This is a genomic window from Demequina sp., from assembly GCA_024707205.1.
GTDB lineage: Bacteria > Actinomycetota > Actinomycetes > Actinomycetales > Demequinaceae > Demequina.
On record JANQAD010000001.1, the window covers coordinates 626,320 to 855,307 of the forward strand.

The following is a 228,988-nucleotide window of genomic DNA, read 5'->3' on the forward strand; positions in this document are numbered from 1 at the left end:
CCGAGCAGCCAGCCGCCGATGGATGACAGCACGATGGTGATGATGGGGAGTATCGCGTGCTGGACCGCGCTGACAAAGAACGGCCAACTCAGCTCGGGGCCGTCGGGGAACTCGAAGACGTCGTACCCCCCAACGATGGGGAACCACCCAAGGTGCACGGCGAACACCGCGACCAGCACGAGCGCGAGCCAGAAGTACGGGATGGACTGCACCAGGGTGGTCGCTGGGATGAGGTGGTCGAGCCACGTGCCGCGCTTCCAGCCCACCCAGGCGCCGATGCCGACGCCGAGCACGAACGAGATGATCGTGGCGGTGCCGACCAGGGCGAGCGTCCACGGGAGCGCGGAGCCGATGAGGCTCGAGACTGTCTCGGGATAGCGCGTGGAGGAGACGCCGAGGTCTCCGTGGAGGATCCGGCCCCAGTACGCGATGTACTGGTCCCACATGGAGCCGGTGCCCGTGCCGAGGATCGCGTGAATGGACTTGATGGTCTCTTCGCTGAGCGGCCGCCCGCCGTTTGCACGGCGCAGCTTGCCGATCATGATCGCGGCGGGGTCACCAGGGAGCAACCGAGGGAGGAGGAAGTTGAGCGAAATCGTGGCCCACAGCGTGATCAGGTAGAACACGATGCGGCGCGCGTAGAACGGCATACCTCCTCCTCCCTCAGTTGTGCGCGGGTCAGTTACTGACGGGCTTGAGGTGCGTGAGCACCACGGCGGATGCCACCGAGAGGTACGGCAGCGGGTTTGCGTACAGGTTGTCGTCCGTTGGCCAGCCCTCGAACTTCTTCACGTTGAAGAAGGCCTGCGACGCGTTGAGCACAACCGGAATGTACGGCAAGTCGTTCGCGATTTCCGTCTGAATCTGCGCGTACGCGGCCTGCTTGGTCGCCGTGTCCTGGGTGGCGCCGGCTGTTGCCACCGCCTGGTCCACTACGTCGTTCTTGTAGCGCGAGTAGTTCTGACCGGTGACGGGGCTCTCCCCTACCTTCACGGTGCCGTTGGACGCGAAGTACTGGCTGTAGTTCGAGTACGGGTCTGCTACGAGCGACTGGGTGAGGCCGTACAGCGCCATCTGGAAGTCGCCGTTGGAGATTGGCGTCCAGTACTCGGCGTCGGAGACGGTGCGGGCGTTGATGCGAATACCGGCCGACGCCGCCTCCTCGGCGATGAGCTTGGCCGCGTCGTTGTAGTCGGTCCAGCCGTCCGGCGAGAACAGGTCAAGCTCGATGGCCTTGCCGTTCTTGCCGTAGAAGCCATCGGAACCCTTGGTGTAGCCGGCGGCCTCGAGGATCTGACCGGCCTTTGCGGCGTCTGGCGACTGCGGGCTCTCGCCGTTCGCCTTGTCCCCGAGCCACTGCTCGTCGCGGGGCAGCAGCACGAATGCTGGGTTGCTCGTAGCCGGCAGCCCGGCGAAGGCCTTGGAGGCGATGGCCGTGCGGTCGATCGCCGCGTTGATCGCCTGGCGAACTGCGGGATCCGTCTGGTCGCCCTTGCAGCCGAGGTCGGCGTTGGAGCACGTGATGATGACCGTTGGATCCTGCTGGTTGTTCATGGTGGCGATCTCGCCGCTTGCCGTCACCGAGTCAGGGTTGGCGATGAACTGACCCACCCAGTCGAGCTTGCCCGTGGTGAGCAGGTCCTGCGAGGACTGGTTGGAGTCGAGGCCCACGTACTGGACCTCCTTCACGGCCGGCTCGCCGTCGCGGTAGTTGGGGTTGGCCACCACGGTGTAGGACGCGTCGGAGAACGACTGCACCATGTAGGGCCCAGAGCCGACCGGCTTGGGGTTCGTCTCCGCCATGTAGTCGGTGATCGACTCCCAGACGTGCTTGGGGATGATCCACGTGGAGCCCAGCGTGAGGGACGCCTCCGTGAACTGCGGGGTCGAATAGGTGAACACCACCGTGGTGTCGTCCGTGACCTCGGTGTTCACGAGCTTGTCGCTCTTGTTGGAGCCGTAGCCGAAGGTGAAGGCGACGTCGTCCGCCGTGAGGGGCTTGCCGTCGTTCCACTTGAGGCCCGGCTTGATCTTCACGGTGAGCGTCTTGCCGTCTTCGCTGTAGGTAAACGAGTCTCCGATGAGGCCGGTTGGCGGGTCGCTCGACAGTTGGTTGAAGAAGAACAGCGGCTCATAGATGGCGCCGAAGGTCGCGTGGACTGCGGTGTCCACGGCGAAGGGGTTGAAGTTCTCGCTGATGGGGGTGGCGCTGCCCGCCCACACTCGCAGAACGGCGCCGTCGGAGTTTGAGGCTGAGTCGTTGGTGCAGCCGCCAAGCAGCAGTGAGAGGGCGGCGGCCCCCGCGGCTACCTGGAGCGCCACCCTTGAGGTGAATCTGCTCATCGGGGTTTCCTTTCGAGTCCGTGATGTGCCGCAAGCCGACGTGCATGGCTGCGTGGTCACGAAGATATAGGAAAGAACGTTTCTAGTAATAGAGTTTGTTGTTACGTTTGGGTAACGAAGAGACGACGAAGGCCCAGCCTCCTCGTGGGGAAGCGAGGCTTCTACTCTGGGCGTGTCTCGAAGAATCGGTCACCCCTGTTACGGCCTGCCGCAGAAGCGGACACTCCCCCGGCTAAGGCCGTCAACGCACCTCAAGGTCAGCACCGTCTCGCCGCCGAGGCACAACTGAGGGTGGTGAAGCGTGGCTGGGTACCCTTTGGCTCCATCCGCGCGCAGCGCCCAAAGCGCACTCTTGAGGTGGGCGCTGAAGCAGTCGCTCCCAACTTTGAGAAAGACCGACTGCGTCTATGCGCTTGCGACCGAAGGAGTCTAGGCCTAAGTTCAGGCCCATGGAGATATCGCCTCGACACGGCACGTCCGCGTCAGGGATTGCGAAGCAGCGAAGGCGTCTCATTGCGGTTCTCTTGGCAAGCGCTCTTGTCGCCGCGGCTGGCATTACGGCCGCGCAGGCCTCAACTGAATACGGCGCGTGGTACACGGTCGATGTGAACGGGGTCGGGTCGGCGCTGGCGCGCAACTACGTTTATTCCAACACAACTAATCACTCGTTCCGTGCTTATACGTTGGTGGAGCGCTATCCGTACACTTCGCACACAATCCCCGCATATGCAGTGGGAGCACGTGCACTCCTGTACAAAGGTGACACCACGCTCCTCGCCTCAACCACCTATTCCTATAACGTGGCACCAGTACCTGGCAGTACGACCACAGTGGTTCTCTCCGCGACTCCAACCAAGACCTATACGGACCCTATGGCCGCCTATTCCAATGGCCGAATAAAGGGCACCAACTCCTCGGGAACTTCCTACGAAGCCTATATACCCAGGTCCGCCCAGGTATTCAACTACTAGCGACCAGATCAGGAGGACCGCGCTATGAGTCGCATCAAGCTGAGTTTCGGCACCGTCGCAATGGCTGCTTCGGGCGCCGTCGCAGGCGTCGTGTTCGCTACCGCGGGGGCGCACAACGATGAGCCGAGTCTTGCCACTGACCCCGACGTCGTCACGGAAACCAAAGATCTGGTAATCGACTCCGCCAGACTGACCGCCGAGACACACAAACTGGTCCCTGTCTTGACGACCAAGAACTCGCAGGGCTACGTATGGCAGGACGAACTTGATCTCGCCTCCGGCGGCGCGGTCTCAAACCCAGAGGAAGCAAAGGCCTGGATGGACCATCTTGACGAACTCCGAGAGCAGGGTGTCACGGAGATACTCATTCCCGCCTACCAAGCGGACGGCTCCACGGCGATGGGTCAGTATGCGATCAGTATTTCGCCATCCGAACCAACCGCTGGAATACCCGAGGATGAGCTCCGCGAGGTGTTCGCCGACGACCCCGAAGTCCTCAAGGAACTCCTGGGCAGAGACGGGTAAGTGGCTTGGGTGCGAAACACGTTTCAACGTGAGGGCCGGTTCGTCTAGACGTCCCACGCAACATCGTCGCAAAGCATGGAACAAGGTCGCTTCCACCCCATAGATCTCTATGAGCGGCCGGGAGCTATATTGGCGGTGGCTTGAGCGCGGACTCGCAGACCCGCAGCAGTCGCGGCCCGTGACCCCCAGTCAACCAACGTCGTCGCGGATACCCCCCAGGCGGCCTTGTTCCCCTGCAAGCCACGCGAGCGATACCACCGCTCACCGCCCGCGACCTGAACTTCGCGGGAGTTGCCGACGCCTTCGCCATCAGGACTCCAATCCTCGGGCAGCAGCGAATCCTGCGCTCCACCCAAGGGGACACGTCGACTGGTGCACCACACAAAGAGAGCCCGACCGATGGCCGGGCTCTCTTTCGTGACTGTCACCCATGTCGCGACTCATGTGTCACACATGTCCCGACTCATCACATTGGTGGAGCTGAGGGGATTCGAACCCCTGACCTTCTCATTGCGAACGAGACGCGCTACCAACTGCGCCACAGCCCCAAAGTGCTCGGACAGATTACCACCGCCCCAGCGTCGGGAAGAAACTCACATGGCCGCGCGCAGCAGCTCAACCGCGGTCGCCGGCGCCATGCCGAGGCCCGCCGCGCGCCTGCCGAGGTCGGCGATGTCGCGCTCGAGCTGCGCCACGGCGTGCGCCGCGTCGGTCACCACGGCGCCGCGTCCGCGCCGCAGGTCAACGAGGCCCTCCTCGCGAAGTGCCTGGTACGCATGGAGCACCGTGTGCAGGTTCACGCCAAGGCCCGACGCTACGTCCCTGGCGGGCGGCAGACGGTCGCCTTCGCGCAGCTCGCCTTTCGCGATCTGTCCCCGCACGGACGCCGCCAGCTGGGCGAAGAGCGGCTCGGTGGACTCGGCGTCGATGCGCAGGAGCATGCTCAGGCCCCTTGGCGGGCGGCGAGCGCGTTCACGAGCGCCGCGGCGGTGCCGGCGTCATCCACTGTCACGACGAGCGAGTGTCCCTGCTTGCGGTCCACCTTGAGCGCCTCGCCGTTGCGCAGGATCACCCCGAGCGCTCCCGGCACGCGCCGCCAGCCCCATCCGCCGAACGAGCCGAGCGCCTCGGCCCTGATCGCCTGCGCGCCGCCGATGTCCGCGAGTGCGATCCGGCTCTTTGGCCACCCGGCAGGGCCGCGGACCTCCACGCCGGTGGCGTCGACGCGCACGTCTGCCTCGAGCATCGTGAGGCCGAGCGCGCCGATCAGCACCGCGAGGCCGACGAGCAGCCACATGACCGCGTACTCCTGCGCGGCCCAGCACACGATTGCGCCGACGACGAGGGCGGCCACGCCGATGCTCACCGCGATCACCGACCCCTTGCCGGCCTTCGCGACGCCCACCCACATCACGCGCTCGCCGCTCGCGACGTCGAGGTGGGCCACGGGGAGCTCCTCGAATACCGTCACGGACTTCGGCTGAACGGCGTAGCCGATGAGTCCCGCCGCGATGCCGAGCACCGCGCCCACGATGAGCGAAGGCACCACGCTCGGCGCGTCCTGCCACGAGTCCAGGCCCATCTGCATCAGCAGCGCCCACGTCCAGCTCACGGCGCCGAACACCGCGAAGCCGAGCGAGAACGCGCCGAGGAAGCGGAAGGACCATCCGCGCGATCCGGCCCGCACTCGCGGGAGCGCGCTCAGCGCCAGCCACAGCGGGAAGCCGGCACCGAAGAGCAGCGTGAGGACGAGGTAGGACCAGGCGGGACCGGAGCCATCGGGGCCGCCGCTGAAGCCCCAGTGCACCGCGACGGGGTCGGGAACGTGGGGCAGCGCGAGCACCTGGATCACGACACCGAGCACGGTCACGATGGCGGGGATGACGACTCCCACCACGGCGAACCTGCGGGCGATCGATCGGTCCATGTGGGCCTCCTTCATTGTTCTACTACTACTATAACAAGGCGACGTCGCGAACGGGCCCGCTGTAGCGTCGGGCCTATGGCACGCACCCTGCGCCCCGGGCAACGCGCCCAGCTGTTCATCGCCGATGCGGACACCGGAGCGACCACCCTCGTCGCAGAGTCACGCGACCTGCTGTTAGAGGCGCCCAACTGGACACCGGACGGGCGGCACCTCATCGTCAACGGCGACGGGCGGCTGTTTCGCGTTCCCGTTGAGGGCGGCGAGTTCGAGGAGATCCCGCTGGGTCACGTCACCGAGCTCAACAACGACCACGTCCTCTCCCCCGATGGCTCGATCGTGTACGTGAGCAGCGACGACGGGCACCTGTACGCGGTCTCGCTGGCGGGCGAGCCCGCGCCTCGGCGCGTCTCGAATGATCGCGGCCCCGACTTCCGCTACTACCTGCACGGCATCAGTCCGGACGGGACGCAACTCGCGTACATCGGGCTCGAGATCCGGCCCGACGGCGTGCGCACCAACGTCTTCACCATCCCCGCGGCGGGCGGGCCGGACATGCAGCTCACCGACGAGGACGCGCCGCACGACGGCAGCGAGTTCTCGCCCGATGGGCAGTGGATCTACTTCAACTCCGAGCGAGGCTCCTCCACGCCGGGGCATGCACAACTGTTCCGCATGAGCCCCGACGGCGAGGACGTCACCCAGCTCACCTTCGACGAGCGGGTCAACTGGTTCCCGCACCTGTCGCGCTCTGGCTCGCGACTGTCGTTCATCTCCTACCCGCCCGGGACCCTGGGGCACCCGGCGGACCTCGACGTGATCGTCCGGGTCGCCGATGCAGAGGGTGCCGAGGTGCGCGATCTGGTGCACCTGTTCGGCGGGCAGGGAACGCTCAACGTCAACTCGTGGGATCCGTCGGGCCAGCGCCTGGCCTACGTGGCGTACCCGCTGGACTGACCCCCTCCGCCGCACCGCGGCTGACGACCGGATTTCGGCCCGAATTGGGTCACTACGGTGAAGAAATGCCACGCATGCGGTTCAGAACCGCGGAGCGGGGGCGCCCCTGGGCTACGCCGAGGCGCGGCGGCGACGGGCGAGGATCGAGTCCAGGTTGTCCGACGCTGCGGTCGCCTCGGAGACGACCTCGGCGGTGCTTGGTGAAGGAACGGCCTCGTCACGCGCGACCGTGTATGACGCCGCGGCAAGGTCCGACTCCTCGAGCGGCCGCGCGTACTGCGGCCGCACGGTCGGCTTGAGCGTGTAGGCGGGGGCCGGCAGCTCGCGTGGCGACCAGTCCGCCTCTTCCTCGGCCCAGGCCGGGTGGACAACCGGGGTCGCGGACGTGTGCGGCGCCTCCTCGACCGAGGGCAGCACCGGCGCCGGGATGGGCGCGGGCACCGCGAGCGGAGCGAGGTCCGCGGCCGTCACCACGCGAATCGCCTGGGTCTCAAGGTCAGAGGGCTCGGCATCCACAACACCCAAGGCCCGCTCCGCCGTGACGCGGCGCAGCGCCTGAGTGGCGGTGGCGGCGGCCTCGACCTCACGGCCAACAAGATTCATGTGCGCGTCGGCGGCGCGCTGCGCGGCGGCCGCACGGGCCCCAGCCACAACCACTCCACCGAACAGCGCCGTGAACACCGCGGCGAGAACAGTGGGGAAGGACGTGAACGCAACAAGCGCCCAACCCAGCACCGCAACAAGGCCTGCGGACGAGGCCACCCGAGCACGGCGTCGGGCCGTGGCACGACGCTCCGCGAGCACAACCGCACGGTCGCCGCGAAGCGCAATGGCCTCGCGCTGGGCGGACACGGCCGCGCGGTCAAGCGGCCCTGCGGGACGCGACATCCGCGCATCGCCGAGCGACGCGATCTGCGCGCGCGCAGACCCCGTCACGAGCAGCGGCACCTCGCCGGAGTCGGAGGACGGGCGCCCGTGAGCGCCCTCGACGCGACGCGCGGTGGCCTTCACCACTCGCATCTGCGCGGAGTAGCGGTCCTCGGTGCGGACCAGCGCGTAATCGGACCTCTCCTTGATTCGCTGCGGGATGACGTAGGCGAGAACCAAGCCGAGGCCGACGATCGCGAGGAGCGCTGCGGGGGCCATGACACGACGGTACGGGGGCGGCGCCCGCAAGCCGCGGATATTCGCGGCGTGTCAGTCAGCGGTGCGCGCAAAGACGCGATGATCGCGCCACTCGCCGTCAATATAGAGGTACGAGCGGCGCAACCCCTCCTCGCGCCAGCCGAGCTTGCGGATCACCGCGAGGCTCGCCTCATTCTCCGGCCGGATCGCGATCTCGAGGCGATGCAGACCTTGCGCGAAGCCGTAGTCCGCGAGCAGCTTCACGGCCCGCGGGGTGATGCCTCGACCCGCGTGTGACTGCGAGATCCAGTAGCCGATCGACCCGCCGCGCTCCGCCCCCCACCGGATCGAACCGATCGAGACGCGGCCAACCAGTTCGCCATCCAAGAGGATCACTCCCGCGTACGCCTCGCCGCGTGACCAGGCCCGACGCTCCTGCCGCACAAAGGCGCCGAACGTCACGGGCTCTTGGGGAACGTCGGGAGGCGTGGTCGCCTCCCAAGGCTTGAGCCAGTCGCGGTTCTGGGACCGCAGGCGCAGCCACGCCTCCTCGTCGCCACGACGGAGCGGGCGCACGACCACCTCACCGTCGCGGAGCACGGGGAGCCTGGTGCGCACGGCTACCGATCCCACACCGTGCACCGCACCTCGTCGCCCTGGCGCGCGGTGGTGACGTCGGTGTCGACCCAGGCAATGCCGTCGGACCGTGCGAGGGCGCCGAGCGAGACGCCGCCGCGGCCGTCGCCGATGGGGGTGGCGCGAACCACGCCGTCCTCGCCGAGGTCGAGCGTCACGGGCACGGCCTCCATGACGCCGTGCGTCGAGGGCCACTGGGAGGACAGTTCGGCGCGGATCGTCACGCGCTGCACCTCGGCGAAGCCGGCCATGGCGCGCAGCGCGGGGCGCGCGTACGCCTCGAACGCGATGAGAGCGCTCGCCGGGTGGCCCGGGAGCGCGATCACCGGGGTCTCGCCCTCCGCGATGCGGCCGATGCCGTGGCGCGACCGCGGGGCCAGCGCCACGTCAACGAGGTCCCCAGTGCCGATGGCCTTGAGCACCTCGACGAGCGCGTCGCTGCCCCCGGCAGACAGGCCTCCCGTGGTGATGATGACGTCCGCCCGCACCACCTGGTCCTCGAGGGCGGCGGCGATGGCGCCGGGATCGTCCGGAAGGGCGCCCACCCGGTACGCGCGGGCGCCTGCGTCCTGGACCAGCGCACTCAGCATGTGGGTGTTCGCCTCGTGCACGCCTTCGGCGCCGGACTTCGCGTCCACCAGCTCGGAGCCGATCGCGGCGATCACCACGCGCGGCACGGGGCGCACGAGAACTCGCGCGCGCCCGATCGCGGCGATCAGCCCAAGCTCCCTGGGCCCGATGCGGCGCCCGGCCGGCACGATGACCTCGCCCTCGGCGGCGTCGAAGCCGGTGCGCCGCACGTTCTCGCCGCGGAGGATGGACCGCGCGAGCACCACCCGCTCCACCCCGCCGTCCGTGTCCGCGAGAGCCGCCACAGCGTCGGCCCCCCTGGGCATGGGGGCGCCGGAGGCGATCCTCACCGCCGTGCCGCGAACCAGCACGCGGGGCGTGCGGTCGCGCGAATCCACGTCGAAGGCGACGGGGAGGCTCACCGGGTGGAGGGCGTCGTTCGAGGCGATCGCGTAGCCATCAGCGGCGGCCTGCGGAGTGGCCGGGTAGGCGTGCGGAGCGGTGACGTCCTCCTCCGTGACGGCGCCGAGCGCGTCGCTGAGGGCGAGGTCGATCGGCTCTACGGTGCCGAGCAATTCGGTGAGGGCTGCCCGATGCTCCGCCACCGTCGTCATGCCGCCGAGCCTACGCGACTCACCGGACAGGAAACGAAGGATTTACCTGTCTTTGGCACAATGGCGGCATGACCGTCCACACGGCCCCCATGCAGCCAGACGAGGCGAAGGTGGAACTCAGGGCCACCATCCGTCGTCAACGTCAGCAAAGGGCGGAGCGGCGGCTCGCCGAGCATGCGGAGGCGCTGCGCGACAACGTGCTCGCTCTCGAGGCCGTCAGGGACGCCGACTGCGTCTCCGTGTACGCCTCCAGACCCCACGAGCCCGGCACGCTGCCACTGATCGAGGCCCTGCACGAGCGCGGCGTGCGGGTGCTGATTCCCCTGCTAGGTGACGGTTTGCAGCGCGGGTGGGGCGTCTATGCGGGGGCCGCGGACCTCATCGAGCGCGCGCCGGGCCGTCCCCCCGAGCCGTCCACCGAGTTCCTCCCGGCGGACACCGTGGTCGAGGCCGATGTGGTGATCGTTCCCGCGCTCGCGGTTGACACGTCCGGCACCCGGCTGGGTCAGGGCGGCGGCTGGTACGACCGCGCCCTAGCGTCCGTGAGGGACGGCGTGCCGATCGTTGCGCTCACCTTCGCCGGGGAGCTACACGACGCCGACGTCGAGCCGCTCCCGCGCGAGGAGCATGACGTCCGCGTCAACGGCGTGATCACGCCGGAGGGCTACACGCCGCTGCCCAGGTAGAATTCTGCGGTGCCCACGTACGCCTTCGCCTGCACCAACTGCGGCCACCGCTTCGACGAGGTGATGTCCATTCATCACCACTCGACGCCAGCGTGCCCCGAGTGCGGCGGCGTGGTGCGCAAGGTGTTCGGCTCGGTGGGCGTCACGTTCAAGGGCTCCGGCTTCTACCGCACGGACTCGCGCGAGAAGCCTGCCTCGTCTTCCAGCACATCGAGCTCGTCAAGCTCGGAATAGGCGCGGCGCCTCCCGAATGGGTTCTGAGTGTCGCGAAACTCACGTTTGGCGACACTCAGAACCCATTCCAAAAGGTGTGAACTAGCCCCAGTGCGGGGGCTTGTCGCGCTTGAGCTCTTCGTCGCGGCCGCCGGACTCGCCGCCGCCCCAGCTCACGTCCTCGTCCTCCCGCGCGCGCGTGGGGATCAGCGGTCGGTCAACCCCCTTGTGCGGAGTAGGCGGCACGGCCCGACGCTGTGGCTGAGCGAGTTTCGGCACGCCGAATCCCATGGTGGGCGGCTTGGGCTTGACGGGTTCGGGTTCGGGTTCGGGCTCTCGTTCTGGTGCGGCTCTGGCTCGGGTTCCGGTTCCGGTTCGGGTTCCGGCTCGGTCTCCGGCTCGGGCTCGGGCTCGTCCTCGACCACCATCGGCTCCTCGGCAGGCTCCTCGATGTCGAACACCGGCTCCGCGTCGACCTCCGCCTCTGACTCCTTCACCAGCGGGATGGCGATCGTTGGCAGCGCGGCGGTGAGCGCGGCGATCTCCGCGTCGAGCGCGTTGCGAATCGAGGCGAGCGCCGCGTCGGGATCCGTGAACACATCGAGGGTCCACAGCGGCACCACGATCCAGCCGAGACGCTCGAGCCGCGACACCTGCCAGCGCAGCCGGTCGCGCAGGCTGACGGCGGTACCGGGCTGACTCTCGTCGGTGACGACGGCCACGCGGTAGCCGCGGTCTCGCGGCCCGCCGACCGCGAGCGCGATCGTGTCGGCGCCGGAGCCGTAGCGCAGCCGCACCCCATACCCTTCGGCGCGCAGCCTCGCCGCGATGTCGCTGAGCAGCCAGTCGCTCGGCCCTGGCTCCGGCCGCTCGGGCGGGACAGGGTTGACCTCGCCCTTGGCGACGAGCTCTCGTAGCGCCTCGATCGCCTCCGGGTCGGCAACCGTGTCCGCGATGTCGCTGAGGTGCTCAGCGTCGAGCGCGGTGATGATCGTGACGCGCGCGTGGGACGCTACGAGCGCCTGGGCGAGCGCCTGGCGTGCCCAGTCGGACTGCAGCACCCCAAGGTCCGGGGGCAGGGTGCCTCGCTGATCGCGCGCGTACCCGAGCGAGATGATGACCTCGTCCACGTCGATGCCGCCAGCCTCGCCCATGGCGACCACCGCCACCCGGTCGGCCACAGCGTCGTCCCTCTCCCTGATCGCGGAGCGCAGACGGTTCGCGTGCACCTCGTTGCCGGCGACGACCGCGAGCGAGCGGCGGGGCACGGTGCGCGCGTTCGCGTCGACGAGGGCCAGCACGGCATTCACCTCGGCCCGCGTCGACTCGACGGCGCTGTGGCCGGCGGCGGGAGAGCTGACGGCGTCGAGCACCTGCACCTCAAGGCGCGAGCCCGAGCCCGCGGTGGGGAGCGGCTGCAGGACGCGCCCGTACGCCATCGCCCCAAGGACCATGGTGACGCGCGGGTCGCGGGGTTGGGGCGCCACCGGCATGGTGACGCGCGGTAGCAGCGCGGCGAGCACGGAGACGGCGGAACGGGTGGCAGCCTCGGCATCTCCTATCACCACCACTTGGCGCGCACGGGCGATCGCGGGGATCGTCTCCGCGAGGGCGAGTGACTCCGCACCGGCGATGATCACGGTGTCGATGACACGGTGAGCGGGGACGATGCGCGCCACCTGCTCGGCGGTTGCCAGGACCACGGGCCGCAGTGCGCCAACCACCGCGCCGAAGGACGTCCACAACGAGCGGTACGACGCCGTCGCCCCCTCCATGAGCGCAGCGAAAAGGTCGCGCGCGTCGTCGGGGTGGCGGGCGATCGCGCCGCGGCGACGCTCGGCCACGGCGCGCATGAGCGGACCCACGCGCAGCTCGGCGAAGCCCTCATCGGCGTCGATGAACTCGGCGACTGCACGGCCGAGCGCGCCGTGCGCGGTGAGCCGGTCGTCGGCCGCGAGAATCGCCTCGTATGCGGACGCCCACCATGCGAACTCGAGGTCGCGTCGCACCTGCTCCGGGCGGCTTCGCGAGCGCGCAGGTCCTCGAGAAGGCCGCCAAGGCCAACGTCCTCGATCTCGCGGTCGAGCGGCCGCGAGCGCGCGGCCTCGAGCGTGCCGGGGATGCCCTCTGCAAGTTCGGTGAGGATGCGCGTCATGTCATCCCAAGGCAGGTCCGGAAGGTCGTCGCGACCGGTGACCCGCGCAACGGGCTCGCCGATGCGCGCCCACAGACGAAGCACCTGCTCCACGCGGTCGCCGAAGATGTCGAAGTCATCCGGCACCACAGGCCAGCCTCCGGACGACGCCATCGCGCGCCAGCGCAGCGCCTGGTCGTTCGCGGCCACGAGCTCCTGGTGGAGGTTCGCCTTCGACCGCCCCGGCCGGAGCAGCTCCACGGCGCGGCGCACCAGCGCGCGCCGGTCGCGCCTCGCGATGGCGTTCTCGCGCTCGCCCGCCGGGGCCGTCGCCTCGACGATGTCGTGCAGCGATCGGTGGAACACCGCGGGCGAGAAGATCTCGAGCGTGGACCGCAGGTCGGTGAAGAGCTGCACCTGGTCCGACCAGTGCGCGAGCGACGTCGCCTCGTCCACCCCGGTCTCATGCGCGGCGAGCGCCGACTCCGTGCGCATCTTGGGGATGTGGCGCACCAGCAGCGTCGCGAGCGCCTCGTCGAGCGCGGCGCCCTCCTCGGGGTTGTCGGTGATCGGCGACCACCACGGCACCAGTTCTACGCCCGACGTTGTGATCGGCGCGGTCTCCGTCGTCACCTCGTCTCGCTCGCCAAGGCGCTTCACGAGGGCGTCGGCGACGGAGGCGAAGCCGTGCTCCGAGATGACCGCCCCCCGCGTGCGGCTCGAGCCGCACCATCGTCTGCGGCGCGGGCTCGGTCGATGTCAGGCGGACTATCGCCTGCACCGCGTCGAACACGCTCACGTCCCATGGCCGATGCGTGCGGTGCAGAGCGTCGAAGCGGGACTGCGCCACCCGTCGGGCCTGCAAGAGCCGCTCGCCGGCGAAGCGGATGCTCGCGTCGTCGACGTCGACCCCGCCCATCGTTATGGAGTTGAGCAGGCGCGAGCGCGCCGTGGCGTCCGCGGCACCGTCCACCGCGATGTCCCCGGCGCCCGCGTGCTCGAGGCGAGTGGTGATCTGCTTGAGCAGCGACTGCTTGCCCGCGACCACGAGGATGCAGCGGCCGGACGCCGCGCCGTCCGCGGCGATCGCCGAGAGCATGCCGGCGGTGTCGAAGCCGGGACCGCCCTGAATGAACATCGAGCGACCGGTCGCGACGGCGTCGAGCGCCGCGAACTGGGCGTCGTCGAGATCGCCGATGCCGCGCTCCGCGAAGGGGTCGCGGTCACCCGTGGCGAAGGCGGGGATGGGCACGGCGAGGCGCGTGACTGCGTCGTGGTCGCCTGCCACCGCGGCGACGATGTCCGACTTTCGCAGCTCACCGCCGAGGTCGTCGAGGTCGTCGACGAGGCGCTGCTCCGGGTCGTCGAACGCGCCGAGCAGGAGGCGCTCGCGCACCTCGAAGCCGGGGCCGAACGCGTCGCCGATGGCGCGCACCGCGTTCCACACGGGCCGCGGGTCGAAAGACGAGCCCCCGGCGCGCTCGGGCACGAGGGCGACCACAGCGTCGGCCCTCTGGGGTGCACGCTCCCGCAACTCGGCGACGAAGACCGGGTTGAGCGCGACCTCGTCGAGCATCGTCACGAAGGCGTCCGCGCCGCGCGCGTCATCCCACAGCACGGGGCGCATGACGAGCGGCAGTTCGCGCGCGTGGCCGTTCTCGCTCCACACGACGGTGCCGACAACGAGCGCGGCGGTCCAGACGCCGGTGGACGCGCGGACCTCGTCGGCGCTCGCGCGGATGACCTTGGCGCGGTGCTCGGCGGCGAGGCGGGCCTCGTCGTCCCGTATGAGAGAGCTCAGGAGGGTGGGGCGGTTGGCGAAGAACGGCGCCAGGCCGCCAGGGTGGGCGCCCGCGAGGTCGATGAGGTCGGCGCTCGAGTAGCTGAGGTCACGCAGGGCGGAGATCGATGCGTTCGCGCGCAACTGATCGCGCCACTCCTGGAGCGCCTCTGCCACGAGGGCGCGACCGATGTAGTCCACCACTCCCCTACGGTATCCAGCCACGTGCTCGCCGCACGGTCACCACGCCGCCGGGCAGTGCGAGCGGGCCTCCGCGGGGCGGCGCTCCGCGGCTCCGGACCGCATTTCAACTGGTTGAGCGTTCACGCCACCGACTTAGCCCTCAAGTCCGGTTGGGAGCCGTGGCGCAAAAGCAAACAGTGCGCGCCAACTTGAACAGACGACGCGCACTGCTGGACTGATTCTCACGCCGCCGGGGACGCGCGTCAATTCCGGTGGTCTCGCCGCCTCAGCACGTCGCGCAACGGCGGCACGAACACCCCGTCCGACGCCATGACGACCCTGGTCCGACGCCGGTTTCGCAAGACGCCGAACAGGCCGATGAGCCACACGATGATGAGCGACGCGAAGGCGACCCGATACTCGTTCAAGGAGTACGTGGTGGAGCCGGGCGGTGAAATCACCTGCAGCACGACGCCAACGAGCAGCACCCCGGCGATGGTCGACGCGAAGCCTCCAATGTTGACGAAGCCCGTCGCGGTGCCGAGGCGCTCCGCGGACGAATACGAGCGCGCGAAGTCGATGCCGACAAGGGAGATCGGTCCGCCCATGCCGATCACCGCGCAGAACACCGCGAGCTGCCACCAGGGACGCGGGCTGTCGAAGCTCAGCAGGATGACCCACGCCACCAGGGTCGCCACGGCGGAGCCCAGCACGATCCAGGTTCGCCGCAGCGGATGTCGCGCCGTGAGGACGCCCGCGATGGGGCCCGTCACCATCGCGGCGATCGTCAGGACGATCAGGAGCGAACTCGCCTGCCGGGGCGAGGAGGCCCTGCGCGGTGATGAAGAACGGCACGCCCCATAGCAGCGCGACGACGTTCGCGGAAAACGGCGGGAGAAAGTGGCTCCAGAACCCGAGGCGGGTGCCGACGTGATCGGTCGCGGCGCGAATCGAGGCCCAGAATCGGTCACGCTCCTGCTCGACCGAGCCAGCGTCGGGCCGCGGCATGCGCACCCACGTGAACGCGATGGCCGCGGCGCCGACGCCGACGACCGCGAGCGACGCGAACGTCGCCGTCCACCCTCGGCCGTGCAGCAGCATCGCCACGGGAATTGCGGTGGCCAGCTGCCCCGCCTGGCCAATGAGGCCGGTGACCTGCATGAGCACCGGCACGCGCCGCGCGGGGAACCAGTGCGCGATGAGCCGCCCGGCGCTGATGAAGATGGGCGCATCGCCCGCACCGATCATGATGCGCGCCGCGATCGCGAGGCCGTAGTGGTCGCTGAACGCGAGCAGCAACTGGCCCGCCGCCATGACGAGCGACCCCACGGTCATCATCACACGCGGGCCAAACCGGTCCAGCAGGTGGCCGGACGGGATCTGCATAAGAGCGTACGTGCCAATCTGAGTCACCGACAGCAGGGCGAGGCCCGTAGCCTCCACGTTGAAGCGGTCGAGCGCCTCGACGCCCGCCACGCCGAGCGCGGTGCGGTGAACCACCGCAACGAAGTAGACGGCGACGGCCGCGATGTAGATGCCCCACACCCTGCGCTGGGTGGCGGGGGCGGCGGTCACGCTTTCAAGGGTATGCCCGACGCTGGTTCGCCTCAGTCGCTGGCGTCGCCGGGGCGCCTATCGACAGGGCTGGTATTCGCGGAGTGTGCCTCCAGGAACGCGTACAGCTCGCGGTCATCGACCCCGGGATACGTCCCCTGCGGAAGCGGCGAGAAGATGTGCGCGTGAACTCGGGGGCTCGCCCAGGCCTTGCCCTCCCAGCGAGAGGCGACCGCAGCGTCGGGCCGGCGGCAGCATGAGGCGTCAGGGCAGCGGGACACCGCCCGCTCGCGCGACTCGCGCCCGCGGAACCACTTGGACTCGTCGAAGGGCACCCCAAGAGTGATCGAGAACTCCTCGGATCCCGTGGAGCCCGTCTGGGTTGACTCGAAGAACGTCCCGGCCGGCGTGTCCGTGTACTGGTAGTACTCCGTGGCGCGCGCGTGCAGCGCGAAGGCGCGGCGTGCGGCCCAGTGGCGGCACGCGAGCTGGCCCTCCGTGGAACCGGTGACGTCAACCGGCAGCGGCAGCCCGTCGTTCTCGTAGGCCTTGACCACGGCACCCGCGCCGTCCACGCGCAGCACGTGCAGCCGAATCCCCAGGTGCGCGGTCGCGAGGTTGCTGAAGCGCAGTGCGGCGGCCTCGTGCGTCACGCCGAAGGCATCGCGGAGGTCCTCGACCGCGATGTCGCGCTCGTCGCGAGCGCGAGTGAGGAAGGCGACCGCCGCCTCTCGCGGCATTAGGCACGCCGCCGCGTAGTAGCTCGCCTCCTGACGCTGGCGCAGAAAGTCCTCGTAGTCGGCAGGCGCCTCGTGGCCCAGCCGCACGTGCGCCATCGCCTGCAGCGCAAGCGACCGCAGGCCGTGGCCGCCAGGGATCGAGGCGGGCGGGGTGTAGATACGGCCCGCTGCCAGGTCCAGCACGCATCGCGCCGAGTGGGGGAGGTCGTCCACGTGCACGATCTCGAGGCCCAGTCGCTCCGCCATCACGCCGACGGTGCGGTGCGTGAGCGCGCCGCTCACGTGCCCAGCCGCGGCCACGTCCTCAGACCCGATCTCCTCGATGTCCGGCAGGTAGTCGTTGAGCTCTTGCATGCGAAGGCGCTGGCTCGTGTTGGCTCGCCGTGCCTCCTCCGGCGTGGCGATCGCCTCCCGCGACCGCCGGTCCAGCTCGCGGTGAAGGCCCACGAGTGCCGTGAGCGCGTCGTCCGGGAGCGACCTACTCGGCCTGAGGGCGGCAGGCCCAGTTCGCGGTAGGTGGTGCCGCGCTGGGCGCGTTCCAGTTCGACCTCCAGCGCGTCCCTGCCCGACGGCGGGGTCGCCTCGATCAGATCCGTCACCGTGACGCCAAGAGCCTCCGCGATGGCGGAGAGGAGGGTGAGGCGCGGCTCTCGCCTGCCGTTCTCGATCAGGGAGAGCTGGCTGGGAACGACGCCGACTTTTTCGCCGAGATCCGCAAGGGTGAGGCCCCTCGCTGTGCGGAAGTGGCGAATCCGGCGGCCAACGTAGGTCAAGTCCTCCATGGATTCACAGTATCGAAACTTTGGGCGAAATTCTCCCGCGATTTGGCCCTGTTTAGCGCTAAGGTCCGCCTACGGTGGAATCGAGCCAGAAAATTCGCACCGCATCGGAGCAGAACATGACCGCCATTGCCGAGTCGTTCACCTCGACGATCGCCGCGCCCACTGACGTAGCCGCCTGGGTAGACGGGATCGCCGAACTCACCCGCCCCGAGTCGGTGGTGTGGTGCTCTGGCTCGGCAGCCGAGCGCGCCAGGCTGATCGACGAGATGGTCGCCGCCGGCACGCTCATCCCCCTCAACCCCGCACTGCGCCCCAACAGCTACCTCACGCGCTCCAACCCAGATGATGTCGCTCGCGTAGAGACTCGCACCTTCATCTGCACGCCAGACCCGGCCGACGCTGGGCCTACCAACAACTGGCGCGAACCCTCCGCGATGCACGCCGAGTTGCTTGAGCTCTTCGACGGCTCGATGCGCGGCCGCACCATGTACGTGGTGCCGTTCGCGATGGGGCCCGTTGGCGGTCCGCTCACGCGCTACGGGGTGCAGATCACGGACTCGCCCTACGTGGTGGTGAGCATGGGCACCATGACGCGCATGGGCTCAGCCGCCTTGGCGCGCATCGCGGAAGGCGCGACGTGGGTTCCCGCCGCCCACACCGTCGGCGCGCCGCTCGAGCCCGGCCAGGCCGATGTCCCGTGGCCCTGCAACCCCAACAAGTACATCGTGCAGTTCCCGCAGTCTCGCGAGATCTGGTCCTTTGGCTCCGCGTACGGCGGCAACGCGATCCTCGCGAAGAAGGCGTTCGCGCTCCGCATCGCGAGCGCGCTTGGGCATGACGAGGGGTGGCTCGCGGCCCACATGCTGCTGCTCAAGGTCACCGACCCGTCGGGGCACGCGCGGCACATTGCGGCTGCCTTCCCCAGCGCGTGCGGCAAGACGAACTTCGCGATGTTGCGCCCTTCGCTCCCGGGCTGGAAGGTGGAGACCCTGGGGGACGACATCGCGTGGATCGCGCCGGGTGCCGATGGTCGCCTCCGCGCGATCAACCCGGAGGCCGGGTTCTTCGGCGTGGCCCCAGGCACGTCTCCAGAGACGAACCCCGTGGCGATCGAGATGCTTGCGAAGGACACGATCTTCACCAATGTGGCGCTCACCGATGACGGCGACGTGTGGTGGGAAGGTCTCACCAAGGAGCCGCCCGCGCATCTCACCGACTGGAGGGGCCGCGACTGGACCCCGGCCTCCGATACCCCGGCGGCACACCCCAACTCGCGCTTCACGGTCGCCGCGGCCAACTGCCCCACCATCGCCGACGACTGGGACGCGCCCGAGGGAGTGGCCCTTGACGCGATCGTCTTCGGCGGGCGTCGCGCCACCAACATCCCGCTCGTCACCCAGGCGCGCAACTGGGCGGAGGGCATGCTCATGGGCGCGACCCTCTCGAGCGAGCAGACCGCGGCAGCCGAGGGCACGGTCGGCGACTTGCGCCGCGACCCGTTCGCGATGCTCCCCTTCTGCGGCGTGCACATGGCGGACCACTGGGCCGACTGGCTCAAGGTGGGCGCGCGCGTTGCCAACCCTCCTGCCGTGTTCCAGGTCAACTGGTTCCGCAAGGGAAGCAATGGGAAGTTCCTCTGGCCGGGCTTCGGCGAGAACATCCGGGTTCTCGCGTGGATGCTCGGCCGCCTGGACGGCACCGCCGTCGGAGTCGACTCGCCCCTCGGCACCCTTCCGGCCGAGGGCGAGATCGACTACCGAGCGGCTGGCGTCACCCCCGACTCGTGGGGAGAGCTCATGGAAGCGGACTCCCGAGCGTTGTTCGCCGAGTCCGACGACACCGAGCGATACCTCGCGCAGTTCTCTCCTCGCGTGCCCGCCGCGATCTCAAGCCAGCTGCGGCAGCTCAGGGTGCGCCTGGCGTCGGGCGAATAGCCAGGACGGCGCCGCGCGGGGTTGGGCATCGCGCGGATGGTCGTCATCGAGTGCGTATCAGAGATTGAGCGCATCGGTCAGCAGGCGCATCAAAGCCTCGAGTTGGATGTCCGTCGACGAGTCCAGATCCTCGTCTTGCGCACCATCGAGCGCGCGCGCTGCCAGCGCGGACTTGCTGTCGATGAGCTCCGCGATCGCCGAGTCGATCGTCTGCGACGCGATGATGCGCCACGCCGTCACCGGATCAGCTTGGCCGATGCGGTGGATTCGGTCGATCGCCTGGGTCTGCTCCGCGGCGGTCCAGGACAGCTCGGCGAGAACGAGGTTGGACGCCACCTGGAGGTTGAGACCCACGCCCGCTGTCAGGAGCGAGCACACCGCGATCGAGACGTTGGGGTCCTCGGTGAATGCGGCGATGTTCTTCTCGCGCACCTTGTTCGTCTGATCGCCCCTGATCGAGGCGAACTCGATGCCTCGCGCCGCAAAGGTCTCCTCCGCCTGATCGAGCACGTCAATGTGCTTCGCGAAGAACACCACCTTCCCGACGTTGTGGGCAAGTTGGGCGGCATAGTCCGCCGCGAGTCCAGCCTTGGCCTGGCCGATTCGGCGGACCATCGTGAAGACGTTGTCGCCCTTCGTCTTCGAGCTCGTGTCCTTGAGCTCCGACGCGGCCACCCGGCGAACCAGGTCCATATCGATCTCGTGCGCGACCGCGACCTCACCCCGCGTCTCGAGAACCGACTCGTATTGAGTGACCATCCGCCTGGTGAGCGCCTCTTCGGCCGCCCTGATCGAGCGGGCGGCCGCGTCGTCCAATTCCACGGGAAGGTCGGCGACGCGGCGCGCGGGGATGTCGGCCACAACGTCGGCCTTGCGGCGACGCACGATTCCCATGTCGATCACGCTGGCCCGCGCGGCCGCGTAGAACCCTGGATCGGCCGGAGTCAGTCCGGTCTCCTCTAGCGCGGCCATCAGCGCGCCGAGCGGCTTCTTGTCGTCGATCCAGCCCAGGAACTGCCAGATGGCGCGGAAGTCCTCGATGTCGTTGATGAGCGGCGTGCCCGTGAGCGCCATCAGGAGGGGCCGGGCGGTGCGCTGGCGCACCTGCTCGGACAGCGCGAGGACGTGTCGCGAGCGCTGCGAGCGCTTGTTCTTGATGAGGTGCGCCTCGTCAACGACCATGCCGCGGAAGCCAAGCCCGCCGAGCCAGCCGACGTGCCGATCGAGGAGTTCATAGTTCACGATCACCACATCGGCGAACGCGTCGACCTCTTCGCCATCGCCGTGGACAACGGTGGCGCGCCGCGACGGGGTCCACAGACCCACCTCGTGCGCCCAGTTGGCCTTCACCACGTTCGGCACCACCACCAGCAACGGATACGCGTTCGCCGCCTGAGCGGCGAGGAGCGCCTGGGCCGTCTTGCCAAGGCCCGGCTCGTCGGCGAGCAGGTAGGTGCGGTGCCCGCGCGTCGTTGCCGCGATCACTCGCGCCTGGTGCGGCATGAGTTCGCGGCCGCCCGGGGCCGCGGTGAGGCCGGGCTCGGGCAGGGCCATGCAGGCCGGAGCGCCCGTGGCGGCGCGCTCAAAGGACTCGAACAGCGGCTCAAGCAGCTCCCAACCCGCGAGCCGGTTGGTCCGCGACGCCTTCCGCGCGGCGGCGCCAGAGAAGTCGGGAGCAAGGAACGGGTTCGACATCTGGCGCGAGATGACCGATTGTGGGACCACCTGGTTGGCGGCCGGGGCGGCGGGCGGGGGGCGGCGGCGGGGGCGCCTCTTCCGGCACATCCATCCCTGCCGCTCGCATCAGCGCGGCCTTGTACTCGCGCGCGGCGTCGGAGACGCTGGCGTCCTCGGCAAGCAGCGCGAGCAGCGAGGTGTCCCTCGCTGCGGTGGTGGCGAGAATGGTGGCGAGCCCGTCGAGTCGCTTCAGCTGCTCGGCTCGCGACGCGCTGAGGCTCGTGTCCGCCAGGACCCGGGCCCGCTCCTCACGCACCAGCAGCGCCACCACCTGGAACTTGGTTCGCACCCCGCCGGCCGTCGAGGATCGTTGCACCGCTCGCTCAACGTCACGGGCCACCTGGGCGAGAATCGGGATGAGTCCCTTCTCCGCCGGGCGCTGCGTGCGGCCGCGCTGCGCGCCCGAAGAGCCGCGCCCACGGGCGTTACCGCGGTGACCTGCTTGTGGCACCTAACCTCCTCTAGAGCGCGCGTCCGCGACACAATGCGCAACCCCTGGCCTGGGTCGCGCACGGCCCGACGCCCCCGCACGCGCGATGGGCCCACGCCAGACCACAACCGCGCGTACACGGCGTGCGCCTGGGCAGATTCGAACTGCCGACACCCGCTTTAGGAGAGCGGTGCTCTATCCCCTGAGCTACAGGCGCTGGGACCCGTCAAGGGTACCGGCTACCAGCGGTTGTGGACGTGCGCCCTGATATCGCGGTCATAGATCCCCTCAAGTTCACTAAGGGTGCCCGACGCTATGGCGGCAATTCTGCCGCCGCGGCATTCGCGCGGGCCTGGTCTGGCGTGCGCGCGCCGGGGATCACCGTGGAGATTCCCGCCTGCTGCGTGAGCCAGCCGAGCGCGAACTGGGCCGTTGTCCACCCGGAAGGCGTGAGCGCGGCCACCTCGCGTGCGGCCGCGACCCCAACGTCGTACGGCACGCCGCTGAACGTCTCGCCCACCGAGAACGCCGAGCCGTCCCTGTTAAAGTTCCGGTGATCGTTCGCCGCAAACTCCGTGTGCTCGTCGTACGTGCCGCTCAGCAGGCCAGAGGCCAACGGAACGCGCGCGATGATGGCAACCCCAGCGTCGGCCGCCGCCTTGGTGACCGCCTCCAAAGGCTTGCGACGGAAGAGGTTGACGATGATCTGGATCGATGCCAACCCGGGGTGGCGAAGCGCCTCCAGCGCCTCATCGCACGTCTCCACCGAGACGCCCCAGTTCGCGACGCGCCCCTCGTCAACGAGCGTGCCAAGCGCCTCGTACGTCCCGGGGTCCGCAAGCACGGCCGACGGCGGGCAGTGCAGCTGCACCAGGTCAAGCGTGTCCACGCCCAGATTGGCGCGGGACCGGTCCGTCCACGCGCGGAACGCGTCGAGCGTGTACTCGGCCGCGACATGGGGCGACGCTCGCCGGCCCATCTTGGTGGCCACGAACACCTCGGGGTGCCGCGCGCGGAACTCGCCCACGGCCCGCTCGGAGCGGCCGTCGCCGTAGACGTCGGCCGTGTCAAAGAAGGTGACGCCGGCGTCATAGGCCGCGTCGAGGATCGCGGTCGCCGTGTCATCGGAGACGTCTCCCCAGTCGGCGCCAAGCTGCCAGCAGCCAAGACCGATCGCGGAAACGTCGCGGCCCAGCCGCGGAACGTGGTTGGTTCGCATGGAACCAGCCTAAACGTGCAGCGAGGGGCCCGACGCTGTGGTCGGGCCCCTCGCTTGCCGTGCGTCTGGAACTAGTCCGTGACGCGAACGTAGGTGGGGTTGACCTGCCAGATGGCGCGGAACTGGATCGTCTTGCCGGGAACCGGCGAGTCGATCTGCAGGTTGCTTCCCGCGTACAGGCCAACGTGGCCGGAGGTCACGATGATGTCGCCTGGCTTGGGCGAGGACACCGGGTGCCGACGTTCCAATAGGCGGAGGACGAGCGCGGCAGGTCGATGCCGAAGTGCGCGTACACGTAACTCACGAAGCCCGAGCAGTCGAAGCCCGCGGGCGTGCTGCCACCGGACCTGTACGGGGTGCCGACGAACTTGGCCGCGTAGGCGATGACCTTGGAGCCGGCGATGGCCTGCTCAACCTTCGCGGAAGGCACCACGGTGCGGTAGTGGCTCGTGGCCGTTGCTCCACTCGCGACCTTCTTGACCACGATGGGGTTCTTCTTCACCTTGACGGTGGGCGCATCCACGGCGAACTCGGCATTTGCATCTGCCGCGATCTGCGTGGGCGCGTCCGCGAGGTCTTGGGCGTGGTCGATATTCGCCGCCATGACGCTTGCCGCGTCGGGGGTGACCGGTTCAGTTGTGACGAGAGCCGCCGCCGCTGCCCCAGTCAGAGGTACCACAATCAGTGCGGCGGAGGCTGCTGCCGCCACCGCGCGCGTCCTGGCGCGCATATATCCGTAAGTCAAATTTCCGTTCCTTCCGCGCCCTGTGCGCGTCGATGTTTCCGGAGCCTCAACGTGTTGCCGCCGCAACTCGTTCCCTCTTGTTTGGGCTCCCTAAGAGGATCATCCTCAAGTTGTCACTAGTCGTCGATGGTACCCAAGATTCGCCAGAAAGTTCATTCGAGACGGATGAACAGGTGCCGCGCATCGTCTTCGGTGATGGTCATCGCACCGTGGGGACCGGTCAGTTCTATGCCTCGCTCCGCCTTCCGCACGCTCACCGTATTGCCTGGTAAAAACCCTAAAGCGGCCAAGTCGCCGAGGAACTCGGGCTCCGCCTGCGGCGTCTCCCCAATCCGGGTGACCGACCCCTCAACACTGGTCCCAGAAAAAACTTCTGCGATAGGCACTTCGTCCCGGTTCCGAGCGGATTCGCGGCTCACCCCCAGCTCATCCAGACCGGGCACCGGGTTGCCGTAAGGCGACACCAGGGGCCCGTCGATGAGCTCGACAACGCGCATCTCGACGCGCTCGCTCATCACGTGCTCCCACCGGCACGCCTCTTCGTGGACGAAGGCCAGCTCGAGGCCGATGACGTCGGTGAGGAGCCGCTCCGCGAGGCGGTGCTTGCGCATCACCCGGGTGGCGATGAGCTCTCCCTCCTGGGTGAGCTCAAGGTGCCTGTCGGTGGGGTCGACGATCACGAGCCCGTCGCGTTCCATGCGCGCCACCGTCTGGGACACCGTGGGTCCCGCGTGACCAAGGTGCTCCGAGATGCGCGCCCGCATCGGCACGACCCCGTCCTCTCGCAGCTCGTAGATGGTGCGCAGGTACATCTCAGTCGTGTCGATGAGGTCGGTCATCCCGCGTGACGTCCCATGCCGATGTAGGTCCAGCCTGCCGCGATCCAGTCGTCCGCCGGCAGGCAGTTCCTGCCGTCGATCACCCTGCGCGCAGCGACGAGGGCGCCGAGCGCCTCAGGGTCCGCGGTGCGGAACTGGCTCCACTCGGTCGCCACGACCACGACATCCGCGTCCGTGACTGCGTCCTCGATGGACGTCGCGTAGGCGAGCGTTGGCCAGTGCGCGGCCGCGTTCTCCATGGCCTGGGGGTCGAACACGCGCACGGCGGCGCCGCCAAGGTGGAGCTGCCCCGCAACGTCGAGCGCGGGCGAATCGCGCACATCGTCCGAGTTGGGCTTGAAGGCGGCCCCGAGCACGGCCACGCGCGCGCCGCGCAGCGAGCCGCCGACCAGGGCGGTTGCCCGCTCAACGACGTGCGCCCGGCGTCGAAGGTTGACCGCGTCGACCTCGCGCAGGAACGTCAGCGCTTGGTCCACGCCAAGCTCGCCCGCGCGCGCCATGAACGCGCGAATGTCCTTGGGCAGGCAGCCGCCGCCGAAGCCCAGCCCGGCGCCAAGGAACTTGCGGCCGATGCGCTCGTCGTGGCCGATGGCGTCGGCGAGCTGCACCACATCGGCTCCAGTCGCATCGCAGACCTCCGCGATGGCGTTGATGAACGAGATCTTGGTGGCGAGGAACGCGTTCGCACTGACCTTCACGAGTTCCGCGGTGGCGAGGTCCGTCACGATGAACGGCGTGCCTCTATCCAGGATCGTCGCGTACACCTCGCGGGCGACCGCCTCCGCGCGACCCGGCCGCTGCGGGTCCACGCCGAGCACCAGCCGGTCAGGGCGCAGCGTGTCCGCGACGGCGAAACCCTCGCGCAGGAACTCGGGGTTCCAGGCGAGTTCAGCGTCGTCCCCAGCCGGCGAGAGCTCGCGCACCCTTGCGGCGAGCCTTGCCGCGGTTCCCACCGGCACCGTCGACTTCCCGAAGATCACAGACGGCCTGGTAATCAGCGGTGCGAGAGTGTCGATGACCGAGTCTACGAACCGCAGGTCCGCGGCATACTCGCCCTTCTTCTGGGGCGTGCCGACCCCGATGAAGTGAATATCGGCGAACTCAGCGGCTTCGCTCGCGTCGGTGGTGAAGCGGAGCCGCCGGATTCCACGTGCGTGCGCAACAGCTCGGGAAGCTCGGGCTCGAAGAAGGGCACTTCACCGCGGGCGAGACGCTCGATCTTCGCCGCATCGATGTCCACGCCGACCACCTCGTGGCCGAGTTCGGCCATGCCGGCCGCGTGCGTTGCTCCAAGGTATCCAGTGCCAAAAACAGAAATGCGGGCCATGGCATGAGCCTATCGTTCGGCGCCGGTCCCCTCACCGCCTGGACGGGCGATGAAGGCGACGCCATCCGTCCTCACTGTTGCCTCGCCGTCGGCCATCGACACGAACGCCGCCTCGCCGGGGGCAAGGGTGAGCATGCCCGACGCTGTGGTCACCTCTGCGCCCCCAAGGGCGAGGACGATACGGGGCTGGGGGGCAGGGTCACCGCCCCGCGCTCGACGCGCACCAGCGCGAACTCTTGAGCTGGAACGGTGTACGTGGTCGCGGCCCCCTCACGGGTGACCGAGGGGACAAGCGGCGCCGCGGGTTGCGCGTCGAGGATGGCCTCGAGCCTCTCCACGTCGATGGCCTTGGGCGTCAGCCCTCCGCGCACCACGTTGTCCGAGTTCGCCATGATCTCCACGCCGATGCCCGACTGATAGGAGTGGATCACTCGCGGCGGCACGTAGCACCCTTGGCCGGGCTGCAGCAGGACCGGGTTCATCGCGAGCGCAACGAGCGCGCCGGGGTCGCCGGGGAAGGCGCGCGCCGCGCGTCCCGCGAGCGCCTTCGCGCTGTCGCCTTCCGGCAGCAGGGCGAGACGGTCGACGGTCGCCGGATTCGCGTCACCGCCCAGCACCGCCATCACATAGGTAAGGAGAGACTCCTTGCCTTCGGTGAACTGCACCAGGTCGTCGGCACCGAGCGCCCGCAGGTCGCTCGTGAGCTCGCGCGGATCCCGGAGCCCCACGAGAAGGCGCATCGGCGTGAGCGCGACGATAAGTTCCGGCTTGTGACGTGGATCCTTGAAGGTCCGTTCCGGAGCGGAGGAGGACAAGCCCGACTCCTGCTCGGCATCGAAGCCCACGCGGGCCTGGTCGGAGGTCGGGTGCACCTGAAGGGACAAGGGAGACGCGATCGCGAGGATCTTCAGCAGATACGGGAGGCGATCGCCGCCCACCATGGCCTGGGGGTCCGAGGCGATGTACGCGGCGAGGTCGGAGCCGTCGTCGAGCGTGGAGGGATCCGTCTCGTGGGCGCCGAACCACGCCTCCGCGACAGGTCCGTCATGGCCGTCGACCTTGAGCATCTGGGGCAGAGCGTCGCGCTGGCCCCAAGCGAACGCTTTGAGTCGCGGGCCGATGCGGATCACCCAGCAATCATGCCAGGGCCGCGCCCGTACGATGTCAGCCATGACCGACGAGATCATGATCCCCCAGCACCTGCTGCCCAAGGATGGACGCTTCGGCTCCGGCCCGTCGAAGGTCTCCGACGCGCAGCTCGCAGCCCTCGTCGCGGCGCAGCCCGGGATCCTCGGCACATCGCACCGCCAGGCGCCCGTCAAGAACGTCGTCGGTGACATTCGCGCGATGCTCGCGGACTTCTTCTCGATACCGGAGGGGTACGAGGTGATCCTCGGCAACGGCGGGTCGACGCTGTTCTGGGACGCCGCAGCGTTCTCCCTCGTCGACGAGCGCGCTCAGCACTGCGCGTTCGGCGAGTTCGGCAACAAGTTCGCGCTGGCCACCGACAGGGCGCCGCACCTTGGGCCGTCAAGCATCCTCACCGCCGAGCCCGGTTCGGTGGTGACGCCAAAGGCCGAGGACGGCATCGACACGTACGCATGGCCTCACAACGAGACGTCCACCGGAGCCATCGCGGACGTGAGCCGTCCGGAGGGCATCGGCGACGCACTCGCCGTGGTCGACGGGACCTCCGCGGCGGGAGGCACTCACGTCGATGTCAGCCAGATCGACGCCTATTACTTTGCGCCGCAGAAGAACTTCGCCTCGGACGGCGGCCTGTACTTCGCGATCCTGTCGCCCGCCGCGATCGAGCGCATCGAGCGCGTCAACGCCAGCGGTCGCTACATCCCGGACACCCTGTCCTTGGCGCTCGCGCTCGAGAACTCGCGCGCCAACCAGACCCTCAACACCCCGGCCGTGGCCACTTTGGTGCTCATGAAAGCGCAGTTGGAGTGGCTTCTCAGCCAGGGTGGAATGGCGTTCGCCGCGGCCAGAACAGCCGACTCATCAGGGCGTCTTTACGCATGGGCGAGTGAATTTCGTCACATTGAGGCATACATCACAAACCCTATAAATCGGTCACCTGTCGTCGCTACCTTGGACCTGCCTTCAGGGGTCGACGCAGCTGAGATGCGCCGACACCTGAGGGCAAATGGGATCGTGGACATCGACCCGTACCGGAAGCTCGGCAGGAACCAGATTCGCGTTGGCGTATTTCCCGCTGTAGATCCCGACGATGTCTCCGCTCTCATCAATTGCCTGGAATTCATTGTGGAGAGATTGGTGACATGACCGAACAGCAGGATGTCCTGGACCCGCGCCGACCCCGCCGTCGCCGCATCCCGATCATCCTGCTGGGAACCCTCCCCGCGGCGATCGCCGCAACCCTGCTCGTCGCCGGTCCCAACTACGTGGACCCGATTCACGCTTCGACGAGCGCGAGCGGCGCCGGTGACGTGTCATCGACGGCCCTCGTCACTCATGGCGTGATCGCCCCCAAGACTTCCGTGAGCCTCGCGGCCGCGACGCAGCAGATCACCGTCACCATGCCGAAGCCCAAGGAAGCGGCGAAGGTCGCGAAGACCGCGGCGGTCAAGAAGACCACCGCGAAGAGCACGGCCAAGAAGACCACTACGACGGTCAAGAAGACCACCGTCAAGAAGACGGTGAAGAAGACGGTCAAGAAGTCCACCGGAAGCTACAAGAGCTTCTGCGCGAACCCATCCAACCCTGTGAGCACCTCCGGCTCCACCGGCAAGGCCCTGCTCGCCGCCGTGAACAAGGAGCGCGCAAAGCTGGGAATCGGTGCGCTTTCGTGGTCGTCGTCTATGGCGAGCACCGCAACGTCCTGGTCAAAGCACATGGTTGCCGTGGACAAGAAGACCAGCAAGCTCATCGACGGCCTCGCACACAACCCCAACCGCCCCGGCGCGGAGAACGTCGCGGTGGTCTACAGCTCGGGCGGCTACTCCGCGTCCAGCGCGGTCAACAAGATGCACAAGAACCTCGTGTATTCGCAGGGCCACTGCCTCAACCTCATGAACCCCAACTACTCGTCCATGGGTGCAGGCATCGCGAGCTCGAGCGACGGAAACACCTGGTACGCGACGGAGAACTTCCGCTAAGCGGTCGGCTCCTGCGCTTCGGCGACAGGCTCGAGCTCCGGCTCTGGCTCAACCGCAGCTTCTGGCTCAACCGCAGCTTCTGGCTCAACCACGGCTTCTGGCTCAACCGCAGCTTCTGGCTCAACCACAGCGTCGGACCCACCCAGCTCAAAGGCGACCACAGCGTCGGACGTGAAGACGGGATCAGCGGAGGGCCACTGAGTGGGGCCGTGCTCCACGCTCGTCTGCGAGTGAGCCCCGCACCCGTGGTCCACGCTCACGACCTTGCCGTCTGACGGCGACCACTCGTTGGTGCACGCCCCGAAGATGAGGCGCAGCGATCCGGAAAGCGGCACGTAGAAGGCGCAGGTCTGGCACGGCTCTGCCGACGCGATGGCCGCGGCAGCCGTGGGGCCGTGCGAGCCGCGGTACCAGCGCGTGGCGACGTCCTCGCGCCCCTCGGCGCCGAGCACCCGCTCGCGTCCAAGGCCCAGCTCCCAGATCTGCATCGCGTCCTCGTCCTTGCTCACCTCATAGGTGGGCACGAGCCGAGGGTCGTTCTCGATGAGCGGCAGCACCATGGACGGCTCGAGGTCGCCCGGCTGGATGCGCTCCGCCCACGGAATCCACGCGGGCGCGAGCAGGGCGTCGTCGGCAGGCATGAGGGCCGCCTCGTCGACGCCGACGTCCTTGCCTCGCGGCGCGCGCGAGAGCGTAACGGTCCACACCCAGCCGCGGTAGCCCGGAAGCAGACACGCGAAGGTGTGCGTGACGCTGCGGTCGCCGTCCTCGACGGCACCCAGGTGCTCGCCAACGGCGGCCGCGTCTTCCGCGAGCTCAATCGCCGCGTCCCGGGCGACGTCGATCGCCTCGGCGAGAACGGCGTCGGGCATCACGCCTCCAGCTGCTCGGCGACCGCGCGCAGAACGGCGGCGACCTTCTTGCCCTTGTCGCCCTCGGGGTAGCGGCCCTTGCGGAGCGAGTTCGAGACGCCGTCGAGCATCTTGATGAGGTCCTCGACGATGACCGTCATGTCGTCGGTGGGCTTGCGCATGGTCTGCGAGAGGGTCGTCACGGGCTCGAGGATCGTCACCGTGAGCGCGGACGGGCCGCGCTTGCCATCGGCGACGGAGTACTCCACCTTGGCGCCGGGGCGAACGGTCTCGCCCGCCGGCAGCGCGCTGGCGTGGAGGAACACCTCGCCGCCGTCGTCGCCTGCGATGAAGCCGAACCCCTTGTCGGAGTCGAACCACTTCACTTTTCCGGTGGGCACATCAACCTCGTTAACTCGCTGCGCCGCGTGTTCGGCGCGTCCACAGTCTACCCGGAGCGCGACCCGCGTCCCCAGGACCCCACTGGTCGCCAGTTGTCCACAGCAGGCACAGCGTGCCCGACGCTGTGCTCGGCTTCCCGCGTAGCGTCGCCAGCACTCACTACAGACAGGAGAAGGCGATGCTGTATCACGTTGATTCGGACGAGGTCGCGACAGCGGCGGCGCGGGCCGCGCATTCGGGCGAGACGATCCGCACGGAGGTCGCGGCGCTCGTGGGCAGCCTGCAGGCGCTCGACGGCACCTGGCAAGGTCAGGCGTCTGCCGCGTTCGCGGGCGTCCTCACTCAGTGGCGGTCCGCGCAGGCACAGGTGGAGGCGGCGCTGACGTCCCTCACTCAGGCGCTCTCTGCCGCGGCCACCGGCTATGCGGACGCGGAGGCTACCGCGGCGCGCATGTTTGCGCAGTAGTCGCCGCGGCGCCCGCTCGCGTGGGGTTTGATGGGACCGTGACGGTCCTCCTCGATCCCCCGCTGTGGCCCGCGCACGGGCGTGTGTGGGGCCATCTCGTGTCCGACTCGTCCTTGGAGGAACTGCACGAGTTCGCGGCGGCGGCCGGAATCCCAGAGCGCGGCTTCGACCGCGACCACTACGACGTGCCCGCCGAGCGCTACGAGGAACTCGTGGCGCTCGGCGTGACCCTCGTGGACTCGCGGGAGCTGGTCCGGCGACTGCGGGCGTCCGGCTTGCGGGTCACCGGCGCGCAGCGCCGCGCCTAATCCTCAGCGCCAGCCCCACGGAACGCGCCCAGTGGAGCCTCAGTTCCGGATCTTCGTGGTTGGCGGGCCCTGGCGGCACGTGAGTTCCAACCTCGTTCCCCGTGCTGCCGGACCGCCCACAACGGAACTCATCCGCCACTGGGGGTCGAGGATCCTCGAGGGACGGAACCCACGCGCCACTAGAAAAGCAGAAGGCCCCCTCCCCGTACGGGGAGGGGGCCTCAAGTTGCGGGGCTTAGAAGCCCATGCCACCCATGTCGCCGCCACCGGCGGGCATGGCCGACTCGGGCTCGGGCTTGTCGGCGACGACGGCCTCCGTGGTGAGGAACAGGCCCGCGATGGACGCGGCGTTCTGCAGCGCGGAACGCGTCACCTTGACCGGGTCGTTGACGCCCGCGGCCAGAAGGTCCTCGTACTCGCCGGTCGCGGCGTTGAGGCCGTGACCATCGGGGAGCGTCTTGACCTTCTCGACCACGACGCCGCCCTCAAGGCCGGCGTTGATCGCGATCTGGCGCAGCGGCGCGTTGATGGCGATCTCCACGATGCGGGCACCGGTGGCCTCGTCACCCTCGAGCTGCAGCTTCGCGAACGCCTTGGCGCCCGCCTGGATGAGGGCCACGCCACCACCGGCGACGATGCCCTCCTCGACGGCGGCCTTCGCGTTGCGAACGGCGTCCTCGATGCGGTGCTTGCGCTCCTTGAGCTCCACCTCGGTGGCCGCGCCAGCCTTGATGACGGCGACGCCGCCAGCGAGCTTGGCGAGGCGCTCCTGGAGCTTCTCGCGGTCGTAGTCCGAGTCGGAGTTCTCGATCTCGGCGCGAATCTGACGCACGCGCCCCTCGATCTGCTCCGAAGCGCCGGAACCCTCGACGATCGTGGTCTCGTCCTTGGTCACGACGACCTTGCGGGCCTGGCCCAGCAGGTCAAGCGTCGCGTTCTCGAGCGAGAGGCCAACGGACTCGGAGATGACCGTTCCGCCGGTGAGGATCGCCATGTCCTGCAGCATCGCCTTGCGGCGGTCGCCAAAGCCAGGGGCCTTGACGGCCACGGCCTTGAACGTGCCGCGGATCTTGTTGACCACGAGGGTCGCGAGCGCCTCGGACTCGACGTCCTCCGCGATGATCGCGAGCGGCTTGCCGGTCTGCATGACCTTCTCGAGCACGGGGACGAGGTCCTTGACGGACGTCACCTTGGACTCGATGAGCAGCACGTAGGCGTCCTCGAGGATGGCCTCCTGGCGCTCGGGGTCGGTCACGAAGTAGGCGGACAGGAAGCCCTTGTCGAAGCGCATGCCCTCGGTGAGCTCGAGCTCGAGGCCCAGAGCGGACGACTCCTCGACCGTGATGACGCCCTCCTTGCCGACCTTGTCCATCGCCTCCGCGATGAGGTCGCCAATGGCGGGGTCACCGGCGGAGATGCCAGCGGTCGCGGCGATCTCCTCCTTGGTCTCGACCTCCTTGGCGGCGGCGAGCAGTTCGACGGTCACGGCCTCAACGGCCTTCTCGATCCCCTTCTTGAGGGCGATCGGGTTGGCGCCGGCCGCGACGTTGCGCAGACCCTGCTGTACGAGCGCCTGGGCGAGCACGGTGGCCGTCGTGGTGCCGTCACCGGCAACATCGTCGGTCTTCTTCGCAACTTCCTTGACGAGCTCGGCGCCGATCTTCTCGAACGGCTCCTCGAGCTCGATCTCCTTGGCGATGGACACGCCGTCGTTGGTGATGGTGGGGGCGCCCCACTTCTTCTCAAGGACGACGTTGCGGCCCTTGGGTCCAAGCGTGACCTTGACCGCGTCAGCGAGGGCATTCATGCCCCGCTCCATGCCGCGGCGGGCCTCCTCATCAAAGGCAATGATCTTTGCCATGGGGGTGGTTCCTCTTTCAAGGTGGTGGCTTCGTTGGTGCCCGCGACGGACGGTGTGAGCCTCCGGCGTTCACGTCACGCCGATGCCCGCACCTCACCCATGAAGCCGAGGTCTGGTTAGCACTCTCGGGTCGAGAGTGCTAATGCGATTCTGGCACTCTCACCCGGAGAGTGCAAACGGGCATCGGCCGCGTTCGCGCGGCGCGGACACACTTACTTCGAGGGATCCGTGACGAGGTGAACCTCGACGTCGACCTTCTTCTCTGGCGTGCCTTGCTCGATCTTGGAGATGCCCAGCTGCTTCGCCACCTCTTGCGCCGTCGCCTTGAGGTCGTCGCTCACATAGACGACGACGTTCGCCGAGGGCTTGGTGCCCGTGAGGTTGTCCGCGCCGACGCTCGTGAAGCCGCCGTTCTTGAGGACCGTCTGGCTCTTGGCCGCGAGGCCGGAGATGCCGGACCCGTTGAGCACCGTCACCTTCGCGTCGAAGTTGACCTCTTGAGTGGGGTCGGGGGACGGCGTCGAAGTCGGCGTCGCGGACGGCACCGCGCTCGAGGTCGGGGACGGCGTCACCGTCGCCTCGAAGCTCTCGGTGATGGTCGGCGTCGGCTCGTCAGGCGTCTTGACGTCGCGGCTCCACAGGTAGCTCGCGATGAAGAAGGCCGCGCCTCCGGCGATGAGGAAGACGATGACGGGAGCCACGAGCCGCGACCACCAAGGGCGCGGCGCGCGGTGGACGCCGACGGGTCCCCCGTGCTTGGCGATCTCGTCGAATTCGTCCGGCGGGTACTGGTCGCTCACGGGTGAAGCGTACCTTGGGTCAGTCGGACCACTGCCGCGCGCGCCCGTGTGTGCGAGCAGCGCGCATGCGGCGCAGGCGCTTCACGAGCATCGGATCGTGGGCCAGCGCGGCCTCGGTGTCGATGAGTCCGTTGAGCAATTGGTAGTACTGCGTGGCACTCATGGAGAACAGCTCACGGATCGAGTCCTCCTTGGCGCCCGCATAGCGCCACCACTGCCGTTCGAAGGTGAGGATGTCGGCGTCGCGCTCGGTCAGCGGTGCGACGTGCGGCGCGGGCGCCTGGGGCGCGATTGCGCGTGCCGTGTTGTCCATGATCCTCCCTTTGAAAGGCCAGCGTACTCGCGAATCACATTGGTGTCATTTAGGCGGCCCGACGCTGTGGCCGGCTCACTATTAGGGTGGCGGCATGGCGTCGTGGCGCGAGCAGGTGGCCCCTGATTGGGCCGACGCGCTTGCGTCCCAAGAGCCGACGCTCACCCAGCTAGGGGTCTTCCTCCGCGAGGAGATCTCGGCAGGCCGGGGGTACCTTCCGGCAGGGGACGCGATACTCCGCGCGTTCACGACCCCGCTCGCGGACGTGCGGGTGCTCATCGTCGGCCAGGACCCCTACCCCACACCGGGCGACCCCGTGGGCCTCAGCTTCTCGGTGCCGCCGGGGCACCCGATGCCTCGGTCGCTCCTCAACATGGCGCAGGAGCTCCGCAATGACACGGGCGAGGTCCTCGCGAACGGTGACCTCACCGCGTGGCAGTCCCAAGGCGTCATGCTGCTCAACAGGGTCCTCACCGTCAGTCCTGGAGTCGCGGCGAGCCACCGCGGGAAGGGCTGGGAGGGCTTCACCGAGCACGCGATCAGGGCGCTCGTGGCGCGCGGCGGGCCGCTGGTCGCGATCCTGTGGGGGCGCGACGCGCAGTCGCTCGCGCCCATGCTCGCCGACGTTCCGCGCATCGAGAGCGCGCACCCGTCGCCCCTGAGCGCTAGCCGCGGATTCTTCGGCTCACGGCCGTTCAGCAGGGCGAATGCCGCACTCGAAACCCAGGGAGCGGCGCCTATCCGCTGGGCCATCCCCTAGCCATAGTTCCCCGAATGGGCACTGAGTGTCGCGAAACTTGAGTTTGGCGTACCTAGAAGCCCATTCGAGAGCAGTGAAGGGCCCAACGCTGGGGTCGGGATCAACACCCAGTGCTTGCAATTCCTACCTATCCGATGGTATTAGTATGTCATTGGTGATCGGAGCGCGCCCAGCGCCCCGCGCCGCGACCTAGGGAGAGCAGAGATGGCGATCTACGCCAGCACCTCGATGTGCCGCTCCTCGTGTTGCGCCGCGAACCGCCGAATGTCGGCCTGAAGCCGCACCAGCGTCGGGCAGCGACGCGCCCCAGCAGCACCACGCAAGCCCCACCAGCCCCACACCCTCTAGGAGAAAACCAGTGAACTGGCCTGCCCTTGCCATGCTCGGCGCCGTAGCGGCGTCGTATGTCGGCATCTTCTTCCTGGCGCGCAGGCGCTTCAATTTCAGCCTGCTGACGCTCAGCGCGCTCGGCGTCGGGATCGTGATCGGCCTCGCCGGTCGCGGCCACTCGGAGTGGATAGAGCCCATCGGCCGCATCTACATCAACCTCCTGCTCGCCTCGGTGGCGCCGCTCGTGGTCGTGTCGATCATCGCGTCCATCACGAGCCTCGGCAGCCTCGAGAAGCTCAAGACCGTGGGGCTGCGCAGCTTCGGCTGGCTCATGGTCACCAATGTCATTGCAGTGATCCTGACGCTCGGCGTCGCGATCTCGCTCGGCATCGGCAAGGGCGTCAACGAGACCCTTGGCGGCCAGGAGCTCAACGTGCTCGAGAACTCCGTGCAGAGCTTCACGGACGTGGTCGTGAACTTCTTCCCCGTCAACGTGGTGGGCGATCTCGGCTCCAACCACATCATCCCCATCATCGTGATCTCGATCGCGCTCGCGATCGCCTACCTCGCGGTGGCCCGCAAGGACCCCAAGGGCGTGCGCCCGTTCCGCACCGGCATCGAGGCCCTGCGCCTCGTCATCTACAAGGCGGTCGGTTACGTCATCAAGCTCACGCCGTACGCGGTGCTGGCCCTAACCGCGACGGTGGTGGCCGACTCGGTCAACCTCACGAACAAGTTCTGGTCGCTGATCGGCCTGCTCGTGGTCGCGTGGGTCGTGTGCTTCGCGGACCTCTACATCGTCAACGGGCTGCTGCTGCGGACCGTGGCCAACGTCTCCCCTGTCGCGTTCTTCCGCAAGATCTTCCCCGCGCAGGTGACCGCTTTCACCACGCAGAGCTCGGTGGGCACCCTGCCCGTGACCACAAGCGTGCTGACGACGCGCGTGGGCGTGCACCCGGAGGTGGCCCACTTCACGGCACCCCTGGGCACCACCATCGGGATGCCAGGGGTGCTCGGGCATCTGGCCCGTCCTCATCGCCGTGTGGGGCATCAACGCGTACAACATCCCCTACACCGCGCAGGACTACCTGGTGCTCGCGCTGCTCGCGACAGTGGTCTCGATCGGCGTGGCAGGCGTGCCGGGAACCGCGACGGTCGCGGCCGCAACGGTCCTGGCAGCAGCCGGATTGCCGCTCGAGTTCATCGCGGTCACCCTGCCGATCTCGATGATTGCGGATATGGCCCGCACGGCCACCAACGTCACCGCGGCCGCAACGAGCGCCACGATCGTCGCCCGCCAAGTCGGCCTGCTGAATGAAGACATCTTCAACGGCAGGGCCACTTTCGATGAAGAGACGGGCCAGGTCACCCCTCTGCCCGACGCTTCCCCCACCCAAGGCGACGACGTCGCCGAAGCCCCGGCGAGCGTCGGGCAAGAAGAACTCAACCCCACTACTGAGCCCGCGCTCGCGGGCGCGAACAGGAGCTGATCATGAAGCGCACCGCAAGCCTCGCCATCGGGACCGTTGGCCTCGCCGTTCTGGTGCTCGGCATCGCGCCCGCCGCGAGTGCCGACGTCACCAATCCCGCCGACAACCCGCACAAGATCACGGTCACAGGCGACGACGGCCAGACGTATACGGACGGCCAGGACACGCTGCCCGGCTACGACGACTACGAGTGCACCTACATCCCCGGCGCGTGGTTCGACTTCGCGAAGAACCGTGTGTACTACGCGGACGGCCAGTGGATTCCGTGGACCGAGTGGGACAGGGCCACCGGATACAAGGAGTGGCTCGCCAAACAGGACTCGGGTTCGTCCGGCGGATCCTCTTCCGGCGGCTCCTCTTCTGGCGGCTCGAGCTCCGGATCCACGTCCGGAAGCACCAAGTCCGGCAGCACCAAGTCCACGAGCACAAAGTCCACGAGCACAAAGTCCACGAGCACAAAGTCCACGAGCACAAAGTCGACGAGCACCACGTCCGGCAGCACCAAGTCCACGACCAGCACGACGACCAAGGCGACCGAATCGGACACCGCCACCAGCCCGTCCGCGTCCCCGAGCCCGATCCTCGGCGGCGAGTCGGCGACGCCGAGCGCATCGCCGGTGGCGACCGAGTCGCCGTCCGCCACGCCCACCGTGGACGCTTCTCCGGTGGCGGCCGTCGCGGCCGGCACGGACTCCGGCTCCAGCGCGGGCCCAGGAGCGGGCATCGCGATCCTGGGTGGCCTCGCGGCCGCGGGAGGCGTCGCCTACGGGGCCACCTGGTTCGTGCGCCGCGGCCGCGAACGCAAGGCGATTGGAGGGTTGGCGTGATGTGTAGCGCCCGCAGCATGCGCTGACCCGCAGCCCTCGACCCTCAGTCCCCACCTCGCCCGGGAGCGAGCCGCCTCAACGGCACGGCACCCAGGGTGAGCGAAGCACACCCAAAATCCAACAAAGGGAAGACTCTCATGCAAGCAACAACAGTGCGGCGCCTGGCGGCCGCATCGGCAGGACTCGCGGTAGCTGTCACGCCGTTTATCGGGGCCGCCGCGTACGCGACCCCGGACAGGACGGCGTCGACCTCCGTCGACACCACGTACCTCGCGGACGCCCTCGGGCTGCCCGCGGAGACGGTCGTCGAGACCGCAACCTACGACCGGTTCCAGTGGCTTCTGCAGCAGCCGGGCCAGTTCGCGTTCATCGTGGGCTCCACGAACGACGCTGGCTTCAAGGCCAAGGTGCAGCAGGCCGACGCTGCGGCGAGGGCCGCCGGCGTCACCAAGATCTACTGGTTCGACCCCAACCTCACGGGCTACACGGACGCCAACCGCAAGCTTGACGTCCGCAACCCCTCCACGATCAACCTCGCCGCGTCGTCGCAGACGATCTTCGGCAACGTGTGGAACAACGTGATCGGCCAGTACCTGGGCAACGGCGTCAAGTCAGTGCCGAACTCGTCGGCCAACTCGGTGACGGTCACGCTCGACGACACCGTGGTGAACGACTCGGTCAACCCCGCGTGGGACCTGCGGACCGGTGAGACCCCCGCGGTGTCCTCCACCGACGACGTGTTCTTCGTCTACGACAAGGACCACAAGGTCGCGGACGTCGCGGACAAGGTCGTCGACTTCGTGAACCTCTCGACCACGGAGGACCCCACTGCCGGCGTGACGGCCGCGGTCGCGGCAATCGGCGGCGGCGCGGCGATCGACCAGATCAGCCAGTTCTACGGGTGGAAGGCGTCGAACAACTTCATCCAGTCGCAGCAGAACGGCGGCACCGAGGCGGGAATCGCTCGCTATGGCGGGGACATCCTCAAGGACGCCGACAACGCGAACGGGTGGAACGTCAAGCAGGTCACCTACCCCGAACTAGTGCACCTGCTCAACCTCAACGCCGCGGGCGCGAACTTCGCGATCCTCTTTGGCGGCACGTGGTGCCCCAACACGAGGGCCGTCATCAAGTTCGTCAACCAGAACGCGGTGGCGAATGACGTGACGGTGTACAACTTCGACCTCGTTCTCGACGGCGGCAAGACCAACGGGACCAACCAGGGCGCCAACCCCATCCACGTTCGCGACAACGCGAACAGCGGCACGACGTTCAACTTCCGTCCGTCGTACGTCTACGGCGACCTGGTGCGCACGTACTTCAGGAACCTCGTCACCGAGTACGACCCCAACACGGGAACTCGCGTCTCGTACTACCCCAGCGGCAACCTCACCTCGTTCCCGGACGTGGTGCGCAAGCTGCAGGTGCCCTTCCTGATCAACTACGAACGCGGCACGGGTGGAAGCCCGTCGAGCTCGAGCGTCAAGCGCCAGTGGATTAAGCAGAACACCGACGCCTCCACGGGCCTGCCGACGTTCAAGGAGTACATGACGAACTGGTGGTTCACGCAGCCGTCCGACCAGATCGGGCTCAACTTCGCGATCCCGGCGGACACGAGCACCCTGGTGGACCCGCAGAAGAGCCAGTATGAGCAGGCGCTCGCCAACGTGTCCTTCGCCCAGGAGGCGCTCGACAAGCTGGACGTGTTCTTCGGCGGTCTGCCGGGTGCGGTGAAGTCCACGCGGACCGTCACGGCCCCCGATGTCGCCTACGGCACGGACGCCACGATTAACCTCGCTATCGCCAACAAGTACGGCCGCGTGCCGGCTGGCACCGCGACGCTGAACATCGGCGGCACCGACTACCCGGTGACGGTGGCGCAGAGTGCGGCGCAGTTCACGGTTCACGGCCTCTCGGCTGGAGACCACCCGTTCACGATCACCTACCCGGGCGACGGCCAGCTGCTCCCCTTCACCGAGAGCGGCACACTCACCGTCACCAAGACCCACGTCGCCTCCGCGGCGGGAGCCGTGGTGACCAAGCCGACGCCGCAGAAGGCCGGAAGCTACAAGGTCACGGTGACCCACCCGTCGGGCCTTGGCCAGGCGACGGGCAATGTCACGGTGACGTTCACGCACGGTTCGACGGTGAAGACCGTGACCGGGGCGCTCGCCTCGGGCGTGGCGACGCTCACCGTTCCGAAGCTGCCTGCGGGCACGTGGACGGCGTCGGTGCAGTACGCGGGCAACGCCGACTACCAGGCGAAGACGGTCGCGGGAGCGTCCGTTGTGTCCTCGAAGTCTGCCGTGTCCAAGGTGGCGGGGGCCGTCTCCAAGACGCCCAAGTCCACCGCCACCGGAACCTACAAGGTGACGGTGACCGCGCCGTCGGGCCTCGCGAAGGCAACCGGCAAGGTCACGGTGACCCTCAAGAAGGGTTCAAGCAAGAAGACCGTGACCGGCACGCTGAAGTCGGGCGTTGTCACCATCTCGGTGCCGAAGCTGGCGAAGGGCACGTGGACTGCCTCGGTCGCGTATGCCGGTGACGCCAACTACGCGGCGAAGACCGCTGCTGGGGCCTCCATCAAGGTCACCAAGTAGCACACACAAGGGGCCGGTCGCGGAGCGTGGGGCGTCGCGGCCGGTCCCTTGTGCTTCACCCGCACAGCTTGTTTCCGCCATACGAGGGATCGTTGGTGATGATGAGGTCACCGTTTGCCGAGCCCCAACCGGGGTTGGCCTCGACGCCCTGGAAGATCGGCAGGCTCGAGCACGAGTAGCCGCTCGCGAGCGCAACGTTCTGGTTGTTGACCACGACGGTTGGCGTGAAGCCTGCCCACTTGGCGGTGTCGGCAAAGTTGAACGTCACCTTCCACAGCGCCGCGGACGTGACCGCGCTGAACTGGAACTGCGAATACTGGTGGCCGTTCGCGGTCCACGTGGCCACGGTGCCGATCGTCAAGGTGCAGGACTGCGACGTCGCGTTGCCGCTCGCGTCGAGGCCAACACACCCTGGCGTTACGGGGGCAGCGCCGTTCCAGCTCGTGGGGAAGATCCAGCCGCCGATGGTCGCGATGGCGGCGGAGACGTTCGCGCTCGCGTACGTGCCGACCGTCACCGTCTGCGTGGCGGCGGCCGACGCTGTGGTTCCGGTGGCGATGACCGTTCCGGAGTCATTGTGCAAGTTGATCTTGAGGCTCAGCCCGGCGCAGGCAGCGGGCAGCGCGCTCACCGTGATCGTGGTGCCGCTCGCGGGGGTCGTCTTGACCACCGGGGTTGTCCCGTTCATGGAGGCGGCGCAACGCTGCAACTTGGTGAGCGTGACTTCCTTCTTGGTAGTGACTCCGAGGGTCGCGGCGTTGGCCGCGGTGGCGCCCACGATGAGCGCGGCGAGGAGTGCGACGGCGGCGACGATCCAGCGCTTGCGCATCACTCGTCTCCTTCCTTCGCGGGCCAGACGAGGACAGCGGCGGCGAGCAGGAACAGCGCTATCCACAGGAATGGGCTCAACAGCACGCCCATGACGGCGCCCACGTGCGGGATGTGCACCTGCACTACCCCGCGGACCTCATCGCCCTTCGGCGTGAACGGGTCCACGAAGGTGTTGTGGTCTCCCTGAACTGACCAGCCCGATTCGGCGTCGCCGCCGATGACGCGGTGGACGATTTGGGCGCCTCCGAAGCCATCGGGCGCGTAGACGATCACGTCGCCGACCGTCGGCTCCGTCTGCCACGCGATGAGGAGGTCACCGGGTTGGTAGCCGGGGGTCATCGACTCGCCGGAGACGAACACGAAGGACGCATGCCCGCCGAACTTCGCGGGCCAGACGAGGAAGGCGAGGACCGCAAGCGTCGCCCACAAGGCGATGGATCCGAGCAGGCGCCAGCCCCGGCGCGTACGGTCCTCCGTGAGGCCCGCGCCGGAGCTGGCGACTGACTGCTCGGTCATCAGCCGGCTCAGCCGCTGATGATCACCGTGGCGTCGCCGATGTCGGTGGACAGGGGGATCGCCTTGGAGGTGGCGTCGTAGGTGAACGACGTTCCGGACACGGTGGAGGTGGTGGTCGCGAGCTCGGTGCCCGCAGCGCTCGCGAGCGTCAGCGCGATCTTCTCGTCCTTGCACGCCGCGTCGATGCCGCTCACGGTCACGTCCTTGATGATGTACGCGGTGCCGGACTTCTGGTACGTGTAGCCGACGTTGACGCCGTCGGCGTCGCACGGGGCGAAGGTTCCGGAGCCGATCGCGACCTCTTTGCTGGTCGTCACGGCGAGAGTCGAGGCTGCTGCGAGGGACAGTCCCGCCGCACCGACGATGACGAGTCCAGCGGCCAGGTACTTACGAGTGGCCTTCTTCATGGGGTACTCCTGGTTCGGGTGGTGCTGCGGCATCGGCCCGTGAGTACTGCTACATCAACGATCCTCGCCGCAACGGTGAGGCCGTCCCGCTGGCGCGCTGTGAGCACGATCCTCTTGCGACGGGTGCTGGTCTTTCAACACGTGTCGATTTTCTCATTCATGCCAAGCCTCGGCCTAGGCAGTTGGTCCCAGGATTCGTCGCGGTTGTAGCGCCCGAGAGCATCCTTGAACTAGCATCTTGTGTATCACAGGGTAAGGGATTAGCCTTGAATAAGCGCGCATGCTGTTCCAGGATGGGAGGCGACGATGCCAAGTCAACCGCGGACCACCGCCGTGTCCTATGAGCCGGTGACGTGGCGACTGCCGGAGCGTCTCGAAGGTCGCGTTGACATCGTGACGGTCACTCGCCTGGAACGTACGCCCTACCAAGCTGCGGTCCCCGCGCAGATCTCGGACCTGGAGCCACTGGAGCTGCTCGACGTCCGTACCGTGCGTGAAGCGACCACTGCTGAGGGTGCGATCGCTGCGTTCAACGCCGAGGTGGCACGCTTGCCCGTCCCCATGCCTGCGGTACTGCTCAGGACCGAGTCGGCGTCCAGCTCGCAGATCGAGCACCTGACCTCCAATGCCCGCAACCTTGCCGTCGCCACCTTGGGGCTCAAGGCCAGCCAGAACGCGTCGCTCGTCGCCCGCAACGTCACCGCGATGCGTGAATCCCTAGCCGTAGAGGGTCCCGTCACCCCCAATTCGATCCTCGCCATCCACAACGCTCTGCTATCCGAGTCAGACCCGGAGATTGCCGGCGTGTGGCGCGACGGCCCCGTGTGGATCGGCCGGCCCGACATCAGTCCCCATGGCGCCGACTTCATCCCACCCACGTACCAGCGTGTGCCCGGCTGTATCGAAGACCTGGTGCGGTTCAGCTCGAAGCCCCACGAATCGCCCCTGGTGGCCGCAGTCGTGGCGCACGCACAGTTCGAGACCATCCACCCGTTCTCAGACGGCAACGGTCGCACCGGGCGCGCTCTCGTCCACGTGATGCTTCGCGAAGCGCGCCTCACCCCAGACACCACGGTGCCGATTTCCGCGGGGCTCTTGGGCGACACCGATTCGTACTTCGCTGCGCTCGGCGCCTACCGCGACGGCGACGTGAACCAGCTGGTGTCCGTGTTCGCGGCAGCCACTGAGAGAGCGGTCGTCAACGGGCGCACCCTCGCCTCCGATACCGTCACGCTGCGTGACGAGTGGTTGGGCACCATCAAGGCCCGCTCCGACTCGATCGCGTGGCGTCTTGCAGACCACCTCTTCGCACAGCCCGTCGTGTCCTCTGACTACGTGGAGACCGCGCTCGGAGTGTCCCGACAAGGCGCCTACAACGCCATTGAAGTGCTCCAGCGCGCAGGCGTGCTGCACCAGTACAGCGCGGACAAGCGCAACCGGTTGTGGCAGGCCGACGGTGTGTTGAAGATCATGGACTCGTTTGCGGAACGAGCCACGCGACGCCGACTTTAGCTCCGGTTCGGCAGCCATCCGGGCGGCCGCGCTGCTTGGCCGACGCGATCAGAGAGCTGGCAGCGGGACTTGAACCCGCAACCGCCCGATTACAAGTCGGGTGCGCTACCAATTGCGCCATGCCAGCGTTGCGGCATCAAGGATACCGGCGGCAGCGTCGGGCCTGTTCCCGCTAGTTGGCGAAGAGCTGCGTGAGGTACTGCTCGAGCACGCCTTCTTGCATGTAGGGAACCTGAGTTTGCTCCACGATGACGCGATCCATCATGAACGTGGGCGTGCCGCTTACGCCGTCGATGGACGCCTGCTGCGTTGCGGCGAGCACCCAGTCGTTGAACTTGCCGTCCTTGAACGTGTCCGCAACTTCCTGCGGGACGCCAACGCCGACGGCGATGTCCGCGATCTGCTCATCCGTGAGCCCGGGCGTGTTCTCGTCCGGCTGGTCGGCGAACATGGCCTCGAAGAACGCGGAGAAGTGCTCGGGGGACTGGTCGGCGACGACAGCCGCCGCATTCGCCGAGCGCGTGGAGAAGTTCGTGCCTGCGGAGTAGCGGTCAAGGAACGCGAGCGGGTGGTAGTAGACGGTGAGGTCGCCGGAAGCGCTGAACGAGTCGAGAACCGGGCCGTTGATCTCCTCGAAGTGGCCGCAGTACGGGCACATGAAGTCGAGGTAGACGTCCGCGCGGTGCGTGCCCTCGGCGGAGCCGACGAGGATGCCGCCGGTCTCGTCCGCGCCCGCCGGCGTGACGACGTCGCCGATGCCAGGGGCCTTCGAGGAATCGACGATGAAGTAGATGACGCCCGCGAGAGCGGCGATGACCACGAGAGCCACCGCGACGATGGTCACGGTGGTCCGACGCTCTTTCGCCTTGAGCTCGGCCTGCGCCTTGGCCTTGGCTTCCGCTCGCGCCCTCGCAGCGTCGTCCTTCTTGCTTGCCATTCCGTACCCCCTAAGTGGGTGATGCCTCTCGCCACCCTAACGGGCGGCGAGAGGCATCACCTGGGACTAAGGACGGGGCTAGCCCGCGGCCAGCTGCTCGAGGTAGGCCTTGAGGGTTCCCGGCGTGAAGTAGTTGACCTGGTTGGGGTCGAGGATCTCGCGGTTGACCATGACGGTTGGGGTTCCGCTCATGCCGTCCTGCGAGGCCTGATCCGTCGCCGCGGTCACCCACTTCTCGAACTCGCCGTTCTTGAGCTCGCTCGCGATGTCCGCAGGCACGCCGACGCCAATGGCGATGGCGGCAATCTCATCGTCAGAGAGGCCCGTGGTGTTCTCCTGCGGCTGGTTGTTGTACAGCGCGCCGACGAAGTCGAGGAAGTGAGCCGGGTCCTGATCGGCCACGACAGCTACGGCGCTTGCCGCACGTGTCGAGTACTTGGTGCCCGAGGACGCCCTGTCGAGGATCGAGATGGGGTGGTAGTACAGCGCGATGGTGCCGTCCTCGCGGAGGGTGTTGAGGTCCGCGCCGTTGATCTGCTCGAACTGGTTGCAGACGGGGCACATGAGGTCGATGTACAGGTCAACCCGCGTGACGTCCGTTGGCACGTCGACTCCCGCAACGCCGCCGGTGCCAACCGGAATGCCACCGGTCTCGTCGGCCACCGCTGGCGCATGAGCGTCGGACAGCGCGGGGACCTTCGACGAGTTCACGATGAAGTACACGATGCCGGCGAAGGCCGCGATCACCACGAGCGAGACGGCGATGATGATCACCGTGGTCCTGCGCTCCTTGGCCTTGACGGCCTGCTGAGCCTTGGCCTTGGCGGCCGCCCGTGCGTCGGTTGGGTCCTGCTTCTTGTTTGCCATTCATCCCTCCAAGAATGAGTGCGAGTCTAGTTGCCGGCCCGCATCCAGCCGTCAAGGCTGAACTTGCTGCGGGGGAAGATCAGCAGCCACACGCCGAGGATCACAAAGCCGATCCGCTCGAGCATGTGCAGCGGGTAGTTGGTGGTGCCCTCCGCGACGTCTCCGCCGCCGCCAAAGCAGCCGCAGTCAATGGAGTAGCCCCTGATCCACGCCCACGCCACCCCGAACATGAACGCGGCCATCATCGCAAGCCACACCACGGATGCGATCCGCGTGAAGAGCCCCAGCAGCAGGAACACGGCGAGCGCGAGTTCAAGGAATGGCAGCATGGTGCCGACGAACGGCACCACGGCCTCAGGGAGCAGGCGGTACGCCCGCACGGCGATGATCGACTGCGGGATGTCCTGCATCTTGGGGATCGCGGCCGCGATAAGGATCCCGGCCATCCCCAGACGCACCAGGGTGGAGATCCACTCGAGGATCTCTGACTTCTTCACGGCCATGTGAACTCCCTGGTTGGTGACGCGGCTGTTTCCATGCGCGGCGCGTTGACGGCTCAACGAATCCTACCGGGGCGCGGTTCCCGTCAGTTTGGGCCGTTCTGCCTAATCGGCCACCACACCTGATCGATGCCGGCGAAGGAGATGCCGAACATGGCGATCGCGATGACCACTCCTGCGGCCGCCCATGCGATGCTCCAGAACCGGTCCGGCGCCACCCCGGCGGCCACGAGGTGCGCGCCCGTGCGCGCCTCCCGGCCGCGCGGGCCCCAGCCCAGCAGCAATACCGCCGCGGCTGCGGGCAGCGCGAGCGACACGCCCACACTGAGCGCGTCGCTCTCCAGTCCGCGCGTTAGGGAGTGGCCCGCATAGAAGAGGCCAAAGGCCGCGAGCGCCGCAAGCGCCGCCGACGGCAGCGTCAGCACCAGCGCCCTGCCCAGGTGCCATGGGCTCGCGAACGCCTGTGCCACGATGCCTCCCTGCTCCACCCCGCGCCGCTGGCGCGAGCGCCACACTGCCCGCGCGGCGGACTCAACGCCGCGCGCCACGACCGCCGCCGCGAGCATCAGCGCGGCCGCAATCAAGGGCGCCACGGTCGCGAGCGCCACGAGCGCCACGCCCCACGCGAGCAGCACCGCGCGGCGCTTGGGGATCACGCGCTCCGGCAGTTCGTCGCCCTCCGGCAGCTCATCGTCCGCCGACAGTTCATCGTCATCGGCCCAGTCCTCGAACGCCTCCGTCTGGTCGGCCGCGTCATCCCACGCGGCGGCGACGAGAGTCGGCTCAACCTCCGTCGCGTCGAGCACCGAAGTCTGGTCCGCCTCGGCGAGCATCCTCGCCAGCTCCTCCGGCCGCGGACGGAACTGCGGTGCCGCGGTGAGGGCGCGCGCCAAGGCGAGCGGAACGTCGGGCCGCACATCGCCGGCCAGGGTCGCGCTCAGCGCCCCCATGCCCGTGCCGAAGGGCGCGTGCCCGGTTGCGGCGAACGCGAGCGTCGCCGCGAGCCCCCAGTCGTCCGACGCTGCGGTTGGCTCTCCCCCATCGATCACCTCTGGCGCAACATAGCCCGCGGTGCCGCTCACGAGGCCCGTGCGCGTGAGGCGGTCGTCCTCGAACTGGTGCGAGATGCCGAAGTCGATCAGCACCGGGCCGGTGCGACCAAGCAGCACATTTGCAGGGGTGACGTCGCGGTGAACCACTCCCGCGGCGTGGACCGCAGCGAGCGCGCCGGCGAGAGCGGACGCCAGCTCCGCGACCTGGCCCGAGGGGAGCGGGCCGCGAGCGCGGACGTGCTGCGAAAGGCTCGGACCGTCGATGAACTCGAAGACCACGAAGGCGTCCTCGTCGTCGAGCTCCGCGTCCAGCACCCGCGGAACCGCGGCATGGCGCAGGGCCTGCAGCGCCGCGACCTCGCGAGCCAAGCGAACCCTGGCCCCAGCGTCGGACGTGTCCACGAGCTTGAGCGCGGCCTCGCCGCCCCCCTCATCCGTGACCAGGTATACGGCGCCGGAGCCGCCTCTTCCCAAGAGCCGGACGATGCGATACCCGCCTACCTGGTCGTCAGGCCGTCGCTCGGTCTTCGCCACGAAAGCCCACGCTACCCGCGGTGCCCAAGCCTCCCCGGGATATGGCAAGATGGCCGTGTTCGTCGCAGCAGCGTCGGGCAGTGTCAATGTGGACACCAGAGACACCACAACGGCACTCTTCACCACGGATCGTCTGGCACGTACCTGCCAGTGAAGGGACCAGAAATGGCAACCGTTACCTTTGACAAGGCAACGCGTATTTACCCGGGCACCGAGCGCCCGGCGGTCGACTCTCTCGACCTCGACATCGCCGACGGCGAGTTCCTCGTCCTCGTCGGCCCCTCCGGATGTGGCAAGTCCACCTCGCTCCGCATGCTTGCGGGACTCGAGGACGTGGACCAGGGCTCCATCTGGGTTGGCGACCGCGACGTCACCAACGTGCAGCCCAAGGACCGCGACATCGCGATGGTGTTCCAGTCCTACGCGCTGTACCCGCACATGACCGTTGCGGACAACATGGGCTTCGCGCTCAAGATCGCCAAGGTCGAGAAGGCGGAGATCCGCCAGCGCGTCGAGGCCGCAGCCAAGATCCTCGACCTCACCGAGTACCTGGACCGCAAGCCCAAGGCCCTCTCCGGTGGCCAGCGCCAGCGCGTCGCCATGGGCCGCGCCATCGTGCGTCAGCCCCAGGTGTTCCTCATGGACGAGCCGCTGTCCAACCTCGACGCCAAGCTCCGCGTGCAGACGCGCACGCAGATTGCCGCGCTCCAGCGCCGCCTCGGCACCACCACCGTCTACGTGACCCACGACCAGGTCGAGGCCCTCACGATGGGTGACCGCATCGCGGTCCTCAAGGACGGCGTGCTGCAGCAGGTGGGCACCCCGCGCGACATGTACGACGCCCCGGCCAACGTGTTCGTCGCCGGCTTCATCGGCTCCCCCGCCATGAACCTGGGCACCTACCAGGTGTTCGACGGCTTCGCCCAGGTGGGCCGCGGCCGCGTTGCGCTGGCCCGCGAGGCCGTTGCCGCGCTCAAGGCGGAGGACAAGAACGCCGTGGTGCTCGGGTTCCGCCCCGAGTCGCTCGACCGCTCCACCCCCAACGCCGAGGGCGCCATCCCGATCGAGGTCGACATCGTCGAGGAGCTCGGCTCCGACGCCTACGTGTACGGCTCGGTGCCGAACGAGTTCGGCGAGTCCAAGGAGATTCACTTCTCCGCGGGCGAGTCGCAGATGGTGGTCCGCATCGACCCCCGCGATGTCCCCAAGAAGGGCGACACCATCTGGGTCACGATTCGCGAGGGCGAGCAGCACACCTTCTCGTCCGCCACGGGCAAGCGTCTCACCAAGGACGCCGTCGTCACTGCGGCGTCGACGCACGTGTAAGTCTGATTGATTCACGCCTGAGGGCGGTCCGGCTGCGGCCGGGCCGCCCTCTTGCTTTGCCTGGGCCGTGCCAGGTGGTGCTCGGGCGCCCAACCGGCCCCAGCGTCGGCCCGCTGCCCAGCTCCCGAATGGGCTCCTAGGGTCACCAAAACGGGATTTCGCGACACTCAGAGCCCATTCCAGGCCGGCGCCAGGCCAGTGGTGGGCCGCCACGCCCGCGCGCCGGCGCGCCCAGCCCGGCCCCGGCGTCGGCTCGCGGAGGCATGCCCGACGCTGCGGCCACCTTGCCCCGTCCCGCGCCGGATACGCTTGGCACCATGGCGCTCAGCATCAAGGGCAAGGCCAGCGTTGGCCTGATCGGACTGCCGTGGGAGATCCCGCTCGAGCATTGGCCGTCCGAGCACATCGCGGCGCTGCCGCGCGGCGTCTCGCGGCACGTGGTCCGCTTCGTGAAGCTCGAGGGCAAGGTGGTCGCCATCAAGGAGACGAACCCCGAGATCGCGCGGCGCGAGTTCAAGCTCCTGCGCCGCCTGCAGACGGCGGGCGCGCCGTGCGTGAAGCCGCTCGCCGTGGTGACCGGACGCGACAGCGTGGACGGCAAGCCGCTTGAGGCGGCGCTCGTCACCGAGCACCTGCAGTTCTCGCTGCCGTATCGCGCGCTGTTCAAGCAGTCGCTGCGCGCGGAGACCGTTGACCGCTTCCTCGACGCGCTCGCCGTGCTGCTTGTGCGGCTGCACCTGCTCGGCTTCTATTGGGGCGATGTGTCGCTCTCCAACGCGCTCTTCCGCCGCGATGCGGAGCAGTTCACCGCCTATCTCGTTGACGCCGAGACCGGCGACCTGCACGAGAAGCTCACGGACGGCCAGCGCGACTACGACCTCGAGCTGGCGCGCACCAACATCATCGGCGAGATGTTCGACCTCGAGGCACAGGGCAGCCTCCACGAGTCCGTCGATCCCATCGCGGTCGCCGACCGGCTCGAGGAGCGCTACCGCGAGCTGTGGCGCGCCCTCACCAAGTCCGCGACGCTCACCTCCAACATCCCGCTCGAGATCGCCAACCGGGTCAAGCAGCTCAACGAGATGGGCTACGACGTCGCCGAGCTCGACATGCGCGAGACCGACGACGGTAACGCCCTCACGATCCGCCCCAAGGTCGTTGACGCTGGCCACCATTCGCGCCGACTCATGCGCCTCACGGGCCTCGATGTACAGGAGAACCAGGCACGACGCCTGCTCAACGACCTCGACGAGCACCGCGCCTACGTGAACCCGAACGACGAAGTCGGATACGCCGCACACCAGTGGCTGCTGAACATCTTCGAGCCCACGGTGCGCGCCGTGCCGCGCGAGTACCGCCAGAAGCTGGAGCCCGCGCAGGTGTTCCACGAGATCCTCGACCACCGCTGGTACCTGGCGCAGGAGGTGGGCCACGACGTGCCGATGTCGGTCGCCGCGGCGAGCTACGTCAAGAACATCCTGCCCAACCGCCCCGACGAGCAGGCGATCCTCGGGACCTCGCTCGCGGAGATGACGGCCGAGCTTCCCGCGCTCACCGCGGAGGTCGAGGCACGCGCCGCCGCCGCCGAAGAGGAGAACGAGGACAACATGGGCGGCTGGGGTGGCATCGAGGAGCCCCCTGCCCCGGAGGTTGTCCGACGCTCCACTCGCGTGCCGCTCGACGGCGACAATTAGGAGCGGGTTGCGTTCGCAGCCGCGCGGCTGGCCTCGTACAGCGCGATCGACGCGGCGACGGACGCGTTGAGGCTCTCCGTAGTCGCGGCGATCGGGATGGACGCGACCTCGTCGCACGCCTCGCGGACCAGGCGCGATAGCCCCTCGCCTTCGGCGCCGACCACGATCACGAGCGGCCCGTCAAGCAGCGTGGACTCGGGAAGCGACACGTCGCCGCCAGCGTCGAGGCCCAGCACGAACAGCCCGGCCCTCTTGTAGTCCTCGAGCGTCCTGGTGAGGTTGGTGGCGCGCGCCACGGGGATGCGCGCGGCGGCCCCGGCCGAGACCTTCCAGGCCGCGACGGTCACGCCCGCGGCCCTGCGCTCGGGCACCACGATGCCGCTGGCCCCGAACGCGGCGGCGGACCGCATGATCGCGCCGAGGTTGCGCGGGTCCTGAATGTGGTCACACACCAGGATGCGCACGGGGCTCGGCGCCTCGAGCAGGTCCTCGGGGTCCTTGTACTGGTACGGCGGCACCTCGAGCGCGATGCCCTGGTGGGTCTGCCCGTCGGCAAGCTGATCGAGCCGCGCCTTGGTCGCGTCGCGAACCTCAACACCCTGCTCCACTGCCAGGGATACGAGGGACGTCACCCTGTCGTCGGCGTCGATGCGGTTGTAGACGTGCAGCACGTTGGCGGGGAGCTGAGTACGCAGCGCCTCGAGCACGCTGTTGCGACCCACGATGAGCTCGTGGTTGCCGGAGCTCCGCTCGCGCGGCCCCCGCTTAGGTGAGGCAGGCGCCTTGGCCGCGGCAGCGTCGGACCGCTGCTTGGCCTTATAGGCCTTGTGATTGGGGCGGTCCTCCGCCTTTGGCGTTGGGCCCTTGCCCTCGAGGGCCCTGCGGCCGTGGCCGCCAGTGCCGACGGTCGCGCCCTTTTTCGAGCCCGCGTTGCGTGTTGCGCCGCGGCGCTTCGAGTTTCCAGCCATGCGTCAAGGGTACCGGCGCAGCCCGACGCTGTTGCCGGGTGGGCGGCAACCCCACCTAGGAGAGCGACCAGCGAGCGCCGTCCGGCGCGTCCTCGATGGCAATGCCGGCGGCCGCGAGCCGGTCGCGAATCGCATCCGCCGCGGCCCAGTCGCGCGCAGCGCGCGCCGCCGCCCGCGCTTCGAGGTCCGCCTGTACCAGTGCGTCGAGGGCGGCCAGCGCGGCGGAGCCCTGCTCCGAGCCCGCCCACTCGGGGGCGAGCGGATCCAGCCCAAGCGCGTCGAGCATCGCCCGCGCCTCGAGCAGCGCGGTCGTGAGCGCCGCGTCGTCACCGGAGGCGAGCGCCGCGTTGCCCGCCCGCACGGTCTCGTGGATCACCGCCATGGCGCGCGGAACCGAGAGGTCATCGTCCATGGCCTCCACAAAGGCGACGGGCACGGCGGACCCGGCAACAGCGTCGGGCTGGCCCACCTTCTCCCCAGCCCGCGTCACGAATCCCACGAACCGCTCCCACTGGGCAAGCGCCTCGTCGAGCGTCGAATCTGTCCACTCGAGCATCGAGCGGTAGTGCACGGACGCGAGCGCGAGCCGCAGCGCGGCGGCGGGATACGCGGCGAGCACCTCGGACACCAAGAGCCCATTTCCCAGGGACTTCGACATCTTGGCCCCGGACTGCGTCACCCACGCCGAGTGCATCCACAGCTGCGCGAACCCGTACCCCGCGGCGCGCGACTGCGCCTGCTCGTTCTCGTGGTGCGGGAAGCGCAGGTCGAGGCCGCCGCCGTGGATATCGAACGTGTCGCCCAGATACCGCTGCGCCATCGCGGAGCACTCGATGTGCCAGCCGGGCCGCCCAAGGCCCCACGGCGAGTCCCACGAGGCGGTCTCGGGCTCAGAATCCTTGCGCGCCTTCCAGAGCGCGAAGTCGCGGGGGTCGCGCTTGGCGACCTCAGGCGCGTCCTCGGCGGGCGCCAGGTCTTCGAGCGACTGGTTGGTCAGCGCGCCGTACTCCGCGAACGAGTGCACGTCGAAGTAAACGGACCCATCCTTTTCGTAGGCATGACCGTTGTCGATGAGCCGCGATACCAGGGCGACGATCTCCGGAATGTGCCCCGTGGCGCGCGGCTCGGCCGCGGGCTCGCGCACGCCAACCGCACGGTACGCGGCCTGGAACTCGCGCTCATAGCGCAGCGCCCACTCCCACCACGGCACGCCGGCCTCGGCGCCCTTGGCGAGGGTCTTGTCGTCGATGTCGGTCACGTTCCGCACCATCGTCACGTGATAGCCCGAACGCTCAAGCCACCGCTGCAGCACGTCGAACGCGACGGCCGCGCGCAGGTGCCCAACGTGCGGCGCGCTCTGCACGGTGGGCCCACACACGTACATGCCGACCTCACCTGGGGTCAGCGGCACAAAGGGCCGCTCCTCGCGGGTGGCGGTGTCGAACAGTCGCAGGCTCACGGGAGCCAGCCTAGGGCGTGCGCACCAGCGCCGACGCTATGGCGGCGATCCCCTCGCCGCGCCCCGTGAGCCCGAGCCCGTCCGTGGTGGTGCCGGCTACCGTGACCGGGGCGCCGACGGCCGCGCCAAGGGCCGCTTCCGCCTCGCCCCTGCGGGGGGCCAGTCTTGGTCGGTTGCCGATGACCTGGATCGACACGTTCTCAATTTCCCACCCGGCTTCGCGCACCAGTCGCGCGGTCTCGGCCAGCAGGGAGATGCCCGACGCTCCCGCAAGTTCCGGCCGATCCACGCCGAATACGTGGCCCACGTCCCCTAGTCCCACGGCGCCGAGGAGCGCGTCACAGGCGGCGTGGGCGGCGACGTCGCCGTCCGAATGGCCGGCGAGCGCCGGCTCGTCTGGCCAGAAGAGCCCCGCGAGCGACAGCCCAAGGGACTCGCCGAACGCGTGAACGTCAGTGCCGATGCCGGTGCGGTAACTCATGAATTCTCCGCGATGAAGGTCGCGAGCGCGAGGTCGCCCGCATGCGTCACCTTAAGTCCCCACGGGTGCCCATCGGTGGCGACCACGCGGTAGCCGAGCTCGCGCACCAGCGCGGCATCGTCGGTGGCTTCGCGGCCAACGCTCGCCTCGTGCGCCGCGATCAACACCCGCGCACGGAACACCTGAGGGGTCTGCACCGCGCGCACGGTGTCGCGGTCAACGCCGTGGCCGTACTCCCCGAGGGCGCCGGGGGCGGAAACCAGCGTGTCGACGACGGGCACGACGGGAACGGCGGCGTCGGCGCCACCCTCCACGGCGGCGACCGCGTCTCGCATCACGCTCGTCGGCATGAACGCTCGCGCCGCGTCGTGGACCAGAACGATGTCGTCCGGATCCAGGCCCCCGTGGGGAGGCCAACGCGGAAAGCCCTGCCCAGACGGAGGACTGCCGGGATTCTCCCCGGCCACAACGTCGGCCCTCCCCTCGACTGCCTCGGCGAAGGCGGACAGCTGCTCGGGCACGGCGGTCACGACGATCCGAGAGGTGAGGGGCGCGATGCGATCGAGCGCGTAGGCCAGCAGAGGCCTGCCGACGACGGGAACGAGGGCTTTGGGGGTCGCGCTACCCAGGCGGGTACCGCGACCGGCGGCGGTGACGACCGCCGCGATCGTCACGAGGCGAGGACCTCGTCAAGGCGGACGCCAGCGGCGGCCTCGTCGCTCTTCTCGGCGAGCGCGAGCTCGCTCACGAGAATCTGACGGGCACGCAGGAGCATCCGCTTCTCACCGGCGCTGAGTCCCTTGTCGGTGTCGCGGCGGCTCAGATCGCGAACAACTTCTGCGACGCGAATAACGTCTCCGGACGCAATCTTTTCGCCATTTGCCTTGAAACGACGCGACCAGTTGGTGGGCTCTTCAACGTAGGGCTCACGCAGCACGTTGAACACGCGCTCGAGACCCTTCTGGTCCACGACGTCACGCACGCCAACGAGGTCGACGTTCTCCGCCGGCACCTTGATGATGAGGTCACCCTGCGCCACACGGAGTTCGAGGTAGGTCTTCTCCTCCCCCTTGACCGTGCGCTTGAAGATGTCTTGAATGGTCGCCGCACCATGGTGCGGATAGACGACGGTCTCGCCGACGACGAAATTCATCTGTAGTGCTCCCCATCTTTTGCGGATTCCATTCTACCATCGCCGCACACACCAAAAACAGCGGCAGTTATTTGGGCGGATACCGGGGGTATCGGGCCGCCCAGTCCGTGTGGTCCGGACTCTCCGGGTGCCGGTATTCTTGACCCGACAAGCTCCCGGAAGGATCCGCGTTGAAGTCCACCGTTCTCGCTCGCGTTGCCGCCCTCGCGGCCGTCGCCATCGCCCTGAGCGCGTGCTCCGTGATCAACCCGATCACCACGCAGAAGGAGTACCAGGCGTCAGACGGCATCGACGTGACGCTCAGCGACAACGCCGAGGCGCTCAACCTGCTCGTGGTGACCACCGCCAAGGACGCGCCGGCCGTGCTGACCGGCTCGATCCACAACGGCGGCACCGACGACATCACGGTCACACTCAGCATTGACGGCTCGAACGCGGCGAACGTCACGGTGGCAGCCGGCAGCACCGTCAAGCTCGGGACCGGCGACGGTGAGCAGCTGATTCAGGGCGCATCGCCCGCGGCCCCAGGCGGCCTCGCGTCCGTGTGGGTCGGCACCGAGGAGTTGGGCGCCATTCAGGTTCAGGTTCCCGTCGTCGATGGCACGCTGGCGCCGTACGACCAGATCGTCGACTCCATCCCGCCGCTGCCGATCGTCACGCCAACGCCGTCCCCGAGCCCCTCGGTGAGCCCCACCTCCTGACGGCGGGGCACCCGACCCGGCCCCAGCGTCGGGCCGCGACAGAGCCCTCCTCCACACAATTTGCGCAACGCCCCAAAGCCGCAGGGCGTCTACCAGGAACGTCGCAAGACGGCCCGACGCTCCACACCCCCTTTGTGTGGAGGAGGACCGTGGCGGGGGCTGGTTACCCGAAGCGACCGGAGATGTAGTCCTCCGTCGCCTTCTCCGAGGGCGATGAGAACATCGCACGCGTGTCGTTCATCTCGATGAGCTTGCCCGGCTTGCCGGTGCCCGCGATGTTGAAGAACGCGGTGCGGTCGGCGACTCGCGCGGCCTGCTGCATGTTGTGCGTGACGATGACGATCGTGTAGTCCTCCTTGAGCTCCTGCATGAGGTCCTCGATCGCCAGAGTGGAGATGGGGTCGAGGGCCGAGCAGGGCTCGTCCATGAGGAGGACGTCGGGGCGGATGGCGATCGCGCGCGCGATGCACAGGCGCTGCTGCTGGCCGCCGGAGAGAGAAGAGCCGGGCTTGTCGAGGCGATCCTTGACCTCTTCCCAGAGGTTGGCGCCGCGCAGCGAGGTCTCCACGAGCTCTTCGGACGCCGCCTTGGAGACGCGCTTGTTGCTCAGGCGGTAGCCGGCGAGCACGTTCTCCGAGATGGACATCGTGGGGAATGGGTTGGGGCGCTGGAACACCATGCCGACGTGACGGCGGACCGCGACCGGGTCGATCCCCGGGGCGTAGAGGTTGACGCCGTCCATGAGCACCTCACCCTCGACGCGGGCGCCGGGGATGACCTCGTGCATGCGGTTCAGCGTGCGCAGGAAGGTGGACTTGCCGCAGCCGGACGGGCCGATGAACGCCGTGACGGATTTGGGCTCGATGGCGAGCGAGATGTCCTCAACGGCCAGGAAGTCCCCGTAGTAGACGTTGAGGTTGTTGACGTCGATGCGCTTGGACACTGTGCTTCCTTACCGGCCCGTCTTGGGCGCGAAGATGCGGGAGATGAGACGCGCAATCAGGTTGAGCGTCATGACGATGAGGATGAGGACCAGGGCGGCGGCCCACGCGCGGTACTCGGTGATCTCGGGGATGCAGACGGCGCTTGGGTCGTTGCAGACCGCGTCGCCCTTGCGCCACTCGGAGACAATGTAGACCGGCAGGGTCATCATGCGGCCGTCGAAGAGGTTGAGGTTCATGGAATCCGCAAAGCCCACCGCAACGAGCAGCGGCGCGGTTTCGCCGATCACGCGCGCGATGGCGAGGGTCACGCCGGTTGCGAGTCCCGCGATCGCCGTGCGCAGCACCACCTTGAGGACCGTGAGCCACTTGGGAACGCCAAGGGCGTACGAGGCCTCGCGCAGCTCGTTGGGGACCAGGCGCAGCATCTCCTCGGACGCCCTCACCACCACGGGGATCATGAGCACCGAGAGCGCAATGGCTCCCACGAAGCCCGTCTTTGTCCCTGGTCCCATGACGATTGCGGCGAGCGCGTAGGCGAACAGGCCCGCGACGATCGACGGAATGCCGGTCATGACGTCAACGAAGAACGTCACCGAGCGCTTGAGCCGGCCCTGGCCGTATTCCACGAGGTACACGGCGGTGAGGATGCCGATCGGCACCGAGATGACAGCCGTGGCGAGCGTGATGAGAACCGTGCCCCAAATGGCGTGCAGAGCGCCGCCCGCTGGAGCGCCGCCGACGACGCCGCGCATCGACTGCTGGAGGAAGTCGAGGTTGAAGTTGTGCTCGCCGTTCTCGTCGACGAAGAAGCGGTCGATGCCCTTGGAGACAACCGTCCACGAGAGCCACACCAGCGGGATCAGCGCGAGGCCGAAGGCCGAGTAGACCAGGCCGGTGGCCAGCCCATTCTTGAAGCGACGCGAGCCGCTCAGCTGCCCCAGCGTCGTGCTGTCAATGACTGCCATCAGTTGGCTCCTGAGAACTCAGCGCGGCGGGAGACGATCCAGCGGGCAAGCATGTTGACGAGAAGGGTGATGACGAACAGCGCGAGGCCCATCGTGATGAGCGCGCTCACTCCCCAGTTGTTGGCCTCCGGGAACTGCGACGCGATGTACGCGGCGATCGTGTCGTGCTTGCCGGACTGCAGGATGCCGAACGAGAAGCTGAGGCCGGAGGAGAGGATCATGTAGACGGCCATGGTCTCGCCAAGCGCGCGGCCAAGGCCGAGCATCGTGGCGCCGATGACGCCGGAGCGGCCGAACGGGAAGACGGCCATGCGGACCATCTCCCAGCGAGTGGCGCCCATGGCGAGCGCGGCTTCCTCGTGAAGCTTGGGCGTCTGCAGGAACACCTCGCGAGTGACCGCGGTGATGATGGGGATGATCATGATCGCGAGCACGATGCCCGCGGCGAGCGCCACGCGACCCGTTGGTGACGCCTGGCCCGTGTTGGGGTCCGGCGCGAACAGCGGGAACCAGCCAAAGGTGGTGGTCAGCCACGCAAAGAAGGGCCTGAGGAAGGGCACGAGGACGCCGGCGCCCCACAGGCCGTAGACCACGGATGGGATCGCCGCGAGCAGGTCGATGAGATAGCCGAGCCCGGCGGCGAGGCGGCGCGGCGCGTAGTGCGAGATGAACAGCGCGATGCCGATCGCGAGCGGGGTGGCGATCACGAGCGCGATCGCGGAGATCAGCAGGGTGCCAAAGAGCAGATAGCCGATGATCTCGATGAGGCTCTCGCCCTGGTCGGGGCGGATCCAGCTCACGTTCTTGTTGAGCGTCGCCTGGTCAGTGATGGCGGGCCACGCCTCCGCGAGGAGGAAGGTCGCGACGGCGGCGAGCACGATGAGGATGACGACGGCGGAGCCGGTGGAGAGCCCGGCGAAGGTCTTGTTGGCGCGCGAAGGCGTGCTCGCCTCAAGGGGCGTTGGCGGTGGAGCTACATCGGCCCGTGGGGCCTGTGTCTGCGTCACGCGGATTCTCCGTCAGTCAAGCGTGAAGAACGGTGGTGGACTCATCCTCGCGGACGAGCCCACCACCGTCCAATCCGGGTACTACTTGGCAGCGATCTCGGCGAGGATCGACTCGATCTGCGTCGAGAGCTCCGCGGGAAGCGGCGCCGAGCCGGCCGCGGAGGCGGCGGCCGCCTGGCCGTCGGCCGACGCGACGTAGCTGAGGAAGCCCGTCACGTTCGCCTTGGTGGCGGCGTCGGTGTAGGTCTGGCACACCACGGCGTACGAGATGAGGAACAGCGGGTAGGCGCCGGCCTCGGTCGTGGTGCGGTCGATCTTGTAGGCAAGGTCGTTGGCGCCGTTGACGCTGGCGACCGACGAGGCCGCGAGCGCGGTGGCTGCACCCTCCGCGGACGGAGCGGTGAACGCGTCGCCAACCTGGACCGAGACCACGCCGAGCGTGCCGGCCTTGGACGCGTCCGCGTAGCCGATGGTGCCGGGCGTGCTGCTGATCACGTCGATGAGGCCGGACGTGCCCTCACCGGACTCACCGGAAGAGATGGGCCACACCTTGTCCGCGGGGTACGTCCACGCTCCGCCAGAGGCCTTCTCCAGGTAGTCGGTGAAGTTCTTGGTGGTGCCGGACTCGTCGGAACGGTGCACGGTGGTGATGGTCGAGTCGGGCAGCGTCGCGCCGTCGTTGAGGGCGGCGATGGCCGGGTCGTTCCACTTGGTGATCTGGCCGTCGAAGATCTTGGAGATCGTGGCGGCGTCCAGGTTGAGGGAGGTGACACCCTCGAGGTTGAAGACCACCGCGATGGGGGAGATGTAAACGGGAAGGTTGATCGCGCCGTCGGCACCGCAGTACGCCTGGGCGGCCTCGTACTCGTCGGGGTCCTTGAGCGGCGAGTCCGAGCCGCCCACGCGACCGCGCCGGACGTGAAGGCCGTGATGCCGCCACCGGAGCCGACCGGGTCGTAGTTGATCGTGAGGTCGGGGTTCTCGGTCTGGAACGCCGCGCGCCAGGCGTCCATCGCGGACTCCTGCGACGTGGCGCCCGAGCCGTTCAAGGTACCCGAGAGCGAGGCCGGAGCGTCGGTGGCACCGGTGGTCGAGCCCGTGGTGGGGGCGGCGGTGTTCTCGTTGTCCGCGCTGCACGCGGCGAGCGAAAGCGAAAGCACAGCGGCGGCGGCGAGTGCGCCGGCGCGGTAGGCGTTCTTCACAGTCAGTAGTCCTTACGTGTTTCACAACCGGCTCCGTGCCGGATACCTCCACGCTAGGGAGCGAAGGTAACGTCACAAACGTCCATATCTGAACCTTCGGTGAACGTTGAGTGAACGCTCAAGCGGGTCACGCCTCGAACGTGTATCCCACTCCGCGCACGGTCTGGATGAGCTTGGGCTCCGCGGGGTCGTCCTCAACCCTCGCGCGCAGCCTCTTGACGTGCACATCGAGCGTCTTGGTGTCGCCAAAGTAGTCCGCGCCCCACACCCGCTCGATGATCACGTGCCGCGGGAGCACGCGCCCCGCGTTCTGCGCCAGCAGGTTGAGCAGCGCGAACTCCTTGGGCGGCAGCGACAGGGTCTCCCCGTTCTTGCGGACGGTGAGGCGCTCGGCATCGAGCACAAGCGGCCCGACGCTGAGGCGGGTTGGCTCGTCGGGTATCCCCGCCATTCCCACGGCTTGGCGGCGCAGCACCGAGCGGATTCTCGCCACGAGCTCGCGGCCCGAGTAGGGCTTGGTGACGTAGTCGTCCGCACCCAGCTCGAGCCCAATGATCTTGTCTACCTGATCGTCCTTCGCGGTGACCATGATGACGGGCACATCCGTCCGCTCGCGCAGCGAGCGGAACACCTCGGCGCCCGACATACCAGGGAGCATGAGGTCAAGAAGCACAACGTCCGCGCCGCGTCTGGCGAACTCCTCGATGCCCTTGGGTCCCGTCTCGGCGAGCGTGACGGTGAAGCCCTCTCGGCCCAAGAGGAAGTTGAGCGAGTCCCTGTACGACTCCTCGTCCTCGATGACGAGCACGCGTTCGCCTGTCATTCCTGCTCCTCCTGTTGTCCGCCGAGCGGGAGCTTCAGTGTGAACGTCGAGCCGACGCCCGGCGTGCTCCACACCTCCACCTTTCCGTCATGGCGAAGCGCAATGTGCTTGACGATGCTGAGGCCCAGGCCTGTTCCGCCGGTCTCGCGAGAGCGCGCTGGATCCACTCGATAGAAGCGCTCGAAGATGCGTTCCGTCTCCGCGGGCGCGATGCCGATGCCTTGGTCGACCACCGAGATGGAGGCCACCTCGTCCGCGGTCTCGCAGGTGATGATGATGCGTTTACCAGGCTCGGAGTACTGAATCGCGTTCTCAATGAGATTGCGCAGGGCCATCACGAGCAGCTCGTCGTTGCCCAGCACGGTGGCGTCGTCGCGCATCTCCGTTGTCACGGTGATGTTGCGGCTCGACGCTGCACTCGCCGTCGCCTCGAGAGCCTCCTCAACCACGTGCCCAAGCCGAACCGGAGCGGCATCCATGACCGCAGCGTCGGACTGGAGGCGCGTGATCTCGATGATCTCCTGAATGAGGGTGCTGAGGCGCTTGGCCTCCTTGCGCAGCTTCTTGGTGAAGGCGAGCACCATGTCGGGATCGTCGGCGCCGGCCTCAACGGACTCGGCGAGCAGCTGGATGGCGCCGACGGGCGTCTTGAGTTCGTGCGACACGTTGATCGCGAAGTTGCGGCGCATCTGCTCCGCGGCCTGCTGCTCGGTGCGGTCGGCGATGAGGGCGAGCACGGTCTCGTCGTCGATCACGCACACGCGCGCCTGCAGCGTGCGGCTCGACGCGAGCACGCCGCGCTGAACCTCGATGTCTTCCTCGATGATCTCGTTGTGGTTCCAGGCGATCTCGGCGAGGCGGGCCAATTCTGGATGCAGGGCGCCGTCTGGGCGAGCGACGCCGAGGGCGAGGGCCGCGTTGTTGCAGTAGGCGCTCCTGCGGTCGCGGCGAACGATCACGGCGCCACCCGGCATCACGGACAGCACCTGGCGCGTGCGCGCAGGGACAAGGGTGTTGCTCGTGGCGCGCGAGCGGCCGCCCGAACGCGCCGACCACAGACCGGCACCCAGCCCAACGCCCATAGCAACGACCACGAGCAACCACGCTACGGGGGTCATGCGCACACCCTAACTACGAGGGCCCGAGTTCACCGAATGTTCAGGCGCTTCACCAAATGTTCACCGTAGTTGGCACGGATTCCGGCCAACCCCAAGTGGGACGGTGCCAGACTTGATGCCAACACGCACGGGCGTCTTTGTTGCCTCCACATGAGGCGGCGCCACCAAGGAGAGACATGCGCACGATCTTCACTGCCGAGATGTCGGAACTGCGGGACGACCTCATCGCCATGAGCCAGCTGGTTGCCAAGGCGATCGCCGACGCGTCCGACGCACTCCTCACGGAGAACATCGAGCTCGCCCAGTCGGTGATCGCGGCCGACGCCAAGCTCGACGACCTCGAGGAGACCGTCGACGAGCGCTGTGTTCTGCTCATCGCGCAGCAGCAGCCAGTTGGCCTCGACCTGCGGACGATCATCGCCTCGCTGCGCATCTCGGCTTCGCTTGAGCGCATGGGTGACCTCGCGCAGCACATCGCTGAGTCCGCTCGCCGCGCCTATCCGGGGTCCGCGGTCCCCGTGGGGCACCGGGAGATCGTGGAGGGCATGGCCGCTGCCGCGCGGGAGGCAGCGGGCGAGGTGCAGGCCCTGCTCGAGACGCGCGACCTCAACACCGCCGCGAACCTCGTTGCCGACGACGACACCCTCGACGAGTTGCACGCCAAGGCCTACGCCTCGCTCCTTGCCGACGACTATGACGGCGACGCCCAGACCACGCTCGACATTGCGCTGCTCGCCCGGTACTACGAGCGGTTCGGCGACCACGCGGTGAGCGTGTCCCGCAGGATCGTGTACTTGGTGACTGGGGATCACGGCGGAGACGGCGCCAAGATCTAGTTGGCGCCCCGGGGTGTGCGCCCACCCGCGGTTTAGGCAGCTCACGCATACCAATCCCCGCGAAGCGCGCTCACTTAGGCACGCCACGCATACCTTGCCGTTTGGCCGCGCTTCGCCGGGGAAGGTCGCCCGTGGCTGGTGCTCAGCCCGCTTGGGACGCCGAAGGTATGCGCAGTCTGCCTAAACGGGGTGGAAATGACGGCGCCGGTATGCGCAGTCTGCCTAAACACAGGGGGCGGCTCACCGCGCGGGCCCCGCTGAGCCGCATCCCACGGAGCCGTCTCCCGGGGTTTAGGCAGCTGAGTCCTGCTCTCCGGGTGTCGGGCGGAGGTTCTGGGCAGATCAGTCCTGATGTGGCGGGCTCACGCCGAGCCGTCACCCATCGGCAGTCAAGACCTCGATTCGCGGGGGCACTCAAGCCAAACAGGACTGAGATGCCCAATCCACGCGGGTTTGGCCCATCACCCAGGACTCAGCTGCCTAAACCCAGGGAGCGGTCGCGGCGGGGCTCCGCACCACCCGCACCCCCGCGGCGGGACGGCGCGCGCCGCCCAGACCCCCAAGAAGCAGACGAGGGCCCCGGGATTGCTCCCGGGGCCCTGCTGCATCGGCCCGCAATGAGAGGCTGACCGAAAACTCGATTGGCTACAGCCTACTTCTTTCCTTGGTTCGCCACAGCGGCAATGGACGCAGCCGCCGCAGCCGGGTCCAGGTAGCGCCCGCCGCGCTCCACCGGGGTGAAGTCGTCGTTGAGCTCGTAGTACAGCGGAATGCCAGTGGGGATGTTCACGCCGACGATGTCGTCGTCGCTGATCCCGTCGAGGTACTTGACGATCGCGCGCAGCGAGTTGCCGTGCGCGGCGACCAGCACCGTGCGGCCCGCGACCAGATCGGGCACGATCTCCTCGTGCCAGTACGGCAGCGCGCGCTCGAGCACGTCCTTGAGGCACTCGGTCTGCGGCACCGGCGCACCCTCGTAGCGCGGGTCGCCCTCCTGAGAGAACTGTGCACCCGCCTCGAGCGGCGGCGGCGGCACGTCATACGAGCGGCGCCAGATCATGAACTGCTCCTCGCCGAACTCGGCGAGCGTCTCGGCCTTGTTCTTGCCCTGCAGCGCGCCGTAGTGACGCTCGTTGAGCCGCCAGCTGCGCTTCACAGGAATCCAGTGGCGGTCGGCGGCATCAAGCGCGAGGTTCGCGGTCATGATGGCGCGGCGCAGCAGTGAGGTGTGCACCACGTCCGGCAGCAGCTCCTGCTCCTTGAGCAGCACGCCGCCCAGCGTCGCCTCGGCGCGCCCCTTGTCGTCAAGCGGCACGTCAACCCAGCCGGTGAACAGGTTCTTCTCGTTCCATTCGCTCTCGCCGTGGCGGAGCAGGATCAACTTAAGCGTCATGGTTCTATCCTCGCGTATGCGCGCGCCCGACGCTAACGGCCTTGGTCCTATGCCGTCACGCAGGCGGGGCTTGTGACCGCGACGGCGCGGTAGGGCAGCGCGGCCATGCCGCCAACGGAGTTCTCCGGCGGGAGCGCAAGCACCCGAGCGAGCTCAAAGGACCGCACCTCATGCCCGCGCTCACACCCCACATGCAGCCGGTCGCCGATCACCGCGAAGTACCGCGGCCACTCTCCAACATCGAGGCTGGTGCGGTAACGCGCCTCGCCCTCGGGGCTCAGGTCGAAGACGGCGATCACGTCGACGCCACGAACGGACACGAGCAGCACGTCCTCGCCCACGAGCGTCACATGAGCCTCGTAGATGTCGTCGCCAGTGCGCTGCGGAGCCCTCGTTGTGGGGACCTCCGCGATGACATCCGCCTCCGCGTCACCCGGCGACCACCGCAAGGTGCGCAGCTGGTGGTCGAGCTCGCACACCAGGTAGATGTTCTCCCCGCGCACCGCGAAGTGCCGCGGCCCGCTGCCAGGGGGAAGGGTCGCCCCGATGCCGTCCGGCTCCAGGAGCCCGTCCTCGAGCACGAGGTAGCGACGCAGCTCATCGGTGCCCAGGTCCGCCACCAGCACGTGCCGACCCCCAGGTGCGTAGCCCGCGAAGTGCGCGTGCGGGCCCTCCTGGCGGTCCTCGCGCGGCCCGGAGCCGGTGTGCCCCAACAGCTGCTGCGGCGAGCCATCCACGGGCAGTCCGTCCTCGCCCAACCGCACCACCGCAACGTCCCCCGAGCCGTAGTGCGAGACGTAGGCGACCCCAGAGTCGGGCGCCAGAAGGATGTGGCACGCGTCCACGCCCCCGGTCGCCACCGACACGGCCACGCGCGCCGCGGCGCCGCTGACGTCGATCACGTGGAGCGAGCTCTCGGAAGACTCGCTCACCGCGTAGATCAGGGGCAGCGACGGATGCGCAACCACAAACGAGGGTGCGTCAAGCGACAAGGCGAGCGCGGCGTCGGGCCCGTGCTGGAGGTACAGCCCTTCGCCCTGCCCTACGGGCGTGCCAAGGCCGAGCGGCGGGTACGTGCCCCACCAGAGAGATTCGCTCACTTGCTGGCGGCGTATGCCTCACGGATCTCCGCGGAAACGCGACCGCGCTCGGAGACCTTATAGCCGTTCGCCTTGGCCCACTCGCGGATCTTGCTCGCGTCCGACCCGACCCGGCTGCGCCCACGCCCAGCCGCACGACGACCGCTCACGCGACGACCGGCCGCGACCCACGGAGCGAGCGCGTCGCGCAGCGCGGCCGCATTCTTGTCGGAAAGGTCAACCTCGTAGCCAACGCCGTCGAGCGAAAAGCTCACGGTCTCCGTGGCGCTGCCGCCGTCAACATCGTCAACGAGAACAACCTGAACCCTCTGAGCCATTGCAAAGCCTTCCGATTTCCCCCGAGAGATTGGTTTAGCAACGCCATCGTAGTCACCGGCAATAGCGCCGTGTCAATTTCTAGGCGTTTTCCGCCGGTTTCTTTTCGCCATTGCCCGACGCTTCGGCCGCGCGGCGCGCATCCTCGGCATCGATGCGGGCGATTTCGGCGCGCTCGCGCCTATCGGCGCGAATAACGGCGCGCATCACGTACCAGAAGATGAGGCCGATCCCGACGGACGGGAGGACGCTGATGAGCACAGCTTCAAGGCCGGTCATGACTCCTCCGGCTTCACGAGCGGGAACAGAATGGTCTCGCGGATGCCGAGCCCGGTCAGCGCCATGAGGAGTCGGTCGACCCCAAGGCCCATTCCGCCGGACGGCGGCATCGCGTACTCCATGGCCGCGAGGAAGTCCTCGTCAAGCTTCATGGCCTCATCGTCTCCCTGCGCCGCCATGGCCGCCTGTTGGGCGAAGCGCTCGCGCTGAATGACAGGGTCCACGAGCTCCGAGTACGCCGTGGCGAGCTCGAAACCCCGCACGTAGAGGTCCCACTTCTCGACCACGCCGCGCTGCGTGCGGTGATCGCGCGTGAGGGGGCTGGTCTCCACTGGGAAGTCGCGGACGAACGTGGGCGCGTGGAGGTCGTCGCCCACGTAGTGCTCCCACAGCACCTCCACGAGCTTGCCGTGGTTGATGCGCTTGGGGTCCACGGAGAGGTCCGCGGCGGCGAGCAGCTGCGTGAGCCGTTCCAGTGTGGTCTCCGGCGTCACCTCTTCACCGATCGCGGACGAAAGCGACCCGTACATCGTGATGTCCGCCCATTCGCCGCCGAGGTCGTATTCCTCGCCGTCGGCGAGCGTCACGACTTGAGTGCCGAAGACGTCCTGCGCGGACTGCTGGATGAGGTCCTTGGTCAACACCGCCATGGTGTTGTAGTCGCCGTACGCCTCATATGCCTCGAGCATGGAGAACTCGGGCGAGTGCGAAGAATCGGAGCCTTCGTTGCGGAAATTGCGGTTGATCTCGAATACCTTCTCGATTCCGCCAACTGCCGCCCTCTTGAGGAACAGCTCGGGGGCGATCCGGAGGTAGAGATCAATATCGAAAGCGTTCATGTGCGTGACGAAGGGGCGGGCGGCCGCGCCGCCCGCCTGGGTCTGCAGCATGGGGGTCTCCACCTCGAGGAAGCCGCGCTCGTGGAGCGATTCGCGAATGCTCCGCACCACGAGCGCGCGGCGGCGCACAGTGTCCCGCGCGAGCGGGCGCGCGATGAGGTCAACGTAGCGGTGGCGCACCCGCGACTCTTCGCTGAGCTCCTTGTGCAGAACCGGCAGCGGGCGGAGCGCCTTCGCGGCCAGCCGCCACTCGGTCGCGAACACAGAGATCTCGCCGCGGCGGGACCTGCCCACCGGTCCCTGTGCGAACAGGTGGTCGCCCAAGTCGACGTCGGACTTGAAGGCGGCAAGAGCGTCGGGCCCAACGGCGTCGAGCGAGAGCATCAGCTGAAGCCGCTCCCCCGCGCCGTCCTGAATGGTCGCGAAGCACAGCTTGCCGGTGTTGCGGATGAAGACAACGCGGCCGGCGACGCCGACGACGTCCGTGGTCTCCTCGCCGTCCTCGAGATCCGCGTACCGCGCGCGCACGTCCGCGATCTGTGCGGTGACGGGCACGCCAACGGGGTACGCCTCACCGCCGTTCGCGATGATCTTGGCGCGCTTCTCCAGCCGCACCTGGATCTGCTCGGGCAGGTCGGCGTCTGGGGTGTCGGTGGGCTCGTTGGTCACGGCATCAAGGGTACCGGCGCGTATGGGTGCGCAGGATTCAGAGCAGATCCAGCGCGATGTCGAGGATAGGGCTCGAATGCGTGAGCCCGCCAACACTCATGAAGTCGACGCCCGTCTCGGCCACGGACCGCGCGTTGTCCAGGGTCAGCCCACCGGTCGCCTCGATCCACACCTTGCCGATCTCCGGCTCGCGCGCGCGCAGCCTCACCACGAACTGTGCCATGTGGCCCGTGGACATGTTGTCCAGCATCAGGAAGCGGACGCCCGCCGCGAGCGCCTCCTCCACCTGCGACCAGCTTTCGACCTCGACCTGCACGGGCACGTCGGGGAACCGCGCGGTGATCGCCTCCACCGCGGCCGTCACCGACCCCGCGGCCACCACGTGGTTGTCCTTGACCATCGCGCAGTCGAACAGCCCCATGCGCTTGTTGACCCCGCCGCCGCACCTGACCGCGTACTTCTCGAGCTCGCGCAGGCCGGGCGTGGTCTTTCGCGTGTCGAGCACGCGAGCGCCGGTTCCCGCGAGCGCGTCCGCCCACTTGCGCGTGTGCGTCGCCACGCCCGACGCCCTGCTCAGCAGGTTGAGCGCCGTCCGTTCCCCAACGAGCACCACGTGCCCGGCGCCGCTGAGCTCCGCGAGAGTGGCGCCCTTGGCCACGGCAGCGCCGTCCTTGACACGCGCTTCCACGGCCACCGGGTCCATCCCAAAGCGCCGCGCTACCTGGGCCATCGTCTCGGCGACGGCGTCGATGCCCGCGACCACGCCGTCGGCCCTCGCCACGATGCTGCCGCGCACCCACGAGCTGGTGGGAATCGTGGCCTGAGTGGTGACGTCCCTGCCGGGCGCGGGGCCAAGATCCTCGTCGAGCGCGGTGGTCACGATTCGCGCAAGAAACACCGGGTCGAGCGGGCGGTCCTGGGGAAGCTCCTCTGGCATCAGCACGCCTCCATTGTGGCGCGTGCGCTACACCTGGTATCCGCGTTCCGCCCAGTAGCGGCGATATTCCTCGAGTTGGCGCTGGTATTCGGCCTGCGCCCGTGCCGCCTCCGCTGCCCGACGCTGCCCCTCCTCGAGCGACAGCCTCACCCGGGTACGCAGGTCGTTGGCGACTTGGTCCCCCGCGTCCACGGCGTCCGCAAGGTCCACGAGGAGCGCCTCGTGGGTGCGCTGGACCGGCTTGGCGGCGGGGCCGTACGCGCCCACCGCCTCGCGGCGGCGGCGCCTGCGGGCGCGCAGCGTTCCACCGAGGCCTTCGGCCCACTCTCGGGGAGGGTGCCGGCCTCCACCTCGCCGTTGAGCACGGTCGCCACCCACGCGTGCTCCGCGCGCCGTGCAAGGTGGATGACGAGCCACAGCAGGAACGGGATGCACGTTGCGAAGGCCATGCGGGACAAGATGCCTGGCAGAACGGGAGAGTTCCAGAGGAAGTGCACGCCGTATGCGAGGGCGAGGCAAAGGAGTCCCCAGCCATAGCGTCGGGCCTGGGGGCGACCGAAGAGAAAGCCGAGCGCGGCGCCGGTGAACGCGGTGAAGATCGCGTGCGAGACGGGCCAGAACAGCCCCGTGCGTAGCAGATAGGTCACGAGGGTGGCGATGGGCTGGCTCTCGCCAAAGCTCATGGTGGTGATGTTGAACGCGTAGATGACGTTCTCGGTGAGCAGGAATCCGAGGCCGACAAGCGCCCCGAGCAGCAGCCCGTCCATGGCCGTGCGCAGCCACGAGCGCGCCGCGAAGATCACGGCGACCACGCCAAGCAGCTTTCCGGTCTCCTCGGTGAGCGGGGCGGCGATGGCGGCGCCCCACTCGTTCGCGAAGTCGAGGCTCACGTGCTGAGCGAGGAGCAGGATGATGGCGCCGTTGGCGTTGAGCGCGAAGACGCCGGTGGCGACCACCGCACCCCAGATCACGGCCGCGAGAGCCGCAGAGCGCGCGGGCCGGGTCACGATCTGCATGCCCTTCACCAGGAACCAGACGAGCACGAACATCGGGGCCGAGAGCAGCACCGCGAGCGCGCCCGTCACCGCGAAGCGCTGAAATGCCGGCGCGAGGCCGGTCGCCAAGACCCATGCGCCGGCCGCGGTGAAGACGACAAGCAGCCACCACCCAGGGTTGCCTGGGTTCCACAAGCGAACCGTGGCGCTGCGGCGTGCGATCTCCTTCATGGTCGGGGCCCCTGAGCCTCCGGGAACACCTGCGGGTCCCGCGGGACGTCATCGACGCTGACCACGCCAACGTCTACCGATGACTTCATGGCGGCGATGTCGTCTGCGTGATCGGCCATTGCTGCCGCAGGCCCCGTGGTGCGCAGCAGCGCGACTCCGACGTCCTCGCGCACCACCATCAACTCGCCGGGATCGCTGCCCAGAGTGAAGTCGATGACGTACTCGGTTCGCGGGATCGTCTGCGTCGGGGTCTTGGCGGGATCGAGCGTGACGAGGGCGTCATCGCTCGGGGCGTCGGGGATCTGGCCAACCGTTGCCCCCGCCTCCTCCAAGAGCTCGGCCATGCGCGCCAGCAGGTCCGCGCTGGAGCCGAACCACACGCCATCGCTGAGTCGGACCGTCACGCCGTCGCTGGTCACGACCGGACGGGACGACACGGCCGCGTCGAGGTCAAGGGTCCAGCCCTGCGCGGGCGCGAACGAGGCCGTCGTTGCGGTGACCCGCTCGCCCGGCTCCACGGGACGGGTCGTCGAGGCGAGTCCCGGGAGTGCAGGAACCACGAACAGCGCGAGCAGCCCCAGCGCGACCACCACGGGGACCCACACGCTCGCGCGCCATGGCTTCGCGGTAATCACGGGCCAACGCTAACAGCGGGCGCTCACCCAGGGACTTCGGTCCCTATCCCCCGCGCCGCGCGCCAGTAGCGTGAAAGTGGCGTCGTCTATGACGGCGCCGGGCCCGCTGCTCGGTCGCCCGAGCCGCGAGCCTTCCTCACACGCGACGGCGGGCGGCGCAGGTCGCCCGTCGTTGTGTGGCACGGGTCGCGTCGTGCGGCCCGACGCTGTGGCTAAGCCAGTTCGAGCGGCGCCTCAGTGAGGTGCAGCTCCCCGTCCGGGTCCAGCGTGGCCACGAGCCGCACTCGCCACCGGTCGTCCGTGGCGGGGTAGTCGCTGCGGACGTGACCGCCGCGGGTCTCCGTGCGCGTCAGTGCGGCACTGGAGAGGATCGAGGCGGTGGCGAGCACGTTCGAGGTCTCCCACTCCGCCACCTGCGGCATCACGGCTCCAGGCTCGGAGGTGTGGAAACGGCCGCGAATGCCCGCGAGGCGCGACACCGCGGTGGCGAGGCCCTCCATGTCGCGGATCGGACCTGCGCCGTCGTGGGCCACCGCCTGAATCTTGCGTCGCATCGTGGCCGGCACCAGGGACGTTGGCGCCGGGCGGTCTACGGGCTCCGCCTGGGTAAGCACGCCGTCGGCCACCAAACCGGCTGCATCCGTCGCCGCGCGCTTGGCGAAGACCAGGCCCTCGAGCAGCGAGTTCGAAGCGAGGCGATTGGCGCCGTGCACGCCCGTGCATGCGGCCTCGCCGATCGCGTAGAGGCCCTGCTGGGTGGAGCGGCCGTTGAGCTCGGTGAGGATGCCGCCAGAGTGGAAGTGCTGCGCGGGCGCTACCGGAATGAGGTCGCGGCCCATGTCGATGCCCCGCTCCTCGAGCCGCGCCCAGATGGTGGGAAAGCGCTGCTTGAGGAACGCGCCGCCGAGGTGGCGGCAGTCGAGGAAGACGTTGTCCGAGCCGTCCTCCTTCATCTGCGCCACGATGTTGCGGCTCACGACGTCGCGGGGGGCGAGCTCCGCGAGCTCGTGGCGGCCGACCATGAACCGCTCGCCATCCGCGTTGAGGAGGTAGGCGCCCTCGCCACGCACGGCCTCGGAAATGAGCGGGAGCTGGCCGCGGGCGCCGGAGCCCTCCCACAGCACCGTGGGGTGGAACTGCACGAACTCGATGTCGGCGACGGCGGCGCCGGCCCGGATCGCGGTCGCGATGCCGTCGCCCGTCGCCGAGGCGGGGTTGGTGGACGAGCGGAAGACCTGGCCGATGCCCCCGGTCGCCACGATGACCGCCTTGGCAAGCGCGGCGCCGACGCCGTCTCGCGTGCCCTCGCCGATGACGTGGAGGGTGACGCCGCAGACCTTGCCCGCGCGGCCGTCGGCCGTTGGCGCGGCCGTGAGGAGGTCCACCACCATCGCGTGCTCAATGACCTCGATGCCAGGGTCGTTGCGGATCGCCTCGAGCTGGGCGACCAGCGCGCGGCTGATTTCCGCCCCGGTCGCGTCGCCGCCGGCGTGGACGATGCGGTCGCGGTGGTGACCACCCTCGCGGGTCAGGTTGATGTCGCCAGAGGGGCCGGTGTCGAAGTGCGCGCCGCGCGCCACGAGCTCGCGCACGCGGTCCGGGCCCTCGGTGACGAGCGTCCGCACCGCCTCCTCGCTGCACAGCCCTGCGCCCGCCACGAGGGTGTCCTCGAGGTGCTCTTGCGGAGTGTCCTCGGGGTCGAGCGCGGCGGCGATGCCACCCTGCGCCCACACCGTGGAGCCGGAGCTCAGCACGCCCTTGGTGACCACGAGCACGCGGTCCACCTTTTCGCGGAGCTCGAGAGCGGCGCTCAGCCCGGCGATGCCGGAGCCGACCACGATAACGTCCGCGGTGATGGTCCAGCCGGGCTCGGGCGCGGTGAGGCGGTGAACAAAACGGGTCATGCGCTCAACTTAGCGCGGGCGGGGAGGTGGTCCAGCGTCGGGCTGCAACACTTGGGCGCGGGCCGGGGGAGAATTCCGTCGAATGCCATCTGCCGATCTAGGGCTTCTCCACGCTCACAATTCGCGGTTCGTATGCATACTGACCAAGGTCGTCCTGGTCCCCCGACTCGCGGGCCATCACCACTTCCCCACCGTCCGTAACGGCGACGTTGAAGGTGGACCCATTGCCGATTACGTACCACGTGTTGGTCGAGGCGCGCCAGAACAATTGGCGCCCCGGATAGTCCCCGTCCCATTCGAATGCGAAAACACCACCAGGCACGACCAAGACTTGACCGGCACCGGAGGACTGGTCCGGTTGCAGTGAAAGCGAGGTCACTGGGTCGCCACGCTGGTACACCGTAAGGAAGTGGTCCATGGCCACAGAGTCTGAGTCCGCCTTATATGCCACAGCGACAGTGTCTCCGCAAACACCCACGGAGTCGATGAAGCGACCAGAGACGCTGTCGCTCCACAAGACGGAGTCGCGCTGCACTTCGCCAGCTGCATCGAGGGTCACACCGTGAAGTGTCGCAACTGTGTCCGGGTAACCCGTGCTCACGCGATCGACCATATAGATGAGACGGGGCTGGTCGGCGGGCGCGCACCGATCCAGACGCGAGAATCGAGCAGAGTCAAACGCAACTTCCTGAGGCTTGCTTCCGTCCAACGGCGCGGAAAACACCGAAGCATAGGACTTGTATCCAGCATCCTGCGTCGGATCCGCCCGCGTAACACTCTCAACCCAATAGGCACGATTGCCGACTGCGGTGAGGTAGTTGCTGTCACCGGGCGCAGCGAACGTCAATCCGTCCCAGTCCACAGTGCTCTCGCCCACCTTCACCGGGGTGCCGGCCGGAGCGCGGGCGAACACGTCGTACGAGTCGAGTGTCAGTTGCCCGCTCTCATCGCGGGCGAACCACACGACCGTTCCTCCGGGCGTTAGGACGCGCTCGCCCACGACTCCATTCGCACCGGGGGCCGCCGCCTTCCCCACGAGTAGTGAGTCACCATAGTCGCGCCAAGCGCGCGTATCGGGATTCATCACGCCGACGCCAGCGCCTTCCGTGCCCCACGACCACAGGTCCCCGTAGGGGTCTATCCAGTAGAAGCTGCCCCGCGGGGGTGGGCAATCCGGCCGGAATCGGCAAGTCTGCCAAGGCGCCGCCAGCGCTTGGGTCCTCAATTGCCTCACGGACTGAGACCTCGACGCTCGGTGAGCCTGTCCCGTCCGCACTCGCTGAACTCGTGACAGGAGGCGCAATCGAGGACGGGGGTGGCGCAGTGTCGCAACCGACCAGTACAAGAAGCGCGACGGTCAAGCCAAGGGAAATAGCGGAGATCCGCGTGCGCGTCACCACACCGAGAAGCGATTTGCCGTGGACTTGTAAAATGACGACGACGTCGGGACGTAGATCTTCGCGGAGCTTTCGTAATTGGCCAGTCCGGCGGCGGGGTCCATCATGGACAAATGTCCGCCGTTGTCCGTGTACCCGATTCCAGTCACCCAATGGCCGATCGTGTGACTCACGGGATGATTGTTGTAATGGGGTCCATCTGCGGACTCGCCGGTTGAAACAGCAAAAGGTTCGTTCCCCGAGATAGACAGAATAAACATGTCTTCCAACTGGCTTTGGCTCGTGACTTTGCTCCGCACATAATAGCCGGTATTGGCTCCCGATCGCCAAAGGTTCATTCCGTAGTTCATGTTGTTGCCCCGCGTGGACGTTTCGGTGTTGGCCTCAGTCTTCAGGTAAGTGGAGCTCGCCAAATGCGCTTGGGTGAGCGAAACTCCATCCTTGGCGCCCGTGGTCTTGCCTATGAACTTGAAGGTCATGTATGCGGTGGCGGCCCGCAGTAGTAGTACTTCTGCTGTTGCGCCCACGTCACGCTCAGCGCTTTTGCCACCTGGAAGGACTGCGTCGTAGCGCCTGTGGAGAGCGCTTGCGCACCGACAACCAAGCCAGATGGCACCGCGCTCGCGCCGTAGGTGCTTGCGTATCCTGCGAGTAACTCGTCATAACTGGCACTCGACTTACTCGCGCCATCCAATCTCACGGTGGTACCAGAGCGCGCAGCCTCAATCTTCTGGCGCAATGCGTTGGCCAGTGCCAATTTGTCGCGCGATTGTTGAGTTTCGGGCGCCACGCTCGCCGGAACTTGCACCGAGCCCCCTCCGCCGTCAATATCCGTGGTGTGCGCGTCTGCAATGGCCACGGTGCCGCTCATGACAATTGCAACTGAGCACGCAACTGATCCGCAAATAGTTCGTAATGTGCGCATGATTTACCCCCGATCTTTCGCGGGCGACGTCAACGTCGCCTCGGCTATCTTGACGGTAGACCCGCGCGCGCACACTGTCAACCGCAGTAGCGGTCTGCCAATCTCTACTTTCGGGGTGTCCGGCTCAAAGTGCCGATTACGTCGCCCAAGGCACCCGCACATTGTCGATGAGCCGCACGTCCCCCACCCGGATAGCGCCAGCAATCGTCGCCTGGTTGAGCGCGTGCGTAAGCACGTCGAAGTAGTCCACGCTGATGCCCGGCTCGGCGTCGAGGACCGCCCGCCCCGTCGCGAGCGCCTCCGCAAGCGGGCGCCCCCCCGGAACACTCCCGCGGCGGCCTCGAGCGCCCGCGGCAAGACGAGCGCCGCCTCTCGCTGCGTTGGCGTGAGGAACCGGTTGCGCGAGGACATCGCCAGCCCGTCTGGGTCGCGCACCGTCACAGCCTCAAAGATCTCCACGGGCAGGTTGAAGTCGGCGACCATGCGCTCCACGAGCAGCAGCTGCTGCGCGTCCTTCTGGCCGAACACCGCGACATCGGCCCTGGTAAGCATCAGCAGCTTGAGCACCACGGTGAGCATGCCGTCGAAGTGGCCGGGCCGCGCGGCGCCCTCCAGGATCTCTCCAAGCCGGCCCGACGCTACGGTCACCTCCGGCGTCCCGCTCGGGTAGACCTCGTGGACGGAGGGCGCGAAGACGACGTCAACGCCAAGCGGCTCCAGCAGGGCCAAGTCCGCATCGAGGTCCCGCGGATAGCGCTCCAGGTCCGCGGGGTCGTCGAACTGAAGCGGGTTGACGAAAATCGTCACCACCACCTCGTCGCACGCACCCCGCGCGCCGCGCACGAGCAGCGCATGGCCCTCGTGCAGCGAGCCCATCGTCATCACCACGCCTCGGCGGCCGCGCGGCTCGCCGAGCTCCTCGGCCGTCGTCACCACTCGCATCAGATCAGTCCTCCCCCAGTCCCAACGTCGCGATGAGGTCCGCGTATTGCGCTGGCCCAATCCGCCCGCCCTCGAGCGCCAGGTCCGCGGTGGCCCGCGCCATCGCCCGGTAGGTCGCGCGCGTGACCGGCATGCCGGCGAGCGCCGCGAGGTGATCCGCCACGGTTCCCGCGTCCCCGCGAACAACGGGCCCGGTGAGGGACGCCACCGACCCCGGGGCACCCGCGAGCGCGTTCTCAATGGAAGCATGGACCACCGGCCCGAGCACGCGGCCCGGCTCCTCCACGCCAAGCCGCGACAAGACCGCGGCAGACTGCGCCGCGAGTGTCACCGCATGATTCGCCGCGTGCACGATCGCCGCGTGATACGCCGCGCGGTCGCCCTCGGCGATCACGAGCGGCTCGCCGCCCATCTCCACCACCAGGGCCTGCGCGATGGGCAGCAGCGCCGCGGGCGCGGTGACCCCGAACACGGTGTCGGCGAGCCGGGCGCGGTCCAGCGACGTACCCGTGAAGGTCATGGCCGGGTGGATGGCGAGGGGAAGCGCCCCGGCGGCCACAGCGTCGGCCAGGATGCCCACGCCGAACCGCCCCGCCGTGTGCACCACCAGCTGCCCCGCGCGGAACGCGCCAACCGTGGCGAGCCCCGCGCACAGGGGAGCGAGCGCGTCGTCTGGGACGGTGATGAGCACCAGGTCGGCGCCGCGCACCACCGCCTCCGGCTCCACACGCGGCACCCCTGGCAGCAGCGTCTCGATGCGGCTCACCGATTCCGCGGATACGCCCGACGCTCCCGTCACCGAGTGCCCCGCCTCGCGCAGGGCGGCGGCCAAGACTGCGCCAACGCGGCCGGCGCCCACCACGCCTACGGCGAGGCGGCTCGAGGAATCAGCCACGGCCGGACCCCACGTCTGAACCACGCCCGAGCGCCCGGTACTGGCGCGCGCGTTCGGCCTGCTGATCCAGCAGGTCCAGGGCCGCGTCGGCGTCGAGGTTCGCGGCGACCGGCCGCACCGGGCCGGGAGTCGAGTGGACCACGAGGCTGCCGAGGTGCCGCGCGCGCTGCACCGGGCCCTGGCGCACGCCGAGCGACTGGGTGCGCTCATGCGGCACCACGGCGAGCTCGTGGGTGAGCCAGCCGCCGCGAATGAACAGTGCGCGCTCGCCCGCGAGCACGCCGCGGCGCCGCCACTGGAAGGGGTCCAGCAGCCATGCGCGGCGCGGGGCGCCCGTGAAGCCGCCGTCGGCACCGCGTCCCGTGACCAGCGCGGCGAGGGACTCGTCCGAGACCTGCGGCAGCACCAGCCGCAGCGCGAGCAGCACGTCGTCGAGGGTGCCCACGGGGAGCAGCGTGTTGACTCGCGCCTGATCCTCCTGGTAACCGGCCACATTCATCGTGATGCGGTACCACCCGCGCGCGCGCCACAGCACGCCCTGGCTCACGAGCACGGCCTGCACGCGGCCCGGCGTCACCGTCTGGCGGCGCGTCTCCAGCAGGCCGTGGCTCAGCCGCAGCCCGTCGGAGGAGGTGGCCGCCGTGAACCGGAACCCGCCGTTGATCTGGTTCCAGAAGTAGCCGAAGATCGCCACCACAAAACCGACCATCGCGAACAGCGAGGTGCCAACGAAAGCGAGGATCGCCTCCCCCACCGCCGAGCCGAGGAAGATCGCCGCGACCACCAAGGCCACCCCGGCCGCGGCCACCACGAACGTCGGCGTCGACAGCGCGACCGAGCCCAGGAGCCTCCCCGTCGGCACCGTGTAGACGTCGGTCTCGGGCGCGGCCGGCACCGCGGTCGCCGGTCGGGTCTCGCCGAGATGGCTCGCCAGGTCACGCAAAGAAGCCGGCCCGACGCTCTGGTTACCTTCGGCGCCCGAGGCGGGCACAGCGTCGGGTAGCTTGGCTCCCGCCGAAAGCGCGAGCACCTCATTGCGCAGCGCCTCCGCATCACCGAGCCGCAGGAACTTGAGGTCGATGCCGGAGTCGCGGCCACCGGCGACCTGCACGTTCAGCTGCGCCAGCCCAAAGATGCGCGCGAGCAGCGGCTGGATGACGTCAACGGCCTCGATCCGGTCCAGCCGCGCCTGGCGGTGCTGGCGGAAGAGGATGCCCTTGCGGTGGTACATCGCGTCGTCGCCGATGCGGAACTCGTTGCGGCGCCAGCTGAGCACGCCAAAGCCGACCACCACCCCGACGATCACCGCGACCCCGGCCAGCAGGGCAAGCACAGGGAACTCGTTGAGGAACTCGTACTCGCTGTCGCCGCCGGCGACCCACGACGGCAGGGCGCGCGCGATCCAGTACAGCGCGATGAACCCGAGGATCGGTCCCGAGCCCAGGTACGGCGACACGGGGTGCACGCGGGTCCACTCGCGCGGGGCAGCGTAGACGGCGCCCTGCATGCCTGGAAGCGTCACAGCCCCGCCAGCCGCGCCTCGCCGCGCGAGGTCATGCGGTCGCGGAGCGTCTCGGCGTCCGCCGCTCGCACTCCGCTCAGGGTCGCGTCGGTTCCAGGGCTCGCGGTGTGGAGCTGGATGGTCGCCATCTTGAACGCGCGCGCCAACGGTCCGGCGCTCACCTCCACGAACTGCATGCGACCGTAGGGAACCACCGTCACTGAGCGGAAGAGTCGGCCGCGCTTGACGATCAGGTCGTCCTCGCGCTCCGCCCACGCGTGCGCCGTGACGCTGCGATAGATGATCCACGTGAACCACGCGCCAACCAGCAGGGCCGCGCCCGCCGCCCATGCCCAGGCCGGCGAGAACAGGATGCCGAAGACCACGAAGTCCGCGATCACGAACAGCATGAACGCCCACAGCACAATGCACCGCGTGATGATGAGGCGGCGGTCAGCGTAGGTCCAGTCCGCGTCGGGTTCGTACCAGGTCATGCGTTAAGTCTGCCATTGCGCGAACTTTGACCGCCCCGCGGCCCGACGCTGTGGCCGGGTTCGCGGCCTACGCGCCCAGCGGCGGTGTGGGCTTGGGATCCTCTGGGGGTTTGGTGCGGCACCAGTGCTCGGCGATGAGGCCAGCGATGAGCAGCACGGCGGCCCCGGCCGCGGCGATGAGCGCCGAGATCGCAACCTCGCGCCGCGGGCCGTGCGACCAGTCGCCGCCAACGCCGAGCGCGTAGCCAAGCAGCCCACCCCCAAGAAGCACTCCCGCGTACGCACACGCCTGCGCGAACACGGCCGCGCGCGCGGCCCGGAGCCCGTCGAGCCCCGGGTTCTTGCCTCGCTGGAATTGCCGCACCGGCCAGGCGAATACCAGGGACAATACTCCGCCAACGATGCAGATCACGGGCAGCGTCCACGGGATCGTGGCGGGCGTGTAGCCGTCGCCAAGCCCCACGCGAGTGATGAGCCAGGCGAGCGCGAAGGTGGCAGCCGCCACAAGGGCGAGGCGCTGCCAGGTGAGGTGCTCCATGGTCAGGAGGATTCGGACGGATCCACGATGGGGATCGCGCCGCTGTCCTCCGCCGCAGGCTCTGGCCCGGACGGCCATGGCGTGACGACCACCTCAACAGAGTCCACGTCCACGTTGCCGAGCAGGTCGGAGACGGCGCCGCCGTTGGGGCCGGGAAGCACCGCCTCGGAGTCCACCGCGGCAAGCGGCACCAGCACGAACGCGCGCTCGTGGGCGCGCGGGTGGGGCAGCACCAGGTCGCGCGCCTCGCCAACCACGTCCGCGTATGCGATCACGTCAAGATCCAGGGTGCGCGGCCCGTTCTCGACCGTCCGCTCGCGCCCGTGCACCACCTCGATGCCTTGACAGGCCAACAGGAACTCGCGCGGGGCGAGCGCGGTCTCCACGAGCGCCACCGCGTTGAAATAGTCCGGCTGCGGGGGCCCGCCGACGGCCGCGGACTTGACCAGCGGCGACGTCGACAGGACGTGGATGCCGCTGATCCGGTCCAACTCGCGAATCGCCGCACGCATCGTGGCGTCGACGGAGCCCACGTTGCCGCCAAGCGCGATCCACGCCTGCACCGGCTGCAGGGGCCGCTCATCGAAGGCGTCGCGCGAGAAGGCGGGGGCGAGCAGCGGGTCATCGGACATGCCCGCGGAAGAGCCGATCCGCTTGTCCGCCCACAGCGTCCCGGAGCGCAGGTCGCGCCGGATACGCACCACCACGTCGCCGAACTCCACCAGCAGCGGAGCCTGCGGCTTGTGAATGAAGACGTCCACGCACTCGACGCCCTCGAACTCGAGCACCGCCCGCGCGCAATGCTCGGCGACCGTCTCGAGCAGGTCGCTCGGGTCTCCGGCGAGCACCGCCGCAACGGCGTCGGCGACGTCCGAGTAGTTCACGGTGCGGCTGAGGTGGTCGGTCGCGGCCGCGAGGCGCGTGCTGACGTGCGCAACGACGTCGGCGATGAACAGCTGCCCGCTCTCGCGCTCGGTGGCGAGCACCCCGTGATACGCGGTCACGCGAATGCCCTCGACGATGATCTGATCCAGTTCCACGCCGCCCTTGACGTACGGCCCGACCATCAGTGTCATGGGCTCATCCTGCCCCGTAGGAGGCTTTTTCCCAAGCGCTGGCCACGGCGATTGCGTCTTTCGCCGCGGTCACCTCATGCACACGCACGCCCCATACGCCCGACGCTGCCGCAAGGGCCGTGACGGCCGTCGTGGCGGCCTCGCGCTGGCTTGGGTCGCCGTCGGGCCTCTCGATCGCCGCGCCGAGGAAGCGCTTTCGGCTGGCGCCGATGAGCACACGGTGGCCCTGCGACCAGCCATCGATGTTGGCGAGCAGCGGCCAGTTGCTGGCGCCGACCTTGGAGAAGCCGAGGCCCGGGTCGAGAATGATCTTGTCTCTCATCACGCCGGCCGCGCTGAGCGCGGCCACGCGTGAGGCGAGTTCGTTGCGCACCTCGGCGACGACGTCGGCGTAGTTGTCTCTCGCATCCATCTGCGTGGAGTGCGCTCGCCAGTGCATGCAGACGAAGTCGCAGCCAAGCTCTGCAACCGTCGCGGCCATGTCGGGGTCGGCGAGGCCGCCACTCACGTCGTTGATCATCACGGCGCCGGCGTCGTAGGCCGCCCTGGCGGTGCTCGCACGCATCGTGTCCACGCTGACCCAGATGCCGCGCTCGGTCAGGGCCTCGATCACTGGCACGACTCGTCGCACTTCTTCCTCGGGCGAGACCCTCGCCGCCCCCGGCCGCGTGGATTCGCCGCCGACGTCCACGAACCTGGCCCCCGCCTCGGCGAGTTCCACGCCTTTGGCGACCGCAGCGTCGGGCCCAAGGAAGAGGCCGCCATCGCTGAAGCTGTCAGGGGTGACGTTGAGGATGCCCATGACGAGGGTCATGCGCCCACCGCCTTATTTCCCGACGATGAGGCTCATCGCCTCCGCGCGCGTGGCGGCGTCGCGCATGATGCCGCGGACGGCGCTGGTCACGGTGCGGGAGCCGGGCTTGCGGACGCCGCGCATGGACATGCACAGGTGTTCGGCCTCGACGACGACGATCACGCCGCGCGCGCCCAGCTGCTCCACGAGGGCGTCCGCGACCTGGGTGGTGAGGCGCTCCTGGACCTGGGGGCGCTTGGCGTAGAGGTCCACGAGCCGCGCGAGCTTGGACAGGCCCGTGATCCGCCCGTCCGTGCCGGGGATGTATGCGACGTGGGCCACGCCGTGGAAGGGGACAAGGTGGTGCTCGCACATCGAGTACAGCTCGATGTCCTTGACCAGGATCATCTCCTCGTGTCCCAGCTCGAAGACGGCCGAGAGCACCTCGGCGGGGTCCTGGTCGAGCCCGGCGAAGAACTCCTCGTAGGCGCGCGCCACGCGGGCGGGCGTGTCCCGCAGGCCGTCGCGGTCGGGATCCTCGCCGATCCCGGCGAGCAGCTCGCGGACGGCGGCCTCGACCCGGGGCTTGTCCACGGCCATGGGTCAGGCCTCGTCCTTGGGCTCAACCGCCTGCTCAACCGGAGCGGTGGGTTCGTCCGCGCTCTCCTCAACAACAGCGTCGGGCTGGGAGATCACGGCCGGCGCCTTGGCGCTTGCGGGCGCGTTCGCCACCCACTCGCCGCTGAGCCAGTCGCCGCGCGGGGCGATCTTGACCACGTCCTTGAAGATCTCCGCGAGTTCGACCTCGCCGAGCGTCTCCTTGTCCAGGAGCTCAAGCGCGAGGGCGTCAAGCAGCGCGCGGTTCTGCGAGAGGGCGGTGGTCGCCTCGGCGAGGGCGTTGTCCATGAGGCCGCGCACCTCCTGATCGACCACGGAGGCCACCTGCTCGCTGTACTCCCGGCCGTGGCCCATGTCGCGGCCAAGGAAGACCTCGCCAGAGCTTCCCGCTAGTCGCACGGAGCCCACCTTGGTGGACATGCCGAACTCGGTGACCATCTGGCGCGCGATCTCGGTGGCCTGGCTGATGTCGTTGGACGCGCCCGTGGACGGGTCGCCGAAGACGAGCTCCTCCGCGATGCGGCCGCCCATCGAGTACGCGAGGTTGTCGAGGAGCTGGTTGCGCGTCTTCGAGTAGCGGTCCTCTTGCGGCATGACCATGGTGTAGCCGAGCGCGCGACCACGCGGAAGGATCGTCACCTTGGTGACGGGGTCCGTGTGGTTCATCGCCGCTGCTACGAGCGCGTGTCCACCCTCGTGGTAGGCGGTGACGCGCTTGTCGTGGTCGTTCATGACGCGCGTGCGGCGCTGCGGGCCGGCGATGACGCGGTCGATGGCCTCGTCCACCTCGCTCGAGCCGATCTGCTGCTTCTCCCTTCTTGCCGTGAGGAGAGCAGCCTCGTTCAGGACGTTCGCGAGGTCGGCGCCGGTGAAGCCCGGGGTTCGGCGGGCGATGGCCTCGAGGTTGACGTCCGGGGCGATGGGCTTGCCCTTGGCGTGAACGTCGAGGACCTTGTGGCGGCCCTTGAGGTCGGGGGCGTCTACGCCCACCTGACGGTCGAAGCGTCCAGGGCGCAGGAGCGCGGGGTCGAGGATGTCGGGACGGTTGGTCGCCGCGATCATGATGACGTTGGTGCGGGCGTCGAAGCCGTCCATCTCCACGAGCATCTGGTTGAGGGTCTGCTCGCGCTCGTCGTGACCGCCGCCGAGGCCGGCTCCGCGGTGACGGCCAACGGCGTCGATCTCGTCAACGAAGATGATGGCCGGGGAGTTCTTCTTGGCCTGCTCAAAGAGGTCACGGACGCGGCTGGCGCCAACGCCAACGAACATCTCCACGAAGTCAGAGCCGGAGATGGAGAAGAACGGCACTCCCGCCTCGCCCGCGACCGCGCGCGCCAGAAGCGTCTTGCCGGTGCCGGGAGGGCCGTACAGCAGCACGCCCTTGGGAATCTTGGCGCCCACGGCCTGGAACTTGGCCGGGTTCTCGAGGAACTCCTCGATCTCGCGCAGCTCCTCGACGGCCTCGTCCACGCCGGCGACGTCCTCGAACTTCACGGTCGGGGTGTCAGGGGTGACGAGCGTGGCGCGGCTGCGGCCGAACTTCATCACCGAGTTGCCGCCGCCCTGCATGCTCGACATCAGGAACCAGAAGAGGCCAACGAGCAGGAGGATCGGCAGGAACGTCAGCAGCAGGCTCGCCCATACGGAGGTCTTGGGGACCTCCGAGTTGAAGCCCTTCTCCGGGTTCGCCGCGGTGACGGCGTTGACCACGTCGGTGCCCTGCGGCTCCACGTAGAAGAACTGGACTACGGGGCCCAGGTCTTCCCAGTCGCTCGGGCTGCCCTCGGGAAGAGTCTCCTTGAGCACCAGCTGGACGCGCTGATCGCCGTCAACGATCTTCACCTGCTCCACGGCGCCAGCCTTGAGCATGGCGAACCCCTCTGAGGTGTCGATGCTCGTAATCCGCGGTTGGAACAGGCCATGCACGAGCCAGCCGATGAGCACCGCAAGCAGCACTACGAGGACGATTCGGCGCAGCGAAAAGGCGTTCTTCATGGTGCCCCAACCCTACGCGAGCGGCGATACCGGGCGAGAACCGTTTCGCTGAGGGCATTCAGCGCGATTCCTCCGTTATTCACTGCTACTTGACGACGATGGACTTTCCGGTTGCCGAGGCCTTCAGGTACACCGAGCTGCCCGGGTAGCTGACCTTGACCTTCCACGTGCCCTTGACCAGCTTGGGCACGGTGACGGTGACCACGCCGGACTTCAGCGTGCCGTAGACCTTCTTGGTGGTCTTGCCCTTCGTGAGGGTCACCGTGACCTTCCCGGAGACGGTCGGCAGGCCCGTGGCATGAGACACCGTGACCGAGTACTTGCCCGACGCCTTGGTCGTCGGCGCCTTGACCACGGCGGTGGAGATCTTCGAGATCTTCGTGTGTCCCACCACGATGGCGTTGCCGGAGACGGTCTTGGCCGCGTACGTGGTGTTGCCCGCGTACGTCACGGACGCCTTCCAGACGCCGTTCGCCAGCTTCGGGACCGTGATGGTCACCACGCCGGACTTCAGCGTTCCGGTCACCTTCTTGGTGCTCGAGCCCTTCTTGAGGGTCACCGTCACCTTTCCGGTTGCGGCCGAGAGGCCCGACGGCGGGGTCACCGTGACCTTGTACGTACCCGACTTCGAGGTGGTGGGCCGCTTGGTCACCGAGGTGGTCACCTTGGAAACGGCCCCCTTGGCCGCGATCACGGACGGGCCGGTGGCGGTCTTGGCCGCGTAGTTCGAGTCGCCTCCGTAGGCGATCGACGCGGTCCACGTTCCGGCCGTGAGCCTGGGCACCACGATCGCCGCGGTGCCGTCGGACAGCGTGCCGGTGGCCGTCTGTGTGGCGGAGCCGTTCTTGAGGGTGATGGTGACGTCGCCGGTGGGGGCGTGAGGCCCGACGGCGGGGTCACCGTGACCGAGAACGAGCCGGCCGTTGTGGTCGTCGGCTTCGTGATGACGGCGCCTACGACGGTGCTTACGTCCGCCTTGACGGACTCCACCGACTCGCCGGTGGTCGGCGCTGCGCCGTAGTTGTCATCGCCCGCGTACGTGATCGACGCCGTCCACGTGCCCGCGGCGAGGCTGGGCAAGTCGAACCCGGCGACGCCAGCGTCCAGCGCAGCCGTGTCGGAGTAGGTGTCGGAGCCCTTCGTCAGCGTGAGGGTCACGTTGCCCGTGGGCACGTCGAGCCCGTCGGGTTGCGTCACCGCGACCGCGTAGGTGCCACCGTGCTGCGGTGACGGCGCGTCGCCGACCGTGCCGGCGATCGTGACGACCGCGCGGGTCGATGTCACAGGATCCGGGTTCGCCGACTTGGGCGCGTAGTTGAGGTCACCGGAGTACGCGATCGTCACGTTCCAGGACCCCGCGTGGAGGCTGTCCACGGGCACCGTGGCGGCGCCGTTGATCAGCCCGACCGTCTTGGTAAAGGTGTCGAGTTCGTTCGCGAGGGTGAGCGTCACGTTGCCCGTGGGCGCCTCCAGCCCCTCAGGCTGGGTCACCGTGATCAGGTAGGTGCCACCCTCCTGCGGGTTCGGCGCATCGCCAACGGCACCTGCGACGGCGACCTCGTCCGGGTTGGAGGTCATGTCGGCGCCCGTGGTTGTGAGAGCCGTGTAGTTGTCGTCGCCCGTGTACGCGATCGACGCGGTCCACGTGCCGGCCGGCAGCTTATCCAGCTCGACCGTGCCGACTCCGTTGATCACTTCGACCGTCTTCTCGACCTCGGCGGCACCGTTCGCGAACGTCACCGTCACGTTGCCCGTCGGCGCCGCGAGGCCGTCGGGCTGGGTGACCGTGACCTTGTACGTTCCGGGCTTCTGCGGCGACGGGGCCAAGGTGACGGCGCCTACTGCCGTGACGGCAGCCTTGACCGAGACCACGGATGCGCCGGCGACCGTCGTCAGCGCGTAGTTGTCGTCGCCCTCGTAAGTGACCATTGCGTCCCACGTGCCAGCAGGCAGCTTCGGCAGGTCGATGGTGGCGGTTCCGCCGACGCCCAGGGTGCCGGGGAACGGGACCGTTGTGACGGATCCATTCGTGAGCGTCACCGACACACCACCGGTTGCGTCGGGCAGGCCCGTGCCTTGCGTCACCGAGACCGAGTACGTTCCGGTCGTCTGCGGCGTGGGCACTGTCCCCACGGAGCCGACTACCCCGACACTCGCCTTCGTCGAGACCACGTCCGCGCCGGCGACCGGCGACAGCTCGGTGTAGTTGGAATCGCCCGAGTACGCGACGGAAGCCGTCCACGTGCCCGCCGGCAGCGCCGGCACATTGAGCGTGACGGTGCCGCCGTCCAGCGGACCGCTTATTGGGTCCTTGGTGACGGAACCGTTCGTGAGTGTCAGCGTCGCGGTGCCCGTAGGCGCGACGAGACCGCTCGGCGGGATCACCGTGACCTGGTAGGTGCCGCCCTGCACCGGCGTCGGCGCCGTCAGAAGGGCACCGGTAGCCGTGACCGCGGCCTTGGTCACCGTCACGGATCCAGTCAGGGAGAACGGCAGGATGTGCACGTCAGAGCCGTAGCTAACCGTGTAGGGATAGTTGCCTACCAGAAGGCTAGGCACGGAGAACGTGGCCGTGTTGCCCACGATGGGCGCCGTGGCCGTAGTGCCATTGATGTCCAGCGTGGCCGTGCCCGAGGGCGCGTGCCCCGCGGAGGTGGCCACATTGAGCGTGACGGTCGCGGCGGTGCCGTAGACCACGTCAGGCGAGACAACTGTGGCCTCTGCCAGTCGCTGCACCGGCGGCGAGACCGTGGACCAAGGACCGGCTCCCACTGCGTTGACTGCGCGCATCCGGAAGATGTAGTCCTTCGTCGGATCCAGGTCAAAGACGGAGGTGCTCGTGACAAGGCCTGGGAAGAGCGTCGTGCTCCAGCTTGGCGTCGCCGTGTCCAGGCTTACCTCGTACTCGTAGCGGATGATGTCCGAGTTTCCAGTGACCACCGGCGCGGCCCAGGTCAAGGTCAGCGGGGTGTCGACCGCCCCAAACGCAGCGCTCAGCACAGTGGGAGCGTCGGGCACCGTGTGGCCGATGTAGCCGCCCAACGGTGCGGTTGGCGTCGCGACAACCGCGCCGGGCGCGGTCGCGTTCAGCCATCCGGAAAGCTCGCCGTCGTAGGACTCGAGAGGGTCACCGCTGACTGGGGTTCCGGCGGGAACGGTGAGCGGCACCTGAGTGCCGTCTGGTCCGGCGACATGCACGCCGTTTGCGTCGAGGTAGGCAGTGACCCCGGACTGCTCCGTGGCCCACTCCGTGCTTCGCTGCATCGTCTCGCCAAGGGTGACGGTGTCCTCCGTCACCAGTGGTGAGACGGTCGTGTTGTGCGTCTTCGCGTACTGAGCGAGGATTCCCTCGACCACCGGGTAGAGGATGCGGCTCTCCGCCAGGTTCGACTGGTGCGCGTAGAACGGTCGCGGGTCTCCGGAGATGACGTAGCGGTACGCGTTCCGCACCTCGATCGGGACGATGTAGTTCTTGAAACTGGCCTCAGACTGGCTCGCATTGCCGTTGTCCAGCGGCGTGATGCAGGTGCTCGTGTCCGAGTGGCAGATGCCGCTCCCCGTGGGGGTGTCGGTGTAGATCCAGTTGTACTCGTCGACCTCGTCGGCGTAGGTGCCGGCGTTGTAGAAGATGTTCATGGGGTGCCGCGGCAAGGTCTTTGTGGTGGTGCTGCCCTCAACGAAGCGCGAATCCGCCTCACGGGACGCATCGGAGCCCGTGTAGGTGATGCCGGCATCGAGCAGCGCTTGCGCGAGGAACGGGTTGTCGATCGTCTGCTCCGTGCCCGACTTCAGGCCCGAGTGCTCGCCGGTGACCAGGGCGTGCGAGTCGAAGTTGGTCAGGCCGTGGGCGGTCGCCCACTGCTGGTTCTGCGTGATCTCGGCGAAGATCCGGTCATACGAGAGCCACATGGTGCCGTTCACGTCGACGCCGTCGACCGCCAAGTCCTCGTCGTAGTACGGCCCAGTCTCGCCTGGGGTCGCGCAGTGCCAATCACCGGTCGGCGTGGTGGGCGCGATCTGGATGCACCCCAAGAACGGGTGCGAGTAGGTGTGGTTGGCCCACAAGAACTCGGCCTGGTTTGTCAGGAAGGCGTCGGTCAGGGGATCGTCCCTCGTCGCGCCGCCCGGCTCCAGCGGCGCGGTGGCCGAGTCGCTGCCATAGGCGTTGAACAGCATGTCGAACTTGAAGTCGTGCGTGTTCTGCCAGTTCACCAAGTAGGTGACATCGGGCGCCGTCATGCGGATGTCGTGCGTCGCGTTGTCGCCCGCGCCGTAGTTGCAGCTGGGAGTGTCACCGGGCGTGCAGTTGGACGCCGAGCTCCACCGGCTGTCGGCCATGAAGATGTCGTCCACGTGTACGGCGAAGTAGTTGCGGTGGTACCCCAAGTGAGTGCCGCGCGTCATCCAGGTGATGATCCCGTGGGAGAGCTCGTTGAACCACTGCTGGTCCGCGTTGTAGTTCACGCTGATGATGAGCTCTTCGCGGAAGTTGTGCGAGTAGACGCCGACGATGGGGCCGCTGTTGCCGCCGCTCGTCGCGGTGAGCAACGTGGTGAAGGTGCCGTTCGGGTCCGAAGCCAGCGGCTGCGCGAGGTACCCGTAGGCCTCATCGACCGCCGGGTCGAAGTCGTCGACCGCCAGCGTCATTGGCTGGGGGAGGTAGGCGAAGGCGCCCGTGCGGGCGTCGCTTGTCGCACCGACGGTGGCACCGTCGAGCGGTCCGGTGAAGCTGGCCGCGTTCTGGCCCGTTGATGCGCCGGGGCTCTGGTAGGCGTCAACCTGGCGCACCCCGTAGGTCTGCTCGTACGTGAAGAGGGCGGTTCGCTCCGCCACCGCGAATGAGTTGTCCCACTCCGGCTGGCTCGGCACCACGACGGCCTGGAAGCGACCCCGTCCGGTCGCGGGGTCCACGAGGAAGGCGTCGTTGATCGCGGGACGAGAACCCGATTCGAGATTGACCTCGGTGTACGGCACGCCCTCGCGGTCCATGACCGCGGCGATGGCCTGCGTCGCCTCGTCGCCATGAGTGAAGAGCAGCACTCTGAGGTTCACGCCGACGCCGGGGCTGGCCTGCACCCCTGCGGCCGGCAACACTGCGAGAAGCAGCGCTGCGGTCACTGCGGCGACGATCCCCCGTCGCGACGTCGTTACGAAAGTTCGGCGAGATGTTCTCATCGGACCCCCTCATGGGTTCAACGGATCTTCAACATGGACTGGCACTCCCTGTGGGCGCACCACGCAACGAGCCTGGATGGGTGGTGACAGCCGATGTGGTTCTCAGCACTTCCAGCGACGCCGTTGCGCCTGATCCTAGAGTGTGACTTATATCACCGCAATAGCTGAATTTCCCGGGGACGCAAATCGGCCCGCCGAACCGGCCAATTCTGCGCGAACTACTCGTTCACGTCCTGCGCGTTCGCCGGCCAGACCGTGCTCAAACTCCGGGCTCGTTCATCTTCGTCACGGCGTGTCGAACGGCGTTCAGATGGCCCACGCCCTCATTCTTGATTCAACGGAGGCCATTTTCCTATTGCCGAGCCGTGTATTTCCTAAATGTGCGATAAATCCCAATTTACACGCGTGTAACTTATATTCCCATTGTTCCCCGAAGGCGTCGCGCTGAGATATTCGATTCCCTGATGAGACCCGCGGGTGCGGGCGGGTTGGGGCAGCTCGGGTCATGGCGCCGCCTCCGTGCCTCCACGGCCACCAGGCGACGTCGGCGCCGCGCCGCCGGCGCCAAATGGCGGCCAGATGACAACTGTGTAAACGTCCGCGCACGAGTGGGCGCGACCCATAGACTTCCCCGGCGGGCGGTGCTACTTTCTTAGCAACCGGGTCAGAGAGCCAATACCACGTTTTTCGCGTGTACGGCTGAACGACACGGTCGCTTATCCGTTCTGCTGAGGAAAATATCGTGATCTGTCTGCGTACCCTGTCAGCCCCCAAGGGCGGGCTTGGCGTCGTCGGCGATGCAGTGGACGGGCTTCCTGCCCAACGCGCTCATCGGGTGCGTCCCCCACACGGGACAACTCTTGGGCGCTTGGGAAGGGTACAGATGACGAGAGCGGACGCAACCTAGTACCGTCGTTGGCGGATCCGGGAGTCAGTCACCAAGTGACCCTGGATTCGGCAAGAAAACGGGCCGGGCGGTCTGCGGGGAGTAGATAGAGGGGGAGTACATGTCCTGGCTACTGACTGGGGGCGCTGGCTACATCGGGAGCCACGTTGTCCGAGCAATGCTGGATGCAGGGTTGTCCGTCGTCGTGCTTGACGATCTGTCGACTGGCGTGGCGCGGCGCGTCCCATCGAACGTTCCGTTCGTGCGCGGGTCGGTGCTCGACGTGGGGCTTCTGCGCGCCACCTTCAGAGACCACGCGATCACCGGCGTGGTCCACTTGGCGGGCAAGAAGTCGGTGCCCGAATCCGTGGAGCAGCCGCTGCGCTACTACCACGAGAACGTCGCCGGCACCCTCACGCTCATCGAGGCGATGGTCGCCGAGGGCGTGTCACGACTGGTCTTCTCGTCGAGCGCTGCCGTCTACGGCTCATCCGACGCGCACTTCGTCACCGAGACCTCGCCCACGCGGCCGGAGAGCCCTTACGGGCGCTCAAAGCTGATGGCGGAATGGGTGATCGAGGATGCCGCAGCCGCGGTCAATCTCAGCTGCATCAAGCTGCGCTACTTCAACGTCGTCGGCTGTGCGGACCCGCGCCTCGCGGAGGCGGGCGGCACCAACCTCTTCCCGCTCGTGTTCGACGCTTTGGACAAGGGAAAGCAGCCCGTCGTGTTCGGAGACGACTACGCAACCCGGGATGGAAGCTGCGTTCGCGACTACATCCATGTTCAGGACCTTGCGGAGGCGCACGTCGCGGCCGTGAGTCGCGTGACGCTCGGCACCGTTGACGAGACCGTGAACGTCGGCTGCGGAGCGGGCCACACGGTGTTCGAGGTGCTCGCGGAGATCGCCAGGGTTACCGGCAAGGACACCACCCCAAAGGTGCTGCCGAGGCGTCCAGGGGATCCCGCAAGCATGGTCGCCGCCACCGGGCCGGCCGAGCGCATCCTTGGCTGGAGCGCGCACCGGAACCTGGAGGAGATGGTCGCGAGCGCCTGGCGTGGAGCGTCGGCGCCCCACCGCGGCGAAGCGGCGGTGACCTCGCTCGACGAGCGGAGGGCTTCGTGAGGATTGCGCTACTCGTCGAGGGCGCCTACCCATTCGTCACGGGCGGCGTCAGTACGTGGTGCGATCAACTCATGCGCGGGCTCGAGGAGCACGAATTCGAGATCTTCGCGATTGCCGGAAACTCGAAGGAGCGCGCGGCCCTGCCCCTGCCCCCGAACGTCGCGAGGATGAACGTCGTGGCGCTGTGGGACCTCGACGCCTCGCCGCACCGCCGCCCCGGCCAGCGGACGAGAAGGCCTTCCTCGCCCTGTACCGCGAGTTCCTGCGGGCCGCGCTCGACCCCAGCGCCGCCCAGGAGGACTTCACCCGTTCCCTGCGAGGGGTGTTCGAGTTCGCCCAGCGCGAGGACCTTACCGCCGTGCTGCAGACCGACGCTGCCATCGCCGTCCTTTCCGAGACCTGGCATGAGCTCGACGGGCCCGAGTCGCTGACGATGCTCGACGCGGTTCAGGCGACCGAGCTCATCGAGCACTTCCTGCGGCCCCTCTCGGCGCCCGTGGTCAAGGCCGACCTGTGCCACACCGTGTCCAACGGGCTTCCCGCCCTGCTCGCGGTCGCCGCGAAGTGGACGTACGGCACGCCGATCGTCATGTCGGAGCACGGCGTCTACCTGCGCGAGCGCTACCTTGCGTTCCGCAACGTCCAGTACCGCCTGCCCGTCAAGGTCATCCTGCTCGCGCTGTTCCGGCGCCTGTGCGCCACCGGCTACGCCTTGGCGGACGTCATCACGCCTGTCAACGTCTACAACCAGCGGTGGGAGACACGGCACGGGGCGGACCCCGACGCCATTGCCACCGCCTTCAACGGCATCCTCGCCGACGACTACCCGGTGGCCGAGCACGAGCCGGACGTGCCCACCGTCGGATGGGTGGGCCGGATCGACCCGCTCAAGGACCTCGAGACTCTCATCAGGTGCTTCGCCATCGTCCACGAGCGCGTTCCCGACGCCGTGCTGCGGCTCTTCGGCCCCACGCCCGTCGGCAACGAGTGGTACGAGGCGAAGCTCCATGATCTTGCCGAGACGCTCGAAATCACGGATGTCGTCAAGTTCGAGGGACCCATCAGGCCCGTGACCCGCGCCTACGCGGAGTCCACCGTCGTGGCGCTCTCGAGCATCTCCGAGGGCCTGCCCTACACGGTAATGGAGGCCATGATGTGCGGCCGGGCAACGGTCTCGACCGAGGTCGGGGGCATCCCAGAGCTCGTCGGCGATGCCGGCGAGCTCGTCCCTCCGCGCGATCCCGTGGCGTTCGCCGAAGCCTGCGCGCGCCTGCTTGAGGACGACGAGCTGCGCCACCGCATGGCGGCCCAAGCGAGGGAGCGGGCGCTCGGCCTCTTCCAGCTGAGCCAGATGCTCGACACCTTCCGTGACGTCTATCGTCGTGCCCTCCCGGTTCCGAGCGAGCCGCTGGTGAGCCAACCGTGAGCGCGCCAACCGTCCTCGATGCTGGGGCGCTCGTCACCGGGCTGGCCTGGCGGGTGCAGCCTCAGGACTCGCACGACGAGGCGCTCCCCGAGGAGTTCGCCGGCGACGAGCAGCGCAGCCTCGCTCGGATCGCGCAGCTGACGCGCACCCACAACACGCTGTGCACCCAGGCCGTCGACGCCTTCGAGATCGCCGCCGGCCTCGAGGCCGCCGGCGTGAACGACCGACAGGCGCGCGCTGAGTACGGAGCGGCCAGCGTCTTCGAGCTCGCCCAGGCGATGTACGACCTTGTGCCGACCCGGCCCGCGAAGGCCGCCGAGCCCGTGGACCCGTGGCAACGCCCCGTGCGCGTGCACCTGGTGCATGGGCTCCTGTATGCGCTGCCTGGCCTCATGTACGCCGTTGCCCTGAGCATGCTCCAGACGGGGCTCAACCTGTTGCTGCTGCTCATGGCCACCATCATTGCGGCGGGCCTCGGCCAGGGTCTGTCGCTGCTCGGCCACGTGCTCATCGGACGCGGACAGCGAGACGCCGCGAGCGCGCTGTTCCGGACGGCTCTCGTGGCCACGGCAAGCGTCGGCGCGCTCGTCATGCTCATAGACAGGGCATTCGGTTCCACCCACCCCGTGGCGGTGCTGGCGGGATGGCAGATCGCGTACCTGCTTGCCGCGACGATCCTCATGGTCATGGAGTCGAGCGTGCTCTTGTTGATCGTCTTGGCGCCCGGAGTGGTGCTCGCGATCGTCGAGCTCTCCGGCGCGGTCTCGATTCCTCGCGACGTGACCCTCGGAATCTTCGCGCTGTGCGTGGTCGCCGCCTGCGTCGCCGCCTGGTTCCGCCTGACCGGCAACGCCCTGCAGGCGCGAGAGCAGTTGCGCGATCGGTTCGGTCTGGCGCGATTCGACTTCGCGATGAGCTCCGGCTACTTCGTTTACGGCATTGCCACCGCGGGGCTGATCTCGTTCGCCGTGGTCGACGCTGTGGCTCGCGGGGGCAACGCGGGCGCGGGGTCCATCGCGTTGATGATGCTTCCGCTCGTGGCGAGCCTCGGCGTAGCCGAGTGGCTGGTCTATCGGCTGCGGAGCCGCGCGATCACCCTGCTTCGCGGCACGTCGTCGGTCGAGGGCTTTCGGGTGGTCGCTCGCGCAGAGCTGGCCCGCGCCACCCTCCTCTACAGCACGGTGCTCGCTGGCCTCACGGTGGCTACGGTCATGGCATTCCCCCAAGATCGCGCGGAGATGTTCGTCCTCAACACCTGCGCTTACGGGGTCCTCGGCCTCGCGTTCTTCTGCACGACGCTGTTGCTGTCTTTGCAGCGGCACCGCCTTGCGCTTGGGCTCGCCGGGGGCGCCCTACTGGTCGACACGAGCCTGCGCCTGGCGCTGTCCTCGTACTCCGCGGGCGTGACGGCCGCGATGCACCTGTTGGTTTTCGCCCTGTTCCTCATGGTGGTGCTCCCAACGGTGATGTCCCGATACGCCAGCGCGGGTGCGCACCGTTGACGGATTCCGCGGACGCCCTCTCTCTCGCCGTCCCCGCGTACTTCCACCCTGCGGTGGCGCCGCGCGACTGGACCAGGCTCGCCAACCTGGCGCACCTGATGCGCTTCGTCATCGTCAACGTCCACAGCGGACCAGGCGAGAAGCTGGACCCCACCTACGTTCCGGTCATCGACGCGTTGAAGGAAGCGGGCATCAGGACCATCGGCTACATCGACTCCGACTACGGGCGCCGGGATCCCGCGGAGCTCGGCCGCGAGGCTCGCACGTATCGCGAGCGCTACGGGGTGGACGGCGTGTTCCTTGACCAGGTGGGCAGCGATCTGGAGAAGCTGGACCACTTCGCTCAATGCGTGGTCGCCGTGAAAACCGCCGGCGCGCACTTCGTGGTCCTCAATCCAGGGACGACGCCCCATCCGGGCTACGTGGACCTCGCCAATGTCACCGTCACCTTCGAGGGTTCGTGGGCGGAGTACCGGTCGCTTGAGGAGCCGGAGTGGACGCGTCGCTATGCGCGCAAGAGGTTCTGCCACCTGGTCCACTCGCTGCCCAGCAGACAGTTCCCCGCAGCGCTCAACATGGCCGCGAGCCGCCACGTCGGCAGCGTCTTCTTCAGCGACGGCAAGGGCGAGAACCCTTGGGATCGCCTCCCTCCGGCCCTGCGGAGGAGCTCTCTCGCGTCAGGGCCCAGGCGACCCGGACAGACGCCGAAGGTACCGTGAGGCGGTGACCATGCGCCGCCGGCTCGCCGTGCTCTCCATCGTGGGAGCCATGGCGCTGAGCCTCGCCGCGTGCTCGGGCCCGGACCCGACGCTGTCCTCACCCCAGCAGCCAACGTCCAGTCCCACCGCCACGGCGCCAACGGCGAGCGCCACCGCCCAGTCCTCCACGACGCCCTCAGCCACGCCGTCGGGCAGCAGCTCCCCTTCCGCGAGTGCCAGCCCCGCGCCGTCCAAGGGCGACAAGCCAAGCAGCAAGCCGAAGCCAACCAAGCCGTCGGGCTCAAGCAATGCCAGCGGCCACTGGAAGCCAAAGGCGGGTCTCACCTGGCAGTGGCAGCTCAGCGGCAAGCTGGATACCAGCGTCAACGCCAAGGTGTACGACGTGGACCTGTACGACATCTCGGCGGCGCAGGTCAAGGCTCTCCACGACAAGGGGCGGAAGGTCATCTGCTACTTCTCGGCTGGGTCGTACGAATCGGGGCGCCCGGACAGCGGCGACTTCCCGGCCGCGGTCAAGGGGAAGAAGATGGAGGGCTGGCCGGAGTACTGGCTCGACATCCGCGACCCACGGGTGCTCAAGATCATGGCAGCGCGCATGGACCTCTGCGCCAAGAAGGGGTTCGACGGGGTCGAGGCGGACAACGTCGACGCGTATGACAACGAAAGCGGCTTCGATCTGACCGCGAGCGATCAGTTGAAGTACAACAAGGCGCTCGCCAAGCTCGCGCATGCGCGCGGGCTCGCGATCGGGCTCAAGAACGATCTTGAGCAGGTGTCCGCGCTGCAGCCGTCATTCGACTTCGCGGTGAACGAGGAGTGCTACGCGTACGACGAGTGCTCGGTGCTCAAGGCGTTCATCAACGCGGGCAAGCCGGTGTTCCACGTGGAGTACGAGGTTTCAACGAGCGAGTTCTGCCCCACGACCACCAAGCTCGGATTCAGCTCGATGCTCAAGGATCTGGACCTCGACGCGAGCAGGACGCCCTGCTAGTAGGCGTAGGGCCTCCGCCGGCAGCTCACCCCAGCGCCCAGGTGGAGCCTCAGTTCCGGCCCGGGCACCCGAGTGCATTGCAGTGGAGTCTGAGCTCCGAGCGCCCGGTCGTGCCCGGAACGCATGCGCCACTGGCACCCGGCACCGCGAAATAGCCGGAACGCACGCTCCACCTCGCCGTAGCGTCGGGCAGAGCTCGTAGCTGCCCCTGGAATGGGCTCTCAGGGTCACCAAAATCGAGTTTCGTAGCACTCAGAACCCATTCGGGGGAGGTGCTGCGGTGTGGGACCTCAGCTGTAGACGCGCGGGTTCAGCTCGGCCACGAAGGGCAGGGTCCGGTACTTCTCGGCGAAGTCGAGGCCGTAGCCCACGACGAACGCCGGCGGAATGTCGAAGCCCACGTACTTGACGGGGACATCGACCACGGCCGCCTCGGGCTTGCGCAGCAGCGCGGCCACCTCAACGGACGCGGCTCCACGCGAGCGCAAGTTCCCCAGCAGCCACGAGAGCGTCACGCCGGAGTCGATGATGTCCTCCACGATGAGCACATCGCGGCCCGTGATGTCCGTGTCCAGGTCCTTGAGGATGCGCACCACCCCGGACGACTTGGTCCCAGACCCGTAGGACGAGACGGCCATCCAGTCCATCTGCACGTGCGGCGGCATGCGCCGCGCGAGGTCCGCCATCACCATCACCGCGCCCTTGAGCACGCCTACGAGCAGCACATTGCGGCCCTCGTAGTCGGCGCGAATGGCGGCGGCCAGTTCGTCGAGGCGGTTGCGGATCTGGTTCTCGGACACCACGATCCGAGCAAAGTCATCCATGTCGAACTGGGCGTCCACGCATCCTCCGGGATTGTGATGAGCTATGCGCCGTCGGACAGCGGGGCTGGCGCAATGACCAGCCTGCCATACTCGCGTCGGGCTTCGTAGCCACCGGGAAGCGAGACGGGACCCTGGCCGCGGAACGACGTCACGAGCGTGTCCAGCGCGGCCACGTGATACGCGGTGAGCGGCCCTGTGCCCTTGTTCTCGGCGAGCATCTTGAGCATGCGCGAGCGGATCGCGTCGGGCAGCGCGGCGAGCATGTCGCACCGCCACTCGTCGCCGCGGACCGCGCTCTCGGACAGGATCAGCGCCGACCGCGCCTGCCGCTCCAGCTCGTCGGCATCGGACTGCAGCAGCGCGGCGGACCGCGCCAGCCCCGAGACCACTCCGGGCCCCAACACCTCAACCAGCGCCGGCATCACCCGCACGCGCAGCGCGGATCGGCGCGGGCCGTCGATGATCTCGTTGGTCGGGTCCATCCACGGCTCCAGCCCCTGCACGCGGCACGCCATGACGGTGTCGGCCCGTCGCAGCGACAGGAACGGTCGAATGATGCGCCCGCGCCGCACCGGGATCCCGGACAGCGCCCGCGCCCCCGAGCCGCGCGCCAGCGCCATCAGCACCGTCTCGGCTTGGTCGTCCATGGTGTGGCCGGTGAGGATCTGCGGGTTGATTCCGCCCTCCTCGGAGACCCGACGCTCGATCGCCGCGTATCGCGCGTTGCGCGCCGCCGCCTCCAGTCCGCCCTCGCGGCCCACCACGACGCGCTCGATGTGCACGTTCGCTATTCCCGCGCGTCGTGCCTGGTCAGCGGCGTGTTTGGCGATCTCCGCCGAGTCCTCCTGCAGCCCGTGGTCCACCACGATCGCCCCGGCGAAGAAGCCTTCCTTGCGCGCCACGAACCCGGTTGCCGCGACCAGCGCGAGCGAGTCCGGACCGCCGGAGCACGCCACCCACACGCGAGTTCCCAGCTCCAGTCCCTCGAGCATGGTGCGCACCGCGGTGCGCGTTGCGGCGACGGACGGATGCGGCCCGCTCACCGGGGAGCCGCCAGCTTCTCCAGCGGAACGAGCATCAGCCGTCACACCCACATTGTGCCAACGCATTGACGAACTCGTCGACGGCGGCCATCGGCTTGGCCTGTCCGTACCCCATTCCGTCGAGCAAAGTCGCGAAGGCGAGCTGCCGCCCGTCGGCCGTCACGACCACCCCCGTGAGCGCGGTGACCCCCGTCAAAGAGCCCGTCTTGGCGCGCAAGAAACCCGCGGCCGGCGCGTCCTCGAACCTTGCGGCCACCGTCCCCTCGAGCCCGCCGAGCGGCAGGTACGTGAGCAGCCCGGCCGCGTTCGGCGCGGTCCGCGCCGCCACCAACGCGCCCACAAGCGTCGCGGGCGCCACCCGGTTCTGGTCCGAGAATCCGGCGCCGTCGTGCAGCACCATCCCGGTGATGTCCACGCCCATCCTCGCGAGGGTCTTCGCGGTCACGGCCGCGGCGTTCTGGGGCGTCGCCTCGAGCCCCGCGTGCAGCGCGAGCACGCGCGCGGTCTGCTCGGCGACCGTGTTGTCGGAGTAGCGCAGGAACTCGCTCACCACCGCGCTCAGCGGCGCGCCGTGCACCCTCGCCACCTCTTCGGTGCCCGACGGCGCACTCGCCTTTCCCTCGATCGTCACCTTAAAGCCGCGTTTCTTGAGATCGGCCCCAAGCGCCTCGAGCGCGCGCAGCGCGGGCTCCTTGTCTCTCACCCCGTACGCCGAAGCGGGCACCCCGCTCTTCTTGCCGATGTTGATCGCGATGCCCTCCACGCGGCCCGCATACCCGGAACTGAACGCGTACTGCGGCCATGCCGCCGGATACGAGGGGCCAGGGAAGTCGCTGGTATCCACCGCAATGGTCACGGGCCCCACGGGCACGGCGGCCTCGATCTGGTCGCCCAGATCGGCGATGCCCGCCCACCCGTTCGCCTGCGGCTCGCCCTCGGCGTCCACCTTGGTGCCGCCGTGTCCGTGACCGGCGGTGAGCATCAGGTCGCCGCCAGCCACGAGGGTCAGCACGGATCCGGATCGGACAACCGTGGTGTCGAACGTGAAGTCCGGCCCCAGCTCCTCGAGCGCGGCGACCGCCGTCAGCAGCTTGGTCGTGGAGGCGGGCACCTGGGTCTCGCTGCCGTCGAGAGACGCGACCACGTCGCCGGTCGTGTAATCGGCGACGTAGACATTCGTGGACGCCCCGGTGCGCTTATCGGCACGTAACGCGGCAGCGAGAGCCGCAACAGCGTCGGGCGACGGAACGGGAGCCGACGCGGAGAACGAGCCAACCGGGCCTGGCGAAGGCGAGGCCACCGCAAGAGGCGAGGCCGTGATCAGGGGCGGCTGGGGCGACGGGAGCGGCGAGGAGGTCAGGACGCCGGGAACGAGGTCGCGAGCGTCGGCCCACGCGTAGGCGCCCGCGCCGGCAACGAGCAGCGACGGCACGAGGACCGCAGCCACCACCTTGCCCCGCACGCGGTACCTCCTTTGATGCGCCACACTAGTACCCAGACCAAAGCCCTAAACACAAAAGGACTTGACCATGGAATTCGACGTCACCATCGAGATCCCCAAGGGCAGCCGCAACAAGTATGAGGTGGACCACGAGACGGGTCGCATCCGCCTTGACCGGATGCTCTTCACCTCCACGCGCTACCCCGACGACTACGGCTTCATCGACGGCACGCTCGGCATGGACGGCGACCCGCTGGACGCGCTCGTGCTGCTCGAGGAGCCCACGTTCCCCGGCTGCCAGATCCGCTGCCGCGCGCTCGGCATGTTCCGCATGCGCGACGAGGCCGGCGGCGACGACAAGGTGCTGTGCGTCCCCGTTGGCGACCACCGCCAGACGTGGCGCCAGGAGCTCAACGACGTCAGCGACTTCCACCGGCTAGAGGTGCAGCACTTCTTCGAGGTCTACAAGGACCTCGAGCCCGGCAAGTCCGTTGAGGGCGCGCACTGGGTGTCCCGCGAGGAGGCGGAGGCGGAGATCACCGCCTCGTTTGAGCGCGCCGCCGGCACGCCGTTCGCGCACATGAACCCGCTGGTCCCCCCGCCGGGGCACTGATCCCGGTTACGGCCGCCCCGCCACCGGGATCAGGTCGTCGATGCGCCAGAACGCGTCATACGCGCGCACCTGGCTGAGGTTGCCCGGGCTCGTCGCCTCGGCCACCATGCCGCCGCCGATGTAGATCGTCACGTGGTAGATCTTGCTGGGGTCGCGGTTGTCGCCGTAGAAGATCAGATCGCCCTTGCGCAGCTGGCTGAACGGCACGTGCTTGAGCGAGTTGTACTGCATCTGCGACGAGCGCTGAATCGAGATGCCGGCCGCCTTCCACGCGGTCATCGTCAGCCCCGAGCAGTCGTACGACGACGGCCCCGTGCCACCCAACTTGTACGGCAGCCCCATGAGCGTGAGCGCCTTCGTCACGGCCTTCTCGCCTTGAGCGGCGGTTGACTTCCAGCCGCCCGACGCTGTTGGCGGCGGTGCCGGATCTTCCGTCTTGGTGGGGGTCGGGTCTTCGGTCTTGGTTGGGGTCGGGTCTTCGGTCTTGGTCGGCGTTGGGTTCTCGGTCTTGGTCGGCGTGGAAGACCCGCCGGAGCTCGACCCGCCAGAACTTGAACCACCCTTGCCGCCGTTGCCCTTCTGGGCATCCTTCTCCGCCTGAGCCTGAGCGGCCTTCGCGGCCGCTTCCTTCTTCTTGTTGCGTTCCTCGGCGAGTCCCTGTTGGCGCGCGGTCTCGAGCGCCACCGTTGTCCCTTGCAGTTCTGCCAGGTGCTTCACGGCCTGGTCGCGCACGGCGTCGGCGTCCTTGACGGCCTGCGCGGCGGCATCCGCGGCCGCGGTGGCGTCGTCGTAGGCGTCTGCGGCGTCGAGTTTGGCCGCCTCGGCCTTGGCAGCGGCATCGTCCGCGGCCCTGCGCATCGTCTCCGCGACGAGCTTGGCGGCCTCCACGCGCTGCACCAGGGTGGCCATCTCGTCGGACGCGCGGCTCATCGCCTCGGACGTGGTGATGGCCTGCTCAAAGCCGTCGGCGTTGACCACGGCCTCCACTTGGCTCATGTCGCCGCCGTCGCGGTAGGCCGCCTGGGCCACCACCGCAAGTTTGCTCTGCGCGTCGGCGAGCGCAGCGTCGGCCTCATCCGCGCGCTGGCGCGCGGTCGCGAGGTTGGTCTGCGCGTCCTCGAGGGCGCCCTGCGCCTGCGCGTACTTGTCTGCGGCGAGGAGCTGAGCGGCCTCGGCGTCGTGCTGCGCCTTCTCGAGCTTGGCCACCGCCGCGTCAAGATCGCCGACCGTCGCCGCCTGCGATGTGGCCGCCTGGCGTGCAGCCTCGATCTCCGCCTGGCCGGGATAGTCGTCCGCGGTGGCGCCGCCGGCGGTCACCAGAGCGATCCCCGTGGCGGCAAGCGCACCAACGCACACCGCGGCGATGCGGGTGCTGACGGGTCGAAGGCTCAAGGTGATTCGCATAAAACTCCTGGTCAGGCGATGGTAAGTCCGCTTTGTCGCGGTTTACCAGGGCGTGTGGCGAATGCCACGCGGCCCTCATACGTACCTCGGCACCTTGGGGGGTGACCTTGAGCGCGCGGTGACCTTGAGCGCGCGCCTCCACCAGGCGCCCACCACAACCGCCCCCAACCGCTCAGCGACTGTTTGGCGGCACTGTGCACGGTCAAAGGTCCTCTGAGCGGTTGGGACGGTTGGGGGGCGGCGGGCGCCGGCATCGTCGCCGGCACGCCGTGCCCTAGGCTTCCCTCGTGGATGACGACGGCATCGAGACCGACGCTTGGGCCGCCGACGAGGGGCCCGGCGAGGGCGCGCCCATCCCCGCGAGCGCCGCATGGCGCGAGGGCGACAACCCCGGTCGGCGCCAGTTCTTCGCCCTGGGCGACCTCCCGCTCGAGGCCGATCCCCTCGGTGTGCTCCCCGGCACCACCATCGCCTTCGAGACCTGGGGCACCCTGAACAACGCCAAAGACAACGCGATCTACGTCGCGCACGCTCTCACGGGCGACAGCCACGTCTGGGGCCCCGCCGAGCCCGGCCACCACACTGGCGGCTGGTGGAACGCGATGGTCGGGCCGGGCAAGCCCATCGATCCGGCAAGGCACTTCATCGTCAGCGCGAACGTGGTGGGCGGCTGCCAGGGCACCACCGGCCCCGCGAGCGCACACCCGGAGGACGGCCTGCCGTGGGGCAGCCGGTTCCCCTACGTCACGATGCGGGACATGGTCGCCGCGGAGCTGGCGCTCACGGACCACCTGGGCATCGACAACTGGCGCCTCATGGCCGGCCCGTCGATGGGCGGGATGCGCGCCATCGAGTGGGCGGTCAGCCACCCGGACCGCGTGGGCGCCATCGCGCCCGTCGGCTCCACCGCCGCGACCACCGCGGACCAGATCGCCTGGTCAACGTCACAGGTGGCAGCGATCACCGCGGATCCCAGGTTCCGCGGCGGCGACTACTACGACGCCGAGGACGGCGACGGCCCGCACGTGGGAATGGGCATCGCGCGCATGATCGCGCACACCACCTACCGCAGCGAGTCCGAACTCGCGGAGCGCTTTGGCCGCAATTACCAGGGCAATGGCGACCCGCTGGGCAAGGGCGGCCAGTTCGCGGTGCAGTCGTACCTCGCCCACCACGCGCGCAAGCTCGCCCGACGCTTTGACGCCAACACCTACATCCGCCTCGCGCAGGCGATCCAGTCGCATGACGTGGGCCGCGACCGCGGCGGCGTCGAGACCGCGCTGGCCCGGTTCACCAACCCGGCGCTCGTGGTCGCGGTGGACAGCGATCGCCTCTACCCGCTCAAGAATTCGCAGCGGCTGGACGCCGCGCTCAGCGGCTCGGACGGCGTCAAGGTGGTCCACTCCCCGTTGGGCATGACGGCTTCCTGGTGGAGTCGGGCCAGCTAAACGCGTTTATGGCGGACTTCGAAACGGCCCTCTAGCAGGCCCGACGCTATGCCCCGGCGGGCGCTACCGCGTCACCTTCGCGGTGGCCGGGCTGGTGCGGTACACGGTGGCGTACCCCGCCTTTGTGCCCTTGACCCTCACGGTGATGCGCTTGCCCACGACGGCGGTCGTCGCCTTATACGTGGACTTCGTGGCGCCCGTGATGGCGACTCCGTTCGCGTACCACTGGTACGCGAACGACGTCCCGCTGGTCCACGTGCCGTGGTGAGCTGCCAGGGTGTGGCCAACGCGAGCCGTGCCGGTGATGTACGCGGCCGAGGCGATCGGAACGCCCACAGCAGCGGAGGTCACCGTCTTGGTGGCGTATCCCGTCTTGGTGCCCGTGACCTTCACCGTGAGCTTCTTGCCGGCGAGCTTGCTGGGCACCGTGAAGCTGCTGCTGGTGGCGCCGGAGATCGCCGTCCCGTTCGCGTACCACCGGTACTTGAACGTGGTGCCCGCGGTCCACGTGCCGCGGCTCACGGTGAGCTTGTGCCCCACGGCCGAGGTTCCGGAGATCACGGGTATGGGCGCGGTGAGCGCCCCGGCCGCGATCGCCACGGCGGCGGACTTCAGGGTCACCGAGCCCCACCCATCGCCGGCGCCGGTCACGCGCACGGACAGCTTCTTGCCGAGCGCGGACACCGGCGGCGTGTACGTCGCGCCCGTCGCGCCGCTGACGGCCGCGCCGTTCAGCAGCCACTGGTACGTGAGCACGGTTCCCGAGGGCCATACGCCGGCCGCAGCGACCGCCGACCCCACGCGCACGGCCCCGCCGAGCGTCGGCGCCCCCGGAACCACTGCGGAAGTAGCGACGGCCTGCGAGGGTGAGGCGGCGTCGGTCCGTGCCTCGACGCGCACGGTGAGTTTGGTGCCCGCGTCAGCCGCGACGGGTGTGTACGTGTCGCTGGTCCGCCCCGCGAGCTCCACGCCGTTGCGGTACCAGCGGTACGTGACGGTGGCGCCCGCGGGCACCGAGGCGACCGCCGTCACCGGCTCGCCCAGCACCGGCGTGCCGAGCGTCACCGAGACCGGCGAGACGCGCGGCATCGAGCCGGTAGTGACGGTGATCGAGGCCACGTCCCCGCTGATGGAGTCGATGGAAATGTTCAGGTCGCCGGAGCTCGAGCGGAACCAATCGCCCTGGTCAAGGGCCATTTCGCCGAACGTGGCGCTCTCGAGGTGCGAGCGCACGGACTCGACGCGAGTGTTGGCGCCCGCCTGCAGCAGCAGCACGCGCACGCCGGGCCCCTCCGGGATGATCCCGGTGGTGCAGGTGGGCGAGGGCTCCCACTCGGCCGTGCAGTTGCCCGTGTCGAGGAAGTACCCCAGCGGCTCTCCCGTGGCGTTGCGGTACTCCACGTAATACGTGCCCGACGCCACGGCCACCTTCACGCCCTTGCGCCCGCCCGACGCTCCTACCGCAGTGAGGTCGTAGGTCGCCTTTGCGCTTCCCGACTGGGCGGCGAGCGTGGTGGGTGTGGTCAGGCCAAGCTGGTCGAGGCGTGCGACGTCGAGCACGGGCACCCAGGACAGCGGTAGGCCGAAGCCCATCACGGACCACTCGTCGCCGTATTCGTAGGTGCCGCAGCCGGTGATCTGGGTGTACGCGGGGACGCTGGTGATGGTGCAGCCGTCAGTCGAGACCGCGTTCGCGTGGTTGAGGCTGAAGTTGTGGCCGAACTCGTGGGCGAGCAGCCCGTTGAGCAGCTGCGGTGCGTAGCTGTTCGCGTAGACGTTCGCCTGTGTGAGGACCACGCCGCCGCTGCTGAGCGACTCGCCAACGGAGCCGAGCGCGGCCTTGCCCTCGTGGCTGCATTCGCCGATCAGCACCAGGTGCTGCCCGGAGTCGTCGAGGTAGGCGTTGATGTTGGTGCCGAGCTTGGCTGCGGCCTCCACCCACCAGTCCTCAGCGTCGGCGCCGCACTTGAGCTTCGAGGTGTACCGCACCGTGCTGCGCACCGTGAATCCGGGGAAGACGCCGCCGGTGTTGGCCACCCAGTAGGCGCTCGCGTCCGCGATCGCCTGCGTGATCGCGGCGGTCGACGGCTGCTGGTAGCCGTCGCCGTTGACGTTCACGGCGATATCCACGTAGTGCGTGGCGACCGCCGCGGCCGCCGCGACGTGGATCTCGGTCACGGATGCGGCTTCGAGGGGCGCGTCAATCGCGTCGAGGACGGTCTCCCCCTTCGCGGACTCGGCCGCGATGTCGCTCGTGATCCGCAGCTCCCGCGCGGTCTGGGCCGGGATGGTGAGTTCCGCTGAAACGGTGGCGCCGGCGTCGAACCCGGCCACAGCGTCGGGCTGGACCGGAATCATCGTGTTACCAGTGACGATGAAGGTGTCGCCGTCCAGTTCGCCGTCCGCGAAGGTCGCGACTACGCCGGTCACGGTGAGTGTGGGCGCGTCGTCGGCGAGCGCGGGGGCCGCGAGTGCGGGAACCGTGAGGCACGAGGCGACGAGGGTGGCGAGCAGCGGGACCGCGAGCGAGCGCCTTACGCGCATGGGTCCCCCTCAGTCAGTGGCCGGTCGCACGCACACTAACAGGAGGGGGTGACGCCAGCGCAAGCGAATGTGAGGGAGTCGGCAGGCGCGGCCTACTCCGAAGCCTCCGGAACGACCACCGACGAAAGCGGCGGATCATTGATGATGGACTCCGCCTGGTACGTGTTCCCGTCGGTTCCCGTCGCCGGCTCGGCGACAATCGTGTAGGAGAGGTCGTAGCTTCCGGGATCCACCGGATCAGCAATTGCCGTCAGGGAAGCGCCCCCGATCGTTAGCGCTCCCGAAGTCGTGGCGACATACTGCTTGCCTGCATTGGGCTCGTCCGTCTTGGTGGCAGTAAGCGTGAGGGTGGCTGTCACAGCCGTCACCCCGGCGTCAGCCCATTCCTGGTTGTAACCGAGGTATGCCGAGATCTCGGCCCCAAGGCTTTGTTGGGAACCCCAACTCGCGCCCTGCTCCACGCTGCTGACCACGATCACGCTGCCCGCAACGGTCGACGCGGCCGCCCTGGGCACGCTCACGGCAAGCACGATCGCGGGCGTGGTCCAGGCCACCCCGGCCAACACTCTCCTGCGCGAAATCTCACCGGGCTGCGACGCCATGGTCCCTCCCCAGGGTTTTCGAAAATGGCTTCGATCCAACCTAACCCGGCGAACGCGACTTGCCAAACGCGCCACCGTCGGGCTAGCCTCACCAACGTGCTGAACCGAATGTGTCGCTAACAAGCGCACGTTTGGCGTGCGCCCGTGACGGGCGCCCTTAGGCAAATCTGCCTGAGCACTCCCCACCTCACGGGCCCACACTCCACGTGTCACCTCGCAGACCTATAGGTCGCGGGCTGCTTGTGGCGGCTCCGGTGATGGTCTGCACCCCCTCAACGCAGATCACCACCTAGGAGCAACCCATGAGCAGCAACTGGAAATTCGAGACCCAGCAGATTCACGCCGGCCAGAACCCAGACTCGGAGACGGGCGCCCGCGCCCTGCCCATCTACCAGACCACGTCGTTCGTCTTCGAGGACACCACGCAGGCCGCGGCCCGCTTCGCCCTCTCGGAGCTCGGCCCCATCTACACCCGCATCGGCAACCCCACGCAGCAGGCTGTCGAGGACCGCGTCGCGGCCCTCGAGGGCGGCGTGGCGGCGCTGCTGGTCGCCAGCGGGTCCAGCGCCAACACGCTCGCGATCCTCAACCTCGCGCAGGCGGGCGATCACATCGTCTCGAGCCCCAGCCTCTACGGCGGCACGTACAACCTGTTCCACTACACGCTGCCCAAGTACGGCATCGAGGTGACGTTCGTGGAGGACCCCGACGACCCGAACGAGTGGCGCAAGGCGTCCCGCCCCAACACCAAGGCGTTCTTCGGCGAGTCCATCTCCAACCCCAAGCAGGACCTCCTGGACATCGAGGCGGTCGCGGATGTGGCGCATGAGGTGGGCGTTCCGCTGATCGTGGACAACACGGTGGCGTCCCCCTACCTGGTGCAGCCCTTCAAGTGGGGCGCGGACATCGTGACGCACTCGGCCACCAAGTACCTCGGCGGTCACGGCACGGCCATCGGCGGCGTGATCGTGGACGCGGGCACGTTCGACTACGGACAGCAGCCGGAGCGGTTCCCCCAGTACAACGAGCCCGACCCCAGCTACCACGGTCTCGTCTACGCGCGTGACCTGGGCGTCGGCTCCGCGCTCGGCGCCAACCTGGCGTTCATCCTCAAGGCGCGCGTGCAGCTGCTGCGCGACCTGGGCCCGGCGATCAGCCCGTTCAACGCGTTCCTCATCGCGCAGGGTCTCGAGACGCTCTCCTTGCGCGTGGAGCGTCACGTGGAGAACGCCAAGAAGGTGGTGGAGTGGCTCGGCACTCGTCCCGAGGTGGAGTCCATCGCCTACGCCGGCCTCGAGTCCAGCCCCTGGCACCACCTGCAGGTCAAGTACGCGCCCAAGGGCTCCGGCTCGGTGCTCTCGTTTGAGATCGCCGGTGGGGCCGACGCTGGGCGCACCTTCGTCGATTCGCTTCAGCTTCACTCGCTGGTCGCGAACATCGGCGATGTCCGCTCGCTCGTGATCCACCCGGCCACCACCACGCACTCGCAGCTCACGCCCGAGGAGCAGGAGGCCACGGGTGTCACCCCTGGTCTGGTGCGCCTCGCGGTGGGCATCGAGCACATCGACGACATCCTCGCGGACCTCGAGGCAGGCTTCGCGGCCGTCGCCGCGCTGAAGTCTGCCGCCGTCGAGCAGGAGTTCGAGGGCGCGTCCGCGTGACAACCACTCAGGTGGAGCCGACGCTGGGAGCCATCCCAGCGTCGGCCGCCTGGCGCCCGGGTGACCCCGTGGGCAACCGGCGATTCGCGTCCATAGGCGACGTGTGGCTTGAGGACGGCGGCGTGGTGCCCGACGCTGTGCTCGCCTATGAGACGTGGGGCACCTTGAACGCGGCTCGCGATAACGCCGTCTACATCGCGCACGCCCTCACCGGGGACTCGCACGCATATGGCGATCCCGAACCGGGACACCCCACTCCGGGGTGGTGGAATCCGCTTATCGGTCCTGGCAAACCGGTGGATCCGGCGAAGCACTTCATCGTCAGCGCGAACGTCATCGGCGGGTGCCAGGGGTCAACGGGGCCGGCGTCGCTCGCCCCGGACGGCAGGGTCTGGGGCTCGCGCTTTCCGTGGCCGAGCGTGCGCGATCACGTGGACGCGGAGCTTCGACTCACTGAGTTGCTCGGCATCGACCGCTGGCGGTTGCTCGCGGGTCCGTCCCTTGGCGGCATGCGCGTGCTGGAGTGGGCCGCGACCTATCCCGAGCGAGTGGGCGCTATTGCGGTCCTCGGCACCACGGCGGCCACCACCGCCGACCAGTTGGCGTGGGGCGTGCCGCAGGTGGCGGCGATCCGCGCGGATCCGCGCTTTCGCGACGGCGACTACTACGACGCCGCGGACGGCGAGGGGCCGCACGTTGGGCTCGGCATTGCGCGGCAGATCGCGCACATCACGTACCGCTCGGAAGCGGAATTGGGGCGTCGGTTCGATCGCGACCGCCGCGCTGACGGCGTCTTTGAGGTGCAGTCGTACCTTGAGCACCATGGCGACAAGCTCGCCCGGCGCTTTGACGCCAACACATACTTGCGCCTGGTTCACGCCATCAACGGTCACGATGTAGGGCGTGGCCGTGGTGGCGTGAACCGGGCGCTCGGCCGGTTCGAGGGTCCGGCCCTGGTCATCGCCGTGAGCAGCGACCGGCTCTATCCGCCGAGCAACGCGCAGGCGATCGCGGCCGCTCTGTCTGGTGCGGACGGCGTGACCCTGGTGTCCTCGCCGGTTGGCCACGACGGGTTCCTCGTGGAGTCCGAGGCGATCAACGCGGTGGTTGGGGAGTTCGAGCGCGGGCTCTAGGTTTCCTCCCCAAGCATGCGCCGCGTCAAGGCGTCGACATCTCTATCCAGGCCATCGAGGCTGCGCTCCACTGAAGAGAACCGCGCGTCCATCACCACGCGGAGGCCGTCGACCTTCTCGTCGAGCCTACGAAACTCGGCGCGCATCACACGGACGAACGAGTTCGAGACCACGGTCAGCATGCCAATGACGATTGTGGTGAAGACGCCAATGAGCGTCCACACTTGGGGTTCTGTCAACTGCACCACCTCCTCACTATGGAGCACGTGTGCTTTGCGCTGTCAAGACCCGCAGCGCGCTCCCCCGGCGTCTGGGGAAAACCGAACCCAGCGTCGGGCCTGGGGACGCGACTGCTACGCGGGGCCCACCTGAGACGTGGTGAGCGCAAACCCCTCGGAGACGCCGGTGGCGGTGATGGTGGCCGCGTTTACGACCTTGGTGGTGGAGGCCGCGCGGATGGCGACGTCGAGGGTCGCCGTGTTCGTGGCTCCGGTGGGGCCGGCCGTGGACGGCGAGTAGGTATAGACGATCGTGTACACGCCGCCCGCGAGCGTGATGGCGGGCGTGCCCCACGCCGGGTCGATGGTTCCGGAGGCGTAGGGATAGATCGAGAGCGGCGAGTACAGCGCGCTTGCCGCGATCGTGAAGGTCACCTTGATGTCGCTGATCTTCTCCGCGCCAACGTGGGTGGCGTCCGCGGCCGCACCCGTGTTCCGGACCGTGCCTCGGAGCCGATAGATGGGGATGTTGCCCGGCACATAGCCACCCCTTCTGGCGTTCCAAGCCACGCTGTTGCCCGTGGCCGCGAGCCGGATGGTGCCGACGTTCGTGGTCCCGATGGTGCTGGTGGCGGTCACGGGCGCCAGGAGCGACAGCCCGCTGCCAACGTAGGTGAGGTTGAGCGTGTTGACGCTCGAGGACTTGGCGAAGCTGACGGCGAGCTGCGCGGTGATGGGGTTGGTGGAGCTCAAGGGCTGGGGGCTGGTGTACGTAAAGGTGTAGGTCACCGTGCGCGCGCTGCCGCTGCCCGACGTTGTGTACGGCCCCGCGTACGACCAGCCAGTATTCGGGGTGACGGTGGGCGCGGTCGCCACCGTGATCCGGTTAAGCAGCATCGTGATCTTGAGCTGCACGCTGGAGACGGGCGCGTCGGGCGAGGGCGAGCCGGCGCCGGAGTAGGCGACCTGGCCGCGCACATACAGGATGGCGCCGGTCATGGTCGAGACCAGGCTGCTCAGCGCGATGGCCCCACGGGTGGTCGAGGCCGCGGCCGCGGGCGCGGCCGTGGCGATGAGCACGGCCGGCGTGGCCCAGGCGGCGCCGATCAACACGTGTCGGCGCGTGAGGCTAGTTTGTTCCGCCATCTCAGTTCCCTCAGTAGGACGCGTCCGCCGCGCGTCTTGGGATAAGTGTGAAGCGCAACTCGGACAAATCCCTACATTTGGGTGACGAGGATCACATGGCGCCGCGGGCGTGCTCGGCTTCGACAGCGACTAGAAGAAGATGAAGTAGGTGTCGCTGCCGGTCGCGCTGGTCACGGCGCCTTGCGCGGTTGGCGAGTGCCCCTCGAACGTCACGGATACGGTGCCGCCGACCAAGAAGCCCCCCAGCAAACGGGGTGCGGAAGCTCACCGTCACGGGAGTGTTGGACGGCGGCAGCGGTGAAGCCGTGTGCGTGAACGTATAGACGGTGGTGCTCGCGCCCGTCACGGTGCCCGTCAGCTGCCACGGTCCGCCGTCCACTCCCGCAGTGCCGGATCCACCCACGGACGCGTTCGGCACGGTCAGCCGCGCCACGATGCCCACGATGTCACCCGCGTTCGGCTGGCTCACGTTGTTGCGGATCGTGGCCGTGGTCCGCAGGTAGCGGGGCGACGTGAAGGGACCATCGGCCTCTACGGCAACCGCGGTGCCGATCGTCAGAATCGAGTACGCGCCAACGGCCACCTGCGTGAGCGAGCTCGTGGGGTGTCCGTTCGATGTGCCAGTCGCGCTCGAGTCAACGGTGAGGGCGGTGCGCAGCGGCTCAGTGGCGCCCGACGGCGTCGGCTTGGTGAGCGTCACGCTGAGAGGGGTGCTCGTGGGCGCGCCCTTGGTGAGCGTCACCGAGTACTTGTACGTCAGCGTCGTATAGCCGCCGCCGGTGACCGGCGGCTGCGCCGACCAGTTGGTGCCGGTGAAGGACACACTCGACGCGGTAACGCGCGAGGACGGAATCCGGAACACCATCGTGACGCCTGTCACGGGATAGTCGTCGGCACCGCCGGGGACGCTCTCCTGGTAGGTGGCCACGCCCGAGAGGTAGAGCTTGGTCGAGTCCTGATAGCCGCTGGTACTGGCAACTATCAGGCCGTATCCAGGGACCGTCTGCGACGTCGCCGCCGCCGGAACGGCCGTCGCGACAACGAGCGCGGGCGTAGCCCACGCAACGCCCTGCAGCACGTGCCTACGTGACATTGACGTGTCGCTCATGGTGAAACGGTCCCTCAGTCATACCCCCGCACGGAACATTGTTCCCTACGCTCGGCGTGCCCCTCTACATCCGCGTGAGGAGTTTCACATTTTGGGGCATCGGCCCGACGCTGTGGCCGGGCTAAGCAGGCCCGGCGTCGAGGAAGTGGCGCTTGAGAGCGGCGAGGTTGCTTTCCAAGTTGTCGAGATAGCGATGGATTGCCGCGAAGTCCTCGTCCATCACTTCGCGCATCGCCACCATCTCCGTACGAAAGAGCTCGACCTCTGAACGAACCGAGCCGAACTCGGGTCCGAGTTCCGTTCGGAGCGAGCCGAGATCCATACGGATGTCCTCACGTAGTGAGGCGAACTCCGCCCTGAGTGTCTTGGTGAAGGTGCGCTCGAAGAGGATCAGCACGCTCACAAGAACGGCGGCGACCACGCCGATGAGTATCCACCCGTGGAGTTCGGCCGAGGAAGCGGCGATCACTCAGACCTGCCGGCTTCGCCGCCCATCACCTCGCGGGTGAGCGCGGCGACGTCGCGGTCGAGCCCATCCAGCCGGCGGTCAACCACCATACGCAGGGCGTCGATTTGTGCCTGCATAGCGTCGAACCGGGAACTGTGGCCAGCCAGCTGCCCTGCGATCCCTTCGAACCGGTGATCGTGGCCGGCCAGCTGGTCAGCGATCCCGTCGAACCGATGATTCAGCCCCGCGACCTCGCCCTTCACGCCCAGCAGGTCGCCCTTCAGGGCTGCCATGTCCACTTGCAACCCGGCGAGCCCGGCGCGAACCTGTCGCGGGATCATTCCCACGACGAGACCAAACGAACTCAGCACTGTGGCCAGCAGCACGCCCAACACTGCCCAACCAAGGGGTTCGCTCAACTGGATCACCTCCTCACTATGGAGGAAGCGTGCTTTGCGCTGTCAAGCCCCGCAACCGCGCCCGGGGGCGACGGTGGAGAACTCAGGTCAGTGTCGGGCCTGGGGACGCGAGTTACGCGGGGGCTACGGCTCCGAGTCGTCGTAGTCGGGAACGCCCGTAAGGGAGTAGGCACCAAACGGGGGCCACGGCACGACGCCCGAGCCAATAAGCGCGGCGCCGTTGGCCACGGTCGCCGTCGGGGTGGATTGGGAGAACGTGGTGTCCGAGAACGTCGCTCGGATCGTCACGGAGGACTGGGTGCCCGCCTTGGAGGTGGCGTCGGTCTGCATCCACAGCCACGGTTGTACCCCCCTTGTACAGGCTCAAATTCGGACCTATGTACTTGAGCGTCAGGGTGGCCACCCCGGCGTTGACCGCCAGCGGCGTCGCGATCTCGTACGGCGCGTCCGGAGGGATTTCCTCGGAGTTGCTGAGCAGCCCCCATCGCGGCAGCTGCGGAAGTGTGCCCACCTGCTGCGAGATCGTCATGGTGAACCCGGTGAGAAACACATTGCTGAGGTCGCACGAGCCGATGGACTGGTACTGGAAGTTGTACTGGTTGAAGATCGCAGGCACGCTCTGGCCGAGGTCGTTGTCCCAGAAGTTCGCGTGCCACTTCGAGGAGAAGGTCCCGCCAATTTGGAGGAAGGCGGCGCAACTGCTGACTTCCGACGCCGCGGCTTGCGGCACGCTCACGGCGAGCACGATGGCTGGCGTAGTCCAGGCGATGCCTGCGAGCACGCGCCTGCGGTCGATGCCCCCGGATGCCGCGCCCGCCATCGGATCCTCCGCCGCCCGTCCTCTGCGTCCATACTAGGCGCGGAGTGCGGATTCCGGAGTGGTCATTGAGTGCCGAGAATGGTGGACACAAGACCCGAGCGCGCCGAGGATCAACAGGATGGTCAGCTCGACGCTCGGACCAGGTCGTCTAGTTGGCGACGATCGTCGACGTGGCGGCGGTGAGCCAGGTGCTGCCGTTGGCATTAGCACGTGCGGTCTGCGTCAACGTCTGACCGACCGGGCTCGGCGATGACGCCAGCTCGATCCGGTATTCCGGCGAGAACGTGCCGCTGCTGTTCGGCCCGAGCGAAGTCGGCGAAATCAGGGTGAAGATATAGGAGGTTGTGGCCTCGCTGACGGACACAGAGAAGGGAGGCGTGCCGCCACCCGGCTGGTAGGTGTACGCGCCGTGCCACGCGAGCTGGCCATTGGGGAGCCAAGACTTGGGTACTGCGAACTGGATAGTCACGTTTGTCGCCGTCGCGCCACCACCGGGCGCGGTGTTGGTCAGATCGGGGTCGATCAGGAGGATCGGTCGATCCTTGTCCCAGTTGTAGTCAAAGATCTTCTCCATCTTGAGATAGACGTGCGCCGTCGTGAATGTGAGATAGCCCGCAGGGGCTCCATCCGACGCAGCCGCCGGCGGCGTCGCGACAGCCAGGACGATCGCAGGTGTGGTCCAAGCCACGCCTTGGATGATTCGGCGGCGGCTGATGCCGCCCTCTGATTGGACGTGCGGACGCCCAGCCTCTTCGGCTTCTGTGTACACGGTGTTGCTCCCTCAGCTTCCCGGAGAAGCCATTCTAGCGGATGAAAAACGTCCCGATATCAGGACTAATGGACCAAATTCGGGACGAAAGCGAGACTTCAAGTGCTGGATCTCAGTTCGAGCCAATGGTCATCGACGGCACGGTGCCACTCACGCCTGCAGACGTGTAGGTGCCCGTGAAAGTGATCGCAGCCTTGGTGTTGCCGTTGATGAGCGAGAACAAAGCCGTGGCGCTCCCGGTTGACGAGTTGATGGCGAGCGATGCCGGAATGTAGGTGAAGCGCACCGTGCCCACGCCGTTCGCGACGCCAAGCGGCGTGACCCGCCAGTTTCCAACGGTTGTCTGGGTGGGCGCGCTGACCTTCTGGGAGTTGTACGTCGCAGTCAGCTCCAGCGCGGTCGCGGCCGCAGCCGGCGGGTCGTACGGCCCGGCGTGGCGCAATTCGAACGAGTATTGGCCCTGGTTGTAGTTGCCCGCGCTGTTCCACCCGACCGAGGCCGTCTGCGTCGCCGTCGTGTTTGCCGTGGCAGCGACGGGAATGTTCATCGATGTGCCCGCAGCCCCCACCTGGATGGATGTCAGGTAGGTCGGCCAACCCGCGAACGTGGCCTGGAGCGGGGCGGACCCAGTGTTCGCCGTAGTCAGGTCGGCACCAAGGTACGTGAAGTTGAAGACGATCTTGCCCTCAGAGGTGAACGTGTAGTTGTCGTAACGCCATCCACTCCCCACGGACGTGGGGGGCTGATTGGGCATGTTGTAGCGGCTTGAGAACACGATGGTCGCCTTGAGTCCCGTCACCGGAGCGGAGCCCGAAGCGCCGGTGTGCGCCACCTCCGCCTTCACGGTGAGCACGTTCGACGCATACACAGCGGACTGCGACACGATGATCAGCCCGCCGGCCGTGACCGATTGCACCGTATTCGACGCCGCAGAAGCCGGCACCGCCGTCGCCACCAAGACGGCAGGCGTCGCCCACGCGACGCCTTGCAGCACGCGCCGTCGGTCGATCTCAGCCGTCATGGGCATAGGTCCTCGGTCCATTCAGATGGGGCGCTCCGCCACGCCCTCACACCAATGAGAGTGACATACGTCACAGCTATGACGCGAGATTCACGCTCGCGTTTCAAACGACGCTCAGAGCGGCTCTGTTCCCGGCCCCGCAACGTGCACCACTCCGGCCTCACTCAGGCGCGCCACCATGATGCGCACCTGGTCGTTTGGCGAGTTCCCTGCCGGCGGCGGGCCGAACATCTCCGTGAGGTACTCGCCGAGCTCGGCGATCGTTGCACCGCTCGCCGCCACCTTCACCAACTCGGAACTCACAGGAGACAGCAGCATCACCTCGGACGCCACGAGCACCAGCATCTGGTCGTCCCGCACCAGCGCGTCGTCCACGGTGGCCACCACTATCGAGGAATCGTCCATCACGCCTCACCCCCGGCGAGCATGGGCACCAGATCAATAAGGTCCGACGCTTCGGCATAGGTCACGCGCGCAAGCCCACCCGTGCGCTCAATCACCCTGGCAAGGGAGCGCAACGGCTCCGCGAGGCGCGGCAGGTACGAGACCTGCGCGGACAGCTCGGCGATCCCCGGCAAGAGGGGAACGTCCTCAATCACGGGCGAGACAGCGTCGGGCTCCCTGGTGAGCAACACGATCCGCGCCAGCCGCAAACCGGAGGGCGCAACAACCAGCCCCTCGGCGTCGGGCGAGAGCTGGCGCTTGAGGCGATGCCCGGAGCGGATCACGGAGAGCGGCTTGGGGTACGGCGTCACGGTGCCGTCGAAGTTGATGACCACGGTCTCGTCGCTCACATACCCGAACGCCTTGCCCAGCGTGCGGGACAGCGTCGTCTTGCCCGTGCCCGAGGGCGCCACGAACGCCACCACGCGCCCGTCCGGGAGCGCGAGCCCGGCGGCGTGCAGCATGATGACCTCGCCGGCGCGCTGATCGATCGCGCGAACGGTGACGGCCCCGGCGAGCGAGTGCATGACGTCGCCCGTGGTGTCGCCGCCGATGGCGCCGCGGGCCCGCGCAACGCGCACCTCGGTGAGGTCGTCCGCGACGATCGCCTCCACGACGATTGGCGCCTCGGGCGCAGCGGCAGCAGGATCGCGCAACACGCGCGACCACGCCTCGCGCAGGCGCCGGGCGAGCGCCCGCCCGCCATCGCCCGTGCACCGGATGTCCACGGGAACGCCGAACGCGTCCACGTGCACCAGCTCCGCGTCGGCGCCCGCGTCGAGCAGCAGCGCCGCGCCCAGGGGGTCGCGGTGCGGGGCGCGCGCGGGGGCCATGGCGAGCCACGCCTCGGCAAGGCCGCGCACGTTCTCCGCAATGGCCGACGCCGTCTTCCGGTAGGCCTCCTCGTCACGTCCGCGGGGGGTCAGGATGTCGTCGGCAGGGCCGAGCTGTGCCTCGTCGCGGCCGTCGGCGAGCATGAGCGGGTGCTCGCGCAGCGGCGCCATGGGGTACAGGAGCGCGTTGAGGCGCCCGTACTCGACGAGCGTGAAGGTGCGCCTGCGGGCCCGCGGGTGGGCGGCGACCACGGCCTCACGCTCGGCGAGGGACATGGTGAGGATGAGGTCGGCGTCGTCGATGATGTCGCCATCAAGCAGCCGCGAGTGGAAGCCGCCGGGGTTGCCGCCGAGCATGCGCAGCATGTCCTGCGCGTCCGGGTCCACGGGCTGTCCCGGCTCGCCTTCGAGCCCCGCGGAGGTCACGCGGATGGCCCAAGCCTCCACGCCCGCGTTCGCGAGCGCGGGCCGCATCAGCCGCTCGGCGAAGGCGGCGCACGTCGAGTTGTGCGTGGACACCAGCACCACGCGGAACGCGAGCCCGCTACGCCACGGCAAGGATCAGTCGCCCTTCGCCTTCTGGAGTTGGCCGCGGCCCCAGCGAGGCGTCGTAACGGTACTCGCGGCCGTAGTACTTGCCGTCTCCCTTGCGGCTCACGCCGTCGAGGATGACGCCCAGCGCGCGGCCCTTGACGCGCTCAAGGTTCTGCAGCGACTTGTCGAGCAGGTCGATCGTGGTCTTGCTCGCCCGCACCACCACCAGCGCGCCGTCCGTGCGCGCGGTCAGGATGGCAGCGTCGGTCACCGAGATGAGCGGCGGGGTGTCGATGAGGATGATCGCGCCCTCGTCCAGCGAGTTCAGCATGTTGCGCATGGTCACGGAGCCGAGCAGCTCGGAGGGGTTCGGCGGCACGGGTCCGGCGCCCATCACGGACAGGCGGCCCGTGCTACCCCAGGGCTGCAGCACGTCGCTGGGCTGCGCGCGCCCAACGAGCACGTCCGTGAGGCCCACACCGGGCACGAGTCCCAGGTAGTCCACCAAGGACGGGCGGCGCAGGTCCGCGTCGATGAGGATCACGCGCTGGCCGGACTCGGCGATGGACTCGGCGAGCTTGATGGACACGGTGGACTTGCCGTCGCCGGGCAGCGAGGACGTGATGACGATGATGCGCGGCGGGTTGTCCACGTCCATGAACTGCAGGTTGGTGCGCAGCTGGCGCACGCCCTCCGAGGTGTGGAAGTCCTTGGTGCCGGAGGCCACTCCCCGCTTGGCGATGTCGTTGTCAAAGGGGATGGTGCCCAGCACGGGGATGTCGAACTCGCGCTCGATCTGCTCCGCGGAGCGCAGGCGCCGGTCAACGGCCGCACGGATCAGCGCGTAGGCGATGCCGATCGCGAAGCCAAGCAGCAGGCCAAGCGCAACGGCCAGCTTCACGTTGGGCGACGACGGCGAGGTGGGCGCCAGTGCGGTGTCCATGGTCTGCAGCCGCACCACGGAATCCTGGCTGCCGTCCGTGTTGCTGCCGTTCTCCAGATCGCTCACGACCTTCGTCATGCCGGCGATCCACGCCTCGGCGAGCTGCTGCGCCTCCTCGGGCGTAGAGCCATTGGCCGAGACGCGCAACACAGCCGTGTCAAGCGGATTGGAGACGGTCACCCGGCCAACCAGAGCGTCGGGCGAAGCCGTGATCCCCAACTGCTCAATGGCGTACTCGGCAACCTGACGGGACTTCGCGATGTCCAGATACGACTTCACGCGCGAGATCGCGTACTGGTTGCCCACGAGCGCGTCGCCGATGCTCGCCGACGTGCCCGTGGTGATGATCGCCGAGCCGCTGGCCGTGTAGACCTTGGGCTGCGTCAGGGTCCAGCCGAATGCGAGCGCGCCGCCCACGATGGTGGCGATGATGATCGCCGCCCAGTGCTGGCGGAAGATCCGCATGTAGTCCTGGAGCTCCATGCCCGGCCTTTCGTGTGTTCCCGCGCGCTCAACGAACGGGGTGAGCAGGCGGTTTCCAGGGTACTAGGTGCGGCTTTGCTCGCAGGGAGGCCCGACGTTGGGGTGGGTTGGGCTGCTAGCTTCCCAATGCCGCAAGCAGCTCGTTGACGAGCGCGGCGAACGAAGGCGCTATTGCCGGGTCGTCGCCTGCCGCGGACGCAGCGAGTCGCGGAAACCTCCCGTTGGCCGCAACGCCGTGTTCGCGATATAGCGCCAATGCCTCGCGGGACGCTTCGCTCGCCTCGGCGACAGTCGCGTGGAGCGAAAAGCCGGCGACGAGCTCCTCCGCGCTCGCGGTCTGCAGGAGGCGGAACGCGTCAAGCGCATCCTTCGCGGAGACGCGATCGGGCCGAGCGTCCTCCTGGGCGAGTCTCTCGCCGAGTTTCACAGCTTTGGCAACGAGGAGCGCGGCGGGCCCGGCTACTCGGAGTCGAAACGACCGCCTATCAGTTGGCTCAAAGGCGGCGATGGTCTCGACCGTGCTATCGATGAGGGCGGGCTCTAGTCCGTGAGCGATGCGGGCCGTCATCTTCTCGTGCGGTGGGATACGCGCCGCGCGTGCCGATTTGCTTGTAGCGCCTGCTTGGTGCGGAGCGACCATGAGGTCGAGTGCGACGTCTCCCGGTCCCACCCAGTGCCCCGGCTGGGCACCGAGCACAAAGCCCGCACTGCGCAATGACTCACCGATCTCGGGCTCGTCCGCGAGTGCGTCGGTGTCAACCGTTAGGTCACCGTCGGTCGTCATGAGCGGAACAAGGAGTTCAGTTTCACTGGCCCGCACATAGACCGCCTGGGCTCCCACCAGCACAAGGTTCGGCAGGTGAGGCTCAAGCGCCTGCAGGCCGTCGAGAAGCACGCGTCGCGCGACCACGTATTCCGGTTCAAGGTTTGCCATTTCACTCGCTCCAGGCAGGATCGGAGCGAGCGAGCATTTCCATGAGTTGTTCCGCCTCAGCGTCACCACGCCCCGGCAGCGTCAAGAGGTCGGCGACTACGAGCGCGGTGGGCGCGACCGCTGGGTTTCCTTGCGGCTCCGCCAGGATGTCGGGAACCTGCGGGATCGCGATCATGACCTGTGCGGTTGCTTGTCTCGTCTCGACTAAGCCCAGCTCGGCGGCAAGTCGGCGGGGAGACGCCGCGTAGACGGCAAGCAAGAACAGCGGAACCACGGGTGTCACGTTTCCCGGCACAAGGCGGCGCGCTCCCGCCGAGCCTGTCAACGCGATTGGCGTCTCGACGTCTTGCAGCCGCTCTAGCGCTCTGTTGACCCCGCGGGGCGCTATGAAATAGCTGCAATCGAGGTTCGTCTTGGCAAATGAATAGTCGAGTGCCCACCGCCGTACGAGGGAGCGCTTGCGCACCGTCGCGATGGAGCCCTCGGCACCACGATCTACGGTGCCCTCCGAGGCAAGAGTCTGAAGGAGTTTGGAGACTGATCCCGGGGAGACTCCTGCCACTCCAGCGAGGTCTCGCACACCGACCGGTCCCGTGGTGTCGGCGAGCGCGCAGATGGTTCGATTGGTGGCGACGCCATTGAGCCGGCGCACCGCAGACTCGCGCGGTGGGCCGGGAACCGTTTCTGCCCCCTGGGCCGTAAGCAAAATCGGCGGGTCAGACACCACTAGCCGCACCCAGCCCGTGGCGTCCGCGTAACTGAACCCCTCTGCGTCAAGCTTTGCACGCAGCGCTGGTGGCGCGTAGTCGGTCGCCAGCAGCACGGGGAGGTCGTTGTGCGTCTGGATTGCGCGCAATTGACCGAGCACCGCCGAGACAGTTGAGGCCCTCGTTCGCTTGACCTCTACAGCTAGGCGGATCCGCAGGCCGTTCGGAGCGACGAGACTCGCGATGTAGTCAGCTAGGGGCGCTTCCCTGCCCTCCGGTGCGGTGTACGTGATCGTCCACCGCGAAGGCAGCAGTGCGCGGACGCTGTTGAACGCATCCTCCACCAGCGCTGTTTCTGAAAGAGTCGCGTTTCTCATGACAAGAAACACGCTAATCTAATAAACGACCTGTGGCAAGGCTTGTCATGCCGGCCGCACGCATTCGGCTCGCTGGGCCCGCAGCCGCACCTGGAGCTCCATGCCCGGCCCTTCGTGTGTTCCCGCGCGCTCAACGAACGGGGTGAGCAGGCGGTTTCAAGGGCACGAGGCGCGGTTTTGCTCGCAGGGGAGGTCCGATGCTGGGGTTGGGTTGGGTGCGCTAGTCGAGATTGAGTTCGTCCTCGAGGGCGATGAGTTCCTCGAGAGCCCGGCGCTGGGCTTCGGTCGACGCGCCCTGTGGCACAAACAACTGAACGTCCACGTTTGGCACCGCACTGAAGGCGGCCCGGATCCGTGTCTCGACGTCCGGCCAGCTGAGGCCACCGTTGCCACAGCCGAGCGGCGGAACCGCGATTGACGCAATGTTGAGGTCTTTGACAACTCGGACGAGATCACGAAGCCCCTTCTCAATGTCCTCGAGGCGCGACTTGGCCTTCCAGTGTGACTTCGTGGGGAAGTTGATGACGTACCGCGGGCCTTCAAGGGCTTGCGTGTTCCACACGTGCATCGTTCCGAGCCGAACCTGCCCGCGGTTGGCTATGGCGCGATACTCCTCGAACATGTCGGGGTACGCGTTCTTGAACTGAAAGGCGATGCCCTTGCCCATGACACCCTCGGTGTTGACAGCATTTACCAGCGCCTCTGCGCCAGCGCCGAGCAGGTTCCCTCTTGCTTCGGTGATCATCTTCAGAACGTACCAACAGCGTGTGACGCGGGCGCTTACGGCGTGGGAGGCTGCAGTCCATCCCTGCACAACTACCAGCTGGGGTGCACCTGGAATGTGCTTCCGGACTTCGCGATCTCAAAACGGGCGGTCGCCGGGGTGCCGCCGCCCACGGGCGAGATGGTCGCGACGTAGCGGCCGACTGCCCCGTCCACGGCGTTCATGGTGATGCCGATGGTGTTCGCGGAGTTGTTCGGCAGGCCCGCAGCGAGCGAGACGTTGGTCGCCGTGTAGATGCTGTTAGTGGTCCACGTGGCGCTCTGGTACTTGGTGAAGATGGTGGTGAACGTGGCGGCGGGGCCGGTGAGCTTCTCGATCATGAGGTTCGCCACGCCCGCGCTGTACATGCCAAAGCGGAAGCCCGGGGCGAGCGTTCCGGCGCCCTCCCAGTTGGGACCGGTGGCGCGCACGGCGGCCACGAAGACGGTTGCCACGGGCGGCTCCTGGCTTGCGGACGCCATCGGCAGGCCCTTGGCCAGGAGGATGGCCGGGGCGCCCCAGCCAGCGGCTTTGACTACGGTGCGGCGGTCCACGCCCACGACGTCGATCTCGCTCATGCGAATCCCTCAGTTCCGCGGCCCCTCAGCCGCCGTGCGAGGGAGTCTACGCGAACCCCGTCCGATATGGCCGAGGCCCCGGAGCGTCGCAAGGAAGTGCGTGTGTCCCGGGCAACGACCTCGCGCTCAACTCCGAGGGCCTCAACTAGTGGGTGAACGTCCGGGCGGCGGGGTGTTGTTCCAGGGTGTCTTGCTTGGAGGGTCGACGGGCTCGCTGGGTGGGTGTGCTTGGCCCGTTGGTAATGTTGCGGGGTGACCACGAGCGACCATAACGGTAAGACGGCTTTCATCACCGGCGTCACCGGGCAGGACGGCCGCCACCTCGCCGAGTTGCTCCACGCCAAGGGCTACACCGTCTACGGACTGGTGCGCGGGCAGAAGAACCCGCGCCGGGCGGAAGTCGAAGCCGCGCACCCGTACGTGAAGCTCCTCGAGGGCGACCTCACCGACATGTCCTCGCTCTTCCGGGCGCTAGACGCGAGCCAGCCGGACGAGATCTACAACCTCGGCGCCGTGAGCCACGTGGGCTACTCCTTCACCAATCCCGTGCTCACCGCGGAGGTCACCGGCAAGGGTCTGCTGAACCTTCTGGAGGCGGTGCGCTTGGGTGGCTTCGCGGAGAGTTCGCGCCTGTACCAGGCATCCACCTCGGAGATGTTTGGCGGTCTCGACTACAACCGTCCAGGCCTCGGATACGACGAGAATTCGCTGTTCCACCCTCGCAGCCCCTACGGCGTGGCCAAGCTGTACGCGCACTGGATTGCCCGCAACTACCGCGAGAGCTATGGCATGTTCGTGGCATGCGGAATCCTCTTCAACCATGAGGGCGAGTACCGCGGCAAGGAGTTCGTGACGCGCAAGATCACGGACGCGGTGGCTCGCATCGAGGCGGGGCGGCAAGACACGGTCTCGCTCGGCGACCTGACTCCCAAGCGCGACTGGGGCTACGCGGGCGACTACGTGCGCGGTATGTGGCAGATGCTGCAGCACGGAGAGCCCGACGACTTTGTGCTCGCCTCCGGGGCCACCCACTCGATCGAGGACTTCCTCACGGCGGCGTTCGGAGCCATCGGCGTGGACGACTGGAGACCCTATGTGGTCCAGGACCCAACGCTCTTCCGGCCGGCAGAGGTGGACATCCTGCTCGGCAACCCCGCCAAGGCGGAGGCCGAGCTGGGCTGGGCTCGGGATGTTGACTTCGCGGGGCTCGTTACGCGGATGGTCGAACATGACCGCGCGGCCGTCGCCCTCGAACAGGTGTGACCTTGCGGATTCTTGTCACCGGCGCTGACGGCTTCGTTGGCCGTCACCTGGTGCGCGCGGCGGCCGACGCTGGGCATGAGGTTCACGCGCTGGTGCAGCGACCGCTCGGCGAGGGCGATGAGTTGAGGGCGTCACTCGCTGGGGTGCAGGTGATGGACCTCATCGATGAGCGTCCCGCTGTCGAGGCCGAAGCCGTGGTGCACCTCGCCGGCCTGGCGGCGGTGGGCCCAAGTTTCGCTGAGCCGCAGCGCTACATCAATGCCAACAGCGCGATGTTCACCAACGTGGCCGAGGCCGCCTTGGTGCAAAGCCCCGCTACGCGCATCATCGCGGTGAGTTCCGGTGCGGTCTATGGCGGCGAAGAGGGCCTCATCGACGAGACCCGCCCCGTTCACATGACGTCGCCGTACACGGTGGCTAAGCGGCTGGTGGAGCTGCAGTCCGAGTACTACGTTCGGCGCGGGCTCGACGTGATCGTTGCCAGGCCGTTCAACCACATTGGTCCTGGCCAGCGGCCTGGATTCTTGGTGCCGGACCTTGCAGCGCAGTTGCTGAACGCCGAGCCTGGCGAGCCGATCCACACCGGTGACCTCTCCACCGAACGCGACTACACGGACGTGCGAGACGTTGTGGCCGCTTACCTCGCGCTGTGTTCTGCGCGCGATCTTCCCTATCGCGCCTTCAACGTGAGTTCAGGGGTGGCTCGTTCGGGCCACGAAGTGCTTGAGGCGCTGTGTGCTGCGCTTGGTATTGGGGTACCGGAGGTCGTTGTTGATCCAAATCGGATCAGGCCGAATGATGCGCGGTCCATCGTGGGCGATGATTCTCGACTTCGGGGCGCGACCGGCTGGGTGCCGGTGCGGCCGTTTGCCGAGTCAGTCGGGGACTTCCTCGATCAGGCCAAGTTCTAGTAGCTGAGCGATGAACTCGTGCGCGTCGCGCGCGACAACCTCGCGATCGGCGCCCGAGGCTTCTACGAGTTCGTCAACAACCTGCTCTTCGGTTCGAGTTCCATCGATGCGGGTCCAGATCTCGAACGCAGGACCCTCGAAGACGTACGGCGACTGCTGCTCCTCAATACGGGAGAGGTTGAGGACCACGACGTATGTGTCGTGGGTGACGTAGGCAAGTCCCGACCCCGTGGTGAACTTCACTCGTCGTCCTCTAGCGGCCACGTGCTCGACCTGGCGCGACAGACTTGGCGCCAGCCACCCAACCGGAGACAAGCACGCAGGTACGACAAGAGGTCTCGACTACCACGTACGAGGCGCGCGAGCCGCACGCGAAGTATCCCGAGGTGATGCGTTCTCGCCTCCGGATACTCTAGAGCCACGTCACTCCGAGGCGGCCACACCGCTCCCACGATGAGCCGGCCGCGCTCGCGCCACGTAGCGCTTTCGAGCGCAAGTGCCACAAGCGCCGTTCGGTTCCCACCGGAAGAGACTCGTCGGCGCCAACGATCGAGATCCGGGTTCACTCCAGGGGCCGTCGGTGGTCCGAGTTCGATGCCTGTGGCCCCTAGAAACGCCCGGAGAGTCTCCACTGCCCCCAACTCCGCTGCGCGCTCGCGCAAACCTGAGCGCACGTCGCTCCCTGCACCGCGGAACCTCAAGATAAGTCCATCGAGTTCTGCCTGGTGCCGCGAGGTCTGGCTCGGAGTCCGCAACGCGTGGGCGGCCATGATCAGCGCACTATCTTGTGCGCCCGCAATGTGCACCTTTGCGCCAGCCACCGTCGTAGTGAGGCTCGCGTCCCACAATCGTTCAAAGAGTTCGTTGGGGGCTACCAAGAATCCGGGGAACTGGTCGTGCACGTCGATGTCGCACGGCCATGCGCCGTGCGTGAATGAACTCGAATGTTGGACTGTGTCGCTGTGCAGGCGCGTCTCAGTTCGCCGCTCCCAACCGGCCGCCGACAGGGTGCCGAGGTACGCCTCCAGCTCGGACGGGTCGACCATCACATCTACATCGGCGGCGATGCGGGGTGCGCGGAGTTGGTGAAAGTCTGCCGCAATGCCCTTGATAACGAGGGCACGCACCCCGGCGATGACGCCAAGATGCGCGCAAAGTGCGCTTGCGAGATGAACCGCGTCGCCTGCGTCCAGCACGCTTGGGATCTCACGGTCGTCCACCTCCTGAGCCTATCGGGCGGAGTTGAAGGCGAGATAAGTACGCACCGTATGCTCCTCTGCATGACCCCGCAACAAAGTTCGATTTCCGAGCGTCCGCGTGTGCTACACGTTGTCGACAGGCTTTCAGGGGGAGTCCCTGCGGCGGTCGCGCAATACATCGATGCCACGCAGGAGTTCGCAGATCATGCAGTGGCCAGCCCGTTCACCGATGGCGCCCCTGCACCGGTTTGGGAGGACCTCAGAGCAACGGTGACGCACTTCGATCTAGGGGCTTCCCTGGCGTTGAGAGTGCGGCGCGCGCGACGCGCGGCAACCGAGTTTGACGCTAGCGTCGTCCACGCCCACTCAAGCGGCCCGGGCGTCTATGCCCGCATGACGCGGAGGACCCGGCCTTGGCGGGTCCTTTACACCCCGCACTGTTTTTGCCTTCGAGCGCGAGGACCTCCCTGCCGTAGCCCGAACGGCAATTCGAGCGATCGAGGCCAGACTGGCCAGCCGAACCGATCGCTACGCCGCATGCTCGCATCGGGAGCGGGAGTTGGCGACTGATCTGAGCAAAGGACGAGTCGAGACCTCGTACATACCCAACGTCGCGTCAGTGAGGCCAACTTCGCAGAGGCCCTCGTACGGCGATGTTGAGAAGCGGCCAATCCGAATTGGCATGGTCGGCCGCGTCTCGGCGCAGAAGGACCCGCATTACTTCATCAACTGGCTCAGGCAACTTACAGCCGCGGGAGTCAACTTTCAGGCGGTATGGATCGGAGGTGGCAATGGCGCTCAGACGGAAGCGCTCCGTGTCGCCGGAGTGCGCGTTACGGGTTGGCTCGGGCCCGAAGACGTGACCCGCGAACTCGATGAGCTCGATGTCTACGCCCATTCCGCAGCGTGGGAGGGATATCCCATCTCGGTACTGGACGCTCATGCGCGCGGGGTCGCAATTGTGGTCCGACCCATACGGCCTTTCGAAGACCTAGCGATGATCGCAAACATGGGGACGGCGGCCGAACAACTTGCGCGTGCCGCTCGAACTTCGGATACGTGGGCCAGTTGGCTCGACTCCAATCGCGCGTACTGGAACGCCGCGCTTAGTGACAATGCAGTGCCTGAACAGCGCACACAACTCCTCTGGGCTTGGACACGGCCTTGAGATTCGCCATCGTCCACTTGGGCCGCACCGGCTCCGGTCCGTTATTTGCCCTGCAACTCGGCCGCGCGCTCGTTGAGAACGGACACGAGGTCGTCTATGTCACCTCGCGCGAAGCCGAATTGAATGACGAGTTTGTCAGCTCTGGTACCCCGCTACTCGCTTTACACACCTTCCGGGGACGGCTGGGGGCATTGTTAGGGAGTGTTCGGCTTCCCTTCATCGGACGCAAGATCGGACACTTTCTCAAGACAGAGCGCGTCGAATGCGTCGTCGTAGCGATGGAACAGGTGTGGCAAGCTGCTCTCCCGCGCTCAACGTATCGCCCGGCACCGGTCCTGCACGTCGTGCACGATGCAGTTCCGCACGCCGGTGAAGACGGTTGGCTTGTCCGCAGACTCCGTTCTGCGGAGCGTTCAAGAGCATCCATGCTCGTGACTCTCTCAGGCGCGGTGACCGCCGAGATCCAGAGCGACGCCCGATTGAGGTCTCTGCCGGTGTGCCAATCCGTTCATCCGGCCTTTGACGTTGCAGTGTCGACGAGGCCACGTGTTGCTCCGGTTCGAGTGCCGGTGGTGGGATTCTTCGGGCGCATGTCACCTTACAAGGGTCTTGATCTCGCAATCGACGCAGTTGAGACGCTACGCGCGGACGGTTTCCCGGTGAGCCTCCACGTCGTGGGCAGTGGTATCCCGGCCGAAGCCCGCGCGCGACTCAGCAATCTAGACAGAGCGGAAGATCGGTGGGTGCCCCAGCGCGAAGTCGAAGCAGCCATCAAAGAGTTCGACGCCGTTCTCCTGCCGTATATCGAAGCGAGCCAATCTGGCGTACTCGCGTATGCCAGTGCACTCGGCGTGCCCGCAGTCGTGACCCCCGTCGGCGGGCTGCTGGAACAAGCGGAGGCCTTCGGAAGTGCGGTCGTATCCGAGGACATGGCGCCTGCCAGCGTCGCAGACGCCCTCCGTCGTCTCCTCTCCAACAAGGACTTGTACGAGGAACTATCTCTTGCCGGGCTCGAGAGCTCACAGCGCACGATGTCGTGGAAGCGCGTTGCCCACGACATCGCCGATTCCGCAGCGACGCTCGTACGGTAATCGGTAGCGGCCGCGTGCTAGAGCCCACCTAGCCCGCATTGGTCAACCTCTTCTACGCACAGAGGTTGCTTTCGACTAGATCTAGCGAACCAACCGTGTCGCTCAGGCCCGGCGGAGGGGCTCATGTCACGCGTCAGGTGCACCGCTCATCTCGAGCCCATCGAAGTTCACTGCCGCTAGATGGGCCAAGCTGGTGACGTGCCCCTGCACCTCATGAACCACCGCCTTGTGGTCTGCCAGAATCTCGTCGACCACGTGAAGGATCTGCTCGTGCATGCCCGGCCCTGGCGAGATTTCCCAGTCTGCGTGCCCGATGGAACTCATGAGTCCGCTGACTTTGCCCTGCGTCCCGAGCACCACTGGGGGGCATCCGCCTAGTAGCCCCAGGATTGCCAGGTGCATGCGTCCAGTAATAGTTACCGCGGCGCCCGCGGCACGCTCAACCGACTCCCGAGGCGCAGGAAGTCGATCCATGAACTCGACTTGTGACATGTGGCGGCCTGCCAGGCTGGCCGCAAGTTTACGCATGGGGATGTTGTCAGACGAGTGTGCGCTCGCAACATGGGGCACGACGATGACCCGCATGCCGCGATCAACGAGACCTTCTACAAGCATCGTGTACGACCTAGTCAAGTCGGATCGGCTGTCAACAAGCCCACTCAGATTCAGGACCGCAGTCGGCACACTAATGTTTTCATCCGCACGCACGACACTGGGCAATGTGAAAACAGTGTCAGCTACGAGCTCTCCTCCATTGACATCCTGCTGAAAACGCGAGTAAGACACCGGATCCCGAACCAGCGCCCGCACGCCATTTTCGAGCGCCACCCTCGCAAACCTCTTTATCGCCACCTCCACGTCCGGACGCCACGAGAAACCCAGTATTCGAGTGTCGACTCCTTGCTCAGCCGCAAACGAGGCGATCGCCCACGAGGTCGCCGCGGCAGACCTGTGGTAACCGCCGTCGATCGTGTCGGCCCCGACGACGCTGAACGAGTCAGCGTTCGCCAACAGCGACTTGACGGAGTCGAGGGCTATCCGGTGGGCAGTTCCGTGTCCGGTGAGTAGGCCGTCACTCCCAACGAACACCACGTCGGAGAAGCGGTCGGGCACTGTGTAGCTGGCCGTGCTCTCGGCGAGCACGGTAACCGGCCCTGTTACGTTGTGCAGGAATGCTTCGAGCATTGCTTGGTCGCCCATATTTAGATTGCCGCTCGCGGCTAACAATAGGTGCCCGGTCTCTCGCGGGGCTGCGGAGGCACCCGAACTCGTCAACCACCCTAGATCGCTTTCATGTCTGCGCGCTGCCCGGCGCGGTGAGTCTGCGAGGGTCCGGCGCACCAACCGCGTCACCGTGCGAAGGGGCTTCGATCTCCTAAAGTTGTCAGCGAAGCTCACTCGGGACCTTCCTCTTGTTGTCGCCCAACGGGCAGTTCGCTTGGGCGCTCCGAGCGGAGTGCAGATGCCACCAGGACAACATACGACATGGAGGCGAGGGCACCTACGAGTCCGAGCCAGGCCAGGATCGTCTCACCGCTCCCCCAAGCGATGACCGCGCCACCCAAAATCAATCGGCCCAGGTCCCAGAAGAGGCGTAGCCGCGTCGCCCCTACTAGTCCTAGGACGCGCCCTACGGGCGCTAGTGCAACCGATGTCGCACCGAATCCGAGGACGCCAAGCCAAAGCCATACTCGAGACGCATCATTGTCGAATTGCGGAGGCTCAACAAACATGAAGATGGCCGCTACTGAGGTGACGAAACCCACGGCCATCAACGCTCCGAGAAGTCCACCCCTTCGGATTGCTAGTCGCTGCACGGTCAAGCTGGCTACTCTGACCGCTTGGGCGAAACGCACGTCAAACACAGCACCGACCACTTGTGCCCCGAGCGTTTGGAAGCCAGTCATCATCCTCATGGCCATTGCCCAAGCTCCCGACAGGCTTCCCGCAAGCGGCACTGCGAGACTGCCTACTTGGCTCCCAAGGACGCCTGCGGAAATTGCGAGCGCCAAGATCATGGAGCCCCGTAGGCGACGGGCGACGCCCTGAAAGCGCGCACTGACTAGGAGTTGGGAGAGTGACTTGACAGTGGCAATCGGGCGCTGCACGAGAATGAGAATCGCCGCCACGTACCCCAGTGCCGTGGCAACCGCAAGCCCCGCTCCACTCACTCCGGCGAGAGTCGCAATCGTGATGGCGACAAACGCGGAGGCGCCGTAGAGGAATCGAGCGAACAGCACCGCGCGTTCATCTGCTCTGCGCGTGCGGATCGACACGCCTAGGCTGTATGTCGCTTGGGCCCCGGCGAGGACCGCAACTGCCAAGACGACGCCGGCAGGTCCGTTGCGGAACGCCACAAGCGCGGATGCCGCCGCGAGCACAGTTGTGCCCAAAGCGGTCGTTGCTGCAGCCACCGCCGCGAACTCGGCTGCGTCGTGCCCGTTGCGCAAGGTCGGCAGCGCATATGGAGCAGCCAAGCACAAGACCGGTGCAATCACCGCAGCAACGGCGGTCACAAATACGAGTTCGACAATCTGTTCGGCTTCGCCGACTAGAACGGGAACGAATACCGCAGCCAGGCTGAGTGCCTGGCCAACTAGACCCCAACTCAGGCCAGCGATGGCATTCCGGAGGGCCCCAATGCGTCGCAAGTTGTCCCCTGACTCTCCCCGCAAACTGACCGCAGTGCGTTGGCGCAACGCCACCCCGCAAACCTACACGGACGACACCTTCGACCTCGCCAGCTAAGGCCGACCTAGTATCGTGGACGAGGTCTACTACGGCGGAGGTTCTTGATGGCGCTCGCGCTTGCGGCGGCCGCGACGCTATGTCTGATTCTTCTAGCGTGGCCCCGACTCGGCAACGAGAGGGTAGCCTTCTTGGCCTCGCTCGCCTCCCTGACGGTGGCGCCGGTGCCGCTGTTGACCCTGAGCGCTCCCGCCAAGGAGTACGTGGTCGGAACAGCGGCGCCCGAAGTGACCGTGTATTCCTACACACTCGTGCTGATAGCGGTGTCGATCTGGGGTCTAGCAACCGGCCGAGCACACCAAGCGCAACTTGTCACGCTACCCGTGGCTTACCTCCTGCTCGCCAGTGTCTTCCTGTGGCCCACGAGTACCTTCGTCCTATCTGGCGTCGTCAGCCTCCTTCTTGCGTGTCTCGCATGGATCGTTGGCGTCACGGTGGCTCCAATTATGAGTGGTGAAAGCACCGCGCGGTTCACCGCAACAGCCCTGGCAGGCGTCGCCGTCGTACTGGCGGTCCCCACCTGGATTCAGTGGCTATCGGGTGCAGGCACTGACGGCTTTGGCGACCGAACGGCTGGCGTGTTCGCGCACCCCTCGACCGTCGGAAAGGTGGCCGTTGTCGTCATCGCCCTGCTCCTACCATTTACGCGATATCGTGCGCGCAAAGTATCAGCCACTGCATTGATTGGCGTGCTTATTGGCGCAAGTGCCGCGATTCCATCGCTTAGTCGAGCCAACATAATCGGAATTGCACTAATGTTGGCGCTATGGTTCGCAATGGGCCTCGACGCCCGACGCCTCAGACAACTTGTCCTCGTCACCATCGCCGTGGCGATCGCCGCCGGTCCATTCGTACGCGAATTCCTACGTAGATTTCAGGTCGACCCCGACGGATCCGACCGCCCTGAACTTCTCGCGGCTGGCCTCCGTCAGTTGCACTCGATCTGGCTTGTGGGACTCGGGCCAAACAACTATGTGCCAACGATTGGCCCCCTCGAACCAATTGTTGCTTCCACAGGTTTCCCTGTGCACAATGCCTTTATACTACTCTTGTCCGAGATCGGCCTGCTAGGAATCCTTACGCTCCTTCCACTCACGATTGCAATCGCCAGGGCGGCATGTCCTCGAGCTCGCGGCATCAAGTCTGTAGAACACTCGCGCGCCCTTCTAGTCATGCTCCTTGCCCTGTGCTTCATCGCGTGGACGGGCTGGGGACTGTTGCGCGCGCCGATGCCACAGTTGATCATGATGGCATGCGGCGCCCTATGGTGGCAGGCCACGCATTTCGTGCCCGAAGTAGCTCCAGCGAAGTCCCAAGAACGCCGCGCGAGTAGCCTGCGCCGCGCAGAGTCGAGCATAAGGAGAGAGAGACTTTGACCCACTCGATCGAGGACGTGGTGTCCCGCGGTATGTGCGTTGGCTGTGGCGCTTGCTCGCTAAGCACCGGCGGTGTTGTCGCAATCGACCTGCTTCCATACGGGATGTACGGAGCGCAGCTCAAGGGGGCGCCGGCCGCGTCGCTGAGCCGAGCCAGCGAAGTCTGTCCCTTCTCAGATGACAGCCCCTCTATCGATGAGTTAGCGGCCGCCCGCTTTGCTTCGCACCCTATGGCGCATGACAAGAGGGTCGGCTTCTATGGCGAGATCTTTGCAGGCCGTCGTGTCGACCTGGATGAACTTAGTCAAAGCAGTTCTGGTGGACTCACGTCGTGGCTCATCTCTGAGCTGCTATCACGTGGGCTCGTAGACGCGGTAGTGCAAGTCACCCCTGGGTCCGGGGGTGAACCACTCTTCGAGTACACGGACGCTTCAGATTCCGCTCACATCAATAGGGGACGAAAGTCTCAGTACTTCAACACCACGCTAGCGGATGCCGCGAATGTTCTGTCGCATGGCACCGAGCGGCTAGCTGTTGTCGGAGTACCATGTTACATCCGTGCGTTGCGGTCAGCCGCCGCTCAGGATGAGGGCATGGCACAGCGTATCAAGTTTTACATTGGTCTAGTTTGTGGACATATGAAAACCCAGCGATTCGCACAATCCCTCGCGTGGCAACTTGGGGTCGACCCTTCCGACCTTGGCGCGGTGGACTTCCGAGTGAAGAACGTTCATGCTTCGGCTGGCAATTACGACTTCGCGGCATCGCCCTCCACTGGCGCCGCGCAGGTGTCATCTCGGATGCGCGCACTTCTCGGCAGCAATTGGGGTCATGGCGCATTCCAACCGGAGGCCTGCAACTTTTGCGAAGACGTCTTTGCTGAGACAGCTGACGCCGTGTTTGGAGACGCGTGGTTGCCTGAGTACGAGACCGATTGGCGCGGAACGAACATCGTGGTGTCCCGCAATGCCGAATTGACTCAAATCCTCTTTGCTGGCGCCGGAGCTGGCACCATCGAACTGGACCCACTCACGCTCGAGAGTCTGTGCCAGTCGCAAGCAGGCAACTTCCGCCATCGACGCGAAGGGCTCGCCGTCCGGCTAGCCGACGACCAACGACGCGGGCTAAGCGTGCCCACGATGCGCACCGTGCCAAACTCACGCGAGGTGAAGTTGGCGCGCAGAGTATTGATCCGCCAGCGCCGCCGCATGTCCCGAATCAGCATAGAGTCCTTTGAGCGCGCACTAGCCTCAGGGAACCTCCGGGTGTACACCCGCCGGTTTCGATTGGAACGGTTTATCTACCGCGTCATCGATCGCGTAGGTCGTTTGACGGCGTAGTCCGCCCGGACCCAGGAGCACTCGTCGTCGGAAGGTAGCTGCGATTGGCCTAGTAGGCCCCGTCTTGTCCCACGACTGCGCGAAGCGTGCGAAGGATGATCGCGAAGTCCCCGCCGAGACTCCAGTTCTCGGCGTAGTAGGCATCAAGGCGGATGGACTCTTCCGCACTCAACGACGATCGCCCACTCACCTGCCATAGTCCCGTCATACCGGGCTTTACCAAGAGGCGTCTGTGAGCCAAGTCGTTGTATTGGGCCACTTCCGCTGGGATCTGGGGTCGTGGTCCGACTAGTGACATCTCGCCTCTCACAACGTTGAGTAGTTGCGGCAGCTCGTCGAGCGAGAAGCGGCGCAGGAAGCCGCCAACCGGTGTGATACGCGGGTCATCGACTGCCTTGTAGAACAGCCCGACCTCGCCGCCCATGACTTCTTCGAGGCGCGCCTCGGCATCTACGACCATCGACCGGAACTTGAGCATCTTGAACGGCTCACCGTTGCGGCCGATGCGCTCCTGCCGGAAGAACACGGGGCCGCGGCTTGTGACCTTGACGAGCATGGCGATCAGCAGCATCGGTATTCCCGCAACAAGCAACAGCAGGGCAGCGCTCACACGGTCCGCAACAGACTTGACGACGTACTTGCTCCCGGAGAACTCCGCCGGATCCACGTGCATCAAGGGGAGCCCATCAACGGGGCTCATCATGACGCGTGGGCCCGCGATGTCCATGATGGCGGGCGCCACGATCAGGCCGATGCCGGTACCTTCAAGCTCCCAGCCCAAGTGCCGGGACTCGCTCAGTGACAGGTCGTCGTTGCCGGTGAGGAGCACGTACTCAGCCCCCACGCGTCGAGCGATCTCCACGGAGTCGTTGATGACTCCCAACACTGGGATGTCTTTGAGGTCCTCCGAGAGGTCCCCGCTGCTTGTCGGTGGCAGGCAGACGCCGATCACGTTGAAACCGGCACGACGAGACTTGCGCAGCCGCCTCATCATCTCCTCGGAGGTTCGCCAAGGCCCTGCGACGAGCACCTGTGCCTGAAGCTTCCCGGCGTCGCGCTGCGCATGAATCCACGTGCGCCAGGCAAAGCGATAGACAAGCAGTGCAAGGGTTCCCACGGGAAGCGCGAAGAGCAGATACCCGCGGCTGATCTGCCACTGGGTGAGGAAGCCGACAATCGCGACAATGGCGAACGTGTACCACGAGGCGGAGACCACGCGCTGAAACTCCTGGGGCCCGTGCCCCAAAACGCGCGCCTCCCGCGAGTTGGCTAACGTCAGGTTCACGAGCCACAGCAACGCGATCGCCGCGCTCACGAACCAATAGGGCGGCGCGGACGGTCCGGACACGGGCGCATGCGAATCCCACCCAAAGCGCGCTGCCTGCGCCAGCAGCATGGTGAGCGCCACCACAAACGCGTCACTCCACGCCAGCCGTCGTTGGTACTTGCGCGACCACCCCCTAGGTCCGTACATCCTCTGCTGGGACGCCTTCCCCGGGAGCGCCGCGTCCTGAGGTTCGCTTGGCTCCACCCGGCCAGGCTAGCGTGCGGCGGGCTCGGCACAGCCGCATGGCAGAATGTGGTGAGCGTTTTCGATAATGAGGGGACAACCGTGGAACTGCAGGACTACCTGAGGATCTTCCGCAAGAGCTGGCTCCTCATCCTTATCCTCACCGTCGCCGGTGCCGCCCTGGGCCTCACCTACGCCCTGGTCGCCACCCCCACCTACACGGCCAGCGCCCGTGTCTTCGTCTCCACGTCCGGCGCAACCACAGCGTCGGACCTGCAACAGGGCAATACCTTCACCCAGCAGCGCGTGAAGACCTACGCCGAACTCGTGACCACGGCGGCCGTGCTCCAGCCCACGATCGACGCCCTCCACATCAACACCACCGTGGCGAAACTGCGCGACCAGGTCTCGGCCGTCGCGCCGCTCAACACCACGGTCATCGACGTTACGGTGACCAACACGGATCCAGGTTTCGCAGCCCTGCTCGCGACCCAGGCCGCGAACCAGCTCATCACCGTGGTGCAGAACATCGAGACCACCAACGCGTCCCTGGGCTCTCCCGTGCGCCTCACGGTGGTGCAGGAGGCCGAGGTCCCCAAGGTCCCCACCAGCCCCAAGAAGGCGCTGAGCATCGCGCTTGGCCTCTTGCTGGGTCTGGCGCTGGGTGTGGCCGTGGCGCTCGTGCGCGCGGCGCTCGACACCCGCGTGCGGAGTGAGCGCGACCTCGAGGCCATCACGGACATCCCTGTGCTCGGCGGCATCGTCTTTGACCCGAAGGCCAAGGATCGCCCGCTCATCGTCCACGAGGACTCGCACAGTCCCCGCGCCGAGAACTTCCGCACCCTGCGCACCAACCTCCAGTTCCTCGACGCCGGCCGGCGCGAACGCGCCTTCGTGGTCACCTCGCCCATGGCGAGTGAGGGGAAGTCCACCACGTGCGCCAACCTCGCGATCGCGCTCGCCCAGTCCGGCGCCAAGGTGCTCCTCGTCGGCGCCGACCTCCGCAAACCCAAGATGGCCAACTACATGGGGATCGAGGGCGGCGTTGGCCTCACCGACGTTCTGATTGGCCGCGTAGAACTGGCCGACGCTGTGCAGCAGTGGGGCCGAACCGAACTTCACCTGCTGCCGTCTGGGCAGATTCCGCCCAACCCCTCCGAGCTGCTCGGCTCCGCGCTCATGGCGGAGCTCATCACCAAGCTCCACAAGCAGTTCGACATCGTGCTCTACGACGCTCCCCCGCTCCTGCCCGTGACCGACGCCGCCGTGCTCGCGCGGCTCGTTGGCGGGGCGCTCGTTATCGTCGCGGCGGGCATGACGCACACCGCCCAGGTGGAGAGCGCCCTCGCGACGCTCGAGAACGTGGGCGCGCCCGTCAGTGGGCTGGTGCTGACCATGCTGCCCACGAAGGGGCCGGACGCCTACGGGTACGGCCGCTACGGGTACGCGTACAAAGAGGACTAGGTTCTGCGACTGCGCGCAGAATGACGAAAAGTGAGGGGCCCCGCCTTTCGGCGAAGCCCCTCACCTATCGGGGGGTTCTTCTGGTTTGACCCAGAAGTCTTAGGAGTTCTGTGCCGAGCGGCGGCGAGCCGCTGCGAACACCACCGCGGCGCCACCGACGAGCAGCACGCCCGCACCGACGGCCAGCGGCATCGAGTCAAATCCGGTACCGGAGAGCTCGTCCTCGTCGAGGACCTCCACCGTCACGCTTCCAGCAACGGCGTTGCCGTCAACATCGGCGGAGATGATCAGGTCGCTCACCTCACCGGGAGCGGTGACCGTGAACTGTGCCTCGGTGCCCACGAGCGGCTTGGTGGCCGAGTCAGCAGCCGCCACAGTGGGCGTACCCACGCTGGCGGTGACCGTCAGCGTGACGTTCGTACCGCCGTCGGGCGAGGTCACCGTGCACGTGAACGTGTCGTTGACCGGCACCTGCAGGGCGCTGCACTCGATGGAGGCCGTGTCGGCCGGGTAGGTGGGCGCAGCGAAGGCCGCCGCGGGCACTGCAAAAGTCGCGCCTGCCACTGCAACCGCTGCCAACGTCTTACGAATCATGTCTGGTCTTCCCCTTGAGCCGCGAACGCCCTCAGACGCCCGCAGGTAGATTTCCCAATGATGCTAACAGGCTTCGTTGACTATATCGACCGTCACGTCCTGAACTTGAGCCGCTGGGCCGGGCGTCAACTGATAGTCGGGCGCCATGAGTCCGGCCTGGTTTCTGGCCAGATCGAACACCAACGTGGCAGTTTCGCCTGGTTCGAGCGTGATCCACGTCTGCGCGAGCTTGCGACCGTCATGCGTGTAGCCCGCCACCTCACGCTGCTCCCCGTCCTCGGTGATTTTTGTCACTCCCCTCGCCATTTGGGGGGTAAAGCAGCACGTTCGCGTGGAATTCGCCCTCGGGAACGTAGACCCCACCGCCGCTGATGTACCAGGGCAGGGAGGCCACGTCGCCGTCGAAAGTGTGGGTCAGCGTCACCGTCAACGTCTGGCCCGAGAGCGTGCCGTTGGAGCACATGTGGTTGACCACGCTCGTGTCCTGCGCGATGTAGTAGCCGATCTTGGAGCCAGAGCCGTCGTTGAGGAAGATGCCCACGGTGCCCGTGCGCTGCAGGAACGAGCCCGCGATCCGCGTGGGCGCCAACAGCTCCTGCTCATCCGCATGCGCGGACCACACCATGAACCGGTGCTCGTCGATTGCGCGTTCGGTGCCGTCAATGGCGCTGGTTGCGCCCTCCATCAACACGCCAAACAGCACGCCCGACGCTTGGGCGAAGAACGCGTCTTGGTCCGCCGGTTCTGGGTAGGCAAAGTAGGACTCGTTGAGCATGACTTGCGCCAGAGTTGGGCCCGTGATCTCGAGGGTGCCTACCGTGACGGGGTCCATGCCATCGAGCATGTAGCCCAGCGCCACGGGGTCCAGGGATATGACGCCGTCCACGTCCTCGCCGAACTCGTTCTTCCAGAACCCCGCCAGCAGCGTGGCCGAACGCGGGTACTCGGGGGTGAAGTTCACGTCCTGCGGGTAGATCTGCATCCGCTCGCCAAAGATGTTGTCCTCATCCGGCGTGAGGGGAACGTCGATGCCGTCGGTATCGACCATCGACGCCGCTGACACGTACTTCACCAAGGCGAGCGCGCCGTCGTCCACCCGGACCTCAAGCACCGCACCTGCAATGCCGCCCGTAGTACGCGGCTCCGCGTTGTTCTGAACCATCACGAGGTAGGTGCGCGCGCCGTCGGCCCCCAACATGCTGGGGAACACCTGCGCCGCCACGTTCGCGCCGCTCACGAGCTCGCCGAGGTCCGCGAACTGGTCGCGGAGCTCGAGGAAGGGGTCACGGACCCGGGCAACGGCCGTGGTGGGGTCGATCGCCGCGAGCGCGGCGTTCTCCCGCTCGAACACCGCGGCGGACTCGGCCAGCGTGTCCGCGTAGGGATCGAACAGGTGCGGGTCAATGCGGCCGTTCTCGATGGCCGGCGCCTGCAGCGCGCTCAGGTTGTCCATCTGCGCGAGCGGCGTGAGCGCGTCGTCCGTCACGGCAAGCACCGAGACCCCGGCCTGATGCAGCGGGAGCGTCTGGTTCTTCACCCAGGGAAGGTGGTTGGCGACCCACCAGTGAGGGCCGCTCGTGGCGCTCGCGAAGGTGTGTGCCGACTCGCTGAGCGCGGCCACCTGAGTCTGCAGAGCGTCGGCGTCTCTATTGGTGACTGCCGTCTTCGCGGCGGCGGCCTCCGTCTCCAGCGCCGAAGCCGAGCGCTGAATCTGCACCGCATCCCACGCGAACAGCGCTGCTGCAAGGAGGGTGAGCACCGCGATGGCGAGCACAATCCATAGCCAGACGCGGCGTCGGGCCTTGGGGCGCGGCGGTTCGGCGTGCTGATACGTTGTCATCGATCCAGGGTCTCTAGGAGGCTCTCTAGGTGGGCCGGCCAGCCCCGCATACCGAGGAAGACATGACCAGCATCATCACCGTGTGCACCGGCAACATCTGCCGTTCCCCAGCCGCGGAACTGCTGCTGCAAGAGTACCTGGGGCCGGTTGCCGCAGTGTCTTCCGCCGGGACGCACGCGCTGGTTGGCCGGGGGTACCGGCGGAGATGCTGCTTTGTTTGGATGGGGACGGGATTGACGGGCGCGGGCACGCCGCGCGGCAGTACACGGCCTCGCTGGCGCGTGAAGCCGATCTGGTGGTGTGCATGACCGCCGAGCACCGGCGCAGGGCCGTAAGCGAGGCGCCGTTCGCGCTGCGCAAGACGTTCATGCTGACCGAGCTGTCCGAGGCGGCACGTCTTGGTGCTGTTGTCGAAGGCTCGTCGTTGGAGGAGCGCATGGCTTCCGTGCCCGGCGCTGTTTCCGACTTCCGACCTTCTCTCGCTGGGGTGGCGCTCGCAGACGTGCCCGACCCGTACATGCGATCGCAAGCCGTGTACGACCAGACGTACGCGACGCTGAAGTCCCTCATCGGGGAGGTTGTGGAGTGGATCAGAGGGTGAGGCTCTGGCTCTTGGCCGGCGGTGCGGCGCTGGCGTTGGCCGGCTGTACCTCCACGCCAGAGCCGACCGACCAGATCACCTCGACTGCGGCCGTGACGCTCGCGTCGCCCTCCGACTATGCGCGCGAGGCGTTTGACCTGGTAAATGCCCAGCGTTCTTCTGCGGGGCTTTCCGCGTTGGTGTGGAATGACTGCCTGGCCGCGGAGGCTGCGGTGCGCGCGGGGCACACCCTGGATGAGGACAACTTGAGTCACGAGCCACTCCAGGCTGGCTGCACCCCCGGCAATGCGGCCGGGGAGAACCTCGCCCGCACGTGGCAGGGTCCGCAGGGCATGGTGGAGCTGTGGCTCAACTCCCCCAGCCACAAGGCGAACATGCTCAAGCCCACCTGGACCGACTCGGGCATCGGCTGCGTCGCCTACTCCTTCGACGACACGTCGGTCGCCGCCGAGCCGGGCGAGCCGGTAGGCGGCATGGCGTGCAGCCAACTGTTCGAGGGAAACGCGCCGTAGCGTCGTCATCCAGCGGAGGTGCCCCGCGGAGCGTTGTGTCGAGCCTTCCGGATGGCGTCAAAATCGGCGACAATATCGTCCTCGCCAACACCTTGCTCCGCCATCAACGCATGCAGCTGTTCGGTCGCCACCTTGTAGGCCAAGATGGCCTCGGCGCGATCCCCGTGAGTCGGGATGAACACACCCACGCGACGCCCATGGCGCGTCACCGTCACGGGCTCATCCCCATCGATGTAGTCCGCGAGATCCTGCCGGAACTCACGAACACCCACTGTCACAGCCATCGCCGACCTCCAGATTGTGTAATCCTTGTGTACACAATATCTCAGAGTCGCATCCCCGTCCAACCCCTGCCTAGCGCGGACTCCCGCCTACAGCCGCTCCGCCAGGAGCTGCGCCAGGTGCACCCCGGAGACACCCGCGAGGTCCTCGGCCTGCGTACGGCACGAGACCCCGTCCGCGATGTACACCGATCCCTCCGGCGCCGACCGCAGCGCGGGCAGCAACGAGTTCTCCGCGACCGCGACCGAGACGTCGTAGTGGCCGCGCTCGGTGCCCCAGTTGCCCGCGAGCCCGCAGCAGCCCGCGGCCTCCGTCACGGTGGCGCCCAGCGAGGCCATGAACTCCCGGTCCGCCTCGAACCCAATCGACGAGTACTGGTGGCAATGCGGCTGCACCACCGCAGTCACATCCGCAAGCGAAGGCGCCTCCCACCCGGGCCGCGGCTTGACCGGGGCGCGCCCCGTGAGCACCTCCGCGAGCGTGAACGTCGCGGCGCGCACGGCGTGCGCGCGCGGGTCGTCCGGCAGCAGCTCCACGATGTCGTGCCGCAGCACCCCCATGCACGACGGCTCGACGCCGATGATCGGGATCCCGTTCACCGCGTAGGGGCCCAGCTCCTCGAGCAGGTGCGAAAGCCGCTTCCGCGCGCCGTCCAACTGCCCGGTGGAGATCCACGTCACCCCGCAGCACGCATCGCCCGCGGACACCAGCACCTCGAACCCCGCCGCCTCGAGCACCCGCACTATCGCGGCGGGAATCTCCGGCGAGAGCCCGTCCGTGAACGAATCCGCCCACAGCACCACCCGGTTCTCCGTGGGCGCGCACTTGATCTGGTCGGCCGCCCGGGTGCGGGCAACATCCGACTTCCGGAACGGCTCGCGCGCAAATCGCGGCAGATTGCGCCGCGTGTCCATCCCAGCCACCCACACCGCCGAACGCTGAATCCAGCGCGGCCGCAGCACCGCGTTCACCACCCCGGGCGCCACCCCAATGACCTTCAGCCACCTCGGCAGCCACCCAATCGAGTAGTGCGCCACGGGCCGCGGCTTGCCCCGGTACTGACGGTGCAGCACCTCCGACTTGTACAGCGCCATGTCGATACCGCTCGGGCAATCCGTAGAACACGCCTTGCAACTCAGGCACAGGTCCAGGCTCTCGCGCACCGCAGGGTCGTTGAGCCCGCGCACCAGCGTCCCGTTGATCGCGTCCTGAAGCACCCGCGCCCGCCCACGCGTCACATCCTTCTCATCCCCCGTCGCCTGGTACGAGGGGCACATGAACCCACTGCCGCCGCCAATAGCGTCGGCCCTGCACTTGCCCACGCCCGTGCAGCGGTGCACGGCCTCGCTCAGGTCGCCGTGGTCGTGGGTGAAGGCAAAGCCGCCCGACGCTAATACCGGTTTCGCGTGCGGCCTCCTCAGGTTCTGGTCCAGGGGGGCGGGGTCCACGAGCACGCCGGGGTTGAGGAGGTTCTGGGGGTCGAAGAGGTGCTTGACCGCCTTGAACAGCTCGATCGCCTCGGTTGAGTACATCGCGGGCAGCAGCTCCGAGCGCGCGCGGCCGTCGCCGTGCTCTCCGCTCAGCGAACCCCCGTGCGAGGCGACGAGCGCGGCCGCGTCCTCCATGAATGCGCGCAGGGGCGCGCCGTCCACCTGCAGCGGGATGTCGAGGCGCACGTGGATGCACCCGTCGCCGAAGTGCCCGAACGGCTGACCCGTCACGCCGTGGCGCTCCATGAGCTGATCGAACTCCCGCAGGTACGCGCCCAGTTGCGCGGGTGGTACCGCCGCGTCCTCCCACCCGGGCCAGCACTCCTTGTTGTCCTCGGAGCGGCCGGCGAGACCGGCGCCGTCGGCGCGAATCGACCACAGCTGAGCGGCCTCGCGCGCGTCCTCTATATAGCGGTACGACGCGGTGCCGGCATCGCGGGTGAGGGCCGCCAGAGTCGCCCGCGCCTCCTCCTCCGAGTCCGCGCCAACCTCCACGAAGAGCCAGCCGGCGCCGTCGGGCAGCTGCGGGATGCCGCCGCCGCGCGCCTTGGCGACCCGCTCCACGAGCCGCGCGTCCAGTCCTTCCACCGCGTGGGGCTTGTGGGGGAGCATGCCGAGCACGGCGTCGGCCGCGGCGGGCATGTCCGGGTAGGCGAAGACGGCCGTGAGGCGATGCGGGGCGATGGGGACCAGGCGCACCGTGGCCCGCGTGACCGTGGCGAGCGTGCCCTCCGAGCCGACGAGGAAGCGCGCGAGGCTGCCGCCCAGCTCGGGGAGCAGGTGCTCCAGGGAGTAGCCGCTGACCTGGCGGCTGAAGCGGCCGAACTCGGTGCGGATGAGCGCGAGATTGGCCTTGACGAGCTCATCGAGGCCGGGGACGTCCGCGAGGGTGCTGATGCGGCGGCCGGTGCCGTCGATGGCGTGGAGTGCGGTGATGTTGTCCGAGGTGCGGCCGTAGGCGACGGCGTGGGGGCCGCAGGCGTTGTTGCCGATCATGCCGCCGAAGGTGGCGCGGGTGCTGGTGCTGGGGTCGGGGCCGAAGCGGAGGCCGGTGGACTTCAAGTGGCGCTGGAGGGTGTCCATGATGACGCCGGGCTCAACCGTCGCGGTGCGCGCCTCGACGTCCACGTCAAGGATGCGCGTGAGGTGACGGCTGGTGTCGATGACCAGGCCGGGGCCGATCGCGTTGCCGGCCACCGAGGTGCCGCCGCCGCGCATCGTGATGGGGAGCTGGAGCTCGCGGGCGGCGTCGAGGGTGGCCTCGAGGTCAGCGGCGTCCTTGGGGTAGGCGACGGCCTGCGGGACCACGCGGTAGTTGGACGCGTCTGTGGAATATTCGGCGCGGCGGCGGGCGGTGGTCTCGACGTCGCCGTCGATGCGGAGCCTCAGCGCTGCGACGGCGTTGTCCACGGCGCCCTTCGACGCAGCTCGGTGGTCGGTCGCGGTCACGGCGCCATTCTTCCATGGGGGGTGTCGGGCTCTGGGAGGGCCACACGTCCCGGGGTGTGTGAGGGTGCGATCCCACCAGGGAGAACCGGATATCGGGGGTTTTCGGGCCAAGAGCGGCCAGAAATGGCGGAAATCCGGTTCTCAGTCGTGGGCAACTGGTGGGGAACTGGTGGAAGTGCCCAGGGCGACTTGTCCGAAATGCCCGAGACAGCGTCGGGCCTGGTAAATACCGACAAAACGGAAAAGGTTGTAGCGACACGCCGCCCACTTTCCATTTTCTTCTGTCACATCCTTCACACCCGTATACATAGGTCAATCGGCGTATCGCCGCTCTGTCGACCGCGTTGACGCTGCCCTCCGCCGGTCATTGGATGGCCTCAGCCGGGTGGAACGAGCGCGCTAGGACAACGTGCTCAAGGCCCCGGCTGGGAGGACATCATGCTGAGGAAATTCTTCACAAACGCAACGACCGTTGCGCGCTCTATCTTCACGCCCCACCACACCAGAGCTCAGGGCGGATTCACGGTGCGCAGCAAGGTGCTCGCCGCCGTGAGCGCCCTGCTGATGGCGATCGGCGTGACCACCGTGGTCGGCACCGCTGCCGCCGCGCACACGCAAGACCTGACCGTGACCGCCAAGTGTCTGCCTGATGGCACTGTGGACCTGACCTACACCCTCAACACCGCCAACGTGCCTAGCGGCAAGGTCGGCAAGGTGGAGACGTCGACCGGCGTCACCGGCGCCGCGTTCAAGAACGGCTGGAACCACGGCTCGTTCAGCGACTGGAACACGCGCACCACCACGCTGTCGCCTGACGCGGGCATGTCGTGGACCGTCAACGTTCCCAACTTCACGGGCAACGGTCCGTGGGAGTACGTCTACACCACGTGGACGAAGGCCCGTACGGACGACGTTGTGGTCAAGTCGGACACTCGCGCTGAGGGCTTCAAGGGTTGCGCGCCCGCCACTACCAGCGTCACTCCCGTGAACCCCACCATCGTGGACAAGTGCGGCACCGACGACGACACGGTGACGCTGCCCTCTGACACGAGCGCTATCAAGTACTCCAAGTCTGGCGGCTACGTCTACGCGAGCCTCAAGAGCAGCTCGTACGTGTGGGGTGCCACTCCCTCCGGCTGGGCCGTGGACGGCTCCAAGCTCAAGTACAAGCTGCCGGACTTCGACACCACGCCGTGCAGCATCAAGGTTGTCCCCGCGGACCCCACCATCGTGGACAAGTGCGGCGTGGACAACGACACCGTCACGTTCGCCAGCACCACGGGCGTCACCTACACCCGCGTGGGCGACTACGTGGTGGCCACGCTCGCGGACGGCTACGTCTGGGGCAACACGCCGAGCGGCTGGAAGGACGGCTCCAACGGCACGCTGAAGTACAAGGTCAAGCTGAGCGACAAGCCCTGCTACGTGATCGTCGCGTGGGCCATGCCGTCATGGAACGGATCCACGACCCCCTCGTGGCCGCAGACCTATGTGACGAGCGAGAAGCAGACCGAGCCCAACCTCGCGGCGCTCGACGATGACCTCGACGCGATCGGCTACGGCTGCTACCAGGTGGACATCTACTACGACAGCCAGACCACCACGGACCTCATTGCCGGCGGTCACCTCACCGGACCCAGCAACCCGCCGGAGGACCTGATCAGCGGCGGCTGGGGTACCGCGTACAAGCTGTACAAGGTCGGCAACTCCTGCGAGCCGCCCAAGGTTGACATCTGTGTCTACAAGGACGGCAAGGCCAAGCAGAAGACGATCCTGCTGTCCGAGCTCAAGGACACCGACATCCGCTGGGTGAACGGCAACGAGTGCACGCCGCCCACCAGCTACTGCGTGTACACGGATGGCTCGGCTCACGAGGTGTCCGTCCCCGCTGGGACCAACCCGCCTCAGGGCGCACCGCTGTGGGTGAACGGCAACGAGTGCACGCCGCCCACCAGCTACTGCGTCTACTCCGACGGCTCGGCTCACGAGGTGTCCGTCCCCGCTGGCACCACGCCACCTGAGGGCGCACCGCTGTGGGTGAACGGCAACGAGTGCACGCCGCCCACCAGCTACTGCGTCTACACGGACGGCTCCGCTAACGAGGTCTCCGTGCCCGCAGGCACCACGCCTCCCGAGGGCGCACCGCTGTGGGTGAACGGCAACGAGTGCACGCCACCCACCAGCTACTGCGTCTACACGGACGGCACGGCCAACGAGGTGTCTGTCCCGGCCGGCACCACGCCTCCCGAGGGCGCACCGCTGTGGGTGAACGGCAACGAGTGCACGCCGCCCACCGACTACTGCGTGTACACGTCGCCGGACGCGACGGGTCACCTGGTCTCGGTTCCGGCCGGCGGCGAGGTGCCCGAGGGCGCCACGCCGTGGACTGGAAGCGGCGACGACTGCACCCCTGACGTGTGCCCCAACATCGTCGGCAACCAGCCCGTGATCCCGGAGGGCCTGCAGTTCTTCAAGACCGAGAACGGCGCGAAGTGTGGGACGCCTCCCACGCTTGAGGGAACCCTCGTCTCCTCGATCTGCGAGTCCGACGTGCCGTGGATCGACTACGAGATCAAGTTGAACGACCCCTACGGCGTCAGCACGAACACCACGGGCAACGCCACGTTCACCTTCTATGCCACCGGAACCACCGAGACCTTTACCAAGGTGGTGCCGATCGGCAGCGGACGGTTCCTGTGGCCCGGCGCCACGGCCACCGACAACGGCGACGGGACCTACACCGCCACCGGCTGGCCCGGTTGGGAACTCCAGGATGGCGAATGGGTGTCAGTTGGCACCGACAACTACGGCTGGACTAGGGACGGAGTCACCGTTCTCGTGGAGGTCAACCCCACGATGACCGTGTCGCTCGAGTACCCGCCGCCAACCGAGCTCTGCGTGGCCGGTCCCCCCACCGAGGTCCACAACGAGCTGGACGCTCCGCCCGCTAGCGCGGTCGAAGCGGAGGCGCAATACGCGGGATAGTCCACCTGCGAGCGCCGCGGCCCTCCCCCGTCTCAGCCGGGGGAGGGCCGTTTTCCTTAGTAGGGTGGTGACATGGGCCTGCCCGACGCTGTGGCTGAGGCCGTCGCCAACGTCGCCGACGGCTTTGCCGGCGTGGCGGTCGTAGACGGGGCGCATGGGCGCGAATTCTCGCTGTGCTCGGGCCTGGCGAACCGCGCGTACTCGTTGCCCTTCACGGAGGCCACGCGGTTTGGGGTGGCCTCCGGGTCCAAGACATTCACCGCGATCATCGTGCTTCGCCTCGTGGAGCGCGGGGTCTTGTCGCTTTCGGTACCCGTGCGCGCGTGGCTGGGCGAAGACCTTTCCCTTATCGCGCCCGAGGTGACGCTCGAGCATCTCCTGACCCACACGTCGGGCATAGGCGACTACCTCGATGAGGAGGAGCTGGAACCAGACGCGTACGTGCTGACGCGGCCCGTGCACGAGTACGTGACCACCGAGGACTTCCTGCCAGATCTCGAGGGACACCCGCAGGTGACCCCACCCGGTTCGACGTTTGTCTACAACAACGGCGGGTTCGTGGTCGCGGCGCTGGTGGCGGAGCGGGCGTCTGGTCTGTCCTATGCGGAGTTGGTGGAGTCTGAGGTGGTGACGCCGGCCGGGCTCGTCGAGACCGGCATGCTGCGCAGCGACTCGCTGCCCGCCGACGTGGCGGTGGGCTACGTGGAGCGCGAAGGGCTGCGCTCCAATGTGCTGCACCTGCCGCTCATCGGCTCCGGGGATGGGTGTGCGGTGTCCTCGGCGGCGGATGTGGGGCGGTTCTGGGATGCGCTGCTTGGGGGCGCGCTCGTGTCGGCGGAGTCGCTCGAGATGATGACCACGCCGCGACCGGGATCCGTTGCCGAGGGCATGCGGTACGGGATGGGGATGTGGCTGCACGGGACCGGGCCGGCGCTGATCATGGAGGGCTGCGATGTGGGGGTCTCGTTCCGGTCGACGCGGGACCCGGAGTCCGGGCTGACGGCGACCGTCTACGGCAACACGTGGGACATGGCGTGGGACGTGGCCAAGGCGCTCGACGGGCTGTTCGAGTAGGGGGCGTTGTTGTGCGGGTGCTTGGATCCCTCATTGCGGCGACGGGCGCGCTGATCCTCGCGGGATGCGCATCCGCTTCGCCGAGCTTCAATGACGCCTCGCACTACTTGTGCCTCCAGCACACGATCGACGCGGACGTGCTCGCCGCGCGCACACCGGTTGAGGACCTCACGGGCGACGCCGCGACCATGCTCGCCAAGGCGCAATGGGACGACGGCACCCCGTTGCCCCTGGACCCCAACGCGGGGTGGGTGCTCGCGGGTCAAGAAGACGAGAGTCTGCTGATCATCCGGCCGTTGGCGGAGGGAGAGGCCGCAGGCGTTGGCCTCCCAGGATCCGATCACGAGATCATCGAGATCTCGCGCCTGCACGGCACCAATACCGACCCGGACGCCTGGTACGTGACGTCCAACAGTGTCTGCCCGCTCACGATCGACCTTGGCGGGCTCACCGTGCCCACGGTCGGCCTCGATCCGGCGCACATGCCCAGCAGCGACACCACGGAACTCAACCTCCTCGTGACGGAGAGCGGGTGCAATTCGGGCCAGAATGCCGACGGCCGGGTGAAGCTGGTCTCGCTCGATGAGACTGACGACACGGTGACTGTGACGATCGGGGTGAAGTCACGCGGCGGCTCGCAGACCTGCCCCAGCAATCCAGCGACGCCGTTCACGGTGAAGCTTGCCACACCCCTCGGAGACCGGACGCTCATGGACGGGACGCGCGGCGTGAAGCTCACCTCGCCGTGACGAGCACTTACTCCGCGTAGACGCGGCGCTTGTAGTTGGTGAACTGGCGCTTCCCAACCGCGGCCCACAGCAGCCGCACCGGCCCGGGCAGGAATTCACGGATGAAGCGCTGGCCCTCCTCAGGTCCGAGCACGTCCACGATGAAGCCCAGCTGGATGAACTGCTCGTTCTTGGGGATGCTCGCGCGGCCGTGCTCGCCCAGCTTGTCCCACTCGGCCTGCGTGAACGACGTGGCGGCCACGGGCAGGATGAGCCTCTCCTCGTTGCCCAGGTGCTCCTCGAGGGTCGCCAAGATCTGGTCCAGCAGGCTCGCCACCTTGTCGCGATCATCGGCCCCTGCCGTCGCGGCCCACACGGGGATTGCCGCCTCCACCTGGTCCAGCAGTGCGCCAACGGCGGCGTGCTGCGCTCGCATCTGACCCACGTGAAGGGCACACGCCGGCGCCCGCTGCTCCAGGGTGTCCCACAGCAGCAGGTCCTCGCCGTGGTGGTGGGAGTGAAGGCTCGCGGCGAGTTTCAGCACGTGCGGGGCGACGACGTCCACGCGCTTGCGGTCGCCGTCGGCGACGCCGCGCACCAGGCCAGGGGCGTCTCGGAAACCCTGGCGGAAGACCTTGTGGATCAGCACCATGTCCGACGTGTTGCACGTGGGCGCGGGGCCGGTCTGCTCGGTGGGCGTCGACATGGGAGCTCCATTCGCCGGGACGTGCGTGCTGTGCTGAATGGCACGTTACTCGCACAGCCCCCTCAACCACAGCGTCGGGCATCAAGAAGCCCGGCCCCTGCTGACAGGGACCGGGCCGTTGGAGCCGCCTAAGGGAATCGAACCCTTGACCTATTCATTACGAGTGAATCGCTCTGCCGACTGAGCTAAGGCGGCGCGGTGCGCCCTAAGGGCGAACCGAAGAAAAAGTGTACCGGGTCAGCAGACAGTTCCCGAATCAGGCATCTTCCCGTCAACGAGCCACCCGTCAACAGCGTCGATGATGCACTGGTTGGACCGGCCGTACGCGGTGTGGCCCTCACCCTCGTAGGTGAGGAGCGTGGCGTTGCCCAGCTCGGCGGTGAGGTTCTTGGCCCACTGGTAGGGCGTGGCGGGGTCATTGGTGGTGCCGACCACAAGAATCGGCGAAACCGAGGCCGCCTTGTCCAGCGAGGTCACGGGCTCGCGCGAGTGGAACGGCCAGTCGCTGCACCCGGTCGAGGCCGCGAACCACCACCCGAACGTGGGCGAGGCCTCCTCCATCTTGGCCCGGAACTGGTCCACGCGGGCGAGGTCCCACGAGGGCTCCTCCGCCGCGTCGAGGCAGCTGATGACCGAGAACACCACCGTCGAGTTCGTGAGGTACTCCCCCGTGTCCGTGCTGCGGTCAAGGTAGAAGTTCGCGAGCTGGAACATGAACCACGCCGTGTGGTCATTCATGACCTCGTCGAGCGCCTGCTCCAGGTAGGTCCACGAGCCCTCGTCGTACAGCGTCACCACGATGCCGTACGTCATGAGGTTGCCGTTGACCTCACGGCCCTCGCCGGTGGAGACGGGGTGCGCGATCGCGTTGTACGCGATGTCGTGGATCTGCTTCTTCGCGGCGTCTGCGTCCTTGGAGAGCGGGCAGTCCTTCTCTCCCGCGCACCACTTCACGAAGCTCGTGAGCGCGCCCTCGAAGCCGGCGGCCTGGCCCGCGGCCTGGTCGTCCTCGGGGAGCAGGAAGTCCACCGCGCCGTCGAGCGCCATCTGGCCAACGTGGTCCGGGTACAGCTGCGCGTACGTGGCACCGAGCTGCGTTCCGTAGGAAAAGCCCAGGTAGTTGAGCTTTTCGTCGCCGACGAGCGCCCGGATCACATCCATGTCCCGCGCCGCCGAAGACGTGTCCACGTTCTCCACGAGCGCGCCTGTGGCCTTCTCGCAACCCTGCGCAAAGGCGAGGTTTCGCTGGTTGGCGGCCTCAACGTCGGCCTCCGTCTCGAGGGGGGTAGTCCTCGACGATGAACGCGTTAACGGTGTCCGCGTCGCCGCAGTCAACGGGCGTCGACGTGCCCACCCCGCGCGGGTCGAATCCGATGATGTCGTACGCCGCGAGCAGGTCGTCGCCCGCGCTCTGGCTGAAGTAATCGGTGAAGTCCAGCCCCGAGCCGCCCGGCCCGCCCGGGTTGATCAACAGCGAGCCCTTCTTGTCGCCCGTGGCCGCGACCTTGTTGATCTTGAGCGTGATCTGTTCGCCGCCCGGGTTGCCCCAGTCCAGCGGCACCTGCACGTCCGCGCACTCGAGGCTCGCGCACTTGCTCCAGCTCAGCGTCTGCGCGTACGGGTCAAAGCCGCCGGTCGTGGGCGCCGCCGTGGGCGTCACGCTCGGCGTCACCTCCACCTTCTCCGGCGTGCACGCCGTCAGCACCAGCAAGGCAAGGGCCGACGCTGCGGCCAAGGACAGTACGACCCGTGGCTTTGTCATGGGGCAAGGCTAATTGACCGGGCGCAGCGCGAGCGTCATCGCCTCCATCGCGAGCAGCGGCGCCACGTTTCCCGCGAGCCGGGTGCGCGCCGTGCCCAGCGCGTCGAGGCACGTGACAGTGTCCTCGAGCGTGGTGCGCTCCGCGAGCGCCTCGATGTGCCCCCGGTGCGACTCGTTGACCAGGTGCACGCTCGCGCCCACCTGCACCGCGGCGACGTCCCGGTACAGGCTCATGAGATCCAGGATCGCCCGGTCAAGCACGTCCCGCTTCATCCTTGTTGCCCGACGCTTCTGGTCGTCCTCCAGTTGCCTCACCTGGGCGCGGAGTGCGGGGGCAGGCGGCCGGACTCGTCGGCGCCGAGCGCCTCCATGAGCTGCACCTTCTCGGCCCCATCGCGCTCATCCGAGACGGCCTTCGCGTCCTCGTCCGCAACGGCGACGAGGTCCGCGGCGGCGAGGATCGCGTCGCCAACTCCCCTGATCTCGGTGGCGATGGCGAGCACCTGGTCTCGACGGCGTCGGGCCCCTGCATCCCTGGCGAGCCGCCGAGCGATCCCGATGTGGCTCTGCGCCGCGCGGGCGGCATCGATAGCAATGTCAGGGAGGATGCCGTCGCGCTCCACGAGCAGCTCCGCCACGGCGTCCGCGGTCGGGGTCACGAGCGAGACGATGCGGCAGCGGCTGCGAATCGTGACCGCCACGTCTTGCGAGGACGGGGCGCAGAGCAGCCACACTGTGCGCGGCGGCGGCTCCTCGATGGACTTCAACAGCACGTTCGAGGTGCGCTCCGTCATGCGATCGGCATCCTCGATGATGATGACGCGCCACCGCCCCTGGCTGGGCGCCTGCTGGGCGGTGCCGATCAGTTCGCGCACCTCGTCGATCGAGATCGTGACCTTCTCGGTGGCCACGCGCTTCACGTCCGGGTGCGTTCCGCCGCGCACCTGGCGGCACGCCTGGCACTCGCCGCAGCCACCCTGCTCGCACTGGAGTGCGGCGGCGAAGGCCCTGGCCGCGTGAGACCTGCCCGAGCCCGGCGGTCCCGTGATGAGCCACGCGTGAGTCATCGCGGTGGGGTCGCTCACCGCCTGCTGAAGCGAGGTGAGCGCCCGCTCCTGGCCGACGACGTCGTCCCACACCCCGTTGCCCGTCACTGCAGCTGCCCCTCCAGCAGCGGCTCCACGGCGGCCCTTACCTCCTCGGCGATCACGGCCACCGGACGAGCGGCATCGACAACGAGGTAGCGCTCTGGCGCTCGCGCCGCGAGCGCCAGGAACCCCTCGCGGATGAGCGCCGCGTGCTCCACAGTCTCGCGCTCCACCCTGTCAAGGTCTCTCTCCATGCGGTCTCCCGCCGGCGCCATGTCCAACACGATGGTCAGGTCAGGGAGCAGCCCCTCCGTGGCCCACATCGAGATGCGCTCCACCTCGTCGCCAAGCCCGCGGGCGCCGCCCTGATAGACGATCGAGCTGTCCAGGTAGCGGTCCTGAAGCACCACCGCCCCGCGCTCGAGCGCGGGGCGCACCAGGGTGTGGATGTGGTGGGCGCGGTCGGCGGCATACAGCAGCGCCTCCGCGCGCGGGGCCACGTGGTCGCCGTGCATGAGCGCCATCCGCAGGTCACGCCCAAGCTGGGTGCCGCCGGGCTCCCTGGTCGTCAAGACATGGGGGTGCCGCACGCTCAGCCCCTCCGCAAGGACCTCGAGCTGCGTGGTCTTGCCCACGCCGTCGCCCCCCTCGAAAACCACCCAGGTGCCGCTCATGGGCTAAGGCTACCGGGGCCGTCGGACACTTACTCGTGGATGTACACAGGCGTGCCAAGCGGCAGCTGCCAGAGCTCCACGAGCTGAGTGATATCGGCGTTGTTCATGCGGATGCAGCCGTGCGAGATGTCCTTGCCGATCGAGCTGGGGTCGTCGGTGCCGTGGATGCCGATCACCGCGTCGCCGCCGTTGAAGTTGTCCAGCACGGGGCTGTAGCCGCTGAGGCCGTACGCGTACGGGCCGTACGCGCCCTTGGGATTCGGGGGCGCGAGGAGCTCGCGGATGAAGTATGTGCCGCCGGGGGTAGGCATGTCGTCCTGGCCCGTGGCGATGGGGTACGTGGCGATGATCTGGCCCGCCTCCGAGACCGTGAGCGTGTGGTCCGCGTGATAGACGTCCAACTGCAGGTCCGTGGAGTACAGGTTCACGTCATTGGGGCTCACCCAGCCCGTGGTGCCGTTGGGGCGCACCGGGAGGAAGACCTCGACGCCCTCCTCCGTGACCTGCTTCACCAGCAATACCAGGGGCGTCTGGTCCGGGACCGTCAGCACATCCTCGGCCTTGAGGGTGCTGGTGGTGGGGCCGCCAGGGGTGTCGCTCACTTTGATGCTGTCGCCCTTCACGTGGGCGATGGTGGACGTGTACTCGCTCGTGTCGGGCGTTGCGGTCGCCGTGATGCCCGGGATGTCCGACGCTGTGGCTTGGGGGGTGGGCGTGGTCGCCTGGGTGGGGTCCTGGGTGGTGCCGGTGCACGCGCTCAGCACGGCCAGCACCGCCAGGGCGCCGACCGCGGCCCTCAGCCTGCGCAGTCGCATGGAGAGAATGTATCAACACCTGCTTGGCGGGGCTCACCACTGCTAATCTCAATGTAGCCGGCGACCCGATCGGCAATTGAGGGGAAACACATGAAGCTCAAGTCCCTTGCCACAGTTGCGTCCGTTGGCGTGCTGGTGGCTTTGGCCATTCCCGCGAGCGCTAACGCGGCCCAGGCGCCCACAGGCGCCATCCACCACACGGTGTTCACCGGCCTCAAGCTCGCCGATCCCGATGCGGTCACCGCCGACGTCTACTTCCAGTTCAACTACGCGGTCGACGCTCCGTCTGACGAAGCGCTCGGGGACTCGGTCACGGGCGCAGTGGTCAACGACGAGGTGGAACTGCCGTCCAGCAACCAGTACTACGGCGAAGGCGAGGAGGACTTCTGCGTCTCACCTCAGGTAGACATCGCCGCAGACCTCTCCACCGTGACCGTCACCGGATTCGAGGAGTTCCAGGGTTGCGGCGCTCAGATCGCCTCCCTCGTAATCGACCTCCACGGCGCCACGTTCGCGTCCGAGGCGACCATCGAGTCCGACGGCCTCTTCTCGCTCCTGCAGGAGCAACAGGAAGGCATCGCAGGAGGAGGCGGCCGCGGCGGATTCTCGCAGTCCGTCCACATGGCCCTTGTTGAGGTGCCCACCGTCCAGACCGGCGGTGTTGTCGCCGACGGCGCCTCGTTCGAGGCCTACTGGGAGGGCACCGGCGTTGGCCTGCTCGCCGGCGCGACTCAGTTCAGCTTCGCCGACGAGGCCGACGGTGCCGAGCCGGTTCCCGGAGACCCCACCTTCACCGGTTGACGGTTTCGCTCGTCATCGAGCGCGCGAAGGGCCGTGCCCGCGTCCGTAGAGGACGGGGGCGCGGCCCTTAGTCACTCGCCCGGGTACACCACGCCTATCTGGGCCCTGATCGCGTCCAAGGTCTCCATGATCGCGAGGGTCTCCGCGTGGGGGAGCTCCTCGGGTTCCGTGCGGCCCTCCGCGACCGCGCGGGCCAGGGCCGCCGCCTCGTACTGGAAGCCGTTCTCGACCCGGCCGTCGAAGTCCCATGTGGTGCCGTCCTTGCGGATGAGGCGCCAGGTGGTGGGGGCGTAGAAGGTGTCCGCGATCTCGATGCGGCCCTCCGTACCAGCGATGACGGCCTGGCACGCGGTGCGGGCCCACATCGTGGTGGTGAGTGACGCCTGCGCGGCGGGGCCGCGCGCGCCCTCCTTGTAGTCGAAGACCATGCTGACCTGCCCGTCCACCCCCGCCTCGGTGAGCTGGCCGACTGCTGTGACAGCGTCGGGCCTGCCAAGGATGTCAAAAGCGAAACTGATGGGGTAGATGCCAAGGTCGAGGAGGGCGCCGCCGGCGAGGTCGGGGCGCTTCATGCGGTCGACGTGGGCGATGGGCTGGCCGTGGTCGGCCTGGATCGTCACGACGTCGCCGATGTCTCCGCGCGTGATCGCTTCGCGAGCGGCCGTGATGTGCGGGAGCCAGCGCGTCCACATGGCTTCCTGGACGTAGGTGTTGTTGGCGCGTGCGGCGTCGAGGACCTGACGGGCCTGGGCGGCGTTCTGCGTGAATGCCTTCTCTACCAGGGTGGGGATGCCGGCGTTGATGGCGAGCAGCGCCGGGGTGTGGTGGTCGTTGTGGGTGGTCGCGACGTAGATGGCGTCCACCTCTCCGGAGTTCACCAGGGCTTCGTAGTCGGTGAAGGCGTGCGCGATGCCCTCCGCATCGGCGAAGGCCTGAGCCTTGCCGGGGGTGCGGGAGGCGACGGCGGTGACCGTGCTGGCCGTGTGCTGGTTGACGGCCTGCGCGAGCTTGTGAGCGATGCCTCCCGCGCCGAGGATTCCCCAGCGGATGGCGGGAGCGTCTAGGGGAAGGGGTGCAGTCATGGGTCCAGCGTAATGCCCGGGCAGACGCCTGGGTCTGGGTGCCAGCGCGGGCCGGCGGGTCCCACCCGCGCACCTCTGAACCACTTGTAGACCTATTCCTCGCAGGGCAGGCCAAGAAGTGGGCCTGAGTGGTTCAGAGGAAGACCAGCGCGGGTCAGGCAGCGCCGTTCTTGGCCGCGTGAATATGCGGCTGGACGCTAGCGGGCACCCGGCCTGCGCACGTTGAGGTGCCCAACCGGCCGCGCCAGCATCCACGCAACGCGGCGCTGAAAGAGCGGGCTGATTCGCATGCCGGTGATGCGCGCCACCTCGAGGCCGAACTGGAGAGGGTCGTCCACTACGTCCGCGTACGGGAATCGCACTGGGAAGTCGCCGGCGGCGACGATCTCTCGATCACGGCGTCGGTCTTCGACAAACGCCGCTCGCGTACCGTGATACTTCCAACTGTCTACTTCGATCACGTGACGCTCGCCGACCTCGATGTCTACGCGGCCGACATGTTCTCGCTCCACCTGAATGCGCGGCGCGAATCCCGCTGCGGTGAGTGTTGCGTGAGCAACGGTCTCGGAGACGGAGGCGCAAAGCCCAGTCGCCAGTCGAAGTAGCCACTCTCTGCGGTCGCCAGGGCCTTTCGTGAGCACCGGGGGGAACACCGGATCAATCCTGCGCCTATGCAGCGCGCTGTCGATGATGACCAACTGCTCAAGGGGAGAAGTGCACCACCCGACGTGGTCGATTGCCTCGTCAATCGGCTCGAGTAGCCGCCGCTCATCGGGGTCATCCGAGCGATGCACGCCCGGTAACCGGAGCTTCGCTAGTCGCTCGTCCTTGATATGCCGGTTGAGGGGCACGAGGATGTGCGGGACTACCGGGCGTCGAAGTAGCAGGAGACCCCAGGCGTCGCAGGCGCTCAGGCAGGCCACCCGACCCCTGAGTGCGGCGGCCGCGACTCTCGGATAATGAGTGCCGGGCAAGGCATATGTGCCTCGGACCGGCCGCCTCACCCCTCCGCCTTCGACCGCCGCGATCAGCTCCCAAAGGGGAACACCGCAGTCGAGCAGCTCGTTGCGGCGACCTGCTCCGCCTAGGAGTCTGAGTGCGTTCGTGGGATCCACGCGCCCATGATGTGCGACGATCGGCGACCATGGTGCGGGCCTGTGGATAACTCGCCAGGTACCTCTGAACCACTCATCCCGGAGATCTCGTTTCCCCAGTGCAGGTAAGTCCTCTGAGTGGTTCAGACGTCTGGCGCGGGCGCGGAGCGGGCGCGGAGCGGGCGCGGGCGCGGCGCGGCGGGCCTACTCCCCCGGGTACACCACTCCGAGCTGCGCCCGCGCCTCGTCCAGCACCGCCATCACCTCGAGCGTCGCGGAGTGCGGCATCACCTGGGACTCGGTCGCCCCGGACCGCACGCCGCGAGCGACCTCGGCCACCTGGAACTGCCACCCCAACTCCGTGGCCTGCGAGAACACGAGTTCGCGCCGCCCTGCGCGCGTCAGCGTGAACCCGGCCGGCCCAAAGTAGTCGTGGCCAAAGTCGATGCGCCCGTCCGTGCCCGAGATCGTCGCGAGCCGCGCCGTGTCGGCGGCAAAGGATGACAGCGCCGTTCCCATTGCCCGACGCTCGGGATAGTTGAGCACGATCGTCTCCCTCAGATCCACGCCGGTGGGCGCGAGCGCGCCGAGGGCGCGCATGGACGTGGGCGCCCCGAGGAAGTCGTGGATGAGGTTCACCGGGTACACGCCAAGGTCGAGGAGCGCTCCCCCGGCGAGCTCGGGCGCGAAGTTCCGGGACGTCGGGTCATACGCGGGAGAACCGCCGAAGTCAGCGCTCACGTGCACGATGTCGCCGAGGAGTCCCTCGGCCACGAGCCGCCGCGCCTCCACCATGTGCGGCAGGAATCGCGTCCACATCGCCTCCATGAGGAAGACGCCCGCATCGCGAGCCGCGTCTACCACGGTCAGCGCCTCCCGCAGGTTGCTCGTGAACGCCTTCTCCACCAGCACGTGTTTGCCAGCGGCGATGGCCATGAGCGCGTGTTCCGCGTGCAAAGCGTGGGGCGTGGCGATGTACACCGCCTGCACCAGCGGGTCCTCGCACACCCTCTCGTAGGCGCCCTCGCCAAAGCGCACCGTGGGGACGTCGAACCGCGACGCGTACACGCGCCCGCGATGCGCGTCCCTCGACGCGACCGCCTGCACCGTTGACCGCGTGTGCCCAAGCAAAGATCGCGCGAACACGTCCGCGATCCAGCCCGCGCCGATCACTCCCCAGCGCAGCGAGGGCGCGTCCATCGGGTCCGCGAGGCGATGCCCCGTTGGCCGCACGTCAACTGCTGTCACGCGCCCTCCTTTGCCATGGTGATCCACGAGGTGTGAGTGCCGATGGGGGCCACGTGGCCGTGCCCGTCATTGAGGAAGACGCTCACCGTCATGTAGTGGACAAGACTCGAGGCCGCGGCCGGGTCAATCGATGTCGAGACGCCGGCGCACTCGTCGAACGTGCGCAGCCCGCGCGTCGTGAGCGTGGCCGTGTACGTCCCCGCCGCCTTGTCTCCCGAGTAGTCAATGGCGGGCCGAGACTCGAGCTGCGAACCCACATACGCAACCCGGCCGTCGGGCGCCAGAACGTAGTGGGTCATCGTCATCACCAGATACGGCGCGATCGCCGGGTCCGCGTCCACGCTGAACGCGAACTCGCTCGCGTGCCACTCGCTGCCGAGCGTGACCCGCTGGCCCTGGGCGAGCACGTGATAGCCGGTGGCGTCGTGCAGCAGCGGGCGGCCGAAGGTCATGACCTGGAAGGCGTCGACGAACTGCGTGGTCCAGCCCTGGGTGAGGGTGCGCGCGTCCACCGCGCACGCGTCGGCGATGGACGCCGCGCGGAACACGGGGCCGTCCGCGGCGGGCGCTGGGATGTTCACCGTCTGGCCGTGCTGGTTGAGCACCTTCATGGAGCCGTCGTCGTAGGTGATGAGGCCGTCCTGAGCCTCCACGGGCACGCGCACGGTGCTCGCGGGCTCGAGCGGCTCGCTGCGCATCAGGTTCGGAAGAACCACCGCGGCCGTGGCCGCCATCGCCGCAATCACCAGCGACAGCCCGGCCGTGATGGCCCGACGCTTCCTCACCTCTCCCCGCACCTCGCCCGCGAGCCGGGCGGCTACGACGGCGGAGGACAGCCGGTCGGCGGCGTCGGCGCCGACCTCGCCAGCGAGCGCGTCCAGGCGATCGATCATGTCGCTCATCGCCGCCTCCCCTTGCCGCCGTTGACGATGCGGATCGCGTCGTCATCGGCGGGCTCCACGTGATCGCCAAGCAACGGTCGCAGCACGGCGGCCGCGTCGAAGAGGTAGCGCTTCACCGTGCCTTGGTTGAGGTGCATCGCGGCCGCGACCTCCGGCACCGTCATGTCGTCCCAGTAGCGCAGCGCCACCGCGATCCGCTGCTGGGGGGTCAGCGACAGGAGCGCCTTCTCCACGGCAACGCGCTGCGAGATCGCGGTCACGTGCTCAACGGGAGCGGGCACCTGGGCGAGGGTCGGCGCCTTCTCTCGCCAGCGTCGGGCCTTGCGGGAACGGTCGATTACCAGGGTCTTCATCGCCAGACGCACGTACTGCTCGGCGGCGGCGGGATCGCTCAGGCGAGGGCGGCGGACGAACGTCTTGACGATCGCCTCCTGCACCAGCTCCTCCGCGTCGCTTTGGGAGCCGGTGAGGATGAAGCCGTACGCGGCGAGGCGCGCGCCCGCGGTGCGGGTGAGCCCCGCGAGCACCTCGTCCAAGTCGGCCATGACTCTCCCTCGATTGCCACCAAAACGCTTGAAGGGCGCGGATCGTTGTGCGGCAATTCAGGGTAGTGCCGCTAATGGGTCACGGGAATGAACGGCCACGACGGCAGGCCCGAGACGATCCGCACGTCCCCGAACTCGCTCACGACGGTCTCGCCGCTGGGCCGGGCGACCATCACGCGCGCGTCGTAGGTGCCCGCGGGGATCTCCGAGCGGTCCACCGCGCGCGGGCCGCCCTGGCAGAACGGGTCCGGCGTGAGGGTCAGGAACAGCCCGGGGTCGTCGAGCGGCATGTCGTCCACGACCCCGTAGCGGGCGGTGAAGCCCCACCACGAGCCGTCGTCCGCGATGAGCGCGAGCGTGACCCGCACGCTCGCCGGGTACTCGCGCATGATCTCGGACACGGCCAGCTGATAGAACATCGCGCCGTCGCGGCTGTACAGGGGGATGGGGTAGTTGGGAGGGAGGCCGTCCGAGAGGCCGTAGATGCGCGCGGCCTCGATCCACGTTGGCAGCGGCGGCATCGAGCCCGGATACGGGATCGCGTCCATGGCCACCGGGACGTCCGGGATCTGCTGGCACGCGACGGCCTCCTGGGTGACGAAGGCGCCGCCTGGCGTCACCAGGTAGCCGGTCGTGTCCAGGTGTGGCAAGGGCCGACGCTCGCTCACCTCCGCCTGCCCACTCGGCGAGGGGTCGGGGCTCAGTCGGGCGTCGTGGGGCGTCGCCACTACCGCCGCGCCAAACGCGATCGCGGCTGTCACGCCCGCCGCAGCGGCGACGTTTGCCCGACGCTTCCCTCGCCTCACGCGCGCCCGCAGGCTCTCCCTGAGGGCGGAGTTGGCCAGGCGGTCGTGGGCGCCCGCCGAGCCGCGCTCCGCGTACGCCTTCAACTCGCTGCCGAGGTCCACTAGGACGCTCTCCTTGTGAGAATCGGCACCGGGTCCATGACCGGATCGATGGGGCCGAGCGTGGCGGTGAGCCGCGCCAAGGCGTCCGCGAGCGCGCGTTCCACGGACGCCTCGGGGATCCCCAAGGTGGTCGCGATCTGCGGGATCGTGAGGCGATCATGGTGGCGCAGCACCGTCACGGTGCGCTCTCGCGGAGTGAGCGGCGCGAGCGCATCGCCGATCCTGTCCGGCGGGCCGGGCTCGTGTTGCTGTGCTGCGTGACGAGTCACGTTCGCGACGCGCATGGCCTCCTTTACCAGGTGCTCCGCGGCGGGGCCGGGCGCTCGGCGCCGGGAGAACACGCGCACGATCCGTCCTCGACGAGCCTGTCGCCGGCCTGTTGCGAGCCGGTCAGCAGGAAGCCGTAGGCCGCGAGGCGACCCGCGGCCGCGTCGAGCAGCCTGCCTATCGGGTCGTCAGCCATGACAGAAGCCCTCCACCACCTGAGAACGGAATGGGCGACGTTCTCGGTTCAGGCTAGCTCGCGATTCCCAGGTACACCCAGGTCTGCATCGCGGCCGCGTCGAAGTCGATGCTGACATCGGGGTAGGCGGCGTTGACCGCGTCAAGGTCGATGCCGTCGATGACGAGGTATACCGCGCCCTTGGGCGGCGAATACTCGAACGTGATCACGCAGTCCAGTTGAGCGTCCGGAGGGGGGTGCGTCGTCGGACCACGCGAGCTGCGTTGCGTCTGCGTTCCACCCCAGCGGCTCCGCGATCTTTGGCCCGCCGCTGGCGACGACGAGCCAGGCGTCGTGGTCCGCGTACCACCGCCTGGTCTGCGGCGAATCTGCGTCGATGACCAGGTTGCCCTCCTCGAGCAGCCCGCCGAGAGGCCGCAGGCCGGGGAAACTCGCCGTGTACGTCATCGAACGGCCGTTGGGCAGGCCCGCCCCCATGAGGTCCTGATACGGGCGGCAACTCGCCTCGGTTGGCCGCGGCACCAAGAACGCCTGGAACACATCGCCCGTGGGTCCGTGGGGGTCCGCGGGTGGCGCCGCCTGCGCCTTGACGTACTCCTCGACGTCGTCCACAGTCACCGTGAGCGGACCGCCGGGATCCACGATCGTCGCTACCGGCCCGCCGCCGTCTCCCACTCGCGAGAACTGCAGCACCAGGTGATATGTCACCTTTCCAGACGAGTTCCCGGGCGAGTTGTCCCCGCACGCCCCCGGTCGCGGCGCGTTCACGTGGAGGTTCGCGCCGCCGCCCTCACTCAGCGGCGCGTACTGCTCTTCGGTGACGCCAACGATGGTGCCGAGCTTCACCGCAACCGTGCGCGCGCGCACGATGGTGTGGCCGCGCAGCCCGATATTGCCCTGCCATGACACCGCGGCCTGGCCCGCCGAGTACCCCGCGAAATTCGCGTGGGTGTTCCCGCTGCTATCGGTGAGCACCCAGTCGCCCTGCGGTTCGTCAAAGTAATAGCCCGCGTCCGAGATGTACTCCGTAGTTCCCGACTCCACCACCCACGGCTCTCCGCACACGAGCTCGCTCAGGTGTCGCGAGAGCTCCTGCGCCGGCGGCGCCTGGCCCACGCCCGGAAGGGCCGACGCTATGGCCACCACCCCCACCACGGCGACTACGGCAGTGGCCGCCGTGGCGACGGCGCGGTTGCGCCTGCGCGAGCGGATGCGTTCGCGGGTGGTCGGCTCCTGGTCCGCGACGGCCGACGCCACCTGGGCGCCGTGCGACTGGGCCCACTCTTCAAGGTTCTCCCTCAGCCCGCTCATGTCACGACCTCCGTGACGGCGCTGCGCTCGCCCTCGTCGTCCTCGCCGAGCAGCGGGGCGAGCGCCCGGCGCCCATCTTGCAGGTAGCCCTTGACCGTGCCCTCGGCGATGCGCATCGCGTCCGCGATGGTCGCGACTGGGAGGTCCTCCCAGTAGTACATCGCGATGACCGCGCGCACGCGCGGGGCGAGGGCGCCCAGCGCCGTGGCCACGGCGTCCGCTTCGGCGACCTCGTCTGCGGGGCCGGCAACAGCGTCGGGCCGCGGCAGACTGGGCGCCGCGCGGTGCCAACGTGCCTGCTTTCTGAGGCCGTCGATGTGGATGGTGCGGATGGCCGCGCGGACGTACGCCTCCGCTTGGGGGAGGTTGGTGAGGCGGCGCGGCCGAGCGCACACCTTGACGATCGCTGCCTGCACCAGTTCCTCCGCCTCCGCGTGACTGCCCGTGAGGAGGAACGCGTACGCGCCGAGGCGCGGCAGGGAATGCCGATACAGCTGGGCGATAACGTCCGGCTGCGATATCACGCGTCCCTCCCCTCTATGCAGGGATAACGCTCAGTGGGCGGTCCAGGTGGGGAGGCGGTCTGGATGGCTGATGCGGCGGAGTTTCGTGGCGGAGACGATGATCGCGCCCACGGCGAGAATCGAGATCAGCACCGCCCCCTCCCACGTCACCATGGGCTCCGCTCCGCATTGCGAGAAGGTCTCACCGTCCACACACCAACCGCCCCAGAACCCCCACGCGGCTGCGAGGGCGAGCACGCTAAGCGCGATCACCGACCACCACAGCCACCTCATGATCCCGACGGTAGTCCCATGGCGCGTCGTGATGCGAGCCGGATGACGTGCCGAAGCCACACCCGCGTCTCCGCATTTTTGGAATTCCGAAAATAGCTGAACACGGGTGGGTCCTGCGACTGCGCGCAGGATGACCGCAGGTCCTGCGCGGGGCGACGGCGGGTGCTGCGCACTGCGACTACGCGCAGCGTGACGCGCGGGGGTTCTACTTCTTCTTGGCCGCAGGCTTCCGCTTGGCCGGGGCGCGGCGTGCCGCGGGCTTCTTGGCCGGGCCCTTCGCGCGCTTCTCGGCGAGCAGCTCCACCGCCCGCTCGGGCGTGAGGGACTCCACCGTGTCGCCACGTGGGATCGTCACATTCGTGACGCCGTCCGTGATGTAGTCGCCGAAGCGACCCGACTTCGCGACGATCGGCTTCTCCGAGACCGGGTCCACCCCAAACTCCGCGAGCGGCGGCGCCGCCGTGCGGCCGCGGCCGCGCTTGGGCTCCGCGTAGATCGCGAGGGCCTCGTCAAGGGTGATGTCGAGAAGCTGGTCCTCGCTCGCCAGCGTGCGCGAGTCCGTGCCCTTCTTCAGGTACGGCCCGTACCGCCCGTTCTGCGCGGTGATCTCCTCGCCGTCCGGCGAGACGCCAACCACGCGCGGGAGCGACATGAGCTTGACCGCGTCCTCGAGCGTCACCGAGTCCAGCATCATCGACTTGAAAAGCGACGCCGTGCGCGGCTTGGCCTTCGAGTCCTCGGGCAGCACCTCGGTCACGTACGGCCCAAAGCGCCCGGCCTTCGCCACCACCGGCAGCCCCGTCACGGGGTGGTCCCCAAGGGAGCGCTCGTCGCCGCCCTGCGAGGCGAACAGCTCCTCCGCCTTGGCCACGGTCAGCTCGTCCGGCGCCACGTCCTCCGGCACTGACGCGCGCTGCGTCTCGCCGTCCACCTCGCGCTCGATGTACGGCCCGTACCGGCCCACGCGCAGCGAGATCCCGTCACCGACGGGAAAAGTGTTGATGGCGCGAGCGTCGATCTCGCCCAGGTCATCTACCAGGTGCTTCAGCCCTTCCTCGCGCCCCTCCGCGTCGCCCGCACCGGACCCGAAGTAGAACTTCGACAGCCACTCGGTGGAGTCCGCCTCACCCCGCGCGATGCGGTCGAGGTCCTCCTCCATGTCCGCCGTGAAGTCGTAGTCGATGAGCCAACCGAAGTGCTGCTCCATGAGCCCAACGATCGCGAACCCGATCCACGTGGGGATGAGCGCCTGCTTGTCGATCCGCACGTACCCGCGCGCCACGATCAGGTCCACCGTGGCCGCGTAGGTCGAGGGCCGCCCGAACTTGCGGTCCTCGAGCTCCTTGATCATCGAGCCCTGCGTGAAGCGCGGCGGCGGCGTGGTCGCGTGGCTCACCGGCTCCAGGCCCGACGCTGTCACGGCCTGGCCCTCGGAAAGCTGCGGTAGGCGTTCCTCGGCTTCGGTGACGTGCGTCTTCTTCTCGGATTCGTACCGGGATTCCTCGCGCGACTCCTCGTACGCGGCCAGGAAGCCCGGCGACGTGATGATGGTGCCGGACGCGGAGAACTCGACCGCGTGCCCGGCCGACGACACGGCGCCCAGGCGCACCGTGGACGTGGTCCCAATGGCGTCGTTCATCTGCGACGCGACCGTGCGCTTCCAGATGAGCTCGTACATGCGGAACTCGTCGCCGCGCAGCTCCGCGCGAACGGAGTCCGGCGTGCGGAAGCGGTCGCCGGCGGGGCGGATCGCCTCGTGCGCCTCCTGCGCATTGGAGTCGGAGGAGGCGTAGACGCGGGCCGTCGCGGACACCGAGTCGGACCCGTAGAGCTCCGCCGCCTGCGAGCGTGCGGCGCGGATGGCCTCGCCGGAAAGCGTGGGCGAGTCGGTTCTCATATAGGTGATGAATCCGCGCTCGTAGAGTCCCTGCGCAACGCGCATCGCGTCGCGGGCGCCGAGGCGCAACTTGCGCGACGCCTCCTGGATCAGCGTGGACGTGATGAACGGAGCGGCGGGCCTGCGCTTGTACGGCTTGGACTCCACACCCACCACGGAGAAGTCGGACCCCGCCAGTCCCGCGGCCAGCGAGCCCGCCGTGGAAGCGGTGACGTGGAAGACCTTGTCGTTCTTGAGCACGCCGCGGTCGTCGAAGTCCTTGCCAATCGCCACCCGGCGACCATCGACCGAGGTGAGGCGGGCGGTGAAGCCGCGCCCAGCGTCGGGCCCCTGCGTGGCGGCGAACGAAGCGGTGAGATCCCAGTACTCCGCCGACTGGAACGCCATGCGCTCCCGCTCGCGGTCCACCACCAGCCGCAGCGCGATGGACTGCACGCGGCCGGCGCTCAGACCCTGCTGGATCTTGCGCCACAGCACCGGCGAGACCTCATAGCCGTAGAGGCGGTCGAGGATGCGGCGGGCCTCCTGGGCCTCCACCAGCTCCATGTCGAGCTCGCGGGGCTGTTCCAGGGCCCGGGCAATCCCCTCGCGCGTGATCTCGTGGAACGCGAGGCGCTTGACGGGCACCTTGGGCTGGAGCACCTCGAGCAGGTGCCACGCGATGGCCTCTCCTCGCGGTCCTCATCGGTTGCGAGGTAGACCTCGCTCGCGTCCTTGAGCCGCGACTTGATGTCCGCGACAACCTTCTTCTTCTCCGGCGACACCACGTAATAAGGAGCGAATCCGTTCTCCACATCCACCGCGAACTTGCCGACGGAGCCCTCACGCTTGCCCGCGGGCAGCTCGCTCGGCTGCGGCAGGTCACGGATGTGGCCAACACTCGAGACGACGTCGTAGTCGTCGCCAAGATAGCCACCGATGGTGCGGGACTTGGTTGGCGACTCGACGATGACGAGCTTGCGGGGCATGGTGCCTGCTTTCGTGGGGGTGGAACGCACACAGGATACATAGGCGGTCCAGCGCCGCAACTCATGGGTGGGAACATGGGGGCATGCCCCTGGTCACCCAAGCACTGTCCGACGCTGTGCTCGCCGCCATGCGAGAGGCCACCGATGCGGAGGTCATGCCACGCTGGCGATCTCTCTCGTCCGATGATGTGCGGACCAAGGCCGGGCCCTGGGACTTGGTGACCGACGCTGACGTGCTGGCCGAGCGCAGGCTCACCGCATCGCTCGCTTCGCTGCTGGACATCCCGGTGGTTGGGGAGGAGGCGACGGCGGCTTCGCCGGAGCTGCTCGAGCTGGTCTCGGCAACCGAGGCCTGCTGGGTCGTGGACCCCGTTGACGGCACGCGCAACTTCGTCCACGGGCAGGAGGACTTCGCGTGCATGGTCGCGCTGATCGAGGGCGGCCGCACGCAGGGCGCATGGATCACCTACCCGGCCGTGGACCGCGAGATGCATGGGGCGCTTGGAATTGGGACTTTCATCGACGGCGCGCGAGTCGCCGCGCCCGAGCCGCCCGAGCCGTCGGCACTGCGCGGTGCGCTGGGAGCGCGGGCGTTCGTGCGCGACGTCGAGGGCGTGTACGCGGCGGCCGCGACGCTTGGCCCCGTCCGCGACATCCGCTTCTGCGCGGGCTGGGACTACCTGGACGTCGTCGAGGGGCTCAAGGACTACGTGCTGTTCACGCGAACGCTGCCGTGGGACCACGCGCCCGGTTCACTGCTGGTGCGCGAGGCCGGCCTCGACTCGCGGCGCCCCAACGGCGACGAGTACCTTCCCGGCGACGGCAAGCCCGGGCTGCTGACGGCGCACCCGAGCGTGTGGGAGCGGATCTCGCAGGCGGTGCTGCCCGCGCTCTGAGCTGGTGCTAGCGGCGCTCTAGATCCGGCAGGTCGGCGACGTTGATGACCTCATACATCGCGCGGCCGCACAGCACGGGCGCGTGAGCGCCAGAGCGGATCACTTCGCGCACCACCGCGAAGACGTCCTCGCGCGAGTGCGTTGCCGGGTCCACCGTGAGGGTGACTTCGTAGTCCACGCCGGAGCGCATGATCAGCTCGAGCGAGGAGCGCGCGCTGGCGCAACCGGCGCACGCGATCTCGATGCTCACCCAGTCCAGGAGCGGCAGCACCTCGGCGAGCGCGTGCGGGTTGGCTCCGGCGGTACGCAGCCCCACCCCGTAGCCGAACTCGCGCACGCGTGCCATCGCCGCCGCGAGGCCGACGTTCGCGGTGGGCTCGGCGCCCTGGAACACCACGGCGTCCACGAGGCCGCGCCGGTCGGCGAGCACCCAGCTCAGCTCATCCCACGCGAACCTGCCCTCCGCGCCGGGGACCGCGAGGGTCACGGCGGCGGCCAGGCGACCGGGCCAGGCGTGGGAGTCGGCGAGTTCGAACGCGCCAATGGAGAGCTGCTCGGCGCGCGAGAGCGCGCCCGGGGACAGGGCAGTTGTGGTCACCCATAGACCGTAAGGGCCGTTCGCGGCGATTTCCCCGGACCTTGGGCCCGACGCTTCAGGCCAGAAAACCCGTCTCCACCAGTTCGCGGATGGCCGGGATCAGGTCCTGGGCGTGATCCACGCCCAGCGCCTCGAGGGCGCCGAGGATCTGGCCCACCGTCAGTTCACCATCACACGCGCTCACGAAGCCAGCGAGGGCGGTGTCGGCGCGCACCGCGCGCCCAAAGCCGCCGCCCTGGCGGATGAGGATGTGCTCGGGATCGGCGAGGAGGGGCCGGCCGTAGACCTCTCGCGTCACGTCGCCGGCTACGGTGAGGCGCTCGTCTCGCAGCGCGTCGTCGCCCAGCCGCTCGAGGCGATCGTGCGCCGTGAGCGTCGCGGCCAGCGTGGGCCCAAGGGGAGCCGAGACTGGGCCCTCCAGCGACTCAAGGCGATGCAGCGTCGAGCCGGCCCCGCCCGGGCGGCGAAGCAGCACCATCCCAAAGCCGATCTCCCGCACCCCGCGACGATCGAAATCCGCGAGGTAGGCCTCGTAGGCGTCGTCGAAGGCGGCGCGGCCGCGCTCGGGGACCACGCCCGCGTCGCGCAGCCAGGTCTCCGCGTATTGGGCGGCGTCGAGCACGTCCCGCTGCACCACCCACGCGTCGAGGCCGGTGCCGTCCAGCCACGCCTCCCAGCGCTCGCGCCAGTCGCCGCGGATCTCCCAGTTGCCCAGCAGCTGCGCCACGCCGCCGGGCGTGAGCGCGCCCCCGAGCGAGCGGACGAGCGTCCCCATGAGCGAATCCCCTGGCAGACCGCCGTCGCGATACTCGAAGCTGGGCGCGCCCGGGGGTGTGATCACGAACGGCGGGTTGGAGACGATGAGGTCAAACCGCTCCCCCGCGACCGGCTCCAGCAGGGATCCGTGGCGCAGGTCCAGGTCCACGCCAGCGAGGGCGGCGTTGAAGCGCGCGAACTCGAGGGCGCGGGCCGAGGTATCGGTGGCGGTCACGCGCGCCGCGTGGGTGGACGCGTGCAGCGCCTGGATGCCGCTGCCCGTGCCGAGGTCGAGCGCGCGTGACACCGGGGTGCGCATCGCGACCGAGGCCAGGGTGAGGCTCGCACCCCCAACACCGAGCACGTGGTCATCCATGAGCCCCTCGCCGGTCACCGCCTCGCCCAGGTCGCTCGCGATCCACCAGCGATGGTCCTCCGTCTCGTAGGGGCGCAGGTCAACGAGCGCTCTTGCTTGGTCTTGCGGGCTCAGCCCCGCGGTGGCCACCAGGCCCGACGCTGCCGCGCCTTCCGTTGTCAGCGTCGGCAGGGCGCGGTCGACTTGGGCGACGGTGAGGGTCTCGCCGAGCGCGAAGAGCCTGGTCAGGAGCGCAACGGGCTCGCCCCCGCGGCCCTTGCCGCGAGTCGCGCGGGGACCAGCTGCTCACGGTCGAGCGCGGCCACCGCGCGGTCGCCGACCAGCTCCGCGATCGCGTCGTTGGTCCACGGCGCGAGGTCCCGCCTGAGAGCGGAGGGGTCCGAGAGCGTTGGCACACGGTCAGGCTAGCGGGGCGCGGCGGCGCGGGGCGGTGAAGTCCGCACCGCCGTCCGCCCGGGACGCGGAATGGGTGCTGAGTGTCACCAATTTCGAACTTGGTGACCCTCAGCGCCCATTTCAGGAGTGAGGAGAGCGCGCTACTCCTTGGCGTCGGCCTCCGCGAGCTCCGCGTCCACGGCGTCACCGGGCGAGTCGTCGCCCAGGTCGTGCACGGCGGAGTCCACCTCGGACGCGATGCCGCCCTGGTGCGCGCGGCGGGCCGCCGCATACACCGCGCCCACGGCCACAGCGGCCGCGATGAACGCGATGCCGCCACGCAGCCATGGGTTGGCGCTGTCGCCGTAGGTCAGCATCACCACTGCGGGCGCGATGAGCACCGACACCAGGTTCATCACCTTGATGAGCGGGTTGATCGCGGGGCCGGCGGTGTCCTTGAACGGGTCACCAATGGTGTCGCCGATGATCGTGGCCTCGTGGGCGGGAGAGTACTTGCCGCCGTGATAGCCGTCCTCGACGATCTTCTTGGCGTTGTCCCATGACCCACCCGAGTTCGCGAGGAACACGGCCATGAGCACGCCGGTGCCGATCGCGCCGGCGAGGAAGCCCGCGAGCGCTCCGGGACCCAGTGCCATGCCGACGAAGATCGGCGCCATCGCGGCGAGCAGACCCGGCGTCGCGAGCTCGCGAAGCGAGTCGCGCGTGCAGATGTCCACGACGCGGCCGTACTCGGGGCGCTGCGTGCCGTCCATGATGCCTGGCATCTCGCGGAACTGGCGGCGAACCTCGAACACGATCGCGCCCGCGGCGCGGGTCACCGCGTCGATCGCGAGACCGGAGAAGAGGAACACCACGGCGCCGCCGATGATCACGCCGACGAGCGTGATGGGGTTGATGATCTCGTAGCTGAAGGTCGCAACCGCGTTGCCGGCGTTGGCCAGCGCAGTGCTCACCGCGTCGGAGTACGAGCCGAACAGCGCGGTCGCGGCGAGCACGGCCGTCGCGATCGCGATGCCCTTGGTGACGGCCTTGGTGGTGTTGCCGACGGCGTCGAGGTCGGTGAGCGTCTTCGCCGCCTCCTCGTCCACCTCGCCGGACATCTCGGCGATGCCCTGGGCGTTGTCGGAGACCGGACCGAACGTGTCCATCGCCACGATCACACCAACGGTGGTGAGCAGGCCGCAGCCCGCGAGAGCCACGAGGAACAGCGCCAGCGGGATCGAGGACCCGGCCACGAAGAACAGCGCCACGATCGCGCCGCCGATCACGAGCGCGGTGTACACCGCGGACTCGAGGCCAACACCGATTCCGGCGAGCACCACGGTTGCCGCACCGGTAAGAGAGGTGCGGGCCACGCGGCGCGTTGGGCGCTTGGCGGTGTCGGTGAAGTAGCCGGTGAGCCACAGGATCACGCCCGCGAGCGCGATGCCGATGACCACGGCGATGGACGCCGCGACGCGCGGGTCGGAAGCGTCATCGCCGAGGCGCGAGCCGTTGAAGCTCGCGAACGAGTCGGGGAGGTACACGAAGGCCGCGGCAACGGCGAGCACGGCGCCGATCACGGCGGACGTGTAGAAGCCACGGTTGATGGCCTTGAGACCGCCCTCGTTCTTGCGCACGCGGGTGATGAGCACGCCGATCGCGGCGGTGACCGCGCCGATCGCCGTCACGATGAGCGGGAACACGAGGCCCTGCTCGCCGAACGCGACCTTGCCGAGGATCAGCGCCGCAACGAGGGTGACCGCGTAGGACTCGAAGAGGTCCGCGGCCATGCCGGCGCAGTCGCCGACGTTGTCGCCCACGTTGTCCGCGATCGTGGCCGCGTTGCGGGGGTCGTCCTCTGGGATGTGGTTCTCGACCTTGCCAACGAGGTCCGCGCCAACGTCGGCCGCCTTGGTGAAGATGCCGCCGCCAACGCGCATGAACATGGCGAGCAGAGCGGCACCGAAGCCGAATCCCTCAAGCACGGCAGGAGCGTCGGCCCGGTACAGGAAGACCACGAGAGCCGACGCGCCGAGGCCCTGCCCAACAACGCCCATGCCCACCGCGCCGCCGGTGCGGAACGCGATGCGGGCGCCGCGAGCGCGGCCGTCCTCCTCGGTGGCGGCGAAGGCCACGCGCACGTTCGCGCGCACGGCCAGCCACATGCCCATGTAGCCGATGACAGCCGAACACGTGGCGCCTACCAGGAAGAACGCGGAACGACCGATGCGCACGTCCATGTCGCCGGGCAGCAGGAACAGCAGCGCGAAAACGATCACCGCGAACACGGAGAGCGTGCGGAACTGGCGCTTGAGGTACGCGGACGCGCCCTCCTGGACCGCTCCCGCGATCTCCTGCATCTTGGCGCTGCCCTCGTTGTACTTGAGCACCTGTTGGCGCAAATACCAGGACATAGCGAGCGACAGCGCGGCAATGACCCCGATAACGATGACAGTGGTGACGCTTTCGGTGGAGACCGAGATGGCCTGGACCGAGGTGGATAGCATTCGTCCTCCTTGACGGCCGCGACGCCCTTGTCACGGCGGCTTACGTACCTGGCGAGTCTAGGGGACGATGGGTTCACCGGCGACCGCCCCAACGTTTCGACTTAGGTGTACGTCGACATTGCGTAAGGCGGTTGACCGGACCGGAGGACTCATGGCCGAGTGGCAAGACACGATGGAGCACCTCGTGCGCGATCGTGAGCGCGCGCTGCTCGGCTACGCGTTCCTGGTGTGCGGCGACGCGACCCGGGCTCAGGACCTGGTCCAGGACGCGTTGGTGCGCACCTTCTCTCGCGAGCGCAAGGGTCTCACGGTGGTCAACGCGGAGGGCTATGTCCGACGCGCGATCACGTCCGTCTTCATCGATGAGTACCGGCGCGGTCAGCGCTGGCAACGAGTGCAGCACCTCTTCCGCGAGGAGGAGCCCGCGCGGGACCCGGTTCACGCCATCGCGGCGGGGTCCGACGTTCACGCGGCTCTCGCGACCCTCTCACCTCGGGAGCGGACGTGCGTGGTGCTGCGCTACTTCGACGACCTCACGGTGCCGCAGATCTCGCGGCACCTCGGGATCGCGGAAGGCTCCGTCAAGCGCTATCTGGCCGACGCTGTTGGGCGTCTGCAGTTGGCGCTCGGTGACATTGAGGCAGAGGACGAGACGACCATCGTGCAGCCCCCGAAGGGCTCAAGTGGAGGGAACCAACCATGAAGATGTCAGACGCACTGCGGGCGGCGGCGGACTCCGCGCCCGTTGAGGAGCTGTCCGTGTCGACGAGCAGGGTGCGCTCCCGCGCCCGGCGCAACCGCGCGATCCGCGTTGGCGCGAACGGCATCGTCGGCGTTGGCGCCGCGGCGCTCGTCTTCGCCGGCGTTGCCGGCGTGGTCGCCAACCAGACCGCCCTTGGCGCGGCCGAGGCCGACAACGGCAAGACGGAAGACACCGCCGGTGGTGCCATCGAGCCCGGCTTTGTGGGCAACGACGGCATGGTCGTCGCAGGCGGCCCGGTCGCGTGCGGATCCGCGCTGGACCTCACGCAGTTCCCTGCCGGCGACGTGAGCGCGACACTGTTCTGGGGCGGCATCCAGGACAACTCCGCACAGTTCAAGGTTCTCTACGAGACCAAGTCGGACCGTTCCTTCTCTCCGGACTCCCCGACCGCGTACGTGGTGTGGAACGGCCTCGTGGTTGCGGCCGGTCCCGTGGCTAGTGACTCGGACCAGCTGACGGTCACCGCGGATGCGAACGCGACGCGCGGAGCCGGGTTCGACCTCAACAACTGCTGGGACGGCGCGGCGCTGCCCGCCGGCGACTACACGATCGTCACGGTGACCGGCGTGAGCGCGGACATCCCGCCCGTCCCGGAGCCCACGGGCGGGCCCGACATCGCACCCGAGCCCGCACCCGATCCCAGCGTCACTCTCGACCCCGACACCTCGGTCTCGAGCGACGCGAGCGCGAACTTCGTTGAGGAGCCCGTGAGCTTTGCGGTCAGCGACGCCGTGCCGTTCACGATCGCGGGCGACCCGGTCAAGGACCCGTTCGCCAAGTACCTCAACCCCACCGATCCCGGCACCGTGGACCCGAACCCGGCCACGCCGTCGGACGTGCTCACGAGCGACGAGGCGCGCAAGGCCTACGAGGCGGCGCTCCTGGGCAAGTGGGACATGGCGGTCGGCACGCAGCGCGTGGTGAAGACGAGTGACTCGCAGGACGAGTCGCCGGACGCGTGGGTCGACACCTACTACGGCTGCCCCATGGACGGCGCCAATGGCGCGTTCCCGGCTCAGTCGGCGGACCTCAACTGGCTCGCAGTGACCGGTGACCTGCCGAGCAGCGTCCACCTCAGCTATGGCTGGGTCGTGGATGACAACCCGCTGGTGCACTACGCGCTCAAGAACACCACCGACTGGTCACTGCCGGGCTTCTACGAGGGAGCCTCCCCGCGGCTGGTGCTGGTGAAGGATGGCAAGGCGATCGCCGAGGCCTACCCCGTCAACCCCGACCAGAACAACATGGGCATCGCCTATGCCACGGACTCGGCCAAGGCCGCAGGGGAGAGCCTCATCTTCGCGCCGAGCAACGGCTACCTCGCACCAGGAGACACCCTCAGCGGCGACTACCTGTGGCGCGACCTCAACGGCTGCTGGAACGCGGCCCGCGCGAACGTGGTCCAGCCGGGCACGTACACGGTGCTGAGCGCACAGGACCTCTACCTGGGCAACGACTACGCCATCGCCTACCAGGCTGAGGTCGAGGGAGGCGGCGCGGCCGACGACGTGGCACCGGATGCGCCCTCCGACTCTGACGAGCCGGAGCCCATCATGGCCCCCGCCCCGGCGGACAGCGACTCCGTCTCATTCACCGTCTGGACGTCCCTCGGGACCGTGACGGTGACGAAGTAGACAAACAGGACGCCCCGTGTGATATCCGTCACATTCGGCTCGAGATGTTTCTATAACGAGCACCAAGTGGGCTTGACTGTTACTTGACGCCACAGAGCGTCCAGCCTGGCCCGGAGGATTCCCTCAGTTCCTCCGAAGAGCCGGGTAGGTCCGGTGGTGGTTCGGTTCCCTCAGCCCGAGCCACCGCCGGGCCTCTCTCTTTCTCCGGCCTCCCCGTCCGGCCCGGCTCGCGCGCTCGCCTTTGCACGGCCCGACGCCACGGTCACCTGCACCGACCCGTCGCCCCACGCTCGGCATGCGGTGAGCTCGGCCGCGTTCGCGGCCGCCGCGCGGTCTGCGACCGCGCACGGGTCCCGACCCATGCCGGCGAGGTTCTGCCGCGCTTGGTGGGCGCCGGCGAGCGCGGCGAGGTCGGCGGCCGCGCGCGCATCGACACGATCGGCGGCTATCCCGGCCGCCGCCGCGATGGCAAGCCCCACGGTGATCGCGACGGCGAGCAGCGCGACGACCGCCACCGTCGCGCTGCCGCTGTCGCTGCTCCCATCCCTGCTCACGGCTGATACGCCTTTGCGGTTGCGATGACGTCGGGGAGAGGGCCGGGAACCCTGAGGGTCGCGCGCGCGACCCACCACCCGTCGGAGGTGGCCAGGCGGACGGTGACGCGTCCCGGCGCCACCGCCCTGCCCGCGCGCTCTCCCGCCGACTCCCCGTCCACCAACGCAACCCGCGCGGCGGTAGCGGCCGCCTCCCTGGCGACCACGGCGTCGGCCGCGTGGCGTGCCCCGGCCAGCACCGACGCCAGCACGAGCACCACGGCCGGCAGCGAGAGCGCGAACTCCACCGTCGTTGAGCCGCGGTCGCCGCGCATCGCTAGCCGCCGAGCGCGGACTTGACGATGCCCATGAGCAGGTCGCGCACGGCGGCCGATTTGAGCAGCGCGATCAGCACTCCCGCGAAGGCGGCGGCCGCGACCGTCACCATCGCGTACTCGACGGTGGCCATGCCACGGTCGCTGCGCCAATCAACAGCGCGCCAGTTCCATTTCCTCATGTGAACTCCTTTCCTTGGCTCAACCGTGCCGCGGCCGAGTGACGCTTAGCGCGCCGCATCCCCGGCACCGGTGGATGGCCGCGAACTCTGCGCCGGCTGGGGACATCACTGGATGCCTCCCACGAGGGAGACCAGCAGAGGCAGGATGCCCGCGACCACGAAGGCGGGCAGCAGGCACAGCGCCAACGGCAGCGTGAGCCGCACGGAAAGCTCTCCGGCCGCCACCTGAGCGGCCCGGCGCCGCCGCAGGTCGGCCCCAGCGGCGGCGGCAAGCAGCATTGGCGCGGCGTGCGACCCCCGCGTCCAGGCGAGCCGCAGCCCGTCGGCCAGCTCAAGCAGGCCCGCGCCCTGCCACGCCTCGTCCCACACCTCGCCGTTCGCCAACGCGAGCGCCACCGACTGGAGGCGTGCGCCCTCGCTCGCGAGCGTGGGCTCCGGCGCCATCGCGTTGCCAACGGCCGCGAGCGCGCTCGGGATGTCGGCCCCCGCCGCGAGGGCCGCGCGCACGGCGTGGAGCATCACTCCGGTCGCCGTTGGCGGCGACTGCGCCCGCGACACGAGGCGCCGCATCCACCAGCGGCCGGCGATCGTCAGCAGTGCGGCAACAGCCACGAGCGCCGCGCCGATCGCGCTCGCGAGCACCCGCAGCACGCCCGCGTCGATCAGCACCGCGAGCGCGAGGCCGGCGAGCGGAAGCCACGCGAGGACGCGAGCGGACATGCGCGGGCCGGCGAGGGCGACGTCCCGGGCGAGCGCCGCCTCCGCCTCCTCGCGAGCGGCCGCGGCGCACGCCTCGAGGATCGGGGCGAGCGGGGCGCCCGTGGCGTGCGCGAGCCGCGCGGCGACCGCGAGCTCCGGCGTGGCCCCCAGAGGCGCCCCGTCCTCGCCCGCCTGACCCCATCCGCCCTCGACGAACGCCTCCGCGGGCGGCAGGCCCGCGCGCAAGAGCCCCACCACCGCCGCGGCCTGGGCCAACGGGTCGTCAGGCATCGCCGACCAGCGCCGCGAGCGCGTCCCACCCTGGTCCCCGCGCGCCGTCGTCGCGCAGCGCAGACCGCACCAGCAGCCCGCGCGCGCCGAGCGCGAGCACGGCCACCTCAGCCACCCTGCGCACGCCATTCGGAAGCCGTTCCACGTGGACCACGGCGTCGAAGCCGGCGGCCGCGAGGCGGTGCGTTGCGCGGTCGGGAAGTCCCGCGAGAGCGCCAAGCGCGGCGAGCCGCGCTGGCACATCGGCCGCCGAGTTCGCGTGAAGCGTCGTGAGCCCGCCGCGATGCCCCGTGTTGTAGGCGGTGAGCACCTCGCGCAGCTCGGCACCGCGGCACTCGCCGAGCACGATGCGGTCCGGCCGCATCCGCAGCGCCTCGCGCACGAGGCGCTCGAGCCCCACCCCGCCCGCGCCCTCCACGTTGGCGCGCCGCTCAACGAGGCGAACCACGTGCGGGTGGGCCGGGTTGAGCTCCCCCACCTCCTCGACCACGACAATCCGCTCTCGCTCGTCAACGAGGCCAAGCAGCGTGGACGCGAGCGTGGTCTTCCCCGCGCCCGTGCCCCCGGTCACCAGCAGCGACGCGCGCGCCGCCACGAGCGCGGCCAGCACCCGGGAGACCTCGGGAGCCACCATTCCCGCTACCGCCAGGTCCGCAAGCGCAAACGGCTCCGCCCGCACCCGCCGGATCGAGATCGCCGTGCACCCATCGGCCACGGGCGGCAGCACGGCATGCAGCCTGGACCCGTCCGGCAGCCGCGCATCCACGCTCGGCGCCGCGTCGTCCAAGCGCCTCCCGGCCACGGAGGCGAGCCGCACCGCCAAAGCTCGCACAGCGTCGGGCCCGGGAAACGTCACCGCCGCCCGTTCGCAGCCGAAACCGCGATCCACCCACACCTCCCCCGGGCCGTTCACGAGCACGTCCGTCACCCCCGGAAGCGCGAGGAGGGAAGCAAGGGGGTCGTCGCCAGGTTTCACCACGCAAGGGTGCCGCTCGAGCGGGGCCGGCAACAGCGTCGGGCCGCCCGACGGTGGATAACCGGCCACTCAACGTTAACCGGGGACGCGGGTTGGGGCTTTGGTCAGAGTCAGTAAGCGCCGATACCGTTAAGTAAGGAGGGCGAATGGCAGACAAGACGCGGCCGGCCGCGTTCTTCGACCTGGACAAGACCATCATTGCGATGAGCTCGTCCTCGGCCCTGTCGCGCCCGCTTCTTGAGGGCGGCCTGCTCACGCGAACGGCCGCGCTGCGCACCGGCTACGCCGCGCTGCTGTTCCACATGGGCGGCGCCGACGAGCGCAAGACCAACCGTCTGCGCGACGCCCTCGCGGAGCTCATCCGCGGGTGGGATGTTGAGCGGCTCAACGAGATCCTCGACGAGACGCTCCACGAGTACATCGACCCGGTGGTCTTCGAGGAGGCGCTCGAGCTGATCCACGCGCACCACGAACTCGGCAGGGACGTGGTGATCGTCAGCGCGTCCGCCGAGGAGGTGGTGCGACCCATCGCCGCGCTGCTGGGTGCGGACGCCGTGATCGCCACTCGCATGACCGTTGAGGACGGCCACTTCACCGGGGAGATCGACTTCTACGCGTTCGGCGAGAACAAGGCGGTCGCGATGGCGGAGCTCGCGGCCGAGCGCGGCTACGACCTCGCGCGAAGCTACGCGTACTCGGACTCGATCACGGACATGCCCATGCTCCAGGCCGTTGGCCACGGTTACGCCGTGAACCCCGACCGCGCCCTGCGCCGCGAGGCGCTCGAGAACGGCTGGGGGATCCTCCGCTTCCGCAAGCCCATCGCGCTTCGCTCGGCGCCGTCCCCCGCGTCGGTCGCCGTGGGCGTGGCGCTGGTGATTGGGGTGGTGGTCGGCGCCGTGCTCGTCTCGCGCGCGGTGCGCAGGCGCCGCTGGGAGTAGGTTCACCGCATGGGGGTCCGACGCTCGCTTGGGTTGGCGCTGGCGGTCGCCTTCGCGGTGGTTGGGTCTGTGGCGCTTGGCCCGGCGGCGGTCGCGTCAGACGTGGACCCGAGCATCGCACCCGAGACGACCCGCCTGATGTTCGTGGGCGACTCGATCACGGGCTCCCCCGGCTGCTGGCGTGCACCCGTGTGGGTGTCGCTGACGAACGACGGCTGGCCCGTGGACATGGTGGGCATCCTTACCGCGAACGAATGCGGCGACGTCACGAACGCGGTGGGCGAGCCGTTTGACGCCGACAACACCGGGATCGGCGGCATCACCGCCACGCGCATGTGGATCAAGCTCGCCACCGACGACGTGCTGGGGACGTATACGCCGCAGGTGATCGTGATGCTGCTCGGCACCAACGACCTGCTCGGCGGCAGCGACGCGGATGCGATCCTCGCGCAGTACGACAAGCTGCTGCAGCTGTATCGGGACTACCGGCCATCGATGCGCGTGGTGGTGGGCACCCCTCCCCCGCTCGACTCCGGGGTGTGCGGGTGCGACGCGGAGCAGGCCGCGCTCGCGGAGGCACTGCCCGCATGGGCGGAGGCCGCGTCCACCGATGAGTCCCCCGTCATGGTCGCGGACCTCTCCACCGGCTTTGACCCGGCGACCGACACCGACGACGGCATCCACCCGAACGACGCGGGCAACGCCAAACTCGCGGCCGCGTGGACGCCCGTCATCGAGGATGCGCTCGCTATCCAGCCGGTTCCTACGAGCGCCGAACCGCCGACGCCGATCGACAGCGACCAGCAGGAGGCGGCGGGCGAGTGGTGGTTTCTAGGCGGAGCCATCGCGCTCACCGTTGCGGCGGCGCGTTCTTCGCGATCCGCCGCCGATCGTGACCGATTTGTGATGATTCCCACCCCACGAAAGCGCCGCCGCTGACGTTCTATTGATGACAGGGGCCGGTACCGGACGAAGGGGGACGATGCGCGCGCTGAGAGCGAGCGTCGGGGATGCTTGCGCGCGCATTTGTTACTCTAGGTGCGCGCCCGTCGCGGGGCGCTTCCCACTCACCCTCCACGAGGAGATTTCGCCGTGCCCAGGGCGCTGAAGATCGCTGCCGCGCTGATGGTCGCATTGGCATCCGCGGCCATCGGCTGGTTCGGCGTGAAGTGGTGGCAGGACGCGCACGTGACCGCGGAGCCGTCACCGTCCGCGTCGTCGACGCCGACCGCAACGAGCATCGCCTATGTGCACCTCACGTTCGACAACTCGAAGGTCGTCGCGGCCGCGAGCGCCGTGATGCAGCACCCGGCGTGCGGTGACACGTGGTCCGGCGATGCGACGGCGGCCAATGGGGTCGTCCTCACCGCCGAGGCAACGCTCGACGACGAAGATGGCGTCGACACCCTCAGCATCACCTCCAACTACACGCCGGAGGGCCAGGACCCCGTGGCATTCGTTGGGGCGGAGGGCTACTACATCGTGACGAGGGACGGCGTGGTGATCTCGCCGGACTGGGGCGGCGAGTACGTGCCGCAGTACTTCGTGGCGATCCCCGGCTCCAAAACGCCGGCCGGCGAGGGCGTCTCACTCACGGGGCCAACCCTGTGCGACGTCTCCGGCCAGCTCGCCGAGATCTGGGCGAACGTCGACTTCGACACCGCGACCCCCGAGGACATCCAGGCGGCTCAGGACGCGACCGACGCCTTCAACGCCGAGCACGCCGAACTCCCGTCGGGCGAGTACAAGATCTACGCCGTGGCGCCGATCATCGTTGGCGAGCCGGCCGCGATCGCCCGCGCCCTGAACGACGAGGGCGTCAGCAACATCGGCACGCTGTCGTACTCGATCGGCGACACCCCGCTTGCTGACGACCCGCGCTTGGAGCCCTACTGCACCGACCAGGTGAGCGGAGAGGGCGACGTGACGATCCGGGTCTGCGACGTCCCTCAGGACGTGCTCGACGAGGTCCTGGCGCGCGACGTGCCGCAGGAGTACGTCGTGGACGGCGCCCCCGCGCTAGCCATCTCCAAGCCGGTCACGATAACGATCCCCTAGCTGCACCCCCCTTGGCTTAGGCACACTGCGCATACTCTTTGGGCCCGCGCGCCTCGGTTTAGGCAGGTGACGCATACCTTGGCCGCAAGCTCCCGCTGAAGGGGGTGTCGCCGCCAAGGTATGCGTCAGTTGCCTAAACGGGCGCGACTGTGCGCGAAAGGTATGCGCAACGTGCCTAAACCCGTCGAGGCGCCGGGCCAGGGGCCAGCGCTAGCTGCGCGCCCACTTGGACTGCAGCACCCGCTTCTCCATCCAGAACCAGCTCGCGGAGGCGAACGCGTAGGCCAGCACCAGCACCGTCAGCGACATCATCCCGAAGCGCCCAAGGTCGTAGACGTTGCCGTAGGTGAACTCCCCGTTGGTGAGCAACTCCACGAGCCCCACCATCAGGTAGTGCCACACGTAGATCCCGAACGAGACGGTCGCGGTGTACCGCGCAAACCGGTTGTCCATGATCCGCCCCCAACAGCCGAGAGTGCGATGCGCCAACGAGCGCCACCGCCGCGCACACCGCGAGCCACGGCCACAGGTACGGCTGGTTCTGGAAGTTGCCCATGAACTCGGGCTCGTAGGGGAAGCGATTGACCCACACGAGCCAAGCCAGCCCCAGGATTCCGGCGAGGCCAAGGAGGTCGAAACCCCAGCGTCGGGCACCGGAGCGGTGCCGCCACCAGGCGATGAACCCTGCCGCCGCGATGCCCATCGCGAAGTGCGCGAAGAAGCCGACCGGGTTGAAGTACGGCAGCCACGTCTTGGCGCCGCCGACGTCGCCGAACTCCCAGCCCTTCTGGTCGTCCGAGGGGATGAAGGTGGTGGTGATCCACTGGTTTACCAGGACGACCACAATCAGCACACCCACCCAGTAGCCCGCGCCCGTCCAGCCGCGCCGGCGGCCGATGAGGAACATGCCCAGCATCGCGATCGGCATGAAGATGTAGCTCATCACCTCGAGCGAGATGGACCACAGCGGCCCGTTGGACTCCACGGGGAAGAACGTCAGCCAGTGCCAGCCGCTCAGGAAGCTCAGGCCCGCGAGGTAGCGGGTGAGGGGGTGCTGGGTGGTGGGGTACCAGGCGAGCACGGCGAGGAAGCTCACCGTCAGGGCCACATAGAAACCGGGGACAATGCGCGCTGCCCGACGCTTGGCATAGTGCCGTAGCGACGGCATCTTGTCGCCGCTGAAGTAGGCGGTCCAGAAGGGCAGGCTCAGCAGGGTACCGGAGAGCACGAAGAAGACGGAGACGCCGTAGGCGCCCTTCATGGCGACGCCCTGGATGTCCGCCCAGACGGTGCCGTGCTGGTCGAAGGCGAGACGCTGGAAGAGGTGGGAGAACACCACGCCAAGGGCCGCGGCGGCGCGCAGCCCGTCCGCACCCGCGATGCGATGCTCTTTGCGCTGGCTGCCCTCGGGGGCTTCCTTGGCGATGTCGGCGGGGATGGCGTCTGGGGCCACTGGGTCGAGTGCGGTCGTCGATGACACGAGCGGAAGACTAGCGCGCCCGCCGCCTTTGCCAGGTCTCGTAGGGTGCGAATGGCTAGGGTGTGCCTAGGAAGGGGGCCGCCGATGGGGGCATGGCATTCCGCGTACGCGAACCTGCTGCGCTCGCGATTCAGCGCGCTCGTCGCGTATGCGGAGCTGCTCGTGGACAGCCGCGAGGCGGCCCGCGACCTGGCCCAGGAGTCCACCGTGGCGGTGTTCTCGCGGCGCAAGGCGCCGCGAGACACCCGCTCGGCGGAGATCGCCTGCCGGGAGTGGATGGCGGCCCGCGCGGCTGCGGACCCGTCCGGCGCGCGACCGGCGGCGGCCGTGCTGATCGCCATCGACGGCAAGGATGCCGACGGGGTGCGGGCCGTGCTCGGGAAGGCCACCCCGGATCCACTCCCAGATCCCAGCCCAGAGGACATCGCCGCCTTGCGCGCTCGTTTCACCGGGTCCGCGGCGACCTACGCCGTGCCGAGCGGCGGCGTCAACACCGTCATGGCACCCGCGCGGGGGCGGCACCGGTCCGCGCTGGCCGGCGCGGCGGCTGGCACCACGGCGGCCGTCGCCGCCGTCGCGGTCGCGGGGTGGTTTGGCCTGGACCACCTGCCCAGCTTTGGTGGGGGCGCGGCGGCGCCAACAGCGTCGGGCAGCCCCAGCCCAACGACGCTCGCGGTGACGTGGAATCCCCAGCCCGCGGTGAATGAAGCCATGGAGGGGTTCGCGCTGCCCAAGTGCGGCGACGCGTACGAGCCGTCCACGCACGCGGTTGGCGGCATCACGCCAAAACCAACCGCGGAGCTGCAAGAGGACGACCAGTACGGCGACTACGTCATGCTCTCCGACGGGTTCGTGTCCGAGGACCAGAAGCCGGCCTTTGTGCTCGCCGGCGGCGGGTACTACGTGATCACGCTCGACGGCAAGGTGGTGTGGGTCTCGGATTCCTCGTACCACGGCGTAGACGTCTACACCGCGAACAATCCGGTGCCCGGCGCCTCGGGGCCCAGCTCCGGCCTGCAGCGCTCCAACCTCTGCGACGCTGTGGAGCCGTACAAGAAGTTCGAGAAGAAGTGGGAAGGCATCGACTGGAACGACCCGGACGATCAGCTGGCCTACCAGGAGGCGTTGAAGAAGTTCCTCAAGAAGCTGGGCGATTTCCCCAAGGGGACGTACAAGATCTACCAGGTCAATCCCATCGTGTTCGGCGAACAGGAGGCGCTCGCGGAGGTCTTCGCCGCCGAGGGCATCAACCAGATCAACAACCTCGAGTACGACATCACCTACACCAACTTGGCCCAGGATCCCCGCGTCTCGCCGTACTGCTCGGGCGACTACAACGTTGGCGACTTCCAGTGCAACCCGCCGCTGGACGTGCTCCACGATGTGCTCACCCGCGACATCGATCCCGCGGACATCAACGACGTCAAGGGCGCCGTCGCGATCAGCGAGCCGCTCGAGTACACGATGGAGTGACGCACCCCGAAACGTCTTGACCCCCCCCGTCACGGTCACGATCCCGTAGGCGCGAACTCCTCCGCGGCGTCCAGGTAGCGCTCGTTGATCCGAGCCTGCACGGCGCGGGCGCCGGGCAGCTTGGCCACCAGGGTCGCCGGGCGCGAGGTCTCGCTCACGGTAAACACCGTGCGGCCGCCAATGCGCTCCACGAGGAACAGCTCCTCGCCCTCAAGCGGGTGACCTGGCACGGTGCGGTAGCGGAAGCCTGCGCGGTCCTGCTCGTCGATGACCTCGGTCACCTCGCAGCGGGTGGTCACCGGCAGGTGCGGGGCGCGCGCGACGAATGGCCCGCCTAGAACGGCTCGCTCCGGCGCCACGATGATGCGGAATCCCGCGCGCTGCTGGATCCGCCACGTGAGCACCGCCTCGGCGACTGGGCCGAACGCCCCCTCGTCGCCCACGTCGCGCGATCTCGCGGTAGAACGGAACTCAGCCATAGCGTCGGGCCGCTAGCTGCCGCTCTTGCGGCGGAACTCCTTGTGACCGTGCGCGGCGCCGTCGCCGTGCACCTGCTTGCCCGACGCTCCGGTGCCCGAGGTGGGGCGCGGCACCTGGTCGTCGTGGCCGACGGCGGCGGCCATGATGCCCTGATCCTCGCCTTCTGGGAGGTCCTTGATGGACTTGAGGAATTCCTGGGCGGGCTCGTCGCGGAGCATCTTCGCGAGCTTGCCGCGGTGGAAGATCACCACCTCGCCGTTGGTGCGGGTCGCGTACTTATAGTCGGCTGGCATGAGTCCATCGAAACACGGATGCGCCCCGCGCGCACCTTTGGGCCCCTACGTCTCAACCGTCCAGGGCATGTTTGCCGGGGGTTGTGGGCCTCGAACCGCCGCTGGGCGGTTGAGACGTAGGAGGACAGCGCCGGGGCGCTGGTCGCAGCGCTCGCCGCAGCCATCGCGTGTCTCGCCCCACCAGGGTTTTACCAGGCCCCCTAACAAACCCCCTCACAAGGGTTGGAAATACCAGGCATAACCTGTCTAGTCTGGCGCCATGGTCAACGACGCCCACCCCCGTCAAGCGCACGGAACCCCAGCCCTCGAAAACCTGTTCACCGAGACGCGCACCTTCCCGCCACTCGTCAGCTTTGCGGCCCACGCGAACGCCACCGCGTATGAGTACAAGAAGGCCGACGCCGACCGCCTCGAGTACTGGCGCGAGCAGGCGCTGCGCCTGTCCTGGCACGAGCCGTTCACCCAGATCCTCGACTGGTCGGACGCCCCGGTTGCCAAGTGGTTCTACGACGGCACCCTCAACGCGTGCGACAACGCCGTGGACCGCCACATCCGCCACGGCCGCGGCGACCGCGTGGCCTTCCACTTCGAGGGCGAGCCCGGCGACACCCAGACCCTCACCTACGCGGACATCCACGAGCGCGTCCAGAAGGCCGCGAATGGCCTGCTCTCCCTGGGCGTCGGCAAGGGCGACCGCGTCGCGATCTACCTCCCGCAGATCCCGGAGGCCGTGGTCGCGATGCTCGCCTGCGCGCGCATCGGCGCCATCCACTCGGTGGTCTTCGGCGGCTTCAGCGCGGAGAGCCTCCGCCAGCGCATCGACGACGCGGAGGCCAAGCTCGTCATTACGGCCGACGGCGGCAACAGGCGGGGCGCCCACCTCGCCTTGAAGCCCCTGGTGGACGAGTCGCTCGCCCCGAGCGAGAACTACCCCACGCCCGCGGCCTCCGTTGAGCACGTGCTCGTGGTGAAGCGCACCGGCCAGGACACCGCTTGGGTTGAGGGCCGCGACCTGTGGTGGCACGACGTCGTGGACCCGCAGCCGGCAGAGCACGAGCCCGAGTGGGTCGATGCCGAGCACCCGCTCTTCATCCTCTACACCTCGGGCACCACGGGGAAGCCCAAGGGGCTGTTCCACACCACCGGCGGCTACCTCACGGGCTCGGCGACCACCCATCGCCTCGTCTTTGACCTCAAGCCGGAGACGGACGTCTACTGGTGCACCGCGGACGTGGGCTGGATCACGGGCCACTCCTACATCGTCTACGGGCCCATGATCAACGGCGCCACTCAGGTGCTCTACGAGGGCACCCCCAACACGCCCAACACGGGCCGCTGGTGGGACATCATCCAGAAGTACAAGGTCTCCATCCTCTACACCGCTCCCACCGCCATCCGCACGGTCATGAAGTGGGGCGAGGCCATCCCCGCGCAGTACGACCTCAGCTCCCTGCGCCTCCTCGGCTCCGTGGGCGAACCCATCAACCCGGAAGCGTGGATGTGGTACCGCGAGCACATCGGCGGCAACCGCTGCCCCGTGGTCGACACTTGGTGGCAGACGGAGACCGGCGCGATCATGATCAGCCCACTACCAGGTGTGACGGCCACCAAGCCGGGTTCGGCTCAGACCCCACTTCCCGGCATTGTGGCCGACGTTGTGGACGACACGGGCCGGAGCGTCGCCAACGGCGAGGGCGGGTATCTGGTCATCCGCGAGCCGTGGCCCTCGATGTTGCGCGGGATCTGGGGAGACCGCAAGCGCTACTCGAAGACCTACTGGAACCAGTTCGACGGCCTCTACTTCGCGGGCGACGGCGCCAAGAAGGACATCGACGGCGACATCTGGCTGCTCGGCCGCGTGGACGACGTCATGAACGTCTCCGGCCACCGGCTGTCCACCACCGAGATCGAGCACGCGCTCGTGTCCCACCCATGGGTGGCAGAAGCCGCGGTGGTGGGGGCCGCGGATGAAACCACCGGCCAGGCCGTGGTGGCGTTCGTGGTGGTGAAGTCGGACGCAGAAGGCGCCACAGCGTCGGGCCACGACATCGCGGAGGCCCTGCGCGAGCAGGTGCGTTCGCGCATCGGCGCGCTCGCCAAGCCACGCACCATCCTGGTGGTGAGCGAGGTGCCGAAGACGCGCTCGGGCAAGATCATGCGGCGGCTGCTGCGCGACGTCGCGGAGCACCGAGCGATCGGCGACGTCACCACCCTTGCCGACAGCTCCGTGATGGACGCGATCAAGCAGGGGCTCGACACCGGCAAGGGCGAGTAGCGCCCCGGCCTCACCCTGCTACTTCGACAGCAGCGTCCACGTCCCGCAGTTGGTGGACTCGAACTGCTGACCCGCGGTCAGCTCCACCTTGCCGGTCCCTGAGAAGATCAGGTCCCGCGTGACGGTGGTGGAGAAGTTGGTGCCGAGGGACTCGGTGACGGTCCACTTGCAGAGCTGCGACGGGTCGTTCGTCTCGCCGAGGTTCGCTGTGCTCCACGTGCCCGCCTTAATGTCCTCGCCCGCGAGCCACACGCCGGGCGCTGCGGAAACTGCGGCGTTGACGTTCTTGAACAGGTTGGCCGGGTCCACGGCGGACCAGGTGCCGCACTTCTTCGAAATGAAGATGTCGCCGTCCGCGAGCGTGACGGTGGGGATGCCGCCAAGGACCACGTCGGAGGTAAGGCCGTGCGCGGTGGACGGCGATTTCAGCGCCCACACGCAGCCCGACGCTACGGGCAGCGTCACGCGGTACGTTCCGGCGGCCGCGTCCGTGCCGACCACGATCTTGCCCTCGCCGAAGGTGCTCGGCGGGGTGGGGATGTCGGTTGGCGACGGCATCGGGGTGGGCTCGTCGGAGGCGGTGGGTTCCGGCGATGGCACGTCGGTGGGCGACGGCATGGGGGTTGGCGAGTCACTCGGCTCCGCGGATGGCGTGACCGATGGCGACGGTGACGGCGACGGCGACACGGAGGGGCTCGGCGACGGGCTCGGGGACTCGGCGTACGAGGGCTGGGGTGCAGGCTGCTGCTCCTCGTCGGTCGAGGTAGCGACAGCGAAGATGACCAACAGGATGATGAGCAGTCCCGCTCCCCCAAAGAGCCACCACACCCAGGTGGGCATGGAGTTGTCGGGCTCGTTCAGCGGCTCAACCGCCACCTGCTCGACCTCGCCGTTGTCGTCCGCCATCCCAGCCTCCACCGTGGATCCCTTGCGTTGAGCGTGGCACAACTTGCACCTTCGCGCGCGGCAAACGCCATGCAAAACTGGGCTGTGCGCATCACGGTTGAGGACCCCACCGCCACGGACATCACCGAGCTGCTCGAAGAGCACCTCGCGGACATGCACGCGGAGTCACCGCCGGAGTCCGTGCACGCCCTCGACGTGGAGCGGCTGTGCGCGGACCACGTCACGTTCCTCGCGGCACGGGATGACGCGGGCACGCTGCTAGGGGTGGGCGCCCTCGCAGAGCTGGATCCGGCCCACGGCGAGCTCAAATCCATGCGCACCGCCCATGCCGCGCGTGGCCAGGGAGTCGCGGGTGCGATCGTGGCCGAGCTGCTGGAGCTCGCCCGCGAGCGCGGCTACGCGCGAGTGAGTCTGGAGACGGGCAGCCAGGACTACTTCGCGGCCGCTCATCGGCTCTACGCGCGCAACGGCTTCGAGGAGTGCGGCCCCTTCGGCGACTACGCAGAGGACCCAAACTCCCGATTTCTCACTCTCGAGCTTCGCTAGGTTCGCCGCCGCGGCTGCGAACCGCGGATCGGTCCAACCTTGACGCGCAAGGCCGAAAATGCACCGGATTGCGGTTCGGAGCCGCGCGGCCGAAGTCAGGCGGCCCGCTCCCTCGCCACCATCGCCTCCTCCAGGGTGGCCGACGCCACCTCCAGCTGGGCGGGGACCTCGCCCAAGGCGGCGCGCACCTGGGCCTCCGTCGCATCGACCGCGCGCACGTGGGTGCCCGCGAGCATGGTCATGATGCCCGCGGCGTCCAGTGCGGAGAACGCGTCCTGCCAGTGCTCGGAGTGAACCGCGATGGTCCTGGTATCACCCACGATGTCGGCCTCGCCCCCCCTCCGCAACGGCCCGTCCCTGAGACATCAGCAAGAGCCGATCGCACTGCTGCGCCTCCTGCATGTAGTGGGTGGTGACGAGCACCCCAACGCCCGCATCCGCGGCCGCGTGGATCGCATCCCACAGCCGGGCGCGGCTCAAGGGATCCACTCCCGAAGTCGGCTCATCGAGCACGAGCAGCTCCGGCGAGTGACCGAGCGCCGCGGCGAACGCGACCTGCCGCTGCCGCCCTAGCCCGATGCCCCCGGCGAGCGAAGACGAGAGCCCGGCCAGAGCGTCGGGCACTTTGATGGCGCCGCCCGCGTACGTCTGACCCACGAACGCGAGATTCTCCTCGACCGTGAGCGAGTCCCACAGCCCCAGGCCCTGTGGCACGTACCCGAGCCGCGCGCGGGTGGCGCGGGACGGCCGCTCGCCAAACAGCGCGACCTCGCCGGAGGAGGCCCCAAGCAGCCCAAGGATCATCCGGATGAGAGTGGTCTTGCCCGCGCCGTTGGCGCCCAGGAGGCCCACCACCTCTCCGGCGCGCACCTCGAGAGAGACCGAGTCCACGGCCGTGAAGTCGCCGAACCTTCGGGTCACGGAGGCGGCGGCAAGCAGCGCTTCAGACATGCGCGGCCTCCTTCGCGAGGGAGGCCGCGACCACGGCGTCCTCGAGGTCCACGGCGCGCGGGGTGCCCGGCGGAGGGTCGCCCGGCACCCACTCGCGGAACGAGTGCCCCCGGCGCCACGTGTTGGGGCCCGTGCCGCGTGAGGCGCCCGTCACCACGTGCCCCGGGATCGCGTCGAGGATCTCGCCAGGCGTACCGCGCAGCAGGACCTCGCCGGCGTCGAGCACCACCACCTCGGCGGCGCGGTCGGCCTCGTCGAGGTACGTGGTCGCCATCGCGATCGCGGCCCCGTCCGCGGCCGCCTGCGCGATCATCCGCCACAGGTCCACGCGGCTCACGGGGTCAACGCCCGTGGAGGGCTCGTCCAACAGCAGGAGAGGCGGCCGGTGCAGCATCGCGAGCGAGAACGCGAGCTTCTGCCGCATCCCACCGGACAGCTGGCCGGCCAGGCGGTCGGTTGCGTCGGTGAGGCCGGTCGCCTCGAGTAGTTGCGCCCGACGCTGCCTCAAGTCCTCCCCCCACCACACCTTGGGCGGAGGCCACGAAGGCGATGTTCTCGTCGACGGTCAGCTCCCGCCATGCCCCAGCGGAGGTGGGCATGAAGCCCAGGTGAGACAGCGTCGGGCCGTCTACCTGGCCGGATGCAGGCCGGACGGCGCCGGCGAGCGTGCGCAGCAGCGTGGTCTTGCCCGCCCCGTCACCGCCGACGATCGCCAGGATGCGACCTGGGTGTACCGAGAGGGTGACGGAGCGCAGCGCGGTCACGGCGCCGTACTCGACGGTCACCTTCCGCAGCCCACACGTCATGCGCGTCGCCTGTCGCTCGGGGCGAGGTCACGCCGGAAGCGGAGCACCGCGCCCGTGAAGATGACCACAGCCATGAACGCGAGGACAACGAACGCGGGCCACAGCGAGTCCAGGCCGGCGCCGCGCAACATGATGCCCTGCGAGATCTGCACAAAGTACGTGAGGGGCAGGCAATAGCCGATCCACGAGATCGCGGCGGGCATTGCCGAGAGCGGGAAGATGAACCCGCTCAGCAGGATCTGCGGCAGCAGGATCATGATCGCGAGCTGGATCGCCTGGGCCTGCGTCTGGGAGGCGGTCGAGATCAGCACGCCGATGCCAAGCACCACGAACAGGAAGATCGCGGCGCCAAGCGCGAAGAGCCATGGGTTGCCGTTGAACGGGACGTCGAATATCCAGATGCCGAGCAGGGTCACGATCGCCATGTCCACACTGGCGAGGATGAAGTACGGTGCGATTTTGCCAACGATCACGTCGCTCGGCTTGAGCGGCATGACCGCGAGCTGCTCGAGCGTGCCGGTCTGGCGCTCCTTGACCAGGCCGATGCTCGTGATGATGGTGCCGATGAACGTGAGGATGAGGCCCACCAGGGCGGGGACCATGACCCAAGCAGTCGTGAGGTCGGGGTTGAAGAGCACCTCGACAGTGAGTTGCTCGTCCGGGACGGCGTTGAAGGCGCCCACGGCCGTCTGCGCGGCGAAGAGGCTCGAGCCGTCAACGTACGCGGTGGGCGGGGCCACGTTGGTGTCGATGACGACGTCCGCCTTGTTGTCGCGCACCAGGTCCTTCGCGTCCTGAGTGGTGCCATCGGGAAGGGTGGCGTCCACGACGAAGAGGTCCGGGAGCTGAGCGGCCACCTGCTCGGCGCCCGGCCCCACCACCTGCGTGTGCAGCTCATCGATGGTGAAGTTGGCCGCGTAGCCGAAGATCACCAGCAGCACGATCGGCAACATGATGAGCATCGCCATGGTGCGCCGGTCGCGGCGCAGTTCGCGGAACTCCTTGAGGATCATCGCCTTCATTCGGCACTCCCGTCGCAAGGACTGAACACTTGTTTAGTATGCTGAGCGGGTGACCGGCGCGCAACTGGAGGGAAGCGGTCGCGACCGGATTCTCGCGGCCGCGATCGAGTTGTTCGGCGCTCGCGGGGTGGACGGCACGTCGATGCGAGACATCGCGGCCCGCGCCGAGGTGTCCCCAGCACTCGTGGTGCACCACTTCGGGTCCAAGCAGGGGCTTCGCGATGCCGCGGACGCCGAGGTGATGGTGCTGCTGGCCGCGAACCGCGCGGCCATGGGCGCGAGCATCGAGTCGGTGGCCCGCGGCGGCGCAGATCAGCTGGGCTACGCGGCGCTCATGAACGTGGTGTCGAATCCCACCCTTGCCGCGTATGTGCGACGCATCCTTGTGGACGGCGGGCCCGCGGCGTCGGCCCTCTTCCGGGCGGGGGTGGCACAGGCGACCGATCTTCAGCGAGAACTCATCGACGCCGGCATCGCGCGACCCACCGACGACGTCGAGACGCGGGCCGCAACACTCATCGCAAACCCACTGGCGCTGCTGATCCTGCGGGAGCAGATCACGGACGCGCTCGGCTACGACCCCCTCACTCCGGAGGGGCTGCCGCGGTGGCTTGCGGGCCTGCAAGAGCTCGTGACGCGAGGCATCCTCAACTCCGAGTGAGCCCGTAGTGGTGTCGGGGCCGATGCTTGGCCTGCACCGTTCACCTCAGGGCGCGGGCGGCTTGTTTGCACCTGCGTCGCGGATTCCGTCGCGGACCGCGCGCCGGGCACGCACGGGCGGCCGTGGCACACTTGCGCCGTGCCCACGCCACCTCCCCTCCCGCGCAACCCGCGCCGTATGGCGTGGAGCGAGGTGCCCGACGCTTTGGTGGCCCAGATCGAGGCCGCGGCTGGGTCTTCGGTTGCGTTGGTGGAGGGTTCGGCGTTTGGGTTCAGCCCCGGATTCGCCGGGGTGGTGCGCTTCGCGGATGGGTCGAACCAGTTCCTCAAGGTGATGAGCGCGTCACGTGACCCGTGGTCCATTGACATCAACCGCCGCGAGGCACTCGTGCTCGCGGACCTCCCCGGAGAGGTCCCGGCGCCGCGACTGTGCTGGAAGTTCGAGGCGGGCGAATGGCTCGTGGTGGCCATCGAGGCCTTGGACGGCGATCATCCGCAGGCGAGCAACGACCCCGCGCACGCCGACGCGGTGTGGGCCGCACTCAGCGACCTGGCGGACGTGAAGGCACCGGCGAGCCTGCCCGCGTTCCACGTGCACCACGCGGACCTCTTCACACAATGGCGGGACTTCGCCGAGGCCCCGAACCTTGACGCTCGGCTCGCCTCGCTGGGCCCGAATGGCGAGTGGGTCGAGTCGCGCCTGCCCCTGTTCATGGAGTGGGAGCAGGACGCGATAGAGGTGACCGAGGGTGACGCGCTGGTTCACGGGGACCTCCGCGCGGACAACATGCTCCTGACCTCTGGCGGCATCGCGATCGTGGACTGGCCGCATGCGTCGAGGGGTGCGCCATGGATCGATCTCGCCGGCTACCTCCCGGCCCACGAGATGTACGGCGGCGGTGCCGCGCGCGCGGTGTTCCGCGCCCATCCGCTCGCGAGCGCGGTGAGCGCCGATGCCGAGCGCGCGTTCGTGTACGCTCGCGGGCTACTTCACGCTGCAGTCCACCGAGCCGCCTCCGCCCGCACTGCCCGGCCTGCGCGAGTTCCAGCGCGCGCAGGCGATCCCCGCGCTCAGGTGGCTCCGCGAGCTCAGCTAATGCGCGCGGGCTCCGCGAACGGCGGGTCATCCTTGAAGTCGTGCGCCCGCACCACCCCCACCGCCACACCAAGGATGGTGAGGGCCGCGAAGAACCCGGCCACAACGTCGGTCAGGAAGTGGTACCCCAGGTAGAGCCGAGAAAGCGCGACCGCACTGATGACCACAACGGACACCCCGGCCCACCACAGGAACACGCGCACTGACCTCTCGGTCCTCCACGCCAAGAACCCAGTGACCAGCACAAACGTCGTCGCGCACAGCGTGTGCCCGGACGGGAATGACGGCGTGTGGGTGCCGTCGGGCTCTTGCCAGAACTCCTCGGGCGGGCGGGGACGGCCCACGGTGTACTTGAGTACCAGTGACAGCAGCCCGGCCGCGGCCATCGACCCCACCAGCACGCACACGTTGAACCACTGGCGCGTCCGCCAACCCCACAGCGCGCCTCCAAAGGCGACCAGCAGCGGCAGCACCACCGGCCCAAACGCCCATGAGACCAACACCATGAACGACGTCAACCCCGGCGTGCGATGCGCCGCCATCCACTCGAGGATGGGGTCGTCGAGCGCCCACAGCCACTCCTGCTCGGTCACCCAATCCAGGAGCACCAGATAGCCCGCAACGCCAATGCCGATGAGGACGAGCGCGGGCCACCACGCGCGCCGGATCAGGGGCCAGGACATGGCCACAGACTAATCAGCCGCGCAGATCGCGGCGCTGATAGCCCAGCCAGCCCACCGCCACCAGCACGAACGAGGTCCCGAGCAACGCGATCAGCCCGCCCCAGTTCATGCCGTTGTCGAGTGGGTAGTTGCCGAGCGCCCAGTGGAAGGGCGACAGCCGCGCGAGCCAGTCGAGGTTGTCGTTCACGCCTGCGAAGGTCGCGATGGCCCAGCCACCCAGCGCCACCCCGGTGCCGGTCCACGCGGCGGCGTTTGAGCGCCCGGTGCAGCCAGCCACGGCGAAGGCCGCGGCGCCAAACACCAGCCCCAGCCCCGCCTGGAGCACGGATGCGGACGCGATGTTGCTGACGTCGATGCCGAGCCCGCCGATGATCGAGCCCAGCCAGATGCCGCCGAAGAGCAGAAACCCGCACAGAATCGTGAGCTCCACGAGTGCCGCGATCTTGGCGCCGGCCACCTTCGATCGCGGGACGGGCGCGCTGAGCAGCACCGCGATGGTGCGCCGCTTCTCCTCCGTAGCGAGCGCAACGCCCGCGCCCACAGCCACGATCGCGAAGATCGCCGGGCCCGTGATCGAGAGCACCTCGCCGTGATACCAGCCCGTTGGCGTGGAGTAGTCGGCGAAACCGATCATGGCGAGTACAGCGTCGGGCATGGAGGCGACCACATCGCCAAGCGAGCCCGCGAGCGCGTTGAACATGGGCCCCATGATGATCGTGAGAACGAAGAGGCCGTAGGCCGCGAGCAGCGCCACCGCCTGCTTGTCGCTGATCGCCTTAGCGGCGAGGCTCTTGGTGGAGCCCGAGCCGCGCACCTTGTCCATGTACTCGGCCATGCGCGGGTTGGCGCGGAGCCGGTCGGCGAGCGAACTCGCGAGTCCGCCGGAGCGCAGGTCGCGGCGCGTGAACGCGAGGCCACCCAGCACCAGCATCACCACCCACACGGCGCTGAGCACGCCGATCTGCGCCCAATTCGTGCCGTTTACCAGCGGCGATGCTCCGGAGATGTAGTGCCAGGGGAAGATCTTGCCTACGTCCTCCCAGCCGTCGATGAGCGGCAGCAGGCCCGCACCGAGGAAGCTGATGATCAGCAGCCCGGTTGCGATGCCCGACGCTGTGGCTCGGTTTCCCGTGGCGGCACCTATGGCGAAGGCCAGGATTCCGTAGAAGAGCAGCACCGTGGTGAGGTGCACGGTGGCGGCCGTGAGATCGAGGGTGGAGATGTCCGCGCCCACCAGTTTGGCGGCGAGCCAATAGCTCGCGGTCGCGACGAAGGAGCCGCCGATCAGCAGCGTCAGATACGCGGCGGCCTTGGACGCGTGCAGGCGCGCGCGGCTGCGGGGAGCCGTGGCGAGGACGTTCATCGTGCCGTCCTGCTCCTCGCCCGCTATGGCCGAGGCGCCCATCGAGATCGCGAGCCCGCCGAGCACGAACGCGCCCATGAAGCCGAACATCATCGACATCATGAGGCCGGCCGTGCCGGACTCGCGGGTGATGCCAATGAGGTCCGCGTAGGCGTCGGGCATCGACGAGATGTAGGCCTCGGCGTCGTCGACACCCGAGTACGCCCACAGGCCCATCCAGGCGGTCAAGAACAGCGCGACCACGCCGATGCTCACGCCCAGGAGGCGGTCGCGGAGCGACTTCAGATAGACGGTGCGGAGCATCAGGCCGCTTCGCCCTGGTCCGCGGTCTCGCGGTAGTACTCGAGGAAGAGCTCGTCGAGGTCCACGGAGGCGGTGGTGAGGCTGAGGACGCCGTGGGCGGTGGCGACCGCGAGCAGCGGCGCCATTGCGCCCTCGTAGCGGGCAGTGACCGTGGTGCCCTCGGAGGCCGCGTCGTGGACCCCTTCCACGCCGTCGAATGCGCTCGCGGGCACGGGCTCCGGGAACTCGAGCGTCACGCGGCGCAGCGACTTCTCCTGAAGCTCGCTCATGCGCTCAACGGCCACCAGGCGCCCCCGGCGAATGAACGCGACCCGGTCCGCGACGCGCTCCACCTCGCTCAGCGTGTGGCTCGAGAGGAACACGGTGTTGCCAGCGGCGACGTGCTCGCGCATGAGGGTGTGGAACTCGAGTTGCACCAGCGGGTCCAGCCCCGTGATGGGCTCGTCCAGGATGACGACGCGCGGGTTGTGCATGAACGCGAGGATGAGCCCGATCTTCTGCCGGTTTCCGCTCGAGTACTCGCCCACCTTGCGGTCGAGCTCGGCGTCAAAGCGCTGCGCGAGCTCCTCGACGCGCGTCATGTCCACGCCGCCGCGCAGGTTCGCGAGGTACTCGATGGTGCGTCGGCCCGTGAGGTTGGGATAGAGCGCGAGGTCCGCGGGCAGGAACCCGAGCGAGCGGCGAATCTCCACCGCGTCACGCCGGGAGTCGAGCCCGAGCACGCGGCACGCACCCGCCGTTGGACGGATGAGGTCAAGGATCGAGCGGATCGTCGTGGACTTCCCAGCGCCGTTGGGGCCGAGGAAGCCGAAGATCTCGCCGTGCTCAATGGTCAGTGTTAGGTCGTCGACGGCGGTGAAGTTGCCGTAGTTCTTGGTGAGGTGGTCCACCTCGATGGCTGGTGCGTCGGTCATGGTGAGTCCTCTCGAACGAAGTCTTCAAACCGCTGCTGGAGCACGGGCCACTCGGCCTCCCAGAAGCGAACCATCAGGTCAAGCGACGTGATGCGGTCCTGCCGTGACGGCGGGAGCGCGGCGACTCCCGCCTGGGCCAGCGTGCGGAGGCCGCGGATCCGCTCTCCCTCCGAGAGGACAAGATGCGTCCAGACGTTGTGAGGAAGCTGGTAGCGCCCCGACCGCTCTCCCGGCCCGCGCGCACGCTCAACGAGGCCGATGCGGCTCAGGATGCCCAACTGGGTGGAGACGGTGCCCGCGGATAGGCCAAGGGCGGAGGCGATCTGGGGCTGGGTGAGGGCTGGCGGTTCGCACACCATGAGGTGGCTGAGAATCGCGCCCGCAGAGTGTGAGAGGCCCAGGTTCTCCCAGTACGCCGCGGCCCTCATTACGAAGGTCTGTGCTGGACCCTGTGCTCCCGTGACTGTCACGATTTCAGGTATACCTGAAATCACTGAACTGCACCAGTGCCCTCGGCAAGCTGGGCGCGAAAGCCGCCAGAGCGTCGGGCCGGCAACCGGGGTCGCCAGAGCGTGCCGTGCCATGCCACGATGGGCGCATGTCCGAGAGCATCGACGTCTCGAACGTCGCGCCCGTCCCCAAACCGGCCACCGACGAGACCCCCATGTACGAGTCGGAGGAGACCTATGCGATGCCCACCGTCGAGGTGGACGGCGCGGTCGAGACTCCGATGCTCGATGAGGACCGATTCCTCGATCGCGAGCTGCAGTGGCTCGCGTTCAATGAGCGCGTCCTGGAACTCGCGGAGGACCCCTCGACGCCGCTGCTGGAGCGCGCGCGATACCTCTCGATCTTCGCGTCCAACCTCGACGAGTTCTTCATGGTCCGCATCGCGGGCCTCAAGCGTCGCATCGCCGCCGGATTCGCGGTGCCCTCAGCCACCGGCATGAGTCCCACGCGGCTCGTGGAGGCGCTGACGGACCGCGCGCACGTGCTCATGGACGAGCACGCGGAGGTGTTCGTCTCCCAGGTGCGGCCCGCGCTCGCCAAAGAGGGCATCTTCATCGTCCGCTACGAGGATCTCGGCTCGAGTGAGCGGGAGCGCCTGCGCAAGCTCTATCGCTCGGACATCTTCCCCGTGCTCACCCCGCTCGCCGTTGACCCTGCCCACCCGTTCCCCTACATTTCCGGGCTGTCGCTCAACCTCGCGGTGCAGATCCAGGATCCGGACACCGGCAAGGAGTACTTCGCGCGCGTCAAGGTACCGGAGACGCTGCCCCGATTCCTCGCCGTCGACGCCGAGGGCCACGCCCTGCAGGTCGTGGATGCGGCAGCGCTCTCCGACGAGCCGCGCTCGTTCGTGCCGCTCGAGAACGTCATCGCCGCTCACCTCGACTACCTATTCCCCGGCATGAACGTGGTGGACCACTTCACGTTCCGGGTGACGCGCAACGAGGACGTCGAGGTCGAGGAAGACGACGCCGAGAACCTCCTCAAGGCGATGGAGCGCGAGTTGCTGCGCCGCCGGTTCGGGCCCGCGGTGCGCCTCGAGATCGCCGAAGGAATGTCCCCCGCGACGGGCGAGTTGCTCGTGCGCGAGCTGGGCATCACGGAGCTGGACGTGTTCCGGCTACCCGCTCCGCTGGACCTCACCGGGCTCAACGTCATCGCGGACCTGGACCGGCCATCGTTGCAGTTCCCCGCGTTCCGCCCCACGACCAACCACGCGCTCGCCCCCGTGGAGACGGCAACGGAGCTCTCGATCTTCGAGGCGGTCTCGCGCGGCGACGTGCTGCTGCACCACCCCTACGACTCGTTCTCCACCTCCGTGCAGGCGTTCCTGTCGCAGGCCGCGGCCGACCCCAAAGTACTCGCGATCAAGCAGACGCTGTACCGCACCTCCGGCGACTCGCCCATCGTCGACGCCCTCATCGAGGCCGCTCGCAACGGCAAGCAGGTGCTGGTGCTCGTGGAGATCAAGGCGCGGTTCGACGAGCAGCGCAACATCTCGTGGGCGAGAAAGCTCGAGGAGGCCGGCGTCCACGTGGTGTACGGCCTCATCGGACTCAAGACGCACTGCAAGCTGTCCATGGTGGTGCGCCAGGAGGAAGACGGCCTGGTCCGCTACTGCCACATCGGCACGGGCAACTACCACCCGCGCACCGCGCGCCTGTACGAGGATTACGGGCTCCTGACCCGCGACCCCGAGGTGGGCTCCGACATAGCGAAGCTCTTCAACCAGCTCTCCGGATACGCTCCCAAGGCGAAGTTCCGCAGGCTGCTGGTGGCGCCAACGGGCCTGCGCTCCGGGCTCATCGAGCGGATCGACGCGGAGGCGGACAGGGCACGGGCGGCAAGGCCGCGTGGGTCAAGTTCAAGGTCAACTCGGTCGTGGACGAGCGCATCATCGACGCGCTCTACCGGGCCTCCCAGGCCGGAGTGACGGTGGAGCTCGTGGTGCGCGGCACCACCGCGATCCGCCCCGGTGTGCCCGGGCTCTCGGAGAACGTCCGCGTGCGCTCGATCCTTGGCCGCTTCCTCGAGCACTCACGCATCTACGCGTTCGCGAATGACGGCCATCCCGAGGTCTTCATCGGCTCCGCCGACCTCATGCACCGCAACCTTGACCGACGCATCGAGACGCTCATCTCGATCGCCGACCCCGCACACATCGCGTACCTCATCGAGAACATCGACCTCGCGATGTCCGACGAGGTGGCCGCGTGGGAGTTGGGGCCTGACGGCGAGTGGGAGCGGAGGGCCTGGGCCAAGGACGGCACGCACCTGGCCGACCTGCAGACCATCTACATCACTCGCCAGCCAAAGCGGAGGGCCATCCGCAAGTGACGAAAGTTCCCGCGCCCATGACGCAGGTCGCCGCTGGCGCGCTTGTGTGGCGTATCCGCGAAGGCGTACTGCAGGTGCTCGCCGTGCATCGCCCCAGGTACAACGACTGGTCGTGGCCAAGGGCAAGCTCGCCCACGGCGAGACGCTCCCGCAGTGCGCCATCCGCGAGGTCGCCGAAGAGACCGGCAAGCAGATCGTGCTCGGCCAGCCGCTTCCGACCCTGCGCTACCCCGTGGGCGCTGGCCGGCAGAAGGTGGTCCGCTACTGGGCGGCGCAGGTCGCCTCGCCGGAAGGCAGGGCGGTGCAAGCCCGGCCGCCGGTGAAGATCGCGCCCAAGCACGAGGTGGACCGCGTGCGCTGGCTCACCGTGGAGCAGGCGATGACCAAGATCACCTTCCCGGACGACCTCCGGCCCCTCGAGGTGCTCGCTGAGGCCCACGCCAACGATCGGCTCGAGACCCGCGCCTTCGTGCTGGTGAGGCACGCGCGTGCCCGACGCCGCAAGGCCTGGGACGGCGAGGAAGACGAGAGGCCGCTCACCAAGGCGGGGCAGCGTCGGGCACGACAACTGGTGCCGCTCATTGCGGCGTTTGGGGTGACCCACGTGTCGTCGTCGCCGGCGACGCGGTGCATGGAGACGATCGCGCCCTACGCGAAGGCGGCCAAGCTCCCCATCAAGACCTATCCCGCGCTCACCGAGCCCGGGCATGGAGGCGCCGCTGCGCACCGCCGAGGTGATGATCAACCAGTTGAGCAAGGGCGGCAACAGGGCCGTGTGCGTGCACCGCCCCACGTTGCCGACGGTGGTGGAGATGATGCGGGCAGCTACCAGGCCATATACGCGGGGAGCGCTGCCGCGCAAGAACCCGTACCTGCCCGCGGGCGGCGTGATCGTGGCGCATGTGGTCGACACGGAGTCGGGGCCGCGGGCCGTGGCGGTGGAGACGCACCTGCTGCACGTGCACCCGTAGAGCGCTACTTGAAGCGACGCCGGGCCGGTTGCACCTGACGGCGCTAAGGCCGCTCGAGGCGGCTGAAATTGGAGCCCGGGGCTACGCAGCCCGACGTCGGTAACAAGGGTACGCGCTCGCCCCCTGGTGACAAACAAGGGTCGAAGCGACGGGTGTGACAGACGTGACCGATATGGCGCGAGTTCGCGCCTCACTAGTCACTTGCGTACCAGGGACCCTTGTTTGTCTCGCCAGCCGGCCCGACGCTGGCTTCAGTCGAGCTTGTCGTCTCGCCACAGCGTGGCGCACCGCTCCAGGTCCTCCCCGGTGCGCAGCAGTTGCGACGCGCGCAGCGTGGTGCGGTGCGCGCGGGCGTCCGCGTGGCCCTCGTCGGTCGCGGCCTCGAAGGCCGCGCCGGTCGCCACCACCCGGCAGAATGCGCCGGCGCGCTCGAGCGCCACGGCGAGGTCGCCTGAGAACACGCCGCGAAGGATCGTGTCGGCGAGACGCCTCACCTCGTCGGGCCCTGGCGGATCCTCGACTCCCGCGATCGCGTGCCGCACGTGGGCCGCGTGAACGCCCTCGTGATAGGACCTGGCCACGGCCTCCGCGTCCTGCGTCACCCACTCGCGAAGCATGTAGAGGCGCCACAGGGCGCCGGGCAGCGTCAGCGGATCGGCCTTGGACCACATCATCGCGACGGTGTCCACGCCCTCCTCGTCCACGAGCCGGACCAGTCGCGCCACGAGTTCCGGGTCCCCGGACTCGCGCGCCTGGCCAACGATCGCCGCTGCGGTCTCGTGCGCGATGAGTGCGCGCTCGGCGGGGTCGATGTCGCCGACGAGTTCGTCGGCGAGCTCCATGTCGAGCATCGCCGGCCGGCGGAAGTGGTGCTCGACCACTTACTCGACCGCCTCGTCGAACGTGAGCGACACGGAATTGATGCAGAACCGGTCGCCGGTTGGCGTCTGCGGCGCGTCGGGGAAGACGTGCCCAAGGTGCGAGTCGCACGCGGCGCAGCGCACCTCGGTGCGCACCATGCCGTGGGTCCGGTCCTCGATGAGCGTCACCGCGTCGTTGTCCTTGGCCTCGTAGAACGAGGGCCAGCCGCAGTGCGAGTCGAACTTGGTGCCCGAGGAGAACAGCTCCGCGCCACACGCTCGGCAGCGGAATACGCCCGGACGCTTCTCGTCGAGGAGGGCGCCCGTCCACGGACGCTCGGTCGCCGCCTCGCGCAGCACCGAGAACTCGAAGTCATTGAGTTGGGCGCGCCATTCGGCGTCGGTCTTGATGATCTTGTTGGGGGACATGAGCGCTCCTTCCACCTACAGACTAAGCGTGGCACGAGCCGCCCGGCTGCCCTAGGGGGGTATGGGCGCCGGGCGGCTCGCTCTATTCACCCGAGTGGCCGCGGCGCGGACGCCAAGCGGTCACACCTATTCGACGCTACAAGGCCCCGGTTTGTTCCCGCCTGGCTTGCCAGGCGGCCGGAATGGGGCCTGAGGGTCACGAAACACGATTTTGGTGACCCTCAGGCCCCATTTGGGGATGGGTTGGGGGTGGGGTGGGATGGGTTGGCGGGGCACGGGTGCCACCGGGGCTTCCGGCCCGACGCTGTGGTCACCAGGGCGCGCCACCCGGCCACAGCGTCGGGCCGGGTCTTGGAAAGCGGAACGTCACCTAAATGCAATTAAGTAATGCGCGGTTGCCATTTATCAAGAATGCGCGACAACGCATTTTCCGCGAGTTATCGTGGAGTCATCAAGTTTCCTTAGGAGGAATCATGCCGGTCGCCATCGGACTCCCGATCGTCTCTTCGTGCTCCGTCGACACCTGCGGCTTCAACCACGAGGCCGGGTGTCACGCGGGCGCCATCAACGTCTCCGCAACGGCAGACGGCACGCACTGCGTAACCGCCACCCACACGGACACCCCCGCCGGCAGGGCGGCGGTCGCGGCCGTTGGCGCGTGCTCGCGGACGGACTGCATTCACAACGACGCCATGGCCTGCACGGCCGACGCGATCCAGGTGGGCACCAACTTCGACACCGCGCACTGCCTCACCTTCGCCACGGCGTAAGTGACACACTGGCGCGCATGACGCGCCGCACCTTCCTGCGCATTGGACCGCGCCAATGGTCCGACGCTTGGGACGGCTGCAAGGCGATCGCGCCCTTGATGGTGGGTTGCGCCATCTTTGGGATGGCGTTCGGCGCGCTCGTGCGGGATGCGGGCATCAACCCCTGGGCGGGACTCTTCGCCACCACAACGGTGGTCGCGGGCGCGAGCCAGATCGCGATCGTTGAGGCCGTGCGGGCGAACGCCCCGGCGGTGGTCGCGATTCTCACGGCGCTGCTCATCAATGCGCGGCTCGCGCTGTATTCAGCTGCGCTCGCGCCGATGTGGGCGGCGTTCCCTCGCCGCTGGCGGCTCGGTCTCGCCTATTTCATGACGGATCAATCGGCCGTCATCGCGATGCGCGAGGCCGACGAGCCCGATCCCGTTCGCCGACGCTGGTTCGCCTTTGGCGCGTCGGTCCCGTTCGTGGGGGTGTGGGTGGTGGGGTCCGCGGCGGGGCTCGCGCTCGGTCCCGTGATCCCGGAGCAGTGGCAAGTGGGCTTCATCGTGCCGCTGATGTTCATCGCGGTGATGGTGCCCGGCCTCCGCAACGCCGCCCAATTCGTCACGGTCCTGGGCGCCACGCTCGTTGTGCTCGCGGGCCGCACCTGGCCCTACGGGCTCAACGTGTTCTTCGGCATCATCACCGGCATGGCGGCAGGGGCGACGTTCGAGGCCTGGCAAGAGAAGCGTCGGGCCGGAACCACTAGCCGCGCGGAGGGCGAGGCCGCGTGAACATCTGGCTCATCTTCCTCATCGCGGCGATCGGCACCTACCTGATCCGCATCTCGGGCGTGGTGCTGCTCAAGGACGAGGAGCGCATTCCCACTCCCGTGAGGCGAGCGCTGCGCATGGTGGGGCCTGCGGCGATGGGCGCGATCATCGTCAATGCGCTGTTCCTGGACCACGGCGAGTGGCGCGAGTTCGGCGCGTGGCACATCGCGGCCGCGGTTGCGGTGATCGTGGCGCTGTGGCGGCGCAGCGAGGGCTGGTCGATGCTCGCGGGCGCGGTGGTGTTCGCGGTGCTCATCGCGACATCGCTCTAGTGCCCCTGTCGAATCCCAGGCACGCCGTTCGTGGAAATGGCACAGTTGAACGATCCAAGGGAGTGCCCATGACCCAATACCTGCTGTCCGTCCATCACGACTACGAAGCCCCGCTGCCGAGCAACGCGGAGCAGATCTTCGCGGACGTGGACGCCTTCAACGCCACCATCGCGGGCCAGTCCGTGTTCGGCGGCGGCCTCGAGCCCCCGCACACGTCCACCGTCGTCGCGAACCACGACGGCCAGCTGGTCGTCACCGACGGACCCTTCGCCGAGACCAAGGAGGCGCTCGGCGGCTTCTGGGTCATCGACGTTCCTGACCTCGACGCGGCGCTGGAGATCGCCGGCCGCGCCACCACAGCCTGCCGCGCGCCCATCGAGGTGCGCCCCTTTGAATCGGAGTAGATCATGACCCAGTACCTGTTCAGCGTTATTCACGACTACGTCAACAACCCGCCCATGGCGGACCCCGTCAAGGACGCGGAGATGTTCAAGCGCGTCGGCGACTTCAACGACTCGATCAAGGACAAGATCCTCTTCATGGGTGGGCTGCATGCGCCGGATTCGGCATTCCGCGCCCAGGGCACCATGGTGACCGACGGCCCGTTCGCGGAGACCAACGAGATGATCGGCGGTCTGTGGGTCATCGAGGCCCAGGAGGATGAGGTCCGCGATCTCGCGAAGCGCGCCAGCGAAGCCTGCGGCGTCCCCGTAGAAGTCCGACCCTTCCAGAGCATCTAGTGCTGTTCCTCCTCGCCGCCCAGGACCGTCCGGATTCGCCCTTCAACCTCATGGCCAATCATGAGGAGGTGTGGCGGGACCTCACGGCCCTGGACGACGCCCTGCGCGCGGCGGGCGCCTACGTCTTCTCCCGTGGTCTGCAGCCGCCCGACGCTGCGGTCACCTTTCGCGCGCAGGGCACCGGGGAGGTGGCGGAGGCACCGGGCCCGTACGGGCCGTCGACTCTCAGCGGGATGTGGATCATCGACGTGGCCTCGGAGCCTGAGGCCCGCGACTGGGCACGGCGGTGCGCGGCAGCGCACCGGTGCGACGTTGAGTTGCGGCCGTTCCAGCCGCACGTGAGCGAGTACCTGTGACCTCCCCCGAAGCCGCGGTGACGGAGGCCTTCCGCCTGGAGCGCGGCCGCGCGGTCGCCACCTTGGTGCGGATGCTCGGCGACATCGATGCGGCCGAGGAGGCCGTGCAGGACGCGTTCGTGCGCGCGCTCGAGGTGTGGCCACGGGATGGTGTGCCACCCAATGCGGCCGGGTGGATCGTCACCACCGCCAAGAACCGCGCGATCGACGTGGTGCGCCGCGAGGGCTCGCGCCAGTCGCGCTACGAAGGTGCGGCCCGCCTGGGTGCGGGGGTACGGAACCTGACCCGGCGTCGGGCATCGCGGAGCGCCTTGATCAGCCGCTCGAGGACGACCAGCTGCGCCTTATGTTCACCTGCTGCCACCCGGCGCTGGGGCTGGAGAGCCAGGTGGCGCTGACGCTGCGGCTCATCGCGGGCCTCGAGACCAGGGACATTGCGCGCGCGTTCCTCACGCCCGAGGCGACGATGGCGCAGCGGCTCACGCGGGCAAAGCGCAAGATCGCGGCGGCGCGCATCCCGTACCGCGTCCCCTCTGCGGAGGAGCTTCCCGAGCGCGTTGGGGCCGTGCTCGCCGTGCTGTATCTGGTGTTCAACCAGGGGTATGGCGAGGCGCGCACGGACGTTCCGGATCTGTCGCGAGAGGCGATTCGGCTGACAAGGGCCCTGGTAGATCTGCTCCCGGAGGAGCTGGAGGCGCAGGGCCTCTTGGCGCTTGAACTGCTCACAGAGGCCCGACGGCCTGCCCGGTTCAGCGCCGACGGCCAGATAGTGCTGCTTGCGGATCAGGACCGTTCGAAGTGGGACGGCGAACTGTCGCGGGAGGGGCGCGGGATCATCGCGGACTGCATGGTCTTGCGGCGGCCGGGACCGTATCAACTGCAGGCGGCGATCGCGGCCGTGCACTCGATGGCGCCAAGCTTTGACCGCACCGCGTGGCCGCAGATTCTCAGCCTCTATGACGAGCTGTGGTCCCAGCAGCCCACCGCGGTGGTGGAGCTCAACCGGGCGGTGGTCGTGGCCGAGGTGGACGGGCCCGCGCGGGCGCTCAGCATCGTGGACGGGCTGCCCTTGGAGCGCTACCACCTGTGGCACGCCACGCGCGCGAATCTGTTGGCCCGCCTCGGCCGCGACGAGGAGGCGCGCGCGGCGTACTTGGCGGGCGCGGAGCTGGCGCCAACCCAAGCCGAGCGGGACTTCCTCGAAGGGCGGGCCGGGTGAGCGGCCTTCCGCAGGGCCACTCCGCCGTGACCCTGGAGACGGCGCGCGCGCTAGTGGCCGAGCAGTTCCCTCAGTACGCGGACCTGGCGCTCGGCGAACCCGAGATCGGGTGGGACAACGCGATGTTTCGGCTCGGCGACAGGCTCGCGATCCGCATGCCCCGCATCGAGCCCGCGGTGGGCTCGCTGCTCAAGGAGCGCGCGTTGCTGCACCGGCTCGGCGAAGGGTGGACGTTCCCGTTCCCACGCATCGTCGCCGACGGTGCGCCCGGCCAGGGCTATCCGTGGCCGTGGAGCATCATCACGTGGCTCGAGGGGGAGATCGCGGCGGTGCGTCCACTGAGCGTCGAGGGGTCCCAAGCCCTGGCAGCGGCGATCGCGCAGATCCATGAGCCCGCACCCGCCGACGCACCCTTCAATGACGAGCAGTCGATCGCGCTTCACGAGCGCGAGGCCGCGCTCCTGCCTGCCCTGGAGTCGCTCGCGGCCGTTACCGGCCCGGGTGGTGAGCGGCTGGATGCCGAGCGTGCGCTTGGCGTCTGGGAGGAGGCGCTGGCGGCAGATCCGCCTGCTCGCGCGGTGTGGGCGCACGCGGACTTGCATCCGTTCAACGTCCTCGCGGACGAGCTGGGCGGGCTCGCGGGCATCATCGACTGGGGGGACATGGCCGCCTGCGACCCTGCAGTGGACCTGGGCTTCGCTCACATGCTCACGGATGCCGCCGGCATGGCAGCCGCCCTCGCCGCGTATCGCGAGCTGCGGGAGGCAGACCCGGCCTTCGAGGCCAGGGCACGCGGCGTCGGGCTTGAACGGAGCGTGCGCCTCGCCGCCTGGCACGAGCCGCTCACAGCCGCCTGCGGATGGCGGGGCCTGGGGAGCCTCGGGTTGACGGTCTCTGCCTGATAGCGTCGGGCCATGACAAGGGCGTGGCGCGTTGGGCGCGTGGTGGTTGCCCTGCTCATGCTCGCGGCCGTGACGTGGTCGATGGTGCGGGGGATCCAGGGTGGAACGTTCCAGTTCTTCAACTTCTTTGGATTCTTCACGATCCAGAACAACCTCATCGGCGCCACGGCGCTGCTGCTCGCGTCGCGGCTGACCGGGCTGCCGAGGCCGCCGTGGCTCGAGTACCTGCGCGCGTGCGCCACGACATACCTGGTCATCGTCGTCAGCGTGTACTGGATTCTGCTGGCGCCCACTACGGAGGATCCGATCAACGAGTGGACCAACCTGGTGATGCACCTGCTGTCTGGGGTGGCGCTGCTCGTGGACTGGCTGGTTGAGGGGCCGCGAGCGCGGCTGCCGCTCCGGAACGTGTGGATCGTGATGGCGTATCCCACCGTGTGGCTCGTGGTGGTGCTCATCCGCGGCGCCACCGACGGCTGGTTCCCCTACCCGTTCCTTGACCCGGCGAATGGCTATGCGTCGATCGTGGTGGTGATCGCAGGGATCTTCGTGGCGGGCCTTGGCGTTGGCGCCGCGCTGTTCTCGGTGACCCGCTGGCGGCTCATCACGCCGGCGGACGCGTTGATTCCAACACCGTGAGCTTCGACACCGTCCCTCCCCCGGCGCACTCGTCCATCTCTGTGGCGGCGGCCCGGGCGCTCGTCGACGAGCAGGCGCCCGAGTACTCACACCTCCCCCTCGGTCAGCACTTTGAGGGCTGGGACTGCGCGATGTTCCGGCTGGGAGGCCTGCTCGCCGTGCGGCTCCCGCGCACCGAGCACGCCGTCCGCTTTCTGCTCGCTGAGACCGAGTGGGTGCCGCGGCTGTCGCTCGGCTGGAGCTTTCCCTTCCCGCACTTTCCGTTCGTCGGCGAGCCCGGCGCCGGCTTCCCTTTCCCGTGGGCGATCGTCTCCTGGCTGCCTGGCGACATGGCCGTTGACGTGCCCCTACTCGCCTCAGAGGGCCCGACGCTGGGGCTGGCTCTCGCGGAGGTGCACCAGTTGGCGCCGGCTGAGGCCCCGATGAATGTGGAGCAGTCGGTGCCGATGCGCTCGCGGGATCTCAAGGTGCGGGAGCGTCTCGTGACGGTTGCCGCGCTTGCGCTTGGGCCGCTCGATGTTGCAGCTGCCGAAGCGCTGTGGGAAGAGGCGCTCGCGGCGCCGGAACCCGGGCGTGAGGAGTTCGTGTGGTCGCATGCGGATCTGCATGGCGCGAACGTGCTGTCGCTCGATGGCCACTTTGGCGGGATCGCGGACTGGGGCTCCATGGCCGCCTGCGACCCGGCGGTGGATCTTGGGTTCGCCTACACACTGATGCCGGGCGAGGGAGTGGCGGCGGCGCTTTCGGCCTATGGGGAGGCGACGGGGCGAGTGGACGGGGCGTTCGTGGCGCGGGCCCGCGGAATAGGGCTCGCAAAGTCCCTTGGCGTGACGCTGTCCCCGCGGCCGGAGACGCGGGCCATGGGGTGGCGGGGACTTCAGGCGCTGGGGCTGGTGCGCTAGGCGGTCCCCGCGCGTTGACTCAACCATGAACAGCCACTTCTACTTTGGCCCCATCGTGGCCGCGGCCGGCACCGCACTGGTGCTCGGGGCCGTGGCCGTGGTGCCTCGCCGCCCCTGGCGGTGGCTGCTGTGGCTGTGCCTGGTTGCGGTGGTGGGGATGATTCTGTGGCTCACGCTGTGGCTGTCCTTCGGCGATGCGGGCGGCACCGGGCTCAACCTGACGCCGTTCCAGGAGATCCGCCGCCTGCTGGACTCACCCGGGGGGCGGCAGTACCTCAACGTCTTCGGGAACGTGGCGATGTTCGTACCGGTGGGGGCGCTGCTCGCGTGGCTGCTGCCGCGTTTGCGAGTGGTGAGCGCGACTGTTGTCAGCGTCGGGCTGTCTGTTGGTATTGAGCTCACCCAACTGGGCCTTGGGCGCGTTGGCGACATTGACGACGTGATCCTCAACGCGGCCGGCGCGCTGCTGGGCGCGAGCCTGGCGGTGACGTGGCGGGCGGTCGTGGCGGGGCGCGCGGCTGACTACGATGAAGCGCGGGCCTCTAGCTCAGTTGGTAGAGCAGCGGACTTTTAATCCGCGGGTCGTGGGTTCGAGCCCCACGGGGCCCACCTGGTAGATCACTGAATGGTGGTCGCTACACGGGTGTGGTTTGAGGGAAATCCCGTCCAAAACCCGTCCGAGCGCTCACAGCGCGTAGTCTCGCGGGCATGACCGACCCCGCCAAGAACGGCGTCCCCGACGAACTCAGTGTCGAGGAGTTACTCCGATCCTCCGATCACAAGATCGCAGCTGAGCGGCTGCTGCTCGAAGCCGCAGCAAACAACATCAAGCGGCTCCAGGGGCATGAAGACGAGCCTTTGCGGTGGTTCGCGGACCTAAAGTTCTTCATCCTCCAGGTCGACTTCGACATCACGACGCTCATCGCGGCTCTACTTCGGCATCCAAACAGTCGCCTGACAATGGAGAAGTTCGTCGCGCTTCTTGTCTTTGAGACAGAGTCCGACGTGGGCAAAATCGCGAACGGCCTCCAACGGTCTCTGCGCAACCCCGATGCTGTCACCGCCAAGAACTTTGACGGCGCGAAGGTCACCGCCGCGCTCGATGACTTCAAGGTGGCGCTACGGCCCTTGCGAGACGACACCGGGCTGAGGGAGAGGCTCGGCATTGTGCGCAACACCATGGCCGGTCACGTCTGGGACGGAAAGGGCACTCGGGTGAACGGCTCTGCTCTGTGGGCTCTCTCCAGGCCCGCGAATGGAGAGACGCCGGACGCCGTGCTGCGAGACGAATTCGTGAAAGCCGCGCTTACGCTCACCAGAGCGCTCGGCGCTCTTGCCGCTGATCTGGAAGACGGCTTCTCGGTCGCAACGCATGCGTAGGGCGCCCGGGCGTAGGCCTTGGAGATTGCGTCGCGATGCCGCCGACGCGGTCGCAACAACTATCCGGCTAGGGAGCGGGCGAGGTCAGGCTCTTGATGTACTCGGCGTCGACCTTGATTCCGAGCTCGTTCGGCGTGGGAAACTCGTAGTCGTCTGCAACGGTCAGATCACACTTGCTGATGTACATCTCTTGTATGGCGCGCACCGTCTCGGAAGAGTTGACGCTCAGACTGATTGCCTTGAACTCGTCGATGAGGGCCTTCCGCTCGTCAGCAACCCCGCTGTGCTTGTCCGCCCAGTGGGAGTTCCAAAGATCGGTACGCGCATCAAGCGCGGAGTCCCACTCGGCGGAGTCAAACTCAACGCCGTCTAGGCTCGGGCCGTTCTTATCCACAAATGCGTCGGTCTCACGATATGCAGCCTTGTACTCGTCAGAAAAATACGACGACTGTGCGGCAAGCATGGTCGCAAACATGATCTGGCGAATCTCAAAGCCCTGTTCTTGAATCGGGTCATCTCCATACGGCTCGACGTAGCGCGAACACATGGCCGCTTGAGCATCATCGAGCGCAGAGGCCACCGCCGCGTCAGCAGATGCCGCGGTCGAAGGTAGCGCCAAGCCCGTGTCCGAGTTGCCGTCCGTCAAGATAAGCTCGCCGGTCAACGAGTCAGTCTCCGCGTCGAGCGTGTACGCCGCTCCCGAATTGACCGTCCACTGCCAACCGGCCCCGATGTCGGGAGTTTGGTTAGCGGAGCAGCCCGAACATAGGAGTACGAGCAAGACAGCGGCGACGGCGGTGCGGGGTAGCAACATGGCGACACTCTAGTGTCTTGGTTGCGCCTACGACCGGGTAGAGTGCGCAACCACACAGGCGCTTGCGGCCGCGTCGGATTAGCGCTGCGCAGCCAACCTCTTCGAGATTTCGTCCCGGTCGCTGTCGTAGTTCGTGACGTAGAGGTGTGAGTAGATCGTGTCCGTGGTGACGAGGGAGGCGTGCCCCATCCACCGGCTCACCTCGTAGGGCGCGCTGCCAACGGACAGCATGGGGCTTGCGTACGTGTGCCGTATGTCACGGAACCGCATCTCTGGCATGTCCAGGGCGCGCAGTGCACCTCGTGCGAGCGAGCCTTCGCTACACGTCCACGTCACATTGGCAGAAGATCACGCCCCAGTTGCGGCGCATCTAGACCGCACCCACGCTCGAGGCTGCCGCGGACGAACTCGGCGAGCTCCACGAGCAATGGGGGCACACCTACCCGGCGATGATCAAACTGTGGCGGACCTCGTGGGAGCAGTTCGTGCCGTTCCTGGACTTTCCACCGGAGGTGCGCAACCTGATCTACACCACCAACGCTATCGGGTCCCTCAACGCCCGCTTCCGAGCGGCAGTCACGCGCCGAGGCCACTTCCCCGACGAACAGCCAGCACTGAAGGTCCTAGACCTCGCATGCTTCGCGCGCGAGAAGAACCCGAGATCAGACCGCGGCAACCCCACCGGTCAAATCAAAGACTGGAAAACAGTCCTCGACGTCCTGCTGCTGACCTACGGCGACAGGCTCTACCCCACCAACTAGCCGATGCCACTTACACAGAAAAACCGACAGACCCTCGCCTGGCCCAATCGGCACACTTCACTTCCGTGCTCCGCGTCTCCAGTGTCGAACGGCATCACGCGCGCGCCCACGTCGTCGGCCCGACCAGACACGTTGTCTGGCACCAGAGCACGGCCCCCGTCGCTCACTCATTTGTGTCGGACGTCGCAGTCGACAAGAGCCCATCCAACGACTCGCCCAGCGCGCTCACCAGTCGACTCAGAGTGAAGATGCCAGGGTCCTGTACGCGACGGGTCTCAATGGCGCGAATGGTCGCAATCGAGAGCGAGGCCTCCTCGGCGAGTTCCTGCTGCGTCCAGCCTCTGCGCGTCCGCCACTCGGTGAGCCGGTCAGCCAGTCGCTCCGACTCCTCTGCACTCACGCGCGCGGACTGAGGTCGTCTGGCCATAGGATTCATATTACTCTAGCGCTATACAAATAGTCCAAGTGCATGTACTATGCAGGCATGGCCGGGCGTCACATCAAGGACCTCATCGCCGCGTACCGCGACCGCGATGATCTGGCCTTCCGCCGTGCAGCGAGCGCAATCATCGAAGAGGAGGAGGCGAAGAAGCACACTGCGCTGGCCCGCGACCTCCGCAAACTACTGGCGAGTGGAAGCTCCTCGGTCTCCGTGCCAGTGACGCTTGCCACCTACGTCGAACCCCCTCGGGACCGCGACAGCAATGTGGCCCTCGCCGAATCGCGCCAACCGGAGGTCCTGGGCCTGAATGACCTAGTCCTTGCAGATGATTTGCGCGCCGCCTTGGAGACCCTCGTCGCAGAGGTACCGCTTTGGCCGCTGCTCGATGTCGCCGGCGTCCCCCGGCGCAGACGCGTCCTGCTCTACGGTCCGCCAGGCAACGGCAAGTCGACCATCGCGGAGGCGTTAGCAGCCGACCTGGGTTGGCCTCTGTTCGTTGCCCGCGTTGACAGCCTCATGTCGAGTTACCTCGGCGAGACAGCGTCGAACCTGCGCAGCCTTTTCGACTTTGCAGCTAGTACTCCGGCGGTAGTGCTCCTCGACGAGTTCGATTCACTGGGCAAACTACGCGACGACCCGTCTGACCATGGTGAACTGCGCCGCGTGGTCAATGCGACGTTGCAAATCATCGAGGAGTACCGCGGAAGGTCGCTGGTCATCGCAGCCACAAACGCTCCTGCGATTCTCGACTCCGCGCTATGGCGACGCTTTGATGAGGTCTTTGAGGTTCCACCGCCGGCACCCAACCAGACAGCGACACTGCTTGGCCGACTCTTGCAGCAATCGTTCGATACGGTCACCCTCGCGCCAGCGGCGCAACGCCTTGAGGGTCTGCCTTTCGCAGCCGTTGAACACGCTGCCAACGGAGCCCGCCGCAACGCTTTGCTACACGGGCGCGAGGACACCACCTACGAAGACCTGCAGCGCGCCGTCGAGCGGACACTGGGTCGTCCCTGGAAGTAGTCGGCCCTGGTTAGCGCTGTCCGGCGAACGGGCCTCTACGCTCGTGTCATGGCAGACCATCTGCGACTTCCTGAGCCTTCACGCCTCGACACGCGCCGTAAACATCCTGGACCCCCTGGTGGGACCGAAGTCGACAGAGTCGAACGCGCGAAGGCTCTCGCGGGTGTGCTCGCCGGCCTCGGTCTGCCGTACCCCGGAGCCACGACGCCTCCAACCGTTGACGGGGAAGAAGAGGCACTCGAAGATTCACGCCTCGTGCTCGTGTTTGCGGACACGGGCATGCTCGAAGCGGGTCCATTCCGCAGGTGGAACATGACTCCCGTGGCTGAGGGGGTGGACAGCACCTACATGGTCATTTCCGATGCCGAGTCGCGACGCGTATTCGCACGACTCGTGGAAGAGTACGGTGGCAACGCCGACGACTGGGCCAACCCCAAGTCTTGGCAGAAACAACTCGATGCCATCACGGGCGTGCGCCTCTACGACAGGGACGATCGGGCCGACAGTCGACTCAACGACTTGGAGTTTAGGGGCACCGAGATCGTCGACATTCTGATCTGGCCGTCTACGCTGAACGTCCGCAAACATCGCGAAGACAGCGCGCTCGCGCGCCTCAACGAGATTCGCGAACTCGTCGCCGAGTTCACTGCGCAGGATGCGGCGGTCCACACTCTCGCCGCGGACCCGAGGCCAGACTCCACGATGGCTCGCGTCGCCGTCACGAGGCCGCTACTCGACGTCTTGCTGGACCACGTCCTTGTCGAGCGCGTTCGTCCACCGTTGCGCCCTGAAGTCACTGCAGGCAACTTGCTCCAGGCGGGCACCACGGCCGTTGCACCCATCCCGTCAGGACTGCCCGTCGGCGTGATCGATGACCTTGTCACCGACAACATTCTGCTCCATGGCATCGTTCAAGCCCGCACGGGAGTGCCCGACACCCACACCTTTGGCGTCCCCACAGCGCACGGCACGCACGTCGCCGGAGTTGCCGCGTACGGAGATCTTCGGGCCTTCGTCACGCACGGGACCCTGCCGACTCCGCGGCCCATATACAGCGCACGGATCATGGAGCGCGACCCAACGTCGCCAGGCCGTGCCGTCGTTGCAGGACTGTTCCACGAGCAGCTGGAGGGAGCAATCCGCTGGCTACACGGCGAAGGCGTCAAGGTCATCACCTGCTCCATCAACGATGACGCTCCGGATAGCACTCCCACTCCCGGAGAATCCATGGCCATCATCGATGCCCTCGTCCGAGAACTGGACGTTGTGGTGGTGCTGTCTGCGGGCAACGTTCACGCCGTCGACCCCCACCACTGGCTCAATGACTACCCGAAGTACCTCGACCGTGCGGAGGCCCGCATCGCTGATCCTGCCGGTGCCGCACTGGCACTAACCGTGGGCTCTCGGGCGGCCTACAACGTACCTGCGCTACCCGCTTCAGGCACCTCACCCCATGTAGCCATCGCACCCGCCGGAGGTCCCTCGCCGTTCACACGTACAGGTCCGGGACGCGGGCGAGGCGGTGGCAGCATGAAGCCGGAGTTCATTGCGCACGGCGGGAACGTCTCGTGGGACAAGTTCATCGGCAAGGTCCCGCAGCCGGACCCGAACATGTCGGTGGTGACCACTGCGCCCGCTGGTAGCCCAGGCGGGCGCGTCCTGACCGTCGACGATGGCACCAGCATGGCTACGCCCTACGTCGCGAACCAAGTAGCCACGATCGCCACACGGTATCCAACGGCGTCCGCAAACCTGCTCCGCGCACTAACCGCTCTTGCCGGCGAAGACGGCGGCATACAAGTGCAAGGTTCGGCGATCATCAGCGCATACGGCGAACCTGTCGCCGCCCACGTCCTCGAGAGCGGCACGCACCAGGTGATCGTGACATATGAGGGAACCATCGCGTGCAACACGTCAGTTGTGCACCGGCTGCCTGTCCCCGAGGCATTCGCCACCGGCAAGTTCGACCAGCGTCTCGAGGTCGCTCTCGCATTCGACCCCCCCTGTGCGCCGCTCTCGCCGCGACTACCTTACGGCTGAGATGTCGTTTGACTTCGTGCGCAACCTAGAACTCGCAGAGGTGCTCGCGCGCTACGCGGCACAGCCTGACACGAGGGCCATCGCCAAGGATCCAACGCTCCAGAAGCGCACGCTTCCAAGTGGACGACAGCGACCCGCGATGAAGCCGCCTGCTGCGGACCTGGCAAGCAACACCCTGATTCGCCGCAGTGTTGGCGGCTCGTGGGATCCGAACGATGAGGGCTACTACTTGGTGGTGACCCACAGCGCGCGCCCCTGGGCAAAGGACGAGATTGAGGAGCAGGCGTACGCGGTGGCCGTTGAGCTGAGCCTCGCCGCCGGTGCGCGCATCGACTTACACGCAGAGATGGTCAAGTTGCAGGCCGAGGCACGCCTGCGAACTCGGGGCCAAGTCCGACTCGGCTGAGCGAAGCGGATTGGAAGCTGATTGAGGCGGTAGGCCATAAATGGACTCAACCGAACAATTAGGTGGACTCGGCAAGGAAGATGCCACGCAAGGGGCCCGGTAGATGAGTTATGCACGTTCACCACCACTCAATCGTGCTCCGGCAGCCGCGGCGTTGACCAGCCCGGGTCGCGTCCCATGAGCGCCGCGCGGGTCACCGATTCCGCGCCGAACCGGTCGCGCACAGCGTCGAGCGCGGTATCCAGGCGCGCGCCATCGTTCCAGTCGATGGGCAGTTCTGGCTGGGTCGTGGCAGCGCGGGCGAGTTGTGCAAACGAGACGCCGATGAGCGTGACACCCCGGTCCGCGATCTGCGCTTCCACGCTATCGAGCAGCCGCTGCGCGACGCCGAGCAGCACCTCGGTGCGGTCACTGGGGGCGCCGAGCGTGTGAGATCGCGTCGCCTTCGCGTAGTCGCCGTAGCGGAGCCGCAGGACGACGGTGCTGCACATCGACCCGCGATCGCGCAGGCGCCTCGCGAGCCCGTCCACGATCTGGGTGAGGATCAGCTCAAGTTCCCCGAGCGTGCGCCCACGGCTGCCGAGTGCACGCTGCGAGCCGATGGATACGTGGCGTTGCGTGGCCTCGACGGGCCGCGGGTCGCGAAGCCGGGCCAACGCGTGCACGTGGGCGCCGGCGGCCTTGCCGAGCAGCTGCTCGGCGGCCGACTTCTCAAGCTCGGCGAGCTGCCCGACGGTGTGGATGCCTCGCGAGTGCAGTTTCTCTGCGGTTACGGCGCCGACGCCCCACAGCCGCTCAACGGGGAGCGGGTGCAGGAATGCCTCCTCGCGGTCCGGCTCCACGACGAGGAGGCCGTCAGGCTTGCTGACCGCGCTGGCGACCTTCGCAAGGAACTTGGTTCGCGCGACGCCCACCGAGATCGCGAGCCCGACTTCAGCGCGCACGCGCTCCCGAAGCCGCATGGCGATCTGCTCGGGAGTTCCGGCGAGGCGGCGCAAGCCGCCGACCTCGAGGAACGCCTCATCGATGGAGAGGCCTTCAACGTAGGGGGTGGTGTCGTGGAAGATGTCGAACACGGCGCGGCTCGCCGCGGAGTAGGCCTCCATCCGCGGTGGCACGACGATCGCTTCTGGACACAGGGTGCGCGCTCTTTGCACCCCCATCGCAGTGCGGACTCCGCGGGCCTTCGCTTCGTAGCTCGCGGCGGCTACGACGCCGCCACCTACGATCACGGGCCGCCCCCTCAGATTGGGCGAGTCTCGCTGCTCTACGGAGGCGTAAAACGCGTCGAGGTCGGCGTGGAGAACCGTCGCTTCACCGCGCACTTCACACCTCCAACCAAGAGCGCCTGTGCAGACATCGTCCCACCCGCGCCAGACATCGCGGGCGCGGTGGCGGTGCTCCACCGCAACCCTTCCCTGCCCAGTACTACCGCGGTAGCATCTGAGTATGACCGCGAAGATCAGCATCAGCCTCACGGACCAAGACCTCGCCGTGCTCGACGCGATCGTCGCTGAGGGCGGCGCCGCGGGCCGCTCCGAAGCGATCCGCGTCGCGATCGACCACATGCGCGGCACCGCGCTCGAGGCACGCCTCGCGGAGCAGCTCATGGCGTCATTTGACGAGCCAGCGACGCAGGAACTTATCCGTGACTGGGACGCCACCGTGGGCGACGGCCTGTGAGCCGGGGCGAGCTCTGGTGGGTTGACTTCGATCCCAGCGTGGGTAGCGAGGTCGGGAAACGCAGGCCCGCGCTCATTGTGGGTCGCGACGCGCTGTCCACGGCGGCGCAAAGCCACCCTGGTGGCACGGTGACCGTGGTGCCGGTGACGTCGAGCGTCTCGAAGGTGTACCCCTTCCAGGTGCTTGTGCCAGGGGGCACGGGCGGCTTGGCCAAGGATTCCAAGGCCCAAGCCGAGCAGATCCGGACGGTCTCCGTCACGCGACTGGTCGAGCGGATCGGGAGGGTGCCGGAGCGCGTCTCCCGCGAGGTGGACAACGCGATTCGCATCTACTTGGGCTTGTAGTTCCTGCCTAACACCCCGCAAGCGGCGACCCGGCACCGCAACCCGGCCACGCCGTCGGGCACCGGGTGCCTCCGTGAGCGGTAGCGCTAACTTAGGACCATGAACGACGCAGCCCCACTGATCACCCGCTTCACGAGGTTCCCCGACGTGCTCGCGCTCGCGGCCGTGCTGATGGTGCTGTCCGCGCTGATGCTGTGGCTCGTGGACGTGGACCGCATGGTGGTGCTGGCCGTTGCGGGCGTGGCCGTGCTGGACGCCCTGATGTGGCTCGCGTTCAGAACGCTCGCCCGCCGCAAAGCCGCCCAAGAGGCCCCAACCAGTCCGGGCGTGACAAGCTCATGAAGGCCCGCAAGGCGATCGGCTCGGTCGCGGGCCTGATGGCGGCGGCCCTCCTCATGACGGGCTGCGCCACGGTCCAGAGGTTCCTGAACGAGGTGCCGCTCGACGTGCCGCAACCCACGTTCCCGGCGACCGTCGCACCGCTCGAGATGACCTACGACGGCGGCGTCACGCCCAAGGATGCGGGCTCCGAGGACTGGGCAAAGAAGAGCAAGCGCCGCATTGCGGCGGTGGGAGCGGCCCACAAGATCCTGGTCTACAGCGTGGAACCGACCGCCGGCAACGACCTCACGATCCGTGTCAAGGGAGACCCGGAGGACGCTCAGCTGCTCGCCGATGTCGAGGAGTTCGTGGTTCCCGTGGCCCTGCGCCGGGCCCCCGTGGTCACCGTGATCATCGACCCGAGCCTGTGCGGCGTCGTCGGCTCGGTGAAGGATGACAACCCCGTCTGCGACAAGCTCGCGGGGAGCTAGCGCTAGGGCGGCCTCCCTACGACGTTAGGAGTTGCTGCGCCCGCTGGTATGAGATGCCGAGCGCGATTCCCAACTCCCGCACGGTGAGTCCGCTATCGCGCAGTTCGCGCGCCGCTGCGCGGGATTCTTCGGCCGCGCGAGCGCGAGCCGTTGCCTCCTCTTCGCGGAGGCGGATCGCCGCCTCGAGGTGCGCCTCCACAACAGAGGGAAGCTCGACGTCAATGTCCACGCTGATCGTGGAAGGAGTGCGGCCCGTGATTTCAGCGATGAGGTCCCTAGCCATGGGCTCCACCTCCGTCAGCGAACGCGCTTGGGTGGCTCCATCGACCGCGGGGACGGCGACGTACCAGAACCTTCCGTCGCGACGCACTCTCACCTCAAAAGGAGCGAGGCTGTCGGTTGTCATTGGCCCTCCTCTCTCGCGAGCGCGCGTTCACAGTCCTTCAGTATCTTCGCGGCGAGCGCCTCGCCGATTTCCCGATGTCGAGGAATGAGGATCATCACCCCGCCAAGCCTGTACTTCGCGTGCCTCGAGCCCCCAAGGTAAACCCACTCTGCTCCCGCGGCCCTCGCCATCTGCCTGATCCGCTTCTCCAGATCAGCGCGCTTCATCGCCTAAGTCTAGACCGACCTAGTCAAAGATGTCTAGAGGTGACTAGACGAGCAAGGGCAGGTCACACCGCAGCGTCCCGCTCCATCGCCTCGTTGAAGTCGCGCTTGACCGCGCGCCACCCCTCGTCCGTGAGCCCCACGCGCCAGTAGCCGGACGCGGACAGCTGCTCCCGCGGAAGACCCCTCTCCCCCAGCAGGTAGCGCCGCAGCGGCCGCACCATGTCCGCGTTCCCGTGCACGAACGCCTCGGGATCGCCCTGTGGCAGCTCGGCCTCGAGCACCGCCTCAACCAGATTCGCGCCATAAGGGTCGCCGTCGCGATGCACCCACGTCACGTGCACGTGCGGGCCCTCGGCGAGCGGGTAGTGCTCCTCGGCGGACGCCACCTCGGCAAATACCAGGGCCCTTGCGTTCGCATCTGCCGCCAGCAGGCGGTCAAGGCCCGACGCTACGGCCGGCAAGGCGCTCTCGTCACCGATGAAGAGGTGCCAGTGGGCGCCTGTGCGTGGCGACCACTCACCACCGGGGCCGCGGAACTCGATGGTGTCGCCCGGCGCCGCCGACGCGGCCCACGGTCCCGCGAGACCCTCGTCGCCGTGGACGACGAAGTCGATGGTCATCTCGCTGTCCGCGAGCGCGCGGATCGTGTAGGTGCGCATGGCGCCAGCGAAGAGCAGCTTCACGTAGCCGTCAGCGAAGACCTCGTCGGGGTCGAGCTCTGCGACCTCAGGGCCGCCGAACACGATCCGCACCATGTTGGGCGAGAGGCGCTCGGCGCTCAGGACTTCGGCCGACTTGGGCGGGCCGCCGCGGCGGCCGGGGGCGGGTTCGGGTGCGGAGGACGTCATCCTATGAGGCTACAGAGATGTGCTCGCGGCCGTGACCACCGGTCTCGATGAGGTCGAGGACCAAGAGCGCGAGGTCTGCTGCGGTGATCGTGGAGTCGCCGTTCTCGTCGAGGATCGCCACGTCGTCGCTCACCCGGTAGGTGCCGGTGGACTCGCCGGGAACCCACGAGCCGTAGTGAGCCGGCGGGCTCACGAACACCCAGTCCACGCCCTCGGGCGCGGCGAGGAACGTCTCGAGGGCCTGGTGGCCCGCGGTTGCCTCAGCGAGGTATTGGGCTGGGACGTCGCCCTCGATGAAGCGCGGAGCGCCGGCGGCGGGACGCAACGAGGAGAACCCGCCTACGTACACGATGCGCGTGCCCGCGCCGGCGGCGCGCTCAACCAGCGCGGCCGCAACGGACGGGGCGGCCTGAGCCGCCTCGCCGCGAGAGGTGATCGCCGAAACCACCGCATCGGCGCCGTCAAGCGCCCGGTCAAGCACCGAGCCCTCAAGCGCAGAACCGGTGACGTAGGTGACCTCGGCGAGCGAAGCGTCGGGCTGAGAGCGGGAAACGACGGTGACATGGTGGCCACGGGCGAGAGCCTCGGAGACCACTGCGGCGCCGGTGTACCCGTTGCCGCCGATGACGGTGATGTTTGACATGTCAAGTGAGAACGCGCGCGCCCGACGCGGCATTCCGCACGCCGTTAGGATTCACACCATGGAGTCGATCCGCGTCTTCGCTGGCACCGGTGGCAAGCAATTCGCGGAAGCGATGTGCGCCGCGCTCGACGTGCCCCTCAGCGAGTCCGAACTGCACCGCTTCGCCAACGACTGCCTCGAGGTGCAGCTCATGGAGAACGTCCGCGAGCGCGACGTGTTCCTGGTGCAGCCCATCGTGGCGCCGACGCAAGAGAACCTCGTGGAGCTGCTGCTCATGATCGACGCCGCGCGCGGGGCATCTGCCAGGCGCGTCACCGCCGTCATGCCGCACTTCGCCTACGCGCGCAGCGACAAGAAGGACCATCCGCGCATCTCCATCGGCGGCCGTCTCATGGCGGACATGCTGGTCACCGCGGGCGCCAACCGGGTGCTCACGATGACCCTCCACGCGCCCCAGGTGCACGCGTTCTTCCGCATCCCGACCGACCAGTTGCACGCGCTCGAGGAGCTCGCGAGCCACTTCCGCGTCTACGACCTCACCAACACCACGGTGGTCTCCCCGGACCTCGGCAACGCGAAGTCCGCGTCCAAGTTCGCGCGCATCCTCGGCACGCCCGTCGCAGCCGGGGCCAAGGAGCGCTTCCTGGGCGATCGCGTCACGATCTCTCACCTCATCGGCGACGTGGACGGCCGCGACGTGATCGTCCTCGACGACGAAATTGCGAACGGCACCACCATCCAGGCCATCCTCGACAAGCTGCAGGAGCACGGCGCCCGCCGCATCTCCATCGCCTGCACGCACGGCATCTTCAGCAACGGCGCCCTCGAGCGCATCGGCAACGACCCGCGCGTGAGCGAGATCGTCACCACGGACACCGTGCCGCACACCCTGTACTTCCAGCACCCCAAGCTCACGGTGCTGAGCGCGGCCCCCGCCTTCGCGGAGGCCGTGCGGCGCATTCACTCCGGCGAATCGGTGAGCGCGCTGTTCTCCTGACCCGCGCGTACGGTCCGACTCTTGGGAAGAACTCGCACTCTCACTGGCAGTTGAGTTCCGGCTTGGGAAGGACTCGCACTCTCATTGGCAGCTGAGTTTCGCGCGCGGACCTGATGCACTCCCAGGGCGCCAGCGCGCGGGCTTTCAGTCCGACGCTGCTCAGTCCGACGCTGCAGCCCGGTTCTCGGCGATCCAGCGGTCGATCTTCTCCCACCAGTCGAACAGCCAAACCTCGCGCTGGTCGGTCCCGTCCGGGATCGTGTCCGCCGCGACCGTCCACATCTTGAGGACGATGCGCTTGTCCACAGGCAGCGCCTCCCAGATGTCGCCAACCGTCTCCAGCTGGTCCAGCCCGGTGTGAGCCATCATCACCACGCGCGCCTGGGGAGCACGCTCCATCGCGGTGAGCAGCCCGCCGGCGTGCGGCGCCATCACGTGCTCCATCGCCTCGGACCGCTGCGCCAGCTGGTCCTGGCCTTTGGCCCGCAGCTGCTCGATTCGACGCGAGCGCCTCCGGGGCGTGACGTTGCCACCCTCGGGGAAGATGAGCAGGGTGTCGTTGCCCTTGAGACCGGAGGCCAGGCCGCCGATCGCCGCCGCGCCGCCCGGTCCCCTGCGTCGGCGCCCGGTGGTGACGAAGCTCGTGGGCACCCGGTTGAGGAGCACATCGATCGCCGGATCCCACTGCAGGGTGTCCTTCATGACGATCGCGGGCTCGCGGTTGAAGCGGTTGAGCAGCGTGTTCACGATGATGAACGAGTCCGCTGGCCCGCCGTGGCGGCTCACCACAATCGTGGACACGGTCGGCCCAGCAGGACTGAGCTCGGAGTCGTCGATCACCACGTCGAGGCGAAGCAGCCAGCGCGCCGCCCAGAACAGCGACCGCAACATCGCGCCCATGAGCTCGAAGTGGCGCCGCTGGAACCAGTCGCGATGGATGGCCCAGCCAAAACCGGAGATCACCCATAGGACGAACATCCACACGAGCGCCACCGCGTCCCACAGCAGGTACAGGCCCACCATGAAGATCACGCGGAAGACGCGCAGCTTGCCGGGGAACGCCCACGCCACAACACCGGCCGCGAAGATCCCGAGCCACAGCGCGATGGGCATCCACACGAACGCGAGCACAACGAGCAACGGAGCGAGCACAACGCGCCTCACCCACAGGGGTGGCAAGGTCCATACGTGAGACATCAGGCGTGCTCCTTGAGGTAGGCACTGCTGGACTCGAACGCCGCCTGGATGCGGCGGTGGGTGGCGTCCAGATTGCGGTACGCCGTGAGTTTGTCGTCCCCCGGATGCGAGCCGCCGTATGGGAGCACGTGGACGGCCACGTGCTCCGGGACGGCCGCCATGTCGCGGGCGAAGCGGTGGCGACGAGCGATCTCGAACGCAACGCGCGCAACCTCGGACGGCTTTGTCGGCACCGCGAGCGGCACCTCGACGCGGCCCACCTGCAGCACGTAGACGGTGGTTGCCCCACGAGCGATCGCCTCGCCAAGCGGGATCGAGTTGACGATGCCGCCGTCCACATAGTGCTCACCGTCGATCAGGGTTGGCGGCAGAGCGGCGGGAACCGACGCCGAGGCGAGCACCGCGTCGATGACCGGACCGGAGTCGAACCACTTCTCCGCCGCACGCTCAATGCTCGAGGCGCACACCGCGAGCGGCACGGCCAGGTCACCGAACTGCGTGTCCTTGCCGATGATCGACGCGAGCAGCGCGCGCAGCGGCGCTGGGTCGTTCAGGTGGGTCCGCGAGCGCGCGAGGCGCTGCATCTGCCGCGCCCACGTGTCCCCGTAGACCGCGTTGGCGGTTGGGGACGCCCACGCGTCGACGAGCGTGTCCACCACGGACGGCGTGGGGTCGAACGCGACCGCGGCGCCGTTGATCGCGCCGATCGACGTGCCCACCACCAGGTCCGGGGAGATACCGGCCTCGAACAGCGCTCGCAGCATCCCCACCTCGACGGCGCCGCGCACTCCACCGCCGCCGAGCACGAACGCCACCGTCATGCACTCAAGGCTAGTGGCCAGCGAACTCACAACTGCCTCCCAGAAATGACTGGCACAGTGGGCGAATGGCTTACCGGCTTGCGCTCGCCGCGCTCCTCGCGGTTGGCGCACTCACGCTCTCCGCGTGTTCGGCGGCGCCCGACGCTGTGGCGGCTTCTCCGGGAGAGGTCACCACAGCGTCGGGCGTGTGGAGCGATTCCGAGGTGCACGACTTCGCTTTGACGGTGGACGAGCAGGACCTGGCCGCGATGCTCAAGGCGTACACGAGCACGGGCGACAAGGAGTGGATCTCCGCGACCGTGGTGATCGACGGGCAGACGTTCCAGAACGTGGGGATCAAGCTAAAAGGCAACTCGTCCTTGCGAAGTGTGAGCACATCTTCCGATCCCGCCACCCTGCCGTGGCTCATCCGGCTGGACAAGTACGTGGACGGGCAGTCGCTCGATGGCTCCACCGAGTTCGTTGTCCGCGGCAACACGTCTCAGACGAGCCTCAACGAGGCGGTTGCCCTCGCGATATTGGCCCAGACCGGGCTCGCGAGCGAGGAGTACGCCTACGCCGAGGTCTCGGTGAACGGATCGGAGGAGCAGCTGCGGCTCATCGTGGAGAACCCCTCGGACGAGTTCATGGACCGCGCCCTTGGAGACGGCTACCTGCACAAGGCGGAGGCCGGCGGCGACTACGCGTATCGCGGGGATGCCGCGGAGGACTACGCGGACGTGTTCGACCAGGAGGCAGGAGATGACGACATCGCTCCGCTCGCGGACTTCCTGAACTTCATCAATGACTCCGACGATGCGACCTTCGCCGCGGAGCTCGGCGACCACCTGGACGTTGACGCGTTCGCCACCTACCTCGCGTTCCAGGACCTCGTGGGCAACAACGACGACATCGACGGTCCCGGCAACAACTCGTACCTCTACTTTGACTCCGCTTCCCAGATGATGACTGTGGTCAACTGGGACCTCAATCTGGCGCTCGGTGGAGTGAACGGCATGGGCGGTGGTAGGCCCGACGCTGGTGACGGGGGCGGCGGACCGCGCCAGGGCGGCGCTGGCAACGGCGGCGGCCAGCGGCCAGGCGGCGGCCGCGGAGGCAACATCCTGTCCGAGCGCTTCCTCGCGAACGCCGATTTCAAGGCGCTCTACGAGACCAAGGTGACGGAACTGCGGGAGCGGCTCATAGCGTCGGGTGATGCCACAGACTCGCTGAACGCGCTGACCCAACTGCTGCTTGACCACTCGAGCGTCGACGACGCGACCATCACCAAGGAGTCCGACGCGATCGCGCAGCGCCTGTCCCAGTGAGGCGGCATAGGGTGGAGGAATGACCGAAAGCATCATCCTCAACGACGGCCACTCCCTGCCAGAGATCGGCTTCGGCACCTACCCGCTGCGCGGCGAGGAAGGCTATCTCGCGGTGCGATCGGCGCTCGACGCGGGCTATCGCCTCATCGACTCGGCCGTGAACTACGGCAACGAGGAGGAGGTGGGCCGGGCCATCCGCGACTGGCTCAAGGACACGGGGACCGACCGCGACGAGATCGTGGTGCAGACCAAGATCCCAGGGCGGCACCACGAGTTTGAGGCGGCCATAGCGTCGGGCCGAGACTCGCTAGCGACGATGGGACTGGACCGCATTGACGTGCTGCTCATTCACTGGCCCAACCCCAGCGTCGGGAAGTTCAAGGAGGCGTGGCGCGCGCTCGTTGAGCTTCGCGAGGCGGGCGTGGTGCGGACCGTTGGCGTCTCCAACTTCACTGCGGAGCACCTCGCCGAGATCATCGACGACAGCGGCGTCACGCCTGCTATCAACCAGATTGAGCTGCACCCGTACTTCCCGCAGGCGCAGATGCTCGCCGAGCACGAGCGGCTCGGCATCGTCACGGAGGCGTGGAGCCCGCTCGGCAAGGCGAGCGCTCCGTATGCCGAGCCCGCGGTGCTCGAGGCGGCCAGGCGGCACGAGGCGACGCCGGCACAGGTGATCCTGCGCTGGCACATCGAGCGGGGCGCGGTTCCGCTGCCCAAGTCCGGGCGCCCGGAGCGGCAGGCGGAGAACCTCGACGTCGTCGAGTTCGAGCTCAGCGACGCCGAGGTCGCGGAGATCTCCGCCCTAGCACGCGAGGATGGGCGCCTGTTCGGCGGCGACCCCAACGTGCACGAGGAGATGTAGAGAGCTCAGAGCCGGTCGTCGCAGCGCTCGGCCGCTGTGAGCAGCGGCTCCGAGATCGCGTGCCAGCGCTCCAGGAGGTCGAACGCCCCGGGGTCCCGCAGCCAGTTGAGTTGCAGCCCGTCGGCAACGGCGATGAGCTGGCGGATGAGCTCCTCCGGGTGCGCGAATTCGGCGCCCACGATGGGCGCAAACTGCGCGACGATGCCGTCCGAACGCTCCCGGAAGTACTCGTGGCCGGGGTGGCGGGGGTCGATCGCCTGGGCCTCGACGATGGCGAACAGCTCGGCCGCCTTGGGTCTCGCGACGATGTTCTTCATCGCGGCGTCGAGCACCGCGCGGGTGGTGCCTGGCCCCGGCACAGCGCCCTCGTAGAGCGCCTCGTCGCGCGCCTCGCGGAACTGCACAACGGCCACGACGAGCGTCGCCATGTCCGGAAAGTAGTGCATCAGGCCTGGTGCGGACAGGCCGCACTCGCGGGCGAGGCCGCGCATCGTGAGGCCCTGGTGGCCCCGCTCGTCGATGATGTCCATGGCGATCGCGAGGATGTGTGCGCGACGTTCGTCGCGCTCCATTCTGGCGGCCAAAGGCATCTCCTCTTCAAGGTTGCGGACAGCCTACTTGCGAGTTAGCATCACAGTATCTAACATTGTTAGATAGCGCGCGGGCGTTTGATTCCCCCCCCTTAACGCCCGCGCGCTTCTCTTTTCCCCTAAAGGGGGCGGCGTCCCCGACACGACGACGTTGAGGGAGCCATGCGCCAGACCACTGAAGAGGCCTTGGCGCTCGTCGCCGGACTCTCGCTCGATGACAAGATCCGCCTCCTGTCCGGCAAGGGCCTGTGGTTCACCGAGGACGTGCCGGGCGTGCCTTCGATCATGCTCACGGACGGGCCCCACGGCCTGCGCAAGCAACTCGACACGGGCGACACCTTCGAACTCACCAAGTCCGTTCCCGCCACGTGCTTCCCCACCGCCGCGGCTCTCGGCTCGTCATGGGACGGCGAACTGATCCGCGAGGTTGGGGAGGCGCTCGGCCGCGAGTGCCGCGCACAGGAGGTGGGCGTCCTGCTCGGACCCGGCCTCAACATCAAGCGCCACGGCGCCGGCGGCCGCAACTTCGAGTACTTCAGCGAGGACCCGCACCTGAGCGGACACCTCGCGGCGGCGCTCGTCAATGGCGTGCAGTCCCAGGGCGTCGGCACCTCGATCAAGCACTACCTGGCCAACAACCAGGAGCATCGCCGCATGACGATCGACACGATCGTCGACGAGCGCACCCTGCGCGAGATCTACCTCGCCGGCTTCGAGATCGCCATCCGCGAGTCCAAGCCGTGGACAGTCATGAGCTCCTACAACCTCGTCAACGGCGAGCACGTTGGCGAGAGCCGCACCCTCATGACCGACATCCTGCGCGTCGAGTTCGGCTTCGACGGCCTCGCCATGACCGACTGGGGCGCCACCTTCGACCGGCCCGTCGCCGTCCACGCGGGCCTCGATCTCGAGATGCCGGGCTCCAATGGCGCGTGGGACGACGCGATCCGCGAGGCCCTCGGTTCCGGTTCGCTCAGCCTGGCCGACGTTGACGTGGCTGCCGCTCGCGTTGTCGAGTTGGCACTTCGCGCCACTGCGCAGTTCGACAACGCGGTGCAGTTCGACAACGCGGTGCAGTTCGACAACGCGGCGCAGTTCGACAACGCGGTGCCCGACGCTGCGGTCACCGTTGACTTCGACGCCCACCACGCCCTCGCCCGCCGGGCGGCGGCCGCGGGCTCGGTGCTGCTCACCAACGACGGGATCCTGCCACTCGAGCCTGAGGGCACCATTGCGGTGATCGGCGCGTTCGCCGAGAGCCCGCGCTACCAGGGCGCCGGATCGTCTCTCGTCACCCCCACGCGGGTCGACGCCTTCCTTCCGGAGTTCCGCGCGGGTGTCGCGGACCGTGCCGCGGTGACGTACGCGCCCGGCTATGACGCCAGAACCGGGGCCACGACCCCGGCGACGCTCGAAGAGGCCCGTGAGGCAGCGTCGGGCGCCGAGACCGTTGTGCTGCTCGTTGGCCTGCCTGCCGCGCTCGAGTCAGAGGGGTTCGACCGCTCCACCCTGCGACTGCCGGAAGGGCACGAGGCGCTCATCGCGGCCGTGACGGAGGCCAACCCGCGCACCGTGGTGGTGCTGCTCAACGGCGGAGCGCTCGTGACGCCGTGGGCGGAGCGGCCCGCCGCGATTCTCGAGGCGTACCTGGGAGGACAGGCGGGCGGCGGCGCGATCGCCGATGTGCTGCTCGGGATCGCGGAGCCGGGCGGGCGCCTCGCCGAGTCGTTCCCGTTCGCGCAAGCGGATGTGGCTGCGGACCGCAACTTCCCCGGGGGTGCCACCCAGGTGGAGTATCGCGAGGGGCTGTACGTGGGATACCGCTTCCATGATTCGGCGGGGGTGCCCGCGAGGTTCGCCTTCGGGCATGGGCTCGGATACACGACGTTCTCCTACGGCGACCTCACCGCGCGCAAGGCGGGCGATGGATACGCCGTGACGGTGACCGTCACGAATGCGGGGACCCGGGCGGGGTCCGAGGTGGCCCAGCTGTACGTGCGCGACGTCGAGTCCACGGTCTACCGGCCCGCCAAGGAGCTGAGGGCGTTCGCGAAGGTGCGCCTGGAACCGGGCGCGTCCACGAAGGTGACGTTCCGGCTGGACCGCCGCGCGTTCGCGGTGTGGGACGTGCCGCGGCACGACTGGCTCGTGGAGGCGGGCGACTTTGAGCTCCTCGTGGGTTCGTCGTCGGTCGATATCCGTGCGCGCAAGTCAGTCAGGGTGGCGAGCGACGACGTGGTCTCGCCCGCTCCGGGTCCCGTGGGATTCGTGGCCACCGACGCGGAGTTCGCGGCGATGCTCGGGCGCGCCGTGCCTGTGCCGCGGCCCGTGATGCCGTTCACGCTCGACTCGACGCTGGGCGATCTCAAGCTCAGCGCCGTTGGCCGGCGCATCGTCGCCGCCGTGCACAAGCAGGTGGAGAAGGAGTTTGGCCTCGCCGACGCGAGCCCGGACGATGCCCAGGCGGGAATGTTCGCGACGATGCTTGAGGAACTTCCCGTGCGCGGGATGACGATGATGTCTGGCGGCAAGGTGTCGCTCGCATCCGCGAGGCGCCTGGTGCGGCTGGTCAACCTGACGACGCCCAAGGCCTGGCGAAGGGGCTAACGGGCGGCAGCGTCGGGCCTGCGGTTGAATAACAAGGTGAGCCGTTGGGAGACGTGGGCGAGGCTTGACCTCGGCGACCACGGAATGGGCGTGCAGCGGGACGACCCACAGCGTGTTGGCTTCGTGGAACTCGACGACAGGCTGCGATGGGTTCCGCGCGAGGGCGACGACTGGGCCGTCCCCATCAACGAACTGACCGTGCGCACGCGAAAGCGGCGCTTCGCTCCACCACACAATGGCGTTGAACTCGACGTCCCGGACATGGGGATCATCCGGATCCGCGCCCTGGGCCAACGCCCCGGGACCGCCGTGCGGCGCAGACCGCGTATCACGCTCAGGCGGGGCGCTCGCGGAAGCTGCTCGCCGAGCTGCTCAAGCGCGGGGCGGCGTACGACCCGCGGGACTAGGCGGCGAGTCGGTAGTGGAGAGCCTTTGGGGCGCGCGTGAAGATCCCGCACGCGACGCCAACCAGGGCCGGAAGGGCCAAGAGCGCCACGCCCAATTGCCACCACGGCGGCGCGAACGTAGCGCCGTAGTACTCGTGGGAGCGCGCCCAATCCTCCGCGAGCGCCACGCCAAGACCGATCACCAGCGCCAGGAAGACCGAAAGCGCGGCCTGCCACCCAGAAACGCGCTTGGCGAGCGCGGGCGACGCCCCGAGCGATGCGAGCGTGAAGTCGTCCCTGCGCGCCTCTGCCCGTGCGAGGCCGAGGGCGAGGCCCGTGGCGAACAGAGCGATCAGGGCCACGGCGATGAGCGAACTAGCCGCGATGACGTCCGCGTACTCGCCGAAGGGCCACTGCACCACCATGCTGACGTCATGGGCAACAAGCACGGCATTGGCCGCATCGCCGTCGGCCTGCGTGAGCCCTCCAGGCTTCGTGACCAGCAACATGCTGGGCTCGGTCACGATGCCGTGGGCCGCTGCGGTCTCGGGCGACACCATCGCGAGCGCAAGCGAAGAGCGATCGGTGGGCACCTCGGTCACCGCATCCAGAGTGAATCCGTCGGTACGGGTAATGCCGCCGTCCCAGTTGGCAACGGAGGCCTTCCCATCCACGACGAGCTGGGGGAAGAAGGAGACCAGTCCGCCGCTGTCGAGGGCATCCAGCGCCGCCTCCGAGGGCTCGTGGCCGAGTAGCAAGGCCAGCAGCGCGGCGTCACCGGTCGCCACGAGCGTGACGTCGGTGCCAACAGGGTCGGCGCAGTTGGGGTCCTCCGCGATCTGGCGCATTGTGGGGTTGGGAACAGTCCCGTCAGCGTTCGCACGGTTTTCCAGACAAACGTTCTGCGGCGGAACCGTCACCGCGTAGTACGGTCCCGGCGCGCCGTCCCACGGGTTCTGCCACATGTTCATGGGGTGAAACGTGGCCGCGGGAATGATCCTGCTGAGGTCGGCCTCGAAGACTGCGGGGTCGAGGTATGTGGGGGTGTCCGAGTCACCCCACTGCGCGAGGTAGATTTGCCCGACGCCAAGCGGCACCTGATGCACCAGGTCCTTCTGAAAGTCTTGTTCGTAACGAGCCTCGGTCAAGTACGTGGTGGCGCCGAGGGTGACGGTCACCGCGATCGCGGCGATCACCGGCACCGTGCGCCCAGGACTTCTTGCCGCGTCACGAGCGGCGATCCGCGCGCCAAGCCCAAGCCAACTGCCCACACGCGCCATCCACCCGAGCAGCCTTGGCAGCGCCATGAGGACGCCGACAAACGCGAGGGCGACGGCGGTCAGCTGGGCTACCGTCGCGGTGAGGCGCGCTGGAGAAGAAGCCTCTCCAGACGGATGGTCAAGCACGGAATCGGTGAGGTGCGCGGCAACGACGAACATCCCCGCACTGGCGACCACGAGGGCCGCGCCAACATAGCCCGGCCACGCCTTGGGAGAGCGAGGGCGTTGCGAGCCGCGTAGCGCCGCGATGACGTCAACGCCAGACGAAGTCAAGGCGGGGATGAACGAGGCCAGCAGAGCCGCAAGGACCCCGAAGCCCACCGCAGCGGCCATGTGCCACCACACCACGTGGTATCCCCACACCGCGCTTTGGCCCTCCGCACCGCCCCAGTGAAGCTGCGCGCCGATGAACGCCCACGCGGCAAGCATCCCCAGTGGCACGCCAACCGCGCCCGCGCCGAGGCCGTGCCAGGCACCGGAGGCAAGGCCGATCCCAGTGAGTTCGCGGCGCTCGGCCCCCGTTGCGGCGATCAGGGCGAGGGTGTGCTGGCGGCGGCGCATCGACACGGCGAACGCGGCGCCGGCGAGCAGCACCACCTCGATGAGCCCAAGGCCACCCCCAAGGATCATGCCTGCGGCCGCGCTCGATCCCCCACTGGCGCCCTCGAGGGTGGGAGCCGCCACCCCTTCGCGCGTAAAGACGGCAAAGCCGTCGGAGGTAAGGGCGCTGACGTCGTCCTCGGTGAGCGCGGGCCCCTTCACGTACCACGTTGCTCCCCCAGGTGGGGTCCCTACGTCAAGGTCCGCTGTGCCGAACACAGCACCGTCGTCCCAACCACGCGCAGCTCCGAGTACCCCCACAATGTGCACCTGAGCGTCACCAACGCTGAGGGAGTCGCCAACCTTGAGCCCAAACCGCTCGACGAGGCCCGGCGAGACCATGACCTCGTCGCTCGCGTGGGGCGCGTGGCCCTCGAGAGTGCTCGCCTTGCCCTCAAACTCCGGCCCCCACAACGGGCCCAGAGTGACCGGTACACGGGCCGCGGCGCTCCCGTTGGAGGCCACGGCGGTGACCCTCGAGATGGGAGTCACCTGGGCTCCGCTTGGCAGCAGGGGCCGCGGGTCGCGCGTGGTCGGATCCGCGGTGTCCTCATCGTCGCCGCCGACCACCGAAAGCTGAGAGGGATCCTCCGCTGACTGAAACACCTGGGAGCCACTTGGGCCAACGCCGGTCACCCAGGCCTCGTTCTGGCCGAGTTCGGAGGCTACAAGCTCTGCGCGCGTTGGCTGGCCGCTCGCGTTGACGACGCCAACCGCCATGACAATTGCCACCGGCAGCGCGACCATCGACACCACGAGCGCGAAGTTGCCGGGCCGGCTGCGCAGGTCCCGACGAGCGATCCGAAGCGAGGTCGCAGAACGGCGAAAGGCCGCCGCGATCCGGCTCATCCGACGGTTCCCGCCAGTAGCCCATCAGGGGACGACGCGGCCACCTGGTCCACGATGCGACCGTCCGCGAGATAGACCACGCGATCCGCCCAGGCCGCATGCCTGGCGTCGTGAGTGACGAGCACGACGGCCGCCCCCTCGTCGGCTCTCTCGCGCAGCGTCGAAAGCACCGTGTCGCCCGTCACCGAGTCGAGTGCACCCGTCGGCTCGTCCGCGAGCAGCAGCTCGCGTCGGCCAACGATCGCCCGCGCGATGGCCACGCGCTGTCGCTGACCGCCGGACAGCTCGTCGGGGAACGATGAAGAGCGGTCTCGAAGTTTGACGGCCGCGAGCGCGCGCCGCGCCTCCGAGCGCGCCGTTGCTCGCGGAGCGCCGGCGAGGTCAAGGGGAGGGCCACGTTCTCAAGCACGGTGAGCGACGGCACCAGGTTGAAGTCCTGAAAGACAAAGCCGATCGCATCACGGCGGAGCCGCGCTCTCGTCTTGGCGGTTGCCACCGAGATGTCCTCGCCGTCCAGGTACACCTCACCGGCGGTGGGTTGCAGCAGCGCACCTGCGACGGAGAGCAGCGTGGACTTTCCCGATCCGGACGTGCCCATCACCGCGACCATCTCGCCCGTCGCCACCTGGAGGGAAACGTCGTCGAGCGCCCTCACCTCCGTGTTGCCGGAGCCGTAGACCTTCGTGACCTCATGCAGCGCAAGATGGACGGTCATCGGGTCTCCTCCAGTGCGGGTTCCGCTTGCGCGACCGCTGCAGCTCGAGGACCCGTGCGGCCGGCGCGCCGCAGCGCGAGGCGCTGCTCGGCGTGGTCGAGCCAGCGGATCTCGGCCTCGGTTCGGAAGATGAGCGCATCGGAGATCAGCTCCCAGGTGGGGTCCCCGTCGCGGGCCGCTCGGGCGGCGCGGTTGAGGTCCTGAAGCGACCTCATCGCCTCCACGCGCTCGGTCTGGATCACTCGCGCAACGTCGACGGTTGATGAGTCAACCGCGAGCGCGATCTTCAGTGCGACATCGTCCCGGCCGGCAACCTGCCGCCCACTCGGCGAATCCCACCAGGCGTCGACGGCCGCCCGACCGGCGTCGGTCAGCGTGTAGTGGACCTGGCGCGAGTCGGCGTCGTCGTCGCGCGTTACGAGACCATCCCTTACGAGCCGATCGAGCGTCGTGTAAACCTGCCCAATGTTGAGCGGCCACGCGCCACCCGTCCGGTCCTCGAAGTGCTGGCGCAGTTCGTAGCCGTAGCGGTTGCCCTCGCCGAGAAGGGCGAGCAGTGAGTGCTTGAGTGACATCGTTGCTCCATTGCATACCGGTTATGTATACCGAGTATGTAGAGCGACGGCGCACGAGTCAAGCGACCGCGCGGCGTGTCATGCCGCGACTGCGCGTGGCGCAACGGGTCTCAGGAAAGCCGCGTCGCCTTGACGTACTCGCCGCCGTGGACCGCCACCTCGAAGCGGCTCTTCTCCTTGACCGCAAGGCCGAACAGGATCGCCCACATGCCCAGATCGTCCGCGAGGCCCAGCGGGCCAAGGACGATCTCGGGGATGAGGTCGATGGGCGAGACCGTGTAGATGACGGTCACGACGGCCATGAACCACGTCATGGGCGCCAGTTTGTGTTCGCCGTGGAACACGGCCTTGATGAAGCTCCACCAGCTCATTTGAACCTCCCGTGCGGCTGACTCCGCACTTCCAGGGTAACCCCGGATCAGCGCTCAAGCACCGCGGAGACCGTGCCTGCGATGTACTCGACGGCCTCGGGGAGAACTTCTCAGTATCCGGGAACGCGAGGTGCCACGTATCGATGACCGCGAGACCCGCCGCCACGGCCGCGGAGGCGCGCACGAGGTGCTCGGGCTGGATCTTCGCGGGATCGGCTGTCCCCGAGAGCGCGCTCGCGAGCGTGATCGCCAGCACGTTGGTGATGCCGGACGCGGAGATCTCCGCCCCCACCATCGCCTGGATCTGGGGGTCCTTGAACACCGCGACCGATTCGGGGCTGCAGTCCGCCATCGCCTTAACGACGTTCCCGATGAAGTCCCTCCGCGCGCCGGCCGTCGACAAATCCGGCTCGCGCTCCAGCACGCTCCGGATGGCTGCGATGGGCTGATCCACGATCGCGCGCAGGATCTCGTCCTTGGACGCGAAATGGTAGTAGAGCGCGGCCTTGGTGAGGCCCAGGGCGTCGGAGATGTCACGGATCGACGTGCCTGAAAAACCGCGTTCCGCGAACAGGCCCGACGCCGTGGTGACGATCCGCGCTCTAGTGTCCGTTCGCCGTGCGTCGACGGGCGCTTCCGTGGTCATGCCCTCATCCTCCAGTGCACGTCACCAAACTTTCGCTTGACGAACGTTTAGTTATCGTGTCAATATCGGCCCTGGAACCATCTTAACGGTCGTTCAGTAAAACTAACAGGGGAGAAACCATGAAGGCCATCGCGCGCTTCTCAACCGGCCGCCCACTGGCGGTCCTGCTCGGCTGGATCGTCCTAGTCATCGGACTGCAGGCTCTCGTCGCCGCCGTTGGCCAGGACATCCGCGACACCTACGCGCTCAAAGACAGTGACTCGCAGTCCGCGCTCGACACGCTGCGCGCCAGCTTCCCTGCCGC

At 67.9% G+C, this 228,988-nt stretch carries 217 protein-coding genes, 5 tRNA genes and 14 pseudogenes (2 of these 236 running past the window's edge); 79 read left to right on the forward strand and 157 right to left on the reverse strand.

Going from position 1 to position 228,988, the window contains the following annotated elements; genetic code table 11:
* On the reverse strand, positions 1–650 hold the 5' portion of the coding sequence (locus NVV57_03205; protein ID MCR6711750.1) for an ABC transporter permease. It extends 352 nt beyond the left edge of the window; only the first 650 of its 1,002 coding nucleotides appear in the window; it begins with the start codon at positions 648–650; its stop codon lies off the left edge, out of view.
* Positions 651–678: 28 nt separating this feature from the next.
* Positions 679–2,343 (reverse strand): ABC transporter substrate-binding protein, encoded by a 1,665-nt coding sequence (locus tag NVV57_03210; protein ID MCR6711751.1) that lies wholly within the window; start codon positions 2,341–2,343, stop codon positions 679–681.
* 995 nt (positions 2,344–3,338) lie between these two features.
* Here NVV57_03210 and NVV57_03215 point away from each other — a divergent pair.
* Positions 3,339–3,839: a hypothetical protein gene (locus NVV57_03215; GenBank protein MCR6711752.1), complete on the forward strand. Its 501-nt coding sequence runs from the start codon at positions 3,339–3,341 to the stop codon at positions 3,837–3,839.
* Between the two features lie 472 nt (positions 3,840–4,311).
* On the opposite strand, the gene NVV57_03220 is transcribed toward NVV57_03215, so the two are convergent.
* The 3 genes from NVV57_03220 to NVV57_03230 all read right to left on the reverse strand — a co-directional run bounded on the left by NVV57_03220 (position 4,312) and on the right by NVV57_03230 (position 5,766).
* Positions 4,312–4,387: transfer RNA gene (locus NVV57_03220), tRNA-Ala, on the reverse strand.
* A 45-nt stretch (positions 4,388–4,432) separates the two neighbouring features.
* Positions 4,433–4,780, reverse strand: coding sequence for a GntR family transcriptional regulator (locus NVV57_03225; protein MCR6711753.1), 348 nt, complete (start codon positions 4,778–4,780; stop codon positions 4,433–4,435).
* A 2-nt stretch (positions 4,781–4,782) separates the two neighbouring features.
* Complete coding sequence (locus tag NVV57_03230) at positions 4,783–5,766, reverse strand: DUF1648 domain-containing protein (GenBank protein ID MCR6711754.1); 984 nt, start codon at positions 5,764–5,766, stop codon at positions 4,783–4,785.
* A 75-nt stretch (positions 5,767–5,841) separates the two neighbouring features.
* On the opposite strand from NVV57_03230, the gene NVV57_03235 reads away from it, so the two are divergent.
* Positions 5,842–6,720, forward strand: coding sequence for a biopolymer transporter Tol (locus NVV57_03235; protein MCR6711755.1), 879 nt, complete (start codon positions 5,842–5,844; stop codon positions 6,718–6,720).
* A gap of 111 nt (positions 6,721–6,831) precedes the next feature.
* Here the strand turns inward: NVV57_03235 and NVV57_03240 are convergent, their stop codons facing one another.
* The 3 genes from NVV57_03240 to NVV57_03250 are packed head-to-tail and all read right to left on the reverse strand — an operon-like array spanning position 6,832 to position 9,665.
* On the reverse strand, positions 6,832–7,866 hold the full coding sequence (locus NVV57_03240; protein ID MCR6711756.1) for a hypothetical protein: 1,035 nt from the start codon (positions 7,864–7,866) through the stop codon (positions 6,832–6,834).
* 51 nt (positions 7,867–7,917) lie between these two features.
* Entirely contained in the window at positions 7,918–8,463 is a 546-nt protein-coding gene (locus tag NVV57_03245; GenBank protein MCR6711757.1) for a GNAT family N-acetyltransferase, read from the reverse strand.
* A 2-nt stretch (positions 8,464–8,465) separates the two neighbouring features.
* Positions 8,466–9,665 (reverse strand): molybdopterin molybdotransferase MoeA, encoded by a 1,200-nt coding sequence (locus NVV57_03250; protein ID MCR6711758.1) that lies wholly within the window; start codon positions 9,663–9,665, stop codon positions 8,466–8,468.
* 68 nt (positions 9,666–9,733) lie between these two features.
* Here NVV57_03250 and NVV57_03255 point away from each other — a divergent pair, with 68 nt between their 5' ends.
* Positions 9,734–10,351: a 5-formyltetrahydrofolate cyclo-ligase gene (locus NVV57_03255; GenBank protein MCR6711759.1), complete on the forward strand. Its 618-nt coding sequence runs from the start codon at positions 9,734–9,736 to the stop codon at positions 10,349–10,351.
* Between the two features lie 9 nt (positions 10,352–10,360).
* Positions 10,361–10,585, forward strand: coding sequence for an FmdB family transcriptional regulator (locus tag NVV57_03260; GenBank protein MCR6711760.1), 225 nt, complete (start codon positions 10,361–10,363; stop codon positions 10,583–10,585).
* Positions 10,586–10,666: 81 nt separating this feature from the next.
* Here NVV57_03260 and NVV57_03265 read toward each other — a convergent pair whose 3' ends face one another.
* The 6 genes and pseudogenes from NVV57_03265 to NVV57_03290 form a co-directional block, all read right to left on the reverse strand.
* A complete protein-coding gene (locus NVV57_03265; protein ID MCR6711761.1) occupies positions 10,667–10,810 on the reverse strand; it encodes a hypothetical protein in 144 nt (47 codons plus the stop codon).
* Positions 10,771–12,339 carry a hypothetical protein gene (locus tag NVV57_03270; GenBank protein MCR6711762.1) on the reverse strand — a complete coding sequence of 523 codons (1,569 nt, stop codon included), beginning with the start codon at positions 12,337–12,339 and terminating at the stop codon, positions 10,771–10,773. Before NVV57_03270 ends, NVV57_03265 begins: the two co-directional genes overlap by 40 nt.
* A gap of 822 nt (positions 12,340–13,161) precedes the next feature.
* Positions 13,162–14,682: a hypothetical protein gene (locus tag NVV57_03275; GenBank protein ID MCR6711763.1), complete on the reverse strand. Its 1,521-nt coding sequence runs from the start codon at positions 14,680–14,682 to the stop codon at positions 13,162–13,164.
* 242 nt (positions 14,683–14,924) lie between these two features.
* The gene (locus tag NVV57_03280) at positions 14,925–15,437 is read right to left on the reverse strand and encodes an MFS transporter (protein MCR6711764.1); all 513 of its coding nucleotides are present in this window, start codon (positions 15,435–15,437) and stop codon (positions 14,925–14,927) included.
* Positions 15,438–15,567: 130 nt separating this feature from the next.
* A pseudogene (locus NVV57_03285) lies at positions 15,568–16,137 on the reverse strand (MFS transporter).
* A 131-nt stretch (positions 16,138–16,268) separates the two neighbouring features.
* Positions 16,269–17,737: pseudogene (locus NVV57_03290) on the reverse strand (helix-turn-helix domain-containing protein).
* Between the two features lie 116 nt (positions 17,738–17,853).
* On the opposite strand from NVV57_03290, the gene NVV57_03295 reads away from it, so the two are divergent.
* A complete protein-coding gene (locus tag NVV57_03295; protein ID MCR6711765.1) occupies positions 17,854–19,671 on the forward strand; it encodes a phosphoenolpyruvate carboxykinase (GTP) in 1,818 nt (605 codons plus the stop codon).
* A 57-nt stretch (positions 19,672–19,728) separates the two neighbouring features.
* On the opposite strand, the pseudogene NVV57_03300 reads toward NVV57_03295, so the two are convergent.
* The 9 genes and pseudogenes from NVV57_03300 to manA form a co-directional block, all read right to left on the reverse strand.
* Positions 19,729–21,766, reverse strand: a pseudogene (locus NVV57_03300) (DEAD/DEAH box helicase).
* 216 nt (positions 21,767–21,982) lie between these two features.
* Positions 21,983–22,055, reverse strand: a tRNA-Arg gene (locus NVV57_03305).
* A gap of 22 nt (positions 22,056–22,077) precedes the next feature.
* Positions 22,078–23,057 (reverse strand): annotated as a pseudogene (locus NVV57_03310) (aldo/keto reductase).
* A gap of 71 nt (positions 23,058–23,128) precedes the next feature.
* Entirely contained in the window at positions 23,129–23,257 is a 129-nt protein-coding gene (locus NVV57_03315; protein ID MCR6711766.1) for a hypothetical protein, read from the reverse strand.
* Positions 23,254–23,454 (reverse strand): annotated as a pseudogene (locus tag NVV57_03320) (C40 family peptidase). Before NVV57_03320 ends, NVV57_03315 begins: the two are co-directional and overlap by 4 nt.
* A 500-nt stretch (positions 23,455–23,954) precedes the next feature.
* Positions 23,955–24,641, reverse strand: coding sequence for a metal-dependent transcriptional regulator (locus NVV57_03325; protein MCR6711767.1), 687 nt, complete (start codon positions 24,639–24,641; stop codon positions 23,955–23,957).
* Positions 24,638–25,968: pseudogene (locus NVV57_03330) on the reverse strand (UDP-glucose/GDP-mannose dehydrogenase family protein). Before NVV57_03330 ends, NVV57_03325 begins: the two are co-directional and overlap by 4 nt.
* Before the next feature lie 9 nt (positions 25,969–25,977).
* The gene (locus NVV57_03335; GenBank protein ID MCR6711768.1) at positions 25,978–26,121 is read right to left on the reverse strand and encodes a hypothetical protein; all 144 of its coding nucleotides are present in this window, start codon (positions 26,119–26,121) and stop codon (positions 25,978–25,980) included.
* A complete protein-coding gene (gene manA / locus NVV57_03340) occupies positions 26,118–27,140 on the reverse strand; it encodes a mannose-6-phosphate isomerase, class I (protein MCR6711769.1) in 1,023 nt (340 codons plus the stop codon). Before manA ends, NVV57_03335 begins: the two co-directional genes overlap by 4 nt.
* On the opposite strand from manA, the gene serC reads away from it, so the two are divergent.
* Together serC and NVV57_03350 are read left to right on the forward strand one after the other, a co-directional pair.
* Positions 27,139–28,263, forward strand: a complete 1,125-nt coding sequence (serC, locus tag NVV57_03345) for a phosphoserine transaminase (GenBank protein ID MCR6711770.1) — start codon at positions 27,139–27,141, stop codon at positions 28,261–28,263. The two genes, manA and serC, sit on opposite strands and share 2 nt — an antisense overlap.
* Entirely contained in the window at positions 28,260–29,096 is an 837-nt protein-coding gene (locus NVV57_03350; protein MCR6711771.1) for a CAP domain-containing protein, read from the forward strand. The genes serC and NVV57_03350 overlap by 4 nt, the downstream gene beginning before the upstream one ends.
* Here NVV57_03350 and NVV57_03355 read toward each other — a convergent pair.
* Positions 29,093–29,968: a DUF3027 domain-containing protein gene (locus NVV57_03355; GenBank protein ID MCR6711772.1), complete on the reverse strand. Its 876-nt coding sequence runs from the start codon at positions 29,966–29,968 to the stop codon at positions 29,093–29,095. The genes NVV57_03350 and NVV57_03355 overlap by 4 nt on opposite strands.
* A complete protein-coding gene (locus NVV57_03360) occupies positions 29,968–30,348 on the reverse strand; it encodes a cold shock domain-containing protein (protein MCR6711773.1) in 381 nt (126 codons plus the stop codon). The genes NVV57_03355 and NVV57_03360 overlap by 1 nt, the downstream gene beginning before the upstream one ends.
* Positions 30,349–30,527: 179 nt before the next feature.
* Between NVV57_03360 and NVV57_03365 the strand changes: the two genes are divergently transcribed.
* Both NVV57_03365 and NVV57_03370 read left to right on the forward strand, forming a co-directional pair.
* On the forward strand, positions 30,528–30,815 hold the full coding sequence (locus NVV57_03365; protein MCR6711774.1) for a WXG100 family type VII secretion target: 288 nt from the start codon (positions 30,528–30,530) through the stop codon (positions 30,813–30,815).
* A 38-nt stretch (positions 30,816–30,853) separates the two neighbouring features.
* Positions 30,854–31,123 carry a DUF4031 domain-containing protein gene (locus tag NVV57_03370; GenBank protein ID MCR6711775.1) on the forward strand — a complete coding sequence of 90 codons (270 nt, stop codon included), beginning with the start codon at positions 30,854–30,856 and terminating at the stop codon, positions 31,121–31,123.
* Positions 31,124–31,358: 235 nt separating this feature from the next.
* Here the strand turns inward: NVV57_03370 and groL are convergent, their stop codons facing one another.
* From groL to NVV57_03385, 3 genes are all read right to left on the reverse strand, one after another.
* Positions 31,359–32,984 (reverse strand): chaperonin GroEL, encoded by a 1,626-nt coding sequence (gene groL, locus NVV57_03375; protein MCR6711776.1) that lies wholly within the window; start codon positions 32,982–32,984, stop codon positions 31,359–31,361.
* Between the two features lie 212 nt (positions 32,985–33,196).
* Complete coding sequence (locus NVV57_03380; GenBank protein ID MCR6711777.1) at positions 33,197–33,784, reverse strand: LytR C-terminal domain-containing protein; 588 nt, start codon at positions 33,782–33,784, stop codon at positions 33,197–33,199.
* 19 nt (positions 33,785–33,803) lie between these two features.
* Entirely contained in the window at positions 33,804–34,097 is a 294-nt protein-coding gene (locus tag NVV57_03385) for a DUF3263 domain-containing protein (GenBank protein ID MCR6711778.1), read from the reverse strand.
* A 94-nt stretch (positions 34,098–34,191) separates the two neighbouring features.
* On the opposite strand from NVV57_03385, the gene NVV57_03390 reads away from it, so the two are divergent.
* The 4 genes from NVV57_03390 to NVV57_03405 all read left to right on the forward strand — a co-directional run bounded on the left by NVV57_03390 (position 34,192) and on the right by NVV57_03405 (position 40,104).
* On the forward strand, positions 34,192–34,857 hold the full coding sequence (locus NVV57_03390) for a uracil-DNA glycosylase (GenBank protein MCR6711779.1): 666 nt from the start codon (positions 34,192–34,194) through the stop codon (positions 34,855–34,857).
* A gap of 358 nt (positions 34,858–35,215) precedes the next feature.
* A complete protein-coding gene (locus tag NVV57_03395; protein ID MCR6711780.1) occupies positions 35,216–36,505 on the forward strand; it encodes a dicarboxylate/amino acid:cation symporter in 1,290 nt (429 codons plus the stop codon).
* A 174-nt stretch (positions 36,506–36,679) separates the two neighbouring features.
* Positions 36,680–37,504, forward strand: a complete 825-nt coding sequence (locus tag NVV57_03400; protein ID MCR6711781.1) for a hypothetical protein — start codon at positions 36,680–36,682, stop codon at positions 37,502–37,504.
* Between the two features lie 137 nt (positions 37,505–37,641).
* Positions 37,642–40,104, forward strand: a complete 2,463-nt coding sequence (locus NVV57_03405; protein ID MCR6711782.1) for an Ig-like domain-containing protein — start codon at positions 37,642–37,644, stop codon at positions 40,102–40,104.
* A gap of 55 nt (positions 40,105–40,159) precedes the next feature.
* On the opposite strand, the gene NVV57_03410 is transcribed toward NVV57_03405, so the two are convergent.
* Genes NVV57_03410 through NVV57_03420 form a run of 3 tightly spaced genes read right to left on the reverse strand, consistent with a single transcriptional unit; the run spans position 40,160 to position 41,858 of the window.
* Entirely contained in the window at positions 40,160–40,933 is a 774-nt protein-coding gene (locus tag NVV57_03410; protein MCR6711783.1) for a hypothetical protein, read from the reverse strand.
* On the reverse strand, positions 40,933–41,451 hold the full coding sequence (locus tag NVV57_03415; protein MCR6711784.1) for a signal peptidase I: 519 nt from the start codon (positions 41,449–41,451) through the stop codon (positions 40,933–40,935). The genes NVV57_03410 and NVV57_03415 overlap by 1 nt, the downstream gene beginning before the upstream one ends.
* A gap of 8 nt (positions 41,452–41,459) precedes the next feature.
* Complete coding sequence (locus NVV57_03420) at positions 41,460–41,858, reverse strand: hypothetical protein (GenBank protein MCR6711785.1); 399 nt, start codon at positions 41,856–41,858, stop codon at positions 41,460–41,462.
* Between the two features lie 306 nt (positions 41,859–42,164).
* Here NVV57_03420 and NVV57_03425 point away from each other — a divergent pair, with 306 nt between their 5' ends.
* Positions 42,165–43,370 (forward strand): Fic family protein, encoded by a 1,206-nt coding sequence (locus NVV57_03425; GenBank protein MCR6711786.1) that lies wholly within the window; start codon positions 42,165–42,167, stop codon positions 43,368–43,370.
* A gap of 54 nt (positions 43,371–43,424) precedes the next feature.
* Here the strand turns inward: NVV57_03425 and NVV57_03430 are convergent.
* The 5 genes from NVV57_03430 to NVV57_03450 all read right to left on the reverse strand — a co-directional run bounded on the left by NVV57_03430 (position 43,425) and on the right by NVV57_03450 (position 47,260).
* Positions 43,425–43,497 (reverse strand) — tRNA-Thr (locus NVV57_03430).
* A gap of 45 nt (positions 43,498–43,542) precedes the next feature.
* Complete coding sequence (locus tag NVV57_03435; protein ID MCR6711787.1) at positions 43,543–44,307, reverse strand: DsbA family protein; 765 nt, start codon at positions 44,305–44,307, stop codon at positions 43,543–43,545.
* Positions 44,308–44,385: 78 nt separating this feature from the next.
* Positions 44,386–45,174 (reverse strand): DsbA family protein, encoded by a 789-nt coding sequence (locus NVV57_03440; GenBank protein ID MCR6711788.1) that lies wholly within the window; start codon positions 45,172–45,174, stop codon positions 44,386–44,388.
* 26 nt (positions 45,175–45,200) lie between these two features.
* Positions 45,201–45,677, reverse strand: a complete 477-nt coding sequence (locus tag NVV57_03445) for a DoxX family membrane protein (protein ID MCR6711789.1) — start codon at positions 45,675–45,677, stop codon at positions 45,201–45,203.
* Positions 45,678–45,760: 83 nt separating this feature from the next.
* A complete protein-coding gene (locus tag NVV57_03450) occupies positions 45,761–47,260 on the reverse strand; it encodes a serine/threonine protein kinase (GenBank protein ID MCR6711790.1) in 1,500 nt (499 codons plus the stop codon).
* Positions 47,261–47,425: 165 nt separating this feature from the next.
* Between NVV57_03450 and ugpC the strand changes: the two genes are divergently transcribed.
* Together ugpC and NVV57_03460 are read left to right on the forward strand one after the other, a co-directional pair.
* Positions 47,426–48,586: a sn-glycerol-3-phosphate ABC transporter ATP-binding protein UgpC gene (gene ugpC / locus NVV57_03455; GenBank protein ID MCR6711791.1), complete on the forward strand. Its 1,161-nt coding sequence runs from the start codon at positions 47,426–47,428 to the stop codon at positions 48,584–48,586.
* Positions 48,587–48,903: 317 nt separating this feature from the next.
* Positions 48,904–50,280, forward strand: a complete 1,377-nt coding sequence (locus NVV57_03460; GenBank protein ID MCR6711792.1) for a DUF4032 domain-containing protein — start codon at positions 48,904–48,906, stop codon at positions 50,278–50,280.
* Here the strand turns inward: NVV57_03460 and rlmB are convergent.
* From rlmB to NVV57_03485, 5 genes are read right to left on the reverse strand one after another with little or no spacing between them, the layout of a single operon-like run.
* A complete protein-coding gene (gene rlmB, locus NVV57_03465) occupies positions 50,277–51,248 on the reverse strand; it encodes a 23S rRNA (guanosine(2251)-2'-O)-methyltransferase RlmB (GenBank protein ID MCR6711793.1) in 972 nt (323 codons plus the stop codon). The genes NVV57_03460 and rlmB overlap by 4 nt on opposite strands.
* Before the next feature lie 55 nt (positions 51,249–51,303).
* On the reverse strand, positions 51,304–52,707 hold the full coding sequence (gene cysS / locus NVV57_03470) for a cysteine--tRNA ligase (GenBank protein ID MCR6711794.1): 1,404 nt from the start codon (positions 52,705–52,707) through the stop codon (positions 51,304–51,306).
* A 10-nt stretch (positions 52,708–52,717) separates the two neighbouring features.
* Positions 52,718–53,188 (reverse strand): 2-C-methyl-D-erythritol 2,4-cyclodiphosphate synthase, encoded by a 471-nt coding sequence (gene ispF, locus NVV57_03475; protein MCR6711795.1) that lies wholly within the window; start codon positions 53,186–53,188, stop codon positions 52,718–52,720.
* The gene (locus NVV57_03480) at positions 53,185–53,862 is read right to left on the reverse strand and encodes a 2-C-methyl-D-erythritol 4-phosphate cytidylyltransferase (GenBank protein MCR6711796.1); all 678 of its coding nucleotides are present in this window, start codon (positions 53,860–53,862) and stop codon (positions 53,185–53,187) included. The genes ispF and NVV57_03480 overlap by 4 nt, the downstream gene beginning before the upstream one ends.
* The gene (locus NVV57_03485; GenBank protein ID MCR6711797.1) at positions 53,859–54,341 is read right to left on the reverse strand and encodes a CarD family transcriptional regulator; all 483 of its coding nucleotides are present in this window, start codon (positions 54,339–54,341) and stop codon (positions 53,859–53,861) included. The genes NVV57_03480 and NVV57_03485 overlap by 4 nt, the downstream gene beginning before the upstream one ends.
* A gap of 170 nt (positions 54,342–54,511) precedes the next feature.
* On the opposite strand from NVV57_03485, the gene NVV57_03490 reads away from it, so the two are divergent.
* Positions 54,512–55,042, forward strand: coding sequence for a hypothetical protein (locus tag NVV57_03490; GenBank protein ID MCR6711798.1), 531 nt, complete (start codon positions 54,512–54,514; stop codon positions 55,040–55,042).
* A 163-nt stretch (positions 55,043–55,205) separates the two neighbouring features.
* Here NVV57_03490 and pstB read toward each other — a convergent pair whose 3' ends face one another.
* The 6 genes and pseudogenes from pstB to NVV57_03520 form a co-directional block, all read right to left on the reverse strand.
* On the reverse strand, positions 55,206–55,985 hold the full coding sequence (gene pstB / locus NVV57_03495; protein ID MCR6711799.1) for a phosphate ABC transporter ATP-binding protein PstB: 780 nt from the start codon (positions 55,983–55,985) through the stop codon (positions 55,206–55,208).
* Positions 55,986–55,994: 9 nt separating this feature from the next.
* Complete coding sequence (pstA, locus tag NVV57_03500; protein ID MCR6711800.1) at positions 55,995–56,951, reverse strand: phosphate ABC transporter permease PstA; 957 nt, start codon at positions 56,949–56,951, stop codon at positions 55,995–55,997.
* Positions 56,951–57,958 (reverse strand): phosphate ABC transporter permease subunit PstC, encoded by a 1,008-nt coding sequence (gene pstC / locus NVV57_03505; GenBank protein MCR6711801.1) that lies wholly within the window; start codon positions 57,956–57,958, stop codon positions 56,951–56,953. Before pstC ends, pstA begins: the two co-directional genes overlap by 1 nt.
* Before the next feature lie 81 nt (positions 57,959–58,039).
* Positions 58,040–59,160: pseudogene (gene pstS, locus NVV57_03510) on the reverse strand (phosphate ABC transporter substrate-binding protein PstS).
* Between the two features lie 127 nt (positions 59,161–59,287).
* A complete protein-coding gene (locus NVV57_03515) occupies positions 59,288–59,983 on the reverse strand; it encodes a response regulator transcription factor (GenBank protein ID MCR6711802.1) in 696 nt (231 codons plus the stop codon).
* Complete coding sequence (locus tag NVV57_03520) at positions 59,980–61,101, reverse strand: ATP-binding protein (GenBank protein MCR6711803.1); 1,122 nt, start codon at positions 61,099–61,101, stop codon at positions 59,980–59,982. The genes NVV57_03515 and NVV57_03520 overlap by 4 nt, the downstream gene beginning before the upstream one ends.
* A gap of 176 nt (positions 61,102–61,277) precedes the next feature.
* Here NVV57_03520 and phoU point away from each other — a divergent pair, with 176 nt between their 5' ends.
* On the forward strand, positions 61,278–61,937 hold the full coding sequence (phoU, locus tag NVV57_03525; protein ID MCR6711804.1) for a phosphate signaling complex protein PhoU: 660 nt from the start codon (positions 61,278–61,280) through the stop codon (positions 61,935–61,937).
* 652 nt (positions 61,938–62,589) lie between these two features.
* Here phoU and NVV57_03530 read toward each other — a convergent pair.
* The 24 genes from NVV57_03530 to NVV57_03645 form a co-directional block, all read right to left on the reverse strand.
* The gene (locus NVV57_03530) at positions 62,590–63,330 is read right to left on the reverse strand and encodes a phosphoglyceromutase (GenBank protein ID MCR6711805.1); all 741 of its coding nucleotides are present in this window, start codon (positions 63,328–63,330) and stop codon (positions 62,590–62,592) included.
* 47 nt (positions 63,331–63,377) lie between these two features.
* Positions 63,378–64,430 (reverse strand): lactonase family protein, encoded by a 1,053-nt coding sequence (locus NVV57_03535; protein MCR6711806.1) that lies wholly within the window; start codon positions 64,428–64,430, stop codon positions 63,378–63,380.
* Positions 64,427–64,747 carry an Lsr2 family protein gene (locus NVV57_03540; GenBank protein ID MCR6711807.1) on the reverse strand — a complete coding sequence of 107 codons (321 nt, stop codon included), beginning with the start codon at positions 64,745–64,747 and terminating at the stop codon, positions 64,427–64,429. Before NVV57_03540 ends, NVV57_03535 begins: the two co-directional genes overlap by 4 nt.
* A gap of 79 nt (positions 64,748–64,826) precedes the next feature.
* Positions 64,827–65,024 carry a hypothetical protein gene (locus NVV57_03545; GenBank protein ID MCR6711808.1) on the reverse strand — a complete coding sequence of 66 codons (198 nt, stop codon included), beginning with the start codon at positions 65,022–65,024 and terminating at the stop codon, positions 64,827–64,829.
* Positions 65,021–66,532, reverse strand: coding sequence for a lysine--tRNA ligase (gene lysS, locus NVV57_03550; GenBank protein MCR6711809.1), 1,512 nt, complete (start codon positions 66,530–66,532; stop codon positions 65,021–65,023). The genes NVV57_03545 and lysS overlap by 4 nt, the downstream gene beginning before the upstream one ends.
* A gap of 37 nt (positions 66,533–66,569) precedes the next feature.
* Entirely contained in the window at positions 66,570–67,469 is a 900-nt protein-coding gene (gene nadC / locus NVV57_03555) for a carboxylating nicotinate-nucleotide diphosphorylase (protein MCR6711810.1), read from the reverse strand.
* Positions 67,470–67,496: 27 nt separating this feature from the next.
* Positions 67,497–67,619, reverse strand: a complete 123-nt coding sequence (locus NVV57_03560) for a hypothetical protein (GenBank protein ID MCR6711811.1) — start codon at positions 67,617–67,619, stop codon at positions 67,497–67,499.
* Complete coding sequence (locus NVV57_03565) at positions 67,616–68,695, reverse strand: PrsW family intramembrane metalloprotease (GenBank protein MCR6711812.1); 1,080 nt, start codon at positions 68,693–68,695, stop codon at positions 67,616–67,618. The genes NVV57_03560 and NVV57_03565 overlap by 4 nt, the downstream gene beginning before the upstream one ends.
* Entirely contained in the window at positions 68,692–69,330 is a 639-nt protein-coding gene (locus NVV57_03570) for a hypothetical protein (GenBank protein ID MCR6711813.1), read from the reverse strand. Before NVV57_03570 ends, NVV57_03565 begins: the two co-directional genes overlap by 4 nt.
* Positions 69,331–69,542: 212 nt before the next feature.
* Positions 69,543–71,234: an L-aspartate oxidase gene (locus NVV57_03575; GenBank protein ID MCR6711814.1), complete on the reverse strand. Its 1,692-nt coding sequence runs from the start codon at positions 71,232–71,234 to the stop codon at positions 69,543–69,545.
* 97 nt (positions 71,235–71,331) lie between these two features.
* Positions 71,332–72,198, reverse strand: coding sequence for a hypothetical protein (locus tag NVV57_03580; protein MCR6711815.1), 867 nt, complete (start codon positions 72,196–72,198; stop codon positions 71,332–71,334).
* Between the two features lie 429 nt (positions 72,199–72,627).
* Positions 72,628–73,110 (reverse strand): C39 family peptidase, encoded by a 483-nt coding sequence (locus tag NVV57_03585; GenBank protein MCR6711816.1) that lies wholly within the window; start codon positions 73,108–73,110, stop codon positions 72,628–72,630.
* Complete coding sequence (locus NVV57_03590; protein ID MCR6711817.1) at positions 73,107–73,502, reverse strand: hypothetical protein; 396 nt, start codon at positions 73,500–73,502, stop codon at positions 73,107–73,109. The genes NVV57_03585 and NVV57_03590 overlap by 4 nt, the downstream gene beginning before the upstream one ends.
* Before the next feature lie 57 nt (positions 73,503–73,559).
* Entirely contained in the window at positions 73,560–74,498 is a 939-nt protein-coding gene (gene panC / locus NVV57_03595) for a pantoate--beta-alanine ligase (protein ID MCR6711818.1), read from the reverse strand.
* A 4-nt stretch (positions 74,499–74,502) separates the two neighbouring features.
* Positions 74,503–75,393 carry a DUF2520 domain-containing protein gene (locus NVV57_03600; protein MCR6711819.1) on the reverse strand — a complete coding sequence of 297 codons (891 nt, stop codon included), beginning with the start codon at positions 75,391–75,393 and terminating at the stop codon, positions 74,503–74,505.
* Positions 75,386–76,900: a PH domain-containing protein gene (locus NVV57_03605; GenBank protein MCR6711820.1), complete on the reverse strand. Its 1,515-nt coding sequence runs from the start codon at positions 76,898–76,900 to the stop codon at positions 75,386–75,388. The genes NVV57_03600 and NVV57_03605 overlap by 8 nt, the downstream gene beginning before the upstream one ends.
* An 11-nt stretch (positions 76,901–76,911) precedes the next feature.
* Positions 76,912–77,388, reverse strand: coding sequence for a PH domain-containing protein (locus NVV57_03610; GenBank protein MCR6711821.1), 477 nt, complete (start codon positions 77,386–77,388; stop codon positions 76,912–76,914).
* 67 nt (positions 77,389–77,455) lie between these two features.
* Positions 77,456–77,926, reverse strand: a complete 471-nt coding sequence (locus tag NVV57_03615; protein MCR6711822.1) for a DUF3180 domain-containing protein — start codon at positions 77,924–77,926, stop codon at positions 77,456–77,458.
* A gap of 2 nt (positions 77,927–77,928) precedes the next feature.
* Positions 77,929–79,002, reverse strand: coding sequence for a 2-amino-4-hydroxy-6-hydroxymethyldihydropteridine diphosphokinase (gene folK, locus NVV57_03620; protein ID MCR6711823.1), 1,074 nt, complete (start codon positions 79,000–79,002; stop codon positions 77,929–77,931).
* A gap of 4 nt (positions 79,003–79,006) precedes the next feature.
* A complete protein-coding gene (folP, locus tag NVV57_03625) occupies positions 79,007–79,816 on the reverse strand; it encodes a dihydropteroate synthase (GenBank protein MCR6711824.1) in 810 nt (269 codons plus the stop codon).
* Positions 79,817–79,828: 12 nt separating this feature from the next.
* Positions 79,829–80,395: a GTP cyclohydrolase I FolE gene (gene folE / locus NVV57_03630; GenBank protein ID MCR6711825.1), complete on the reverse strand. Its 567-nt coding sequence runs from the start codon at positions 80,393–80,395 to the stop codon at positions 79,829–79,831.
* Positions 80,396–80,398: 3 nt separating this feature from the next.
* Positions 80,399–82,408: an ATP-dependent zinc metalloprotease FtsH gene (gene ftsH, locus NVV57_03635; GenBank protein ID MCR6711826.1), complete on the reverse strand. Its 2,010-nt coding sequence runs from the start codon at positions 82,406–82,408 to the stop codon at positions 80,399–80,401.
* Positions 82,409–82,493: 85 nt separating this feature from the next.
* On the reverse strand, positions 82,494–83,192 hold the full coding sequence (locus NVV57_03640) for a hypothetical protein (protein ID MCR6711827.1): 699 nt from the start codon (positions 83,190–83,192) through the stop codon (positions 82,494–82,496).
* A complete protein-coding gene (locus NVV57_03645) occupies positions 83,099–87,526 on the reverse strand; it encodes an Ig-like domain repeat protein (GenBank protein ID MCR6711828.1) in 4,428 nt (1,475 codons plus the stop codon). Before NVV57_03645 ends, NVV57_03640 begins: the two co-directional genes overlap by 94 nt.
* Positions 87,527–88,590: 1,064 nt before the next feature.
* Here NVV57_03645 and galE point away from each other — a divergent pair.
* The 5 genes from galE to NVV57_03670 all read left to right on the forward strand — a co-directional run bounded on the left by galE (position 88,591) and on the right by NVV57_03670 (position 94,233).
* The gene (gene galE, locus NVV57_03650) at positions 88,591–89,595 is read left to right on the forward strand and encodes a UDP-glucose 4-epimerase GalE (protein MCR6711829.1); all 1,005 of its coding nucleotides are present in this window, start codon (positions 88,591–88,593) and stop codon (positions 89,593–89,595) included.
* 184 nt (positions 89,596–89,779) lie between these two features.
* Positions 89,780–91,021, forward strand: a complete 1,242-nt coding sequence (gene pelF / locus NVV57_03655) for a GT4 family glycosyltransferase PelF (GenBank protein ID MCR6711830.1) — start codon at positions 89,780–89,782, stop codon at positions 91,019–91,021.
* On the forward strand, positions 91,018–92,523 hold the full coding sequence (locus NVV57_03660) for a hypothetical protein (GenBank protein MCR6711831.1): 1,506 nt from the start codon (positions 91,018–91,020) through the stop codon (positions 92,521–92,523). Before pelF ends, NVV57_03660 begins: the two co-directional genes overlap by 4 nt.
* Positions 92,520–93,242 carry a spherulation-specific family 4 protein gene (locus NVV57_03665; protein MCR6711832.1) on the forward strand — a complete coding sequence of 241 codons (723 nt, stop codon included), beginning with the start codon at positions 92,520–92,522 and terminating at the stop codon, positions 93,240–93,242. Before NVV57_03660 ends, NVV57_03665 begins: the two co-directional genes overlap by 4 nt.
* Positions 93,243–93,252: 10 nt before the next feature.
* Positions 93,253–94,233, forward strand: a complete 981-nt coding sequence (locus NVV57_03670; protein MCR6711833.1) for an endo alpha-1,4 polygalactosaminidase — start codon at positions 93,253–93,255, stop codon at positions 94,231–94,233.
* A 290-nt stretch (positions 94,234–94,523) separates the two neighbouring features.
* Here the strand turns inward: NVV57_03670 and hpt are convergent, their stop codons facing one another.
* From hpt to dacB, 3 genes are read right to left on the reverse strand one after another with little or no spacing between them, the layout of a single operon-like run.
* Complete coding sequence (gene hpt / locus NVV57_03675; protein MCR6711834.1) at positions 94,524–95,057, reverse strand: hypoxanthine phosphoribosyltransferase; 534 nt, start codon at positions 95,055–95,057, stop codon at positions 94,524–94,526.
* A gap of 41 nt (positions 95,058–95,098) precedes the next feature.
* Positions 95,099–96,100, reverse strand: a complete 1,002-nt coding sequence (gene tilS, locus NVV57_03680) for a tRNA lysidine(34) synthetase TilS (protein ID MCR6711835.1) — start codon at positions 96,098–96,100, stop codon at positions 95,099–95,101.
* A gap of 34 nt (positions 96,101–96,134) precedes the next feature.
* Positions 96,135–97,562 carry a D-alanyl-D-alanine carboxypeptidase/D-alanyl-D-alanine-endopeptidase gene (gene dacB, locus NVV57_03685; GenBank protein ID MCR6711836.1) on the reverse strand — a complete coding sequence of 476 codons (1,428 nt, stop codon included), beginning with the start codon at positions 97,560–97,562 and terminating at the stop codon, positions 96,135–96,137.
* Positions 97,563–97,629: 67 nt separating this feature from the next.
* On the opposite strand from dacB, the gene NVV57_03690 reads away from it, so the two are divergent.
* Positions 97,630–98,154 carry an inorganic diphosphatase gene (locus tag NVV57_03690; protein MCR6711837.1) on the forward strand — a complete coding sequence of 175 codons (525 nt, stop codon included), beginning with the start codon at positions 97,630–97,632 and terminating at the stop codon, positions 98,152–98,154.
* A 6-nt stretch (positions 98,155–98,160) separates the two neighbouring features.
* Here the strand turns inward: NVV57_03690 and NVV57_03695 are convergent, their stop codons facing one another.
* A complete protein-coding gene (locus NVV57_03695) occupies positions 98,161–99,546 on the reverse strand; it encodes an NlpC/P60 family protein (GenBank protein ID MCR6711838.1) in 1,386 nt (461 codons plus the stop codon).
* 299 nt (positions 99,547–99,845) lie between these two features.
* Here NVV57_03695 and NVV57_03700 point away from each other — a divergent pair, with 299 nt between their 5' ends.
* Positions 99,846–101,006 (forward strand): homoserine O-acetyltransferase, encoded by a 1,161-nt coding sequence (locus NVV57_03700; GenBank protein ID MCR6711839.1) that lies wholly within the window; start codon positions 99,846–99,848, stop codon positions 101,004–101,006.
* A 63-nt stretch (positions 101,007–101,069) separates the two neighbouring features.
* Here NVV57_03700 and NVV57_03705 read toward each other — a convergent pair whose 3' ends face one another.
* Positions 101,070–103,550, reverse strand: a complete 2,481-nt coding sequence (locus tag NVV57_03705; protein MCR6711840.1) for a zinc-dependent metalloprotease — start codon at positions 103,548–103,550, stop codon at positions 101,070–101,072.
* 92 nt (positions 103,551–103,642) lie between these two features.
* On the reverse strand, positions 103,643–104,152 hold the full coding sequence (locus NVV57_03710) for a hypothetical protein (GenBank protein ID MCR6711841.1): 510 nt from the start codon (positions 104,150–104,152) through the stop codon (positions 103,643–103,645).
* 302 nt (positions 104,153–104,454) lie between these two features.
* Between NVV57_03710 and NVV57_03715 the strand changes: the two genes are divergently transcribed.
* Positions 104,455–105,813: a bifunctional o-acetylhomoserine/o-acetylserine sulfhydrylase gene (locus NVV57_03715; GenBank protein MCR6711842.1), complete on the forward strand. Its 1,359-nt coding sequence runs from the start codon at positions 104,455–104,457 to the stop codon at positions 105,811–105,813.
* Positions 105,810–106,946, forward strand: coding sequence for a homoserine O-acetyltransferase (locus tag NVV57_03720; GenBank protein MCR6711843.1), 1,137 nt, complete (start codon positions 105,810–105,812; stop codon positions 106,944–106,946). The genes NVV57_03715 and NVV57_03720 overlap by 4 nt, the downstream gene beginning before the upstream one ends.
* Here NVV57_03720 and NVV57_03725 read toward each other — a convergent pair.
* From NVV57_03725 to NVV57_03795, 15 genes are all read right to left on the reverse strand, one after another.
* On the reverse strand, positions 106,943–107,185 hold the full coding sequence (locus NVV57_03725; GenBank protein ID MCR6711844.1) for a hypothetical protein: 243 nt from the start codon (positions 107,183–107,185) through the stop codon (positions 106,943–106,945). The two genes, NVV57_03720 and NVV57_03725, sit on opposite strands and share 4 nt — an antisense overlap.
* A gap of 114 nt (positions 107,186–107,299) precedes the next feature.
* Complete coding sequence (locus NVV57_03730; protein ID MCR6711845.1) at positions 107,300–108,310, reverse strand: hypothetical protein; 1,011 nt, start codon at positions 108,308–108,310, stop codon at positions 107,300–107,302.
* A gap of 91 nt (positions 108,311–108,401) precedes the next feature.
* Positions 108,402–109,418, reverse strand: coding sequence for a hypothetical protein (locus NVV57_03735; GenBank protein ID MCR6711846.1), 1,017 nt, complete (start codon positions 109,416–109,418; stop codon positions 108,402–108,404).
* 121 nt (positions 109,419–109,539) lie between these two features.
* Positions 109,540–109,839, reverse strand: a complete 300-nt coding sequence (locus tag NVV57_03740) for a hypothetical protein (GenBank protein MCR6711847.1) — start codon at positions 109,837–109,839, stop codon at positions 109,540–109,542.
* 44 nt (positions 109,840–109,883) lie between these two features.
* Positions 109,884–110,294 carry a hypothetical protein gene (locus tag NVV57_03745; protein MCR6711848.1) on the reverse strand — a complete coding sequence of 137 codons (411 nt, stop codon included), beginning with the start codon at positions 110,292–110,294 and terminating at the stop codon, positions 109,884–109,886.
* A 103-nt stretch (positions 110,295–110,397) separates the two neighbouring features.
* On the reverse strand, positions 110,398–111,105 hold the full coding sequence (locus NVV57_03750; protein ID MCR6711849.1) for a hypothetical protein: 708 nt from the start codon (positions 111,103–111,105) through the stop codon (positions 110,398–110,400).
* Positions 111,106–111,253: 148 nt separating this feature from the next.
* Complete coding sequence (locus NVV57_03755; GenBank protein ID MCR6711850.1) at positions 111,254–111,874, reverse strand: hypothetical protein; 621 nt, start codon at positions 111,872–111,874, stop codon at positions 111,254–111,256.
* Positions 111,875–111,986: 112 nt separating this feature from the next.
* The gene (locus NVV57_03760; GenBank protein MCR6711851.1) at positions 111,987–112,895 is read right to left on the reverse strand and encodes a hypothetical protein; all 909 of its coding nucleotides are present in this window, start codon (positions 112,893–112,895) and stop codon (positions 111,987–111,989) included.
* A 114-nt stretch (positions 112,896–113,009) separates the two neighbouring features.
* A complete protein-coding gene (locus NVV57_03765) occupies positions 113,010–113,303 on the reverse strand; it encodes a hypothetical protein (protein ID MCR6711852.1) in 294 nt (97 codons plus the stop codon).
* Positions 113,300–114,730 carry a hypothetical protein gene (locus NVV57_03770; protein MCR6711853.1) on the reverse strand — a complete coding sequence of 477 codons (1,431 nt, stop codon included), beginning with the start codon at positions 114,728–114,730 and terminating at the stop codon, positions 113,300–113,302. The genes NVV57_03765 and NVV57_03770 overlap by 4 nt, the downstream gene beginning before the upstream one ends.
* Positions 114,717–116,132 carry a polysaccharide biosynthesis tyrosine autokinase gene (locus NVV57_03775; GenBank protein MCR6711854.1) on the reverse strand — a complete coding sequence of 472 codons (1,416 nt, stop codon included), beginning with the start codon at positions 116,130–116,132 and terminating at the stop codon, positions 114,717–114,719. Before NVV57_03775 ends, NVV57_03770 begins: the two co-directional genes overlap by 14 nt.
* A 115-nt stretch (positions 116,133–116,247) precedes the next feature.
* Positions 116,248–117,066 carry a hypothetical protein gene (locus NVV57_03780; GenBank protein MCR6711855.1) on the reverse strand — a complete coding sequence of 273 codons (819 nt, stop codon included), beginning with the start codon at positions 117,064–117,066 and terminating at the stop codon, positions 116,248–116,250.
* 1 nt (position 117,067) lies between these two features.
* Entirely contained in the window at positions 117,068–118,150 is a 1,083-nt protein-coding gene (locus tag NVV57_03785; protein MCR6711856.1) for a helix-turn-helix domain-containing protein, read from the reverse strand.
* Positions 118,151–118,370: 220 nt separating this feature from the next.
* Positions 118,371–118,964, reverse strand: coding sequence for a macro domain-containing protein (locus tag NVV57_03790; protein MCR6711857.1), 594 nt, complete (start codon positions 118,962–118,964; stop codon positions 118,371–118,373).
* Positions 118,965–118,966: 2 nt separating this feature from the next.
* On the reverse strand, positions 118,967–119,491 hold the full coding sequence (locus NVV57_03795; protein ID MCR6711858.1) for a hypothetical protein: 525 nt from the start codon (positions 119,489–119,491) through the stop codon (positions 118,967–118,969).
* 252 nt (positions 119,492–119,743) lie between these two features.
* Between NVV57_03795 and NVV57_03800 the strand changes: the two genes are divergently transcribed.
* Entirely contained in the window at positions 119,744–120,754 is a 1,011-nt protein-coding gene (locus NVV57_03800) for a GDP-mannose 4,6-dehydratase (GenBank protein MCR6711859.1), read from the forward strand.
* 2 nt (positions 120,755–120,756) lie between these two features.
* Positions 120,757–121,665: an NAD-dependent epimerase/dehydratase family protein gene (locus tag NVV57_03805; GenBank protein MCR6711860.1), complete on the forward strand. Its 909-nt coding sequence runs from the start codon at positions 120,757–120,759 to the stop codon at positions 121,663–121,665.
* Here the strand turns inward: NVV57_03805 and NVV57_03810 are convergent.
* Positions 121,630–121,908: a PqqD family protein gene (locus tag NVV57_03810; protein ID MCR6711861.1), complete on the reverse strand. Its 279-nt coding sequence runs from the start codon at positions 121,906–121,908 to the stop codon at positions 121,630–121,632. The two genes, NVV57_03805 and NVV57_03810, sit on opposite strands and share 36 nt — an antisense overlap.
* Before the next feature lie 2,120 nt (positions 121,909–124,028).
* Here NVV57_03810 and NVV57_03815 point away from each other — a divergent pair.
* Positions 124,029–125,123, forward strand: a complete 1,095-nt coding sequence (locus tag NVV57_03815) for a glycosyltransferase family 4 protein (GenBank protein ID MCR6711862.1) — start codon at positions 124,029–124,031, stop codon at positions 125,121–125,123.
* Between the two features lie 126 nt (positions 125,124–125,249).
* Here NVV57_03815 and NVV57_03820 read toward each other — a convergent pair whose 3' ends face one another.
* Entirely contained in the window at positions 125,250–126,308 is a 1,059-nt protein-coding gene (locus tag NVV57_03820) for a polysaccharide pyruvyl transferase family protein (GenBank protein MCR6711863.1), read from the reverse strand.
* 1,610 nt (positions 126,309–127,918) lie between these two features.
* Here NVV57_03820 and NVV57_03825 point away from each other — a divergent pair.
* Together NVV57_03825 and NVV57_03830 are read left to right on the forward strand one after the other, a co-directional pair.
* Positions 127,919–129,247 (forward strand): hypothetical protein, encoded by a 1,329-nt coding sequence (locus NVV57_03825; protein ID MCR6711864.1) that lies wholly within the window; start codon positions 127,919–127,921, stop codon positions 129,245–129,247.
* A gap of 230 nt (positions 129,248–129,477) precedes the next feature.
* Positions 129,478–130,587, forward strand: coding sequence for a Coenzyme F420 hydrogenase/dehydrogenase, beta subunit C-terminal domain (locus NVV57_03830; GenBank protein MCR6711865.1), 1,110 nt, complete (start codon positions 129,478–129,480; stop codon positions 130,585–130,587).
* A 49-nt stretch (positions 130,588–130,636) separates the two neighbouring features.
* Here the strand turns inward: NVV57_03830 and NVV57_03835 are convergent, their stop codons facing one another.
* A complete protein-coding gene (locus tag NVV57_03835) occupies positions 130,637–132,118 on the reverse strand; it encodes a sugar transferase (protein ID MCR6711866.1) in 1,482 nt (493 codons plus the stop codon).
* Positions 132,119–132,199: 81 nt separating this feature from the next.
* On the opposite strand from NVV57_03835, the gene NVV57_03840 reads away from it, so the two are divergent.
* Complete coding sequence (locus tag NVV57_03840) at positions 132,200–133,561, forward strand: polysaccharide biosynthesis tyrosine autokinase (GenBank protein ID MCR6711867.1); 1,362 nt, start codon at positions 132,200–132,202, stop codon at positions 133,559–133,561.
* 99 nt (positions 133,562–133,660) lie between these two features.
* Here the strand turns inward: NVV57_03840 and NVV57_03845 are convergent, their stop codons facing one another.
* From NVV57_03845 to NVV57_03855, 3 genes are all read right to left on the reverse strand, one after another.
* On the reverse strand, positions 133,661–134,104 hold the full coding sequence (locus tag NVV57_03845; protein MCR6711868.1) for a hypothetical protein: 444 nt from the start codon (positions 134,102–134,104) through the stop codon (positions 133,661–133,663).
* Positions 134,105–134,218: 114 nt separating this feature from the next.
* Positions 134,219–134,449 (reverse strand): hypothetical protein, encoded by a 231-nt coding sequence (locus tag NVV57_03850; GenBank protein MCR6711869.1) that lies wholly within the window; start codon positions 134,447–134,449, stop codon positions 134,219–134,221.
* Positions 134,415–135,995 (reverse strand): DUF4012 domain-containing protein, encoded by a 1,581-nt coding sequence (locus tag NVV57_03855; GenBank protein ID MCR6711870.1) that lies wholly within the window; start codon positions 135,993–135,995, stop codon positions 134,415–134,417. The genes NVV57_03850 and NVV57_03855 overlap by 35 nt, the downstream gene beginning before the upstream one ends.
* Before the next feature lie 62 nt (positions 135,996–136,057).
* On the opposite strand from NVV57_03855, the pseudogene NVV57_03860 reads away from it, so the two are divergent.
* Positions 136,058–136,596, forward strand: a pseudogene (locus tag NVV57_03860) (hypothetical protein).
* Positions 136,593–137,108, forward strand: coding sequence for a CAP domain-containing protein (locus NVV57_03865; protein ID MCR6711871.1), 516 nt, complete (start codon positions 136,593–136,595; stop codon positions 137,106–137,108). The pseudogene NVV57_03860 and the gene NVV57_03865 overlap by 4 nt, the downstream one beginning before the upstream one ends.
* A gap of 5 nt (positions 137,109–137,113) precedes the next feature.
* Here NVV57_03865 and NVV57_03870 read toward each other — a convergent pair whose 3' ends face one another.
* A complete protein-coding gene (locus NVV57_03870; protein ID MCR6711872.1) occupies positions 137,114–137,380 on the reverse strand; it encodes a type II toxin-antitoxin system Phd/YefM family antitoxin in 267 nt (88 codons plus the stop codon).
* A gap of 99 nt (positions 137,381–137,479) precedes the next feature.
* Positions 137,480–140,329, reverse strand: a complete 2,850-nt coding sequence (locus tag NVV57_03875) for an FAD-binding oxidoreductase (protein ID MCR6711873.1) — start codon at positions 140,327–140,329, stop codon at positions 137,480–137,482.
* 438 nt (positions 140,330–140,767) lie between these two features.
* On the opposite strand from NVV57_03875, the gene NVV57_03880 reads away from it, so the two are divergent.
* The 3 genes from NVV57_03880 (at position 140,768) to NVV57_03890 (ending at position 145,137) form a co-directional block, all read left to right on the forward strand.
* Complete coding sequence (locus NVV57_03880; protein MCR6711874.1) at positions 140,768–143,314, forward strand: hypothetical protein; 2,547 nt, start codon at positions 140,768–140,770, stop codon at positions 143,312–143,314.
* Between the two features lie 72 nt (positions 143,315–143,386).
* A complete protein-coding gene (locus tag NVV57_03885) occupies positions 143,387–144,388 on the forward strand; it encodes a beta-lactamase family protein (protein MCR6711875.1) in 1,002 nt (333 codons plus the stop codon).
* Between the two features lie 11 nt (positions 144,389–144,399).
* Positions 144,400–145,137 carry a hypothetical protein gene (locus NVV57_03890; GenBank protein MCR6711876.1) on the forward strand — a complete coding sequence of 246 codons (738 nt, stop codon included), beginning with the start codon at positions 144,400–144,402 and terminating at the stop codon, positions 145,135–145,137.
* A gap of 7 nt (positions 145,138–145,144) precedes the next feature.
* Here NVV57_03890 and NVV57_03895 read toward each other — a convergent pair whose 3' ends face one another.
* The 7 genes and pseudogenes from NVV57_03895 to NVV57_03925 form a co-directional block, all read right to left on the reverse strand.
* Entirely contained in the window at positions 145,145–145,822 is a 678-nt protein-coding gene (locus NVV57_03895) for a hemerythrin domain-containing protein (GenBank protein MCR6711877.1), read from the reverse strand.
* A 119-nt stretch (positions 145,823–145,941) separates the two neighbouring features.
* A tRNA-Thr gene (locus NVV57_03900) sits at positions 145,942–146,017 on the reverse strand.
* A gap of 42 nt (positions 146,018–146,059) precedes the next feature.
* Positions 146,060–147,019, reverse strand: a complete 960-nt coding sequence (locus NVV57_03905; protein MCR6711878.1) for an alpha/beta hydrolase — start codon at positions 147,017–147,019, stop codon at positions 146,060–146,062.
* A 61-nt stretch (positions 147,020–147,080) separates the two neighbouring features.
* Positions 147,081–147,584 (reverse strand): alpha/beta hydrolase, encoded by a 504-nt coding sequence (locus NVV57_03910; protein MCR6711879.1) that lies wholly within the window; start codon positions 147,582–147,584, stop codon positions 147,081–147,083.
* A 9-nt stretch (positions 147,585–147,593) separates the two neighbouring features.
* Positions 147,594–148,723, reverse strand: a pseudogene (locus NVV57_03915) (DNA polymerase III subunit delta').
* 11 nt (positions 148,724–148,734) lie between these two features.
* The gene (tmk, locus tag NVV57_03920) at positions 148,735–149,346 is read right to left on the reverse strand and encodes a dTMP kinase (GenBank protein MCR6711880.1); all 612 of its coding nucleotides are present in this window, start codon (positions 149,344–149,346) and stop codon (positions 148,735–148,737) included.
* A 29-nt stretch (positions 149,347–149,375) separates the two neighbouring features.
* A complete protein-coding gene (locus NVV57_03925) occupies positions 149,376–150,161 on the reverse strand; it encodes a L,D-transpeptidase (GenBank protein ID MCR6711881.1) in 786 nt (261 codons plus the stop codon).
* Positions 150,162–150,251: 90 nt separating this feature from the next.
* On the opposite strand from NVV57_03925, the gene NVV57_03930 reads away from it, so the two are divergent.
* Entirely contained in the window at positions 150,252–150,962 is a 711-nt protein-coding gene (locus NVV57_03930; protein ID MCR6711882.1) for a hypothetical protein, read from the forward strand.
* Between the two features lie 71 nt (positions 150,963–151,033).
* Here NVV57_03930 and NVV57_03935 read toward each other — a convergent pair whose 3' ends face one another.
* From NVV57_03935 to topA, 13 genes and pseudogenes are all read right to left on the reverse strand, one after another.
* Positions 151,034–152,044: a Gfo/Idh/MocA family oxidoreductase gene (locus NVV57_03935; GenBank protein ID MCR6711883.1), complete on the reverse strand. Its 1,011-nt coding sequence runs from the start codon at positions 152,042–152,044 to the stop codon at positions 151,034–151,036.
* Positions 152,045–152,241: 197 nt separating this feature from the next.
* Positions 152,242–153,159, reverse strand: a complete 918-nt coding sequence (locus tag NVV57_03940; protein MCR6711884.1) for an endonuclease domain-containing protein — start codon at positions 153,157–153,159, stop codon at positions 152,242–152,244.
* 183 nt (positions 153,160–153,342) lie between these two features.
* Positions 153,343–154,386 (reverse strand): Gfo/Idh/MocA family oxidoreductase, encoded by a 1,044-nt coding sequence (locus tag NVV57_03945; GenBank protein MCR6711885.1) that lies wholly within the window; start codon positions 154,384–154,386, stop codon positions 153,343–153,345.
* Positions 154,383–155,288 (reverse strand): hypothetical protein, encoded by a 906-nt coding sequence (locus NVV57_03950; GenBank protein MCR6711886.1) that lies wholly within the window; start codon positions 155,286–155,288, stop codon positions 154,383–154,385. Before NVV57_03950 ends, NVV57_03945 begins: the two co-directional genes overlap by 4 nt.
* Complete coding sequence (locus NVV57_03955) at positions 155,285–155,833, reverse strand: sigma-70 family RNA polymerase sigma factor (protein MCR6711887.1); 549 nt, start codon at positions 155,831–155,833, stop codon at positions 155,285–155,287. The genes NVV57_03950 and NVV57_03955 overlap by 4 nt, the downstream gene beginning before the upstream one ends.
* A 71-nt stretch (positions 155,834–155,904) precedes the next feature.
* A complete protein-coding gene (locus NVV57_03960; GenBank protein ID MCR6711888.1) occupies positions 155,905–156,741 on the reverse strand; it encodes a hypothetical protein in 837 nt (278 codons plus the stop codon).
* Entirely contained in the window at positions 156,741–157,025 is a 285-nt protein-coding gene (locus NVV57_03965; protein MCR6711889.1) for a hypothetical protein, read from the reverse strand. Before NVV57_03965 ends, NVV57_03960 begins: the two co-directional genes overlap by 1 nt.
* 8 nt (positions 157,026–157,033) lie before the next feature.
* Complete coding sequence (locus tag NVV57_03970) at positions 157,034–157,204, reverse strand: hypothetical protein (GenBank protein ID MCR6711890.1); 171 nt, start codon at positions 157,202–157,204, stop codon at positions 157,034–157,036.
* Between the two features lie 53 nt (positions 157,205–157,257).
* Positions 157,258–157,413: a hypothetical protein gene (locus tag NVV57_03975; protein ID MCR6711891.1), complete on the reverse strand. Its 156-nt coding sequence runs from the start codon at positions 157,411–157,413 to the stop codon at positions 157,258–157,260.
* Positions 157,346–158,515 (reverse strand): hypothetical protein, encoded by a 1,170-nt coding sequence (locus NVV57_03980; protein MCR6711892.1) that lies wholly within the window; start codon positions 158,513–158,515, stop codon positions 157,346–157,348. The genes NVV57_03975 and NVV57_03980 overlap by 68 nt, the downstream gene beginning before the upstream one ends.
* Positions 158,512–159,039: a sigma-70 family RNA polymerase sigma factor gene (locus NVV57_03985; GenBank protein MCR6711893.1), complete on the reverse strand. Its 528-nt coding sequence runs from the start codon at positions 159,037–159,039 to the stop codon at positions 158,512–158,514. Before NVV57_03985 ends, NVV57_03980 begins: the two co-directional genes overlap by 4 nt.
* A 30-nt stretch (positions 159,040–159,069) precedes the next feature.
* Positions 159,070–159,312, reverse strand: a complete 243-nt coding sequence (locus tag NVV57_03990; protein MCR6711894.1) for a hypothetical protein — start codon at positions 159,310–159,312, stop codon at positions 159,070–159,072.
* 205 nt (positions 159,313–159,517) lie between these two features.
* Positions 159,518–162,177: pseudogene (gene topA / locus NVV57_03995) on the reverse strand (type I DNA topoisomerase).
* 83 nt (positions 162,178–162,260) lie between these two features.
* Between topA and NVV57_04000 the strand changes: the two are divergent.
* A complete protein-coding gene (locus NVV57_04000; protein ID MCR6711895.1) occupies positions 162,261–163,073 on the forward strand; it encodes an inositol monophosphatase in 813 nt (270 codons plus the stop codon).
* A 7-nt stretch (positions 163,074–163,080) separates the two neighbouring features.
* Here the strand turns inward: NVV57_04000 and NVV57_04005 are convergent, their stop codons facing one another.
* The 4 genes from NVV57_04005 to NVV57_04020 form a co-directional block, all read right to left on the reverse strand.
* On the reverse strand, positions 163,081–163,671 hold the full coding sequence (locus NVV57_04005) for a hypothetical protein (GenBank protein ID MCR6711896.1): 591 nt from the start codon (positions 163,669–163,671) through the stop codon (positions 163,081–163,083).
* 55 nt (positions 163,672–163,726) lie between these two features.
* Positions 163,727–164,932: a methyltransferase gene (locus NVV57_04010; protein ID MCR6711897.1), complete on the reverse strand. Its 1,206-nt coding sequence runs from the start codon at positions 164,930–164,932 to the stop codon at positions 163,727–163,729.
* A gap of 95 nt (positions 164,933–165,027) precedes the next feature.
* Complete coding sequence (locus tag NVV57_04015; protein ID MCR6711898.1) at positions 165,028–165,198, reverse strand: hypothetical protein; 171 nt, start codon at positions 165,196–165,198, stop codon at positions 165,028–165,030.
* Positions 165,199–165,339: 141 nt separating this feature from the next.
* Positions 165,340–167,688, reverse strand: coding sequence for a sodium-translocating pyrophosphatase (locus NVV57_04020; protein MCR6711899.1), 2,349 nt, complete (start codon positions 167,686–167,688; stop codon positions 165,340–165,342).
* Positions 167,689–167,839: 151 nt separating this feature from the next.
* Here NVV57_04020 and NVV57_04025 point away from each other — a divergent pair, with 151 nt between their 5' ends.
* Positions 167,840–168,391, forward strand: a complete 552-nt coding sequence (locus NVV57_04025) for an RNA polymerase sigma factor (GenBank protein MCR6711900.1) — start codon at positions 167,840–167,842, stop codon at positions 168,389–168,391.
* A complete protein-coding gene (locus NVV57_04030) occupies positions 168,388–170,085 on the forward strand; it encodes a hypothetical protein (protein MCR6711901.1) in 1,698 nt (565 codons plus the stop codon). Before NVV57_04025 ends, NVV57_04030 begins: the two co-directional genes overlap by 4 nt.
* 170 nt (positions 170,086–170,255) lie before the next feature.
* On the opposite strand, the gene NVV57_04035 is transcribed toward NVV57_04030, so the two are convergent.
* The 5 genes from NVV57_04035 to NVV57_04055 form a co-directional block, all read right to left on the reverse strand.
* Entirely contained in the window at positions 170,256–170,639 is a 384-nt protein-coding gene (locus NVV57_04035) for a pilus assembly protein TadG-related protein (GenBank protein ID MCR6711902.1), read from the reverse strand.
* Complete coding sequence (locus NVV57_04040; protein ID MCR6711903.1) at positions 170,636–170,953, reverse strand: pilus assembly protein; 318 nt, start codon at positions 170,951–170,953, stop codon at positions 170,636–170,638. Before NVV57_04040 ends, NVV57_04035 begins: the two co-directional genes overlap by 4 nt.
* Before the next feature lie 2 nt (positions 170,954–170,955).
* Positions 170,956–171,135: a DUF4244 domain-containing protein gene (locus NVV57_04045; GenBank protein MCR6711904.1), complete on the reverse strand. Its 180-nt coding sequence runs from the start codon at positions 171,133–171,135 to the stop codon at positions 170,956–170,958.
* 105 nt (positions 171,136–171,240) lie between these two features.
* Positions 171,241–172,125 (reverse strand): type II secretion system F family protein, encoded by an 885-nt coding sequence (locus tag NVV57_04050; GenBank protein ID MCR6711905.1) that lies wholly within the window; start codon positions 172,123–172,125, stop codon positions 171,241–171,243.
* A complete protein-coding gene (locus NVV57_04055; GenBank protein ID MCR6711906.1) occupies positions 172,118–173,101 on the reverse strand; it encodes a TadA family conjugal transfer-associated ATPase in 984 nt (327 codons plus the stop codon). The genes NVV57_04050 and NVV57_04055 overlap by 8 nt, the downstream gene beginning before the upstream one ends.
* A gap of 146 nt (positions 173,102–173,247) precedes the next feature.
* Here NVV57_04055 and NVV57_04060 point away from each other — a divergent pair, with 146 nt between their 5' ends.
* The 3 genes from NVV57_04060 (at position 173,248) to NVV57_04070 (ending at position 176,100) form a co-directional block, all read left to right on the forward strand.
* Positions 173,248–174,042, forward strand: coding sequence for an HAD-IB family hydrolase (locus NVV57_04060; protein ID MCR6711907.1), 795 nt, complete (start codon positions 173,248–173,250; stop codon positions 174,040–174,042).
* A gap of 9 nt (positions 174,043–174,051) precedes the next feature.
* Positions 174,052–174,981: a GDSL-type esterase/lipase family protein gene (locus NVV57_04065; protein MCR6711908.1), complete on the forward strand. Its 930-nt coding sequence runs from the start codon at positions 174,052–174,054 to the stop codon at positions 174,979–174,981.
* Positions 174,982–175,134: 153 nt separating this feature from the next.
* Positions 175,135–176,100, forward strand: a complete 966-nt coding sequence (locus NVV57_04070; protein MCR6711909.1) for a hypothetical protein — start codon at positions 175,135–175,137, stop codon at positions 176,098–176,100.
* A gap of 175 nt (positions 176,101–176,275) precedes the next feature.
* On the opposite strand, the gene NVV57_04075 is transcribed toward NVV57_04070, so the two are convergent.
* Positions 176,276–177,580 carry an acyltransferase gene (locus NVV57_04075; protein MCR6711910.1) on the reverse strand — a complete coding sequence of 435 codons (1,305 nt, stop codon included), beginning with the start codon at positions 177,578–177,580 and terminating at the stop codon, positions 176,276–176,278.
* An 84-nt stretch (positions 177,581–177,664) separates the two neighbouring features.
* On the opposite strand from NVV57_04075, the gene NVV57_04080 reads away from it, so the two are divergent.
* Positions 177,665–179,053 carry a hypothetical protein gene (locus NVV57_04080; GenBank protein MCR6711911.1) on the forward strand — a complete coding sequence of 463 codons (1,389 nt, stop codon included), beginning with the start codon at positions 177,665–177,667 and terminating at the stop codon, positions 179,051–179,053.
* A 35-nt stretch (positions 179,054–179,088) separates the two neighbouring features.
* Here the strand turns inward: NVV57_04080 and NVV57_04085 are convergent, their stop codons facing one another.
* On the reverse strand, positions 179,089–179,532 hold the full coding sequence (locus tag NVV57_04085) for a DUF1990 domain-containing protein (GenBank protein MCR6711912.1): 444 nt from the start codon (positions 179,530–179,532) through the stop codon (positions 179,089–179,091).
* 12 nt (positions 179,533–179,544) lie between these two features.
* Positions 179,545–179,826: a hypothetical protein gene (locus NVV57_04090; GenBank protein ID MCR6711913.1), complete on the reverse strand. Its 282-nt coding sequence runs from the start codon at positions 179,824–179,826 to the stop codon at positions 179,545–179,547.
* Positions 179,827–180,085: 259 nt separating this feature from the next.
* Here NVV57_04090 and acs point away from each other — a divergent pair, with 259 nt between their 5' ends.
* Positions 180,086–182,101, forward strand: a complete 2,016-nt coding sequence (acs, locus tag NVV57_04095) for an acetate--CoA ligase (GenBank protein MCR6711914.1) — start codon at positions 180,086–180,088, stop codon at positions 182,099–182,101.
* 18 nt (positions 182,102–182,119) lie between these two features.
* Here acs and NVV57_04100 read toward each other — a convergent pair whose 3' ends face one another.
* Entirely contained in the window at positions 182,120–183,007 is an 888-nt protein-coding gene (locus NVV57_04100; GenBank protein MCR6711915.1) for a hypothetical protein, read from the reverse strand.
* Between the two features lie 69 nt (positions 183,008–183,076).
* Between NVV57_04100 and NVV57_04105 the strand changes: the two genes are divergently transcribed.
* Positions 183,077–183,553, forward strand: coding sequence for a GNAT family N-acetyltransferase (locus NVV57_04105; GenBank protein ID MCR6711916.1), 477 nt, complete (start codon positions 183,077–183,079; stop codon positions 183,551–183,553).
* A gap of 95 nt (positions 183,554–183,648) precedes the next feature.
* On the opposite strand, the gene NVV57_04110 is transcribed toward NVV57_04105, so the two are convergent.
* From NVV57_04110 to NVV57_04125, 4 genes are all read right to left on the reverse strand, one after another.
* On the reverse strand, positions 183,649–183,873 hold the full coding sequence (locus tag NVV57_04110) for a hypothetical protein (protein ID MCR6711917.1): 225 nt from the start codon (positions 183,871–183,873) through the stop codon (positions 183,649–183,651).
* Positions 183,866–184,504, reverse strand: coding sequence for an ATP-binding cassette domain-containing protein (locus NVV57_04115; GenBank protein ID MCR6711918.1), 639 nt, complete (start codon positions 184,502–184,504; stop codon positions 183,866–183,868). Before NVV57_04115 ends, NVV57_04110 begins: the two co-directional genes overlap by 8 nt.
* Positions 184,497–185,012 (reverse strand): ATP-binding cassette domain-containing protein, encoded by a 516-nt coding sequence (locus NVV57_04120; protein ID MCR6711919.1) that lies wholly within the window; start codon positions 185,010–185,012, stop codon positions 184,497–184,499. Before NVV57_04120 ends, NVV57_04115 begins: the two co-directional genes overlap by 8 nt.
* Positions 185,013–185,306: 294 nt before the next feature.
* Positions 185,307–186,332 (reverse strand): ABC transporter permease, encoded by a 1,026-nt coding sequence (locus NVV57_04125; GenBank protein MCR6711920.1) that lies wholly within the window; start codon positions 186,330–186,332, stop codon positions 185,307–185,309.
* Positions 186,333–186,381: 49 nt separating this feature from the next.
* Between NVV57_04125 and NVV57_04130 the strand changes: the two genes are divergently transcribed.
* Together NVV57_04130 and NVV57_04135 are read left to right on the forward strand one after the other, a co-directional pair.
* Positions 186,382–186,993 carry a TetR family transcriptional regulator gene (locus tag NVV57_04130; GenBank protein MCR6711921.1) on the forward strand — a complete coding sequence of 204 codons (612 nt, stop codon included), beginning with the start codon at positions 186,382–186,384 and terminating at the stop codon, positions 186,991–186,993.
* A gap of 333 nt (positions 186,994–187,326) precedes the next feature.
* A pseudogene (locus tag NVV57_04135) lies at positions 187,327–187,860 on the forward strand (aminoglycoside phosphotransferase family protein).
* A 221-nt stretch (positions 187,861–188,081) separates the two neighbouring features.
* Here NVV57_04135 and NVV57_04140 read toward each other — a convergent pair.
* From NVV57_04140 to NVV57_04155, 4 genes are read right to left on the reverse strand one after another with little or no spacing between them, the layout of a single operon-like run.
* The gene (locus NVV57_04140) at positions 188,082–188,771 is read right to left on the reverse strand and encodes a phosphatase PAP2 family protein (GenBank protein ID MCR6711922.1); all 690 of its coding nucleotides are present in this window, start codon (positions 188,769–188,771) and stop codon (positions 188,082–188,084) included.
* A 13-nt stretch (positions 188,772–188,784) separates the two neighbouring features.
* Positions 188,785–190,437, reverse strand: a complete 1,653-nt coding sequence (locus tag NVV57_04145) for an ABC transporter permease (protein ID MCR6711923.1) — start codon at positions 190,435–190,437, stop codon at positions 188,785–188,787.
* Complete coding sequence (locus tag NVV57_04150; protein ID MCR6711924.1) at positions 190,437–191,351, reverse strand: ABC transporter ATP-binding protein; 915 nt, start codon at positions 191,349–191,351, stop codon at positions 190,437–190,439. The genes NVV57_04145 and NVV57_04150 overlap by 1 nt, the downstream gene beginning before the upstream one ends.
* Positions 191,348–191,779 carry a MarR family transcriptional regulator gene (locus tag NVV57_04155; protein ID MCR6711925.1) on the reverse strand — a complete coding sequence of 144 codons (432 nt, stop codon included), beginning with the start codon at positions 191,777–191,779 and terminating at the stop codon, positions 191,348–191,350. The genes NVV57_04150 and NVV57_04155 overlap by 4 nt, the downstream gene beginning before the upstream one ends.
* A gap of 263 nt (positions 191,780–192,042) precedes the next feature.
* Here NVV57_04155 and NVV57_04160 point away from each other — a divergent pair.
* Both NVV57_04160 and NVV57_04165 read left to right on the forward strand, forming a co-directional pair.
* Positions 192,043–194,198 (forward strand): annotated as a pseudogene (locus tag NVV57_04160) (RNA degradosome polyphosphate kinase).
* Positions 194,199–194,310: 112 nt separating this feature from the next.
* Complete coding sequence (locus tag NVV57_04165) at positions 194,311–195,207, forward strand: histidine phosphatase family protein (protein MCR6711926.1); 897 nt, start codon at positions 194,311–194,313, stop codon at positions 195,205–195,207.
* 213 nt (positions 195,208–195,420) lie between these two features.
* Here NVV57_04165 and NVV57_04170 read toward each other — a convergent pair whose 3' ends face one another.
* Entirely contained in the window at positions 195,421–196,020 is a 600-nt protein-coding gene (locus tag NVV57_04170) for a hypothetical protein (protein ID MCR6711927.1), read from the reverse strand.
* A gap of 30 nt (positions 196,021–196,050) precedes the next feature.
* Complete coding sequence (gene msrB / locus NVV57_04175) at positions 196,051–196,458, reverse strand: peptide-methionine (R)-S-oxide reductase MsrB (protein ID MCR6711928.1); 408 nt, start codon at positions 196,456–196,458, stop codon at positions 196,051–196,053.
* A gap of 473 nt (positions 196,459–196,931) precedes the next feature.
* On the opposite strand from msrB, the gene NVV57_04180 reads away from it, so the two are divergent.
* The 13 genes from NVV57_04180 (at position 196,932) to NVV57_04240 (ending at position 204,450) form a co-directional block, all read left to right on the forward strand.
* Entirely contained in the window at positions 196,932–197,228 is a 297-nt protein-coding gene (locus NVV57_04180) for a DUF1540 domain-containing protein (GenBank protein ID MCR6711929.1), read from the forward strand.
* 17 nt (positions 197,229–197,245) lie between these two features.
* Complete coding sequence (locus NVV57_04185; GenBank protein ID MCR6711930.1) at positions 197,246–198,001, forward strand: AzlC family ABC transporter permease; 756 nt, start codon at positions 197,246–197,248, stop codon at positions 197,999–198,001.
* Positions 197,998–198,312, forward strand: a complete 315-nt coding sequence (locus NVV57_04190) for an AzlD domain-containing protein (GenBank protein MCR6711931.1) — start codon at positions 197,998–198,000, stop codon at positions 198,310–198,312. Before NVV57_04185 ends, NVV57_04190 begins: the two co-directional genes overlap by 4 nt.
* A gap of 68 nt (positions 198,313–198,380) precedes the next feature.
* Positions 198,381–198,716, forward strand: a complete 336-nt coding sequence (locus NVV57_04195) for a YciI family protein (GenBank protein MCR6711932.1) — start codon at positions 198,381–198,383, stop codon at positions 198,714–198,716.
* A 3-nt stretch (positions 198,717–198,719) separates the two neighbouring features.
* A complete protein-coding gene (locus NVV57_04200; GenBank protein ID MCR6711933.1) occupies positions 198,720–199,052 on the forward strand; it encodes a YciI family protein in 333 nt (110 codons plus the stop codon).
* The gene (locus NVV57_04205; GenBank protein MCR6711934.1) at positions 199,052–199,408 is read left to right on the forward strand and encodes a YciI family protein; all 357 of its coding nucleotides are present in this window, start codon (positions 199,052–199,054) and stop codon (positions 199,406–199,408) included. The genes NVV57_04200 and NVV57_04205 overlap by 1 nt, the downstream gene beginning before the upstream one ends.
* Positions 199,405–199,806 carry a hypothetical protein gene (locus NVV57_04210; protein MCR6711935.1) on the forward strand — a complete coding sequence of 134 codons (402 nt, stop codon included), beginning with the start codon at positions 199,405–199,407 and terminating at the stop codon, positions 199,804–199,806. The genes NVV57_04205 and NVV57_04210 overlap by 4 nt, the downstream gene beginning before the upstream one ends.
* The gene (locus NVV57_04215) at positions 199,797–200,627 is read left to right on the forward strand and encodes a hypothetical protein (protein ID MCR6711936.1); all 831 of its coding nucleotides are present in this window, start codon (positions 199,797–199,799) and stop codon (positions 200,625–200,627) included. Before NVV57_04210 ends, NVV57_04215 begins: the two co-directional genes overlap by 10 nt.
* Positions 200,624–201,529, forward strand: coding sequence for a phosphotransferase (locus tag NVV57_04220; protein ID MCR6711937.1), 906 nt, complete (start codon positions 200,624–200,626; stop codon positions 201,527–201,529). Before NVV57_04215 ends, NVV57_04220 begins: the two co-directional genes overlap by 4 nt.
* A 12-nt stretch (positions 201,530–201,541) precedes the next feature.
* Positions 201,542–202,168 carry a Pr6Pr family membrane protein gene (locus tag NVV57_04225; GenBank protein ID MCR6711938.1) on the forward strand — a complete coding sequence of 209 codons (627 nt, stop codon included), beginning with the start codon at positions 201,542–201,544 and terminating at the stop codon, positions 202,166–202,168.
* Positions 202,165–203,070: a phosphotransferase gene (locus tag NVV57_04230; protein ID MCR6711939.1), complete on the forward strand. Its 906-nt coding sequence runs from the start codon at positions 202,165–202,167 to the stop codon at positions 203,068–203,070. The genes NVV57_04225 and NVV57_04230 overlap by 4 nt, the downstream gene beginning before the upstream one ends.
* Positions 203,071–203,606: 536 nt before the next feature.
* A tRNA-Lys gene (locus NVV57_04235) sits at positions 203,607–203,679 on the forward strand.
* A 99-nt stretch (positions 203,680–203,778) separates the two neighbouring features.
* Positions 203,779–204,450, forward strand: coding sequence for a hypothetical protein (locus NVV57_04240; GenBank protein MCR6711940.1), 672 nt, complete (start codon positions 203,779–203,781; stop codon positions 204,448–204,450).
* A gap of 67 nt (positions 204,451–204,517) precedes the next feature.
* Here NVV57_04240 and NVV57_04245 read toward each other — a convergent pair whose 3' ends face one another.
* Both NVV57_04245 and NVV57_04250 read right to left on the reverse strand, forming a co-directional pair.
* Positions 204,518–205,264, reverse strand: a complete 747-nt coding sequence (locus tag NVV57_04245) for a hypothetical protein (GenBank protein MCR6711941.1) — start codon at positions 205,262–205,264, stop codon at positions 204,518–204,520.
* Between the two features lie 78 nt (positions 205,265–205,342).
* Positions 205,343–205,534: a hypothetical protein gene (locus NVV57_04250; protein MCR6711942.1), complete on the reverse strand. Its 192-nt coding sequence runs from the start codon at positions 205,532–205,534 to the stop codon at positions 205,343–205,345.
* A gap of 122 nt (positions 205,535–205,656) precedes the next feature.
* On the opposite strand from NVV57_04250, the pseudogene NVV57_04255 reads away from it, so the two are divergent.
* The 4 genes and pseudogenes from NVV57_04255 to NVV57_04270 all read left to right on the forward strand — a co-directional run bounded on the left by NVV57_04255 (position 205,657) and on the right by NVV57_04270 (position 209,936).
* Positions 205,657–205,896 (forward strand): annotated as a pseudogene (locus NVV57_04255) (transposase).
* A 613-nt stretch (positions 205,897–206,509) separates the two neighbouring features.
* Positions 206,510–207,490 carry an ATP-binding protein gene (locus tag NVV57_04260; GenBank protein MCR6711943.1) on the forward strand — a complete coding sequence of 327 codons (981 nt, stop codon included), beginning with the start codon at positions 206,510–206,512 and terminating at the stop codon, positions 207,488–207,490.
* A 48-nt stretch (positions 207,491–207,538) separates the two neighbouring features.
* Positions 207,539–209,530 (forward strand): S8 family serine peptidase, encoded by a 1,992-nt coding sequence (locus NVV57_04265; GenBank protein ID MCR6711944.1) that lies wholly within the window; start codon positions 207,539–207,541, stop codon positions 209,528–209,530.
* A gap of 1 nt (position 209,531) precedes the next feature.
* Complete coding sequence (locus tag NVV57_04270; protein ID MCR6711945.1) at positions 209,532–209,936, forward strand: hypothetical protein; 405 nt, start codon at positions 209,532–209,534, stop codon at positions 209,934–209,936.
* Between the two features lie 128 nt (positions 209,937–210,064).
* Here NVV57_04270 and dinB read toward each other — a convergent pair whose 3' ends face one another.
* Positions 210,065–211,261, reverse strand: a complete 1,197-nt coding sequence (dinB, locus tag NVV57_04275) for a DNA polymerase IV (protein ID MCR6711946.1) — start codon at positions 211,259–211,261, stop codon at positions 210,065–210,067.
* Between the two features lie 124 nt (positions 211,262–211,385).
* Between dinB and NVV57_04280 the strand changes: the two genes are divergently transcribed.
* From NVV57_04280 to NVV57_04295, 4 genes are all read left to right on the forward strand, one after another.
* Positions 211,386–211,619, forward strand: coding sequence for a ribbon-helix-helix domain-containing protein (locus tag NVV57_04280; GenBank protein ID MCR6711947.1), 234 nt, complete (start codon positions 211,386–211,388; stop codon positions 211,617–211,619).
* Positions 211,616–211,963: a type II toxin-antitoxin system PemK/MazF family toxin gene (locus tag NVV57_04285; protein ID MCR6711948.1), complete on the forward strand. Its 348-nt coding sequence runs from the start codon at positions 211,616–211,618 to the stop codon at positions 211,961–211,963. The genes NVV57_04280 and NVV57_04285 overlap by 4 nt, the downstream gene beginning before the upstream one ends.
* Before the next feature lie 99 nt (positions 211,964–212,062).
* Complete coding sequence (locus NVV57_04290) at positions 212,063–212,305, forward strand: hypothetical protein (protein MCR6711949.1); 243 nt, start codon at positions 212,063–212,065, stop codon at positions 212,303–212,305.
* Complete coding sequence (locus tag NVV57_04295) at positions 212,302–212,775, forward strand: hypothetical protein (protein MCR6711950.1); 474 nt, start codon at positions 212,302–212,304, stop codon at positions 212,773–212,775. The genes NVV57_04290 and NVV57_04295 overlap by 4 nt, the downstream gene beginning before the upstream one ends.
* A 16-nt stretch (positions 212,776–212,791) precedes the next feature.
* Here the strand turns inward: NVV57_04295 and NVV57_04300 are convergent, their stop codons facing one another.
* From NVV57_04300 to NVV57_04315, 4 genes are all read right to left on the reverse strand, one after another.
* On the reverse strand, positions 212,792–213,181 hold the full coding sequence (locus tag NVV57_04300; protein ID MCR6711951.1) for a hypothetical protein: 390 nt from the start codon (positions 213,179–213,181) through the stop codon (positions 212,792–212,794).
* A complete protein-coding gene (locus NVV57_04305) occupies positions 213,178–213,387 on the reverse strand; it encodes a hypothetical protein (protein MCR6711952.1) in 210 nt (69 codons plus the stop codon). The genes NVV57_04300 and NVV57_04305 overlap by 4 nt, the downstream gene beginning before the upstream one ends.
* A 62-nt stretch (positions 213,388–213,449) precedes the next feature.
* Positions 213,450–214,235: a siderophore-interacting protein gene (locus tag NVV57_04310; GenBank protein ID MCR6711953.1), complete on the reverse strand. Its 786-nt coding sequence runs from the start codon at positions 214,233–214,235 to the stop codon at positions 213,450–213,452.
* A 1-nt stretch (position 214,236) separates the two neighbouring features.
* Positions 214,237–214,878, reverse strand: coding sequence for an NAD(P)H-binding protein (locus NVV57_04315; GenBank protein MCR6711954.1), 642 nt, complete (start codon positions 214,876–214,878; stop codon positions 214,237–214,239).
* 58 nt (positions 214,879–214,936) lie between these two features.
* Between NVV57_04315 and NVV57_04320 the strand changes: the two genes are divergently transcribed.
* Positions 214,937–215,875, forward strand: coding sequence for a ribose-phosphate pyrophosphokinase (locus NVV57_04320; GenBank protein ID MCR6711955.1), 939 nt, complete (start codon positions 214,937–214,939; stop codon positions 215,873–215,875).
* A gap of 159 nt (positions 215,876–216,034) precedes the next feature.
* Here NVV57_04320 and NVV57_04325 read toward each other — a convergent pair whose 3' ends face one another.
* Positions 216,035–217,072 (reverse strand): 1-acyl-sn-glycerol-3-phosphate acyltransferase, encoded by a 1,038-nt coding sequence (locus NVV57_04325; protein MCR6711956.1) that lies wholly within the window; start codon positions 217,070–217,072, stop codon positions 216,035–216,037.
* Complete coding sequence (locus NVV57_04330; protein ID MCR6711957.1) at positions 217,072–217,893, reverse strand: patatin-like phospholipase family protein; 822 nt, start codon at positions 217,891–217,893, stop codon at positions 217,072–217,074. The genes NVV57_04325 and NVV57_04330 overlap by 1 nt, the downstream gene beginning before the upstream one ends.
* A gap of 65 nt (positions 217,894–217,958) precedes the next feature.
* Here NVV57_04330 and NVV57_04335 point away from each other — a divergent pair, with 65 nt between their 5' ends.
* On the forward strand, positions 217,959–219,200 hold the full coding sequence (locus NVV57_04335) for a CotH kinase family protein (GenBank protein MCR6711958.1): 1,242 nt from the start codon (positions 217,959–217,961) through the stop codon (positions 219,198–219,200).
* A 19-nt stretch (positions 219,201–219,219) separates the two neighbouring features.
* A complete protein-coding gene (locus NVV57_04340; protein ID MCR6711959.1) occupies positions 219,220–220,065 on the forward strand; it encodes an aldo/keto reductase in 846 nt (281 codons plus the stop codon).
* 5 nt (positions 220,066–220,070) lie between these two features.
* On the opposite strand, the gene NVV57_04345 is transcribed toward NVV57_04340, so the two are convergent.
* Positions 220,071–220,649, reverse strand: coding sequence for a TetR/AcrR family transcriptional regulator (locus NVV57_04345; GenBank protein MCR6711960.1), 579 nt, complete (start codon positions 220,647–220,649; stop codon positions 220,071–220,073).
* Between the two features lie 168 nt (positions 220,650–220,817).
* Between NVV57_04345 and NVV57_04350 the strand changes: the two genes are divergently transcribed.
* Positions 220,818–223,262: a glycoside hydrolase family 3 C-terminal domain-containing protein gene (locus tag NVV57_04350; GenBank protein MCR6711961.1), complete on the forward strand. Its 2,445-nt coding sequence runs from the start codon at positions 220,818–220,820 to the stop codon at positions 223,260–223,262.
* A 403-nt stretch (positions 223,263–223,665) separates the two neighbouring features.
* On the opposite strand, the gene NVV57_04355 is transcribed toward NVV57_04350, so the two are convergent.
* The 4 genes and pseudogenes from NVV57_04355 to NVV57_04370 all read right to left on the reverse strand — a co-directional run bounded on the left by NVV57_04355 (position 223,666) and on the right by NVV57_04370 (position 228,038).
* Positions 223,666–226,377 carry an ABC transporter permease gene (locus tag NVV57_04355; GenBank protein MCR6711962.1) on the reverse strand — a complete coding sequence of 904 codons (2,712 nt, stop codon included), beginning with the start codon at positions 226,375–226,377 and terminating at the stop codon, positions 223,666–223,668.
* Positions 226,374–227,092, reverse strand: a pseudogene (locus NVV57_04360) (ABC transporter ATP-binding protein). The gene NVV57_04355 and the pseudogene NVV57_04360 overlap by 4 nt, the downstream one beginning before the upstream one ends.
* Entirely contained in the window at positions 227,089–227,667 is a 579-nt protein-coding gene (locus tag NVV57_04365) for a PadR family transcriptional regulator (GenBank protein ID MCR6711963.1), read from the reverse strand. The pseudogene NVV57_04360 and the gene NVV57_04365 overlap by 4 nt, the downstream one beginning before the upstream one ends.
* 110 nt (positions 227,668–227,777) lie before the next feature.
* The gene (locus tag NVV57_04370; GenBank protein ID MCR6711964.1) at positions 227,778–228,038 is read right to left on the reverse strand and encodes a YkvA family protein; all 261 of its coding nucleotides are present in this window, start codon (positions 228,036–228,038) and stop codon (positions 227,778–227,780) included.
* A 143-nt stretch (positions 228,039–228,181) separates the two neighbouring features.
* Here NVV57_04370 and NVV57_04375 point away from each other — a divergent pair, with 143 nt between their 5' ends.
* Positions 228,182–228,487: a hypothetical protein gene (locus NVV57_04375; protein MCR6711965.1), complete on the forward strand. Its 306-nt coding sequence runs from the start codon at positions 228,182–228,184 to the stop codon at positions 228,485–228,487.
* A gap of 316 nt (positions 228,488–228,803) precedes the next feature.
* Positions 228,804–228,988, forward strand: partial view of an MMPL family transporter gene (locus tag NVV57_04380; protein ID MCR6711966.1) — the beginning only. Its footprint extends 1,987 nt past the window's final position; only the first 185 of its 2,172 coding nucleotides appear in the window; the start codon lies at positions 228,804–228,806; the stop codon falls past the right edge of the window.

Bases quoted from the DNA above. Each gene is read 5' to 3' on its own strand.
- NVV57_03210 (MCR6711751.1), bottom strand. From the start codon at position 2,343: ATGAGCAGATTCACCTCAAGGGTGGCGCTCCAGGTAGCCGCGGGGGCC.
- NVV57_03215 (MCR6711752.1), top strand. From the start codon at position 3,339: ATGAGTCGCATCAAGCTGAGTTTCGGCACCGTCGCAATGGCTGCTTCG.
- NVV57_03225 (MCR6711753.1), bottom strand. From the start codon at position 4,780: ATGCTCCTGCGCATCGACGCCGAGTCCACCGAGCCGCTCTTCGCCCAG.
- NVV57_03230 (MCR6711754.1), bottom strand. From the start codon at position 5,766: ATGGACCGATCGATCGCCCGCAGGTTCGCCGTGGTGGGAGTCGTCATC.
- NVV57_03235 (MCR6711755.1), top strand. From the start codon at position 5,842: ATGGCACGCACCCTGCGCCCCGGGCAACGCGCCCAGCTGTTCATCGCC.
- NVV57_03240 (MCR6711756.1), bottom strand. From the start codon at position 7,866: ATGGCCCCCGCAGCGCTCCTCGCGATCGTCGGCCTCGGCTTGGTTCTC.
- NVV57_03250 (MCR6711758.1), bottom strand. From the start codon at position 9,665: ATGACGACGGTGGCGGAGCATCGGGCAGCCCTCACCGAATTGCTCGGC.
- NVV57_03255 (MCR6711759.1), top strand. From the start codon at position 9,734: ATGACCGTCCACACGGCCCCCATGCAGCCAGACGAGGCGAAGGTGGAA.
- NVV57_03270 (MCR6711762.1), bottom strand. From the start codon at position 12,339: ATGGAGGGGGCGACGGCGTCGTACCGCTCGTTGTGGACGTCCTTCGGC.
- NVV57_03280 (MCR6711764.1), bottom strand. From the start codon at position 15,437: ATGGTGACGGGCCCCATCGCGGGCGTCCTCACGGCGCGACATCCGCTG.
- NVV57_03295 (MCR6711765.1), top strand. From the start codon at position 17,854: ATGACCGCCATTGCCGAGTCGTTCACCTCGACGATCGCCGCGCCCACT.
- NVV57_03325 (MCR6711767.1), bottom strand. From the start codon at position 24,641: ATGACCGACCTCATCGACACGACTGAGATGTACCTGCGCACCATCTAC.
- serC (MCR6711770.1), top strand. From the start codon at position 27,139: ATGACCGACGAGATCATGATCCCCCAGCACCTGCTGCCCAAGGATGGA.
- manA (MCR6711769.1), bottom strand. From the start codon at position 27,140: ATGGCTGACATCGTACGGGCGCGGCCCTGGCATGATTGCTGGGTGATC.
- NVV57_03350 (MCR6711771.1), top strand. From the start codon at position 28,260: ATGACCGAACAGCAGGATGTCCTGGACCCGCGCCGACCCCGCCGTCGC.
- NVV57_03355 (MCR6711772.1), bottom strand. From the start codon at position 29,968: ATGCCCGACGCCGTTCTCGCCGAGGCGATCGACGTCGCCCGGGACGCG.
- NVV57_03365 (MCR6711774.1), top strand. From the start codon at position 30,528: ATGCTGTATCACGTTGATTCGGACGAGGTCGCGACAGCGGCGGCGCGG.
- groL (MCR6711776.1), bottom strand. From the start codon at position 32,984: ATGGCAAAGATCATTGCCTTTGATGAGGAGGCCCGCCGCGGCATGGAG.
- NVV57_03385 (MCR6711778.1), bottom strand. From the start codon at position 34,097: ATGGACAACACGGCACGCGCAATCGCGCCCCAGGCGCCCGCGCCGCAC.
- NVV57_03390 (MCR6711779.1), top strand. From the start codon at position 34,192: ATGGCGTCGTGGCGCGAGCAGGTGGCCCCTGATTGGGCCGACGCGCTT.
- NVV57_03400 (MCR6711781.1), top strand. From the start codon at position 36,680: ATGAAGCGCACCGCAAGCCTCGCCATCGGGACCGTTGGCCTCGCCGTT.
- NVV57_03405 (MCR6711782.1), top strand. From the start codon at position 37,642: ATGCAAGCAACAACAGTGCGGCGCCTGGCGGCCGCATCGGCAGGACTC.
- NVV57_03410 (MCR6711783.1), bottom strand. From the start codon at position 40,933: ATGCGCAAGCGCTGGATCGTCGCCGCCGTCGCACTCCTCGCCGCGCTC.
- NVV57_03415 (MCR6711784.1), bottom strand. From the start codon at position 41,451: ATGACCGAGCAGTCAGTCGCCAGCTCCGGCGCGGGCCTCACGGAGGAC.
- NVV57_03420 (MCR6711785.1), bottom strand. From the start codon at position 41,858: ATGAAGAAGGCCACTCGTAAGTACCTGGCCGCTGGACTCGTCATCGTC.
- NVV57_03425 (MCR6711786.1), top strand. From the start codon at position 42,165: ATGCCAAGTCAACCGCGGACCACCGCCGTGTCCTATGAGCCGGTGACG.
- NVV57_03435 (MCR6711787.1), bottom strand. From the start codon at position 44,307: ATGGCAAGCAAGAAGGACGACGCTGCGAGGGCGCGAGCGGAAGCCAAG.
- NVV57_03440 (MCR6711788.1), bottom strand. From the start codon at position 45,174: ATGGCAAACAAGAAGCAGGACCCAACCGACGCACGGGCGGCCGCCAAG.
- NVV57_03445 (MCR6711789.1), bottom strand. From the start codon at position 45,677: ATGGCCGTGAAGAAGTCAGAGATCCTCGAGTGGATCTCCACCCTGGTG.
- ugpC (MCR6711791.1), top strand. From the start codon at position 47,426: ATGGCAACCGTTACCTTTGACAAGGCAACGCGTATTTACCCGGGCACC.
- NVV57_03460 (MCR6711792.1), top strand. From the start codon at position 48,904: ATGGCGCTCAGCATCAAGGGCAAGGCCAGCGTTGGCCTGATCGGACTG.
- rlmB (MCR6711793.1), bottom strand. From the start codon at position 51,248: ATGGCTGGAAACTCGAAGCGCCGCGGCGCAACACGCAACGCGGGCTCG.
- ispF (MCR6711795.1), bottom strand. From the start codon at position 53,188: ATGAGTTACCGCACCGGCATCGGCACTGACGTTCACGCGTTCGGCGAG.
- NVV57_03485 (MCR6711797.1), bottom strand. From the start codon at position 54,341: ATGAATTTCGTCGTCGGCGAGACCGTCGTCTATCCGCACCATGGTGCG.
- pstA (MCR6711800.1), bottom strand. From the start codon at position 56,951: ATGGCAGTCATTGACAGCACGACGCTGGGGCAGCTGAGCGGCTCGCGT.
- NVV57_03515 (MCR6711802.1), bottom strand. From the start codon at position 59,983: ATGACAGGCGAACGCGTGCTCGTCATCGAGGACGAGGAGTCGTACAGG.
- NVV57_03520 (MCR6711803.1), bottom strand. From the start codon at position 61,101: ATGACCCCCGTAGCGTGGTTGCTCGTGGTCGTTGCTATGGGCGTTGGG.
- phoU (MCR6711804.1), top strand. From the start codon at position 61,278: ATGCGCACGATCTTCACTGCCGAGATGTCGGAACTGCGGGACGACCTC.
- NVV57_03530 (MCR6711805.1), bottom strand. From the start codon at position 63,330: ATGACGCTTAAGTTGATCCTGCTCCGCCACGGCGAGAGCGAATGGAAC.
- NVV57_03540 (MCR6711807.1), bottom strand. From the start codon at position 64,747: ATGGCTCAGAGGGTTCAGGTTGTTCTCGTTGACGATGTTGACGGCGGC.
- NVV57_03545 (MCR6711808.1), bottom strand. From the start codon at position 65,024: ATGACCGGCCTTGAAGCTGTGCTCATCAGCGTCCTCCCGTCCGTCGGG.
- nadC (MCR6711810.1), bottom strand. From the start codon at position 67,469: ATGCCAGAGGAGCTTCCCCAGGACCGCCCGCTCGACCCGGTGTTTCTT.
- NVV57_03565 (MCR6711812.1), bottom strand. From the start codon at position 68,695: ATGAAGGAGATCGCACGCCGCAGCGCCACGGTTCGCTTGTGGAACCCA.
- NVV57_03575 (MCR6711814.1), bottom strand. From the start codon at position 71,234: ATGACCCGTTTTGTTCACCGCCTCACCGCGCCCGAGCCCGGCTGGACC.
- NVV57_03585 (MCR6711816.1), bottom strand. From the start codon at position 73,110: ATGACCTTCAAGTTCATAGGCAAGACCACGGGCGCCAAGGATGGAGTT.
- NVV57_03590 (MCR6711817.1), bottom strand. From the start codon at position 73,502: ATGAGCGGCACCGTGGCCATTGCAGACGCGCACACCACGGATATTGAC.
- panC (MCR6711818.1), bottom strand. From the start codon at position 74,498: ATGCGAGTGGTGACGACGGCCGAGGAGCTCGGCGAGCCGCGCGGCCGC.
- NVV57_03605 (MCR6711820.1), bottom strand. From the start codon at position 76,900: ATGCAGGGCGCCGTCTACGCTGCCCCGCGCGAGTGGACCCGCGTGCAC.
- NVV57_03610 (MCR6711821.1), bottom strand. From the start codon at position 77,388: ATGACCTGGTACGAACCCGACGCGGACTGGACCTACGCTGACCGCCGC.
- NVV57_03615 (MCR6711822.1), bottom strand. From the start codon at position 77,926: ATGGAGCACCTCACCTGGCAGCGCCTCGCCCTTGTGGCGGCTGCCACC.
- folK (MCR6711823.1), bottom strand. From the start codon at position 79,002: ATGACACTGATGGTCGGGCCGTACGTCAAGGGCGGCGTGGAACTGGAT.
- folP (MCR6711824.1), bottom strand. From the start codon at position 79,816: ATGACCCTCGTCATGGGCATCCTCAACGTCACCCCTGACAGCTTCAGC.
- folE (MCR6711825.1), bottom strand. From the start codon at position 80,395: ATGGCCGTGGACAAGCCCCGGGTCGAGGCCGCCGTCCGCGAGCTGCTC.
- ftsH (MCR6711826.1), bottom strand. From the start codon at position 82,408: ATGAAGAACGCCTTTTCGCTGCGCCGAATCGTCCTCGTAGTGCTGCTT.
- galE (MCR6711829.1), top strand. From the start codon at position 88,591: ATGTCCTGGCTACTGACTGGGGGCGCTGGCTACATCGGGAGCCACGTT.
- NVV57_03670 (MCR6711833.1), top strand. From the start codon at position 93,253: ATGCGCCGCCGGCTCGCCGTGCTCTCCATCGTGGGAGCCATGGCGCTG.
- hpt (MCR6711834.1), bottom strand. From the start codon at position 95,057: ATGGATGACTTTGCTCGGATCGTGGTGTCCGAGAACCAGATCCGCAAC.
- NVV57_03690 (MCR6711837.1), top strand. From the start codon at position 97,630: ATGGAATTCGACGTCACCATCGAGATCCCCAAGGGCAGCCGCAACAAG.
- NVV57_03705 (MCR6711840.1), bottom strand. From the start codon at position 103,550: ATGCGCGTAAGGCGCTCGCTCGCGGTCCCGCTGCTCGCCACCCTCGTC.
- NVV57_03710 (MCR6711841.1), bottom strand. From the start codon at position 104,152: ATGGCGTCGCAGCCCGGTGAGATTTCGCGCAGGAGAGTGTTGGCCGGG.
- NVV57_03715 (MCR6711842.1), top strand. From the start codon at position 104,455: ATGAGCAGCAACTGGAAATTCGAGACCCAGCAGATTCACGCCGGCCAG.
- NVV57_03730 (MCR6711845.1), bottom strand. From the start codon at position 108,310: ATGGCGGAACAAACTAGCCTCACGCGCCGACACGTGTTGATCGGCGCC.
- NVV57_03735 (MCR6711846.1), bottom strand. From the start codon at position 109,418: ATGAGCGACACGTCAATGTCACGTAGGCACGTGCTGCAGGGCGTTGCG.
- NVV57_03750 (MCR6711849.1), bottom strand. From the start codon at position 111,105: ATGGCGGGCGCGGCATCCGGGGGCATCGACCGCAGGCGCGTGCTCGCA.
- NVV57_03760 (MCR6711851.1), bottom strand. From the start codon at position 112,895: ATGACGGCTGAGATCGACCGACGGCGCGTGCTGCAAGGCGTCGCGTGG.
- NVV57_03775 (MCR6711854.1), bottom strand. From the start codon at position 116,132: ATGGAGCTCCAGGACTACATGCGGATCTTCCGCCAGCACTGGGCGGCG.
- NVV57_03780 (MCR6711855.1), bottom strand. From the start codon at position 117,066: ATGGCAAACCTTGAACCGGAATACGTGGTCGCGCGACGCGTGCTTCTC.
- NVV57_03785 (MCR6711856.1), bottom strand. From the start codon at position 118,150: ATGAGAAACGCGACTCTTTCAGAAACAGCGCTGGTGGAGGATGCGTTC.
- NVV57_03795 (MCR6711858.1), bottom strand. From the start codon at position 119,491: ATGAGCGAGATCGACGTCGTGGGCGTGGACCGCCGCACCGTAGTCAAA.
- NVV57_03820 (MCR6711863.1), bottom strand. From the start codon at position 126,308: ATGCTCGAAGCATTCCTGCACAACGTAACAGGGCCGGTTACCGTGCTC.
- NVV57_03825 (MCR6711864.1), top strand. From the start codon at position 127,919: ATGGCGCTCGCGCTTGCGGCGGCCGCGACGCTATGTCTGATTCTTCTA.
- NVV57_03830 (MCR6711865.1), top strand. From the start codon at position 129,478: ATGGCGCATGACAAGAGGGTCGGCTTCTATGGCGAGATCTTTGCAGGC.
- NVV57_03855 (MCR6711870.1), bottom strand. From the start codon at position 135,995: ATGACAACGTATCAGCACGCCGAACCGCCGCGCCCCAAGGCCCGACGC.
- NVV57_03880 (MCR6711874.1), top strand. From the start codon at position 140,768: ATGCTGAGGAAATTCTTCACAAACGCAACGACCGTTGCGCGCTCTATC.
- NVV57_03885 (MCR6711875.1), top strand. From the start codon at position 143,387: ATGGGCCTGCCCGACGCTGTGGCTGAGGCCGTCGCCAACGTCGCCGAC.
- NVV57_03895 (MCR6711877.1), bottom strand. From the start codon at position 145,822: ATGTCGACGCCCACCGAGCAGACCGGCCCCGCGCCCACGTGCAACACG.
- NVV57_03910 (MCR6711879.1), bottom strand. From the start codon at position 147,584: ATGACAAAGCCACGGGTCGTACTGTCCTTGGCCGCAGCGTCGGCCCTT.
- tmk (MCR6711880.1), bottom strand. From the start codon at position 149,346: ATGAGCGGCACCTGGGTGGTTTTCGAGGGGGGCGACGGCGTGGGCAAG.
- NVV57_03925 (MCR6711881.1), bottom strand. From the start codon at position 150,161: ATGCGACTGCGCAGGCTGAGGGCCGCGGTCGGCGCCCTGGCGGTGCTG.
- NVV57_03930 (MCR6711882.1), top strand. From the start codon at position 150,252: ATGAAGCTCAAGTCCCTTGCCACAGTTGCGTCCGTTGGCGTGCTGGTG.
- NVV57_03935 (MCR6711883.1), bottom strand. From the start codon at position 152,044: ATGACTGCACCCCTTCCCCTAGACGCTCCCGCCATCCGCTGGGGAATC.
- NVV57_03950 (MCR6711886.1), bottom strand. From the start codon at position 155,288: ATGAGCGACATGATCGATCGCCTGGACGCGCTCGCTGGCGAGGTCGGC.
- NVV57_03955 (MCR6711887.1), bottom strand. From the start codon at position 155,833: ATGGCCGACTTGGACGAGGTGCTCGCGGGGCTCACCCGCACCGCGGGC.
- NVV57_03965 (MCR6711889.1), bottom strand. From the start codon at position 157,025: ATGCGCGTCGCGAACGTGACTCGTCACGCAGCACAGCAACACGAGCCC.
- NVV57_03970 (MCR6711890.1), bottom strand. From the start codon at position 157,204: ATGGCTGACGACCCGATAGGCAGGCTGCTCGACGCGGCCGCGGGTCGC.
- NVV57_03980 (MCR6711892.1), bottom strand. From the start codon at position 158,515: ATGAGCGGGCTGAGGGAGAACCTTGAAGAGTGGGCCCAGTCGCACGGC.
- NVV57_03990 (MCR6711894.1), bottom strand. From the start codon at position 159,312: ATGAGGTGGCTGTGGTGGTCGGTGATCGCGCTTAGCGTGCTCGCCCTC.
- NVV57_04000 (MCR6711895.1), top strand. From the start codon at position 162,261: ATGCCCCTGGTCACCCAAGCACTGTCCGACGCTGTGCTCGCCGCCATG.
- NVV57_04020 (MCR6711899.1), bottom strand. From the start codon at position 167,688: ATGCTATCCACCTCGGTCCAGGCCATCTCGGTCTCCACCGAAAGCGTC.
- NVV57_04025 (MCR6711900.1), top strand. From the start codon at position 167,840: ATGGCCGAGTGGCAAGACACGATGGAGCACCTCGTGCGCGATCGTGAG.
- NVV57_04030 (MCR6711901.1), top strand. From the start codon at position 168,388: ATGAAGATGTCAGACGCACTGCGGGCGGCGGCGGACTCCGCGCCCGTT.
- NVV57_04040 (MCR6711903.1), bottom strand. From the start codon at position 170,953: ATGCGCGGCGACCGCGGCTCAACGACGGTGGAGTTCGCGCTCTCGCTG.
- NVV57_04045 (MCR6711904.1), bottom strand. From the start codon at position 171,135: ATGAGGAAATGGAACTGGCGCGCTGTTGATTGGCGCAGCGACCGTGGC.
- NVV57_04050 (MCR6711905.1), bottom strand. From the start codon at position 172,125: ATGCCTGACGACCCGTTGGCCCAGGCCGCGGCGGTGGTGGGGCTCTTG.
- NVV57_04060 (MCR6711907.1), top strand. From the start codon at position 173,248: ATGGCAGACAAGACGCGGCCGGCCGCGTTCTTCGACCTGGACAAGACC.
- NVV57_04065 (MCR6711908.1), top strand. From the start codon at position 174,052: ATGGGGGTCCGACGCTCGCTTGGGTTGGCGCTGGCGGTCGCCTTCGCG.
- NVV57_04080 (MCR6711911.1), top strand. From the start codon at position 177,665: ATGGGGGCATGGCATTCCGCGTACGCGAACCTGCTGCGCTCGCGATTC.
- NVV57_04085 (MCR6711912.1), bottom strand. From the start codon at position 179,532: ATGGCTGAGTTCCGTTCTACCGCGAGATCGCGCGACGTGGGCGACGAG.
- NVV57_04090 (MCR6711913.1), bottom strand. From the start codon at position 179,826: ATGCCAGCCGACTATAAGTACGCGACCCGCACCAACGGCGAGGTGGTG.
- acs (MCR6711914.1), top strand. From the start codon at position 180,086: ATGGTCAACGACGCCCACCCCCGTCAAGCGCACGGAACCCCAGCCCTC.
- NVV57_04100 (MCR6711915.1), bottom strand. From the start codon at position 183,007: ATGGCGGACGACAACGGCGAGGTCGAGCAGGTGGCGGTTGAGCCGCTG.
- NVV57_04105 (MCR6711916.1), top strand. From the start codon at position 183,077: ATGCAAAACTGGGCTGTGCGCATCACGGTTGAGGACCCCACCGCCACG.
- NVV57_04115 (MCR6711918.1), bottom strand. From the start codon at position 184,504: ATGTCTGAAGCGCTGCTTGCCGCCGCCTCCGTGACCCGAAGGTTCGGC.
- NVV57_04125 (MCR6711920.1), bottom strand. From the start codon at position 186,332: ATGAAGGCGATGATCCTCAAGGAGTTCCGCGAACTGCGCCGCGACCGG.
- NVV57_04140 (MCR6711922.1), bottom strand. From the start codon at position 188,771: ATGTCCTGGCCCCTGATCCGGCGCGCGTGGTGGCCCGCGCTCGTCCTC.
- NVV57_04145 (MCR6711923.1), bottom strand. From the start codon at position 190,437: ATGCTCCGCACCGTCTATCTGAAGTCGCTCCGCGACCGCCTCCTGGGC.
- NVV57_04150 (MCR6711924.1), bottom strand. From the start codon at position 191,351: ATGACCGACGCACCAGCCATCGAGGTGGACCACCTCACCAAGAACTAC.
- NVV57_04155 (MCR6711925.1), bottom strand. From the start codon at position 191,779: ATGAGGGCCGCGGCGTACTGGGAGAACCTGGGCCTCTCACACTCTGCG.
- NVV57_04170 (MCR6711927.1), bottom strand. From the start codon at position 196,020: ATGCTCGACATGGAGCTCGCCGACGAACTCGTCGGCGACATCGACCCC.
- msrB (MCR6711928.1), bottom strand. From the start codon at position 196,458: ATGTCCCCCAACAAGATCATCAAGACCGACGCCGAATGGCGCGCCCAA.
- NVV57_04180 (MCR6711929.1), top strand. From the start codon at position 196,932: ATGCCGGTCGCCATCGGACTCCCGATCGTCTCTTCGTGCTCCGTCGAC.
- NVV57_04185 (MCR6711930.1), top strand. From the start codon at position 197,246: ATGACGCGCCGCACCTTCCTGCGCATTGGACCGCGCCAATGGTCCGAC.
- NVV57_04195 (MCR6711932.1), top strand. From the start codon at position 198,381: ATGACCCAATACCTGCTGTCCGTCCATCACGACTACGAAGCCCCGCTG.
- NVV57_04200 (MCR6711933.1), top strand. From the start codon at position 198,720: ATGACCCAGTACCTGTTCAGCGTTATTCACGACTACGTCAACAACCCG.
- NVV57_04225 (MCR6711938.1), top strand. From the start codon at position 201,542: ATGACAAGGGCGTGGCGCGTTGGGCGCGTGGTGGTTGCCCTGCTCATG.
- NVV57_04240 (MCR6711940.1), top strand. From the start codon at position 203,779: ATGACCGACCCCGCCAAGAACGGCGTCCCCGACGAACTCAGTGTCGAG.
- NVV57_04245 (MCR6711941.1), bottom strand. From the start codon at position 205,264: ATGTTGCTACCCCGCACCGCCGTCGCCGCTGTCTTGCTCGTACTCCTA.
- NVV57_04250 (MCR6711942.1), bottom strand. From the start codon at position 205,534: ATGCGGTTCCGTGACATACGGCACACGTACGCAAGCCCCATGCTGTCC.
- NVV57_04260 (MCR6711943.1), top strand. From the start codon at position 206,510: ATGGCCGGGCGTCACATCAAGGACCTCATCGCCGCGTACCGCGACCGC.
- NVV57_04265 (MCR6711944.1), top strand. From the start codon at position 207,539: ATGGCAGACCATCTGCGACTTCCTGAGCCTTCACGCCTCGACACGCGC.
- NVV57_04270 (MCR6711945.1), top strand. From the start codon at position 209,532: ATGTCGTTTGACTTCGTGCGCAACCTAGAACTCGCAGAGGTGCTCGCG.
- NVV57_04280 (MCR6711947.1), top strand. From the start codon at position 211,386: ATGACCGCGAAGATCAGCATCAGCCTCACGGACCAAGACCTCGCCGTG.
- NVV57_04290 (MCR6711949.1), top strand. From the start codon at position 212,063: ATGAACGACGCAGCCCCACTGATCACCCGCTTCACGAGGTTCCCCGAC.
- NVV57_04295 (MCR6711950.1), top strand. From the start codon at position 212,302: ATGAAGGCCCGCAAGGCGATCGGCTCGGTCGCGGGCCTGATGGCGGCG.
- NVV57_04300 (MCR6711951.1), bottom strand. From the start codon at position 213,181: ATGACAACCGACAGCCTCGCTCCTTTTGAGGTGAGAGTGCGTCGCGAC.
- NVV57_04305 (MCR6711952.1), bottom strand. From the start codon at position 213,387: ATGAAGCGCGCTGATCTGGAGAAGCGGATCAGGCAGATGGCGAGGGCC.
- NVV57_04310 (MCR6711953.1), bottom strand. From the start codon at position 214,235: ATGACGTCCTCCGCACCCGAACCCGCCCCCGGCCGCCGCGGCGGCCCG.
- NVV57_04315 (MCR6711954.1), bottom strand. From the start codon at position 214,878: ATGTCAAACATCACCGTCATCGGCGGCAACGGGTACACCGGCGCCGCA.
- NVV57_04320 (MCR6711955.1), top strand. From the start codon at position 214,937: ATGGAGTCGATCCGCGTCTTCGCTGGCACCGGTGGCAAGCAATTCGCG.
- NVV57_04325 (MCR6711956.1), bottom strand. From the start codon at position 217,072: ATGTCTCACGTATGGACCTTGCCACCCCTGTGGGTGAGGCGCGTTGTG.
- NVV57_04330 (MCR6711957.1), bottom strand. From the start codon at position 217,893: ATGACGGTGGCGTTCGTGCTCGGCGGCGGTGGAGTGCGCGGCGCCGTC.
- NVV57_04335 (MCR6711958.1), top strand. From the start codon at position 217,959: ATGGCTTACCGGCTTGCGCTCGCCGCGCTCCTCGCGGTTGGCGCACTC.
- NVV57_04340 (MCR6711959.1), top strand. From the start codon at position 219,220: ATGACCGAAAGCATCATCCTCAACGACGGCCACTCCCTGCCAGAGATC.
- NVV57_04350 (MCR6711961.1), top strand. From the start codon at position 220,818: ATGCGCCAGACCACTGAAGAGGCCTTGGCGCTCGTCGCCGGACTCTCG.
- NVV57_04355 (MCR6711962.1), bottom strand. From the start codon at position 226,377: ATGAGCCGGATCGCGGCGGCCTTTCGCCGTTCTGCGACCTCGCTTCGG.
- NVV57_04365 (MCR6711963.1), bottom strand. From the start codon at position 227,667: ATGTCACTCAAGCACTCACTGCTCGCCCTTCTCGGCGAGGGCAACCGC.
- NVV57_04370 (MCR6711964.1), bottom strand. From the start codon at position 228,038: ATGAGCTGGTGGAGCTTCATCAAGGCCGTGTTCCACGGCGAACACAAA.
- NVV57_04375 (MCR6711965.1), top strand. From the start codon at position 228,182: ATGACCGCGAGACCCGCCGCCACGGCCGCGGAGGCGCGCACGAGGTGC.